Genomic DNA, 227873 nt, shown 5'->3' on the forward strand with positions numbered 1-227873 from the left:
GATTTCCAGATCTGGCGCATCGGCGTTCCGAGCGGCTCCTTGCAGTGAGGGTCAGGGCTACCGGCATGATAGTCCCGGGGGTCGGGTCCGGACAGGCACCAGGCGCTGTTTCCGGGGATTATTTTGTGTGAAAACGATGGACTACAGCTCAGACGCTACTGGGTGACACACAAGGTACAAGGTTGCGCGAAATACTCGCCGCACCACCTGTGAACCTCGATCACGCGCAAGGTTCGACCGAGTGTTGAAAAGACCGAGCACGCCCCAAAAGCCCCCCCCGCCGCGCCTGCACATGATTACCCGCACGCCGGCGTCGCCGATGCGTATCGCCGCTAATTGTTACTGTTTTATCAACATTGTTTTCCAGTCTTATGGATTTATCCAAAAAACCAGCGCTATAGACTGGTCTACGCGTTAATCCACCGCGATTAACCAGCGAATCAGTCGGAGTAAAGCATGTAACCCGAACAAGGCCGACAGAGCCTTCGGAACGATTCACTCGCGACTGAGCACGTGGACAGTCGTCAAGCGGGCGTAATACAGCCGCCAACGTTTTCGTTATCCCTCCTGCCGAAACTCAATCAGCCTCTATTAAGCATCCAGTTCGTTATCGAACGGCGCTTTCAACGTGGAGGGCTGGGGCGAAAGAGTGTCGGCATCCAGACCAGGAATACGGGGATGGCCAATTATTACGCTGATTTCCAAAGCTCGCTTGCCGTCGGCAAGCCAGCCTATCGGGATCATGGAAGAACCGCACCCGGCCAACTAAAGGCCGAACTCAATATTCGGCCAAGTTGTTGGTAAATAGCGCAAACCGTTACGTATTTCCCCAACTGAGCATATACAAATATGACAGACGATCATCGATCTCACTCTGGAAGATCCTCAATGAGCACTATTGCAAGGGGACTGTTTTCCCTGCTTGTTTTTGCCGTGGCACTGGCGTTGATTTATGGCGGATTCAAGCTGGTAGCACTCGACGGGTCGAGTTATTACTTGCTGGCTGGCCTCGCCTATCTGTTGTTGGCGGCACTGTTTGTCTTGCGTAAACCTATCAGCATCGCCCTCTCCGTCGTCATATTCCTCGCCACCTGTGTGTGGGCGTTCTACGAAGTGGGTCAGTTCAGCTACTGGCAACTGCTGCCGCGCCTGGTGGTGCCGGCGATCATCCTGACCCTCAGCTTGTGGGTCGGTGCCGCATTCCCGGAAACAGCCTTGAGCACCCGGCGCACGGCGAACCGATTCGGCTTCGCCGTATTCCTGGCCTTGATCGCCACCTTCATTGCGGCGTTCTACCCGCACGGCGGGATCTCGAACCCTGTGGCCGCGACTGACTCGAGCAAGGCCACGAGCCCCGCCAGCGCACCTGAAAACTGGGAGTTCTTCGGGCGCAATGCGTCAGGGACGCGGTTTGCGCCTTACACGCAGATCACGCCGGGAAACGTCAAGGACCTGCAAGTAGCCTGGACCTACCGAACCGGACGTAGGACCACCGGCGCCGGCGCTGGCGTTGATGAAAACACCCCGCTGCAGATCGGCAACGTGCTGTATTCGTGCACCCCGGAAAACCTGATCACCGCGCTGGATGGCGATACGGGCAAGGCGATCTGGACGTTCGACCCTCACGCCAAAAGCGAAGAGCATGTGACGTGCCGTGGCGTGGGCTATTACGACATCGATAAAGACGACAGCCTGAGTGCGGCGGTCAAGGCCTCGTATACCGATCAGCAGCAATGTCGCCAGCGTATTCTGGTGTCGTCGGTGGATGCCCGCCTGTTTGCACTTGACGCGCACACCGGCGACCTGTGCCAGAGTTTTGGTGACAACGGTTACGTCGATCTCAAGAAAGGCATGGGCCCGACCGAGAACAGCAAGCGCTATCACCCGACCTCCCTGCCTGTGGTCATGGGCCACCTCACGGTGGTGGGCGGTTGGGTACGCGACATTGTGGCAGGCGAGCCTTCCGGCGCCGTGCGTGCCTTCGACGTGCTGAGCGGTGCGCTGGTGTGGGCATGGGACGTCGGCGCGCCCGAAGGCAGCGACCCGACCGCGGCCGATCACCCGTTCACGCTGGAAACACCTAACGTATGGACGATCCCGACCTACGATAAAGAGCTGAACCTGGTCTACTTGCCGACCGGCAATGGCCCGCCCGACTATTGGGGCGGTGATCGCAACGCCGTCAAAGAAAAATTTGGTTCGGCCGTCGTGGCAGTCGATGCCTCGACCGGCAAAGCCAAATGGGTCTACCAGCTCATTCACCATGATGTATGGGATTACGATCTGCCATCGCAGCCGGTTCTCTATGACATCAAGAATGCCCAAGGCGTGAAAACCCCGGTCTTGATCCAGACCACCAAGACCGGCCAGATTTTTGTGCTGGATCGTCGTACTGGCCAGCCGGTCACCGAGGTGCAGGAGCGTGCCGTTCCGACTTCTCCTGCGGCAGAAGGCGAACACTTGTCGCCGACGCAACCGTACTCGGCCGGCATGCCGGTGATCGGGGCCGACCCACTGACTGAAAAGTCGATGTGGGGCGTGTCGACATTCGACCAACTGTATTGCCGGATCATGTTCAAAGATTCGGTTTACGCGGGGCCGTTTACGCCGCCAACCGAAAAGCCGTACATCGAATGGCCTGGCTTGCTGGGCGGGATGAACTGGGGTGGCATCTCCATCGATGAGAACACCGGCACGATGTTCGTCAACGACATGCGGATGCCGCTGCGGATGTCGTTGGTGACCAAGGAAGAAACCAAGAAGTTCAAGGTGTCGACCGATGAAGTGCCGGGTTTCATGGGCACCATTCGCCCGCAAGTCGCTGGTATCTATGGCGGCGTGAAAATCGACATTCTCCAGTCGCCACTGGGCGTGCCGTGCAACTCACCGCCCTTCGGCAGCATGAGTGCGATTGATCTCAATACGCAGAAACTGCTCTGGCAGGTTCCCATGGGCACCGTGCAGGACACCGGCCCGCTGGGGATCAAGACGCACCTGCAGATTCCGCTGGGCATGCCGACGCTCGGCGGTCCGACGTCGACAGCCTCTGGCCTGGTGTTCTTTGCGGGCACCCAGGACTACTACCTGCGCGCGCTCGATTCGGCCACCGGCAAAGAAGTCTGGAAAGCCCGCCTGCCGGTTGGCGCAGTTGCCGCCCCACTGATCTATCAGTCGCCCACCACCGGGAAGCAGTACGTGGTCATCTCCGCCGGTGGCATGAGCCATTCGCCTGACGTTGGTGATTACATCATTGCTTATGCATTGCCGGACAACATCAAGCCGTAATGCGTTAGTTGCCACTGCATGAAAATAACCCCCGTTTACGGGGGTTATTTTTCCAAGTCAGAAAAGAACGGTGCAACCGATAAACAACGCGGGCCGTTGAGCTATTCCCCTACTTTCTCTGTAACGGAGCACATCCAAATGCTTTTTTCTTTCCGCGCCATGCTGACCAGCAGCCTGTGCAGCGGTTTGTCCCTATGCCTTTTCGCCCCATCCCCGGCACTGGCCGACGATCTGATGAACCGCTCTACACTCACTGGCGACTGGGGCGGTGAACGCCAAAAGTTGACCGACAAGGGCATCAAACTGACCGGTGACTACAGTTCCGAAACGATTTCCAACTTGCATGGCGGGATCAAGCGCGGCACCCGCTATTCGCAACAAATACGCATAGGCGCCCAGTTTGATCTGAGTAAGTTGCTCGACAGCCCCGATGCGGGACGCGTGCAACTGCTGGTTAACGACCGTCGCGGCCACAGCGCCACGGAAGATTTGCTTGGAAACCGCCTGTCGTCCCAAGAAAACTATGGCGGCGAATACACCCGGCTGACCGAGTTCAGTTATCAACGCAACCTGTTTTCGCCGGACCTCTCCACCAAACTCGGCTTCATGGTGATGGGCACCGATTTCGGCGGTATGCCCATCTTGACCAACTTTGTGAGCGCCGGTTTTTGTGCACACCCACTGACCATGTCGAGCGGCAGTGGCTGGGGCAACTACCCGACAGCACATTGGGGCGGCGAGCTGCGTTACGATGTCAACCCGTCGCTGACACTGCAAACCGCCGTGTTCCAGGTCAACCCGGAATACAACACGCGCTCGTCCAAAGCGTTCTCCATGCCCAGCAACGGCACTACGGGAGCGATTTTGCCACTGGAGGCGATCTTCAATAACAACGCCTTCCTGAACGGCCAATACAAAGTCGGTTGGTACTACGACACCTCCAACGCCCCCAAGATCGGGAGTACGCAAAAGAGCAACAACCGTACCGGCGCCTATGTGTTGATTGACCAAGCCATCTGGCGGGATGAGCAAGACCCGCAAAGCGTACTGCGCCTCTTCGGCCAAGCGGCCAGCAGCAACGCGGCGACCTCGCCGATGCGCCGCTGGTATTCGGTGGGCCTGGTCAAACAAAAGCCTTTCGCGAGCCGCCCGAACGACTCCATCTCTTTTGGCTATGGGCGCGCCGTGCTCAACTCGCGCACACGAGATGTGCAAGAAGCCAAGGCGACCAACCTCGAAGACGCTGAGATGATCGCCAACCTCGACAACGGCGAGCAGATGCTTGAGCTCAACTACGGCGCACAGGTCACACCTTGGCTGCTGCTGCGCCCCGATCTGCAGTACTACATCGAGCCCGGCGCGTTTTCCGGCAAAAAACGCGACAATGCGTTGGCGGCGGGGTTACAGGTCAAGGCGACGTTTTAACAACGCCGTTTGCACAGGGGGCATCCACTCGGTGCCCTTTCGCAATCGCACACGCAGGCGGTATCACACCAAACTGTCGGGCGTCCCCACTGCCTGGAACAACGTGCGGTCGGATAGTTTGGTCTGCAGCCCAATCAATATTTGCTCAAGCTCTACCCGGGCCTCTGCCTGGAGCCCCAGGCACATACCGATTCCGTCCGCATCCGTACTGAGTCGGGATGACATCGAGATCTTATAGTCGCCGGCACCTGCATTATCCATTTTATAGGCATGAAGATGCATTGAGTCGCCAATCAATGCCGGTGTTTCAAGATGGTCGAATTTAAATTCCTTGGTCATGTAGCTCAGCAGCTTGTCCTGGACCACCAACACCAGCTTCTTGTTGAGGTGTTCAAATGTCTGCACTTTGTGGTGCATTTGAACCAAGATGGTTTTTGCGGTCATTTTCCAGTTCATGCCGAAGGTTTTATTGGACTCTTCAGCACTGTCCGACCTGGAAATCCCTAGCGTTTCCAGCATTCTCTGGCGTTCTGGCCAGACCGTTCCGGTCGTATCGAGGGTCTGCAGCTCGATGCCAACGAAGTCCTTCACCTTTCCATCTTTTACCGACACCAAGAAATAATCGACACTTCCCCCCGGAATCGACACTTCGGGGATGATGTGAAGCTCGTTCCCCGGCTCATGGGTCGTCAATAGATGAAAACAGTCGGTAAAAATCTGCCGGCGCTCGATTAGCCGGACAGGACAGATGATTACCGGTTCCGGCACTTTTCCGTACAGCACGCTGCACGTACCGATAGAAATGTCGGGGTTGGACTTCCTGACTTTGTAGCAACGCTTGTTGGTATAGGCGCAGCGTTGAGCGCCAATCACGCCTTGCCAGTCGACGGAGCGATTATGCGTACCCTTCCCGAACAACTCTATTATTTTGCTCATAACAGCGTATTGCACCTGTCTTTGGTCATCTCAAGATACTGCTCGGAGATATCTATCCCGATCGACTTCAAGCCTAAGCGTTGCGCCGCGACCATCGTTGTTCCCGTACCGCAGAAAGGGTCGATTGCAATACCGCCTGGTGGGCAGGTCGCCAATAAAGGTATACGGCACAGGTCGACCGGATAGGGGGCAAAGTGGGTTTCCCGGCCCTGCGAATCTTCCGGGAGAATGTCCCAGACGTCAGACGGTTTACTCCCCTTCGGGTGGTATTTAAGAAAGTAATAACCTTTATCCCTGAGTTCCTTCGCTCGTCCCGATACTTTTTCACTGTCGGAGTGCGTCGCTCTTTGCTGGCCACGAATGATCATCCGGAAGTCTGATACTTTACCGCAAGACAAATCTGCGAGGATGCCGGCCAGGGCGGCATGTGCGGATAATTTTTCTGCGTCGCTCAACGAGGTCGACAACTCGATCTGGCGCTTGTAACGCACGCCCGAAACGCCCGTGGCGGAAACTATCGAGCCATTTACCACTTTGGATTCTCTGGGCTTGGACCGGACGGCATCAGCATTGTAATAATAGTTTTTTGACTGCTTCACAAAGTGAAACAAGTTCTCATGAACATTGCCAAGCCGGTCTTTGGTGTTGTCCATGCCGCCTTTCAGTTTGTTCCATATGATGCTGTTTCGAAGTATCCAGCCTTGATTGTCGGTAAGCTCGAAAACCACTCGCCAAGGAATCCCGAGCAGCCCCTTACCGCTATAAGAATCACCGAGATTGAGCCAGAACGACCCCGTCGACTTCAGCACGCGCTTGAGTTCCAGAAACACAGCGCAAAGATCTGCTACGAAATCCCGATAGTCTTTTTCCAGGCCTATCCCGCCGTTTTGATATTCCCGCTTCCCCCAGTACGGCGGCGACGTCATTGCAAAATCAACCGACTCGTCCGGCAGCGACTTCAATACGTCGAGGCAATCCCCGTTCAGAAGGAGGGGGCGTGTAGAAGATGACTGGCCGTACTTCAGAAGTGCAGAAGAAAAATCATTCTGGACGATGGTCGAAGGTTCAAACGCGTCTTTCTCCTGCGCAGAAAATAGTGCGGGGTCGTTAAGTTCTGTGTAGGTCATGAGGTGTCCAAACGGGAACGGCGGTAATGGCTACAGGATGGCCTTCTAACGCTGTCCTGATCAGACCCGGATGGTACAGAGCCTGAGGAAAGCCGGGCAAGCCAAACCGTACTGAAGGGACAGACGTTGAGCCACAGGGTGTCGACTCCCAGGGCTCGGTCAATTCGGTCGCCTTGCGATGGCGCAGAGCGACCTCATCGGATCAGCAAAGCTGCACCACTCTCTTTCGCTTCGCCTTTAGCCCCCGACCTCTCCTGCTAGCGACGAACGCAGATTGATGCTGACATACACTTATTGTTTTTATATACTATAATTTAACAAACTGACCAGTTAGTGATCAATCGTATGCTCGAATCAGATCTCCAGCGGCTTCACGCCAACGCCGATGCTGCCAGCCAATTCCTCAAGGCTCTGGCCAATCCGGATCGCTTGATCCTGCTCTGCCAGCTATCCCAAGGCGAGCGCAATGTCGGCGATCTGGAGTCGCTGCTCGGGATACAACAACCGACGCTTTCTCAGCAGTTGGCGGTGCTGCGCCGCGAAGGCCTGGTGGATACGCGCCGAGAAGGAAAGCAGGTGTTCTATCGCATCAGCAGCCCGGCGGCATTGGCAGTCATCCAAACCTTGTATCAACAATTTTGCGCTGGAGAAGCCTCATGAATATCGACTGGCTCAACTTCACTCCCTGGTCATCCCTTGCAGGCGGCGCATTGATTGGCCTGGCGGCCAGCCTTTTCGTCGTCGCCAACGGGCGTATCGCCGGCATCAGCGGTTTGATCGGCAGTCTTTTACAACGGGGCAGCGAAGGTGCGGGTGAGAAAGCGCTGTTTCTCCTCGGCCTGCTCGTCGCGCCGCTTCTATGGGGCTTGTTCGCCGCGCTGCCGCCGATTGAATTCCAGAGCGGCGGGGTCGGGCTGATCGTCGCCGGGGTATTGGTGGGTATCGGTACACGCTACGGTTCAGGTTGCACCAGCGGCCACGGCGTGTGCGGCATATCGCGCCTTTCGCCGCGATCGATGGTCGCCACTGCCTGCTTTATGTTCAGCGGTTTCCTTAGCGTATTTGTCCTGCGTCATCTGCTGGGAGCCTGGATATGAACAAACTGACCGCATTCATTGCTGGCCTGCTGTTCGGCCTGGGACTGCTGCTGGCAGGCATGGCCAACCCGAGCAAAGTATTGGCTTTCCTGGATCTGGCCGGTGCTTGGGACCCTTCCCTCGCGCTGGTCATGATCGGGGCGATTGGCGTCGCCATTGGCCCGCTGACCTGGGCGCGCCACCAATCCCGCTCGCTGCTGGGAAGGCCGATGCAACTGCCGACCAAGCGTGAGTTGGACCCGCGCCTGATCGGCGGCAGCCTGTTGTTCGGCATCGGCTGGGGAATAGCAGGCATCTGTCCAGGCCCTGCGGTGGCAATTCTGCTGACAGGACGCTGGCAAGCAATCGTGTTCATGTTGGCCATGCTGGCCGGCATGTTGTTGTTTACTGCGCTGGAGACCCGGCGCAACCACTGATCGGGAGATCGTCATGAAAGCGAACCTTGGAACCATTGACCGTAGCCTGCGCATTGTCGTCGGCCTGGTTCTCATTGGCCTCAGTCTGTCGGGCGTGATCGGCTGGTGGGGCTGGATCGGCTTAGTGCCACTGGCTACCGGTATTTTCCGTTTCTGCCCTTTGTACAGGTTGCTGGGCATCCAAACCTGTAACCGTTGCTGAGCAAAAAAAACCATAGCGTTCACGTGTACGAGGGCATTGGCGCAGCCGATTTTGTGGCTATGCGCCAAGCACGGGACGCTACGCTTGGCATATGTGCGTTGATCCCAACAGCTGGATCTATCAACGGACACGTCGAGTGGTTTCGTTTAAAGCTATTCTGCGCGGCGTCGTTTCAAAAGCTGTGTGAACAAGGAAATCTCAATGTCCGACCTGAACGATCCACGCGTGTTCTTTGCCGCCGAGCGCACGTTGCTGGCATGGAACCGAACCAGCCTTTCGCTGATGGCATTTGGCTTTGTGATTGAACGATCCGGGCTACTGCTCCAGATGCTGAAACCGGACGCTTCGGGCTCTCCCGGAAAACATTTTTCATTCTGGATCGGGCTGACCTTTCTGATGCTGGGCTCCTGGGTTGCCTGCTGGTCATCCTGGCAATACAAAAAGGTGGTCAAGACCCTCAAACCCGTTGAGATCCCCCTTGGCTACAGCGTCAATACCGGCCCTGGCATTAATGTCATTACTGCAATTCTTGGCGTTTTGCTCATGGCCTATTTGTTCATGATGTGAGCAAGACTGGCCTGCCTGGCCTTTCTTGACTACTTCATCCTGAGGAAGATGGGGCATCATCCGCAGCACTTTTCGGAGTAACCACCACACCATTAAACTTCATAGGTTCGTCATATACCAGTGGAGTCATAGCCCAATAATCATATTTAGCGAAGGGTATAGACGTAGTAAACCCTAGCAACATAAAGATAAGAATTCGAGAGCTTCTCAGCCCAACCTTGTATAGCGGCGCGGCATAAATCTGAATAGCATCATCCACCCTTTTACTCTTGAAACATTGTGCGGCTAACTTTTTTGAGTAACCCGCCCGAACCAACCAATCTCTAAGCGAATCAGTAACTTCCTTACGATCTTTATCCGAATGTAACAAAGAATGGCCGTAATAAGCATTGCGCAACGCATGAACCAAAGAATTATCTCCATTAATAACCTTCTGCCACGCCTTAATTTGACCCGCATGCTTGGGTATTTTTTTGTACCGTTTGAATCTTGAATTAATTAAGCCGTTAAACTTATACGTGCCAAGCGTATAATACTTATCGCGCTTACCCCCCAACAGATTCCCTACGCACTCCATCGACATTCCAAAGAACCCCATTGTAAGTGGCATCATATTAACGCCAGATCGTAGCGCAACGGAGTAATAGGTCACCACGTTATCGAAAAGTCTTTTTTTCCAAAGCGGATATGACTTGCTCGGCATTTTTTCTGCAGCTTTCAGAAAAACCTTAAGATTCTTTACGTCGAGATTGAAGTCACCTCTATTATTAGAGTAACGCGTATCTACACTCTGATCAGGGTCAACAAAATCCTCTCCGAAATACACGGACAGCCAAAGAAGCACATCCGAGTCAACAAATCGACTGGATAAATTTGTTACAACAGCACCTTTTCCAGTATCAAAATTTTTCGAAGCCAACAATAGTGAGTATTTTTGCCCCTTGAAAGATATAAGAAGATCAGTCTCCGAGCAGACGACTCGGCAATGTTTAAAGTGCACAAAATTAGAGAAAATCGACAATTTAAACCTACTCCATGAATTGCGATATCCGGATCGCCCCAACACTGTGACACAGGGTCAGATCTCATTCTCTTAGGATTTAAATCCAAAAGAGCATGGCCCAAAATCGAAGGGGCGTCGATTGGTTGCGCTCACCTTTGAGAGCATTTCCAACATCAGGAAAGCGCCTTGGGCGCATCGATTAAACGCTACAGTATCGCCTTATGGCGTTTTGGTTTCACTGAGACGGTTTGGTCTCACTCAGCGTGGCGGAAACGCCACGAAGTGTGGAGAACAACAGAAGAGGGAGTGGCCAACATCACCATACCTTTGCTGCAAGACCCAGGATGGAGCGTGACGGCCCCTATTTCATCGAAGACGAGGCCACCCTCGCCGGTCTTTTGCACCTGCTTCTTTAGAAAAAACGAATAGCTCAAGACTCAATGATTTTTTCCCGCTCAAGTACCTGGCGGATCTCCTCAAACTTGGCTTTGATGTCCCCTTTAGGGAATCGGATCTGTCCAAGGCCCTGGATATTCGAAAATTCTTCACACCCCTCTTCCAGGAGCACTATCGCCCGAGTGAATCCAAGGCGACCTTGAAAAAGTCCGACTTCATGTATTACGTTCGTTCGAGCCTCCATCTTACCGTCTGCCTGTTCATCTTCAGCGGTCATGACGATGAAAGCGACTGCTGCCGAATCAAGCATTTCCGCAAGCCGTGCAATGTTTGTGATACCCGCTACTGGGACACGGTTAAATTCATCAAAGGGCAGCTTCAGTCGCTCCGTGACAAAGTCCTTTAAATCACGCCATACGTGAGAGCGGCCATGACCGATGAAAATATTTGTGCCCACTAGAGCCTCCTTAGCCTGGGTCTTTTCAAATCTTGATAGGTATGAGTACGCCTTTTTAATCACAGGAAGCAGACGACTTATAGCTTCGTGCGGAGCCCTGTACACAAAGCAGTCAGACATAACTTTTATATGTGGGGGCGTCAAAAATCCTTGACTAAGGGCTAGAGAATCACGGGTCATTACCTGCCCTTTGGGTCGTACAAGGCTTAGAAAAAGCCCAGGAGTCACGACCTTCTTACCTGAAACGTCTTCGAGTAACTGGGATGCGTAAGAATCTCCTGTATCTCTAACAACAATCCGCAACACTACTTCGAGTTCATCGATAACACTTGCAAATAGTGCCTCGCCCTGTTCGCGATATACATCAGCATCGGCGAGATCTGGGTTGCCGGCCATTTCATAGATTGCATTCACTACGTCGTCAAACGCGCACTCATGCCAATCGCCATAAGTACCCTGACCGAAATGCTCCTCCATCCCCCACTCTTTGCTGAAGTTGTGCCCGGCAAGTGGGGGACGAAAATCTCTCTAATAGACTCTTGAATGATAACCCAACCAAGAGCCGCTGAAGGACCGCGAGACATCTTCTGCGACTGCCCGAATAGACTCCGCAGCGCGTAGCTTTTCCTCTGCCCCCTGCTGGTATGCCTCCAGTTTTTTAATGGCAAGCCCTATCTCGTCGATTGCGATACTCATAACCCCCTCCCCTGAAAATGAGCCGCTTGTAGCAAGCAGCTTGTCCGTTCAATCGAGTATGCCTCAGCCAAATCGCCCCAAAAAGGTATGCCTATCCAGATACAGGCTTATTTCGCCTTTTTCGAGCTTTCCGCTTGATAAGGAACACCCAAAGTGCAACAGTATTAGTAGAACGCCCTAACTGATACAGGCACCTATCATGTTCATCCGCGCATACCTCCGAGCATCCACCGAAGAGCAAGACGCCGGCCGAGCCCGGGGGTCGCTCGAGCAGTTCGCCAGCGACCATAACAAGGTCATTGCAAGCGTGTACCTGGAGAACGCCAGCGGCGCCACAGCCGACCGGCCTGAGCTAATGCGCCTGCTCAAGGATGCCCGCAAGGGTGACGTGTTGCTGGTGGAGTCGATAGACCGCCTCTCCCGCTTACCGGTGGAGGATTGGCAAAAGCTGAAGGCTGCGATCGACTCCAAGGGCCTGCGCATCGTCGCGCTTGACCTGCCGACCAGCCACCAGGGAATGCAGGACACCAAGGGCGATGAGTTCACCGGGCGGATGCTGGGAGCAATCAACTCAATGCTGGTGGAGATGATGGCCGCGATCGCGCGCAAGGATTACGAGCAGCGGCGCGAGCGCCAGGCTCAAGGCATCGAGAAGGCCAAGGCCGCCGGCAAGTATCAAGGCCGCCCCGTCGACATTGACCTGCATAAGCGGGTGACCGAACTGCTCGGTGCCGGCCTTGGTGTACGTGCCACAGCACGTCATGCTAACTGCTCGACTACGACAGTATTACGAATCAGAGATAGGGCTTAACCCGGCACTTTCTCCACCTCTTCCAGCACTGATTTTATTTCAGTATTAGCAGCGGGCGTGTTCGCTCTCTTGCCTCACAGCCTCAAGGCGTCTCTTCCGTGTTCAACAACGGCCCAACCGACCCAAACGGATAACTACCCATCCCAATCCGCAACGGCGTGATTGGGCTCGCCGCTGCCCCAATCAGCAGCACGTTGTCGATGACAATGGTTTCCCCAGGCGCACGGTTATCCGCCGCGACTATCAGGTAGTAAGTGCCGCTGGTTGTCACCGTGCCCTTCAACACTTGGCTGATGACTCCCACTATGCCAGTCGCCTTGCCAAAACCTTCAGCCTGCACGTTGCCTTTGGCGTCCATCAAGATCAAATAAGGGTTCAGGGCGTACTTGCTGAACCCCAGGCACCCGTTGACGCACCAGGAGTTAACGTCTATATGAAAGGGTTTGTCCTTTGTCAACGCGACGCTGAATAATCGATAGTTCGACGGTACCCCGCTAATCAGGATGCGCGGTTCCGCAGCGGTGATCTTCCACTGGGGTGGCCGCCATCCTGGGTTGATCGGCATGGGCACAGCTTGCGCGTTGTGCATGGCCTCAGAGGGGGTCCGTGCTAACGGCGTGGTGCTGTTTTTGACTTGCTCTTCAAAGAGTGCTGTTGGGTTGCTTGAACAGGCGGTGATCAACAAACAGCACATCGCAAAAAATAGAATTCGCATCACTGCTTCCCTGTTGTCGACTTTTTCATGGTGGCAGAATTATCACCCCGCTCTTCATACCTCCACGTACACCTAGCCCTCAACTGATTTTGTTGCGGCTTTTTCAGTCTAAATTATTGCGTATGCACCCATCATGCACCCATGAGACTGTGCAAGAACTACATACATTGGCTGGAGGTATTGAATTATATGGTGTCCCAGGGCCGGTTCGAACGGCCAACCTTCCCCTTAGGAGGGGGATGCTCTATCCAATTGAGCTACTGGGACAAATGACAACCATCGGGCCAACGGCGCTGCGATGGACGGCGTGCATGTTAACGGCCGAGGTGGGTTTTGTCATGTCGTCCGTGGGCTTTTTGAGTGTAAGCCAATGCTTGCGCCACGGATCACGGTTTCGCCCAGCAAACCCGGGCATCCGAGGCCATCGTGCAAAATGCACTACACCAAAATGCCAGCATTGCAAATTGCAACCCGAGCGCTGTTTAGATTAAACTCAAACCATTGATTTTATTGAAATAAAACATTGGCACGGCATCTGCAATACTTCTCCTACAAAACCATTCGGCTGGACCCGTTGCGGAGAAGATGACGATGAACAGCACCCTTCTGTTGGCTCTCAATACCGTCGCCCTGGCCGCACTGGTGATGTTTCATTTTCAGTCGAACGGTAGCGATGACACCGCGCAGATCCGCCAGCCCGTGCCGCATCATCTGCAACAACGTCCGCAATTGGCGGTGATGACGGCCAACCCGCAATCGCCCGTGCGCCTGGCCCAAAGCACTCAGGCCGCGCCCGCAACTGAACACTGGGTTTTCTGAGGAAGCCTTCCATGTCCAAAGCCGCCTGGCTGTTTTTGTGCCTGACCGTCATGACTGCCGTGCTGGGCATGTCTACCTCGTCCCAGGACGCTCGCACCACCGCCCTCATCACCAGCGTCGTGTTCGGCAGCTTCCTGCTGTTGACGCTGATCGTCGGCCGCCGAATCAGATTCGACCCCGTGCTGCGCTGATTTTCGCTCGCCGGCACACCTACCTTATGTCGCCTCGCACTAGTAAATCGGCAAATTGCCACTAGTCTTAAAAACAAGGGCAAAAGGCCATATCACGATACGATATGCGCCCCAAACCCCTTGGCAGCAACGGCTTGCGGGACGATGAATTGTGACGATCACTCGCAAAAAAGTTTTCCAACCAGTCCGCAAAAAAGCAAATCAGTACTGGCATAAAGCCTTTAGGCAGTTCAATATTTGTCACAGAATTGACGCCAAGGAACCGGCAAAACTGAGGCATGATGCGGCCTCTTTGCAATTCAGGTTGAACTTTGGTCGTGAGCCTTGTCTTAACACTCATCTTGCGGCCAATTCCAATAACCGCTCCCCTGAACTAACCGGTTAAATATATGCGCCCATTGAAACAGGCAATTTATTCCAGCCGCACGGCTGACAAGTTCGTCGTACGTCTGCCAGACGGAATGCGGGAACGCATTGCCGAGGTGGCTCGCAATCATCACCGCAGCATGAACTCCGAAATCATCGCGCGCCTGGAGCAGAGCCTCATTCAGGAAGGTGCGTTGGGCGAAGAGCTAAGCATGCGCCTGGACAGCCCAGAGCTGTCACTGCACGAACGCGAACTGCTGCAGCGTTTTCGTCAGCTCTCCCACCGCCAGCAAAATGCCCTTGTCTCGCTTATTGCGCACGACGTTGAGGCGGCCGCAGAAGCCGAATGATCTGTTCCTGAAAGCCGAAGCCAGCCATGTGCTGGCTTTTTTTTTGGTTCTTCACGGAATCCCGGGAAACACAGAAACAAGAACGCCGATTTGATGGATGATGTTCGTGCGAGCAAACACATCTAAAAAACCGGCGTTCTTATGCGCAATATTAATACTTTCCTTCCTTTTTGGGAGGGCTTTTCTGTCGTTGCGATCAAACCTGACGGCGATGCCCTTCAAATCGATCTGATCCCCCAGGCCACGCGATTTCCCACCTGTGGTGGCTGCCAAAAGCTCTGTTCAACAACTCATGAGTACTGCGATCGAGTCGTGCGTGACTTGCCGATTCTCGGTCGCGCAGTCCGCCTCAACGTGCAGCTCAGGCGTGTTAGTTGCCGTGATTGTGGCAAGCGCATGGAGGTCGTCAGTTGGCTGGATCGCTATGCCCGCATGACGCGCCGGCTGGCAGAGGCCGTTATTCAAGCCTGCGAACGCCTTCCTACACTGCATGTTGCGCAAATGTTCGGGCTGCACTGGGACACCGTTCGGTTGCTGGAGCGGCGCGCTCTGCAAGCGGCGTTGAGTGCCTTACCCAAGGCCCAGCCACGGCGCCTGATAATGGACGAGTTCGCGTTATTCAAAGGTCATCGCTACGCCAGCGTGGTGTTGGACGCTGATACTCGGCGAGTGCTTTGGATCGGCGAAGGCCGTAGCCGAGCGGCAGTCAGACCGTTTTTCGAAGAGCTGGGGCCAGAAGGGTGCGCCCGAATTGAAGCGGTAGCGATGGACATGAACACGGCTTATGACCTGGAGGTTCGCCAACACTGCCCAAAAGCACGGGTGATTTATGACCTTTTCCATGTGGTCGCCAAATATGGCCGAGAAGTGATTGATCGTGTTCGCGTTGACGAGGCGAACCGATTGCGCCATGACAAGCCCGCTCGAAAGGTCATAAAGCAAGCGCGATGGTTGCTATTGCGTAACCCGGAGAACCTGAAAAAGCCGGAACAGCAGGTTCATTTACAGGATCTGCTGGCCGCTAACCAATCGTTAATGACGGTCTACTTGATGAAGGCCGAGCTCAAAATGCTCTGGGCGCCGAGCGATGCCTGGGACTGGAGATCAGCCTGGAAGCAGTGGCTGCGTCACGCTCAAGAAAGCGAAATACCCGCACTGATCCAGTTCGCAAAGCGACTAAAGGGCTACTGGCGGGGCATCGTGAGCCGGGTACGCTGGCCAATGCACACTGGTCAGTTGGAAGGAATAAACAATCGAATAAAGGTCATCAAACGAATGGCGTACGGTTACCGGGACAGCGAATTCTTTTTCATGAAGATCAAGAGCGTCTTTCCCGGCAATCCGTGAAGAACCTTTTTTTGCGCGCAATTCGGGAAGGCAGTACTGGGCGGGGGCTGGGTTGCCCCCGCCGCGAGGGGTCAGAGCAGGAAGATCGTCGCCAGGCCAAGGAAGATGAAGAAGCCGCCGCTGTCGGTCATGGCGGTAATCATCACACTGGCGCCCATGGCTGGGTCGCGCCCAAGGCGTGCCAGGGTCATGGGGATCAGCACCCCCATCAAGGCCGCCAACAGCAGGTTGAGGGTCATGGCGGCAGTCATGACCACCCCCAGCGACCAGCTGTCGTACAGCAAGTAGGCCACGATCCCGATCACCCCGCCCCACACCACGCCATTGATCAGCGCCACCGCCAATTCCTTGCGCATCAGGCGCGAGGTGTTGCCGGTATTGACCTGGTCAAGCGCCATGGCGCGCACGATCATGGTAATGGTCTGGTTGCCGGAGTTACCGCCGATCCCGGCAACGATTGGCATCAACGCCGCCAGTGCCACCAGCTTTTCGATCGAACCTTCGAACAGCCCGATCACCCGCGAAGCGATGAACGCGGTGATCAGGTTTACGGCCAGCCACGCCCAGCGGTTACGCAGGGAGCGCCAGACCGAGGCAAAAATATCTTCCTCTTCACGCAGACCCGCCATGTTGAGGACTTCGGTTTCACTTTCTTCACGGATCAGGTCGACCATTTCATCGATGGTCAGACGGCCGATCAGCTTGCCGTTCTTGTCGACCACCGGGGCCGAGATCAAGTCGTAACGTTCGAAGGCCTGGGCGGCGTCGTAGGCGTCTTCATCCGGATGGAAACCCACCGGATCGCTGGCCATCACGTCCGCAACCTTCTTCTCCGGGTCGTTGACCAGCAGGCGCTTGATCGGCAGCACGCCCTTGAGAATGCCTTCGTAGTCGACCACGAACAGCTTGTCGGTGTGCCCTGGCAGCTCTTTCAGGCGGCGCAGGTAACGCAGTACCACTTCCAGGCTGACGTCTTCGCGGATGGTGACCATCTCGAAGTCCATCAGGGCGCCGACCTGATCCTCGTCATAGGACAGCGCGGAGCGCACGCGCTCACGCTGCTGACTGTCAAGGGCTTCCATCAGCTCATGGACAACATCACGGGGCAGTTCGGGGGCCAGGTCGGCCAGTTCGTCGGCGTCCATCTCCCGGGCCGCGGCCAGGAGCTCGTGATCATCCATGTCGGCGATCAGGGTTTCACGGACGGAGTCGGATACTTCGAGCAGGATGTCGCCGTCGCGGTCGGCCTTGACCAACTGCCAGAGGGTCAGTCGATCATCCAGCGGCAAGGCTTCAAGGATATAAGCGACGTCGGCGGAGTGCAGATCATCGAGCTTGCGTTGCAACTCGACGAGGTTTTGCCGATGAACCAGGTTTTCGACGCGGTCGTGGTGCGGACCTTCCTGGCGGTGCGTGAGCTCTTCGACCACGCGCTGGCGCTGCAGCAGCTCAATGACTTGAGCCAGGCGATCCTGCAGGCTTTCTTGTGTTTTCTTTACTTCTACTTCGGTCATAGGCGAACTCCACTCCCAGCAGCGGGGCACGCCGGAAGGATCAATCAGTCAATTCATGATTGGTAAAACGGGGTACTGAGTAACTACTGGGTAAGTCCATGGAGGTGTTCCACAAGCCCCGGCGGGGCTGACGGGCGCAATGATACACCGCCCGCCGCTTTTAACGTCAAAAAACTGGTAAGAACAAGCGCTTGCGCGCCAAAGCTGAGAATTGGCCGCATCTATGAATTGCGACGCTGCCACGCGACTGGAAAACACATGGCGCGGGAAGAAAAGGTTAAATCCTACAAACCCCAGACGGCAAAAAGCCCGCACTAGGCGGGCTTTTTGTTTGTATGGTGCACTCGACAGGATTCGAACCTGTGACCGCTCGGTTCGTAGCCGAGTACTCTATCCAGCTGAGCTACGAGTGCAGATTGTGTTTTTAGACCAGATCACAACTGGTTGTAACCGAATCACCTGCATTGCTGCAACTGACTCTTAAATGGTGCACTCGACAGGATTCGAACCTGTGACCGCTCGGTTCGTAGCCGAGTACTCTATCCAGCTGAGCTACGAGTGCATTTGTTGCCGCGCATTATAGGCCGTTCAATCTCTATGTAAAGCGATTTTTTCGATTAATTTCAACAACTTATCGATAAATCCAGATTGCAACGTACTAAGCAAATAATGGCGGAGAACGGGGGATTCGAACCCCCGACACCCTTTTGAGGTGTACTCCCTTAGCAGGGGAGCGCCTTCGGCCACTCGGCCAGCTCTCCGCAACACGGGGCGTATATTAACCACGTTCATCCCCGTTTGCAAACATAAAAAACGATAAAAATTAAAGGCTTGGTTCTTCGTCCTTCTCTTTCTTGATCCGCAGATAGATTTCCTCGCGGTGAACCGCTACCTCTTTCGGAGCATTTACCCCAATACGCACTTGATTGCCTTTGACGCCGAGCACGGTCACGGTGATTTCTCCATCACCAATAATCAGGCTTTCTGCGCAACGACGAGTCAGAATCAACATACCTTTCACCTCACGCACTTCAGTTCAGGAACAACAGTCTGCAAAAAAAGGCCTTCGACCTACGGCTCATCGGCCATAGCCCTACCAGCTAAGTATTGTCGAGCCCACGCAAAACAACATGCGCCCTACAAAAAATGAAAGGCGCGGTAAACCGCGCCTTCCTGGCCTTGCATCACTCGCCCTGTCGGGCCGGAGCGTCCAGCTCAAAAGCGGTATGCAGTGCGCGTACAGCCAGTTCCAGGTACTTCTCTTCGATCACCACCGAGACTTTGATTTCCGAGGTGGAGATCATCTGGATGTTGATGCTTTCCTTGGCCAGGGCCTCGAACATGCGGCTGGCAACGCCGGCATGGGAACGCATGCCCACACCCACGATCGACACCTTGGCGATCTTGGTATCGCCGACCACTTCACGCGCGCCAATCCCGCTCGCAGTGTTCTGCAGGATACGCTCGGCCGCTTCGTACTCGTTGCGGTGAACGGTGAAGGTGAAATCAGTGGTGTTATCGTGCGAAACGTTCTGCACGATCATGTCGACTTCAATGTTCGCGCCACTGATCGGGCCGAGGATCTTGAATGCCACGCCCGGAGTGTCTGGCACGCCACGGATCGTCAGCTTGGCTTCATCGCGGTTGAAAGCGATGCCGGAAATGATCGGCTGTTCCATGGATTCCTCTTCATCAATAGTAATGAGGGTGCCCGGACCCTCTTTGAAGCTGTGCAATACGCGCAGCGGAACGTTGTACTTGCCGGCGAATTCCACCGCACGGATCTGCAACACCTTGGAACCGAGGCTGGCCATTTCCAGCATCTCTTCGAAGGTGATCTTGTCCAGGCGCTGGGCCACGGATACCACGCGCGGATCGGTGGTGTAGACGCCATCCACATCGGTGTAGATCTGGCATTCGTCAGCCTTGAGCGCGGCCGCCAGGGCCACACCGGTGGTGTCCGAACCGCCACGCCCGAGGGTGGTGATATTGCCGTGCTCGTCGACGCCCTGGAAACCGGCGACGACTACCACACGACCGGCCTTCAGATCAGCGCGAATCTTCTGATCATCGATCTGCAGGATGCGCGCCTTGGTGTGCGCGCTGTCGGTGAGGATACGCACCTGACTGCCAGTGTAGGACACTGCCGGCACACCGCGCTTGTTCAGCGCCATGGCGAGCAGGCCAATGGTCACCTGCTCGCCGGTGGACACGATCACATCCAGCTCACGCGGCAGCGGTTGTTGATCGCCGCTGATAGCCTTGGCCAGTTCGATCAGGCGATTGGTTTCGCCGCTCATGGCCGACAGCACCACGACGAGGTCGTCGCCGGCATCGCGGAATTTCTTAACCTTGTCGGCGACCTGCTCGATTCTTTCGACAGAGCCGACCGAGGTGCCTCCAAATTTCTGTACGATCAAAGCCATTTCTAAGCCGCCTCAGCCCGTAAAGGGGCGCCCAATAAACCAATCTTCCAGCAACCGAGCGAGCCCGCGACTAGACCACGGGCTCATTCACAGCGCCTTAAATGCCAGCCTCGACAAACGGCACGGTCAGGGCCAGGGCCGCGTCCAGGGCACCGGCGTCTACACCACCGCCTTGTGCCATGTCCGGACGACCACCGCCCTTCCCGCCCACTGCCGCAGCGGCTTGTTTCATCAAATCACCGGCTTTGAGTTGGCCAGTCAGGTCTTTGGTTACACCGGCAACCAGAACGACCTTATCCTCATGGACACTGCCGAGCAGGATCACTGCGCGGCCGAGCTTGTTCTTCAACTGATCGACCAAGGCCAACAACGCCTTGCCGTCCTGGCCGTCCAGGCGCGCCGCCAGGACGTTCACGCCCTTGACGTCCTGGGCGGAAGCCGACAGATCGTCGCCTGCCGCGCTGGCCGCCTTGGCCTGCAACTGTTCCAGCTGTTTCTCCAGCGCACGGTTGCGTTCCAGCACGGCGGACAGTTTGTCGATCAGATTGTCACGGCTGCCCTTGACCAGGCTGGCCGCTTCCTTGAGTTGTTCTTCACCCGCATTGAGGTAGGCCAGGGCCGCAGCACCGGTTACCGCTTCAATACGACGCACACCGGACGCCACACCGCCTTCGCTGATGATTTTCAGCAGGCCGATGTCGCCGGTACGGTTGGCGTGGATCCCACCGCACAGTTCCACCGAGAAGTTGCCGCCCATGCTCAGGACGCGCACGTTGTCGCCGTATTTCTCGCCGAACAGCGCCATCGCGCCCTTGGCCTTGGCGGTCTCGATGTCGGTTTCCTCGGTTTCCACCGCGGTGTTCTTGCGCACCTGGGCGTTGACGATGTCTTCCAGGGCCTTGATCTGCGCAGGCTTGATCGCTTCGAAGTGGCTGAAGTCGAAACGCAGGCGCTGGCTGTCGACCAACGAACCCTTCTGCTGGACGTGCTCGCCCAACACCTGGCGCAGTGCCGCGTGCAGCAAGTGGGTGGCCGAGTGGTTCAGCGCAGTGGCGTGGCGCACGTCGGCGTCCACCTGGGCGTCCACCGGCGAACCGACGATCAGGCTGCCCGACGCCAATACGCCGTGGTGCAGGAATGCGCCGCCGGTCTTGGTGGTATCACGCACATCGAAACGACCGGAAGACGCCTTGAGGAAACCGCAGTCGCCGATCTGGCCACCGGATTCGGCATAGAACGGCGTCCGGTCCAGGACCACCACGCCGTCATCGCCTTCATTCAGGACGTCGACCGACTGGCCGTCTTTATACAGCGCGATCACTTTGGCCGAACCGTGGGTGGCCGTATAGCCGGTGAACTCGGTGGCCACGTCAACCTTGACCAGGCTGTTGTAGTCCATGCCGAAGGAACTGGCGGAACGGGCACGCACGCGCTGGGCTTCCATCTCGCGTTCGAAACCTTCCTCGTCGAGGGTCAGGTTGCGCTCACGGGCGATGTCGCCGGTCAGGTCCATCGGGAAACCGTAGGTGTCGTAGAGTTTGAACACCACATCGCCCGGCACCACGCTGCCCTGCAGGCCGGCGAGGTCTTGCTCGAGGATTTTCAGGCCCTGTTCCAGGGTCTTGGCGAACTGCTCTTCTTCGGCCTTGAGCACGCGCTCGATGTGCGCCTGGTTCTGGGTGAGTTCCGGGAAGGCTGCGCCCATCTCGGCGACCAGCGCCGCGACGATCTGGTAGAAGAAGCTGCCGTTGGCGCCCAGCTTGTTACCGTGGCGGCAGGCGCGACGGATGATACGGCGCAGCACGTAGCCGCGGCCTTCATTGGACGGCAGCACGCCGTCGGCAATCAGGAAACCGCAGGAACGGATGTGGTCAGCCACCACTTTGAGCGATGCCTGGTCTTCATTGGCACAACCGATAGCCTTGGCCGCAGCGGCCAGCAGGCTCTGGAACAGGTCGATCTCGTAGTTGGAGTGAACGTGCTGCATCACCGCACTGATCCGCTCCAGGCCCATGCCGGTATCCACCGACGGTGCCGGCAGCGGGTGCAACACGCCATCGGCGGTGCGGTTGAACTGCATGAACACGTTGTTCCAGATCTCGATGTAACGGTCGCCGTCTTCTTCCGGCGAACCCGGTGGGCCGCCCCAGATATCGGCGCCGTGATCGTAGAAAATCTCGGTGCATGGGCCGCACGGGCCGGTGTCGCCCATGGTCCAGAAGTTGTCGGAGGCGTAAGGCGCGCCCTTGTTGTCGCCGATACGCACCATGCGCTCAGGCGGCACGCCGACTTGCTGGGTCCAGATGTCGTAGGCTTCGTCATCGCTGGCGTAGACGGTGACCCAGAGCTTTTCCTTCGGCAGTTTCAGCACGCCAGTGAGGAAGGTCCAGGCGAAGTTGATCGCGTCTTTCTTGAAATAGTCGCCAAAGCTGAAGTTGCCGAGCATTTCGAAAAACGTGTGGTGACGGGCGGTGTAGCCGACGTTTTCCAGGTCGTTGTGCTTGCCACCGGCGCGCACGCATTTCTGGCTGCTGACCGCGCGGGTATAGGCGCGCTTTTCCTGGCCCAGGAAGCAGTCCTTGAACTGGTTCATCCCCGCGTTGGTGAACAGCAGGGTGGGGTCATTGCCTGGGATCAAGGAGCTGGAGGCGACACGGGTGTGGCCTTGCTCTTCGAAGAAGCGAAGGAAGGCTTCACGGATTTCTGCGCTTTTCATTAGGTTCTTCCACGGAGTCTGAGGCCAAAGGCCAGTGCGCAACATCATCAGACGGAGCGACGGCAAAGGGCCGCATTATATCGGCCCTTTGCCGGTGGTACAGCGTGTTTATGTGATAGAAACAGTCAATTAGACAGTCTGCACGGTCATTTCCGAGAAAACTCGACGAATGCCTGCACCACTTGCTCGATCTGCGCACGACTCACGTCCAGGTGCGTGACCATGCGCAGGCGCGGTGCGGCGCTCAACTTGATGCCGCGCTCGGCGGCAAACGTCTTCAGGGCCTGCGCCCGGTCGCCGAGCTGCACGTAGACCATGTTGGTCTGCACCGGCTCCACCGCATACCCGGCCTTGCGCAGTTCATCCCCCAGCCATTGGGCGTTGGCGTGGTCGTCGGCCAGGCGCTGCACCTGATGGTCAAGGGCATACAGCCCCGCCGCCGCCAGGGAACCGGCCTGGCGCATGCCGCCGCCGACCATCTTGCGCAAACGCCGCGCCTTGGCGATCAGCGCCGTGGAGCCGCACAACACCGAGCCAATCGGCGCGCCCAGGCCCTTGGACAGGCACACCGACACCGAATCGAAATGCTGGGTGATCTCCCGCGCGTCCACGTCGAGCCTGACCGCCGCGTTGTAGAGCCGCGCGCCGTCCAGGTGCAGGGCCAGGCCATGTTCACGGGTAAACGCACGTGCCCTGGCCAGGTACTCCAGCGGCAGCACCTTGCCCTGCATGGTGTTCTCCAGCGCCAACAGGCGGGTGCGGGCGAAGTGGAAATCATCGGGCTTGATCGCTTCCAGCACCTGATCCAGGTCCAGGGAACCGTCCGCCTGCACTTCCAGTGGTTGCGGTTGGATCGAACCCAGCACCGCCGCGCCGCCGCCTTCGTACTTATAGGTGTGGGCCTGCTGACCGACGATGTATTCCTCGCCACGCTCACAGTGGGCCATCAACGCCAGCAGGTTGCTCATGGTGCCGGTGGGCACGAACAACGCCGCGGCGAACCCCAGGCGCTTGGCCAGTTCGGCCTCCAGGCGATTGACGCTAGGGTCTTCGCCATACACGTCATCGCCGCTGACGGCGCTGGCCATCGCATCGAGCATGCCGGGGGTGGGCTGGGTCACGGTGTCGCTGCGCAGGTCTATCACGGTCATCAAACTGGCCTCTGATGGGTTGGGCGTTTTTTCGTACTGATGATTACTGCGGGTAAAGCCACGGAATATCAAGCCCTATGCTGCGTCAATCGAATATCAATCAAACAAACCGATATAGGCTATCGATACGGCAATCGTGCAGTTTCTGAAAAACCATGTTAAAAACTCTCCGCCGCCAGGGTTCTGGCGGCAACGTTCTCAGGGCGGGGTGCAATTCCCCACCGGCGGTAATTGCGCGCAATGTGCATAGCCCGCGAGCGCTTGGCGCCTCGAACTGCTCCGGCAGGACGGCGACAAGGTCAGCAGACCCGGTGTGATCCCGGGGCCGACGGTCATAGTCCGGATGAAGAGAGAACGGGATTGGCGCAAAAGGGCCGCGCGCTGAGTTCATGCCTGCATGACCCAGCTGTTCGTACCCTTAAATCCCATTCGATTCATAACGCCCTGTTTTTTTCTTAAACAGGAGTCAGAACATGCAACCCACCGCAATCGACAGCAAAAGCAAAAACCATCACGGCGAGCGCGTCGCGTTTATCCAGGCCTGCTGGCACAAGGATATTGTCGACCAATCGCGCAAAGGCTTCCTCAGCGAAATGATCGCCCTGGGTTACCAGGAATCGGACATTGATTTCTTCGAAGTCGGCGGCGCCTTTGAAATGCCCCTGCACGCCAAGCTGCTGGCCAAGACCGGCCGTTACGCCGGCATCGTCGCCGCGGCCCTGGTGGTGGACGGCGGCATCTACCGCCATGAATTCGTCGCCCAATCGGTGGTCAGCGGCCTGATGCAGGTTCAGCTGGAAACCGAAGTGCCGGTGTTCTCGGTGTCTCTGACCCCGCACCACTTCCACGCCGGCAGCGAGCACCACGCCTTCTTCCATGATCACTTCGTACACAAAGGCCAGGAAGCGGCGCGTACCTGTGCCGACACCTTGCACAAGGTGCGTGCGATCCGCCGCAGCGAGCCGCGTGCGGTAGCAGTTTAAGCAACACCGCAACACCAATGTGGGAGGGGGCTTGCCCCCGATAGCGGTCTGTCAGTTAAAAATTTTCTGACAGTTACACCGCAATCGGGGGCAAGCCCCCTCCCACATTTGGATCCGGTTAAGGCTGAGATCTATGCCAGCCCGGCGTCCGTGGTCGGCACAATCAATATCCCTGCGCGCAAGCCATTCTTCACCTTCGGGTTCGGGAAGATGATGCGTGCGCCCTCCTCCTCGATCACCCAGCGGGTCTTGGCGACGTCTTCGGCGAGCAGATAGCCCTGGGCCAACGGCGAAAAGTTTTCCACGTCCGCCGGCAGGTGCAACAGGAATGCATCGCTGTGCTTGATGACTTCGCGGGACACGGCAAACAGCTGCAGGCCATCCAGGCTGCCAGTGTCCGGCTCGGTACCTTCGATGATCTGCGTCAGCCGGGTTTCCAGGCGCGACACGTCCACATCCTGGTTCTGCCCGAATGGCCGCGCCTTGCCCAATTCCAGGGTAAAGGCCTCGGCGCCCAGTTGCTCATAGGTAAAGGCGGAGAAGGTGATCGAAGCTTTGTTCTGCAGCAGCACCGCCTGCATACCGGCGGCGCGCAAGCGGGCCAGTTCGTGGCGCGAATGCTGGCGCCCGTCCTTCCACGGGTAGAGGGCGAACTGCTCGACCTTCGAACCGCGAATGGCGGTGTGCAGGTCGTAATGCAGGCGCGAGCGGCCAGGCAGGCTGAAGAAGCTGCGGGCCAATTGTTCCAGCTCGGCGGCGCGCATGGCTTCAGGGCCGATATTTTTTTCGTGACGGCCGTTGAACAGCCGGTTGACGTCCAGTTCGAGGTAACGCTCGCCGCGGCGCATGGCCTCGGGGTTGCCGAACAGGAACAGAATACGGGTGCGGGGTTTGATCTGCCCACGGGCGATGCCATGCAACAGGCGGTCGAGCAATTCGATCGGCGCGGTCTCGTTGCCGTGGATGCCGGACGACAGCAGCACATCGCTGCCGTTGTCCCGCGCTTGCGGCGGGCGCACTTCAAGCGCGCCTTCGCTGAGCCAGCGCATCTGCACGCCGTCGACAGTCAGTTGAATTTTTTGCGCCGGTTCACGACCGGCGAGGGTCAGTTCAAGGAGTTTGCCGAGGGCGAGCATAAGCAGCTTCCTTAGTGGTTGCAGCCTGGGCCGTGGACGTGATCGTCGTCATCACCCTCAACGTCGGCCGGTTCCATTTCCAGTTGCAGGCTCATCAGGTTGGTGGCCAGTGGGCGCATCAGCAGGTTGGCGTACTCGGCGTCGCCTTCTTCCACGTCCACACCGATCAGCAGTTGGCCACGGCCGTCGTGCTGAATCCAGACTTCCTTGCCCTGCCAGATCACGGCAACGCGGGTGCAGGAGGTTTGCAGCTGGGTGCCGTCGGTGTCTTCAAGGATCAGTTGCAGGGTATCGGTGCTCATAAATAGCTCTCGGCCGTGTGGCGTTAATTGATCTGGAAAGGATATACCGCGCCCAGTTTAAGGATTTGCGTCAGTTCATCCAATGCCGTCCGGCATTCAAGCAGCAATTGCGGGTCAGCCAGGTCGCTTTCGCGCAGGCTGTCGCGGTAGTGCTTGTCGACCCACTGGGTCAGCGTTTCATACAGCGGCGCGGTCATGATAACCCCTGGGTTCACCGCCGCCAGCTCGGTTTCGTTCAACGCCACGCGCAAACGCAGGCACGCCGGGCCGCCGCCGTTCTGCATGCTTTGCTTGAGGTCGAAGACCTTGACCTCGCGGATCAAACCACCGGCAGCGGTCAGACCTTGCAGATACTGCCAGACACGTGCGTTGGCCCGGCACTCTTCCGGCACGATCAACAGCATCGAGCCGTCGGCGCGGGTCAACAATTGGCTGTTGAACAGGTAGGAACGCACCGCGTCTTCGACGCTGACCTGGGCACGCGGCACGCACACCGACTGGAAGTTGCCGCCCAGTTTGCCCAACTTGGCCTGCAACTCGGCAAGCATCGTCTCGGTGTTGAGGAACGCGTCCTCGTGATAGAACAGCATTTCGCCATTGCCCACCGCGATCACGTCGTTATGGAACACGCCGGCATCGATCACCGCCGGGTTCTGCTGGGCGAAGACCACGCCGTCATCGTTCAGGCCGTGCAGGCGGGCGACGGCCTGGGAGGCTTCGAGGGTCTGGCGCGCCGGGTACTTCTGCGGCGCCGGGTAACGGGTGTCGAACGCGCTGCGGCCGAACACGAAAAACTGCACGCCGGCCTCGCCATAGTCACGGCAGAAACGTGTGTGGTTGGCCGCGCCTTCGTCGCCGAACTGCGCCACCGCCGGCAACGCGGCGTGGTGGGCGAAGTGTTTCGCATCGGCAAACATCGCCCCCAATACGCGGCTGGTGGTCGGGTGTTCGATGCTGCGGTGGTATTTGCAGTTGAGGTTGGCGGCGGTGAAATGCACGCGGCCATCCGCCGTGTCGGCGCTCGGGCTGACGGTGGCGGCGTTGGCCACCCACATGCTCGACGCCGAGCAACTGGCGACCAGCAATGGCATGGCGTGCTTGGCCGCGTGCTGGATGACCTGGGCATCGCTGCCGCTGAAGCCGAGGTTGCGCAAGGCAGCCACGTCCGGGCGTTCCTGCGGCGCCAGCACGCCTTGCACAAAGCCCATGTCCATCAGCGCTTTCATTTTCTGCAGGCCCTGCAACGCCGCTTCCTTGGGGTTGGAAGCTTGCTGGCTGTTGCTCTGGGACGCGACGTTGCCGTAGGACAAACCGCCGTAGTTATGGGTCGGCCCCACTAGACCGTCAAAATTGACTTCATAGGATTTCATCGGCGAGGCTCCACGAACATCTGTTTTTATAGGCATCTAATGACTTGAATACACCACCGACCTAATGTGGGAGGGGGCTTGCCCCCGATAGCAGTCTGCCAGTTGATGAATCAGGTGACTGATCCACCGCTATCGGGGGCAAGCCCCCTCCCACCTTTAGATCAGTGTAATGCCGGGGGTGAGTGTGGCTGGCAGCACCAGGCTCGGGGTCTCCAGGGACGCCACCGGGTACGCGCAATAATCCGCTGCGTAATAGGCGCTGGCGCGATGGTTGCCCGAAGCCCCGACACCACCGAACGGCGCGGTACTGGCGGCGCCGGTCAGTTGTTTGTTCCAGTTGACGATCCCGGCGCGGCTTTCCAGCCAGAATTGCTGGTAGCGCGCTTCGGAGTCCGACAACAAACCGGCGGCCAGGCCATATTGGGTGTTGTTGGCCTCGGCAATCGCCGCGGCGAAATCAGCGTAGCGGATCACCTGCAACAGCGGGCCGAACAGCTCCTCATCGGCGCGCTCGCTCACTTCGGTCACGTCAATGATGCCCGGGGTCAACAACGCGGCCTGAGCCTGCGGCTGGGTCATTTCCAGCAGCGCCACGGCGCCGTTGGCCAACAGCAGTTCCTGGGCGTCCATCAAGGCTTTCGCGGCCGCCAGGGAAATCACCGAGCCCATGAACGGCGCCGGTTGCTGGTCGAACGCACCGACCGCAATCGTCGCGCTGACCGCCACCAGCCGCGCCAGCAGTGCATCGCCCCAGGCGCCTTCGGGCACCAGCAAGCGACGGGCACAGGTGCAACGCTGGCCGGCCGAGATAAACGCCGATTGGATGATGGTGTAGACCGCCGCATCCACGTCGGCCACTTGATCCACCACCAGCGGGTTGTTACCGCCCATTTCCAGGGCCAGGATCTTGTCCGGGCGCCCGGAGAACTGCTGGTGCAGGTGGTTGCCAGTGCGGCTGGAGCCGGTGAAGAACAGCCCGTCGATACCCGGGTTGGCCGCCAGGGCGATCCCGGTTTCCCGCGCACCTTGCAGCAGGTTCAACACGCCCGCCGGCAGGCCGGCTTCGATCCAGCATTGCACGGTCAGCTCGGCGACTTTCGGGGTCAACTCGCTGGGTTTGAACAACACGGTATTGCCCGCCAGCAACGCCGGGACGATATGCCCATTGGGCAGGTGGCCGGGGAAGTTGTAAGGACCAAACACCGCCACCACGCCGTGGGGCTTGTGGCGCAGCACGGCGGTGGCGTCGCCCAGCGGGCCGCTCTTCTCGCCGGTACGCTCGCGGTAGCTTTGCACCGAGATCGCGATCTTGTTGGCCATGCTGGTGACTTCGGTGGCCGATTCCCACAGGGGCTTGCCGGTTTCTTCGCCGATGCAGCGGGCGATTTCATCGGCGCGGCTTTTCAAGGTATTGGCGAAGGCTTCGAGCACGCCGATGCGCTCTTCCAACGAGCGCCGGGCCCACGCCGGAAACGCCTGGCGCGCCGCCTGCACGGCGGATTCGACCTGTTCGGCGCTGGCGCCATTGCCGGCCCACAGCACGTGCTGGGTCACCGGGTTGCGCGATTCGAACAGCTCACCCTGGCCAGCCAGCCAGCTACCTGCGATATACAGCGAATTCATTATTTCGACTCCCGAGCAGCAGACAACGGTACGGCACGCACTTGATCGCCCACCACCAGCTGCAGGCGCTTGGCGGTCAACGGATCGACCACCAGCGTGCCTGCCGCCAGGCGGGCCGGTGCGGCGGTGATGCGGCACTCTTCGCGCTTGCGGTTATGGATCAGGAACGGCGTGGCGTCGTCGCCTGGCGTGCCGATGGCCAACACCAGCGACTGGCTGTCGCGCACCGCACGGATCTTGCTGGTCTCACATTCCACCGCCGGGCCGGCGTCAAAAATGTCGACATAGCCCTGGTAGCTGAACCCTTCGCTCTTGAGCATGCTCAGCGCCGGCTCGGTATCCGGGTGGACCTTGCCGATCACGTTGCGCGCATCCTCGGACAGGAAGCAGCTGTACAGCGGAAATTTCGGCATCAACTCGGCGATAAAGGCTTTGTTGCCCACGCCGGTGAGGTAATCGGCCTGGCTGAATTCCATCTTGAAGAAGTGTCGGCCCAGGCTTTCCCAGAACGGCGAACGCCCGGCTTCATTGGACACGCCGCGCATCTCGGCGATGATCTTGTTGCCGAACAACTGCGGGAACTCCGCGATAAACAGCAGGCGCGCCTTGGCCAGCATGCGGCCGTTGAGGCCGTTGCGGTAATCGGCGTGCAGGAACAACGAACACAGTTCGGAGTTGCCGGTGAGGTCGTTGGCCAGGAACAGCGTCGGGATCTCACGGTAGATATTCAGCTCCTGGGAGGCGCTGACGGTGAGACCGACCCGGAAGTTGTACCAGGGCTCGCGCAGGCCGACGGCGCCGGCGATGGCGGAAATCCCCACCACGCGGCCTTCGTCGTTTTCCAGCACGAACAGGTAGTCGGCATCCCCGCGCCCGGCTTCGCCGCGGAAGGTTTTTTCGGCCCAGCCGACCCGGTGGGTCAGGCGCTCTTCGTTGGCCGGCAAGGTGGTCAGGCCGGTGCCGGTGCTGCGCGCCAGATCAATCAGGGCCGGTAAATCGCTGCTGCGTACGGGACGAACGATCATGCTATCTCCTCAGGCGGGCCGCCCGTTCAGGCCACCCGCAAAACTCTGCGTTAAACCGCAACCAAACGCACGCTGGCACCTTCGCCGACGCCCAGGGCTTCGGCCGCTTCCAGGTCCAGGGTCACCGGTTTGCCGGGCGCGTAGTCCAGCTCCAGCAGCACCGCGCGGTAATCTTGCAACTGCGCGTTGCTCACCAGGTACTGGCGGCCGACACCCTTGACCCTCTCGCCGATCTTCACCGGCACCACGCGGCTCTGGGCGATCGAGCGAATGCCCGAGACCCGTGCGTGCAGCGTCGGGCCGCCGTCGAAGATGTCAATGTAGTGATCGGTCTCGAAGCCTTCGCGCATGAGGATGTCGAAGGTGATCTGCGCACGCGGATGCACCTGGCCCATGGCTTCCTGGGCTTCGTCCGGCAGCAGCGGCACGTAGATCGGGTAGTGCGGCATCAGCTCGGCGAGGAACGTGCGGCTTTTCAGCCCGCACAGGCGCTCGGCGGCGGCGTAGTTGAGGTCGAAGAAGTTGCGCCCGATGGCGTCCCAGAACGGCGAATCACCGTTCTCGTCGCTGTAGCCGACAATCTCGGTCACCACCGAGTCGGCGAAGCGCTCGGGATGGCTGGCGACGAACAACAGGCGGCCGCGGGAATTGAGTTCCGACCACGGCGAACCGACCAGCTCCGGCACCACGTAGAAGCTGGTGAGCAGGCTGTTGCCGGTGAGGTCGTGGCACTGGGAAAGCACGTGGATCTTGTTGTGGATCTTCAGCTCGCGAGAGGCGTGGACGAAGGTCTCGTTACGGAAGCTGTAGAACGGTTCCGAGTAGCCGGCCGAGGCGACGATGGCCGAGCAGCCGACCAGCTTGCCGGTCTCGGTGTCTTCGAGCACGAAGAAATAGCTTTCTTCACCGTTGAAACTGACCTCGGCCGCGAAGGACGCTTCGCTGGCGGCGATCTTGTCGCTCAGGCGCTCCACATCGTCCGGCAAGGAGGTGACACCAATCGGGCTGTCCGCAGCCAGACGCTGTACCTCGCCCAGATCAGCCATTTGCGCGGGGCGCATCACCAGCATGGTGTCACTCCTTAACTCGAAAAACTCATAGGAAAAAGTACCGGACGGGTCAGGAACAACACATATCCAATGTGGGAGGGGCGGTGCGACGATTCGACTTGCCCCCGATAGCAGTCTGTCAGTTGATACATCTGGTGACTGATACACCGCTATCGGGGGCAAGCCCCCTCCCACATTCGACACAGTCCGACAGATAAATGTGTATCAGGCTTGGGTCAGTGTTTTAACAGCACGCTCAAAACGGTCCAGGCCTTCATTGATGTCCGCATCCTCCACCACCAGGCTCGGCGCGAAACGCACCACGTCGGGGCCGGCTTGCAGGATCATCAGGTTTTCTTTCTCGGCCGCGTTGAACACGTCCTTGGCCTTGCCTTTCCAGGCGTCGCTCAACACGCAACCGAGCAGCAGGCCGAGGCCGCGCACTTCGCTGAAGATCCCGTATTGTTTGCCGATCTGTTCCAGGCGGGCCTTGAACAGGTCGTGCTTGGCGTTGACGCCGGCCAGCACTTCAGGCGTGTTGATCACATCGATCACCGCCCCCGCCACCGCACACGCCAGCGGGTTGCCGCCGTAGGTGGTGCCGTGGGTGCCGACCACCAAGTGCTTGGCCAAGGCTTCCGTGGTGAGCATCGCGGCAATCGGGAAACCGCCGCCCAGGCTCTTGGCACTGGTGAGAATGTCCGGCACCACACCGTAGTGCTGGTAGGCGAACAGGTGGCCGCTGCGGCCCATGCCGGTCTGCACTTCGTCGAACACCAGCAGCGCGTCGTGGGCGTCGCACAGTTCGCGGGCGCCTTGCAGGTAGGCCAGCTCGGCCGGCAGCACGCCGCCCTCGCCTTGCACCGGTTCCAGCACCACGGCGCAGGTCTTGTCCGACACGGCGGCTTTCAGCGCGGCCAGGTCATTGAACGGCACATGGGTGATGCCGGTGATCTTCGGCCCGAAGCCGTCGGAGTACTTCGACTGGCCACCGACGTTGACGGTGAACAGGGTACGGCCGTGGAAGCTGTTGAGGGCGGCGATGATCTCGTATTTCTCGCTGCCGAAGCGGTCGAACGCCACGCGACGGGCCAGCTTGAACGCAGCCTCGTTGGCTTCGGCGCCGGAGTTGCAGAAGAACACACGCTCGGCAAAAGTGGCGTCGATCAACTTGTGGGCCAGGCGCAGGGCCGGCTCATTGGTGAAGACGTTGGAGACGTGCCACAGCTTGTGGGCCTGTTCGGTCAACGCACCGACCAGCGCCGGGTGGGCATGGCCCAAAACATTGACCGCGATGCCGCCGGCAAAGTCGATCAGCTCGCGACCCGCCTGGTCCCACACGCGCGAACCTGCGCCGCGCACGGGGATGAATGCGGCAGGTGCGTAATTGGGCACCATGACCTGGTCGAAATCGGCACGTTGCACCGGGGCTTGCTCAACGGACATCGGAGTCTCCTGAAGAGGAACGCCTGCCTGGAACTGGCGGGCGATGCAGGGATTGTAAGGACAGTTTTCAGCGCGGCCTTGCCGCCAAGCGACAACTTCTTATAGCGCCAACCCGCGATTTTGGCGGGTTTACGCCAATGCGACAAATAGCATCGCAATGGCGCAGTTTAAACGCTACCGGGGCACAGCGGCAGGTGGTCGAGCAGGATAGGCGTAACTTGGCCGGCGGTCGGCTATCTATCTACCGCCGGGATCGCGCGGGTGAGATCAACCGCGTTCGGACGGCACCGACGACAACTCGAACGGGCTGCTGCTGCGTCGCTGGTTGCGGTCTTCGCGGGGGGTGGCGCCGAAGAAATTGCGGTAGGCGCTGGAGAAGTGCGGCCCCGAGGAGAAGCCGCAGGACAGGCCGATCTGGATGATCGACTTGCTGGTTTGCATCAGCATCTGGCGGGCCTTGTTCAGGCGCAGTTCCAGGTAATACTGGCTGGGGACGCGATTGAGGTATTGCTTGAAGATGCGTTCCAGTTGTCGTCGCGACACGCAGACATGCTGGGCGATTTCGTCGGTGGTCAGCGGTTCTTCGATGTTGGCCTCCATCAACAGCACCGCCTGGGTCAGCTTCGGATGGCTCGAGCCCAGGCGGTTTTGCAGAGGGATGCGCTGGCGCTCGCCGCCTTCGCGGATGCGTTCCACCACCAGTTCCTCGGACACCGCACCGGCCAGCTCGGCGCCGTGATCACGGGCCAGCACCGCCAGCAACAGATCGAGTACCGACATGCCGCCACAGGCGGTCAGGCGATCGCGGTCCCAGTCGAACAGATGGCTGGTGGCGATGACCTTGGGGAAGCGCTCGGCAAAATCGTCCTGCCAGCGCCAATGCACGGCGGCGCGGTAGCCGTCGAGCAGACCGAGATGAGCCAGCGGGTAGACACCGGCCGACAAGCCGCCGATCACACACCCGGCGCGCACCAGCTGCTTGAGCGCGGTGCTGAGCTGCGAAGCGATCGCGGTGGGTGGTTCGTCGGCCAGCAGGAACAGTTTCTGGAAGCCTTCGAGCTTGCCGGCCCACGGCCCGCCGGGCAGTTGCCAGGCGCCATCGGTCTGCGGTTCGGCCTGCAGAAACGACAGTTCATAGACCACCTCCGGATGCACCCGCTGAGCAACGCGCAAGGCCTCCTCAGCCAGCGCAAGCGTCAGTGCTTTTGTGCTGGGCCAAATCAGGAAACCAATTCGATGGGCAGTCATGGAGGGCTATCCGAAGCAAAAACAGTGAAAGAAGCCGTGGGCCAATGCTAGCCCGTAAACGAACACAAATCTCAAAAACGATGAACATCCAATGTGGGAGGGGCGGTGCGACGATTCGACTTGCCCCCGATAGCGGTGTATCAGTCACCAGATGTATCAACTGACAGACTGCTATCGGGGGCAAGCCCCCTCCCACATAAAAGGAGTGGCTACTTCAAGCTGCCGGAGAGGAACTGCTGAAGCCGCTCGGACTGGGGATTGACCAGCACTTCGCGCGGGTTGCCGCGTTCTTCGACGATGCCTTTGTGCAGGAATACCAGCTGGTTGGACACTTCACGGGCAAAGCCCATTTCGTGGGTCACCACCACCATGGTGCGGCCTTCCTGGGCCAGGTCCTGCATCACTTTCAACACTTCGCCGACCAACTCCGGGTCCAGCGCCGAGGTGGGTTCGTCGAACAGCATCACCTCCGGCTCCATCGCCAGCGCACGGGCAATCGCCACGCGCTGTTGCTCGCCACCGGACATATGGCCGGGGAACGCATCCTTACGATGGCCCACGCCGACTTTGGCCAGGTAGTGCTCGGCCTTTTCCCGCGCGTCCTTTTTCGACATGCCCAACACATGCACCGGGGCTTCCATCACGTTTTCCAGCGCGGTCATGTGCGACCACAGGTTGAAATGCTGGAACACCATGGACAGGCGCGAACGCATGCGTTGCAGCTGTTTCGGGTCGGCGGCGCGCAGGGCGCCGTCTTTGCCGGCCACCAGTTTCAGCTCTTCGTTATTGAGCAGGATCTTGCCGGCGTGGGGCTGCTCCAGCAGGTTGATGCAGCGCAAAAAGGTACTTTTGCCCGAACCGCTGGAACCGATGATGCTGATCACATCACCGGCCGCGGCGGCCAGGGACACGCCTTTGAGCACTTCATGACTGCCATAGCGTTTATGCAGGTCTTGGACTTCAAGCTTGTACATGCGGTCGGTTCTCACAAAAACAGGTGGTCAGTCGTTGAGCAAGCGCCCGTGACGCAGCGCTTCGCGCCCCGCCACCTTGGCCAGCCAGAAACCCGCTTGGGCATAACGTAGCCGTTCAACGGCAAACAGCACCCCCGAAGTGCCGGCGCAGATGATGCTCACGCGGTCTTCCAGAGGGTCGATCACTTCAAAAACCGGCTCGCCGGCGTCCACCCAGTCACCGGCTTTACGCAGGTAACTGATCACGCCGGCGTGGGGTGCAAACAGCAATTCAGTGCCTTCGAAGGGCACGCCTTCGCAGGGTTCGTGACGTGGCGCCGGCCACTCACCTTTAATCAGGCCCTGCTCGGCGAGGAACGCGAGGATGCCTTCGGCGTGGAAGATCGCTTCGTCGCGGCCGGTATCGGCCTGGCCGCCCAGTTCCAGGGTGGTCGCCAGGCACGCCAGCGGAATCTGCGCCTCGGGGAACGCCCGCGACACACGCAGCCAGGGCAGCGAGCAGGCTTCATCGAACGAGCTGCCGCCGGAGTCTTCCGCCAGCAGCCCGACTTTCACGTTCAAATGCGCCGACAGCGACCGCCACTGCGGCCAATGCTGGGGCAGCGCGTACATGTGCAGCGCAGCTTCGGCGTCGCAATGCAGGTCGAGGACGATGTCCGCGCTGCAGGCGTGGCTCAGCAGCACCCGCTGCATGCCTTGCAACTGGCTGGCCGGCGCGGGCAGCGCGTCGAGCGTATCGTGCATCGCCTGGCGGATCACGCGCACGTTGGCATGGGGATCATCGCCGAGCTTGCCGTGCAGTTGTGCGATCAGCGGCTCGCTCAACTCGACGAAATCGCGGTTGAAATTCTTGCCGCTGCCAATCTCGAAACGCCCTTGATGGCTGCCTTGCAACAGTTGGCCCAGGCCCATCGGGTTGGCCACCGGCACCAACTCGATCACGCCGTTGAGCGCGCCTTGCTGTTCCAGTTCGGTCAGGCGCTTTTTCAGCTCCCACGCGGCACGCATCCCCGGCAGCTCATCGGCGTGCAGGCTGGCCTGGATGTAGGCCTTGCGCTCGCCGCTGCCGAAACGAAACACGCTCAGTTGACGCTCGCAACCCAGGTGGCCCCAGGGCAACAGGTGATCGATACGTTCCATATCAGTGCTTCCGTGGAGCCAGGTAGCTCAGCCAGCGGCGCTCGGCCAACTTGAACAGGCGCACCAGGATGAAGGTCAGGCACAGGTAGAACGCGCCGGCGGTGATATAGGCTTCGAACGGCAGGTAGAACTGTGCGTTCACCGTGCGCGCGGCACCGGTGATGTCGATCAGGGTGACGATGGATGCCAGGCTGGTGGTCTGCAGCATCATGATCACTTCGTTGCTGTACTGCGGCAGCGCCCGGCGCAGGGCCGATGGCAGCAGGATGCGGCGGTACAGCTTGTAGCGCGACATGCCCATGGCCTTGGCCGCTTCGATCTCGCCGTTGGGGGTGGCCTTGAGGCTCCCGGCGATGATTTCGGCGGTGTAGGCGCTGGTGTTGATCGCAAAGGCCAGGCACGCGCAGAACGTGGCGCTGGACAACAGCGGCCACAGGAAGCTCTCGCGCACCGCCTGGAACTGGGCCAGGCCGTAGTAGATCAAGAACAGCTGCACCAGCATCGGTGTGCCGCGGATCACATAGGTGTAGAGCCAGGCCGCGCCGTTGACGATCGGCTGCTTGGACACCCGCATCAAGCCCAGGGGCAAGGCGGCGAGCAGGCCGAAGAACAGCGAGATGGCGAGCAGTTTCAGGGTGGTCAGCAAGCCGCCGAGGTACAGCGGCATGGCGTCCCAGATGACGTTGTAGTCGAAGATCATAGATCAGCCGCCCTTACGCCTACCGAGTAGCGCTTCTCAAGATGACGCAAGGCCAGCAACGATACGCTGGTGATCACCAGGTACATCGCCGCCACTGCGAGGAAGAAGGTAAAAGGCTCGCGGGTGGCATCCGCCGCCTGCTTGGCCTTGAACATCATGTCTTGCAGGCCCACCACCGAAATCAGCGCGGTGGCCTTGGTCAGGACCAGCCAGTTGTTGGTAAACCCGGGGATCGCCAGCCGGATCATCTGCGGCACCATCACCCGGAAAAACACCTGGAAAGGGCTCATGCCATACGCCAGGCCGGCTTCGGCCTGGCCCTTGGGGATGGCCATGAAGGCGCCGCGGAAGGTTTCCGACAGGTAGGCGCCAAAGATGAAACCCAGGGTGCCGATACCGGCGGCCAAGGGGTTCAAGTCGATATAGTCGTCATAGCCAAGCATCGGCGCGACGCGGTTGAGCAGGTCCTGACCGCCGTAGAAAATCAGCAGGATCAGCACCAGGTCGGGAATCCCACGGATCACCGTGGAGTACAAGTCACCCAGCCAGGCCAACCAGCGCACCGGCGACAGGCGTAACGCGACCCCGATCAGACCCAGAACGATGGCCAAGGCCATGGACGACAAGGCGAGCTGAAGCGTCAACCATGCGCCATCGAGGATGACGGCCCCGTAGCCTTTCAACATGATTCAGGTCCTCGAAAAGGGGGATGAAAAAATGGCGCAAACCTCAGGAATTCTGTTGCTTGCGCCATTCTGGACAGACCGCTGCGACGATTTACTTGGCGTCTGGGCCGTAAATATCGAAGTTGAAGTACTTGTCCTGGATAGCCTTGTACTTGCCGTTGGCACGAATCGCAGCGATCGCAGCGTTGATGCGGTCCAGGTTTTCCTTGTCGCCTTTACGTACCGCGATACCGATGCCATCGCCGAAGTATTTGCTATCGGTAAAGGCTGGGCCGGTGAACGCGTAGCCTTTACCCGCAGCCGTATCGAGGAAACCTTCCTGCAACAGGGTGGCGTCAGCCACGGTGCCGTCGAGGCGACCGGCTTCCACGTCCAGGTAGATTTCGTTCTGCGAGCTGTAAGGAACAACCGTGGCACCTTTAGGCGCCAGTACTTCCTTGGCGAAACGGTCGTGGATCGAACCGCGCTGCACGCCGATCTTCTTGCCTTTCAACTCATCCAGGCTGTCGCTGACGGTCGTGCCTTCCTTCAACACCAGGCGCGCCGGGGTCAGGTAGTAGCGGTTGGTGAAGTCCACGGACTTCTTGCGGTCGTCGGTGATGGACATGGACGACAGGATCGCGTCGATCTTGCGCACTTTCAGCGCGGGGATCAGGCCGTCGAACTCTTGCTCGACCCAAGTACACTTGACCTTCATCTCTTCGCACAGAGCGTTGCCGATGTCGTAGTCAAAACCGACGATGTTGCCATCCGGCGCCTTCGAGGCAAACGGAGGGTACGCCGCTTCGATACCAATTTTCAGAGGCTTGCCTTCAGCGAAAGCCTGCATGGACAGCACGGACAGCGCCAGGGCGCCCAACAGCACGAGTTTCTTCATCTTGGGACTCCATCGGTATAGGGCAAAACAGCAGTATGAGCCATGGCCCACGATGCGACTGAGTGAAACCGAATAGCGGTGCTGCGTCCTACGCCGATTCAACAGCGGCGACGACGAGCGAGTGATCGGCATTCTAACGACAGGCCGGAAGCCGATATTTCCTCAATGCGACAACAATTTACAGAAGCACCGAGAAAGCGGTTCCAGCACATTGACAGCCCCTGTTTTTTATGCAGAGACAAAAGATATTAAACCTGTTGATACTGCAAATAGCGGGCCTATTATTCGCAAACCCTTCTAGCACGGCAAGTCTGGCGTTTAATCTAATACTGGGAGCTGTCTAAAACGCGGCTTTTCGGTGCAAACCCGTAGCACTTTGCCTCATGTTCGGGCGAAGGGTTACACATTTGCGCCGCTCGGTAACATTCAGAAACGCCCTAACGAAGAAGTCGATATTTATTGGCCTGGGGTTATGCAGGTCCATGTGGGAGGGGGCTTGCCCCCGATGGCGGTGGATCAGTCACTGATCAGTTGGCTGAAGACCGCTATCGGGGGCAAGCCCCCTCCCACATGGGATCTTCAGTGGCTTTGAGAGACCACAAAAAAGCCCCACCCGGCTCACGCCGAATGGGGCTCTGTCCCACCTACCCGTCTTACGCGACGTTCATGGTCTTGTGGGTCTCAATCAAATGCGCCACCACACTTGGGTCGGCCAGGGTGGAGATATCGCCCAAGCCATCGTACTCAGCCGTGGCAATCTTGCGCAGGATACGTCGCATGATTTTGCCCGACCGCGTCTTCGGCAAGCCCGGTGCCCACTGGATCACGTCCGGCGAAGCGATCGGCCCGATTTCCTTGCGCACCCAGTTCTTCAGTTCCAGGCGCAGCGCTTCGGTCGGCTCTTCACCATTTTTCAGGGTGACATACACATAGATGCCCTGGCCTTTGATGTCGTGCGGCACACCCACCACCGCCGCTTCGGCGACTTTCGGGTGGGCGACCATGGCGCTTTCGATCTCGGCGGTCCCCATACGGTGGCCGGACACGTTCAACACGTCATCCACACGGCCGGTGATCCACCAGTAGCCATCTTCATCGCGACGGGCGCCGTCACCGGTGAAGTACATGCCCCGGAAGGTCTTGAAGTAGGTATCGACGAAACGGTCATGGTCGCCGTACAGGGTACGGGCCTGGCCTGGCCACGAATCGAGGATCACCAGGTTGCCTTCGGCAGGGCCTTCGATGATGTTGCCCAGGTTATCCACCAAGGCCGGCACCACGCCGAAGAACGGCCGTGCCGCCGAACCTGGCTTGAGCGCATGGGCGCCCGGCAGCGGGCTCATCAGGGTGGCGCCGGTCTCGGTCTGCCACCAGGTATCGACGATCGGGCAACGGGATTGGCCGACGTTCTTGTAGTACCAGTCCCACGCTTCCGGGTTGATCGGCTCACCCACCGAACCCAGTAGGCGCAAGCTGCTGCCATCAACGCCTTCGCAGGCGGCGGTGCCGGAAGCCATCATCGCGCGGATCGCCGTCGGCGCGGTGTAGAGAACATTGACCTTGTGCTTGTCGACGATCTTGCCCACCCGAGTGATGTCCGGGTAGTTAGGCACGCCTTCGAACATCAGCGTGGTCGCGCCATTGGCCAGTGGCCCGTAGACGATATAGGTGTGGCCGGTGATCCAGCCGACGTCGGCGGTACACCAGAAGATTTCGCCCGGGCGGTAGTCGAACACGCGCTCATGGGTCAGGGCCGCATACAACAAGTAGCCGCCAGTGGTGTGCTGCACGCCTTTAGGCTTGCCGGTGGAACCGGAGGTATAAAGGATGAACAGCGCTTCTTCGGCGCCCATCTCTTTCGGCGCGCACACGGTGCCCGCCACTTTCATCAGGTCTTCGTACCAGATGTCGCGATGCTGGTTCCACTTGATACTGCCACTGGTGCGCTTGCACACGATGACTTTCTGGACGCTGTTGGTTTCCGGGTTGGTCAGAGCGTCGTCGACGTTGGCCTTCAACGGAATCTTCTTACCGGCGCGCACACCTTCGTCGGCGGTGATCACCACTTTCGACTTACAGTCGATGATGCGACCGGCCAAGGCCTCCGGCGAGAAACCGCCAAACACCACCGAGTGGATCGCACCGATGCGGGCACAGGCCAGCATGGCGACCGCAGCTTCGGGGATCATCGGCATATAAATAGTCACCACGTCGCCGCGGTGTATGTCCTGGCCACGCAGGGCGTTGGCGAACTTGCAGACTTGTTCGTGCAACTCGCGGTAGGTGATGGTGCGGCTGTCGGCAGGGTCATCGCCCTCCCAGATGATCGCCGCCTGGTCGCCGCGCTCGGCGAGGTGACGGTCCAGGCAGTTGTAGGAAACGTTCAAGGTGCCATCGGCAAACCACTTGATGTCGACATGGTGATCGTCGAATGAGGTCTGCTTCACCGTGGTGAAAGGCTTGATCCAGTCAAGACGCTTGGCTTGCTCACGCCAGAAACCATCGGGGTTGACCACCGACTGCTGGTACATGGCCTTGTAGGTCGCCTCGTCAGTCAGCGTGTTGGCTACTGTTTCGGGGCGAACGGGGTACAGGGAAGCCGCACTCATCTTTCTTACCTCGGTGAAATAGTTGTTTTTGTATGACCCCAGTTGTAGCCGGGGTCAGCCTATAGAACCATTCGACGATGGTAGTAACAAGACCCTACAAATTGCTCTGTTATCTCCTTCCCCCCTCTGGCCCGTAGCCTGCGGCGCTTGGCGGACACGTAAAAAAACCTGCGAGGGGGGATTATTACAAAAACCACCAATAGTGTTTATCAAAAGCACGGGTATATGAATATAACCCGCAGGCCTAAAATCGACTCCGCCAACAAGGCAACCAGATTAACAACGTAACAGCCCCCACGAAGGCACGTTAATCCGAAGTAAACACCCCTAAGTTACACACGAGGCCTCCAAAGGGCCCCGTGACCCCTTTCGCACTGAAGAAGGTAAAAAGAGAAATGAAAGCTTTATTAGTTATGGCCCTCAGCAGCTTGTGCGCCACCGCCGCCCTGGCCGAGGAAGCCCCGACTGACGTAGCCGGCCAGAACGCTCCGATTGTTGAAGACTACACCTACAGCACTCACCTGGACGTCGCCAAAGTAGTCTCCATGAGCACCATTCCAGATGTATGCGAAGTCGTACCGGTAAAAATGGAATATGAAGACTCCAAAGGTCAGCGCCACATTCTTAACTACCATGTGATGGGTAACGGTTGCTCTAACGGATAACAACTTCGTTAGTTCACATTGACCGTGATCTTATTCGCCGCAAGAAATTGTTCTTGCGGCCAAAAACCCGCCTCCCACTCCCCCGCTCAAAAAACCTCGCCAGCCCCCGCAATAAATAGCCCACCGTCCGTCAAAAAAATCCTCCTGCACCAACCCCCTGTAAACCCTCGCTCTGGCTCGAATACCAGGCGTTTTGTCAGCAATCCGAGCGCATCTGCCACAACACAAAGCCGTTTTTTTCCCTATAATGCGCGGGTAAATCGGGCCTGCAATATCCCTTTACACTGGGATGAAGAGCCGACCTGAGGCCTCCGCAGGAGCATGCATCTATCGCTCCGCCCCTCAAGCCTCACGCAGAGCACCCGTTCACCCCATTGCGTTTAATGCCTGCGCTAGCTGTTGCAACAAACGATTCCTTAAGATCCACCGCGGCCCGAGGGCCGTGTGAACCCCCAACCATCCGGTTTCACACGGGCACCTTCGAGCCCTCACGCAGGAGACGACACGTCATGCTGAGCTGGGACGAATTCGACAAAGAAGAAGACGGCGAAGTCGCCGTCAAAGGCGCCAACGCCGGCCACGCCACCGAAGCCAACATGGACCGCCTCGACGGTGCCGGCGCCGCTGCCGCCATCGAAGCCCGCGCCGTCACCGCCAACGACTCCGCCGCGATCATCCGCGCCAAGGCTGCCCTCGACAAACTCGACATCGCCGAAGGCCTCGCCGAGCTCGAAGGCGCCTCCGCCCGCGTCGCTGTCGACGAAAAGCGCATGATCAACTGCCGCGCCGACCTCAACCAACTCGTGCCCTTCAAGTACGACTGGGCCTGGCAGAAATACCTCGACGGCTGCGCCAACCACTGGATGCCGCAAGAGGTCAACATGACCGCCGACATCGCGCTGTGGAAAAACCCCGAAGGCCTGACCGACGACGAGCGTCGCATCGTCATGCGCAACCTCGGTTTCTTCTCCACCGCCGACTCGCTGGTCGCCAACAACCTGGTCCTGGCCGTGTACCGCCTGATCACCAACCCGGAGTGCCGCCAGTACATCCTGCGCCAGGCCTTCGAAGAGGCGATCCACACCCACGCCTATCAGTACTGCATCGAATCGCTGGCCATGGATGAAGGCGAGATCTTCAACATGTACCACGAGATCCCATCGGTCGCGAAAAAGCCGCCTGGGGCCTGAAATACACGCGCTCCATCTCCGACCCGAAATTCGAAACCGGCACCGTCGACACCGACAAAGAACTGCTGCGCAACCTGGTGGCCTACTACTGCGTACTGGAAGGCATCTTCTTCTATTGCGGCTTCACCCAGATCCTCTCCATGGGCCGCCGCAACAAAATGACCGGCGTGGCCGAGCAGTTCCAGTACATCCTGCGCGACGAGTCGATGCACCTGAACTTCGGCATCGACGTGATCAACCAGATCAAAATCGAAAACCCACACCTGTGGGACGCCGAGATGAAGGAAGAAGCGACCCAGATGATCCTGCAAGGGACCCAACTGGAGATCGAATACGCGCGCGACACCATGCCACGCGGTGTACTCGGCATGAACGCGGCGATGATGGAAGACTACCTCAAGTTCATCGCTAACCGTCGTCTGTCGCAGATCGGTTTGAAGGAAGAGTATCCAGGGACGACTAACCCGTTCCCATGGATGAGCGAGATCATGGACTTGAAGAAAGAGAAAAATTTCTTTGAGACCCGTGTGATCGAGTACCAGACTGGCGGTGCGTTGAGCTGGGATTGATTTTAACGGTACAAAGGAGCTGCCCATTGGCAGCTCTTTTTTTTGCAAAAAACTCAGTGATTTGGAACAGCAGATGGATTACCTGTAATCCGGCCAAATCCCCATCAGAACGCCAGCATCAAGGGTGACGGTGCCCGCATATTTGTGCCAACGAAGCCTCTATGCCACCCTCTTTAGCCCTCGCACTTAAACCAAGTCCGCAGGCTGCATCGTCAGGATGATTTTTCCAACGTTTTCAGACGACTCCATTCGGCGATGGGCATCGGCCGCGCGTGACAGCGGGAAAGTACTGTCGACGACCGGCTCCAAACTTCCAGCGCCATCGAAGCGATCAAGCCAATACTCGCGAAAGCGCTTGATCATGTCGTGCTTCTCCGGCTGTGTACGCGACTTCATGACTGTACCGATGATTTGCAAGTGACGGTAAAGAATGTGTTCCAGTTCTACGCTCACCTTACCGCCTCCGCCCAGGATACCGACCTGAACAAGTCGGCCGCCATGAGCGAGAGAAGCGATGTTGCGTGCAAAGTAGGGCTCGCCAATGAAATCGATGACGACATCAACTCCTCGACCATTGGTTTTGGCTGCGATGACTTCAGCAAAATCCTGCGTCTTGTAATCAATGGCAATATCCGCGCCTAAATGCTCGACACGCGCCAGCTTGCTGCCCTCGGTTGTCGCATACACCGACGCCCCGGTGGCGTAGGCCAGTTGAACGGCGGCAGATCCCACACCGCCTGCGGCGGCGTGGATCAATACCGAGTCGCCGGACTTGAGCCGAGCCAGGTGCATCATCGCTTCATGGGCCGTGACGAAGACCTCGGGAATAGCCGCGGCATGCACATAGTCCAGCTGCGCAGGGATATGCATGGCCATGCGGTAATCGATACGCGCAAGCTCGGCATAGGCCCCACCTCCGACGACCCCCATCACTCGATCTCCAACCTCGAAACCCGCGACCAAATCACCTTTGCCAATCACCTCACCGGCGATCTCCAGCCCGATGATCAGCGAGTCACCGAAATTCGGATGGCCGTAGCCACCCGTTCGATGTGTCAGGTCCGCACGGTTCACGCCAGCGGCATAGACACGTACCAGCAAGTCGGTTGGGCGCAGTTGTGGATTGGGAGCATCTGCCAGTTCAAGTACGTCCGCCGCGCCGAATGCTCTGATGCTGATGGCTTTCATGATCAGTTCTTCTCCGGTTCGGTAAACGTGGCATTAGCGATAGCAGAGGCGGTAATGGCGCCTGGAAAGCCTACGTAGAACGCCAGGTGAGTGATCGCGGCGGCGATTTCGTCATGGGTCACCCCGTTGCTCAGCGCCCGTCGCAGATGCGCGGGCAACTCTTCAGAGTGACCACCGGCAATCAATGCGGCCACCGTGATCAGGCTGCGGTCGCGTGGGGACAATGCCGGATCGCTCCAGATCTGCGGATACAGCGTCGAGTCAACGAATTGCGACAGCTTTGGGGTAAACGCCCGGGCCGCTTCACGAGGACTGCTGAAGTTGAGATTGGACATGATGCTGTCTCCTTAAACCTGGCTGATGAATTTGTGGGTGAGGTAGTGCTCGATGCCTTCAATGCCACCTTCCGAACCGTGGCCGCTTTCTTTCATGCCGCCGAAGGGAAGTTCTGTGGCGACGATGCGGTATTGGTTGATCCCGATCATCCCGGCCTCTAACCCGTCAGCGACGTCAATGGCCGTTCGAGCACTCGACGTGAACGCGTAGGCTGAAAGCCCGTAAGGCAGACGATTGGCCTCCTTCAAACCATCAGCCAAGTGATCGAATGGCATCAGCACGGCGATAGGCCCGAAGGGTTCTTCATGCATGACTCGGGCATGCATAGGCACATCCGCCAACACGGTGGGCTCAAAAAAGTAGCCGCTGCATTCCAGGCGTTTACCACCGGCCAACACGCGCGCGCCTTTGGCAACGGCATCTGCCACCAGCTCTTCCATCTTGGCCAACTGCCGTGGATTGGCGAGCGGCCCAACCTGGGTGCCGGGCGTCAGGCCATCGCCAATGTTCAACGCGAGGGTGGCCGTCACAAAGTGCTCAACAAACGTTTTATAGACGCCACGCTGAATCAAAAACCGCGTTGACGAGATGCAGACTTGGCCAGTCCCGCGGAACCGATTGGCAACGCCTTCGACGGCTGCTTTTTCGATTTCTGCGTCATCGAATACCAGCACCGGCCCGTGTCCTCCCAGTTCAAGGGTGATGGGCTTGACGCCCTCGGCAGCACGAGCGGATAGCAGCCGACCGATGGGAACCGAACCGGTAAAGGTCACCTTGCGAATGATGGGAGAAGCGATCAGGTGGCTGGAAACTTGGTCCGGCACACCAAAGACCACTTGCAACACGCCTTTAGGCAATCCTGCATCGTCGAGAGCACGCGCCAGGGCCAGCGCGGTGGAGGGGCTTTCTTCCCCTGGCTTGAGGATGACACTGCAACCTGCGGCCAAGGCTGCCGAGAGCTTGCGGGCGGGTGTAATGGCCGGGAAATTCCAGGGCGTGAACGCAGCGACAGGGCCGATGGCTTGGCGTTTTACCATTTGCAGCACACCGGGACGATTGGCCGGAACTACACGCCCATCGATACGGCGCGCGCTTTCGGCAAACCACTCGAAGTACTCAGCCGCACGCGTGACCTCATCCAGGCTTTCCGCAAGCGGTTTGCCTTCTTCCAGCGTCATTTGCTCGGCGATGTGTGGGGCCCGTTCCAGGATGAGATCGGCAGCGCGTTTGAGAATTTTTGCGCGCTTGTCGGGTACGGTCTGGCGCCATTGTTCAAAGCTCTGTTGAGTCACTTCGAGCGCGTGATCGAGGTCGCCTGCGGTGGCGAGTGGAACACGCCCGATCTCACGTGCGGTTGCGGGGTTGACGACAGCGGCGGTCGCGCGTCCTTCGGCACTGATCCATTCACCACCGATAAAGAGATAAAGCGGGTCGTAAGACGTGTTCATGAGGTTGCCCTTCGGTTGGTTTATCAACAAGTTCGTACAAGACTCAGCGCCTGGGTTGCCGTGTTCAGGCGCCCTGTGCAACCAAGTCTATGGAGTACGAACCGTTTGATTTAGCCGACCAGAAGGGAATCATTGTTGTGCCTGGAGGTAATATCGAGCACCGCCAGGAGCGTGTAGCATCTGCAAATACCGCCCACATCATGCGGCAATCAAGCTTGGCTCGTCGTTCCAGGCTCGATTGTTTTTTGGGGTGCGGACTTCGGCAGTGAAGAACGTTTGCAATCAGATCGACAGGTAGAGTTGGATGGATAAGCTTACGAACATGTCCGTGTACGTCAAAGTTGTTGAGATGGGCAGTTTTACTGCGGTGGCTAACCATCTGGACTCTACGGTCGGCAATGTCTCGCGTGCGGTTTCCGCGCTTGAAAACGTGCTCGACGCCCGCCTGTTACAGCGCTCGACCCGCCGCCTTTCGGTGACAGACGCTGGCCGGCGCTTTTATGAGCGTTGTACCAAAATTCTGGCAGACCTTGAAAATGCAGAAGCCGAAGCGAGCAACGCCGCGTTGAAACCCAGGGGGACGTTGCGTGTGCATTGTGTGCCGGGGCTAGCACGGCAGTTGGTTACTTCAGCCGTGCTGGATTACCGCCGGGAATTCCCCGATGTCACCGTGGACTTAATGCTTTCTCAGCGAATGCCTAACCTCCTGGAAGACCAACTGGACGTCTCGATTCTGATTGCCCGAACGCTGCCAGATTCAGCGTATGTCAGCCAAAAGATCGGCATCAGCCATTGTGTGCTGGTTGCGTCTCCAGCATATCTGGAGCAACACGCTGCCCCTGTAACGCCAGAAGATCTCAGCGATCATCAGTGTTTGCTGTTGGGCACCGTCGATTATGTGCGGGATGAATGGCAATTAAAGAGCAAGACCGGGGATGCGCTATTTACCCCCAAAGGCCCGAGTTTCAGCGTCAATGATATGGACGCAATGGCAGTCGCCATTCGAGAGGGAACAGGCATAGGTTTGCTGGCCGGTTTTTCAGCCATTGAGGACTTGCGTTCAGGCAGGCTCGTGCGTGTTTTGCCCGAGTACCATACCTACGAGCGTAATGTTTACGCCGTCTACACATCACGTCAGTTCATCGATGCAAAAGTTACTCGATTCATCGATACGTTAAAAAATCGGGTCGGTACTGAGCTGATGATGACCGCTCAGGAGCTCATTGCTTGAAGGACGCCAACCAAGGCCCGACGGGGAGGCTGTATCAGGATGGGTGTCTTCCTCATTTCGAGGCATTTCGAAACAGAAGACGCTAAAGACAATCAGGCGGGCTAAGGTTCGGTCATACCACTTGAAGTGTTTTTTTTGCCATTTTTTGCAGTCCATCACGAAGGGTTCGGATCGCATCACCAATGCTGTAGCCTTGTCCGCCAATTGCTATCAGCGCTGTCACCGCTCGAATGACCGGGATGAATTCACCGCCGGGCTCTACTCGACAATCGGCCGATTGATACAGGAGTAAACTCTTGCGGTCACAGCTGATGCATTCTCAATCAATACTAGCCAGGACCGAGGCCACCCCGTGAACCCAGATATGCTCGAAGCCGGCCCCGTGGATGCCAAAGTACTTTCCGTCTTTGACTTCGACGGCACCCTGACCCATCACGACAGTTTCGTGCCCTTCCTCAAGTTTGCCTTTGGCGCCGGCGAGTTCTATGGCCGGATGATCAAGCTGGCGGTGCCTGGGCTGCGGTTTCTGGTGCGGCAGATCAGCCGGGACGAGTTGAAGGCGCAGTTGATCCGCACCTTTATGACCGGGGTGGAGAAGGCGTGGGTGCAGCAGAAGGCCGAGGAGTACTGCCAGCGCAGTTGGGCGCGGTTGATGCGGCCGGCGGGGGTGTTGTCGGTGGAGCAGGAACTGGGCTCGGGGGCGGTGGTGACGTTGTGTTCGGCGTCGCCGGCGTTGGTGCTGCAGCCGTTTGCCGATCGGCTTGGGATCAAGTTGATCGGGACCGAACTTGAGGTCGTCAACGGCGTGTTGACCGGCAAGCTCACCGGGAACAACTGCCGGTGCGAGAACAAGGTGCTGCGACTTGAAGCGGTGTATGGCGACCTGGGGGAGTATCGACTCAGGGCCTGGGGCGATACGCGTGGGGATCGGGAGTTGTTGGCGGCGGCGCAGGACGCGCATTTTCGGCATTTTCATGGGAAGAAGCAGCAGGCCAGGTTGCAGCGCTGATAGGGGCGGTGGGGGATGCCATCGCAGCCTCGCTGGGGTACGCGAGGTTGCGGTTTCCTAGCGACATCTGCGTAATATCCGGCTATCAATAGCCAAACCTCTCACGGACCCGAGCCCATGAAATTCGACACGGCCTACAGCCTGAGTCTCGACGACAAGCTGTCGATCTACGACGTGCGAGAGTTGAATTTCGACGAAACCGACGCCTACGACTCCGACACGGACCGTTTCCTCTGCCCCAACGACACATGCCGCGCGGCCTTTGACGCAGGCAATGTGCTGAGCACGTTCAACGCAAAAAACGTCAACTACCGACGCACCCCGCATTTCAAGAACACCCCAGGCACCCGGCACATCGAGGGTTGCCGTTACGCCAGCAGCCACAAGACTGCCACGGGCGAAAGTGAGGACGAGCGCGAGGAACACTTCCCATCGGAATTCGTCCTGACCCGGCGCACCTACCCGCGTAAAACCCCGCAGGCCGGCACTGAGGGGCAAGTCCCACAAGCCCCGGCGAAGCCCCCTTCAACCCGCACCAGCGCGTCTGTCGGCGCCAACGACACCACCCCGGATAAAACCAGCGTGTTCGCACACCCGGTGGAATGTTATGTGTCGAACCTCGACGACAAGGACAAGCTCAAGGCGATGCCCTTGAAGATCGGCGACCATACCGCGACGTACTGGACGTTTTTCAAGAAGATCGAGTACCTGCAGGACAATCAGGGCCTGATCTACTGGGGCCGGATCAAAGCGATCAAGGACTACACCAACAGCTTTCGCATCGACTTCGAAAAGAAGGTTTGGCTCGACAAGAAGCCCTATTCGGTCAACGTCTACCTGAGCAAGAAACTCATCGAGAATTACCGCAAGCGCACAGCGTTCCTCGAGCAGATCAAGGCCGCGGCCAGCAGCGCACGGCCGTTATATTGCTTCTTTTACGGGGTGACGCCGACACTTAGACAGGTGCCCAGCAAGAAAAACCCCGAGCAGACGTTTGGGGTGTTCAGCGCCGATATCGAGAATCTGGATCATTTGATTATTCGCGAAGTGCCGGCGGCTGAGGCGGGTTAGCCGAGACCGTGCCCGACCTCGCACACGAATACCCTCGTGCAAGCCTCAAAATAGAACGGTGTCGGCGCCGGAGAAAATTCCAGTTGATGAGCGGTCAAAACAACTGTACAAAAACACAGTATAGTTTGTCCTCCCCGTCGAACCCTGGAGACACCCCATGTCCTCTCTGGCAATGAGCTCTTTCGTAGAACAGCAGATCGTCCTGCATCAATTCACCGCCAAGCACAGCGTGCAGGCCCGCGTCATGCTCGGCTGGAGCCGCGAAGAGCTGTCGCGCCAGGCCGGTGTGACGGTGGATGCGATTCAACGGTTTGAAACCCAGGGCGCCGTGGAGGATGACGTGCGCCTGACCCTGGCGTTTCGCCTGGAAGCCGAGGGGTTGGTGTTTTTCCCAGGGTTTGCGCCTGGCTGGGGGATGCGTGCGCGCAAGTTGGGAGCCGCCGCAACGGAACCCGCTGCACAAAACATCCTGTCTCGATTGATGGGTTCAACAGCGGCGTCAATTGATTCACCAACGTCGCAGGCGCAGTAAGGCGCTGAGTGCGAACCCCAACGTTGGCCACGCCAGGGTGTGAACATTGCCTGACGGCTTAGAGGCTGGGCTTGGCGACCTTCTGTGCCGCCTGCTCATAGCCATGGCCCACAGCAAGCAGTGTGGGTTCAGACCCACGGGCACCAAAGAAGTACGCACTGGTCGGCACGCCGTCTTCATTCTTCCCGGATGGCACGCTGATCCCTGGGTAACCGGCCACCGCAACCGCGAAGTAGCTGTTCGTATCAAAGTCCGACACCATGGCGTCGAGGTTTTCCTGCGCGATCAGTTCATCCACCGTGCCACGAAAATCCTCGATCATTGCGTCCCATAACGGCTGGCGCTCATCGGCGGTGAGGGTGGACGCGTTGATCTCCTTGAGTGTCGGTTGGTGATCGGTGTCGGTGCCATCGCGCTTTTCATTGAACGCGATCAACTCGGACACCGACTTGACCGGCAACCCCTCGCGCTTGGCCAGGTAGTCGTTCAACTCATCCTTCACATCGGCGTACAAGAGTTCGCCATAGCGTGATGCGTCGGCCAAGCGCATATCGACCGGCACCAGAACCGCGCCTTGCGCGCGAAGCACTTCAAGCGTCTTGCGAAATTGCGGACTGTTGTCCACCGGTAAGCTTTCGCCATTCGCGGAAAAGGTCACGGGATAGCCGATACGTTTGTCCTGCAACGCACCGGGCTTGAGCAACGCGGTGTAATCAATTCCTTGGGGCGCATCCACACTGGCGGCATCATGAGGGTCCCTGCCCGACATCGCATTAAGCATCAACGCAGCATCAAACACCGAACGCGTCATCGGGCCCGGCGTGTCCTGCCGATGACTGGCTGGAATGATGCCGCTGCGGCTCAACAAACCCACGCCGGGCTTGAAACCGACCACCCCGTTGAACGCCGCCGGCACGATGATCGAGCCATTGGTCTCGGTGCCCACCGCCAAGGGAGCGAAGCCTGCGGCGACCGCGGCGGCCGACCCCGAACTCGAACCACCCACCTCTGCGCCCGCTTGATGCGGGTTACGCGTCTGCCCGCCCCGCCCACTCGAACCATCGGGGCCACCGCGAAAGCCCGCCAGTTCAGTCAAGTTGGTTTTACCCAGGATCACGGCCCCCTGCTCGCGCAAGCGCTCGACGATGAAGGCATCCTTGGGCGCCGCACTGCCCACCAAGCCAAAGGCGCCAGCGCTGGTTTGCTGGGTATCTCCCGTCTCGATAGTGTCCTTGAGTAACACGGGAATGCCATGCAGCGGGCCACGCACCTTGCCATTGGCGCGCTCCAGATCGAGCTCGCGGGCGATCTGCAAGGCCTCGGGGTTCAGTTCAATGATCGAGCTCAATTTGGGGTCCAGCTTGTGAATGCGCTCCTGCAGGTAACTGACCAGATTCGCCGAAGTGAGCCCACCCGGCCGGGCCATTTGCTCGCCGAGCTCACGCACGCTGGCGTATTCCGTTCCCGGGGGAACCGGCGCTGAAGCCCCCGATGAAGACTGCGCAGGCAGCACTCGCTGCACCTGGTGAACAAACACACCCATGCCATAACCAATACCCAACATGAAGCACCTCCCGGAAGGCGTAAGAAGTGATGAAGGACCCACATTGATCCGTACACCAGTCTAAAAACCCCCCTCGTTCCAGGCTGCGCGACGCAGGTTGTTCAAACCGTGGGATTGTTCAGCGCAGTTGGTAGCTTTGCCTACCCATTAGTCAGGCCACGGGCGTTGCGATAGCCCTGCACCAGCACCTTCAGCGAGTCTTTCGACCACTGTGCGCCATAGAACCACAGCGTCACCCCGTCCCCCAGCGGCTCACCAAGGCTCGGGTAGCCACTCCAGCACGCGGCATGGAATGCAGCGCTATGGCTCTCGGACACCAGCGCATCCAGCCGATACTCACTCACACGCTCATCGATTTCATTGCGCGAATGCAGGGTGAAGCGCAGGCCGTCATCAGCCCGCTCTGCCGGCACCGCCACCAGTTGGGCACCGGCCTGACGCAGGAAGCCCAACGCTTCCAGGAAGGATGCGCTGTGTTCAATCGGCTCCTGATCATTGCCACGCACAAGGCGGTCGGCGAACCCCACGCGAGTGCCCGCCAACGTGTAGGGGACGGCGCAATTGCTGGAGTGTTGCACCAAGGCAGCTTCCACCTTGCCCGATTCAGTGGGCTCGACACCACTCAAGGCGATCAATGACAGCGCGGGGTCGCGCACAGGTTTCAGAGGCAGGGCCGGCACGTTATAGCCAGGGATTACAACGCCGGCACCAAGATGTGCATCGGGGACGTAGCCGATGCCCAATGCCGTCGTGGTCCCCGTTTCGACGTGAGCGTTGGAGGGCGCCTGCGCCAAACAAACCGGTTCCGCAGAGGGGGGTAAAAACGCTTCCCGCCGACAAGACATAGGCGATAGCAAAGACTTCCCACATTTATTGTCCATCAGAGCCGACTCCCGGAAATTGACCTTCCCGAGATCATCGCACTCTCATCTGGCGTTTGTCGTAGGCCTGCAACACCTTGAAAATTCCTTTTTTTCCGATTTCCCCAACCGTCAGTTCACAAGCGCTTCCTTACCGCTCTGAACCTCCACCTCCAACCACCACGCGACACCTCGCGCGGGCTGGCTCAAACTGAACGCCTGCCCCATGGCCGGTGTGGTAATCGACACGTTGCGCTCCCACGCCAACGCCATGATACGGTCGAAAGGCTCGTGCCAGGCATGGAAGGCCAGGTCGAAGGTGCCATTGTGAATCGGCAGCAGCCAGCGGCCTTTGAGGTCGATGTGCGCCTGCAGGGTTTGCTCCGGTTGCATGTGTACATGGGGCCAGTCGACGTTGTAAGCACCGGTTTCCATCAGCGTCAGATCAAACGGCCCGTACTGTTCGCCGATGCGTTTGAAGCCGTCGAAATAACCGGTGTCGCCGCTGAAAAACACGCGACGCGCGCCATCGATCATCACCCAGGAACACCACAGCGTCTGGTTGCTATCAAACAAACCACGCCCGGAAAAATGCTGCGCGGGAGTGGCGACAAAATGAATGCCATCGACTTCGCTGCCCTGCCACCAATCCAACTGCCGCACTTGGCTGGCGTCCACCCCCCACTTCACCAGGATGTCGCCGACGCCCAGCGGCGCAAGGAAGTAGCGGGTCTTGTCGGCCAGTTGGATGACGGCCTTGCGGTCGAGATGGTCGTAATGGTTGTGGGAAAGAATCACCGCTTCCAACGGCGGCAGGTCTTCGAGACTGATCGGCGGCGCATGGAATCGCTTGGGGCCGGCCCAACTGAACGGCGAAGCGCGCTCGGCGAATACCGGGTCGGTCAGCCAGAATTTGCCGCGCATTTTCAGCAGCACGGTGGAATGCCCCAGGCGGAACACACTGTGGTCGGGGGCGGCCGACAGCTGTTCGCGGGTCAGCGAATGTACCGGAATCTCCCCCACCGGCCGCGTGCTGCGCGGCTTGTGAAACAGCATCTTCCAGAAAATGCGCAAGGTTCTGCCGAAGCCGGCGCGCTGTACGGGAGCATGGTTACTGAAGGTGCCTTGCTCCTGTTCGGCAGCTTTGCGTACCACAGGCGAGGGATCGAGACGGGTTGAAATCGTGGCCATTACAAGGTGACTCCTACGGACCGCTCATGGAATTACACTGCACAGTGTAGTTTCAAGATTGCAACAAAACCCGGAGCAAGTAAACTACCGAGTGTAATTTTCCTTTTAGAGTCGATCACTGTTCATGACTGCGCCTCAACGCCTCACCCAACGCAAACGCGAAGCCATCCTGGCCGCCGCCATCGCAGAGTTTCGGGTCAATGGGTTCGAGGTCACCAGCATGGACAGGATCGCCGCCACCGCCGGCGTTTCCAAGCGCACGGTGTACAACCACTTCCCCAGCAAAGAAGAGTTGTTCGCCGAAATTCTCAACCAACTCTGGGCCAGTAGCGTCGCGCAACTCGACGTGAGCTACGCCGGCGACCGCCCGCTGCGTGAACAACTGCGCGGGTTGCTGGAAGCGAAGATGAAGATGATGTCGGACGTTAACTTCCTCGACCTGGCCCGGGTCGCCATCGCCGCCACCATTCACTCGCCGGAACGCGCCCAGGACATGGTCAACCGCTTGAGCATGCGCGAAGAAGGTTTCACTCAATGGGTGCGCGCCGCCCAGGAAGACGGCCGGCTCACGTGTACCGACCCGGCCTTCGCCGCGCACCAGATTCAAAGCCTGCTCAAGGCGTTCGCCTTCTGGCCGCAGATCACCCTCGGCCAACCCACCCTCGACGCCGCCGACCAAGCCCGCGTGATCGAGTCGGCAATCGATATGTTTCTGGCCCGCTACGACGCCGATACTCGCCGCCCGCAGTAAACGACCGTTGCAGACGCGACATACCTGGTCGTTTTTGGCCTATTTGCCCTCTGTTTTGCGCGAATGGCCTGGAAGGACACTGATTATTCCTACATGAATAATCGACAATATTCACACACATTATCCGATCAACGGTTATCCCTGCACACGCGCGCGGCTGAATCTGTGAAAAAGAGCTGACCTGGGAATCTATGGAAAACAGACGAGGCAAAGGGCTTTCATTTGCCAGGCGTATTTACAAGCCAAGGATCATCGGCCTGGGTATCGGCTGCATCAGTGTCATCGGCGGCTTGTACCCGCTCGCGATGCCGGGCTGGGTGTGGGCGTTCCTGCTGTTCAATGGGTTGGCGTGGGCACATGTGGCGTACCAACTGTCAATCCGCTCACCCTTCCCCTACCACGCCGAACAGCGCAACATTTTGTATGACTCGTTGTGCGGTGGTTTCTGGGCCGCCGCTGCCCAGTTCACGCCGCTGACGGCCGTGACCATCCTCTCGATGATGACCATGAACAACTTCGCCGCCGGCGGCAAGCGCCTGTTCCTGCGCGGTTTGCTCGCGCAAGGGGTGGGGATCGGGGTGGCATGGGCGCTGTTCGGCGTGCGGTTCAACGCCGACGTCAGCCTGCTGCAGGTCTACACCTGTCTGCCGATGTTGACGTTGTACCCCATGGCCATCGGCATGGTCTGCTACGAGTTGGCGATCAAACTGTCGGAACACAAACGTGCCCTCAGCGCCCTGAGCCGCACCGACAGCCTCACCGGCCTGCTCAACCACGGTTCCTGGAAAGATCTGCTGCACCTCAAGTTCCACAAGTGCCGGCAGCAGCAAAGCCACGCCACCATCGCGCTGATCGATATCGATCACTTCAAACAAATCAATGACACTCACGGCCATATCGTCGGCGATGCCGTACTGCGCCAACTGAGCCTGGAGATACGGCGCAACCTGCGCGAAAACGATCTGGCTGGACGCTACGGGGGCGATGAGTTCTGTGTGATTCTTCCGCAAATGCCCTTGGAAGAAGCCGCACGGGTGATGGAGCGTATCCGCGAAAACTTCAGTAATTATCGCAACCCGCAGATCCCCGAGTTGCGCGTGAGCCTGAGCATCGGCCTCGCCGATTTCCAACGGATCTTCACCGATGCCGCCACCTGGCTGAACGCGGCGGATCGCGCGCTGTACGCCGCCAAGGACACCGGGCGCAACCGGGTCAATGCGAGTAACTACGCGGTCGCCCATTCCGCCTGAGGCGGTCATACGGCATCTCGTAGGCAACCCAGGTCGTCCTCGGGTTATTCATGCGTAAGACAGGTCGCCAAGGCTATAGTGGCCACCTGTCTTAAACATTGATGACCCGAGTTTGCCATGAGCCCAACCCCCGACAACCCCAAAGCCGTCCCCGTCGATCATCTACGTTTCCATCGACGCCACGCGCACCTGGCGCCGACCTTTGGCAACGACACCTTCGCCCTCAAGGCCGAGGCTTTCGCACGCTTCTTCGGCACGCCGATGTTCCTCGGTGCGCAAACCTTGATCGTGGCCGTGTGGATTGCGCTCAACGTCAGCGGCATCACGCACTTCGACGTCTACCCGTTCATCCTGCTCAACCTGGCCTTCAGCCTGCAAGCGGCCTACGCGGCGCCGCTGATTCTGCTGGCCCAGACACGCCAGGCCGCGCGCGACAAAGCCCAGTCCGACGCCGACGCGCAGCACCGTGAAGCGCTGGCCGTCGCCAATGCCGAGCGCCAGGCCGAGGCGCAGAACACCAGCAAACAGCTGCTGGAACTGCTGGAGCAGAACACTCGGCTGACGGAAATGACCAAGCAACTGACCGAGCGCATCGATACCCTGACGTGTGAAATGCATGCGCAGTTTGTGCGAAAACCTTAAGCACCCCATGCCTGCCGGTCTCAGGGGCTCAGTCGTACATGCCGCCCCAGTTGATCAAACAGCGTCACCACCGAGCGCAATGCCCGGCAATCGGGGCGCGTCAGCAGCCATAGCGCCGTGTCATGCCCCGCCAACGCGGGGCCCAGCGGTTGCAGGTGTTCATCCAACAGGAAATCCGGCAGCGCCGCCACGCCCAGCCCTGCCCGCACCAGTTCGGTGACCGACAACATGCTGTTGCAGCGATAGCCGGGACGCACACCCGGCAGCTGCGCGCGGCGCCAGACGACGGTGGGATGATCGGGCAGGAAATCATCCGGTGCGATCCAGGCCAGCTCTGCCAGCTCGCGTCCTGCGTGCCGCCGCGCAAAACCTGTGCTCGCGCACACCTGATACCTCACGGTGCCGAGGCAACGTCCGACCAGATGCTGCGGCGGTGTCCGGGTCAGGCGCAAGGCGATGTCGGCATCGCGGCGGCTGAGGTTGGCGAAGTCATTGGAGGTGCTCAGCTCCAGGGTCAGCGCCGGGTAATCCGGCATGAACTGCGCCAGCGCCGGCAACAACAAGCCTTGCAGTACCGAGTCGGTGCAGGTCAGGCGCACGGTGCCGCTGATCACTTCACCGCCTTGCTCGACGCCGACCCGCGCCGCTTCCAGGGCTTGTTCGGCGCGTTCGGCCTGTTGCGCCAGATGACTGGCCAGGCTGGTGGGCAGGTAACCGGCGCGGCTTTTTTCAAACAACGTCTGGCCCAGCGCGGCCTCCAGGCGCCGCACGGCGCGGAACACCGTCGACACATCCACCCGCAACAACGCGGCGGCCCGCGCCAGGGTGCCACCGCGCACCAGGGCGAGGATCAGCGACAGGTCGGGGTAATCGATTCGATAGTGCGTGAGTGCATTGAACATGTGGGCAAACGCCAATATTGATTGCGTGAACGCCAATCTATAGTGCGCGCCAGGACACAACAAGCCAGGGGATGCCTAAGATGAACGCCAGCACACTGCACCTCGCCCTGATCGGCGATTACAACCCCGATGTCATTGCGCACCAGGCCATTCCCGTGGCGCTGCAACAGGCCGCCGACGCCTTGGGCCTGACGGTTCGCACGCAATGGCTGGAGACCGACACCCTCAACACCACCTCCGCGCTGCAGGGTTTCGATGGCTTTTGGTGCGTGCCCGCCAGCCCGTACCGCGACATCGACGGCGCACTGCGTGCGATCCGTTTTGCCCGCGAGCAGCGGCGCCCTTTCCTCGGCACCTGCGGCGGTTTTCAACACGCGGTGTTGGAATATGCCCGCAATGTGTTGGGCTGGGCCGATGCCGAACATGGCGAACTGGCCCCCAACGCCCCACGTGCGGTGATCGCGCCACTGAGCTGTTCTCTGGTGGAAGCCACCGACACCGTGCGCCTGGCCGCCTACACGCGCATCGCCGACGCCTACGGCACACGCGATATCCACGAAGGTTATCGCTGCCGCTACGGCATCAACCCCGACTTCGCCAGCGCGCTGCTGGACGGTGCTCTGATCCCCTGCGGCCACGACTCGGCCGGCGACCTGCGCGCGGTGGAGTTGCTGGACCATCCGTTCTTTGTCGCCACGCTGTTCCAGCCCGAACGCGCCGCCCTCAAGGGCGTCACGCCGCCGCTGGCGATCGCTCTGCTCAAAGCCTGCCAGGAGACCTCGGTATGATTGCCCACACCCCCGCCCCGCCTTACTACGCAGTGATTTTCAGCTCACTGCGCACCGCCGGTGACCACGGTTACGCTGAGGCTGCCACGCGCATGCTGGAACTGGCGCGCGAGCAGCCGGGCTTTCTCGGGGTTGAGTCGGCGCGGGAGGATGGCCTGGGGATCACCGTATCGTACTGGCGCAGCGAAGCCGACATCCTCGCCTGGAAACAACAGGCCGAGCATCGGGCGGTGCGCGAGCAGGGGCGTTCCACTTGGTACTCGGCGTTTCACACACGCGTATGCAAGGTGGAGCGGGCCTACACACTCCAGAACTGAACGGCAGCCGGAAGCCCTCCCGCCGTTGATCTTCATCGATGCCAAAACGCCGCTCAGGCTAGCTGACGAGACTGCGCAACGCACTGATCTGCGGGATCTCCACCCGCCGCATGTACACGCGCAGCGGCTCGGTGATGTTGATGCGATCGTCGATGTTCTGATCGAGCAGCAGCTGCAGACGCTCACGGGACAACGTCATGACGTGCTCGGGGGCCGGCAGCCAGACAAATTCGGCAGTGGGGATGATGCCGTCATCGGCGACATCCATACCGAAGGAGTCTTCGCTGAACCGCACAATGTACTGGCCGGTCTTGCGGTTGAGGCCGACAAAACCGTGAAGCTGGTCGGCGGCCTGGCAGATAAGCTCGGAGGTGATTCGCATGGTAAACCTCACTGAAAAGTCCCACAGGGACTGGAAAGATGGTTTACACGCGTGGCGGAAAGTACTGCCCTCTTACGGGGCGGTTCGCGGCAAGAGTACTGCAAAGCCACGCAAAAAAAACCCAGAAAATTAGCGCGCACACACGTTAATGTCGGTTTGGTGATAGCGCCTTTCGTTATCAATTGTTAAAAAGGAAGCCTTCTCAAAGCTCCCTCCACGAAAGGACTCCATATATGCCTGTCACGTTCACCAAGAGTGCCTTGCTGCTCGCCCTGATGCTTGGCCTTGGCCAGGCGCAGGCTGCCGACCCGATCAGCCCGGCTGAATTGGCAACTAACGAAGGCATTCCCTACCCTGCGGTGATCGCCCACCGCGGTGCGTCCTACGACGCCCCCGAGTCCACTGCCGCAGCCTACAAGGTCGCGCGCGACCTGGGCGCCGACTACCTGGAGTTGGACCTGCAGCGCAGCAAGGACGGCGTGCTGTTCGCCCTGCACGACAACAACCTGCAACGCACCACCGACGTGGCCACCAAGTTCCCCGAGCGCAAAGACGCCCCGGCCAACGAGTTCACCTGGAAAGAACTGCAAACCCTCGACGCCGGCAGTTGGTTCAACGCCGCCTACCCGGACCGCGCCCGCCCGGGCTTCGTCGGCCTGAAAATCCTCAGCCTGGACGACATCATCAAGATCGCCGAAGGCAACCCGCAGCACAAACCGGGCCTGTACATCGAAACCAAAGAGCCCAAGCAATTCCCTGGCATCGAAGCCGACCTGAAAAACAAGCTGCTGGACAAAGGCTGGTTGAGCTCCGCCGGCTCCAAGCTGGGCAAGAGCAACACCGGTGTCGGCCAGGGCAAAGGGCGCGTGGTGCTGCAGACCTTCGAGACGGCCAGCCTGAAAGAGCTGCAGAAAGAAATGCCCAACACCCCGAAAATCCTGCTGCTGTGGGTGGGTGAAGGCAGCATCGAGCCGAAATCCAAGCAAACCTTCGCCGAATCCGGCGAAGCGACCAAGGCCGCTTACTACGCCAAGCAAGAGCCCAAGGACGCCGCCGAGTTCGAAAAGTGGGTCGACGAAGCCAAGAGCCTCGGCGCCATCGGCACGGGCCCGTCGGCGGAGCTGACCGCCCTTGGCGACCAGAGCTACACCGACCTGGTGAAGCCTGGAATGAACAAGCTGACCCACGACAAGGGCCTGCTGGTACACGTCTACACCGTGGATGAACCTGTGGACTTCGAGAAAGTGATGAACGCCGGCGTCGACGGTATCTTCACCAACCGCGCCGCCGAACTGCTGAAGTTCTACAAGCGCTGGCCGTCGTCCAGCGTGCAGGACCTGCTGAACGACCACAGATACTGAGCGAGTCAGTGTGCCATTAAGGATGAATTAAGTTGCGCCGGTTAATCTGGCGCCACTTAAACAGCTCACCGAAAAAGGATACACACCATGAAAACCTTGACTGCCCTGTTTGCCGCGACCGCCCTGACCCTGGCCGCCGGCCTGGCCCAGGCCGATGTCCGCCCGGATCATATCGAAGGTCTGCTCAAATCCGGTGCCGTGATGCCTTTCGACAAGCTCAACGCCGCCGCCGTGGCCAAACACGCCGGCGCCCAGATTACCGACACCGAGCTGGACCACAACAACAGCGGCGTCCTGGTCTACGAAGTTGAACTGACCGACACCGCCGGCAAGCGCTTTGAAGTGAAACTCGACGCCAAGACCGGCACCGTGCTCGAAGACAAGCAAGACACCTGAGTCAAACCCTGAAAAAACCGCGCCACCTTCGGGTGGCGCGGTTTTTTATGGGCGCTTGATCAAGCGCTCAGTCGCGCCGTCACCTCGTTCAATTCGCCGGACAAACCACGCAGATTCTGGCTCGCCGCTTCGGTGCGCTTCACGTTGTCGAGGTTGGCGGTGGCCACGGTGGTGATCTGGGTGATATTGCGCGAAATATCCTCGGCCACCGACGTCTGCTCCTCGGCCGCCGTGGCGATCTGGCGGTTCATGTCGCGAATCGCTTCGACGGCCTGGGTGATGTGAGCCAGCATCGCGCCGGCCTGGGTGACTTTTTCCACGCTGTCATCGCTGCACGACTGGCCAGTGACAATCGCCTCGGCCGCGTCGACCGCACCGGTTTGCACCGCCTGGATAATCTGATTGATCTCGATGATCGACGCCGCCGTGCGTTGCGCCAGGCTGCGCACTTCATCGGCCACCACCGCAAACCCGCGCCCCGCCTCACCCGCCCGTGCCGCCTCGATCGCGGCGTTGAGCGCCAGCAGGTTGGTCTGCTCGGCGATCCCGCGAATCACTTCGAGCACCTTGCCGATCCGCACGCTGTCGGTTTCCAGGCGGCGGATGATGGTGCCGGTGTTGAGGATTTCAGTACGCATCTGGCCGATGGTGGCAATGGTGACTTTCATCACTTCGCCGCCCTCGCGGGCCGATTGGTCTGCGTCATCGGCCGCGCGGGACGCACTGGCGGCGTGGTGCGCCACTTCCTGGGCGGTGGCCGACATTTCGGTCATGGCCGTGGCCACCTGGTCGGTACGGTTGAATTGTTCGTGGGTGCCGGTCGCCATTTGCCCGGCGATCGAATTCAACTCACCGCTGGCGTGGACCAGATCGGTGGCACTGCGCTGCAGGCGGCTGAAGGTTTCGGCCAAGAAGTCGCGCAAGGTGTTCGCGGCCTCCGCCAGATGCCCCAATTCGTCCTGGCGACGACTGGCGACACGCTCGGCAAAACGGCCGTGGCTCAGTTGGCTCACATACTCGATCAAGCCACGGATCGGCAGGATCAGGTTGCGGTTGATCAACCACAGGCTGAACAGGCCGATCAATACGCCGGACAGCAACATGATCGCCAGCCCCACCATCACCGTGCGCTCGGCATGGGCGCTGATGACCTGGGATTGCTGGGTGCTTTGGGCACGCAGGTCGCTGACCAGCGCGCTCATCTGTTCGCTGGCGGCGCGGTCCACGCCCTTGACCGCAGCGTCTCCGGCGCTCGGGTCGGCGCCGGCGGCCAAGTAGGCATCGCGGCCCTTCTGGTAGGCAACGCCGAGCTGCTGGTGCTCCTTACGCAGGTTCTGGATACGCTGGCTCAGCGCCGGGTCATCGACGGTCTGGGTGACCAGCCGCGAGAGAATGCCTTGTACATCGCGCTGCCGATCCTGGAACTGGCCCCAGTATTTCTCCAGGTCCTGCGGCTGCTTGCCGCGCAACAACACGTTTTTCCATTCTTGCACCTGCACTTTGAATTGCAGGTTGGCCTCATCGATCAACTGTGAAGTGAGCAACGGCCCATCGAGCAAACTGCGGTAACTCTGCACCCCGTTGGAAAGGAAGTTGAAACAGGCCAGGGCGATCAACAGCATCGCCAGCAGGCTGCCGCCGAGCAGCGACAAAATCTGTGCCCGCAGGGATGTTCGTAAAAAAGTCATCGGGAAAAGCCTCGAAACAAGGAAAAGGTGCAAATACGTCATGACATCCCTGTCGTCGAAGGCGCCGTCATCCGCAGCGGTTGTTGTGCCCTGAATCGGCCGATCTAGACACTTCTTGAGCTCATTTCGATAGCCGGTCAATAAAATGTCATCAAGTCGAAAACTGTCACAAAACTGTCAAGCATCCTTGCAATGATTCGCTCACGCGAACCTGTGAAACGTCCGACAGGTCCTTTCTCTGCGAGACTCCATGAACCACAGCATCGACCATAGCCACCAGGACTCCGATCTGTTTGGCTTGCTTTACGGTTTCCGTTTCCGCCCAGGCGAAAAGGGTGAGCAGATTGATTCAGCCACCGCTCTCCAGGCCTTGCAGCAACCGCAAGACCCGCAGGAGTTTCTATGGCTGCACCTGAACCTGGCTCATGCCGGATGCGAGCGCTGGATGCTGGCGCACCTGCAATTGCCGGAAGAATTCTTCGAAGCCTTGCACGAAGGCTCACGCTCCACCCGTATCGAACACGTCGACTCTGCCTTGCTCGCGGTGGTCAACGACGTGGTGTTCAACTTCAGCAGCATGGTCTCGTCGGATATTTCCACATTGTGGGTCTGCGCCCGCAGTCACTTGCTGATCAGCGCGCGCCTGCAACCGCTGCACTCGGTGGACAAGTTGCGTTCGTCGGTCAAGGCCGGTGAGCACTTCCGCTCGCCGCTGGAGTTGCTGGTCCACCTGCTGCGCGACCAGGGCGAGGTGCTGACGCAGATCGTGCGCAAGACCAGCATCAGCGTCGACCACATCGAAGACCAATTGCTCTCCTCGCACCTGTCCACCAACCGCGCCGAGCTGGGCGCCATGCGCCGGGTGCTGGTGCGCCTGCAACGCCTGCTGGCGCTGGAGCCCGGCTCGCTGCTGCGGCTGCTCAACCGCCCGCCGCAGTGGCTGCAAAAGGAAGACGTCAAGGAGCTGCGCAAATCCACCGAGGAGTTTGCGCTGATCATCAACGACCTGACCGCCCTGGGCGAACGCATCAAGTTGTTGCAGGAAGAAATCGCCGCCAACCTCAACGAACAAAGCAACCGCACGCTGTTTACGCTGACGGTGGTCACGGTGCTGGCGTTGCCGATCAATATCATTGCCGGCTTTTTCGGCATGAACGTAGGCGGCGTGCCGCTTTCCCAAGACCCGGAAGGCTTCTGGATTCTGGTGGCGTTGGTCGCGACCTTTACCTTGATTGCCGGGCGCTGGGCCTTCAGGAAACGCAACGACTACTGACCCTCACATGCGCTCAAAAAATCTGTGCGTTTGTAGACCAGCGGCCAATCCAATCCGCTAAACACTGATCTATCGCAGCATCTCTGTAATATTCTGCAATGATCATGAGCGACATCCTCTCCGACACTGGATGTTACTGCATGGCCACCCCTTCCCTGACAGCTTCAACGCATACGTCATCCGTTGATACCCGACCCAGGCTGGACAAAAAACCCGGCCTGCTGACGGTGATCATTTTCTTTGCCGTGCTCGCGATGGGCCTGTTGTTCACCGCCTACAGCCTGATGCGCGACATGCACGAACTGGGCACGCTGGTCACCACCTGGACGCCGTTCCTGCTGCTGGGCGTGGCGCTGCTGATCGCCCTGGGTTTCGAATTCGTCAACGGTTTCCACGACACCGCCAACGCCGTGGCGACGGTGATCTACACCAACTCACTGCCGCCGCAGTTCGCGGTGGTGTGGTCGGGTTTTTTCAACTTCCTCGGGGTGCTGCTCTCCAGCGGCGCAGTGGCGTTCGGCATCATTGCCCTGCTGCCGGTCGAGCTGATTTTGCAGGTGGGTTCCTCGGCCGGTTTCGCGATGATCTTCGCCCTGCTGATCGCGGCGATCCTGTGGAACCTCGGCACCTGGTGGTTGGGCCTGCCGGCCTCGTCCTCCCATACTCTGATCGGTTCGATCATCGGCGTCGGCGTGGCCAATGCCCTGATGCACGGGCGTGATGGCACCAGCGGCGTGGACTGGAGCCAGGCGATCAAGATCGGTTACGCCCTGCTGCTCTCGCCGCTGATCGGTTTCGCTTTCGCCGCCCTGCTGTTGCTGGCCCTGCGCGCCTTCGTGAAAAACCGCGCGCTGTACAAGGCGCCCAAAGGCGACACCCCGCCGCCATGGTGGATTCGCGGCATGCTGATCCTCACCTGCACCGGTGTATCGTTCGCCCACGGCTCCAACGACGGGCAAAAAGGCATGGGCCTGATCATGCTGATCCTGGTCGGCACCCTGCCGATGGCGTATGCGCTGAACCGCGCCATGCCCGCCGAACAATCGCTGCAGTTTGCCGCAGTGGCTGAAGTGACCCAGGTCGCGCTGATGAAAAGCGCGCCGCAAGCGCTGCCGGGCGACCCGCGCCCCATCCTCTCGACCTACGTGCGGACCAAGGACGCCACACCCGAACTGATCCCGGCCCTCGCCGCCCTCGCCGGCCAGATCGGCGATGAAGTCAAAGGCTACGGCTCTTTGGCTAAAGTCCCCGCCGAAGCCGTAGGCAACGTGCGTAACGACATGTACCTGACCAGCGAAACCATTCGTTTGATGGACAAGGCCAAGATCGGCAACTTCGACGCCGACACCCAAGGCAAGCTGCAACTGTTCAAGCAACAGATCGACAACTCCACGCGCTTCATTCCGCTGTGGGTGAAGATCGCCGTGGCCATCGCCCTGGGGCTCGGGACCATGGTCGGCTGGAAGCGCATCGTGGTGACCGTGGGCGAAAAAATCGGCAAGACGCACATGACTTACGCCCAAGGCGCCTCGGCCGAGACCGTGGCGATGCTGACCATCGGCGCTGCGGATATGTTCGGCTTGCCGGTGTCGACCACCCATGTGTTGTCATCCGGCGTGGCGGGGACCATGGTGGCGAACGGCGGCGGCTTGCAGATGAAGACCATCCGCAATTTGCTGATGGCCTGGGTGCTGACCTTGCCGGCAGCGATTCTACTGTCGGGTAGCCTGTACTGGTTATTCACCCAACTCTTCTGACCCAGCGCCGGTCAACAATGTGGGAGGGGGCTTGCTCGCTCCCACATTGTTGGCCGGCGTGGCAGTGACCAGGGTGGCGATGCTGCGCTACTGGCTGTTCAGCAAACTCTGCTGACCCACTACATTTTGCTGGGTGGTGTTTCAGGTATTGAAGAGCCCGGTCATTGCCTTCAGGCGCTTCTTGTACACCCGCCGCGCCTCCAACGCCTGCTCCAGGCTGACCGCCACAAACCCCGCCCGCTGGTTCGGCTGCATCTGCCCGATCAAGTCCAGGTCGGCACTGATCACCGTGCCGATCATCGCGTAGCCGCCGCCCGACACCGCGTCCCGATGCAGCACGATCGGCTCCAGCCCGGCCGGCACCTGGATCGAGCCGATCGGGTAGCAACTGTCGACGATGTTCGACGGATCGGACCCCGCGCCAAACGGCTGCTCCCGTGGCTGAAAGCTCAACGCACTGCCGCCCTTGAAGCGATAGCCGATACGATCCGCCTCGGACCCCACCGTCCACGGCTCGGCAAAAAAGCTGCTTTTCGCCGCCGCCGTCAGGCGTTCGTAATACAGGCCGGGCACCACGCGCAAGGTCACATCGCCACCGACTGCCCGGCGCAAGGCCATCGGCAAGCTGTTGCCCGCCCGCCCCTGCCCACAGGGCTCGCCGATGGGCAGCTCATCCCCCGCCTGCAACCGCCGCCCGTGAAAGCCGCCGAGTGCGCCGAGGGTGTAGGTCGAGCGACTGCCGAGCACCAACGGCACGTCGATGCCGCCGGCGACCGCCAGATAGGTGCGCGCACCGGCCTGGGGAAATTCGAAGCGCAACACCTGCCCGGCGCGGACCTGGAACGCGGTGTCCTGGTGGACCACTTCACCGTCCAGGCGCGGCGCCATCAAGGCGCCGCTGAGGGCGACCAAGGCGTCCCGGCGAAACTCCAGCTCGGGACCGATCAGCGTGCATTCCAGGCCGGCCGCGCCCGGCGGGTTGCCCACCAAATGGTTGGCCGCGCTCAGCGCGTACTGGTCCAGCGCGCCCGACGGCGGAATACCCAGGTGGTAATAACCTTCGCGGCCCAGGTCCTGTACCGAGGTCGCCAGGCCGGGTTTGAGCACCTTGATCATGCCAGCGCCTCCTGCAGGGTTTTCGGATAACCGATGGGGTCGGCGAGAAACGCATCCAGGGAAAATTCCAGGGGGCGGATGCGCAGGTCGAAACGTCCTGCGTCCACCTCGGCGACGGCCAGGTCGTAGGCCTCGCGGTCGATCGGTTTGAACTGCACGATGTCGCCCGGCCGGAAGAACACCATATGGTCCTTGAGGTAGGCCAACTGCTGCGCCGGGTCGTAGATCGGTGCCGGGGTGACGCCGAACATCTGGTAGCCGCCGGCGCCGCGCACCGAATAGATGCAACCAAAGCAGCCGCCATGGCCGAGGGTCAGTTTCGGCGTGTCGGTGCGCGGGCGCAGGTACTTGGGCACCTGCAACTGCCGCTCGCGCTCGACCATCTGGAACATGAACGGCAAGCCCGCGACAAAGCCGACCATCGACACAAACCACGGCGCGCCACTGTGGGCCGCGATGAAAGCGTCGACATCGGCCAGGCCGTTGATCCGCGCCGCGTATTCCAGGTCGGTGCCGTTGGGGTCTTGATGGCGATCGCGAAAGCGCATCAGGGTTTCGTGGGTCCAGGGGTCGTTGTAGAGCACCGGGATTTCGATGATGCGCGTGTGCAAGGTGCGTTCGGCCACGGCCTGGGCTTCGGCGCTTTGCACCGCGTCGAGCAGCACATGGGGCGCAATGCGGTCCGGGTCGAAGCGGATCTGGAAGGAGGCGTTGGCCAGGCACACATCCAGCACACCGTCCAACGCCAGGCGTTCCACGGCGCGGGTCACGGCCATGCCTTTGAAGAAAGCCTCCAGGGACATGCTGTCACTGACCTCGGCGAACAGGTGTTCATCGGCGCCGAAGCTGTAGCGGATGGGGGACGTTTCAGCCATGTCTGTTCCTCTTGGAATCGTTATAGAAAGGCAGGCAAAAAAGTATGGGGTCGATCTTATTCGGGTGTTCTGACCGCAATGCCTGCTTGGTCCAGGGCTTCACGGGTGGCTTCGACCAATTCCAGGGCACCGGGGGTGTCGCTGTGCAGGCAGATGGAATCGAATTCGATAAACAGGTCTTCGCCTTCTACGGTGCGTACAAGACCCGTCTGACAAGCCCGTAGGACCCGCGCCGCGACGGTGGCAGGGTCGAGGGCGCGCACCGTGCGGGTGAACACGATGGAGCCGCTCAGGTCGTACTCGCGGTCGGCGTAGAACTCACGCACCACCGGCTGCCCCAGTTCCTTGGCTATGCGCCAGATCACCGAATTCGGCATGCAGTACAGCAACAGTGTCGGCTCAATCAGTTGCAGGTTTTGCACCAACAACCGCGCGGCGTCTTCATCGCGGGCCAGGTGCATGTAGAGCGCGCCGTGGGGCTTGATGTGTTGCAGGGGCACCCCCTGGGCCCGGGCGATTTCACGCAGGGCGCCGAGCTGGTAGAGCATGTCGTCCACCAGTTCCTGGGCCGGCGCGTTGATATGGCGGCGACCGAAGCCCACCAGGTCGCGAAAGCCCGGATGGGCGCCGATGGCGACCCCCAGTTGCTTGGCGCGTGCGACGGTGCGGCGCATGGTGCCGGGGTCGCCGGCGTGGAAGCCGGTGGCGATATTGGCCGAGCTGATGTAGGCCATCAGCTCGGCATCGACGCCATCGCCGATCGTCCAGGGGCCGAAGCCTTCGCCCATGTCTGAATTGAAATCCACTGCCTGCATGAAAAGTCGCTCCGCCAAAGGTGATGCTGAAAAGTAGGCTGCGGCTTGACCCCTTGGGAAGATCTATTATCAGATGGCCTATCTTCTGAAAAACAGATATCGCCATGTCGCTGACCTTGCGCCAAATCCGCTACTTCGTCGCCACCGCCGAGATCGGCCAGATTTCCCAGGCGGCGATTCACCTGAACATCTCCCAATCGGCCGTGACCACGGCGATCAAGGAACTGGAGGCGATGCTCGGCGTGCAATTATTTGTGCGTTCGGCCCAGGGCATGAACCTGACCGACGCCGGGCGGCACTTTCTCAACCGCGCCTATGTGATCGTGCGCAGTGTCGACGACGCGCTGAACAGCCCGCTCCCCGACTACCGCGCCAGCGGCGTGCTAAGGGTCGCCGCCAGTTACACGGTGCTCGGTTACTTCCTGCCGCACCATCTGCAGCGCATGGAACACTGGCACCCGGACGTGACCATCGAGGTGTTCGAGCAGGAGCGCCAGGCCATCGAACACGGCCTGCTCGACGGCCAGTTCGACATGGCCGTGGTGCTCACCGCCAACCTCACCCACGCGGATATCGTGTCGGAAATCCTCTTCAACTCCGAACGCCGCCTGTGGCTGCCCAGCCATCACCCATTGTGCGAACGCGGCGCCGTCAGCCTGGCGGACGTGGCCCGCGAGCCCTACATCCTGCTGACTGTCGACGAAGCCGAACACAGTGCCATGCGCTATTGGGAACAGGCCGGGCAAACGCCCAAGGTGCGGCTGCGCACCAGTTCGGTGGAAGCGGTGCGCAGCATGGTCGCCAATGGCAGCGGCGTGGCGATCCTGTCGGACCTGGTGCATCGGCCCTGGTCCCTGGAAGGCAAGCGCATCGAAACCCTGACCGTGACCGACCCGGTGACGCCCATGAGCGTCGGCCTGGCCTGGCACCGCGAGCGCGCATTTACCCCGGCGATGCAGGCGTTCCGGGACTACTTCCACGACGCCTTCCTGGCCCCGCAGCAGTTGTCGGCGCGGCGTTAGAGTTGGGCTTGCAGCGTCGCGGCCAACCAGTCCATGAACACCCGCACCCGCAGCGGTAAATGCCGCTGCCCGGCATAGAGCAGGGACACGTCCAACGGCGGCGCCGGGTATTCCGGCAAAACCGCCACCAGTTCGCCACTGGCCAACTGATCGCCGATGCCCAGGGCCGGCACCTGGATAATCCCGAAGCCGCCCAGGCAAGCCGACTTATAGGCATCGGTGCTGTTGACCGTGACCCGCCCGGCCATGGGCAGGCGCTGCACCTTGTTGCCCTGCAGGTATTCGAACCCCGCCGAGCGCGAACCCAGCGGGCGCACGTAATGCACCAAGTGGTGGTCGGCCAGGTCGGCCAGCGTCCGCGGCACGCCATAGCGTTGCAGGTAGCCTGCGCTCACGCAGTTGATCATCGGCATGCTGCACAACAACCGGGCGACCACCGACTGGTCCGGCTGCGCACCGACGCGCAGCACGCAATCGAACCCCTCGGCCAGCAGGTCGACCTGACGGTCGGTGGCGCTGATTTCCAGCTCGATCAACGGGTGCGCGTCCATGAAATGCGGCAGGCGCGGCAGGATCAAATCCCGCGCCATCATGGTCGGCAGGTCCACCCGAATGCGTCCGGTCAGTTGTGTTTCGTCCTGGCGAAACAAGCCCTCCAGTTCCTCCATGTGCGCAAGCAAGTCCTTGCTGCGTTCATACAGCACACGGCCGTCCTGGGTCGCCTGCACCTTGCGCGTGGTGCGCTGCAGCAGGCGCGCGCCGAGCAGTTCTTCCAGTGCCTGCACATGCTCGGACACCGTCGAACGCGGCAGGCCCAGGCTCTCGCCGGCGCCGGTGAAACTCGACAGTTCGGTGACGCGCACGAAGGTGCGCAGCAACTCCAGTTTGTTCATGGGATTGTTCGCTTTTTCCGGCCAGTGATTTCGCTTTACCGCTGTTTATCACGTTACAGGCGGACAAATACACTCATTCCCACAATCACCTCAGAGGACTGCACCATGACCCGCAAAATCGCACTGATCACCGGCGCCAGCCGCGGCCTGGGTAGAAGCGCCGCGTTGCGCCTGGCCGCACAAGGCGTGGATATCATCGGCACTTACCACAGCCAGGCGGATGAAGCCCAGGCAGTGGTCGAGCAGATCGAACAATGGGGCGGCCGCGCCGCCATGCTGAAACTGGATGTGAGCCAGAGCGCCACCTTCGACGCGTTCGTCGAAGCAGTCAGCGGCGTGCTCAAGCGTGTTTTCGCACGGGATGATTTCGACTTTCTGATCAACAACGCCGGTATCGGCATCCACGCCAGCTTTGCCGAGACCAGCGAAGCGCAGTTCGACCAACTGGTCGCGATTCAATTCAAAGGCCCGTTTTTCCTGACCCAGAAACTGCTGCCGCTGATCCGTGACGGTGGCCGCATCCTCAATATCTCCAGCGGCCTCGCCCGTTTCAGCCTGCCCGGCTATGCCGCGTATGCGGCGATGAAAGGCGCCATGGAAGTGCTGACCCGCTACCAGGCCAAAGAGCTCGGCGCGCGCGGTATCAGCGTCAATATCCTCGCGCCGGGCGCCATCGAAACCGACTTCGGCGGCGGTGCCGTGCGCGACAACGCCAACCTCAACGCGATGGTCGCCAATAACACCGCCCTGGGCCGCGCCGGGTTACCGGATGATATCGGCGGGGCCATTGCCAGCCTGCTGGCGGACGGTAGCCACTGGATCACCGGCCAGCGGATCGAGGCTTCGGGCGGCATGTTTCTGTAAGAGCTTTTCGCGCATCACGTCGTAGCCCCAGTGGTACACGTAGGTGTACGGCAGAAAAAACAGCAACACGCCGATATCGAGGATAAACGCCTGCAGCAGGCTGATGTTCAGCCACGCGGCAATCAACGGCACGCACATCAGGACCAGCCCGCCTTCAAACAGCAAGGCGTGCAGCACCCGGGTCCAGCCGTTGTTGGCCAGTTGCAGGCGTGCCTTGAGGCGGTCGAACAGGCCGTTGAAAATCACGTTCCAGGTCAGCGCCATCAGGCTGATTGCCAGGGTGACCATGCCCATTTCCACCGCGGGCTTGTCCATGATCCACGCCAGCAACGGCGTGCAGATCAACAACGCCAGGGCCTCGAAACCGATGGCCTGGCACACACGTTCAGTAATCGACTTGGTAGGGTTCATGCCCCGGCTCCGTGAGTGACTGTGTTGCCATCATTGCGTTTTGTATCGATACTTCATAACCAATAACCATCGATAAAGGCGATAGTCATGGCTTCCCATGAAGTGCTCCAGGCCTTTGTTCAGGCCGCGACCCAAGGCTCGTTTTCTGCGGCGGCACGCAAGCTGGGCAAGAGCCAGTCCACCGTCAGCGCGGCGGTGGCGAGCCTGGAGATTGACCTCGATGTGCTGCTGTTCGACCGCAGCAGCCGCAAGCCGACGCTGACCGCCGCTGGCCATGTGCTGCTGCAACGCGCCGAGCAGGTGCTGGAGGCGAGCAGTCGGCTGGCGTTGGCGGCAAGTCAGCTATCCCAGGGGTTGGAGGCGAAAGTGACGATTGCGATGTCTGACACCTACCAGTCGGAGCGCTTCGAACTTGCGCTCAAGGCCTTTGAGCAACGCTACCCCGACCTGGAACTGGAATGGCTGATCGCCGAGTGCGAAGACCTGATAGCCCTGGTGCAAAGTGGCCGGGCCCAGATTGCCCTGGTCGAGGCCCAGGAGGTTTACCCACCCGACCTGAGCCGTTCGCCGGTGGAAGAGCGCACCGAAATTGCCCTGTTCGTCGCGCCCACGCACCCTTTGGCCAGCCTGGAAAGCGTCAACCAACAGGTGTTGCAGCAACACCGTGAGCTGCGCCTGGCGAGCATCATCAACCCGAATGAAACCCGCCCCATGGGCCGCGTCTGGTCGGCGCCGAGTTTTCTGATGCTGATGGAAATGGCCCAGCTCGGTTTTGGCTGGGCCGCACTGCCGCGCTGGTTGGTGGAACGCTTTGGCAATGCCGGGCTGATTGAACTGAGCGTGCGCAGTTGGCCGCGCTCGGTGGCGGTGGATGCGCTGTGGTCACGGCAATATCCGCCGGGGCCTGCGGGGAGTTGGTTGTTGGGGCAGATGCTCGATTGAGTTTGTCCTGAGCAGGCAGGGCTTGGTGGTCCCACAGTGGAAATGCGTTGGGCGCTAGATCGGGGTCAGGCTGGCCAGGCGGCGTTCGAGGAAATGCTTTTCCGGGGTTTGCCGGGTCAGAGACAGGGCTTTTTCATACGCCAGCCGCGCCTCGTCCAGCCGCCCCAATTGTCGGCAGAATTCGCCACGCGCCGAATACGCCAGGTGATAGTCCAGCAATTCGCCCCGCGCCAGAATCGCCTCCACCTGTTGCAACCCGGCCAACGGCCCATCGCGCATGGCCAGCGCCACTGCGCGGTTCAGTTCGATCACGGGCGACGGCACGGCGCGGAGCAACACATCGTATAGCCCGACAATCTGCGGCCAGTCGGTGTGCTCGGCACTCGGCGCTTCGGCATGTACCGCCGCAATCGCCGCCTGTAAGCCATAGGGCCCAAAGCGCCGGGTCGTCAGCGCTTGCTCCACCAGTGCGCAGCCTTCGGCAATCAGGGATGCATCCCACAATGCTCGGTCCTGTTCGTCCAGGAGCACCAACTCGCCGCTGGCCGAGGTCCGCGCCGGGCGGCGCGACTCGTGCAGCAGCATCAACGCCAGCAAGCCCATGACTTCCGGCTCCGGCAGCAACTCCAGCAACAAACGGCCGAGGCGGATGGCTTCAAGGGTCAGGTCGTCGCGCGTGAGATCCGCGCCCATCGACGCCGAGTAGCCTTCGTTGAACACCAGGTAAATCACACGCAGCACGCTGTCGAGGCGCTCGGGCAATTCGGCCAGCGACGGCACCTGATAGGGAATCTTCGCCTCGCGGATCTTGCCCTTGGCCCGCACGATCCGCTGGGCGATGGTGGCCGGCGGAACCAGAAAGGCGCGGGCGATTTCTTCGGTGGTCAGGTCGCAGATTTCACGCAGGGTCAGCGGCACTTGGGCGTCAGCCGCCAGCGCCGGGTGGCAGCAGGTGAAGATCAGGCGCAGGCGGTCGTCTTCCACGTCTTCGTCGTCCCAATCGGCCGCTGCCAGCGCATCGGCCTGCGCCTGCAATAACGGGGTGAAACGGGCCTGGCGGCGCAGGCGATCGATGGCCTTGAAGCGCCCGGTCGAGACCAGCCATGCCCGTGGATTGCTCGGCACGCCGTCGTGCTCCCAGCGCTGCATAGCGACCAGGAACGCCTCGTGCAGCGCTTCCTCGGCCAGGTCGAAATCGCCGAGCAGGCGAATCAGCGTCGCCAGCACGCGCCGTGATTCATGGCGGTAAATCGTCTCGATCGGAGGGGTCAATCGGGCAGATCCTGGGTCACCGGGCGATTGGGTGCGTCGCCCCCAGGTTTGATGGGCCATTCACATTCGGCAGGTTGAGTGTTCATGGGTAAACCTCCTGTTTATGGGTGTTTTGTGTTCAGAGATTCAATTGGCGCACGGGGCGTACTTCCACACTGCCGACCCGGGCCGCCGGAATGCCGCCGGCGACCTGGAGCGCTTCGTTCAAGTCCCGGGCTTCGATCAGGTAAAACCCCGCGAGCTGCTCCTTGGTTTCGGCAAACGGCCCGTCGGTGATCGACAGCTTGCCATTGCGCATACGCACAGTGGTGGCGGTGCTCACCGACTCCAGCGGCTCGGCGGCGAGCATGCGCCCGCTCTTTTGGACGGACTGCGCGTAGGCGAAACACTCCGGGTCGGCCGGGCTGTCCGGCGCGGTGTGCAACACCTGTTCGTTGCTGTAGATCAGGCACAGGTATTTCATGGCGTTCTCCGTTTTCGGACTACTGACTATAGTTCGCGGGGCTCAAGGTTTCAGGTCGAACAGCGCGACGCCGGTGGCCATGTCGAAGGGGGCCGACCAATGCTCATGCACCACCTTCCATTGGCCGTCGACACGCTGGTAACCGACGGTGACGCGCATCCAGCAGGTCTTGAGCACGCCGTCCGGGCCGGTGCCACCGCAGTGAGCCAGCCAATGGGCAAAGGCGCTGTTGTCGGCGGCGACGATATGCAACTCATGGAAGTCGAACACACCGGGGCCGGGGCAGACTTCCATGCACGCCTGCCAGTGCGCGCGGTAGGCCACCTTGCCCTTGAACTGCAGGGCGCTAACCGCGTCGAACGCGATGATATCGTCGGCGTAAAAGCTGACAATCTTATCGATGTCCTTGGCGACGACGGCTTGTTTCCATTGTTCGATCAGGGTGTGGATTGCAGTGTTCATGGCGATACTCCTGGGGGGTGAAAATCTTCAGAGACACCCTTAGTCGAATGGCCCGCCGCCCGATCGACAGCGCGCTGAAAAAAAATCTCGCAGCGCGCAAACCCGATAGACTGCGCCCTTCCTTGCAGCCGTTCGGACGCCCCGATGCAAACCCGCCTTGTCGCCTACGAGGCGCTGAACGCTGTGCAAACACAGCAAGTCGGCGCGATCGAAGTTCACCCTGAGCAGTTGCCGTTTTGCGGCGACATGTATTGCGCACTCAACACCCTGCTGATCAACCCCAGCCCCGGCATCAAAGGCTTTGCGCTGCTGGCCGACGATGTGCCCGTGGCCTTCCTCCTGCTCAAATGCCCGCCATGCCTGCCCCATTGGGCCGATGCCCACAGCGCCACGCTGCACGCGTTACAGGTGGATCGCAGCCAACAGGGCCGGGGATTTGGCAAAGCCTGCCTGCAGGCGTTACCCGCGGCGGCGCTTCAGGCCTGGCCGCAGATCAAGGCGCTGGAGTTGTCGGTGGACGCGCACAATGTCGCGGCGATGGGCTTGTACCTGGGGCTGGGCTGGGTGGATCGCGGGGAGGCATACAAGGGCCGGGGCGGGTATGAACGCCGTTTGAGTCGGGGCTTGGAGCCGCAGTAGATGTCACGTAGAGATGACAGCGACCAACGCTTGGGGGCACGCAGGATCATGAGCATACCCGCGCAGGAAAAACGGCCGAAGAGTCGCCATCATCTTCGGCCGGCGCTTCAGGCCTTTGCTTCCACAGGCAGCCAGACCTCCACGGTGCCGAGGCCCTTTCTCACATCAAAATCCGCGCTGTACCGCTCAAAATCCACACCGGCAACCTTGTACCCGGAATGCGGCAACCATTCGAACATGATCCGCTCGTAGGTCTGCGGCAACGCGTGTACCTCGCCATAGTGCGCGAACACGGCATAGTGATGCGGCGGGATTTCGATGAACTCGAAATTGCTCGGCACATCGCCCTTGGCGGGGACTTCAACCCCTGCGATGTAGTCGAACTCATCGTGTCTGGGGTTATGACAAACCCCGTAGGTAAATCCGCCCAAACGCTTTTTGATGTATTTGACGCTCTCGTCAAACACGCCCCACAACTTGGGAATATCTCCGGTGGTGGCCTTCGAATAATGCCCTTGCACCCCGGCGATCACTAGGGCCTTGCCCTCTTCCATGCGCGGCTCTAACGGTTGTTGCGTCTGCTGATCCATCTGAACAGTCTCCTTCTTATGAGAGAACAAACCCGCATTGAGTATAGGGGTATATCCGGATTGCACTGCATGTAGAAATTGTTCCTACGCATCTGGACAACTGGCCATCATCAACCGTATTGTCTGCCCCGCAGGCCACCGCAGTGGCCGACGTCGCTCGGACGGTTCCGGGCGCTTACGTACTTTCGAGGCAACAATGGCCGACCAAGGTTTGCCGCGCCGCTTTGCGCGCATAGATCGACTCCCCCCTTACGTTTTCAATATCACTGCCGAGCTGAAGATGGCTGCGCGTCGGCGCGGCGAAGACATCATCGACTTGAGCATGGGCAACCCTGACGGCCCGACCCCACCACATATCGTGGAAAAAATGGTCACCGTCGCCCAGCGTGAAGACACCCACGGTTACTCCACCTCCAAAGGCATTCCGCGCCTGCGCCGGGCGATTTCGCGCTGGTACAAGGACCGTTATGAAGTGGATATCGACCCCGAGTCGGAAGCCATCGTGACCATCGGTTCCAAGGAAGGCCTGGCGCACTTGATGCTGGCCACCCTGGACCAGGGCGACACCGTACTGGTGCCCAACCCGAGCTACCCGATTCATATCTACGGTGCCGTGATTGCCGGCGCCCAAGTGCGTTCGGTGCCGTTGATTCCGGGCGTGGACTTTTTTGCCGAGCTGGAACGGGCGATTCGCGGTTCGATTCCCAAGCCGAAGATGATGATCCTGGGGTTCCCGTCCAACCCGACCGCGCAGTGCGTGGAGCTGGATTTCTTCGAGCGGGTGATCGCCCTGGCCAAGCAGTACGACGTGCTGGTGGTGCATGACCTGGCCTACGCCGACATCGTCTACGACGGCTGGAAAGCCCCGTCGATCATGCAGGTGCCGGGTGCCAAGGACATTGCGGTAGAGTTTTTCACCCTGTCCAAGAGCTACAACATGGCCGGCTGGCGCATTGGTTTCATGGTGGGCAACGCAGAGCTGGTCAACGCCCTGGCGCGGATCAAGAGCTACCACGACTACGGCACCTTCACCCCGTTGCAAGTGGCGGCGATTGCCGCGCTGGAAGGCGACCAACAGTGCGTGAAAGACATCGCCGAGCAGTACCGCCAGCGCCGCAATGTACTGGTCAAAGGCCTGCATGAGTTGGGCTGGATGGTGGAGAATCCCAAGGCGTCGATGTACGTCTGGGCGAAGATCCCCGAAGCGTATGCCGCCATGGGCTCGCTGGAATTTGCCAAGAAGCTGCTGCTCGAAGCCAAGGTGTGCGTGTCGCCGGGGATTGGCTTTGGTGAATATGGCGACGACCATGTGCGCTTTGCACTGATCGAGAACCAGGACCGGATTCGCCAGGCGGTACGCGGGATTCGCGGGATGTTCCGCGCCGATGGCCTCTTACCAAAAACCGGCGTCTAACTCAGTCAAACATGTGGGAGGGGGCTTGCTCCCGATGGCAGGGTGTCAGTCACTGTATCGGGTGACTGAAACACCGCTATCGGGGGCAAGCCCCCTCCTACATTTGGATTGGGTTTGCACCCTTGCCTTACGGTGTGTCTGTCACACCACCAACGACAGCAACATGATGAAGATCAGCGCCACCACCGACAGGATGGTCTCCATCGCTGTCCAGGTCTTGAACGTCTCGGCCACGGTCATGTTGAAGTACTGCTTCACCAGCCAGAACCCCGCATCGTTGACGTGAGACAGGATCAACGAACCCGCCCCCGTCGCCAACACCAGTAGCTCGCGGTTAACCCCCGGAATCATGCCCACCACCGGCACCACGATGCCTGCGCCAGTGATGGTCGCGACTGTCGCCGAACCGGTCGCCACCCGAATCACCGCCGCCACCAGCCACGCCAGCAGGATCGGGTTGATCTGCGCGTTCACCGCCATATGGCCGATCACGTCGCCCACGCCGCTGGTCACCAGCATCTGTTTGAAACCACCACCGGCACCGATGATCAGGATGATCGCGGCGGTCGGCGCCAGGCTGGCGTCGAGCAACTTGAGGATCTGCTTGGAGTGGATGCCCTGGCGATGACCGAAGGTGTACAGCGACAGCAGCAACGCCAGCAGCAAGGCACTGATCGGGTGACCGATCATGTCCATCCAGTTGCGCACCACATGACCGTCGGCCAAGGCGATGTCGGCGAAGGTTTTCAGCAGCATCAGGAACACCGGCAACAGCACGGTGATCAGGGTGATGCTGAAGCTCGGCAGCGTCTTGTGCTCCGACTCACGGGCCAGTTGGTCGATCAGTTCCTGGGACGGATTGCCCGGGATGTACTTGGCGATAAACGTACCGAAGATCGGGCCGGCGATGATGGCAGTCGGCAGCGCGACGATCAGGCCGTACAGAATGGTCTTGCCGATGTCCGCGCCAAACACGCCGATGGCCAGCAGCGGGCCCGGGTGCGGTGGCACCAGGCCATGGACCGCCGACAGGCCGGCGAGCAACGGGATGCCGATCTTGATCAGCGACACGCCGGTACGGCGCGCGACGATAAACACCAGCGGGATCAGCAACACAAAACCGATCTCGAAGAACAGCGGGATACCCACCAGGAACGCGGCGAACATCATCGCCCACTGGACCTTTTCCTTGCCGAAGGCGCGGATCAGGGTCTGGGCGATCTGATCGGCACCGCCGGATTCGGCCATCATCTTGCCGAGCATCGTACCCAGCGCGAGGATAATGCCGACAAAGCCGAGCACCCCGCCGAAGCCGTCCTGGAAGGCCTTGATGATCTTGTCCACGGGCATGCCCGAGGTCAGGCCAAGGAAGCCGGCGGCGATGATCAACGCGATAAACGGGTGAACCTTGAACTTGGTGATCAAGAAGATCAGACCAATGATAGTGACCACTGCATCAAGCAGCAGGTAGGACTCGTGGGACATGCCAAACATGGGGGTCTCTCCTGTTTGTTGTTGTTATTAAAGCGGGTGTTGAGTTTGCTGTCGGAGATAGCGCTATCTTTTCCGACACAAAAATTAATGAGCGGGTTCAAAACCGTGTTTGCACCACCACGCATGGGTTTGCTCGGCCAACGCCTCGACGCTGTCTTCGCTGGCGTTGAGGGCCAGGGTCAGCGGCTCGCCGATGGGCGATTCAAGGGTGGCGAACTGGCTGTCGATCAGACTTGCCGGCATGAAATGCCCGGGGCGATGGGACACGCGGTCGGCGGCGACTTCGCGGCTCAGTTCCAGAAACACAAAGCCCAGGCCCGGCGCGGCTTCGCGCAGGTGGTCGCGGTATTTCTTTTTCAGCGCGGAACAGGTGAGGACCGGGTGTTCGCCGGCCTTGAGCGAACGGCGTAACTCATCGCACAGGATGTCGAGCCAGCCGGCGCGGTCGTTGTCGTCGAGGGGGTGGCCGGCGCTCATTTTTTCGATGTTCGCGGCGGGGTGAAAGCTGTCGCCTTCAATGGCGGTGGCACCGTTCAGGCGGCACACGGCCTCGCTGACGCTGGTCTTGCCGCAGCCGGCGACACCCATGATGACCAGGGCGGTAACAGGTTGACTCATGAAACACCTCAGGACGCAGATAGCGCTACCTTTGCACGCTGTAAGGCTAGTGCAAAAACAGGCTTTTCCCGCGCCGTCTTGTCTTTTTTTATGGAGTGACGCGTGCATCCGCTCCAAGCATTTGAACTGGATCAGGCAACCCAGCATTCAAGCATTTGCAGCCGTTTGGAGACAGCGCTACCTTAGTGCCTCGATTTTTGTTTGGCAAGCCGCCTGATGACCTCCAAGAACGATAAAAATACACGCACCACGGGTCGCCCGACCCTCAATGAAGTCGCCCGCCTGGCCGGCGTCAGCCCGATTACCGCTTCCCGCGCCTTGCGTGGCATCAGCACCGTGGCCACCGAACTGGTGGAAAAAGTGCAACGGGCCGCCGCCGAGTTGAACTACGTGGTCAACCCCGCCGCCCGCGCCCTGGCCTCGGCCCAGAGCCATTCGGTGGTGGTGCTGGTGCCCTCGCTGTCCAACCTGTTGTTTATCGAAACCCTCGAAGCGATCCACCAGGTGCTGCGGCCCAAGGGCTTTGAAGTGCTGATCGGCAACTCCCACTATTCCCGCGACGAAGAAGAGACCTTGCTGCGCAACTACATGGCCTACCAGCCGCGGGGTTTGCTGCTGACCGGGTTCGATCGGACCGAAAGCGCGCGACGGATGGTCGAGGCCAGCAATGTGCCGTGCGTGTACATGATGGATCTGGACCCCAACGCTGGCGTGAATTGCGTGGGCTTTTCGCAGTTGGCGGCGGGTGAGACGGCAGCGGCGCATTTGCTGTCCCGTGGGCGCAAGCGCCTGGCGTATATCGGCGCGCAACTGGACCAACGCACCTTGCTGCGCGGCGAAGGCTTCCGCCGTGCGCTGCAACAGGCCGGGCTGTACGACCCGGCGCTGGAACTGTTGACGCCACGCCCCTCCTCCGTGGGCCTGGGCGGCGAGTTGTTCTTGCAGTTGCTGGCGGCCCATCCGGATGTGGATGCGATCTTCTTCGGCAACGACGACCTGGCCCAGGGCGCGCTGCTCGAAGCCCTGCGTCACGGCATCAACGTCCCGGGGCGCGTAGCCGTGCTGGGTTTCAACGACCTGCCCGCCTCCTCCTTCATGGTGCCGCGCCTGAGCAGCATCAGCACGCCGCGCGAGGCCATCGGTCGGCGCGCGGCGGAGCATCTGCTGACGGTCATGGCGGGGAACAAGATCGCCAAGCCGGTGGTGGACATGGGGTTTGAGTTGCAGGTGCGGGAGAGCACGTAGGACGCGGCTGACATTGCGATGTTGCCCTGGAGGGAGCTGAGCGTATTGCCAGTGGGCAAAGCCATGGCCCCACACACATTTTTAACCGTGCCCGCTTGAAGGCATCGCCGTAGTGCCCGACCCCTGCTAGATTGAGTGTTCTCCACTGCCAGAGAAGCACCATGGGACACTCACTGAAAATCTTGGGTCGCGCTTCGTCCATCAACGTGCGCAAAGTGCTCTGGACCTGCCAGGAACTGGGCATCGACTATGTGCGCGAAGACTGGGGCATCGGCTTCAAGCCGACCCAATCCGCCGAATTCCTTGCCCTGAACCCCAACGCCCAAGTGCCGGTGCTGATCGACGACCACGGTGTGCTGTGGGAATCCAACACCATCTGTCGCTATCTGGTGAACCTCTACCAACGCCACGACCTGCTACCTCTCGAGCCCGCCCCTCGCGCCCGGGTCGAGCAGTGGATGGACTGGCAAGCCACCGAACTCAACCCGTCCTGGGGCTATGCCTTCCAGGCCTTGGTGCGCAACAGCCCCGATCATCAGGACCCGCAGCGCATCAAGGCGGGCGTGCAAGCCTGGCACGACAAGATGGGCCTGCTGGAACAACAGTTGGCAAAGACCGGTGCCTACGTGGCCGGCGACGAATTCACCCTGGCTGACATCCTCATCGGCCTCTCGGTTCACCGCTGGCAGATGACGCCGATGGAGCGCCCGTCCTACCCGGCAGTTGCCGCGTATTACCAGCGCCTTGGCCAGCATGCCGGCTTTAAGACCTTCGCCCTCGACGGCCATGACTGATCACAAAGACGGCAACGTGAAAGGACTCAACGCACAGCTCTCAGGTGCCTGCGACAGAATCGGCAAAACGCTTTTTTCGAAACATCGAAAGACCGTCTGTCAGGAAAGCGCAGGGACCTGTCAGGTCTGACAGTAGCCCCGTTTCTCCTCTTCGCCTATTCATAAGCACACGCAATGTGCAACACATTGCCCCTTGAATATGGAGAAGCAATCATGGGTTCGGTACTGGGTAAAAACGATGCAATCTCTGGGGTAATAGCCGGATGGACGGTTCCCTTTAGCACAAACTTTGTAGCTCATTTGAATGGCGGGTCAGGCTTTAATTCAACAGTCGGGATCATGACCGATTTCGCCCTGCTTAAAATCAGCATTGACCAAAATATCAAGGAAGGCGAGACCTACGAGATTGGTGCAACGGCCAGTGAAGACCACAAGGTAAGGCTTGAATTTGACGACACGAGGTCAGGCGAACAGGGCACCTATTTGGCAACCAGCGGAAAATTCACCGTGTTGTACCTGCAAGGCCGCCTCCTGAAGGCGTCCTTTCACTTCAAGGCCAAAACGGCGGCACTTCACCATGCCCTGGAAATGGACTTCACGAGCGGGTCGTTCATCGTCGAGGACTTCAAACACGACTGAACGGCCCTGCCACCGGGAAGGTACTGCACAAGATGGCCTGTCGACGGCAACGTTTGGCCGGCGCCAGAACAATGTTTGCCGCTAGCGCCATGCCAGCCCCCCGTAAAACCGGGGCTGTGCACCCGGCACGCTATTTGCTCCAGCTGACGCATCGAACATTTGCATAGGTGCCCGATCATGCTGATTAACAACAACACTCAAGCCTTGTCGACCGTCGAAAAGCTCAAGCGCCCCGACATGGACCCCGCCAACGCCGCCGCCAGCACGCTGTACAGCGGTGCCCTGCAAACGGCGCAGCAAAGTGTGAGCGTACCCGCCGCGCAGACCCAACTGGACAAGGCCGCCGACCGCATCGACGAAGCCTTCGCCAAGACCCGCGTGCAGTTGCAGGCCTCAACGGCCGCCACCCCGGCGACCACGGATGTGCCCGCAGCCGGTTCTACCACGAGTGCCGCGCGCGCAGACTTCACCGATTACATGAGCAAAACCCCGGCCGAACGCATTCGCGAACAGTTGCTCAAGGAGCAGGGGTTGACCGAGGCGGAGGTGCAGACAATGCCGCAGGAAAAACAGGATGCAATCGCCAAGCAAGTGGCTGATCGTCTGAAGCAACAGCAAGAGCAGCAGGTAGCCGTGAAGACGGCAGAGCCACAAGCGCAATCGGTGAAAGAGACCTTGGCCGCGATCTAAGCGACCCGGCCAATGGGGCCATTCGATCGCGCAGTAACGCCGTGTGCCAGGACGTTGATTTCCCGGCACTGGGTGCCATCACGCTAGTTGGGCATCGACAGCTCAGAGCAGGTGTGTCCTGCTCTGTGCGGTAAGGCGGGAACATCTTGCAGATCGTAGGCTTCTATACGTTCAACTCAGTGACCGAACAGCCCTGTCTCGGATTTCTTGGCTTTCTTGTCAGCGCGTTTTTCATCGGCGGTCTTTGCCGGTTTCTTCTTCGCGGCTTTCTTTGAATCCATACCTTTGGCCATGATGCATGCTCCACTTACAGGGGATGTAACAATGGGTATACCACCTATTGCCGCACATTAGGCGCTTATAATCCCCGGCCCTGGATAACGCCTGCCTGAACACCATGCCCGAATTGCACATCGAACCGCTGGCAGAGCCCCTGTGGCCGCTGCTGAACAAGTTTTATCGCCACCACGATTCGCCGATGAAGGCACTCAAGGGCGGACGTCTGTGGGTGGCGCGGGACCGCGAGATCGTCGCCGGCTTATGCCTGACGCCGGTGGTGGGCGGGCAATGGCTGACCGGGGTGTTTGTTGACCCGGCCTATCGCGGTCAGGGGCTGGCGGCGCGCTTGATTCGTCAAGCGGTGGCCGATGGGGAGGGTACGGTCTGGCTGATGTGTCATCCGGACCTGGAAGGCTGGTATCAACGCATGGGTTTCACCCAGGATACCGTGCTGCCGCAGTCCCTCAGCGAACGGTTGGTGCGCTACAAGCGCAACAAGCCGATGATCGCGATGGGCATGGAACGCGCCTTGTAACCTCCCGTGGGAGCTGAGGTTGACGTTGCGTTGTGTCAGGAGGCTACTCGTCGGCCGTCGGGTCCATGTCGGGGAACATCACCTCGATGAACCCGAACTTGCTGAAATCGCTAATCCGCGACGGGTACAAGCGGCCGATCAGGTGATCGCACTCGTGCTGCACCACCCGCGCATGGAAGCCATCGGCAATGCGGATGATCGGTTCGCCCTTGGGGTCGAAACCTTCGTAGCGGATCTGCTGATAACGGTCCACCGCGCCACGCAGGCCGGGCACGGACAGGCAGCCTTCGAAGCCCTCTTCCATGATCGGACTGAGCGGCGTGATCAGTGGGTTGATCAAAATCGTCTGCGGTACGGCCGGCGCCTCCGGGTAGCGTTCGCTGCTCTCGAAACCAAAGATCACCAGTTGCAGGTCAACACCGATCTGCGGCGCGGCCAGGCCGACACCGCCGACGTGCTCCATGGTCTGGAACATGTCATCGATCAGTTGCCACAGTTCGGGGCTGTCGAACATTTCCGGCGGGACCGGCGGAGCGATACGCAGCAGGCGCTCATCGCCCATTTTCAGGATTTCACGGATCATCAATCAGACTTCATCGGGAGTGGGCTTGGAATGGTCTCGGCCAAGACCGGAGACGTGCTTTTTTTCACCGGCATGGGTGTTTTCATCGAATGTCTTTTCTCCCGGGTCCTTGCCTTCGGCCGACATGTGCTCGATCACGGCATTCATCTCCGCCCCCAGCAACAACACGGCGGCGGAAATATAGAAGTACAGGAGCAGAACAATGATCGCGCCGATGCTGCCATACATGGCGTTGTAGTCGGCGAAGGTTTTGACGTAGTAGCCAAAGCCCAGGGACGCGACGATCCACACCACCACCGCCAGCACCGAGCCTGGGGTGATGAAGCGGAATTTCTGCTGCACGTCAGGCATCACGTAATACATGAGGGCCACGGCGAACATCAGCAGGATCACAATCAGCGGCCAGCGCAGGATGGTCCACAGCGTGACCACGAATTCCTGCATGCCGATCTGCCCTGCCAGCCATTCCATGACCTGCGGGCCGAGCACCATCAGCGCGGCGGCGGCGAGCAACATGCCAGCGATGCCGACGGTGTAGAAAATCGACAGCGGGAAACGCTTCCAGATCGGCCGGCCTTCGATCACGTCGTAGGCGGCGTTCATCGCGCTCATCATCAGGCGCACGCCGGCCGACGCGGTCCACAGGGCAATCACGATACCCACCGAAAGCAGGCCGCCCTTGGACTGCTGCAACTGGTCGATCACCGGGTTGACCTGCTCGAGGGCCTGGGGCGGCAACACCAGTTCCGACTGCAGGCGCAGCCAGGTGAAGAAGTCCGGCAAATGCAGGAAACCGATCAACGCAATGAGAAACAGCAGGAACGGAAACAACGAGAACAGCATCTGGTAGGCCAGTGCCGAGGCGTAGGTGGACATCTCGTCGTTGACGAATTCCTTGACCGTGCGTACCAGCACCTGGTGCAGCTTGAGACCATCGAGTACCGGGAAAATCATAGCGTCTCCTTTCGCCGCAAAAAGTCAGGTTCGTGGGCGACTCAGGGGCCGTTTTCTACATCAAGGTAGCCTATTTGGCGACATTGAAACAATTTCGAAAGATTAACCGCTTCAGGTGACACAAAAACGGCCATCCGTGGATGGCCGTCGGGCTGGGTGAATCCAACCGGCGAATCAGGGTCACTTGATCGCTTTCTTCACCGCATCCTTGATATCACCCACGGCTTGCTGCACTTCGCCTTTCTTTTCCTGGACCACCCCTTCAGCGCGCAGCTTGTCGTTGCCGGTCACTTTGCCGACACCTTGCTTGATGTTGCCGACTGCTTCGTTGGCGACGCCTTTTACCTTATCCGATGTGCTGCTCATGGTATTTCTCCTGGAACAATCGAGGGCTTTTGGTCATTACCTAGAGATTGACCCAGGGCTGTTCGGCAGAGTTTCAATTATTTTTACGCGGGCATTTCATCGCCGGCAGCAGGTTTGGCTTTATGTTTTGCGGCCAACCCACGAGAATGCCCGGCACATTCAGGCTACAACGCTGAATAACAGATCCCGTAGGAAGGTTATGAAACTCAATAAAGCACAGGCCATCGCCCGCAGAAACCAGGAACTGGGCGGTGCCGTACTCGGCGTCAACAACTGCCACTTCACCGACCTGGACCGCAAACGCAACATCTGGTGGTTCGACCTGCCGGTGGCGCGGATCGCGGTGGGCCAGTACGAGTGGATTCACTTGTTGCTGCACAACGCCGAGACTGACCAGTTGCTGCACCTGAAGGTGCCGACGGTGTTCCTGCGTGAAAAGCTCGAAGGCTTGGTGGTGCGCAATGCGGGCAAGCGCAAGCCAGAGATTACCCTGGAGCTGAGCGCGGACAAGGACTCGTTCCTCAAGGATGTGCGCCCAGCCGGTGCTGGCGTCAGCTTCGCGCCATTCACCCTGTAGGAACGCCGTCAGAATGTGCGAGGGGGCTTGCTCCCGATAGCGGTGGTTCAGTCACTCGATGCAGTGGCTGACACTCTGCCATCGGGAGCAAGCCCCCTCTCACATTTGAGCCTGGGTTACTTTTTCAGGCCCAGTTTCTTCAGTTCTTCATCACGCAATTCGCGACGCAGGATCTTGCCCACGTTGGTGGTCGGCAAGGCATCGCGGAATTCCACGGCCTTGGGCACCTTGTAGCCGGTGACGTTGGCACGCATATGCTCCATCACCTGGTCCTTGGTCAGGGTGGCGCCCGGCTTGACCACGATGAAGATCTTGATGTGCTCCCCGGACTTCTCGTCCGGCACACCAATGGCCGCGCACTGCAGCACGCCCGGCAGGGTCGCCAGCACGTCTTCGAGTTCGTTGGGGTAGACGTTGAAACCGGAGACCAGAATCATGTCTTTTTTACGGTCGACAATCCGCATGTAGCCGTCCGGCTGGATGATCGCGATGTCACCGGTCTTCAACCAACCTTCGCTGTCGAGGATCTCGGCGGTGGCGTCTTCGCGCTGCCAGTAGCCCTTCATGACTTGCGGGCCTTTGACGCACAACTCGCCGACCTCGCCCAGGCCCAGCTCGACGCCGTCATCGGTGATGACTTTGCACAAGGTCGACGGCACCGGAATGCCGATGGTGCCGATCTGGATCTTCTGGATCGGGTTGACCGTCGCCACCGGGCTGGTCTCGGTCATGCCGTAGCCTTCGCAGATGTCGCAGCCGGTCACGGCCTTCCAGCGCTCAGCTGCGGCCAGTTGCAGGGCCATGCCGCCGGACAGGGTGACTTTCAGCGCAGAGAAGTCCAGCTTGCGGAAGCCTTCGTTGTTGCACAGCGCCACGAACAGCGTGTTCAGGCCGACAAAGCCGCTGAACTTCCACTTCGACAGCTCCTTGACCATCGCCGGCAGATCGCGCGGGTTGCTGATCAGGATGTTGTGGTTGCCGATCAACATCATCGCCATGCAATGAAAGGTGAACGCATAGATGTGGTACAGCGGCAGCGGAGTGATCAGGATCTCGCAGCCTTCATTGAGGTTGGAGCCCATCAGCGCCTTGCACTGCAGCATGTTCGCCACCAGGTTGCGGTGGGTCAGCATCGCGCCCTTGGCCACGCCGGTGGTGCCGCCGGTGTATTGCAGCACCGCCACGTCGCTGCTGGCCGGGCTGACATCATTGACCGGTTGGCCGTGCCCCTTGGCCAGCACATCGTTGAACTTGATCGCCTTGGGCAAGTGATAGGCCGGGACCATTTTCTTCACGTACTTGATGACGCTGTTGATCAGCAGGCGCTTGAGCGGCGGCAGCAGGTCGGCGACTTCGGTGACGATCACGTGTTTGACGGCAGTCTTGGGCACGACTTTTTCAGCCAAGTGCGCCATGTTGGCCAGACAGACCAGGGCCTTGGCCCCGGAGTCGTTGAATTGGTGTTCCATTTCCCGCGCGGTGTACAGCGGGTTGGTGTTGACCACGATCAGGCCGGCACGGATGGCACCGAACACGGCGACTGGGTATTGCAGGACGTTGGGCAGTTGCACGGCGATTCGATCGCCAGGCTTCAAATCGGTATGCTGTTGCAGGTACGCGGCGAAAGCGCCGGACAATTCGTACAACTCACCGTAGGTGATTGTCTTGCCCAGGTTGCTGAAAGCCGGTTTGTTGGCGAAGCGCTGGCAGGACTGTTTCAGTACCGCCTGAATATTTGGATACTCGTCTGGATTGATGTCTGCAGCAATCCCGGCGGGGTACTTATCCTTCCAAAAGTCTACGTTCATGGAAGCCCACTCCTCAGCGACGCGAATTCATCATCGCATTTGATGCGATTATTATTGGTGTATGTTTTTTAGGTGAGTCTGGCGCGTTTAAGCAGGCCGAGAGGTCACAAAGCGCGCCGAGAGTAGCAGCTTTGCCAAGGGCCGACTAGAGCCAAAAGAGGCCCCTACAGTCATAAACATGACTCATGAATAACTAATAGTCATTTTTAGAGCAAAAATTCTATACGCTTGAAAATGGCTCTAGAACAGGGCTTAACGGGATAAACACAGACAAATGTGGGAGGGGGCTTGCCCCCGATAGCAGTGAATCAGCCAACATATTTGGTGACTGATCCACTGCCATCGGGGCAAGCCCCCTCCCCCATCATCGACTGCATTTCACATCAGGCGATGTCGCGCAACTCGCGCCGCAGGATCTTGCCCACCGGCGTCATCGGCAACGACTCACGCAACACGATGTGCTTGGGCACCTTGTACCCCGTGAAGTTGGTCTTGCAGTAGTTCTTCAACTCCTCAAGGCTCACGCCTTCGGCACGCGCCACCACAAACAGCTTCACCGCCTCCCCCGTGCGCTCGTCCGGTACGCCGATCACCGCGCAGTTGGCCACCGCCGGGTGAGCCATCACCACGTCTTCGATCTCGTTGGGGTAAACGTTGAAACCCGAGACGATGATCAAATCCTTCTTGCGATCCACGATGCGTACAAACCCATCCTCGTCGATCACGGCAATATCGCCGGTCTTGAGCCACCCCTCGGCGTCCAGCGCCTCGGCGGTGGCGGCCGGCTGCTGCCAGTAGCCCTTCATCACCTGCGGGCCCTTGATGCACAGCTCGCCGCGTTCGCCCAGGGGCTGCTCGGCGCCTTCATCATCGATCACCTTCATCGCCGTCCCCGGCACCGGGATGCCTACGGTGCCCAGGCGTGACTGACTGCCATACGGATTGGTGCTGGCCACCGGCGACGTTTCCGTCAGGCCATACCCTTCGCCGATCGCACAACCGGTGAGTTGCTCCCAACGTTCGGCGGTGGCCTTGATCAGCGCCGTGCCACCGGAGTTGGTGAGTTTAAGGCTGGAGAAGTCCAGGCTCTTGAAGTCGGGATGGTCCATCAACGCCACAAACAACGTGTTGAGCCCGAGCAAGCCGGTGAAGCGCCAGTTTTTCAGCTCCTTGATAAAGCCCGCGATGTCACGCGGGTTGGTGATCAACACGTTGTGGTTGCCGGAAACCATCATGCACATGCAGTTCGCGGTGAACGCATAGATGTGGTACAGCGGCAGCGGCGCGATCATCACCTCCTGGCCTTCCTTGATCAGCGGGTGGCCATCCTCGCCGGTCTGCGACATGCAGGCGCGCACCTGCTGCATGTTCGCCACCAGGTTGCCATGGGTGAGCATTGCGCCCTTGGCCAGGCCGGTGGTGCCGCCGGTGTATTGCAGCACCGCGACGTCATCGAGGCTCACCGGGTGGCGCGTCACGCCCAGCCCTGCGCCCATGCGCAAGGCGCGCTTGAACGACACCGCGCGCGGCAAGTGATAGGCCGGGACCATTTTCTTCACTTTGTCGACGAGGGTGTTGACCAGCCAGCCCTTGGCCGCTGGCATGAAGTCGCCCATCCTGGCTTCGATCAGGTAGTCGATCTCGGTGTCGGTGCAGACGTCCTGCACCCGCGAACCAAACAGGTTGAGGTAGATCAGGCCGCGCACGCCGGCGTCCTTGAACTGATGACGCATCTCGCGCGGGGTGTACAGCGGGTTGGTGTTGACCACGATCAGCCCGGCGCGCAGCGCACCGAACACCGCCACCGGGTAATGCAGCACGTTGGGCATCTGCACCGCGATGCGATCGCCCGGCTTGAGGTCGGTGTGCTGCTGCAGGTAGCCGGCGAACGCCGCACTCTGGCGCTCAAGCTCGGCGTAGGTCAGGGTGACGCCCATGTTGCTGAACGCCGGGCGGTCGGCAAAGGCCTTGCAGGAACGCTCGAAGACTTCAATCACCGACTTGTAGGCGGTCAGATCGATCTCGTTGGGAACGCCCGCCGCGCGTTTGTCATTCCAGAAATCAGGTTGCATTATTCTTGTCCTCTTACCTGAATGTGCCTGGCCGCTTTTCTGCTGCTATAAAAAGCGGAGCTTCGGGGACGTTAGCAGCTATGGCCAAACAGGCAAATACGGGCAATAGCGTCATTGATAGCGTGAATCTTCCTACAAGGGTCTGTACTGATCAGCCGCTTGGCCGAGGATGGGCTATACACTGCAATGACCCCGAGCAAAGGAAGCGCCATGAACCACACCACCTTCTGGCTGACCGCGAATGACCACAGCCGCCTGTACGTCAATCAATGGCTGCCGGACACGCCGCCGAAGGCGTTGATCATGGTGTCCCACGGCATGGCCGAGCATGGCGGTCGCTATGCGCGCCTGGCCGAAGCGTTATGTGGGGCGGGCTACGGGGTGGTTGCCCTGGACCAGCGCGGCCATGGTCGCACCGCCGACGAGGGCACGCTGGGCCTGTTCGCCGAGCGGGACGGCTGGAACAAGGTGGTGGGCGACCTGGCCAGCCTCAACCAGCACATCGGCCAGCAGTTGCCGGGAGTGCCGATCATTTTGCTGGGCCACAGCATGGGCAGCTATATCGCCCAGGCTTACCTGCTGCACCACAGCGCCAGCCTGCATGGGGCGATTCTCAGCGGTTCGAATTTCCAGCCGGTGGCGCTGTACCGCGCCGCGCGGCTGATCGCCCGTGCCGAACGCCTGCGCCAGGGCTTGCGCGGCCGCAGTGCGCTGATCGAGTTCCTGTCGTTCGGCTCGTTCAACAAAGCGTTCAAGCCCAACCGCACGGCTTTCGACTGGCTCAGCCGTGACCCGGACGAAGTCGACCGCTACCGCCACGACCCGCTTTGCGGGTTCCGCTGCACCAACCAACTGTGGATCGACCTGCTGGGCGGCTTGCAGCAAATCAGCAAAGCGTCCAATCTCGCGCAGATCGATCCGGGCTTGCCGATCCTGGTGATCGGCGGCGAATGTGATCCGGTGAGTGAAGGCAAGCGTCTGAAAAGACTGGCCCATGCCCTGCGTGAGGCCGGCTGCCAGAACCTGCAACTGAATATCTACCCGCAGGCGCGTCACGAACTGTTCAACGAAACCAACCGCGACGAAGTCACCGCGGATGTGCTGACGTGGCTCGACCAGGCCCTGACCTCGCGCAGGCCGACTCGCTGCGAATAATTTTTCGTTTAAAATCAGCCAATTAAATTATCGATTAGCCACAGGATGCACCTTTAGATGACCCAGGTAACCAACACCCCATACGAAGCCCTCGAAGTCGGCCAGACCGCCAGCTACAGCAAGACCGTCGAAGAGCGTGACATCCAACTGTTCGCCGCGATGTCCGGCGACCACAACCCGGTACACCTGGATGCGGAATTTGCCAAGGCGACCATGTTCAAGGAGCGAATCGCCCACGGCATGTTCAGCGGCGCCCTGATCAGCGCGGCGGTTGCCTGTGAGCTGCCTGGGCCGGGCACGATCTATATCGGCCAACAGATGAGCTTCCAGAAACCGGTGAAAATCGGCGATACCCTGACCGTGCGTCTGGAAATCCTCGAAAAGCTGCCGAAGTTCCGCGTGCGTATCGCCACCCGCGTATTCAACCAGCGCGATGAGCTGGTGGTGGATGGCGAAGCGGAAATCCTCGCGCCACGCAAGCAACAGGTCGTGACATTGACCGAACTGCCAGCCATCACCATCGGCTGATCAATTCCCATAAAAAATCCCCGCATCGGCGGGGATTTTTTATTCAGCGACGGCTCACGACTGAGCGCGAGCCTGGTTACGCAAGGCTTTCACCTGATCGTGGTTGCGTTGTACGCCGTGGTACTGGCGCTCAACCAAGTCACGAATGCCCACCAGGTTGTGCTGGGTGATCTTCTCGATCGCTGCTTTGTAAGCCTTGAGGGCGTGGTCTTCACCGCGCTCGGCTTCGTTCAACACAGCCTCTTCGTCTTTACCGGTGACCATCGACTTCACATCGACCCAGCCACGGTGCAGGGCGCCGGCAACGCTGCCGGACTGTTCCGGGTCGCCACCCAGGGCACGCACGGCGGTTTTCAGCTCGGCGGCGGCAGTGGCGCAGTCTGCGGAGCGCTTGGCAAACAGCGCTTTGAGTTCGGGATGCTTGATGTCATCAGCGCACTCTTTAAAACCTTTTTGACCGTCGATGCTGGTTTCGATCAGGTCGTTCAATACGGAGATGGACTCTTTATTGATATCAGTCATTTTTCAATTCCTTATGTGGCTTGAGAAAGGTTGCATTAATGATTGCAGCGCTCGTGCCAGGTTTTAAAAAATAACTTTTTCTTTATATTTCAATAAGTTAACAATAATTGAACGATCTGTATGTGCGTTATTTGCATGATCTGTCATTTGGCCTTCATGCAGAATGCCTGTATTTTCCAAGACCTCGATGCAAACGCCTGAGCCGTCATGAACCCCGAAAAACTCGAACTGCTGATCACCCGCGAAATGCCCTTCGGCAAGTACAAGGGACGGATCATCGCCGACCTGCCCGGCCCCTACCTGAACTGGTTTGCCCGCGAAGGTTTCCCCCACGGCGAGCTGGGCGGGTTGCTGGCGTTGATGCAGGAAATCGACCACAACGGCCTGTCTGAACTGCTGGAACCACTGCGCGCCAAACACGGCAAACCCGCGCCTCGTCACTAGGAACCCGCACCATGCCATGCAATGCAGCCAACGAAGCGCACTGGCAGGCCATCGCCGACCGCTATGCACTGGAGCCAGGTCCGATCAACCTGGAAAACGGCTACTTCGGGCGCATGAGCCGCGCGGTGCAAGCGCAGTACCTCGAGCACGTCGCGTTTATCAACCGCAGTAACGCGGTGCATGTGCGCCAGCGTTTCGAGCAGGGCGAAAACGTCGAGATCCGCCGCCAACTGGCCGAACTGATCGACGCCGACCCCGAATCGGTCGCCTTCACCCGCAACGCCACCGAAGCCTTGCAGTCGCTGATCCGTAACTACAACCTGTTTACCACTACCCGCAGTGGAGCGGCGTTCGGCACCTGTATCCGGGTGACACCGGGGTTGGCGACATCAACCGCAGACATCCATGCACTGATCAACGCCATCACCGCACTCAGCGCGGCTGAAAAATGTGGGAGGGGGCTTGCTCCCGATTGCAGAGTGTCAGTCAGCGAAAATATCGGCTGATACACCGTTATCGGGAGCAAGCTCCCTCCCACATTTGAAGATGTGTGGGTCTCAAGGTTTTGCGCAGGCAAAAAAAAGCGGTCCGCCGACCAAGCGCACCGCAAAAATGCCGTTAAGCACAGCAACAACGATTCGATGAATCAGCTCAGTCCAGCAGCGCCAGTGCCTCGGCGGTGACTTCCTGGATACGCGCCCAGTCGCCGTTCTTGACCCATTCCGGGTCGAGCATCCAGCTACCGCCCACGCACATCACGTTTTTCAACGCCATGTAGCTCTTGATATTGGCCGGGCCAACGCCGCCGGTCGGGCAGAATTTCACTTCGCCAAACGGGCCGCCCAGGGCTTTGATGGCTGCGACGCCGCCGCTGACTTCGGCCGGGAACAGTTTGAAGCGGCGATAACCCAGGCTATAGCCTTCCATGATTCCGGAGGCATTGCTGATGCCCGGCAGCAGTGGGATCGGGCTGTGGACCGAAGCTTCAAGCAGGTCGCGGGTAATGCCGGGGGTGACGATAAATTGCGAGCCGGCAACCTCCGCGGCTTCGAGCATATGCCGATCGAGCACGGTACCGGCGCCGGTACACAACTCCGGGCGTTGCTCGCGCAGAACCTGAATGGCCTTGAGGCCGAACTCGGAACGCAGGGTCACTTCCAATGCGGTCAAACCACCGGCTGCCAGGGCGTCGGCCAGTGGCAGGATGTCTTGTTCACGGGCGATGGTGATCACCGGCAGGATCCGCGCCTTGGCGCAGAGGCTGTCGATCAGGGCAACTTTATCCGCCATGGACACGGTCGATTGAGGGCTTTTCATAGCGGCTGATCCTTGGCTCATGGGCACCAGTAAATCTCTAATGTAGGTTGCAAAAACGCGCGAATCGGCATGGCAGCAACGTCGTTGCTGGCGAGCGCGGCGCTCAACGTGGTCAATTTCGAACTGCCGGAAATCGACAGTACGGTGTAGTTCGCCGTAGCCAGCAGCGCGCGACTCATGGTCAGGCGCTGGCGTGGCACGGTCGGCGCGAGCATCGGCCAGCAACGGCGGGTACCGTCGGCCTGCAGGGCTTCGCTCAGGTTCGGACTGTTGGGGAACAACGACGCGGTGTGGCCGTCGTCGCCCATGCCCAGTACCAGCACATCAATGGCTGGCAGTTCGGCCAGCAGGCGATCGGCCTGCTCGGCGGCATCTTCAAGATTGGCGGCGGCGCTGTACAGGCTGAGGAACTTGGCCTTGGCTGCCGGGCCTTGCAACAGGTACTTCTTCAACAGGCCGGCATTGCTGTCGGCGTGCTCCACCGGCACCCAGCGCTCATCGGCCAGGCTGACGGTGACCTTGGACCAGTCCAGACCCTGCTTGGCCAGGTTCTGGAAAAACGCCACGGGGCTGCGGCCGCCGGACACCACCAGGGTCGCTTCGCCACGGGCACTGATGGCCGCGCGCAGTTGTTCGGCCACGTCGTTGGCCAGGCCATCGGCCAGCAACGCCGGCGAACGGTACTCATGGGCAGTGACGCCCTGAGGCAGTTTCAATTCAGATATCGCCATACCATGACCTCCCATCCCGCGTGATCAGTGCAATCGAGCTCATCGGCCCCCAGGAACCCGCCGCATACGGCTTGGGCGCATCACCGGATTTTTTCCACCCGGCGATCAACTGGTCACACCACTTCCACGCGGCTTCGATTTCATCTTTGCGAACAAACAGATTCTGATTGCCGCGCATTACTTCCAGCAACAACCGCTCGTAGGCATCAGGAATCCGCGCGCTGCGATAGGTGTCGGAAAAATTCAGTTGCAGCGGACCGCTGCGCAGTTGCATGCCCTTGTCCAGGCCCTGCTCCTTGGTCATCACGCGCAAGGAAATACCCTCGTCCGGTTGCAGGCGGATGATCAGTTTGTTGCTGATCTGCAAGCGCTGCTCGGGGGCGAAGATGTAGTGGGACGGTTCCTTGAAGTGGATGACGATCTGCGACAGCTTTTGCGGCATGCGCTTGCCGGTGCGCAGGTAGAACGGCACCCCGGCCCAGCGCCAGTTGCGGATATCGGCGCGCAGGGCGACGAAGGTTTCGGTATCGCTCTGGGTGTTGGAATTCTCTTCTTCCAGGTAACCCGGCACCGGCTTGCCGGCGCTGTAGCCGGCAATGTACTGGCCACGTACCACCTGGGTGGTCAGGCCGTCCGGACTGATCGGCGCCAGGGCCTTGAGCACCTTGACCTTCTCGTCACGGATGCTGTCGGCGGACAGGTCGGCCGGCGGGTCCATGGCGATCAGGCACAGCAGCTGCAGCAGGTGATTCTGGATCATGTCCCGCAGCTGCCCGGCCTTGTCGAAGTAACCCCAGCGGCCTTCGATGCCAACCTGCTCGGCCACGGTGATTTCCACGTGGGAAATGTAGTTCTGGTTCCACTGGGTCTCGAACAGACTGTTGGCGAAACGCAGGGCGATCAGGTTCTGAACGGTTTCTTTGCCCAGGTAATGGTCGATGCGGTACGTGCGGTTTTCCGGGAAAAACTGTGCGACAGCGTCGTTGACCTTGCGCGAAGATTCCAGGTCCGAGCCGATGGGTTTTTCCAGCACCACGCGGGTATTGTCCGCCAGGCCGACCTTGGACAGGTTTTCGCAGATCGCCCCGTACACCGCCGCAGGCGTGGCGAAGTAGGCGATCAGGCGCTGCCCGGTGCCGGCTTTTTCAGCCAGGACCACGTAGTCATCGGCGTTCATGAAATCGACGTGAACATACGTCAGGCGCGCCAGGAAACGCTGAGCGATGGCTTCGTCCAGTTCCTTGCCGACGTATTTGCGCAGTTCTGTTTCAATATGCGCCAGGTGCTGTTGCTCGGAACCGGCTTCGCGGGCCAGGGCCAGGATGCGCGTGTCGTCGTGCAAGAGCCCGGCACCATCGAGTTGATAGAGGGCAGGAAATAACTTGCGCAGCGCCAGATCACCCAACGCGCCAAACAGGGCAAAGGTGCAGGGTTCTACCGTTATCGAAGGCATGATGTTTGTTCTTTTATCAAGTTAAGCTACAAATACCTTTTTTCAAGGCATCACTCAAGGAAAAATGTAGTAATAACCACAACATTTTCCCGAAATACGCATTCCGAGTGGTGGTGTTCAGCTACCCTAAGTAGGATAGGCCACCGCAAAGGGCCACTCGTCGATTGGTGACCACCCTTTATTTGCATCGTCGCCCCAAGGAAACACTGTATGGACCGCGTGCGAAATCTTCTGGAACAGATCCGGAACCGCCTCGAAGAATTGAACAAGGCCGAGAAAAAAGTCGCCGAGGTCATCCTGCTCAACCCACAGCAGGCGACCCGCTTCTCGATCGCAGCCCTCGCCCAAGCCGCCTCGGTCAGTGAACCGACGGTCAACCGTTTCTGCCGTTCGTTCGGCGTCAGCGGTTACCCTGAACTCAAATTGCAACTGGCGCAAAGCCTGGCCAGCGGCGCGGCGTATGTCAGCCGTGCGGTGGAGGCCGATGATGACCCCGAGGCCTACACCCAGAAGATCTTCGGCAGCGCCATTGCCTCTCTGGACAGCGCCTGCCAGGCCCTCGACCCGAACCTGATCAGCAAGGCCGTGGACCTGTTGATCCAGGCGCGCCAGATCCACTTCTTCGGCCTCGGCGCGTCGGCCCCGGTGGCCATGGATGCGTTGCACAAGTTTTTTCGCTTCAACCTGTCGGTGACCGCCCATGCCGACGTGCTGATGCAACGCATGATTGCTTCGGTGGCGCACACCGGCGAGCTGTTCGTGATCATCTCCTACACCGGGCGTACCCGCGAGCTGGTGGAAGTGGCGCGGATTGCCCGGGAAAACGGCGCATCGGTGCTGGGTGTGACCGCCGAGAACTCGCCGCTGGCCAAGGTCAGCACCGTGAGCCTGAACATTCCGCTGCCGGAAGACACTGACATCTATATGCCAATGACCTCGCGGATCATCCAACTGACGGTGCTGGATGTACTGGCAACCGGCATGACCTTGCGCCGTGGCGTGGACTTCCAGCCGCACCTGCGCAAGATCAAAGAGAGCTTGAATGACAGCCGGTATCCGGTTGGCGATGAGTTCAACTGAGGCAGACAATGCCTCCAGCAGTCCCGACCTCTTCGCGAGCAAGCCCGCTCCCACATTTTGACGAGTCCTACCTTGGAATACGCTTCAAATGTGGGAGCGGGCTGGCTCGCGAAGACGGTATCAGCAACAGCGCTAAACCCCAGCCCTGGCCTGCAAACTCAGATGCGCCCGCTCCCCCGGCGCCAGGCTGGCCCCGGCCATCGCCGACTCCACGCATACAAACCCCGACGCCTCATTAAAACTGACGCCCAACAGCGGCCGGCTGCCCGGGTGCCACACCACGGTGTCGGCGCTGTCGCCGGTGTCGATGCACAATTCGCGCTGCCAGGCGTGGTCCTTGAGGTGTAGCTCGCCCTCATGCTGGAACACGCGCTGACACCCGCCTTCCACGCGCAACTCGCCTTCCTGCTGGCAAGCCTGGCGATTGAGCTGGTCATAACCTTGCGCCCCGTCGAGCCCAGACAGCGCTATCTCACCGACATTGCCAATTCGCCAGTAAGCGTGCAACGCATGGCTCAGTTGGCACGGCAGCTCATCCTGATGCTCGGTACACAAGCGCAACTCCAGGGTTTCGCCCAGGTGCGCGTGCAAGTCCACCTGCCAGTCGCACAACTGCAACTGCCAGTGCAGGCGCACGCCGTCGTCGTCGGTGTTGCTGTCGAGCAGTTTCCAATCGATCAGCCGCGCCCAGCCATGGGACGGCCACGCATTTTCGCTGGGATGCCGGCCATACCACGGCCAGCACACCGGCACGCCGCCGCGAATGGCACCGACTTGTGGCCATTTGGCTGCGCACCACAACCAGGGTTTCTGCCCACGGGGCTGAAAATGCAGCAATTGCGCGCCCTGGCGGCTGAATACCGCCTGGCACAACGGATGGTCGATCACCAACACATCGCGCGTCTGGAAGCGCTCCCAGGCGAACACCGGACGCTCGCGCAGGGATTTGAAAAAGCGTTGCAGCGGATGCTCATGCATGTGCCACGGTCCTGAATATCTTCACAGTGCAATCCAAAAAAAGCGGATAGCCATGGCTACCCGCAAATGCGCACAGAGAGAAGGAGCTTATCGCAACAGCGTTAGAACACCGACTGAATTTTCAGACCGGCCACCAGCGCGTTGTCGACTTTATCCACGCCGCCCGGGTGGACGACGTATTGCAGGTTGGGACGCACGGTCAGCCAGTTGGTGACGTGGAAACCGTAGTTGATTTCGTAGTTGTACTCGGTGCTGCGCAGCGGCGCGTACAGTGGGTTGTCGTAGTCGCTCACGCCATTGGCGACGTTGAGCAGTTCGGCGTTTTTCTTCACGTCGTCGTTAACGTGCAGACGAGCAGCGCCAATCCCCACATCGTCTTTTGGACGCGCGTCGAAAGGCCCTTTGTACACCAACATGATCGACTGGTAGTTATCGACGGTGTTGGTGTCCTTGTCGTGGAACGTGGCGTTGGCCGCGATGTTCAGACCACGAGACGCGTCGCCGTTATGGGTAGTGAGTTGCTGTTGCGCAACGAACCAATAGCCTTTTTTGCTGCTGTGGGTACGGTAGGCCGCGCCGGTGGTGGCAGCATCGTTGCCGTTGACGTCTTCACGGACGTCGCTGGCATCGGCGGCGCTCTTGTAGTAACCCACACGGTATTCGCCCGGCAGGTTATTGACCTTCGGCGACCAGACCAATTCCACCGGGATCACGGTGCCCTTGGTGCCACTGCCGCTGAGTTTGAAGCCGTTGCCGTGCTCCAACTGCGACGGGTTCTGGTTGTACGCACCGATCTGCGCATACAGCTCAGGCGTGATGTGGTACTTCACGCGGATCGCGGCCTGGGCGACCGGCCAGTTGTACCAGGTGCTGACGTAGTTACCGACCTGGGAGCCGCAGAACGACAAGTTCTGGAAGTCGCACGGGAAGGTGTTGAAGTCTTCGCCTTCACCGAAGTAACCGAGCTTCACGTCCAGCTTGTTGTCGAACATCTGGTGCTGAATCCAGAACTGGGTCAGACGCACCATGTGGCCACGGCCGTACACTTCTTGAGACGAGCTCAAGGTGCCGGCACGCGGATCACCGATACGGTCGTTGGAGATGTTCTGGCCGTTACGGTTGGTCAGCTGGATCTTGGCCTGGGTGTTATCCCAGCCCCACAACTTTTGCAGATCCAGTGCCACGCCCAGACCGAACTGGTCAGCGTAACGCGCCGTTTTGTCGTTGTTGTAGCCACCGCTCAGGTTGCCACCGACTTCGCCGACGTAGTCAGCCTTGATATCGATACCTTGCTCGATCAGCTTGGTCCGCTCGCCGCCCCAATCGCCGGTCATCCATTTGGAATCGGCGCTGAACGCGTCGTCCGCCATCGCATTGGCGGACAGGACCAGGGCTGCCACTGCTGACAATTGGCAGATCAGCCGGGTGTTGTTGTGTTGCTTTTTCATCCCTACATCCTCGTCTTTATTGTTATTAAACTGTTTTTATCTAACGCGGGTTACATTTTTTTTAATAAAAACAACAACTTACCTAGTTCAGCGACCCTTGAACTGGGCCACGTTGTCGGCACGATCCTGTGCCGGCAGCGACGCAGCGGTGCCCAGGCGCTCGCCGGTCTTGGCATCGAACAGCAACACTTTGGCCGGATCGAATTGCAGGGTCAGGGTCTCGCCCACCTGCGGCGCCACATCGGGCGCCAGGCGGCAGCAGACCTTGGTGTCATTGAGCTGCACGAACACCAGGGTGTCCGGGCCGGTCGGCTCGGTGACCTGGACTTCGGCACGAATACTCGACGAACCGTTGCCCTCCCCCGTCGCCAGCACGATTTGCTCCGGGCGCAGGCCGAGGATCACGTCACGGTCTTCCAGGCCGGCGTTGCTCATGCTCAGCGGCAGCTCGCAACGCGCCTGGCCGCTGTCGAGCAGCGCTACCAGGCCGCCGTCCTTGCGCTGCAGGCGTAGAGGAATGAAGTTCATCGGCGGCGAACCGATAAAGCTCGCCACGAACAGGTTGGCCGGATCGTTGTAGATCTCTTTCGGCGTGCCGAACTGCTGGATGATGCCGTCCTTCATCACCGCCACTTTGTCGCCCAGGGTCATCGCCTCGATCTGGTCGTGGGTGACGTAGACGGTGGTGGTTTTCAGACGCTGGTGCATCAGCTTCATTTCGGTACGCATCTCGACGCGCAGCTTGGCGTCGAGGTTGGACAGCGGTTCGTCGAACAGGTAGATCTTCGGCCGACGCGCCAGGGCCCGGCCCATGGCCACGCGCTGTTGCTGGCCGCCGGAGAGTTGGCCCGGCTTGCGGTTGAGCAGGTGTTCGATCTGCAGCAGCTTGGCCACCCGCGCCACTTCGGCGTCGATATCGGCCTGGGGCATCTTGCGAATCTTCAGGCCGAACTCGATGTTTTCACGCACGCTCATGGTCGGGTACAGCGCGTAGGACTGGAACACCATGGCGATGTCGCGATCCTTGGGGCTCATGCCGCTGACGTCCTGGTCGCCGATCATGATCGCGCCGCCGGTGATGGTCTCAAGGCCCGCGATGCAGTTCATCAGCGTGGACTTGCCGCACCCCGACGGGCCGACCAGGATCAGGAACTCGCCTTCCTTGATCGACAGTTCGATGTTCTTCAAGGTGTCGGGCAGGCCGGCGCCATAGGTCTTGTTTACATTGCGAAGTTCAAGCGTAGCCATGATTACCCCTTGACCGCGCCGGCCGTGAGGCCGCGCACGAAATACTTGCCTGCGATCACATAGACCAGCAGGGTCGGCAGCCCGGCGATCATCGCCGCCGCCATATCCACGTTATATTCCTTGGCCCCGGTGCTGGTGTTGACCAGGTTGTTCAGCGCCACCGTGATGGGCTGCGAGTCGCCGCTGGAGAACACCACGCCGAACAGGAAGTCGTTCCAGATCTGAGTGAACTGCCAGATCAGGCAGACCATGATGATCGGGGTCGACATCGGCAGGATGATCAGACGGAAGATGGTGAAGAAACCTGCACCGTCCAGGCGCGCCGCCTTGATCAACGCATCCGGAATGCTCACGTAGTAGTTACGGAAAAACAGCGTAGTGAACGCCAGGCCGTAGACCACATGGATAAACACCAGGCCGGTGGTGGTGCTGGCCAGGCCCATCTTGCCGAGGGTGAACGACGCGGGCAGCAGCACGGTCTGGAACGGCAGGAAGCAGCCGAACAGCAACAGGCCGAAGAACAACTGCGAACCACGGAAGCGCCAGAACGACAGCACATAGCCGTTCAACGCACCGATGGCGGTGGAAATCAGCACAGCCGGCACGGTGATCTTGATCGAGTTCCAGAAGTAGCCATCCACCGTGGCCCAGGCCTTGACCCAGCCGATGCCGGTGACCACGGTCGGCCAGCTCAACAGGTTGCCGGTGCTGATGTCTTCCGGGGTCTTGAAGCTGGTGAGCAACATCACCACCAGCGGCACCAGGTACAGCAGCACCGCGAAGATCAGCACCGCGTAGATCGCGATGCGGCTCAGGCTGATGGCAGGTTTTGCGGCAAGACTAGTCATTACGCTTGGTCCTCAGCTCGGAGTACAGGTACGGCACGATGATCGCGAGGATCGCACCGAGCATCAGGATTGCACTGGCCGAACCCATGCCCATCTGGCCGCGACTGAAGGTGAACGAGTACATGAACATCGCCGGCAGGTCGGACGAGTAGCCCGGTCCGCCAGCGGTCATCGCCGCCACCAGGTCGAAGCTCTTGATCGCGATGTGCGCCAGGATCATCACCGCACTGAAGAACACCGGACGCAGGCTCGGCAGCACCACGCTCCAGTAGATGCGCGGCAGGCTTGCGCCGTCGATCTGCGCGGCACGGATGATCGATTGATCGACGCCACGCAGGCCGGCCAGGAACATCGCCATGATGAAACCGGAGGCTTGCCACACGGCAGCGATCACCAGGCAGTAGACCACGCGGTCCGGGTCGATCAGCCAGTCGAGACGGAAGCCTTGCCAGCCCCAGTCCCGCAGAAGTTTGTCCAGGCCCATGCCCGGGTTGAGCAGCCATTTCCAGGCCGTACCGGTGACGATCATCGAGAGCGCCATCGGGTACAGGTAAATGGTGCGGATAAAGCCTTCACGACGGATTTTCTGGTCGAGGAAAATCGCCAGCGTCACACCGATCACCAGGGTGATGCCGATGAACATCCCGCCGAACAGCGCCAGGTTCTTGCTCGCGACCCACCAGCGATCGTTGTCGAACAACCGCTCGTACTGCGCAAGGCCCGCCCATTTGTAGCTCGGCAGGAACGTCGACGTGGTGAACGACAGCACAAACGTCCACAGGATGTAACCGTAGAAGCCCACCAACACGATGAACATGCTTGGCGCCAGCACCAGTTTGGGTAGCCAGCGCTGCAGGGCATCGAACGGCGAGGCTTTGCTGAACACAGCAACAGAGCTCATGGGAAAATCCAATACAGAGGAAAAGGACTACAGGAACGTGCCGGATGGGGGCCAGGGCTCCTCCATCCGGTCAACCGTTACTTGGCCGACTTGATCGCAGCGCCGAGTTTCTTGGCGGTGTCGGCCGGATCGGCTTTCGGGTCGTTGATGTAGTTGGTCACGACGTCAAAGAACGCACCTTGCACGGCCAGCGTGGTGGCCATGTTGTGCGCCATGCTTGGCTGCAGGCCGCCGCTCTTGGCGTCAGCCAGGAAGTCTTTGGCTGCGGTCTGGGCGCAGGAGTCGAAACCGTAGGATTCCATTTTGTTCAGCATGTCGTTGCGCACAGGGATCGAACCCTTGTTGATGCTGAACACTTTCTGGAAGTTTTCACCCAGCACGACTCTGGCGATGTCCTGCTGACCGGCTGCAGTGCCTTTGTCTTTCTGCTTGAACACCGCCAGGGAGTCGATGTTGTAGGTGAAGGCTTTGTCGGTGCCCGGGAAGGCTACGCACTCGTAGTCTTTGCCGGCGACTTTCTTCGCGGCGGTCCACTCGGACTTGGCCCAGTCACCCATGATCTGCATACCGGCCTTGCCGTTGATGACTTTGCCGGCTTCGAGGTTCCAGTCCTGGCCTTTGCCGTCGACGTCCATGTAGGTCGCGACTTTCTTCAGCTCGGTCAGCGCCTTGACCATTTGCGGGCCAGTCAGCGCGCCGTTGTCCAGGTCAACCAGGGCTTTCTTGTAGCCATCGGCGCCCATCACCGACAGAACGACCGCTTCGAACACGGTGCTGTCCTGCCAAGGCTGGCCACCATGGGCGAGCGCGATGAAGCCAGCGGCCTTGAGCTTGTCGCCGGCGGCGTAGAATTCTTCGAGGGTGGTCGGGTTCTTGGTGATACCGGCTTTCTTGAAGACTTCCGGGTTGATCCACAGCCAGTTCACGCGGTGGATATTCACCGGAACGGCAACGTAGTCACCGTCGTACTTCACGGTATCGGAGACTTTCTTGTCGAGCAGGGAGTCCCATTTTTCTTCTTTGGCCACGTCTTTGAGGACGTCGGTGTCGAGCAGACCGGTGGATGCCCATTCCTGGATGTCCGGGCCTTTGATCTGGGCTACGCCGGGTGGGTTGCCGGCGACCGCGCGGCTTTTCAGCACGGTCATGGCCGTGGCGCCGCCGCCACCTGCGACAGCACCGTCTTTCCAGGTGAAGCCGTCTTTTTCAACTTGGGCCTTCAGGACATCTACAGCCGCTTTTTCACCGCCCGAGGTCCACCAATGCACAACTTCAACCGTCCCTTTCGAGTCGGCGGCAAATGCACTGAGGGGAAACAACGAGGCAATGGAAATAGCGACGGCGAGGCGATTAATCGCGTTCATCTGAGTACCTTTTCTTGTTGTTATGCATGCAAGTCTGGAGCTTGCGCTGCACGGAGTTTAAACAGGGAATTTTTAAGCGCAGGTAACAAAGGGATGCACAAATGTCACCACTTGGTGACATAGCACCCGGAGCCCAACGCACTGGCCATGCTCGGCGCCAACGGCAGCGCCGGCAGCAGGACCGCTTGCCAGGCATGGTACAGGTCCGGTTTGCCGCCCCAGATCTTGCTGCTGGGCTGGTTGTGCGGGCTGAGTTCGTGGTGCCAGCTGCCGTGGGTACGGTCGATGAAATGGCTGTCGCAAAACTCCCAGAAGCGCCGGTACCAGGTTTCGTAATGCGGCTCGAAGGTGCGTTTGAGCAAGGCCTGCGCGGCGGCGCTGGCTTCGGCGTGGGTCCAGTGCAGGCGTTCGCGCACTACCGGGCGCTGGTTCCAGTCCAGGGTGTAGACGATGCCGGGGGCGCCATCCACGGCCCAGGCGCTGTCGCAGGCGCTGGCGAACAGGCCTTTGGCGTCGGTCACCAGCCAGTCCGGTGTGGCCAGCCCGGCCCGCAGGCGCGCAGCCTCCAGGTGCAATAGCAGCCGCGCCCACTCGAAGCCGTGGCCGGGGGTCACGCCATAGGGGCGGAAGCCGTCGGCGGGGTTGTCTTCGTTGTAACCGCGCAAGGGTGTCCACTGGGCGTCGAAGTGCTCGATCACCATGAACCGGTTGCCGGCGGCATGGGTGTGGATCACGCGCTCGACGATGCGCAGCGCGCGGTCCAGCCAGCGTGTGTCGGCGGTGACGTCGGCCAGGGCGAGGAACGCTTCCGTCGCGTGCATGTTGCTGTTGGCGCCGCGATAGGCTTCGACGCCGCTCCAGTCCTGGGCAAAGGATTCGAGCATGACGCCCTCCTCCTCGCTCCAGAAAAACTGCTCGATGATCTGGATCGCGTCGTTCAACAGGGCTTGTGCGCCGGGTGCGCCCGCGACCACCGCAGAACTGGCGGCCAGGGCGACAAAAGCGTGCAGGTAGGCAGCCTTGCCCGTATTGCCATCCACAGCGTGGGGCGCGGCGAACCAGCCACCGTGCGCGTTATCGCGCAGCGCGCCGCTGAGGGCGGCCACCCCATGCTCGACCAGCCCGGCATAACCGGGCAACCCCATCGCGTGAGCCATGGCGAAGCTATGGGTCATGCGCGCGGTGTTCATGGTCTCGGCAACGGCATCGGCCGGCAACTGGCCTTTATCGTCCAGGTTGCCGAACCCATCGGGCAGGCGCGAAGCCTTGGCGAATGACAGCAGGCGCTGGCCTTCGCTGGCGAGCCAGGCGTGGTGGGCAGGTGCGTTCAGCCAACTGCTGGCAGGCAGTGGTTGGGTGGTCATGGGGAGCCCTTATTATTGTTTGTGGGATGACCGGAGTCTAAACAAGGGCGAGGTGAGCACATGTAACGAAGGACCAGGGAAATGTCACCAGATGGTGACATTTGCCCAAACCCTTTACTGACCGATCGGCGTGACCGCGGCCGGCGCATTGAGGCGCTGGTTCAGGTTCTGCATCTGGCTCTGCAAGGTGGTGATATTGCGGGTGGTCTGGATGCGGAACACATCGAACTCTTTATTGGTCGGCGCGTCGCTATTGCCCGGCTGGTTGTCCTGCGCGCTCTTTAGCACCACCAGGTCTTGTTCAAGACGGGCGATGGCTGCACTCGGGTTGCCCTGTTTCTTCAGGGCCGCCACGTCGGCGACCAGTTCCCTGATCTCGGCATCGCGCTTGGCGGCCTCACCTTGTGCCGCCTTGAGGCTGGCCACGGCGTCGGTCAACGCCTGCACCTGGCCTTGCAGCTTGGCGTTGGCATTGGACAGGTCGGTGGTGCTGGCGGTCATCTGGGCCAGGCGCTTATCCAGTTCGGTGGCCTGGCCGGCCACGCCGACTTGCTGCTTGCCCTGCTCCAGCAACTGGGTTTCCAGTTGCTTGATCTGCAGTTTCAGCGCTTCGCTGCCGTTGTTCACGCTGGCCTCACTGGCCACGAACTTGCCGGAAATATCCTGCAGGCGCCCCGCCGCTTCTTCGCTGATGCGTGCAAAACTTTCCTGGGTGGCAACCAGTTGCTGGCCCATCAGGGAGATCTGCTGGAAGCTCCACCAGGCCAGGCCGGCAAAGGCGATCAGCAGCGCGCCGACCAAGGCCCACAGCGGCCCGGTACTGGCGCTCTTGACCTTGACCACAGGGGTATTGCGCGAACGCACGGAGGTGGCGGCGGTCGGCACGAAATCATCATCGTCCAAGGAGTCGGCCCGCAGGCTGGGAACATTGTCGAAATCGTCGTTGGCATCGTTACGCATGAATCAACCCTGAATCGGTGAGATAGCTATCTGAAAAGCCGAGCGGCGGCAGTATAAACCGCTGTCCTACCGCACTGATCGACCTGGAACCCTGAATTCGGTTCCCGATGTGTTGCTGCTTGTGAGCTTACTTCAGCCCCGGTTCCTGGGCCTTCCACCAACTGCAGAACTCGTCGAGCGCGGTCCACAGGCTGACCTTGGGGTCATAGTCGAGATAATGCCTTGCGCGGCTGATGTCGAGGGTGAAATCTTTGTTCATCACCTGCATGCCCAGGCGCGACAACGCCGGCTCCGGGCGCCCGGGCCACAGCGCGCAGAATGCCTCGTTCAACGCGGCGATACTGTAGGACAAACCGTAGGACCGATACCGCGTCACCTGGGGCAAGTCCATCTGGCGCATCACGTAGTTCACCACATCCCACACCGGCACCGGGGCGCCGTTGCTGATGTTGTAGGCTTTGCCCAGCGCCGAGCCGGTGGCGAGCAGACTGCTGAGCAGCGCTTCGTTGAGGTTGTGGACGCTGGTGAAGTCGACCTTGTTCAGACCGTCGCCGACGATGGCCAGGCGGTTCTTGCGCTGCATTTTCAGCAGACGCGGGAAGATGCTCATGTCGCCGGCGCCGGTGACAAAACGCGGGCGCAGGGCCAGGACTTCGAGGCCGAATTCCTGGGCACCGAACACCTTTTGCTCGGCCAGGTACTTGGTGGCGGCATAAGGATGCTTGAAGCGCTTGGGCACTTGGTCTTCGGTCAGCCCCAGGTGGTCGCGGCCGTCGAAATAGATCGACGGCGACGACAAGTGAACCAGGCGCCCGACCCGTTGCTTGAGGCAGGCTTCGACAACGTTCTCGGTCACCAGCACATTGCCTCGATGGAAATCCTGAGCGCGCGCCCACAGCCCAACAGCGCCGGCGCAATGCACCACGGCTTCGACATCGCGGCACAGTTCGCGCACCAGGTCGGCATCATTCAAATCACCCTGGATAAACTCGGCACCGCGCCGTACCAGGTGTTCCACACCTTCGGCGCGCCGCCCGTTGACCCGCACGTCCAGGCCCTGCTCCAGGGCGAAACGCGCAAAGCGCCCGCCGATGAAGCCGCTTGCGCCGGTGACCAGAATCTTCATGTATTACTCCGTGTTCTTTCGTTTTTCATCGCTGTTGCCTTGACGCCCGCCATCAGTCCAACGGCACCAACCATTGACCACAGGCCTGGGCCAGATGGTCGGTCAACAAACCCAACAGTTGCCCGCCACTGCGCCAATGATGCCAGTACAGCGGCACATCGATGGGCTTATCTGGCAATAACTCGACCAATACGCCTCTTTGCAGCTGGTCGCCGACCTGCAGTTCGGGCACCAGGCCCCAACCGAGCCCGGCTTCCGCCAAGCGGATAAACCCTTCGGACGACGGGCACAAATGGTGCTCGAAACCGCCGTCCACCCCGAGCGCGGCCAGGTAGCGATGTTGCAGGAAATCGTCCGGGCCGAATACCAAGGCCGGCGTGCGCGCCAGTTGATCGGCGCGCACACCGTTGGGGAAGTGCCGTGCGATAAACGCCGGACTCGCCAGCGCCCGATAGCGCATGGCGCCCAGCAACAGGCTGCGCGCCCCGGCCACCGGGCGTTCACTGGCGCAGATACAGGCCGCCACTTCACCGGCGCGCATGCGCTTGAGGCCGACGGTCTGGTCTTCCACCACCAGGTCCAGCAGCAAATGCTGCTCGGCGCAAAAGTCGCTGACGGCCTCGGCCCACCAGGTGGCGAGGCTGTCGGCATTCAACGCGATGCGCAGGCGTTCGGGCATGCCTTCTTCATCCAGCGCCGGCACCTGGCTTTGCAAGTCGCGCTCCAGCAGCCGTACCTGTTGCACATGGTTGAGCAGGCGCCGGCCGATATCGGTCGGCGTCGGCGGTGTGGCCCGCACCAGCACCGGCTGGCCGATCCGTGCTTCCAGCAGCTTGATACGCTGGGAGATCGCCGATTGCGACAACCCCAGCACCTGGGCACCGCGCTCGAAGCCGGCTTGTTCCACCACCGCCGCCAGGGCGGAGAGCAATTTATAGTCGAACATCAGTTTCTCTAATGAGCGATCAGCAATATTGGTTTTTCTTATACAGCTATGCCAGGGAAGATAGCCAGCATCGTTTCGGCTTGAGCAAGGATCTTCAACTATGTGGCAAAGCTATATGAACGGCCTGCTGGTCGCGTTGGGGCTGATCATGGCCATCGGCAGCCAGAACGCCTTTGTGCTCGCGCAAAGCCTGCGTCGTGAACACCACCTGCCGGTGGCGGCCCTGTGTGTGGTCTGCGATGCGCTGCTGGTGGCCGCCGGGGTATTCGGCCTGGCGACGATACTGGCGCAAAGCCCGATCCTGCTGGGGATTGCCCGCTGGGGCGGTGCCGCGTTCCTGCTGTGGTACGGCGCCTGCGCGCTGCGGCGGGCCTGTTCGAAACAGAGCCTCGACCAAGGCGACGCCCTCAAAGTGCGCTCATTGCGCGCCGTGTTGCTCAGCGCGTTGGCGGTGACGTTGCTCAACCCCCACGTTTACTTGGACACCGTGCTGCTGATTGGCTCGCTGGGCGCCCAACAGACCGAACCCGGCGCCTATGTGGCCGGCGCGGCCAGCGCTTCGTTCCTGTGGTTCGCCACGCTGGCGCTCGGCGCCGCCTGGTTGGCCCCGTGGCTAGCACGTCCGGCGACGTGGCGTCTGCTCGACCTTCTGGTGGCGGGGATGATGTTCAGCGTGGCCTATCAATTGATCAGTGCATGATGAATATTCCAAAACGCTCTGGAACCTCTATCCCACACAGTTGTTGCGTGGTTTTGCCACACCCCGAGTGCTATGATCCGGACCCGGCGCCGCAAAGAGTACAAACTCCCCGGCGCTTGTTTGGCCGCCCGTGATCGGCCTTGCGCTCACCGCAACTGACCTGATTAGGAGAATCATCATGGCTTTCGAATTGCCGCCGCTGCCCTACGCACACGATGCCCTGCAGCCGCACATTTCCAAGGAAACCTTGGAATACCACCACGACAAGCACCACAACACCTATGTCGTGAACCTGAACAACCTGGTGCCTGGCACCGAGTTCGAAGGCAAGACCCTGGAAGAAATCGTCAAGTCTTCTTCGGGCGGCATCTTCAACAACGCCGCTCAGGTCTGGAACCACACCTTCTACTGGAACTGCCTGGCGCCAAACGCCGGCGGTCAACCGACCGGCGCACTGGCTGAGGCCATCAACGCTGCGTTCGGTTCGTTCGACAAGTTCAAAGAAGAATTCACCAAGACCTCCGTCGGCACCTTCGGTTCCGGTTGGGGCTGGCTGGTGAAAAAGGCTGACGGTTCCCTGGCCCTGGCCAGCACCATCGGCGCCGGCAACCCGCTGACCAGCGGCGACACCCCGCTGCTGACCTGCGACGTCTGGGAACACGCTTACTACATCGACTACCGCAACGCCCGTCCAAAATATGTGGAAGCGTTCTGGAACCTGGTCAACTGGAAGTTCGTGGCTGAGCAGTTCGAAGGCAAGGCCTTCACTGCCTAAGCACCCCTTGCAGTAAAAAGAGCCCGGCGATTGCCGGGCTTTTTTTGTGCGTTCGACGGCGGCGCCAGCCGGGCATGACGGAACCAACTGCGTGGAAATTGCCACCCAGGCAGTGAGAGGAATGTCCCTTTCATTCAATGTCGGAGAATTAACTTATGATCGCAGGCGCAGCAGGATTAGGAGCAGCAGCCTCCGCAGCCGCAGCACTCGCCCCCGTGCTAATGCCGTTGGCTGAACAGGCCGCCGGTATGGCCATGAATGTCGCAAAAGACCTTCTGAAAAACGCAACGAGTGCTGCCGGCAGCGCAACGAATCAACAGCAGCAAATCAAATTCTGATTGGGAAAGCGTGAACGGTGGCGGAGCAAAATCAGTCCGCCATCACTTGAATTCCCCCCTCGCCTGACGACCCCGCCTGCAACAGACCGGCCCACCATGGCGTCATGGAGCATCGCGCCGCAATGTTCCTTTGACTGCCATCACCAGATTGCCAATACTCATGGCATATTGAAGGCCACCCGCATGAGACAAGGAATGCCCCTTTGAAGCTGGAACTCAAAAACAGCTTGTCGGTGAAGTTGCTACGGGTTGTGCTGCTGTCGGCATTGATCGTGGGCGTGGCGCTGAGCGTGGCGCAGATCGTTTTCGATGCCTACAAGACGCGCCAGGCCGTGGCCGATGATGCCCAGCGCATCCTCGACATGTTTCGCGACCCCTCGACCCAGGCCGTCTACAGCCTGGACCGCGAGATGGGCATGCAGGTGATCGAAGGTCTGTTTCAGGACGACGCGGTCCGCATGGCCTCCATCGGCCATCCCAACGAAACCATGCTCGCGGAAAAAAACCGCGCCTTGCAGCAATCCTCCAGCCGCTGGTTGACCGACCTGATTCTCGGCCAGGAGCGCACGTTCACCACCGCCCTGGTCGGCAAAGGCCCCTATAGCGAGTATTACGGCGACCTGAGCATCACGCTCGACACGGCCACCTACGGCAAGGGTTTCATTGTCAGCTCGGTGATCATTTTTATTTCCGGGGTGCTGCGCGCACTGGCCATGGGCCTGGTGCTGTACCTGGTGTATCACTGGCTGCTGACCAAGCCGCTGTCGCGGATTATCGAGCACCTGACCTCGATCAACCCCGACCGCCCCAGCGAACACAAGATCCCCCAGCTCAAGGGCCACGAACGCAATGAACTGGGGCTGTGGATCAATACGGCCAACCAGTTGCTCGAATCCATCGAACGCAACACCCACCTGCGCCATGAAGCGGAATCCAGCCTGCTGCGCATGGCCCAGTACGACTTTCTCACCGGCCTGCCGAACCGCCAGAAACTGCAGGAGCAACTGGACAAGATCCTGATCGACGCCGGCCGTCGGCAGCGCCGCGTCGCCGTGTTGTGCGTGGGCCTGGATGACTTCAAAAGCGTCAACGAGCAGTTCACCTACCAGGCCGGCGACAAACTGCTGCTGGCCCTGGCCGATCGCCTGCGCGCCCACAGCGGCCGCCTCGGCGCCCTCGCCCGCCTCGGCGGCGACCAGTTCGCCCTGGTGCAGGCCGATATCGATCAGCCCTACGAAGCCGCCGAACTGGCGCAAAGCATCCTCGATGACCTGGAAGCGGAGTTTGCCCTCGACAGCGAGCAGATTCGCCTGCGCGCCACCATCGGCATCACCTTGTTCCCGGAAGACGGCGACAGCACCGAGAAACTGCTGCAAAAAGCCGAACAGACCATGACCCTGGCCAAGAGCCGCTCGCGCAACCGCTATCAGTTCTATATCGCCAGTGTCGACAGTGAAATGCGCCGACGCCGCGAACTGGAGAAAGACCTGCGCGACGCCTTGAGCCGCAACCAGTTTTACCTGGTGTACCAACCGCAGATCAGCTACCGCGACCACCGTGTGGTCGGCGTCGAAGCGTTGATCCGTTGGCAGCACCCGGAACACGGCCTGGTGCCGCCGGACTTGTTCATCCCCCTGGCGGAACAGAACGGCACGATTATCGCGATCGGTGAATGGGTGCTCGACCAGGCCTGTCGACAATTGCGCGAATGGCACGACCAAGGCTTCACCGAGCTGCGCATGGCGGTCAACCTGTCCACCGTGCAACTGCACCACACCGAATTGCCACGGGTGGTGAATAACCTGATGCAGATCTATCGCTTGCCGCCGCGCAGCCTGGAACTGGAAGTGACCGAGACCGGCCTGATGGAAGACATCAGCACCGCCGCCCAGCACCTGCTGAGCCTGCGCCGCTCCGGTGCGCTGATCGCCATCGATGACTTCGGCACCGGCTATTCATCCTTGAGCTATCTGAAAAGCCTGCCGCTGGACAAGATCAAGATCGACAAGAGCTTCGTGCAGGACCTGCTCGACGATGACGACGACGCCACCATCGTGCGCGCGATTATCCAATTGGGTAAAAGCCTGGGCATGCAGGTGATCGCCGAAGGCGTGGAAACCGCGGAACAGGAGGCTTACATCATCTCCGAGGGCTGCCATGAAGGTCAGGGCTACCACTACAGCAAACCGTTGCCGGCACGGGAATTGGCGGCGTATTTGAAGCAGGCCGAACGCAATAACGCGGCCATTCTCTGACACGACCAAACGATAGTTGAGATTTCCCTCGTATAACCCTTTACAGAAAATGCAAATCTTTCGCATTATGTTGCAGTTTTGCGCGGCCCCCGCGCGCCCTATCAACGACCGATGCAGGATGTTCGCCATGATTCGTATGCCCCTGGCCACCGCCAGTCTGTTGGCCATTGCCATTTCGCTCGCCGGTTGCGGCGAAGGTAAAGACAAGGCCGCCGCGCCCCAGGCGCCGACCCCGGCCGCCAGCACTGCCGCTCCGGCGGCTGCCACCCCTGCCGGGCAGGTCGACGAAACCGCCGCCAAGGCCGTGGTCGCGCATTACGCTGACATGGTGTTCGCGGTGTACAGCGATGCCGAGTCCACCGCGAAAACCCTGCAAACCGCGATCGACACCTTCCTCGCCAACCCGAACGACGAGACCCTCAAAGCCGCCCGTGCCGCCTGGGTCGCCGCGCGCGTGCCGTACCTGCAGAGCGAAGTGTTCCGCTTCGGCAACACCATCATCGACGACTGGGAAGGCCAAGTGAACGCCTGGCCCCTGGACGAAGGCCTGATCGACTACACCGACAAATCCTACGAGCACGCGCTGGGCAACCCAGGCGCCACGGCCAACATCATCGCCAACACCGAGATCCAGGTCGGCGAAGACAAGGTTGACGTCAAGGACATCACCCCGGAAAAACTCGCCAGCCTCAATGAGCTGGGCGGTTCCGAAGCCAACGTCGCCACCGGCTACCACGCCATCGAATTCCTGCTGTGGGGCCAGGACCTGAACGGCACCGGCCCGGGCGCCGGCAACCGTCCTGCGTCGGACTACATGACCGGCGACGGTGCCACCGGTGGCCACAACGAGCGCCGCCGCACGTACCTGCGCGCCGTGACGCAGTTGCTGGTCAGCGACCTGGAAGAAATGGTCGGCAACTGGAAACCCAACGTCGAAGACAACTACCGCGCCACCCTGGAGGCCGAACCGGCCACCGACGGCCTGCGCAAAATGCTGTTCGGCATGGGCAGCCTGTCGCTCGGCGAACTCGCCGGTGAGCGCATGAAGGTGTCCCTGGAAGCCAACTCGCCGGAAGACGAGCAGGACTGTTTCAGCGACAACACCCACAACTCGCACTTCTACGACGCCAAGGGCATCCGCAACGTCTACCTGGGCGAGTACACCCGCACTGACGGCAGCAAAATGACCGGCGCCAGCCTGTCATCCCTGGTGGCCAAGGCCGACCCGGCCGCCGACGCCGCGTTGAAAGCGGACCTGGCGGCGACCGAAGCGAAGATCCAGGTCATGGTTGACCACGCCAACAAGGGTGAGCACTACGACCAGTTGATCGCTGCGGGTAACGACGCGGGCAACCAGATCGTGCGGGACGCCATCGCCGCACTGGTCAAGCAGACCGGCTCGATCGAAGCGGCTGCCGGCAAGCTGGGGATCAGCGACCTGAACCCGGATAGCGCTGATCACGAGTTCTGATCACTGCCGACGCCTAAGCGCCATAAAGAATGCCCCGACTCGTTCGGGGCATTCTTTTTACGCCCGCAGTCGAAGGCATTACACCCGAATGATAAAAATCTGCGGCGACGCGATGGGCGTCGTCAGTTGGATGCCGCCGATCAGCGGTACCAGGTTATGACTGGCCTCAGCCTGGGCGACCAGGGTTCGCGTCGGCTCATCCATCAAGCTGCGGTAGGGCGCAACCTGCGCGTCGGCGGCAATCCGCTCACCGACCACACGCCGCGTTCTCAACCAATACAGCCTGACATCCCCCGCACGCCGGAACAGCAGCTCGCCGGCAACGTCATAGCCGCCAAGCACGCCGTAGCGACAGCGGCTCACCACCTCGCTCATCAAGCTCCGCAACCAGCCGGCCGAGCCGGGCGGGAGCGCGTTGAACAGCGGCACCGCGACGGGCTCCGGACGAAAGTCCAGGCGGCGGTAATGCCCGGGCGCGGTCGGTAACAGCCAACTGCCGTCGCTGAGCGTGTGGGTGGGCGGCAGCAACGAAAACGGATCGGCCAACCGCCCCTGCGCCGTGGGCAGCCAGAACTGCCAGTCCCGCAGGGTGCGTATCAGCGAGCGTAGGCCCAGTTGGGTCAAGCCCCCCGGGTTGGCCCGATTGAACAGGATCTGGGCGAGTTCGACTTGGCTGCGGGTGGTCAACAGCGCAAACGCCTCGCGCACATAGGCGGTGACCAGTTTTTTCAAGGGCACGCCACTGGCGACGACCCACAGCCCGTCACCGGTGGCAAACTTCACCTGTCGGGGCTGATTGTAAATGCCGGAGCGCAGCAGGTTTTCCAGATCCAGGAAATGCATGGCCGGCCGCCTCGGGTCACGAATCAATACGTCGTTGGGCGCGCTGGGGTCGCGGGGCAAAATCGCGAAATAGCGCTGGTCCATCTTGATGTATTCCTGCCCCAGCCACTGCGGATCACCGGCAACCCGCCGATAGATGCCCCGCGTCGCATCCACCACCTCGAGTTCGGCCACGTCGAGGGTTCTGCCCCACTCGATGAATTGTTCGTTTGCAGGACGCACCACCGTGGCCTCGGGCGCCGCGACACGGGTACTGGCGCGTGGTGGCGTCGGTAGGCTCGGTGGCAGCTCGGCGGGCGGCGGATGGCGGGTCGCCACCACCGGCAGGTCTGGCAGATCAATCCCGTCCAGACGCCACTGAAACCGCAGAAGCGGTACGTTCAGATAGGTCTCGAAGGCCGCCGTGGAGAGCCTCAGCCGCAGGTTTTCGACCAGGGCCAGCCGATATTCGATTTCGCGCCCCGCCGGGAAGTTGAACGACTCAAACACGCGTCTGGCCTGCACCTCATCCAGCCGAGGGTAAAGGTTCCTGAGGGCACGCTCCGGCGCGTTGCCGCCCTTGAGTCCGGCTAGCGGATGGGAACCTATTTCCCACTGCCCCGACGCATTCCGCCGAATCGGCGCGTAGTGATATTGCGTCAGCTTGCGTGCGTCCCTGAGCCGCCAGGCGGCTTTGTCGCCGTCATCGAGGATCGAGTACCAACGCCCACCGTCATTGAGGAAGTAGTGCTGGGCACCCGCGGCGTTCGAGGGCGCGTGATACACGCCCTGGCCTTCCCATCCGGCCAACGGCGCCACGCCGTCGGGCTTTTTCCCCAGCGCCATCTCCGCCGGCAACACCCTTGGCCGGGAGCCCGCCACCGGTGCGCGGGCGCCGACCGCGCCGTCCACCAGCGCACCGACCAGCTCGCCCAGCGAGCGCACGAAAGACTGTGCGGCACCGGCGCGGTCGCCCAGGTCCAGCGCCTCGACAGCGTTGAACACCGAAAACAGGCTGCGCGCCAAGCCGATCGGCAACATGATCCTGACCGGCAGCACCATGGACAGCACGTCGAAGGCCACGGTGGCGACGTTCAGGCCGGTTTCGATGTCGACTTGCCGGGTGCTCTTCGCTTGCGCGGCGGCGTCGTTGATCACGCAGTTCGCTTCAGCCTCATAAGCCTCCTCGAAGAAGTCATCGGCAATCCGGCTCAGGCTCACCATCGACACGTCGCCGCGGCCCCTGAGCACGGCGCGGACGTGAGGCTCGAAGGCCCTTTCCACACGCCCCAGCAGGTAGGCGCGCCAGCTGCTGTTGATGATGAAGTCGCTCATCAGGCGGTCTTTGGCGTACTCGTGGAACACGCGACCGTCGGGCGCCTGCGGGGTGTACACAACGATCGAGCCGACCCCGGCGGCGGCCGTGCCGAACAGCAGTACCCCGCGCACGCGCTGACCGCGCAGTTTCAAGTGCTGCACGAGAATCCGATGCCCGTCGACGCGCTCGCGCCGATCACTGTCGACGGGGGCATCGAGCACCGCCCGCACCCAATTGAAGCCACGGGCCAGACGGTCCGGGAGGAAGTCGCCGTGGATCTTGGCTTCGATGGCGTCGAGACGCAGTTGCCGCCGCATGACTTGGCCATAGGTGTGTTTTTGCGCGAGCGCAGCCGGCGAGGTGATAAGGCGGTCCTTCAGAAAGGCGTCGTAGCCTTGTCCGACATTGACCGCGCGTACCAGATCCTTGACCTGTTGCAGGGTCAGCCCGTCATAGGCCGGGGCCGCTTCCAGATCTTCGGGGAGCAGTGCTTCATCAGGCTTTTTGCGCGTGTTTTCACTGAGCCTGGAAAAGTGCGTGAAGTTGAAATCCAGCCCGCCGAGATTCTCCAGGGCCAGTTCGGTCAGCGTGCGGCTTCGCTGCCGGAACAACGCTGTACCGGGCTCGCGCGGCGCCGGAGCAGGCGCGCCCGGAACCACGACAGTCGCCGGCACGAACGGTTCTTTGGTGTGTACGCGGACAGTGTCGGGGTCGATGTCCAGTGCATAGTCAGCCTTGAGGCGAATGCGCAGCTGTTGGTTGGCGTATGCCAGCAGCGTCGGTTTATCACTGAACTGCGCCAGCGACGGCAAGCCCTCGGCGTCCGGCAGACGCGACAGCAGCTCGTAATAATCGGCCATCGCGGCGCGCCACGCCTGTTTATCGGCGGGGGATGCGTCATGCAGAAAGGTTCGGAGCTGCGCCTGCCCGCGCTTGATTTCGCGGCCCCACAACACCCCGCCAGCACTGAAAAGGCGACCGGGGTCCGTGACCCGGTCCAGCACCTGCGGCAGCTCAGCCACTTCGATGGGGTCGACCGGTGACGGGTAGCGCGACAGGGTTGAGGTGAAGTTGTCGAGCATCAACCGGCATTGCGCCTCGACACTCTCAACGAACGGCGACTCGAGCTGTTCATGGTAGACCACCTGCCCCGTGGCCTTGAGCTGACGATGCAGGGCCAAGCCTTGCGCCTGGTCCGCCACCGCCAGGCCAGCGAGCACAGCGGCGAATTCGACGGGGTGGTTCAAACGCCGATGCAGCTCCCGATCCAGGCTGGCCAGGGAGTCAAACGCTTCAAGCCCGGAGTCCGGCAGAAACAGCAGCAGCGTGCCGACGTTCATGCTTGGGTCCACGGGGCGCACCCGGGCCGGCTCGACCGCCTCCTGCGCCCTCACCACGGCTTGTTCCGGGTCTCTGGAGGTCAGCACAAAGGCGCCGCGCAAGGTCAGGTCCGCAGCGCCGGATGCCCCCTTGAGGGCAACCGCGTAGACACACGGCCGGTCAGCGCGCAGCGCCTGTCGTGCCTGAGCGTGCGGGTGACGCAGCACCAGGGCGAACAGGTCTTGGTCGGCGGGGCTGAGCAGGCGGTCGGCAGCCAGTAGCGCCACTTCGGTTTTCAGCAGTTCGATACGGGTTTGCACCAACCATTGTTTCTGCGTGCGCGCATCGGTCAGGCTGCGCGCGCGCGTCCAGAAGGCTTGCACGAAAGCGCTGTAAGAAGCGCTCAGCCCGGCGGCCAGGCGGTCGAGGAATTTATCCAGCCCGGCCGGAGTGATACCGCTCAAGGGCAGCAGCGCTTCGCCCGTCGCCGGCAGCCGATGCAGGGTCGCCATGCGCCCCGCATAACTCGCTGGCTGGTCAGCGGTGATACGTTGCACCACCGCATCGAACAGCGTGGGCAGCAACTCGGCCTCGGTGGGCGGTTGCGCCTCTGACGTCGCTGGCGGGATGGACGTCTCCGGCAGTCGGATGAAGGCGTGGCGCACATCGAGGCTGGGCGTCAAGGTCGGGAATGCTTGCTCGAACGCATGCTGCACAAATGAATGGAACGTCGGTGGCGACTGAAACTGCTCGGCGATCTGGCGGTCGAGCGCCATTAACTGTTCGCGCAACGCAACCTGTTGCGGGGCGTCCTTGACAGTTGGCGGTGCAGATAACAATAAATCAGACGGCATGGTGGCCTCTCGAATAGGAAACATACCGACCCATCGTGCCTAAGCCCCCCCTGAACCATGCGCTACATAGCTACGCGCCGCCGATCGGCGGCCAAGGTTTACATGCCCTGCACCCCAGGTAGAATGGCGCCCTTCCCCTGTCACCCGAGCAGACTTCATGGCGTTGCCGACCCTTCGCATCATTGGCTTCATCATCGGCATCTTCCTGATCACCCTCGCGATCGCCATGGTCGTTCCGATGGTCATCCTGGTGATCTTCGAACGCACCAGCGACCTGCCGTCGTTCCTGTGGGCCAGCCTGATTACCTTTATCGCCGGCCTGGCCCTGGTGATTCCCGGTCGCCCGGAACATATCCACCTGCGTCCCCGGGACATGTACCTGCTGACGGTGAGCAGTTGGGTGGTGGTGTGCATCTTCGCCGCGCTGCCGTTTTTCCTGACGCAGAACATCAGCTACACCGACTCGTTTTTTGAAAGCATGTCCGGCATCACCGCCACCGGTTCCACGGTGTTGAGCGGGCTGGACACCATGTCGCCCGGCATTTTGATGTGGCGTTCGCTGCTGCACTGGCTCGGCGGGATCGGCTTTATCGGCATGGCGGTGGCGATCCTGCCGCTGCTGCGCATTGGTGGCATGCGCCTGTTCCAGACCGAGTCCTCGGACCGCTCGGAAAAGGTCATGCCGCGTTCGCACATGGTGGCGCGGCTGATCGTGGCGGCGTATGTGGGCATCACCATCCTCGGCAGCCTGGCGTTCTGGTGGGCCGGGATGGGCTTGTTCGATGCGATCAACCATGCGATGTCGGCGATTTCCACCGGCGGTTTTTCCACCTCCGATGAGTCCCTGGCGCACTGGAAACAACCGGCGGTGCATTGGGTAGCGGTGGTGGTGATGATCCTCGGCAGCCTGCCGTTCACCCTGTACGTCGCCACGTTGCGCGGCAACCGCCGGGCGTTGATCAAGGATCAGCAGGTGCAGGGTTTGCTCGCCTTGCTGTTGATGACCTGGCTGGTGCTCGGCACCTGGTACTGGTGGACCACCAACCTGCACTGGCTGGATGCGCTGCGCCATGTGGCCCTGAACGTGACGTCGGTGGTGACGACGACCGGTTTTGCACTGGGGGACTACAGCCTGTGGGGCAATTTCTCACTGATGCTGTTTTTCTACCTGGGTTTTATCGGCGGTTGCTCGGGGTCAACGGCGGGCGGGATCAAGATCTTCCGCTTCCAGGTCGCCTATATCCTGCTCAAGGCCAACTTGAACCAGTTGATTCACCCGCGCGCGGTGATCAAGCAGAAGTACAACGGCCACCGCCTCGACGAAGAGATCGTGCGTTCGATCCTGACCTTCTCGTTTTTCTTCGCCATCACCATTTGCATGATCGCCCTGGCCTTGTCGCTGCTCGGCCTGGACTGGATGACCGCGCTGACCGGCGCCGCCAGCACGGTGTCCGGGGTCGGCCCGGGCCTGGGCGAAACCATCGGCCCGGCCGGCAACTTCGCCAGCCTGCCGGACGCGGCCAAGTGGATCCTGGCGCTGGGCATGCTGCTCGGCCGGCTGGAAATCATTACAGTCTTTGTTCTGTGCATCCCGGCGTTCTGGCGTCACTGACCGTCGACGCATCCAGCAAGCGTGCGCGGTACTCGCCGGGCGTGGCGTCGAACCAACGGCGGAAGGCGCGGAAGAAGTTGCTCGGGTCGGCAAAGCCCAGCAGGTAGGCGATCTCCAGCAGGGTCATGCTCGGCTGCGCCAGGTATTGCTCGGCCAGTTCGCGGCGGGTGTCGTCCAGCAGGGTCTGGAAACTGGTGCCCTCTTCCTGCAGACGTCGCTGCAACGTGCGTTGGGACAGGTGCAGGGTCTGGGCCACCACTTCGCGCTTGGGTTCGCCCTGGGGCAACAGGCGGCACAGCACCTGCCGCGCCTTGTGGGTCACGTGGCTTTCGGAGAAGCGCGCCAGGTATTCACCGGCAAACCGGTCGTGCAGCAGCGCCATTGCCTCATTGGCGGTGGGCAGCGGCGCCTCCATGTCGGCGCGCTCGAAAATCAGCGCGTCATAGGCCGCGTTGAATTCCAGGGGCGCATGGAACGCCTGTTTGTAGGGCGCGAGGTCGGCGGGTTGCTCACCTTGCAGCAGCACCTTGCGCGGTTGCAGGGTACGCCCGGTCAACCAACCGCACAGCGCCAGCGCACAGGCCAGCGAGGCTTCGGCGCTTTGCCGGGTGGGCGGCAGGTGATCGCCATGTACTGTCAGAATCAGCGCATAGCCTTCGGGTAATAATCGGAAACTCAGGTCAGCGCTTTCGGCGATGATCCGCTGGTAGCGCACCAGGCGCATAAAGCCTTCCGCCAATGTATTGCTGGACATCAGCGCGTAACCGGTCACGTGAAACGACGCCGGGCGCACCACTTTGCCCATGTTCAGGCCAATTGCAGGGTTGCCCGACAATTCCACGGCACGCTGCCACAGCCGCGTCATGGAGTCTTGCGGAAAGCGCGCATCGGGGTCGTTGAGGGCGGCATAGTCCAGGCCCAATTGCTTGAACAACACCTGGCAATCCAGGCCGTCCATTTCCAGTGCCTTGACTATCCCCATCGCCCAGCTTGCAGAAGTTGTTCGTTCGCTCATGGCGTCTTCTTAATAAAGCAGGCTGAAACCGCAGCCAGGAAGGCAAGGATACTAAAGTGGCATCTAATGTCACTGGCTGTTACCACTGATCACTCTAGACTCAAATAAGCTCCCCGCCGAACAACTGTTCGACGGCATAACAATCAGAGGGCCGACCACCGTGGGAAATACCAAGCAATTCAATAGCTTCGCCGAGTTTTACCCGTATTACCTGAAAGAACACGGCAACAGCACCTGCCGGCGCCTGCACTTTATCGGCACCACGCTGGTGATTGGGCTTCTGGCGTATGTGCTGGGCAAAGGCGCCCTCGGCCTGCTGATTGCGGTGCCCATCGCCGGCTACGGCTTCGCCTGGGTGGGCCACTTCTTCTTCGAAAAGAACCGCCCGGCGACCTTCCAGCATCCGTTCTACAGCCTGCTCGGGGATTTCGTGATGTACCGCGACATGATCCTGGGCAAAGTGCCGTTCTAGCCGTGCGACGTCTGGTCACTTGTGCTTTAACGATGACGCTTTGTCCGTCCGTCGATATAAAAGTCTTTTTGTCATTTACAGTGCTGTATCCTGCCAAAGCTTTTTGAGAGCGCGGAATCACCTGCGATTGAAAAAACAGACTTTGCGAGGAGCGACGACGATGCACGAGATACCTAATCTCCCCTTCCCAAGCCTGCACCCAACAGAGCAGCCAACACCGCAGCAGGCCGGCGACAAGCAGCCTGAGGCCAAAGAAGCAAAACCAGTCGACCGCGAAAGCCAGGACTGACGCCGTACCAGACCGTGTGGAAAGCGCACCTTTGAGCGCTTTCCACACTGCCTGAAATTCCCGAGATACCCGCCATGACCGACAACCACTCCGATAGCCCCAACGCCGCCATACTCGACACTGCCCTGCAGATGGTCGACGTATGGAACCGCCTCAACGCGGACAAACAGGCCCTGCTGCTCAAGCGCTTCGGCACCCAGGAAAACGCCTTGGCCGCCCTGGTCACCACGCAATTGCTCGCCCCTGTCCGGTCCTGACGCGGTTTAGACCGACGTTTTGGCTTTTTACTGCCCTGCGCGGGCCAAAGCATCGGTATCATTAGCAGCCTATCTTTACCTGCTGCGACAGTGGACCCTTCCCATGCCAGATACCCAGCGCCCCATGGCGGTCACGCTGCAAGTTGTTTCCATCGTGTTGTTCACCTTTATCGGCTACCTGAATATCGGCATTCCCCTGGCCGTGTTGCCGGGCTATGTCCACAGTGAGCTGGGCTTTGGCGCGGTGATCGCCGGGCTGGTGATCAGTGTGCAATACCTCGCCACCCTGCTGAGCCGGCCGTATGCCGGGCGCATCATCGATAACCTGGGCAGCAAGCGCGCCGTGCTGATCGGCCTGGCGGGCTGCGGCCTGAGCGGCGTGTTCATGTTGCTCGCGGCGTGGTTTTCCAGCCTGCCGGCACTGAGCCTGGGTAGCCTGCTCATCGGCCGCCTGGTGCTGGGCAGTGCCGAAAGCCTGGTAGGTTCGGGCGCCATCGGCTGGGGCATTGGCCGGGTGGGGGCGGCGAACACGGCGAAGGTCATCTCGTGGAACGGCATCGCCAGCTATGGCGCCCTGGCGGTCGGCGCGCCGTTGGGGGTGCTGCTGGTGCGTCACCTCGGCTTGTGGAGCATGGGCGTGAGTATCCTGCTGCTGGCGGCGGTGGGCCTGCTGCTGGCGTGGCGCAAAGAGCCGGCACCAATTGTCGCCGGGGTGCGCCTGCCTTTCATGAATGTGCTGGGCCGGGTATTGCCCCACGGTTGCGCACTGGCGCTGGGCTCCATCGGCTTTGGCACCATCGCCACCTTCATCACCTTGTATTACACCACCCAGCATTGGGATAACGCGGTGTGGGCACTGAGCCTGTTCGGCGCCAGTTTTATCGGCGCGCGCCTGTTGTTCGGCAATTTGATCAACCGCATCGGCGGCTTTCGCGTGGCGATCGCCTGCCTGTCGGTGGAGGTGCTGGGCCTGCTGTTGCTGTGGCTGGCGCCGGATGCGCCGTGGGCACTGGCGGGCGCGGCGTTGAGCGGCTTCGGTTTTTCTTTGGTGTTTCCGGCGCTGGGAGTGGAGGCGGTCAATCTGGTGCCTGCGTCCAGCCGGGGTTCGGCGGTGGGCGCGTACTCGCTGTTCATCGACCTGTCGCTGGGGATCACCGGCCCGCTGGCCGGGGCCGTGGCGGCCGGCTTTGGCTTTGCGTCGATCTTCCTGTTCGCCGCCCTCGCCGCCCTGGTCGGGTTGCTGCTGAGTGTCTACCTGTACCGGCAAGCACCCAAGGCCCGTGAGGCGCGCGACGCCTAGAAGTCGACCTTGCCGCGCCCGGCCTTGATGCTGCCGCGCTTGGTCTTGGATTCGAGGCGGCGTTTCTTCGAGCCCAGGGTCGGTTTGGTCGGGCGGCGTTTCTTCTCCACCTTGGTGGCGCTGAGGATCAACTCCACCAGGCGCTCCAGCGCATCGGCGCGGTTCTGTTCCTGGGTGCGGTATTGCTGGGCCTTGAGCACCAGCACGCCGTCGCTGGTAATCCGACTGTCGCGCAGTGCCAGCAAGCGCTCCTTATAGAATTCCGGCAACGACGAGGCCGGAATATCAAAGCGCAGATGCACCGCGCTCGACACCTTGTTGACGTTCTGCCCGCCGGCGCCCTGGGCGCGAATGGCGGTCAGCTCGATCTCGGCGTCGGGCAAGTGGACGTTGTTGGAAATCACCAGCATGAGCAACGGGTTCCTCTAAGGGGAGCCCAAGGATACGCGAATGCGCCCCGCCCATCCCTTCAAACGACAAACCCGGCACGCGGCCGGGTTTGCTCAACAGCATCGAAGGGTTACTCCAGCGCGGCCATCGCCAGACGCTGATCCGCGCGGCGCTTGTTCTTGATCCAGTAACACAGCCCCATGAACGCCACCCACACCGGGATCGCATACACCGAGACCTGAATCCCCGGAATCATCAGCATGATCACCAGGATAAACACCACGAACGCCAGGCACAGGTAATTGCCATACGGATACCACAGCGCCTTGAACAACGGCACCTGGCCGGTGCGGTTCATGTGCTGGCGGAACTTGAAGTGGGAGAAGCTGATCATCGCCCAGTTGATCACCAGCGTGGCCACCACCAGCGACATCAGCAGTTCCAGCGCGTGTTGCGGGATCAGGTAATTCATCAGCACCGCCACCAGGGTGATCGCCGCCGAGGCGAGGATCGAGCGCACCGGCACGCCGCGCTTGTCGATCTTCGCCAACACCCGCGGCGCGTCGCCCTGCTCGGCCATGCCCAGCAGCATGCGGCTGTTGCAGTAGGTGCCGCTGTTGTACACCGACAGCGCGGCGGTCAGCACCACAAAGTTGAGGATATGCGCGGCAGTGTTGCTGCCGAGCATCGAGAACACCTGCACGAACGGGCTGCCGCTATAGGCATCGCCGGACGCATTGAGGGTCGCCAGCAGGCTGTCCCACGGCGTCAGCGACAACAGCACCACCAGGGCGCCGATGTAGAAGATCAGGATGCGGTAGATCACCTGATTGATCGCCTTGGGAATCACAGTGCGTGGCTGGTCGGCTTCGGCCGCGGTAAAGCCGAGCATTTCCAGGCCACCGAAGGAGAACATGATGAGCGCCATGGCCATCACCAACCCACCGACACCGTGGGGGAAGAAGCCGCCGTGTTCCCACAGGTTACTCACCGAGGCTTGCGGGCCGCCGCTGCCGCTGACCAGCAGGTAGCTGCCCAGGGCGATCATGCCGACGATGGCCACCACCTTGATGATGGCGAACCAGAACTCGGCCTCGCCGAAGACTTTGACGTTGGCCAGGTTGATCAGGTTGATCAACACGAAAAACGCCGCCGCCGACACCCAGGTCGGAATCTCCGGCCACCAGTAATGCACGTATTTGCCGACAGCCGTCAGCTCCGACATGCCCACCAGGATGTACAGAATCCAGCAGTTCCAGCCCGACAGGAAGCCAGCGAAACCGCCCCAGTATTTGTGGGCAAAGTGGCTGAAGGAACCGGCTACCGGCTCTTCGACGATCATTTCGCCGAGTTGGCGCATGATCATGAAGGCAATGAAGCCGCAGATGGCATAGCCCAGGATCATCGACGGGCCGGCGGATTTGAGCACCCCGGCCGAGCCCAGGAACAGGCCGGTGCCGATGGCGCCACCGAGGGCGATCAACTGGATATGACGGTTTTTCAGGCCACGTTTCAGTTCGCCTGAAGAGGAATCGGGTCCACTCATGAAAAGGCTCTCACGCAAGGTTTGATGATGTTGAATGCAGGTTGCTGCCTTGTTGTTCGACTCAAGCAGCGCCGCTCAAACCCCAGCGCAGGCACCAGGAATACAGCGTCGTTCTATCGGTCATGCGTCACCTGTTTGTTTTTATCTGTGACGAAATCGAACCCGTCTGGCTCGTGGCCAGGCGGAGTGATCAGGGTGGATTAACCCTGAGGTCTTGGCCTTTTGCGCGGTTACGCAAGGGGGTCACAGTAAAACGCGGCGCATTGTACACCGCTCGACCGCTTGCGGACGGCCCTCGCGAGCCTCCGCGACAATCTGTCAGGTATTCCTTACAGCACGGCACCGGCCCAATACCGCAGGCCTTTTGCGTAAATCAATCGTTACAGCGCGGAAAATCGGCGTTACACCCAGCCAGTATCTGTCAGTTCACAAAAAATTGGCGGTAGGACATATCCGAACACTCGCCTGCCCCAGTGCGCTGTTTTGCATGGGGAAAAAATGGCGCGTCAAAAACAGAACAAAAAATCCAAATGAGACCGTGTCAATAAAATTTTTGCATTCCGAAACACTCTCACCTAGGTTCTTTCACTTGCCCTGCGAAGCCCGCGGGTAAGCCGTTCTCAAACAACGTCCTCTAGGAGATACACCATGCAAGCACTGGAAAACGACCTGGAAACCGAACTGCAACTCGACGATTGGTTTGAAGCGCCGACCCATGAGGCCGCCGTTGAAATGATGCAAGCCGATGCCGTGGTGCCTTTTGGCACCGCGATGTGGCCGTTCTAACCCTCGGCAGGCATCCGGCAGGTGCAGTGCGCTGCACCTGCCCCCTTACCCAAGGCACACAAGGACACCCGTCATGGACAAGGCCCGCGCCGTCGAACACTTTCTCTACTACCTCGCCCACCATCCGGCCCTCAGCGGCTTGAGCCGGCCGACCGTGCTGCTGGGCCATACCGAACGCTACGAGGCGATTGCCCAGGCGATCAGCCTCGGCAGCGCCGCCCGCTTCAACTTCCAGGTGCAGCGCCTGGACCTGGCCGCCAGCGACACCCTGGCCGAAGCCATCGAAACCTGCGACCTGTACCTGTTTTTCTACGACGCCTCGACCCTGCCCAACCCCCGCGCCGAAGGCCCGGACTTTATCCGCGCCTTGCATGGCGTAATGGCCGAGCACTGGAAAAAATCCCTGCTGTTCAAGGACTACGGCGACTACTTCTACGACACCTTCAGCGTCGAGCCGCAACGCATCGCCGACCTCAACGCCACGCTGATCCGACGCATGTCCCAGGCCTCGGTGCTGAGCTTCAGCGATCGGCACGGCTCACGCCTGCGAGCACCGCTGAGCAGCATCAAGAAGTGGACCAATATCAACGGCATCGGCAACCACGACCTGGCCCCCGGCGAGATCGCCACCCACAGCGAAGCCATCAACGGCCAGGTGCGGTTTGTCGGCACCTTCCTCAGCACCATCCCCTTCGCACGCAAATATGGCGTGCTGCAATCACCGCTGGAGCTGTGGATCGAAAACTCGACCATCTGCAGTGTGGCCAGCGACGTCCCGGGGCTGGCGGACGATTTCAACAAGTACCTGAACGCCAACCCATCGAACCGCCGCGTGGAGGAACTGGGGATCGGTACCAATGAAGGGGTCAAGGATCTGTATGCGCGCAACGCCGGGTTCGAAGAGCGTCACTGCGGCCTGCACCTTGGGTTGGGTGGCGGGCAGAAAGGCAGTCATCACCTGGATTTGATCTTCGCCAGCGGGGTGTTGGCGCTGGATGACAAGCCGGTGTTCGATGGCACCTTTGCGTTCTGATCAGATCCAACTGTGGGAGGGGCGGTGCGACGATTCGACTTGCTCCCGATAGCGGTGGTTCAGTCAATGCATGTGCAAGCAGATAGACTGCTATCGGGAGCAAGCTCCCTCCCACAGTTGATGGCATTGCAAATGCAGATCCAAAAAAAACGCCAACCCGAGGGTTGGCGTTTTTATGCAGCGCTTACATCACTGCGGTTTCTTGCGACCAAAACCCGGGCGTTGACCGGAACCGGCCGGCGCGCCACGGCGCTTGCCCGAGGGCTCGTCCGCCACCAGTTTCAGGCCTGGGCGCTTGTTCGGCGCGGGCTTGGCTGGGCGCTTGGTGCTGGCGTTGTCGGCCGGGCGACCTGCGGGCGCACCGCGACCGGCTTCACCGCGATTACCGCGACCACCGCTTGGCGCTTCGCCACGGCCGGCAGGACGCGGCGTGCGTGGCGCACGTTCGCCTTCCTGACGCGATGGCGCGGTTGGACGACGTTCGCCTTCAATGTGCGGCTCACGGGAAATCCGCCCGCCGGTAGCCGGTGCATCCAGCGCCGGGCGCAGGGTGCGGGCAACGCGTTCGGTGCGAGCCACCGGGCGCGACGATTTACGCTGCATGCGTTCGAGCTTGTCTTTGCTCTTGGCGTTCATCTGCGGCATCGCGACCGGCGTCAGGCCGACTTCGGCGCTGAGGATGTCGACTTCGTACTGGCTCATTTCGCGCCAGCGGCCCATCGGCAGGTCGGAGTTGAGAAACACCGGACCGAAGCGCACGCGCTTCAGGCGGCTGACCACCAGGCCCTGGGATTCCCACAGGCGACGCACTTCACGGTTGCGACCTTCCATCACCACGCAGTGGTACCAGTGGTTGAAACCTTCGCCGCCGGGTGCTTGCTTGATGTCGGTGAACTTGGCCGGGCCGTCTTCGAGGACGACGCCAGCTTTCAAGCGTTCGATCATCTCGTCGTCGACTTCACCACGCACACGCACGGCGTATTCGCGGTCCATCTCGTAGGACGGGTGCATCAGGCGGTTGGCCAGCTCACCGTCGGTGGTGAACATCAGCAAGCCGGTGGTGTTGATGTCGAGACGGCCGATGTTGATCCAACGGCCTTCTTTGGGCTTTGGCATCTTGTCGAACACGGTCGGACGGCCTTCCGGATCGTCACGGGTGCAGATCTCGCCATCGGGCTTGTTGTACATGATCACGCGGCGCACCGATTCGGCGGCCTCTTCACGCTTGATGACCTTGCCATCAATAGTGATTGCATCGTGCAGGTCGACGCGCTGGCCAAGGGTGGCTTCAACGCCGTTGACCTTGATGCGCTTCTGGGTGATCCAGGCCTCGACGTCGCGGCGCGAGCCCACGCCGATACGCGCCAGCACCTTTTGCAGTTTTTCGCCTGCTGGGCCGATTTCCTGGCTGTCGTTCTGGTCTTTGTCGTTCATCTTAAGCACCTCCCGGTGGGTCGATTCAGGCGTGGCCTGAAGAGTGTTGAAAGCGGGGCTTTGGCCGAATACATCGGCAAAGGGTCGCGAATCATACGCGCATGGCGCGCGTTGCGCATCAGAGGCTAGTCGATAAGTGCCGAGTCGGTGGTTTTTCCGCCGACCGGTGGTGCCCACCGGCTGTAGGAGCGAGCTTGCTCGCGAAAATCGTCAACGATAACGCGGGGAATCTGGTTGTCTGCGGTGTTCTTGGTTTTTTCGCGAGCAAGCTCGCTCCTACAGCCGGTGGGCGTCAGTCGTCGAGCTGACGGCGCTCGGCCTCGATGGCTTCGGCCAGGGCACGGGCTTCGTCCTCTTCGTCGCTCAGCGGCGGCTGTTCGAGGGCGGCGACGGCGGCCAGGAGTTTTTCGCGGGCTTGGGCGACGCCGAGGATGTCTTCCTCAGGTTCCGCTTCGGGCTCTGGCTCGACTTCAACATTCACCTGGCTTTCGGGCTCGGCCGCGCCATCACGCAGCAAGTCATCGAAGTCGGTCTTGATCCCCTGCTCCATGTCATCCAGTTCCAGCAACAAGGTATGGAAACTGGTTTCGTCCTTCGGTTCTTCCGGCTCGGCCGTGGCATCGGCCAGTTCCTGCAGGCTCGCCGGGACCGGGGCGTCGTCGAAGTCGAGTTCCGGCTCGGTTTCCATCTCGCGCAATTCGGCCAAGGGCGGCAGGTCGTCGAGGTTTTTCAGGTTGAAGTGGTCGAGGAACACCTTGGTGGTGGCGAACATCGCCGGTTTGCCGGGCACGTCGCGGTAACCGACGATGCGAATCCACTCGCGCTCCAGCAACGTCTTGACGATATGGCTGTTGACCGCCACACCGCGCACGTCCTCGATTTCACCACGGGTGATCGGCTGGCGATAGGCGATCAGCGCCATGGTTTCCAGCATCGCCCGGGAATAACGCTGCGGGCGTTCTTCCCACAAGCGGCCGACCCATGGGGAAAACTTCTCACGTATCTGCAGGCGATAACCCGACGCCACTTCGCGCAGTTCAAAGGCACGGCCGTCGCAGGACTTGCGCAGGATCTCCAGGGCTTTCTTGAAGACCGGCGGTTCAGGACGTTCGGCCTCTTCAAAGAGTTCGAACAGGCGCTCCAGGGATTGCGGCTTACCCGAGGCCAGAAGAAAGGCCTCCAGCAGCGGGGCCAGTTCGCGGGGTTCAGTCAGATTCATCGATTCAGCTCGTTATTCGGCTCGCGCCCGCACGTGGATAGCCGCAAAAGGCTCATTCTGGACCAGCTCGACCAAGGATTCCTTGACCAGCTCAAGGATCGCCATAAAGGTCACCACCACTCCCAGGCGCCCTTCTTCGGCGGTGAACAGCTCGACAAACGGCACAAAACCGCCGCCCTTGAGGCGTTCGAGCACATCGCTCATGCGCTCGCGGGTCGACAACGCCTCGCGGCTGACCTGGTGGTGTTCAAACATGTCGCCACGGCGCAGTACCTCGGCCATCGACATCAGCAACTCTTCCAGGCTCACGTCCGGCAACAGCTTGCGCGCCCGGGCTTCCGGCGCATCGAGCTTGGGCACCACCACATCGCGGCCCACGCGGCTGAGGCCGTCGATGCCTTCGGCGGCGGCCTTGAAGCGTTCGTACTCCTGCAGGCGTCGGATCAGTTCGGCGCGCGGGTCGTCCTCTTCGGCCTCGATCGTCTCCGAACGCGGCAACAGCATGCGCGACTTGATCTCCGCGAGCATCGCGGCCATCAGCAGGTACTCGGCGGCCAGTTCCAGGCGCACCGACTGCATCAGCTCGACATAGCCCATGTACTGGCGGGTGATTTCCGCCACCGGGATGTCGAGGATGTTGATGTTCTGCTTGCGAATCAGGTACAGCAGCAAGTCCAGCGGGCCTTCGAAGGCCTCGAGGAACACTTCAAGGGCATCCGGCGGGATGTACAGGTCCAGCGGCATTTCCATGACCGCCTGGCCATATACCATGGCAAACGGCAGTTCCTGCTGGGCGCCGGCCTGGCTGTCGACGGTTTCCACGGCCGACATTCAGGCCTCGGCCATAAACGGCGCCGGGTCGCCGCAGCCGACGCGGATCACTTCGGGGTCGCCGTCGGCCAGGTTGATCACGGTGGACGCCTTGCCGCCGCCGAAACCACCGTCGATGATCAGGTCGACGTGTTTTTCCAGCAGTTGGCGCATTTCGTAGGGGTCTTCCAGCGGTTCGGTGGCGCCGGGCATGATCAGCGACACGCTCATCAGCGGCTCGCCCAACTCGGCCAGCAGCGCCAGGGCAATCGGGTGTTCCGGCACGCGCAGGCCGATGGTGCGCTTCTTCGGATGCAGCAGCAGGCGCGGCACTTCGCGGGTGGCGTTGAGAATAAAGGTGTACGGCCCCGGCGTGTGGGCCTTGAGCAGGCGGAAGGTGCCGGTGTCGACCTTGGCGAACAGGCCCAGTTGGGACAGGTCGCTGCAGATCAGCGCGAAGTTGTGCTTGTCGTCCAACTGACGCAGGCGTCTGACACGCTCGACCGCGTTTTTGTCGCCGATCTGACAACCGATGGCGTAGGACGAATCCGTTGGATAGATCACCACGCCACCGGCGCGAATGATCTCCACGGCCTGTTTGATCAGGCGTGGCTGAGGGTTTTCCGGATGAATCTGGAAGAATTGACTCACGTGCTCTACCTGTTCAGACGGTGGCAATAATGGGGTCATGCTTGAATCGCCCCCACAAGAGCGGCAAGTCTTCCGGGACCGGGCGATATTCGCCGATCTCGGACCAGCCGCCTGGGCCATGAAAGTCACTGCCGGCGCTGACCAGCAGACCAAATTCGCGGGCAAGAATCGCCAGGCTGCCGACCTGTTCGGCGGGTTGATGCCCGTTGACCACTTCAATTGCGTGGCCGCCCGCACCAATATAGTCGCCAATCAGCTTGCGACGCTTGCTGCGGGTGAAATCGTAATGCCAGGGATGTGCCAGGCTGACCCAGGCCCCGGAGGCCCGCAGGGTCTCGACGGTGTCGTCCAAGGTCGGCCAGTGCTGCTTGACGTCGCCCAGCTTGCCGGCGCCCAGCCATTTGCGAAAGGCTTCGGCGCGGTCCCGGACAAACCCTTCGCGCACCATCCAATCGGCGAAATGCGGCCGGGCCGGTGCGTTGCCGCTGTCGCCCAGCTCCTGCTGGATGGCCCGGGCGCCGTCGAGGGCGTTGGACATGCCTTTGAGGCCGAGCTTGCGGCTTATTTCTTCGGAGCGCAGCCAGCGGCCATCGCGCAATTGGGCGACGGCCTCCACCAGCGGCGGGGCTTTTTGGTCGAAACCGTAGCCAAGCACATGAATGGTGGCGCCACCCCAGGTGCAGGACAATTCCACGCCGTTGACCAGTTGCATACCCAGGGCCTGGGCGGCTTCGCGCGCTTCGTCGAGGCCTTCGAGGGTATCGTGGTCGGTCAACGACAGGACTCGCACGCCTTTTTCAAACGCACGCGCAACCAGCACCGCGGGCGCCAGGGCGCCATCGGAGGCCGTGCTGTGGCAGTGCAAATCAACATTCACGGAAGTGTGTAACCTCAAGTCAGGTGGCGCTTTCGCTACCAAGGATGTTTGTTATTATGCCGCCACATCCAGCTTCTGGCTCTTACTGTGAAACAATTCATCGACTTCATCCCGCTGTTGCTGTTTTTCATCGTTTACAAACTCGACCCCAGGGTCATCGATCTCGCCGGCCATGAACTGACCTTCGGAGGCATCTACAGCGCCACCGCCGTGCTGATCATCAGCTCCATCGTGGTCTACGGCGCCATCTTCATCTCCCAGCGCAAACTCGAAAAAAGCCAATGGCTGACCCTGGTCGCCTGCCTGGTCTTCGGCAGCCTGACCCTGGCTTTCCACAGCGAAACCTTCCTTAAATGGAAAGCCCCGGTGGTGAACTGGCTGTTCGCCCTGGCGTTTATCGGCAGCCACTTCGTTGGCGACCGCCTGTTGATCAAGCGGATCATGGGCCACGCCCTGACCCTGCCGGAGCCGGTATGGACGCGCCTGAACATGGCCTGGATCGTGTTTTTCCTGTTCTGCGGCGCCGCCAACCTGTTCGTGGCCTTCACCTTCCAGGACTACTGGGTCGACTTCAAGGTATTCGGCAGCCTGGGCATGACCTTATTGTTCCTGGTCGGCCAAGGCATCTACCTGTCGCGCCACCTGCATGACACCGACCCCACTTCGCCGAAAACCGAGGACTGACATGCTCTACGCCATCATTGCCACCGACGTTGCCAACTCGCTGGAAAAACGCCTCTCCGCGCGCCCGGCCCACGTCGAGCGCCTGAAAGTACTGCAGGCCGAAGGCCGCATCGTGTTGGCCGGCCCGCTCCCGGCGATCGACAGCAACGACCCGGGCGACGCCGGTTTCACCGGTAGCCTGATCGTTGCCGAGTTCGCGTCCCTGGTCGATGCCCAGGCCTGGGCCAAGGCCGATCCGTATGTAGCGGCCGGCGTCTACGCGGACGTGGTGATCAAACCGTTCAAGCAAGTCCTGCCTTGACCGCGGTCGCGCCGAACCAATTCGGTTCGGCGCACTCCTAATTGCTCATTATTCTGGGTAACCTGCCGACAACGTTCTGAATATTCGTGTGGAATCAGGAGTTCCGATGCGCTTACGTCAGTTGTGTCTGTTGGCAGTGTTAATGATCGGGGCTACGGCCCACGCTGAAGAAACCTCGAGCACCGGCAGTTCTACGCCCCTGTCCTTGAGCGCCGGCAGCCAGATCACCGAATTGCAGCAACGCTTGAAAGAAAGCGAACGGCTGCGTGAAGAACTGAGCAAGCAACTGCAAACCACGGAGGCTGCGCGTGAAAGTGCCCAGTTGAGTCGCTTGCGCCAAGAGAACCAACGCCTGGCCCAGCAACTCAAAGAGGTACAGGGCGGCGGCTTGACCCGATGGCTGACCGAACAGCAGCAGTGGTTTGTCACCGGCGCGGCCGTCGCGCTGATCGCCTTGCTGTGCGGGATCTTCGCCAGCGGTGGGCACCGTCGCCGTCGACAATGGCTAAATTGAGTGAGTCATGAGCGAGCTGTTACTGATAGATGATGACCAGGAGCTCTGCGAGCTGCTGACCAGTTGGTTGGGCCAGGAAGGCTTCCAGGTGCGCGCCTGCCACGACGGCTTGAGCGCCCGCAAAGCCTTGGCCGACAGCGCCCCGGCGGCCGTGGTGCTCGACGTGATGTTGCCCGACGGCAGCGGCCTGGAGCTGCTCAAGCAATTGCGCAACGACCATCCGGAGTTGCCGGTGCTGATGCTGTCGGCCCGGGGCGAGCCGCTGGACCGCATCCTCGGCCTGGAACTGGGCGCCGACGATTACCTGGCCAAGCCCTGCGACCCGCGGGAACTGACTGCCCGCCTGCGCGCGGTGCTGCGTCGCAGCCACCCGGCTGCCGTGTCGACCCAGCTCGAACTGGGCGACCTGTGCTTCAGCCCGGTGCGCGGCGTGGTCAGCATCGACAATCAGGAATTCACCCTCACCGTCTCCGAAAGCCGCCTGCTCGAAGCCTTGCTGCGCCAGCCCGGCGAACCGCTGGATAAACAGGAACTGGCGCAGATCGCCCTCGGCCGCAAGTTGACCCTCTACGATCGCAGCCTCGACATGCACGTCAGCAACCTGCGCAAGAAGATCGGCCCGCACCCGGATGGCCGGCCACGGATCGTGGCGCTGCGCAGCCGCGGCTACTACTACAGCCTCTGAACCCCGCGCCACACTGATCCCACCGTTGATCTGCTCGTTCCCAAGGGTTTTGTCAGGCGCCGCCAAAACCCTCTTTACCCAAGCTTTACCCACACCTGACCGCCGCTGACCTTGTTCTCCGTAATCTACTCACATCCGGACTCACCGGAATAGAGACAGGAGAATCACCATGCGCAAGACCCTAATCGCTCTGATGTTCGCTGCTGCCCTGCCCACCGTTGCCATGGCGGCAATGCCCGACGGCCCAGGCCCGATGGGCGGCCCAGAAGGCCACATGATGATGGGTGGCCCAGGCCACGGCGGTGAACACGGTCCGCGTGGCAAAGGTGGCCCGCTCAGCCAGCTGGACTTGAGCAAGGAACAGCGCGAGCAAATTGGCAAGCTGATGGGTGGCCAATGGCAGGCTCGCAAAGACCTGGTCAAAAAGTATCTGGACAAACTCCCGGCTGCTGACCAGAAAGCCATGCAAGATGAAATCGCCGCCGGCAAGCAGAAAACCCAAGCCGATATCCGTGCCGTACTCAAGCCTGACCAGCAGAAGAAATTCGACGAGATCGTCAAGAAACAGGAACAACGCCGCGCCGAATGGAAGGAATTCCAGGCCTGGAAAGCGCAGCAGCCGCAAAAAGCGCAATAATGCGATAGCTTCACTGCCCCAGCCCAGCGGTTCACGCCGCTGGGCTTTTCCTGTTTGAGGGTTTCCTGTGCGTTCATTGTTCTGGCGCATCCTGGCCAGTTTCTGGCTGGCTATCGCCTTGGTTGCCGGGCTGTCGATCCTGCTTGGGCATATGCTCAACCAGGACGCCTGGATTCTCAGCCGCCACCCCGGCCTCAATAACCTGGCCGAAGAGTGGACCCAACTCTACGAAGCCCAGGGCGAGGACGCCGCCCAAGACTTGCTGCAACAGCGCAAGCGTCAGTATCACATTGACGTGCAAGTACTCAACGAAAGCGGCGAGCCCGTGGTACGCGGCACCTTTCCGCGCCGCGCCGCCGCCTTCGAAGCCCGGCAGAACGACAGCAAGGACGGCCACCTGCCCTGGCGGCGCCTGACCGCCGAGTACACCAGCGAAAAGACCGGCGACACCTACCTGCTGATCTATCGCATCCCCCACCCGGAGCTGGACGCCTGGCACCGCAGCAGCCTGATGTGGCCGTTGAGCGCATTGGCGATTGCCCTGGTGGTGCTGACCCTGTTCAGCCTGCTGGTGACACTGTCCATCACCCGCCCCTTAAGCCGCCTGCGTGGCGCGGTACACGACCTCGGCCAGGCCACCTACCAGCAGAACAGCCTGGCGCAACTGGCCAACCGCCGCGATGAGTTCGGCGTACTCGCCACCGACTTCAACCGCATGGGCGCACGCTTGCAGAGTCTGATCGGCAGCCAGCGCCAGCTGCTGCGAGACGTGTCCCACGAACTGCGCTCGCCCCTGGCCCGCCTGCGTATCGCCCTGGCCCTGGCCGAGCGGGCCGGCCCCGAGGAACGGGAAAGACTCTGGCCGCGCCTGACCCGCGAGTGCGACCGCCTGGAAGCGCTGATCAGCGAAATCCTGGTGCTGGCCCGGGTCGATGCCGACAACGCCAGTGCCGAAGACGTCGACCTCATCCCGCTGCTCAAGACCCTGCAAAAGGACGCCCAACTCAGCGCGCCAGACCAAGTGGTGCAACTGAGCGCCGATCCCGACCTGCGCCTCAAAGGCTGGCCGACCATGATCGAACGCGCCGTGGATAACCTGTTGCGCAATGCCCAGCGCTTCAACCCGCCCGGCCAACCGATCGAGTTGCAGGCGCGCCGCCTGGGCGAACGCATTCTGATCAGCGTGCGCGACCACGGCCCCGGCGTCGAAGCCGAGCACCTGAGCCAACTGGGCGAGCCGTTCTACCGCGCCCCCGGCCAAACGGCGCAGGGCCACGGCCTGGGCCTGGCGATTGCACGGCGCGCAGCGGAACGGCATGGCGGCAACCTGATCCTGGCCAATCATCCCAACGGTGGTTTCAGCGCCAGCATCGAGCTGCCATTGACGCCGGGAGTTGTCACACCGGTGTGATGATCTTCTATAGTGGCCCTTCTCTTATGGAGGGCCTTCGATGACTGACCTGCTGACTCCCATCCAAGCCGCACTCGATCTACCGCGCACCCCGCTGACCTCGACCGGGGCCGGCGCCTTGCCGTCGATCTTCGCCGTCAGCGACCTGGCCTGCGCCAGCATCGGCGCCGCCGGCCAGGCAGTTGCCCAACTCATCCTGCAACAGACCGGGCGCTTGCCCAGCGTGAGCGTGGACCGACGCCTCGCGTCTTTCTGGTTCTCTTCTTCGATCCGCCCCACAGGCTGGCAAGTACCGCCACTGTGGGACCCGGTGGCCGGCGACTATGCCAGCGCCGACGGCTGGATTCGCTTGCACACCAACGCGCCCCATCACCGTGCGGCTGCCGAGCGGGTGCTGGGCCACGTCGCTGACCGTGCCGAGATGGCGAGCAAGGTCGTCGCATGGAACGCTGCCGAGCTGGAGCAGGCGATTGTCGATGCCGGCGGTTGTGCCGCGCAGATGCGGTCGTGGCAGGCCTGGCAGCAACATCCCCAAGGCTTGGCGGTGAATGCCGAGCACCTGGTTCAGCGCCAAACCTTTGAACCCACCGCCAACAGGCTCTGGCGCGGCTCGGCGGCCCGCCCGCTGGCCGGCCTCAAAGTGCTGGACCTGACCCGCGTGCTGGCCGGCCCCGTGGCCAGTCGTTTTCTCGCCGGGCTGGGCGCGGACGTGTTGCGCATCGACTCGCCGACCTGGAACGAGCCGGGCGTGGTGCCGGAAATGACCCTGGGCAAACGCTGTGCGCGCCTGGACCTGAAAACCGCCGCAGACCGCCAGGTTTTCGAAGGGTTGCTCAAAGACACCGATATCCTGTTCCACGGTTACCGCGCCGATGCCCTCGAGCAATTGGGCTACACCGCCCACGCATTGCAGCAGCTCGCCCCCGGCCTGATCGACGTGAGCCTCAACGCCTATGGCTGGAGCGGCCCGTGGCGTAACCGCCGGGGCTTCGACAGCCTGGTGCAGATGAGCTGCGGCATCGCCGACGCGGGCATGGCCTGGAAACACGCGGATAAACCTGTGCCGCTGCCGTTGCAGGCGCTGGATCACGCCACCGGCTACTTGATGGCGGCCAGCGCGATCCTGGCCCTTCGCGAGCGCTTGGCGTCCGGCCGTGGCGGCTCGGCGCAGTTGTCGTTGGCGCGCACGGCAAAATGCTTGATGGAGGCCGGGCCGGTTCCGGAGCAACCGGCATTGCGGGCCGAAGCCCTCGAAGACCAGGGGCTGGTGGTGGAGCAAACCGCCTGGGGACCGGCGCACCGATTGCTCGCGCCGCTGACCATCAGCGGCACACCGTTGCAGTGGGATTTGCCGGCAGGGGAATTGGGGTCGCACCGGCCTCGCTGGTGACCTGAGACCGCCATCGCGGGCGTGCCCGCGATGAGGCCCACACGATCAAGCCACCCAGTTCATAACGACAACACCCCGCTATACAGCCCATACGCCGCCAACCCCGCGCCCGCAATCACACAGGCGAAAATGCCTTTTTCCACATGGGTAAACAACGGCAGGCCCTGCTCGCGCTTGGCCAGGGCAAACAGCACCACGCCCGGCGCATATAGCAACGCCGACAGCAGCAAATACTTCAGCCCCCCGGCGTACAGCAGCCACACTGCGTAGCCCAATGCAATCAGGCCCACCAGCAGATCTTTCAGACGCTGGCGCTGGGCGCCTTCGTAGGTTTCCCCGCGCCCGCTCAACAACACCGCGTAGGCTGCCGACCACAGGTAAGGCACCAGGATCATGGATGAAGCCAGGTAAATCAGGGTGGTGTAGGTGCTTTCGGAAAACAGCGTGATCACCAGGAATATCTGGATCATCACATTGGTCAGCCACAGCGCATTGACCGGCACCTGATTGGCGTTTTCCTTTTTCAGGAAGGCCGGCATGGTCTTGTCATGGGCCGTGGCGTAGAGGATTTCCGCGCAGAGCAGCGCCCATGACAACAACGCGCCCAGCAGCGATACCGCCAAACCGATGCTGATCAGCAGCGCGCCCCAGGGACCGACGATGTGCTCCAGCACGCCGGCCAGGGACGGGTTCTGCAATTGCGCCAGTTCCGCCTGGCTCATGATCCCCAGGGACAGCAGATTCACCAGCACCAGCAGCGCCAGCACACCGAGAAACCCGATCACCGTGGCCCGGCCCACGTCCGAGCGCTTCTGCGCCCGCGCCGAGTACACGCTGGCGCCCTCGATGCCGATGAACACGAACACCGTGACCAGCATCATGTTGCGCACTTGATTCATCACACTGCCGAAATGCGGCTTGCCCAGGCCCCAGATGTCGGCGGTGAAGACATCGGCCTTGAACGCCACGCCGGCGATGACCACGAACATCAACAGCGGCACGAGCTTGGCCACGGTGGTGATCTGGTTGATGAACGCCGCCTCCTTGATCCCGCGCATCACCAGAAAATGCACGGCCCACAGCAACATCGAGGCGCAGCCGATGGCCACAGGCGTATTGCCCTCACCGAATACCGGAAAAAATAGCCAAGGGTGCTGAACAGCAACACGAAGTAACCGACGTTGCCCATCCACGCACTGATCCAGTAACCCCAGGCGGACGAGAAGCCCATGTAGTCGCCGAAACCGGCCTTGGCGTAGGCATACACCCCGGAATCCAGCTCGGGTTTGCGGTTGGCCAGGGTCTGGAACACAAATGCCAGGGTCAGCATGCCCACGGCGGTGATCGCCCAGCCGATCAATACCGCGCCGACTTCCGCGCGCGCGGCCATATTTTGTGGCAGGGAAAAAATCCCGCCGCCGATCATGGAGCCCACCACCAGGGCGATCAAGGCGCTGAGTCGAAGCTTTTCAGACGATTGCGACATGAATTCTCCAGAATTAAAAGAACCACCGTGTACTCAACTAATTTACGCAGGCGCGTTAGCGTTTATTAGGGAAACTCTGAAAAAGACTTTCTGATTTGGCAAAATACCGCGACCCCACCCACCGAGTTTCCCGATGAAGCAGATGACCTTCGCCGACGCCGAGTACGCTGGCAAGCGCAAGCAAACCCGCAAGGAGTTGTTCCTGATCGAGATGGATCGGGTGGTGCCGTGGAAGGGCTTGATTGCTTTGATCGAGCCACATTATCCGAAAGGTGAAGGTGGCCGTCCGGCCTACCCGTTGATGGCGATGCTGCGTGTGCATCTGCTGCAGAACTGGTTCGGCTACAGCGATCCAGCGATGGAGGAAGCGCTGTACGAAACCACGATCCTGCGCCAGTTTGCCGGGCTGAACCTGGAGCGCATCCCCGACGAAACCACCATTCTCAACTTCCGCCGCTTGCTGGAGAAACACGAGCTGGCGGCCGGCATCCTCGCTGTCATCAATGGCTATCTGGGCGACCGCGGCCTGTCGCTGCGCCAGGGCACCATCGTCGATGCAACGCTGATCAATGCGCCCAGTTCGACCAAGAACAAGGACGGCAAGCGCGACCCGGAAATGCACCAGACCAAGAAGGGAAACCAGTATTATTTTGGCATGAAGGCCCACATCGGCGCCGATGACGAATCGGGTCTGGTGCACAGCGTAGTGGGCACGGCGGCCAATGTGGCGGATGTCACCCAGGTGGACAAATTGCTGCATGGCGACGAAAACGTGGTCTGCGCCGATGCAGGCTACACCGGTGTCGAAAAGCGGCCCGAGCATGAAGGACGTGAAGTTATCTGGCAGGTGGCGGCACGCCGCAGCACCTACAAAAAACTCGATAAGCGCAGCGTGCTGTACAAAGCCAAGCGCAAGATTGAAAAGGCCAAGGCTCAGGTGCGCGCCAAGGTCGAGCATCCGTTCCGGGTAATCAAGCGCCAGTTCGGTTACACCAAGGTGCGCTTTCGCGGCTTGGCCAAAAACACGGCGCAACTGGTGACACTGTTCGCTCTGTCGAACCTGTGGATGGCGCGCCGACATTTACTGACGAATGCAGGAGAGGTGCGCCTGTAATGCGGGAAATGGCCACCGGAGTGGGGTCCGGGTGGCGAAAACGTAAGAAATACTCGTCGAATTGATTGTTTTTTGATCATTTGGCGAGTTTAAAAGTTGCGCTAGGTGGTATGCCGGGGAAATACATGGCTACTTCAGACCATCCTTAGATATCGCGAATAAAACGCAGGCTCTAATAACCCAAAGGCATGTCAAAAAACAGAGTTTAGTCAAATTTATAAATTAAATAAGTATTGAACTTTAAGGTTTTGAGCGTCTTGCCAAGCCGGCCCGGAAAAAGTTTGCACATTCACCAAAAGGGACTAGCTTGAAACGTCCCGGCAATTGGGAAACCTTAATAATAAAAAAGCGCATAGAGGCTCTACGACGAGCGCCTTGGCGGCACTATCGCGCGCACGGCATTTTCACTCTAAGTCATTAATTCACAATGGAATGTGCCAATGATGTGATCTAAGTCAGCTGTTTGATTAGCGCACGGAATTATTCTGTGGTCTCTCTTCTCCTGCATTGGAGTCATGCAATGTCTGAATCTGCCGGAAAACTTCGACTTGGCGCACTGGTTGCACTTGTCGTGGGTTCAATGATTGGCGGCGGGATCTTCTCTCTGCCGCAAAACATGGCGGCCAGCGCCGATGTCGGCGCCGTCCTGATTGGCTGGGTGATTACGGCTGTAGGCATGTTGACCCTGGCGTTTGTGTTCCAGACCCTGGCTAACCGCAAACCCGATCTCGACGGCGGCGTATATGCCTACGCCAAGGCCGGCTTCGGCGACTACATGGGCTTCTCGTCCGCCTGGGGTTACTGGATCAGCGCCTGGCTGGGCAACGTCGGCTACTTCGTGCTCTTGTTCAGCACCCTCGGCTACTTCTTCCCGATCTTTGGCGAGGGCAACACCCCGGCCGCGGTGATTGGCGCTTCGGTGCTGCTGTGGGCCGTGCATTTCCTGGTATTGCGCGGGATCAAGGAAGCGGCGTTCATCAACCTGGTGACCACCGTCGCCAAGGTCGTGCCGCTGGTGCTGTTCGTGCTGATCGCCGTATTCGCGTTCAAGCTGGACATCTTCACCGCTGACATCTGGGGCCTGAAAAACCCGGACCTGGGCAGCGTGATGAACCAAGTGCGCAACATGATGCTGGTCACCGTGTGGGTGTTCATCGGCATCGAAGGCGCAAGCATCTTCTCGGCGCGGGCCGAAAAACGCAGCGACGTGGGCAAGGCCACTGTGATCGGCTTTATCACCGTGTTGCTGTTCCTGATGCTGGTCAACGTGCTGTCCCTGGGCATCATGACCCAACCGGAACTGGCCAAGCTGCAGAACCCGTCGATGGCTGCCGTGCTGGAGCACGTCGTGGGCCACTGGGGCGCCGTGTTGATCAGCGTCGGCCTGGTCATCTCGCTGCTCGGCGCGCTGCTGTCGTGGGTGCTGCTGTGTGCGGAGATCATGTTCGCCGCCGCCAAGGACCACACCATGCCGGAGTTCCTGCGCCGCGAGAACGCCAACCACGTGCCGGCCAATGCCCTGTGGCTGACCAACGCACTGGTCCAGGTGTTCCTGGTGATTACCCTGTTTTCCGCCAGCACGTACCTGTCGCTGATCTACCTCGCCACCTCGATGATCCTGGTGCCTTACCTGTGGTCGGCAGCTTATGCGCTGCTGCTGGCGGTACGTGGCGAGACCTACGAAAACGCCCCGGCCGAGCGCAGAAAGGACCTGATCATCGGCGCGATCGCGCTGATCTATGCGGTCTGGCTGCTCTACGCCGGCGGTACCAAATACCTGCTGCTCTCCGCCCTGCTCTATGCCCCTGGCGCGATTCTGTTCGCCAAGGCCAAGCATGAACTGGGCAAACCGATTTTCACCAACGTCGAGAAGCTGATTTTCGCTGCGGTGGTCGTTGGCGCCCTGGTGGCTGCCTATGGCCTCTACGCCGGCTTCCTGACTATGTAATTGTTGCTCACTGGAGGATCTGTAATGACCACGGAAAAAGTGAAGTACGGCGTACATTCCGAAGCCGGCAAACTGCGTAAAGTCATGGTGTGCTCCCCAGGTTTGGCCCACCAGCGGCTGACCCCCAACAACTGCGATGAACTGCTGTTCGATGATGTGCTGTGGGTGGCCCAGGCCAAGCGCGACCATTTCGACTTTGTCACCAAGATGCGCGAACGGGACATTGATGTGCTGGAAATGCACAACCTGTTGACCGATATCGTCGCCATCCCCGAAGCCCTGGACTGGATTCTGGAACGCAAGATCACCGCCAACCAGGTCGGCCTCGGCCTGATCAACGAAGTCGGCTCGTGGCTGCGCAGCCTGGAGCCGCGCAAAATCGCCGAGTTCCTGATCGGTGGCGTGTCGGCCGATGACCTGCCGGACAGCTTCGGTGGCAAGACCATCGAGATGTTCCGCGATTTCCTCGGCCACTCCAGCTTCATCCTGCCGCCGCTGCCGAACACCCAGTTCACCCGCGACACCACCTGCTGGATCTTTGGCGGCGTGACGCTGAACCCGATGTACTGGCCGGCGCGACGCCAGGAAACCCTGCTGGCCAGCGCCATCTACAAATTCCACCCCGAGTTCACCAACGCCGACTTCCAGATCTGGTACGGCGACCCGGACCAGGATCATGGCAACGCCACCCTCGAAGGCGGTGACGTCATGCCGCTCGGCAACGGCGTGGTGTTGATCGGCATGGGCGAGCGTTCGTCGCGCCAGGCCATCGGCCAACTGGCGCTGAACCTGTTCAAGCACAAAGCCGTCGAGCGCGTCATCGTCGCCGGCCTGCCGAAATCCCGCGCAGCGATGCACTTGGATACCGTGTTCAGCTTCTGCGACCGCGACCTGGTCACCATCTTCCCCGAAGTGGTCAGCCAGATCGTCGCCTTCAGCCTGCGCCCGGACGACAGCAAGCCCGGTGGCATCGATGTGCGCCGTGAAGACGCAAGCTTCCTCGACGTGGTCGCCACCGCCCTCAAGCTCAAAACCCTGCGTGTGGTCGAAACCGGCGGCAACAGCTTCGCCGCCGAGCGCGAGCAGTGGGACGACGGCAACAACGTCGTGGCCCTGGAGCCTGGCGTGGTGATCGGCTACGACCGCAACACCTACACCAACACCCTGCTGCGCAAGTCCGGCGTGGAAGTCATCACCATCAGTGCCGGTGAACTCGGCCGTGGCCGTGGCGGCGGCCACTGCATGACCTGTCCGATCATCCGCGACCCTATCGACTATTAATTTCCAGGCCTTGGCCGCCGCCCACAAGGCGTCGGCTAAGGGGATAACCTGAACACAAGGAGATCCACCATGGCTTTCAACATGCGCAACCGCAGCCTGCTGTCGCTGATGCACCACACCAACCGCGAGCTGCACTACCTGCTGGACCTGTCCCGCGACCTCAAACGCGCCAAATACACCGGCACCGAGCGCGCGCACCTCAAGGGCAAGAACATCGCGCTGATCTTCGAAAAAACCTCGACCCGCACCCGCTGCGCCTTCGAAGTGGCGGCCCACGACCAGGGTGCCCACGTCACCTACATCGACCCGGTGTCGTCGCAGATCGGCCACAAAGAAAGCATGAAAGACACCGCCCGCGTCCTCGGTCGGATGTTCGATGCCATTGAATACCGTGGCTTCGAGCAGGAAATCGTCGAAGAACTGGCCAAGTTCGCCGGTGTGCCGGTGTTCAACGGCCTGACCGCCGAATTCCACCCGACCCAAATGATCGCCGACACCCTGACCATGCGCGAACACAGCGACAAGCCGCTGCATGACATCAGCTACGCCTACCTGGGCGACGCGCGCTACAACATGGGCAACTCGCTGCTGATGATCGGCGCCAAGCTGGGCATGGACGTGCGTATCGGCGCGCCGAAAGCCCTGTGGCCCCACGAAGACTTCATCAAACAGTGCCAGGCCTTTGCCGAAGAAAGCGGCGCGCGCATCACCATCACCGAAGACCCTCTTGAAGCGGTGAAGGGCGTGGACTTCATCCACACCGATATCTGGGTGTCCATGGGTGAGCCAGTGGAAGCGTGGGACGAGCGTATCGAGCAACTGCTGCCGTACCAGGTCAACGCCAAGATGATGAAAGCCTCGGGCAACCCCCGGGTGAAGTTCATGCACTGCCTGCCGGCGTTCCATAACAGCGAAACCAAGGTCGGCAAGGACATCGCCACGCGTTATCCGAACCTGGCCAATGGCGTGGAAGTGACCGAAGAGGTGTTTGAATCCCCGGCCAACATTGCCTTTGAACAGGCGGAAAACCGCATGCATACCATCAAGGCGATCCTGGTGTCGGCGTTGGCGGATATCTGATTTCGACACAACGCCTACTGTAGGAACACGGTCAAAATGTGGGAGGGGACTTGCCCCCGATAGCGGTGTATCAGTCGACACAAGTATTGAATGTTAGCCCGCCATCGGGAGCAAGCGCCCTCCCACACTTAGTCCTGTGTTCACACGCTGAACTCTAGAAGGATTGCATTATGCGTATCGTCGTTGCACTGGGCGGTAACGCCCTGCTCCGCCGTGGTGAACCCATGACAGCGGACAACCAACGCGCCAATATCCGAATCGCCACCGAACAGATTGCCAAGATCCATTCCGGCAACGAGCTGGTGATCGCCCACGGCAATGGTCCGCAAGTCGGCCTGCTGTCGTTGCAGGCAGCGGCCTACACCAGCGTCTCGCCGTACCCGCTGGACGTGCTCGGTGCCGAAACCGAAGGCATGATCGGTTACATCATCGAACAGGAACTGGGCAACCTGCTGGACTTCGAAGTCCCGTTTGCCACCCTGCTCACCCAGGTCGAAGTGGACGCCAACGACCCGGCCTTCAAAAAACCCAGCAAACCGATCGGCCCGGTGTACTCCCAGGCCGAAGCCGAGAAACTCGCCGCGGAGAAAGGCTGGACCATTGCCCCGGATGGCGATAAATACCGTCGCGTGGTGGCCAGCCCGCGGCCGAAACGCATCTTTGAAATTCGCCCGATCCAATGGCTGCTGGAGAAAGGCAGCATCGTGATCTGCGCCGGCGGTGGCGGTATCCCGACGATGTATGGCGAAGACGGCAAACTGCGCGGCATTGAAGCGGTCATCGACAAAGACCTGTGCTCATCGCTGCTGGCTTCGCAACTGGAAGCCGATTTGCTGGTGATCGCCACCGACGTCAACGCGGCGTTCATCGACTACGGCAAACCCACCCAGAAGGCTATCAGTCAGGCCCACCCGGACGACATGGAAAAACTCGGTTTCGCCGCCGGTTCCATGGGGCCCAAGGTCCAAGCGGCCTGCGAGTTCGCCCGCCAGACTGGCAAAACCGCGGTGATCGGTTCACTCTCGGACATCGAAGCCATCGTCCAGGGCACCGCCGGCACCCGTGTCAGCACAGCGACCCCTGGCATCCGTTATCTGTGAAGTTGAGGAGAAATGCCTATGGCTACCTTTGAACCCGGGCACTTGCACATCGAACGTCACGCGCTGAACAAAGACGACTACAGCTACAACCTGTGCATCGACTATGAAATCAGCCAGCACCCCAAGGAAGGCCAGGGGATGCTGTTCACCCTGCATGGTTCTGTGGAGGGCAAGGACCTCAAGGAAGAATTCTTCCTGCCCAAGGACCAGGCCTTCGACTTTGCCCGGCACGCGATGAATATCGCGCAGAAGTACGGGATGCCGAAGATCGCGACACTCAATGGCGAGATGCACAAGCAGTACGACTTGATGTTCGAAGATGTGCGGCATCAGTTGAATGTGAAGCCCGGCGACCCCGTCAACCCCGAACACCTCGCATAACTCGGTCCAAATGTGGGAGGGGCAAGTCGAATCGTCGCACCGCCCCTCCCCCATTTTTGATCTCCCCCCTGTCTGGCATACTTGCCGCCTCTCGCTCCCCAGAATTGTCAGCCGCCCCATGCGTATCCACGTCAGCTTCATCGACCGCGTCGGCATTACCCAGGAAGTCCTGGCCTTGCTCGGTGGGCGCAATCTCAACCTGGACGCGGTCGAGATGGTGCCGCCCAACGTCTACATCGACGCGCCGACCCTGAGCGCCGAAGTCCTCGAAGAGCTGCGGGACGCGCTGTTCAGCGTCAACGGCGTGCAGGCAGTGACCGTGGTGGACATCCTCCCCGGCCAACGCCGCCACCTGCAACTCGACGCCCTGCTGGCGGCCATGACCGACCCGGTGCTGGCCCTGGACAGCGCAGGCAAGATCCTGCTGGCCAACCCGGCGTTGATCGCCTTGTACGGTCGCGAACCGGCCGGCGAAAGCATCAGCGAACTGTTCAACGATCCGGCCTTGCTCGACACCTTGCTGGAGCAAGGCTTTCGCTTGCCTCTGCGCGAGATCAGCGTCAACGGCCAGACCTTGCTGCTGGAGGCGACGCCGATCACCGATGCCGGTGCCCTGCTCAGCCTCTACCAGCCCAACCGCATCGGCGAACAATTGTCGGCGCTGCACCACGACCATGCCGAAGGTTTCGATGCGCTGCTCGGCGAGTCGCCGGCGATCCGCACCCTCAAGGCGCGCGCGCAGCGTGTCGCGGTACTCGATGCGCCGCTGTTGATCCAGGGCGAGACCGGCACCGGCAAAGAGCTGGTGGCGCGGGCCTGCCACGCCATCAGCGCACGCTGCAGTGCGCCGTTCCTGGCGTTGAACTGCGCGGCGCTGCCGGAAAACCTCGCCGAAAGCGAACTGTTCGGCTACGCCCCCGGCGCCTTTACCGGGGCCCAGCGCGGCGGTAAGCCGGGGCTGATGGAACTGGCCAACCAGGGCACGGTGTTCCTCGATGAGATCGGCGAAATGTCGCCGTACCTGCAGGCCAAGCTGCTGCGCTTTCTCAACGACGGCAGCTTTCGCCGGGTAGGCGGCGACCGCGAAGTGAAGGTGAACGTGCGTATCCTCAGCGCCACCCACCGCGACCTGGAGAAGATGGTCGCCGAGGGCACCTTTCGCGAAGACCTGTTCTATCGCCTCAACGTCCTCAATGTCGAAGTGCCGCCCCTGCGCGAGCGCGGCCAGGACATCCTGCTGCTGGCGCGCTACTTCATGCAGCAGGCCTGCGCGCAGATCCAGCGCCCGGTCTGCCGCCTGGCCCCCGGCACTTACCCGGCCTTGCTCGGCAACCGCTGGCCGGGCAACGTGCGGCAGTTGCAGAACGTGATCTTCCGCGCCGCCGCCATCTGTGAAAGCAGCCTGGTGGACATCGGCGACCTGGACATCGCCGGCACCTCGGTCGCACGTCAGAGCGACAGCGAAATCACCAGCCTGGAACAGGCCGTGGAAGACTTCGAACGCAGCCTGCTGGAGAAGCTCTACGCCAGCTACCCCTCGACCCGCCAGTTGGCAAGCCGCCTGCAAACCTCCCACACCGCTATCGCCCATCGCCTGCGCAAATACGGCATCCCCAACAAACCCTGATCTGGGCGCTGTCCACTGTAGGAGCGAGCTTGCTCGCGAAAAACCCAAGGGCACCGCGCTCATCCAGGCTTCCCACATCATCGTTGACGATCTTCGCGAGCAAGCTCGCGCCTACAGGGCTCGCATTCCCAATTGGGTCTGAGAACGACATCAACTGTACTGAAAGCGCTACAGCGTAACGATATCGCTACAGCCCTGCTTTTTGCGCGCCATGCAAGGCTTTGATCCACATAGGCTTTTTTCCAGCACCGAACTGTAGCGAAATCGCTACAGCCTCAGCCGGCAACGCATTTGTCATATTTATCAAGTTATTGATTTATAAGCACTTAATGACATTGGCCGCGATATTGCTAAGCAACTCCCCATTATTCCAATCCCGTCCACCAGACGAATCTGGCCCCCGAGGAGTTTCCATGAGCGAGTTGCGTTTCACTGAAGATCACGAATGGCTGCGCGCCGAAGCTGACGGCAGCGTCACCGTGGGTATCACCGCATTCGCGCAAAATGCGCTGGGTGATGTGGTTTTCGTGCAACTGCCAGAGTTGCAGGCTTACGAAAAAGGCGCCGAGGCGTCCACCGTCGAGTCAGTCAAAGCCGCCAGCGGCGTGTACATGCCCCTGGACGGCGAAGTGCTCGAAGTGAACGCCGAGCTGGAGGGCCGCCCGGAACTGGTCAACGAAGACCCGATGGGCGAAGGCTGGTTCTTCCGCTTTAAACCTGCCGATGTCGACGCAGTGACTACGCTGTTGGATCAGGATGCGTATGACCGCCTGATCAAAGCCAACGCCGAAGCCTGAGGAGCGCGCCATGACGATCAACTTGAGCACCGCCAACGAATTCATCGCCCGCCACATCGGCCCGCGCCAGGAAGATGAGCAGCAGATGCTCGCCAGCCTGGGCTTCGACTCCCTGGAAGCCCTGAGCGCCAGTGTGATCCCGGAAAGCATCAAGGGCACCAGCGTGCTCGGCCTGGAAGATGGCTTGAGCGAAGCCGAGGCCCTGGCCAGGATCAAAGCCATCGCCAGCCAGAACCAACTGTTCAAGACCTACATCGGCCAGGGCTACTACAACTGCCACACGCCGTCGCCGATCCTGCGCAACCTCCTCGAAAACCCGGCCTGGTACACCGCCTACACCCCGTACCAACCGGAAATTTCCCAGGGCCGCCTGGAAGCGCTGCTGAATTTCCAGACCCTGATCAGCGACCTCACCGGCCTGCCGATCGCCAACGCCTCGCTGCTCGACGAAGCCACCGCCGCCGCCGAAGCCATGACCTTCTGCAAGCGCCTGAGCAAGAACAAGGCCAGTAATGCCTTCTTCGCCTCGATCCACAGCCACCCGCAAACCCTCGACGTGCTGCGCACCCGTGCCGAGCCGCTGGGCATCGACGTGGTGGTGGGCGATGAACGCGAACTGAGCGATGTCAGCCCGTTCTTCGGCGCCCTGCTGCAATACCCGGCCAGCAACGGCGACGTGTTCGACTATCGCGAGCTGACCGAACGCTTCCACGCCGCCAACGCCCTGGTGGCCGTGGCCGCCGACCTGCTGGCGCTGACCGTGCTGACCCCACCGGGTGAATTCGGCGCCGACGTGGCCATCGGCAGCGCGCAACGCTTCGGCGTCCCGCTGGGCTTCGGCGGCCCGCACGCGGCGTACTTCTCCACCAGGGATGCGTTCAAGCGCGACATGCCGGGCCGCCTGGTCGGTGTTTCGGTCGACCGCTTCGGCAAGCCGGCCTTGCGCCTGGCCATGCAGACCCGCGAGCAACATATCCGCCGCGAGAAAGCCACCAGCAACATCTGCACCGCCCAGGTCCTGCTCGCCAACATCGCCAGCATGTACGCCGTGTACCACGGCCCCAAAGGCCTGACCCAGATCGCCCAGCGCATTCACCAGTTGACCGCGATCCTGGCCAACGGCCTGCGCGGCCTGGGCCTGAAAGTCGAGCAAGAACACTTCTTCGACACGCTGACCCTCAACACCGGCGCCCGCACCGCCGCCCTGCACGACCAGGCCCGCGCCCAGCGCATCAACCTGCGTGTGGTCGACGCCGAACGTCTCGGCCTGTCGGTCGACGAAACCACCACCCAGGCCGATATCGAAACCTTGTGGGCACTGTTTGCCGACGGTAAAGCCCTGCCGGACTTCGCCGCCAAGGTCGAAGGCAGCCTGCCGGCCGCGCTGCTGCGTCAGTCGCCGATCCTGACCCACCCGGTGTTCAACCGTTATCACTCGGAAACCGAGCTGATGCGCTACCTGCGCAAGCTGGCCGACAAGGACCTGGCGCTGGACCGCACCATGATCCCGCTGGGCTCCTGCACCATGAAGCTCAACGCCGCCAGCGAAATGATCCCGGTGACCTGGGCCGAATTCGGTGCCCTGCACCCATTCGCCCCGGCCGAACAAAGCGCCGGCTACCTGCAATTGACCTCCGACCTGGAAGCCATGCTCTGCGCGGCCACCGGCTACGACGCCATCTCGCTGCAACCGAACGCCGGTTCCCAGGGCGAATACGCGGGCTTGTTGGCGATTCGCGCCTATCACCAGAGCCGTGGCGATCAGCACCGCGACATCTGCCTGATCCCGTCGTCGGCACACGGCACCAACCCGGCCACCGCCCACATGGCCGGCATGCGCGTGGTGGTGACCGCTTGCGACGCGCGCGGCAACGTCGACATCGAAGACCTGCGCGCCAAAGCCATCGAGCACCGCGACTACCTCGCCGCGCTGATGATCACCTACCCGTCGACCCACGGCGTGTTCGAAGAAGGTATCCGCGAGATCTGCGGGATCATTCACGACAACGGCGGCCAGGTGTACATCGACGGCGCCAACATGAACGCCATGGTCGGCCTGTGCGCGCCGGGCAAGTTCGGCGGCGACGTCTCGCACCTGAACCTGCACAAGACCTTCTGCATCCCCCACGGCGGCGGCGGCCCGGGCGTTGGCCCGATCGGCGTCAAATCCCACCTGGCCCCATTCCTGCCCGGCCACGCGGCCATGGCACGCAAGGAAGGCGCGGTGTGCGCGGCGCCGTTCGGCAGCGCGAGCATCCTGCCGATCACCTGGATGTACATCAGCATGATGGGCGGCGCGGGCCTCAAGCGCGCTTCGCAGTTGGCGATCCTGAATGCCAACTACATTTCCCGTCGCCTGGAAGAGCACTACCCAGTGCTCTACACCGGCAGCAACGGCCTGGTGGCGCATGAATGCATCCTGGACTTGCGCCCGTTGAAAGACAGCAGCGGCATCAGCGTGGATGACGTGGCCAAGCGCCTGATCGACTTCGGCTTCCACGCGCCGACCATGTCGTTCCCGGTGGCCGGCACCTTGATGATCGAGCCGACCGAAAGCGAATCCAGGGAAGAACTGGACCGCTTCTGCGACGCGATGATCGCCATCCGCGAAGAAATCCGCGCGGTGGAAAACGGCACCTTGGACAAGGACGACAACCCGCTGAAAAACGCCCCGCACACTGCGGCGGAACTGGTGGGCGAATGGAGCCACCCTTACAGCCGTGAACAAGCGGTGTACCCGCTGGCGTCGTTGATCGACGGCAAGTACTGGCCGCCGGTCGGCCGGGTCGACAACGTGTTCGGCGATCGCAACCTCGTGTGCGCCTGCCCTTCGATCGAGAGCTACGCATAACCTGGTCAAGAATGTGGGAGGGGGCTTGCTCCCGATGGCAGAGTGTCAGTTGATAAATCTGGTGACTGACACCCCCTCATCGGGGGCAAGTCGAATCGTCGCACCGCCCCTCCCACACTTGACCGCGTATGACCTCAAGAATAATAAGAACCTGGAGAACAACTCATGTCGTTAAGCGTGTTCGACCTGTTCAAGATTGGCATCGGCCCCTCCAGCTCCCACACCGTCGGCCCGATGCGCGCCGCCGCGCGCTTTGTCGAGGGCTTGCGCCGTGACGACCTGCTGAGCGCCACCACCTGCGTCAAGGTGGAACTCTACGGCTCACTCGGCGCCACCGGCAAAGGCCACGGCAGCGACAAGGCCGTGCTGCTCGGCCTGGAAGGCGAACACCCGGACACCGTGAACACAGAAACCGTCGCCACGCGCCTGGCACAGATGCGCAGCGCCGGCCGTTTGAACCTGCTCGGCGAACACAGCATTGTGTTCAACGAGAAAGAACACCTGGCGATGATTCGCAAACCCCTCGCCTATCACCCCAACGGCATGATCTTCCGTGCCTTCGACGCCGCCGGCATCCAGATCCGCAGCCGCGAGTACTACTCGGTGGGCGGTGGCTTTGTGGTAGATGAAGACGCTGCCGGCGCCGACCGGATCGTCGAAGACGCGACGCCGCTGACCTTCCCGTTCAAGAGCGCCAAGGACTTGCTCGGTCATTGCGCCACCTACGGGCTGTCCATCAGCCAGGTGATGCTGACCAATGAAAGTGCCTGGCGCCCCGAAGCCGAAACCCGCAACGGCCTGCTGAAGATCTGGCAGGTGATGCAGGACTGTGTGGACGCTGGCTGTCGCAATGAAGGGATCTTGCCGGGGGGCTTGAAGGTCAAGCGTCGTGCCGCCGCCCTGCATCGCCAGCTGTGCAAGAACCCGGAGTCGGCCCTGCGCGACCCGTTGTCGGTACTCGATTGGGTCAACCTGTACGCGCTGGCGGTCAACGAAGAAAACGCCAACGGCGGGCGCGTGGTCACCGCGCCGACCAACGGTGCGGCCGGGATTGTGCCGGCGGTGCTGCATTACTACATGCGTTTTATCCCCGGCGCGAGTGAAGACGGCGTAGTGCGCTTTCTGCTCACCGCCGCCGCGATCGGGATTCTGTACAAGGAAAACGCGTCGATCTCCGGTGCCGAGGTTGGCTGCCAGGGTGAAGTCGGCGTGGCCTGCTCGATGGCCGCCGGTGCGCTGTGCGAAGTGTTGGGCGGCAGCGTGTCCCAGGTCGAAAACGCCGCCGAGATCGGCATGGAACACAACCTCGGCCTGACGTGCGACCCGATCGGCGGCCTGGTGCAAGTGCCCTGCATCGAGCGCAATGCCATGGGCTCGGTCAAAGCCATCAACGCAGTGCGTATGGCCTTGCGCGGCGATGGGCAGCATTTTGTGTCCCTCGACAAGGTCATCCGCACCATGCGCCAGACCGGCGCTGACATGAAAAGCAAATACAAGGAAACCGCCCGTGGCGGTTTGGCGGTCAACATTATCGAGTGCTGACGCTTAGAAGCGCGTCCGCACGTTTTTCAGGAGCTGAATATGTCCACCGAAACCCTGTTGAAAACCCCGTTGCACGCGCTGCACATCGAACTCGGCGCGCGCATGGTGCCCTTCGCCGGCTACGACATGCCGGTGCAATACCCATTGGGCGTGATGAAAGAACACCTGCACACCCGTGATCAGGCCGGGCTGTTCGACGTGTCTCACATGGGCCAGATCCGCCTGACCGGCGCCAATGCCGCCAAAGCCCTGGAAACCCTGGTGCCGGTGGATATCATCGACCTGCCCGTAGGCATGCAGCGCTATGCCATGTTCACCAACGAGCAGGGCGGTATTCTCGACGACCTGATGGTGGCCAACCTGGGGAACGACGAGCTGTTCCTGGTGGTCAACGCGGCCTGCAAGGACCAGGACCTGGCGCACCTGCGCGCCAGGATTGGCGACCAGTGCAGCATCGAGCCGCTGTTCGAAGAACGCGCCCTGCTCGCCCTGCAAGGCCCGGCAGCGGTAAAAGTGCTGGCACGCCTGGCCCCTGAAGTGACCAAGATGACCTTCATGCAATTCACGTCCCTGCGCCTGCTGGGCGTGGACTGCTACGTCAGCCGCTCCGGCTACACCGGTGAAGACGGCTTTGAAATCTCGGTGCCCGCCGCCCACGCCGAAAGCCTGGCCCGCAGCCTGCTGGCCGAGACCGAAGTCCAGGCCATCGGCCTGGGCGCCCGCGACTCGCTGCGCCTGGAAGCCGGCCTGTGCCTGTATGGCCACGACATGAACACCGACACCACCCCGATCGAAGCCAGCCTGCTCTGGGCGATCTCCAAGGCCCGTCGCGCCGACGGCGCTCGTGCCGGTGGCTTTCCCGGCGCCGACCGGATCTTTACCCAGCAGCAAGCCGGTGTGAGCCGCAAACGTGTCGGCCTGCTGCCTCAGGAGCGCACACCCGTGCGTGAAGGTGCGGAAATCGTCGACGAACACGGCACCGTGGTCGGCAGCGTCTGCAGCGGCGGCTTTGGCCCGAGCCTCGGCGGCCCGTTGGCGATGGCCTACCTGGACAGCGCGTTCACTGCGTTGGATACCGAAGTTTCTGCACTGGTGCGTGGGAAAAAGGTGCCACTTCGTGTAAGTAAAATGCCATTTGTGCCGCAACGGTACTACCGCGGCTGATTGATTGTTTCTATAAGTAACGCGGTTGCGTTAACGCGCACTAATCTGTAACGCAACCGCCATAAAACAGTGCATTGACGATAGTCATTGTTATAGGGGTCAACCTATAACAAGTGACCATTTCTATCGAATAAGTCGTCCGCCCATTGTTCCCCCAAGTGCCACAAAGCCGAGCAAAACCTGGGCTTTGCGCAGGGCTTGTTTTTTCTCCATTAGTTGACGTAGAGTTTGCTCACTGTGTTTGCATGGGTCGCTTGGAACCTGGACCTGGGCAGTAGCCAAAGTTTGCTACAACCCGTTCGACGTCTCTTACTTTCCTGCAACCCAGCCCAGTACTCTTTCATGCGAAAGGGGCTGTCATTCATTTTTAGCGTCAAGGAAATAAGAAAATGTCGGATAAACGTCAGAGCGGTACCGTCAAGTGGTTTAACGACGAGAAAGGGTTTGGTTTTATCACTCCAGAAAGCGGTCCGGATCTGTTCGTGCATTTCCGCGCTATTCAGGGCAACGGCTTCAAGAGCCTGAAAGAAGGCCAGAAAGTGTCTTTCGTCGCCGTGCAAGGCCAGAAAGGCATGCAGGCTGACGAAGTGATCGCCGAAGGCTGATCCCTCCTGCGACAAAAAGCCCCTGATGGTGACATCAGGGGCTTTTTTATGGGCGCGGTAAGGGCATTGCGCCGTAAAATGCTTTTTTTCTTCAGAGAGCCGGCCATGTCCAAACCCCTGCTGAGCCCCCAAGGCGACTTCCCCGCCGTTGGCCTGGGCCGTCGTCTGGCAGCGATGTTCTATGACTTCCTCCTCTGCACGGCGCTACTGATTGTCACGGCCTTTCTCTACAAGCTGGTGTGGATAGCGTTCGTGGGCGAAGCCAAAATGCGTACCCTCACCGAATCCGGCGCGCTGGACGGCGACCCGCTGCTGTCGACGATTCTGTTCTTCGTGCTGTTTGGCTTCTTCGCCAAGTTCTGGACCCATTCCGGGCAGACCCTGGGCATGCAGGTGTGGGGCGTGCGCGTACAGAACGCCGACGGCTCGCGGATCAGCCTGTGGCAGGCGCTGTTGCGCTTTGTGGTGTCGATTGCATCGTGGTTGTGCGTGGGGCTGGGCTTTATCTGGTCACTGTTCGACAAGCAGAAACGCAGTTGGCACGACATCTACTCCGACACGCAGTTGGTGCAGGTTCCGAAGCGGAAAAAATAACGCCCTGCTGGTGCGGATCAAAATGTGGGTGGGGGCAAGCCCCCTCCCACATGTTCGACCGGGTCAGGCGTTGCCGGCCAGCTTCAGGCGCGCAGCCTGGGTGAAGTCCAACATGCGCTTGAGCGGGCGCACCGCCTGCGGGATCACCGAAGGCTCGACGAAGATCTCGTTGCTGCCCTCACGCAGGCACTGCAGCGTGCGCTCCAGCGTATTCATCGCCATCCACGGGCAGTGCGCGCAACTGCGGCACGCCGCGCCGTTGCCGGCGGTAGGCGCTTCGACGAAGACCTTGTCCGGGCACAGCTGCTGCATCTTGTAGAAAATGCCGCGGTCGGTGGCGACAATGAACGTTTTGTTCGGTAAACGCTGAGCGGCGGCAATCAGTTGGCTGGTGGAACCCACTGCATCCGCCAGTTCGATCACCGAGGTCGGGGATTCCGGGTGGACCAGGATCGCCGCGTCCGGGTACAGCGCCTTCATGTCTTCCAGCTGCTTGGACTTGAACTCTTCGTGGACGATGCACGCACCGTCCCACAGCAGCATGTCGGCACCGGTCTGGCGCTGAATGTAAGTACCCAGGTGCTTGTCCGGCCCCCAGATAATGGTCTCGCCGTTGTCCATCAGGCTTTCGACGATTTCCAGCGCGCAACTGGAAGTCACCACCCAGTCCGCCCGCGCCTTGACCGCCGCCGAGGTGTTGGCATACACCACCACCGTGCGCTCGGGGTATTGATCGCAGAACGCGGAAAACTCCTCCACCGGACAGCCCAGGTCGAGGGAGCACGTGGCTTCCAGGGTCGGCATCAGGATGCGTTTTTCGGGGGTGAGGATTTTGGCAGTCTCGCCCATGAAACGCACACCGGCGACCAGTACGGTCTTGGCCGGGTGAGCAGCGCCGAAGCGTGCCATTTCAAGGGAGTCGGAGACACAGCCGCCGGTTTCTTCGGCCAGGGCCTGAATCACCGGATCGCAATAGAAGTGGGCGACCAGCACCGCGTCCTGAGCTTTGAGCTCGGCGGCGATGGCGGTACGCAGGCTAGCCTCTTCCTCGGCACTGAGGGCCTTGGGCTGCTTGGCGTCGAGGTGGGCTTGAACCAGAAGGCGTTCGGAAATTTGCGTCATGTTCGCAAGACCTGCAGGCGCCGTTGCGCGAAAGTCGAGTGTACCACCGGCTCTGGAGCCCTTCAGGCGCCGCCGGACGAAGTGATGATGTCATCAAGCACGGGTTAAGGTGAAGCTGCGCAAGGCTACAGAATATCGAATGGATTCAAAAGCCTAATCTGGCATGGCGCGACGCATCTGTCGGGCAAAAAAACGCGAAGGCGCATCACTGGGGCTTCGCGCGTTGACCACGATGAACCTCAGCGCATCAGCACATCCGGATCATCCTGCAACAGGACTGAGTCATGCATCTTCGCCAATGCATCCTTCAACGTCGACTGCTCCAGCGCATCCTTGGATTTTTTGCTTTCCCTGCCCGCGTGTTCGAGCAGCGCCAGGTAGTCACGCTTGGATGAGCCTTCCTTCGGCACCACGGTGTCTTCTACCAGGTTGGCCATCACATACTTCTGCGTGTGGGTATTCTGGGAAGCCGACTGTGTGACGGAAGCACGGGTCAATTGGCTGTCTTTATAGGCAAAGCTCGCGGTGCTGCTGGCCCTGTCCTGTACTTGCACATACAGGTAATTCTGTGATTCGCGACTGCCATCAAACACCGGCGGTTTCCCACCATCAAGGCCTTTGTGGAAGCTCGCCGAAAGCACCGATTGCTGGTTCTGGGTGACGCTGCGATCCGCGCTGCTGCGACCATTAACCTGGGTTTTTTGCGACACGTTGTAAGAAAAGCTGTCGACCTCTGAAGGGCGCATCGGGTTGGAGCTGTCTACGGCCTGCTTGATGGAAGCCTTGAAGTCCGCCAGACCGGTCAGCAAGCCTTTGTCGCTCGGATTGTTGCTCAAGGCTTCCACGGCGCCAGCGCCTTGTGGATAGTTACTGTTCATGACGCTGAACGCGTCTTTGAACATCGCCATCAAGTCAGCGTTGGCACTCCCTCGCTTTTCCACCCGGTCGAACTGGGCGAGGTAGGTTTTCAGCGCGTTGGCCTGCTGTTTGGCATCGCCGAGGATCGCCGCGTTTTTCAGGTCCACCGCCAGGTCAATGCTACCCGCCGGGCCACTCATGCGTGTGGTGCGGCTCTGGCTATCGGCGTGAAAGGCCAGAGTCAGGTCATCGCGACCCTGGGACGTCACCTTGGCATTAAGGTCTACGGACGCGAGCACCTTTGAATCAAACTGAGTCAATTGGCTTAGGTCGAGTTTTGGCGGCACAGCGGTCAGTCCATCAACCGAGGCTTGGAAGGCACTGCCCAGTTGACCGACGGCCTTGAGCTCGTCAGCACTCAAATCGCCCCCCTCCACCGTGGCCTGCACGCCCAGGCCATCTTTCTGGCTGGACAGGCTGAAGGTGACGGTCTTGCCGCTGGCGGTCTTGATGCTGAGGCTGACCTGATTCTCGGCCTTATTGTGCAGCACGGTCTGGTCGGCCTTGATCGCACCGGCGTCCCCGGCCCGGTCGGCCGTGATGTTGAGCACCGACTGTGAAATATCCGCGCCGCCGCCTTTGGCGAACTGCGCCACCAATGCTGCCCCCAAGCCGCTGTAGCGACTGGCCGTGGAGGTCGAGTTAAAGCGGGTGTTGATGATCTTGCTGACTGCGTCCTGGCTGCTATTTTCCCAGGCCCGCACACTTTCCCGACCCGGCATTTGCCCGTCTCGGGAGTAGATATCAACAACATCGGCAGCCGGATTACCGAGGCTGACCACCGACGCTGGTCGCACCGGCAAGACATCGACAGTGTTCGCCGAAATGGCGAGCGGTGTGGCTACAGCGCGAACAATGAGGGGATTGCTAGCGATGATCGGAGTTAGCGTAGTCATGACAGTCCATGTCTTGAAAGCTTAGCCTCCAATCTAGCCAAGATACGCCGCGCATTGACAGCATTAAAGCCGAAATAAGTGGCAAAGAGCCACATCAAAAAAACCGCCTCTTTGCCGCATCACGCAGACTCAGGAGCTGTAAGTCAACGCCACACATACCGCGCGATCGCTCGTAGGAATATGTACAGAACGTGCCGGCATTATCCAATGCCTTCCCACAGCAAAAGCAGTGCAGTGCGTAAGGAAGTCGCTGGTGGGGGGAGGTATCTTAATGACATGATGAAGGCCATTTAACCCGCTCGGCCAAACTCAAATGAATAGCACCGTCGGGATGGGCTCTGAGGTCAGCGAACTGGCCACCTCCGGCCTGAGCCAAAACGAAGCGTTCACCGAGCGCGTACTGGCCAGCATCAACGATTGCATCCAAGTACTCGATCTCGATGCCCGCCTCACGTTCATGAGCGAAGGCGGCCAAAAAATCATGGAGGTCAGTGACCTCAACACCATCCGTGGCTGCTCCTGGCCCGATTTCTGGCAGGATCAAGGCAACCTAGACGCCAAGGCCGCCGTACAGGCCGCCAGAAACGGCGAAAGCGCCAGCTTTATCGGCCCGGCCCAGACCCTGGCCGGTAACCTGAAGTGGTGGCATGTACAGGTGAGCCCGATCCTGGGCAGTAACGGCCGACCGGAACAGATCCTCTGTGTATCCCGCGACATCACGGCCCTGCGTGAAGCCGAAGAAGCACTGCGCAAGCTCAACGAGTCCCTGGAACAACGGGTGGTGGAACGCACCCGCGACCGCGACCGCATCTGGCGCCTGTCCCCGGACCTGATGCTGGTGGCCCAACTCGACGGCGTGATCTCCGCCGTCAACCCAGCCTGGACTCGCATGCTCGGCCACGCCGAACACGACTTGGTGGGCAGCCAGTTGCTGGCCCTGGTTCACCCGGACGACTTGGCCGACTCCGCATCGGCAGTCAGCCGCCTGGGAGACGGCAAGAACTTCCCCAACTTCAAGAACCGTTACCGCCACCAGGATGGCAGCTATCGCATGATCGCCTGGACCGCCGTACCCGACAGCGACTACATCCATGCGGTGGGCCGGGATATCCAGGCCGAAGAAGAAGCCAAGGACGCCCTGCGCCTGTCGGAAGATGCCTTGCGCCAATCCCAGAAACTGGAAACCATTGGCCAACTTACCGGCGGCGTCGCACACGACTTCAATAACCTGCTGACGGTAATCAAATCCTGCGCCGACCTGCTCAAGACCCCATCCCTGAGCGAAGTGCGGCGCATCAAATACATCGATGCCATCGCCAGCACCGTCGACCGCGCCGCCCGCCTGACCGCGCAACTGCTGACCTTCGCCCGCCGCCAGGCCCTGCGCCCGGAAGTATTCAATGTCGGCGACAGCGTGTTGCGGGTGGGCGAGATGATGGACAGCCTGACTGGCTCGCGGATCAAGGTCACCATCGAAGTGCCGGATGAGCCCTGCTTTATAAACGCCGATGAAAGCCAGTTCGATACCGCACTGGTGAACATGGTGGTCAATGCGCGGGATGCCATGGCCGGCAATGGCCACTTGACCATCCAGGTCGCGACAGCCGCCTGGCTGCCGTCGGTGCGCGCCCACCCGGGGCGGGTCGCCGACTACGTGACCATCGCATTGAGCGACACCGGATCAGGCATTGCGCCGGAAAAACTCGACGCCATCTTCGAACCCTTCTACACCACCAAAGGCATCGGCCAAGGCACCGGGCTGGGCTTGTCGCAAGTGTTCGGCTTTGCCAAACAGTCGGGCGGGGAGATTCTGGTGCAGAGCGAACGCGGCAAGGGCAGCCAGTTTACGTTGTACCTGCCCAAGGTCGAGGCCAGCACGATCCCGACCGCCCAGGACAACCATCGCGTACCGATCGTCTCGAACTTGTGCGTGCTGATGGTCGAGGACAATGCTGACGTTGGCCTCTACACCTCGCAGACCCTGGAACAGATGGGCTTTCACGTGTTGTGGGTGCCGGACGCCAAGAGCGCACTGGAAGCCCTGGCCCCCAACCCGGAAAGTTTCCAGGTGGTGTTCTCCGACATCTCCATGCCCGGCATGAGCGGCCTGGAACTGCTCGACGCGATCGAGGCGCTCTATCCATGGCTGCCGGTGGTGCTCACCACCGGCTACAACGACGAATACGCGCGCATTGCCCAAGAAGAAGCCAAGCGTTTTGTACTGCTGCAGAAACCCTATGCCACCGAGACGCTGGCCTTGCTCCTGCAAAAGGTCGTCAAGGGCCGTCTGGGCGGCTTGATGGGGGTGGAGTAGGTCGACGCGACCCCAGCTCAGTCGTGAATAGTCGGCATACGCATGACGCCACACCAAGATCAGTGCATCACCGCCCTGGTGCCGCGGGTAGCCGCCGGAGCATACAAGCTGCTCACCCACGTCAAGCGCCCGGAGTCTGAAGATACCCAATGGCTCCGGCCTTGCACCCGACCGGGCATCGGGCTCGGTCATGGACTGATATGGTCTGGAACCTGGTGGAAACAGGAAGCCTTCCGGCGTCTGCAACAGGCAACCTCACTAAAGGACCTTTAAAGGTAAGGGGCAGCTGACCCAGTTTGCCAAACTGAGCCCGGCGCAAAAATCGATGATGCTTTCAGCACGAAAAGAGAGCGGTAAACTCACCGAGGGCGGGGTCCTCTCCAAAGCATGGAAATGCTGTTTCGAGCAGTGCCACCAAGTCAATACCTCGCGCAGACCATGACAGCGCCAGAAGAGAAAAAACAACACTTCGACATCATGCAGGCAACAGGCTGCAGCGAACTCGACGCAGCCATTGAGGTCGCCACGACACTGGATCGATATTGCAGCATCGAACTGCACATCATCACATTCCCCGAACAAACTACGACCTAGGAGCGCCAGGTATCAAAACACTGAATACCTTGATCCAGAGCCTGATTGAAAGCCTGACCCAATGGCTTCAACAACCTGGGAAAGATGCCATTCAGACTCTTGAAGTTTATGCCCCCGTACTGATCTAGCCGTTGCAACGGGTCTTGGTACACGCGGTGGATCGCTGTGGCATCCAGTATCAACTTGGTGTAGTGCTCAGCGATTGCCTTAGACAATATCCACAGTCTGCGGGTGCAGAAAATACAATATTGGAAGTCTTGCGCAAATACTCACTACGATCTCTGATAGTCCGCCGAGGCGGCGGCATGACCCGATCTCATAAACGCTGAGTAATTTCGGAAGATCTTTTGGCAGGCACATTCATGGCCGGCTTTCCGTTAACCCAGGACTAGGTGCAAGCTTCACCACACACAGTATCCGAACGGCGCTCAGTTGCTTCAGACCATCTCCATGCCACCTTATATCAAAAACAGCTAACCACAATATAACCCATGACAATACACATTAAAAAACTGTCAGACCTGACAGTTACCAGCAGAAAAAATACAGCTATAAATTTTCATGCAGATACATTCACACAATTACTTCTATCTAACGGTATTAAGGAGAGAAACATGGAAACCTGGCAAGACTATGTAGAGCGTCTGACGAGTTCTGGCAAAGTAACCCAAGCGGCAATAGTCGGGCTTGACGGAACAATATGGGCCCAGTCACCCGAATTAAATATTTCCAGCGACGAAATCTCGCAAATCCTGGCAGGATTTAAAGATGACAGTATTTTATTAGCGACTGGAATACATATTAACGGAGTAGAATATATGCACCGACGATCATACGAAAACCAAATACAATTTAAGTACCAGGAGACGGGCGTTCATATCGCAAAAACTACGACATGTATAATTATTGGCACCTATATCGCCGGCATGGAGCCTATAGATACACAAGCGGCAATTTCAAGAGCTCAAGAGCTTCTGCTAAAAGCCGGATATTGATTTAATACACATTAAATCGCAAGAAAACAGTATGCCTATTATTTCATTAACCCCAAGGCCAGATATGATGTGAACCACTTTTAAAATTTACATCATCTTTGGCCTTTTTAAGCAGCCCCTTCAAGCAGTCCATCCGCCCTCCTATACCTAAACTCATTTCAAGTACGATGCCACGACCGACAGCCGCCCCTCCCAACCTTAGTAAAATCCAGCGCTGTTCCCCCCACTGGCAAGCGCCTTCCAAGCGATCTTGCTCAGCCCCCGCAAGGTGTCGCAAACGCCTGGAGCTTGCTATCGAGAAGAGGCCCTCTGTCGTTGACGGCGAGCCGGACGTGGCTAAAACGGTTGGGGAGCCTGTCACCAACCTGTCTGGAGTACAAGGTCGTAGGCGTCTGCTACTGGCTGCTCTGCACGCCTTTCGGTTGCAAGGTCAAAACCTGCATACAAACTGCTCACCCACGTCGAGCGCCTAGGGTCCGAAAGATACTCAATGGCTCCGGCCTTGCACCCGATCGGCCATTGGGCTCGGTCATGGACTGATATGGTCTGGAACCTGGTGGGAAGACCTAAGGTCACCGCTGCCATCCATTGATGAAAGCGCCGAGTCATCGATGATGCTCACGCTGATGATTGGTCTGGTCGGCATGAAGTGCAACAACTGGGCTGAAGAGCGTTACCTGCCAAAGTACTTGACCATTCGATCACGGCCGATGATTCGTGTGTAGGAAGATCAGCACCTAAGGAGACTTACGAGCATTGAGGAGGATTCCCTATTCAATGCAAGCCAGCATCAAATCGCGGGCAAAAAAAAACCCGGAAATCCTCACTTGCGTGGGCCTTCCGGATTTTCTAAACCGCCAAAAATGGTGGGTCGTGTGGGATTCGAACCTACGACCAATTGGTTAAAAGCCAACTGCTCTACCAACTGAGCTAACGACCCGCTGTGTTGTGGCGCGTATAATACTGATTTCTAAGGATTATTCAACACCTTATTTTAAATAAATCAAAAATAACGCGTTGGGTCCGTAATTCCGGCCATTTTGAAGCCTTCTGCACGCAGTCGGCAGCTGTCGCATTTCCCACAAGCACGGCCGTCATCGTCTGCCTGATAGCAGGAAACAGTCAGCGAATAATCGACGCCAAGCCCTACGCCAGCCTTCACGATATCGGCCTTGCTGAGGTTTTGCAGCGGCGCCAGGATACGGAAGCCCTGCCCCTCTACCCCGGCCTTGGTCGCCAGGTTGGCCATGCGTTCGAACGACTCGATGAACTCTGGGCGGCAGTCCGGGTAGCCGGAATAATCCACTGCGTTGACGCCGATGAAAATATCGCGGGCATTCAGCACTTCCGCCCAGCCGAGGGCCAGGGACAGGAACACGGTGTTGCGCGCCGGGACGTAGGTGATCGGGATGCCTTCGCTGGGGGCTTCCGGCACGTCGATGCTGCTGTCGGTGAGCGCCGAGCCGCCGATGCCGTTGAGATTCAGGCCAATGACCTTGTGCTCGGCCACACCCATGTCGCGGGCGACGCGGGCAGCGGCGTTCAGCTCGGCGCGATGGCGCTGGCCGTAGTCGAAGCTCATGGTGTAGCAGGTGTAGCCTTCAGCCTGCGCCATGGCCACCACCGTGGCGGAGTCGAGGCCGCCGGACAGCAGGATTACCGCACGTTTTTGATCAATCGGTTGTTCAGTCATTTCAGCGTCCTGGCTCGTCGTTCCAAAGGTATTTATGCAGTTGCAGTTGCAGACGGACCGGTAGGTTATCAGCCACCACCCAGTCGGCCAGGTCGCGTGCGTTCAGGTCGTGATGGCTTGGAGAGAACAGCACCTCGCCCGCGCGGCGGTCCAGGCCATACTGGATCAGCTTGGAGCTCGCCCAGTCGTAATCGTCGCGGGAACAGATCACGAACTTGACCTGGTCGTTGACCGTCAGCAAGTCCAGGTTCTCGTAGAGGTTGCGATGTGCCTCTTTGGAACCGGGGGTCTTGAGATCGACCACTCGGCTTACACGCGGGTCCACAGCGGAAATATCCAGGGCGCCGCTGGTTTCCAGGGACACCTCGTAACCGGCGTCACACAGCTGCTTGAGCAAAGGGATGGCGTTGGGTTGCGCCAACGGCTCACCGCCGGTCACGCAGACGTAGCGCGGCCGGTAACCGGCAACCTGTTCAAGGATGTCTTCAAGGGTTCGCACGGTGCCGCCACTGAAGGCGTAGGCGCTGTCACAGTACTGGCAACGCAGGGGGCAACCGGTCAGGCGCACAAATACTGTGGGCAGGCCGGCCGTTCGCGTTTCACCCTGTAACGAGTAAAAAACTTCGGTGATGCGTAATGTGTCTTGCATAGTCGCCACGGGCGTAACAGCTAAACAGGCTGTCCGCCTCCGTCAGGCACTTCAAGGAATTCCGCCAACGCGTAAACCCCAGGAAGCGTGTTTCATAAAAGGGCGTGGATTCTAACGAAAAAACCCGCGCCAGGCGCGGGTTTCTTCTAAACGGACAGCATCGTTTACAAGCGCTGCAGGTCCCGTTGAGCCAACTGGGCAGCGGAAGTCCCCGGATACTGGGCAACGACCTGCTGCAGAATGCCTTTGACCTTGTCGGTGTGACCCAGGCGGCGTTCTACGTCAGCGAGTTTGTACAGCGAATCCGGCACTTTGGCGTGCTTGGGGTACAGCTGGCTGACCTTGGCAAATGCCTGGCCGGCTCCCTGCAGATCACCCTTTGCCAGGTTTACCTCACCCAGCCAGTACTGGGCGTTGCCCGCGTACTGACTGTTTGGGTAACGACCGAGGAATGCGGTGAAGGCCTTGCTGGCCTTGTCGAAATCCTTGGCCTTGATCAGGTCGAAGGCTGCATCGTAATACAGTTTTTCCTTCGCCGGATCACCCGGTTCGCTGCTGGCGGCAGGGGCGGCGGCGGCGGCCCCTGCTGCTGCACCACCGGCAGCGGCACTTGGCGCGCCACCGGCAGAAGAATTATCAGGAGTAGCGGCAGGTGTAACGCCGGCTCCTATGCGTCGATCAAGATCCTGGTATCGCTCCAGGCCTTCTTGCTTCAGCTGGTTCACTTGATTCTGCAGAACTTCAATGGCGCCTTGTTGTTGCGACAATTGATCCTGCATGCGTTGCAACTGGTTGAACAGTTCGCCCTGTGCCGAGGGTGCGGACGTAGCCGCCCCCCCAGCATAGGCGCCGTTCGTGCCATAACCTGCTGGTGGATAACTGCTCCCGCTATTGTTATAGCCTGAGTTGCTATCTTCCACAGGAACCGCAGCCCACACCGCAAGCGGCGCGAGGCTGAGAGCCAATACAGTTAGAGCACGACGGCACGTTCGCATGACGAATTACTTACGCAGTTCGACGCGACGGTTTTGAGCCCAGGACTGCTCGTCGTGGCCAGTAGCAACTGGACGCTCTTTACCGTAGGAAACCAGTTCCAGTTGGCCTGGAGCAACACCTTGCAGTACCAGATAGCGCTGAACGGCTTTCGCACGACGCTCGCCCAGTGCCATGTTGTACTCGCGAGTACCACGTTCGTCGGTGTTACCTTCCAGAACAACGCGAGCGCCGTTAGCTTTCAGGTCCTTCGCGTGAACGTCCAGAGCGCGCATGGCTTCTGGTTTCAGGTCCGAACTGTCGTATTCGAAGTAGAAAGTGGTGATTGCGCGCAGAGCAGCTTCTTCGCTCAGGGAGCCGTCAACTGCACCAGTGTTGGCGCCATAACCAGCGTTTGGATCAACAGCTGCGCCTTCACCGGCATTGTCGCCGCCTTTAGACGAGCAACCAACGGCTACGGACAGAGCCAGAGCCAGAGCAGCAAACTTACCAAACTTCAGCATTTCCATCGTGAAACTCCTAATGAACCCCAGTGTGTTAAGCAAATCATGTAGCGCCGCGTCAGTTCAGGTAAGGGGACCAGGATGGTTCTCTGACTTCGCCTTGTGCGGTAGGAAGCGGGAGCCTTACGCGTCCATTAATGGACACGAGCATCAAGACTCCCCGGCCCTGCTGGCGGGTGGCGTAGATTACCATGGTGCCGTTGGGCGCAACAGTGGCTGACTCATCTAGGTTGGTATCTGTAAGGATTTTTACGGTGCCGCGCTGCAAATCCTGGGCCGCAACCCGGAAATTAGTGAAACCATCCTGACGGTGAATCATCACCAACGTCTTTTCGTCAGCCGAAAGCTTAGGGTTGGCGTTGTAGTTACCAATAAAGGTCACGCGTTCCGCGCCACCGCCACCCACGCTCGTTTTATAAATTTGAGGCTTGCCGCCACGGTCGGAGGTGAAATAGATGGTCGAACCATCTTTACCCCAGAACGGTTCGGTGTTGATACCAGGACCGCTGGTCACGCGGCTGATCTGGCGCGAAGCCATGTTCATCACGTAGATATCCGGGTTGCCGTCCTTGGACAGCACGAAAGCCAGGCGCGAACCATCCGGCGACCAGGCTGGCGCACCGTTGAGGCCTTCGAAGTTGGTGATCTGCTCACGACGGCCAGTGTCGATGTGCTGGACGAAGATGCGCGGACGCTTCTGCTCGAAGGACACGTAGGCAATGCGCTTGCCGTCCGGCGCGAAGCGCGGCGACAGGATTGGTTCACGCGATTGCAGCAAGGTCACAGCGCGCGCGCCGTCATAGTCGGAACGCTGCAGCGTGTAGCGCGTGTTGTCTACGGAGAAACGCTCGGCCGTTACATACAGCAGACGTGTCGAGAAAGCCCCCTTGATACCGGTGAGCTTTTCAAACGACTGGTCCGAGATGTAGTGGGCCATGTCCCGCAGTTGCTCGGCGGTGCCCGATACGCTGCCGGTCAAGACCTGCTGCTCGGTCGCCACGTTGAACAAAGCGTACTGGATCTGCAGGCGACCGCCGGCCGGCACGATGCTGCCGACCATCAGGTACTGGGCGCCCACGGCTTTCCAGTCGCGGAAGATGACTTCGCTGGCCTGGGTCGGCTGGCTGATCATGTTGCCTTTGGGAATCGGCGCGTAGTAACCGGAGTTGCGCAGGTCGTCGCTGACGATCTGGGCCATGTCGTCCGGCAACACGCTGCCGCCCTGCCAGCCGAACGGTACAACGGCGATCGGGGTGGCCCGATCGCTACCGCTGGTGACCAGGATGTTCTTTTCATCCGCCGCCGCTATGCCTGCCATACAGCAAATAACGACAAGCAATCCTCGAAGAAGGTTTCTCACAAGGCTAAATCCTCAGGTGTGAATGTCATCTTGAATGAACGATAGGGAGCGAAGTCACTTGGTTTCATTCCCTGCATCTCGGTCAACCGGCCAATATTCTTGACCGCCGCGACCGCCGAACTGTCGAACGAACCGTCACCACTGGACTTGGCCACGCTGACCGAAGTCACCGTACCGTCCGGCAACATGCCGATCTGCAGCACTACTGTCATGCCTTTACGTGCCGAAGGTGGACGTGTCCAGCCTTCGGCTGCCCGCGCCCGAATCAGGTCGTCGAAACTGCCCGCGACTTCATCGCCACGTTCATCGGCCAAGGCTTGCTGACGCTGCGGCGTGTCGGAGAGCAAATCTGCCAAGGCCTGGGCCTTTTTCTCTTCGGCGGATTTACGCGCTGCTTCCTGGGCCTTTTTCTTGGTGGCATCGGCGGCAGCTTTCTTCTTCGCGTCGTCGGCGATTTTCTTTTTCGCCTCGTCTGCTTCAGCTTTTTTCTTGGCGTCTTCGGCGGCTTTCTTCTTCGCGTCTTCGACTATCTTTTTCTTGGCGTCTTCAGCGGCCTTTTTCTTGGCCTCTTCTTCGGCAGCTTTCTTGGCTTCTTCTTCAGATTTCTTCTTGGCTATATCAGCCAATTGTTTCTCTTCGGCTTTTTTAGCTTCGGCAGCTTTCTCGGCTTTCTTGGCTTCATCAGCCTTTTTCGCCTCGTCGGCCTTCTTCGCTTCGTCAGCCTTTTTCGATTCCTCGGCCTTTTGAGCCGCCTCTTCTTTCTTTTGTTCCGCAGCAGCCTTCACTGCTTCCTGCTCGACCTTCTTCTGTTCCATCTGCTCGACTTCAGTCTGGCGCGCAGCCGACTTCTGGGCCTCACCCGCAATCTTCTGATTGGTCTGGGTCGTGGCCTGACTTTTCGATTTCAGCTGATACAGGGTCGCCTGCACGATCGGCTTGGCTGGCGGCAGGTCCGGGGTCATGGCAAAGCTGACGAACAGCATGCCAAACACCAGGACGTGCAGGGCAATTGCCCAGACGCTAGGCCAGAAGTAGCTTTCCGAGGCGGACGGCTCTCGCTGTTGGTGCATCAGGGCGCCTCGGTAATCAAGCCAACGTTACCGACGCCGGCCTTCTGCAGCCCGCCCATGGCGCCCATGACGGAACCGTAGTCGACCGACTTGTCGCCGCGGATGAACACCTGGGTGTGCTTGCCGCCTTCGTTGCCGGAGCGAATGATCTTGGTCACCGCATCGGTCATCGCCGGCAAGGTCAGGGCCTTGTCCTGTTGTTTCTGCGTATCGACTTCGCTGCCAAGGTTCCAGTAGTAGGTCTTGTCAGCCTTGATCGAAATCGTCAGCACCTGGGTGTTGTTGTCCTGGGGCAAGGCTTCGCTGGAAACCTTGGGCAGATCAACCTTCACACCCTGGTTGAGCATCGGCGCGGTCACCATGAAGATCACCAGCAGCACCAGCATCACGTCGATGTAAGGCACTACGTTCATCTCGGCGACCGGCTTGCGCTTGGTTCGTGCTCGAGTGATTAAAGCCATCGGGGAGTACCTGCTTATTCTTCGCTGGTGTGCACTTTACGGTGCAGGATCGCCTGGAATTCGTCGGCGAAGGTGTAGTAACGGCTGATCAGGGTCTCACCGCGCGCGGCGAAGCGGTTGTAGGCGATAACCGCCGGGATCGCAGCGAACAGGCCGATCGCGGTGGCGACCAGGGCTTCGGCGATACCCGGGGCCACGGTGGCCAGGGTCGCTTGCTGGGCCTGGGCCAGGCCGCGGAAGGAGTTCATGATCCCCCACACGGTACCGAACAGGCCGATGTACGGGCTGACGGAACCCACGGTGGCGAGGAACGGCAGGCTCTGCTCCAGCTTCTCTTCTTCGCGGGAGATGGCCACGCGCATGGCACGGGCCACGCCTTCCATGACCGCTTCCGGATCGACGCCCGGCTGCTGGCGCAGGCGCGAGAACTCCTTGAAGCCAGCACGGAAGATCTGCTCGACGCCCGAATCCGGGTCAGGGTTGCTACCGGCCTGGCGATACAGTTTGGACAGGTCGATACCCGACCAGAAGCGCTCTTCGAAGCTCTCCAGGGCACGTCGACCGGCACGCAGCAGGTTGCTGCGCTGAAAAATCATGACCCAGGATGTAACCGATGCGGCTAACAGGATCAGCATCACCAGTTGAACCACAACACTGGCATTACTGACCAGGCTCCACATGGAGGAATGGTCGACGACGGTAGGTTCCACGCTAAATCTCCTGCTTTGATTGTTTACCCGCGCCGCTCACGGCGGCAAAGGCCGCACGTAGAGTTTCGGGAATGGCCCGAGGTTTCAAACTATTGGTGCGCACACACGCCACCAGGAACTGCCCCTCACAGAGCAGCGTTGCATCCGCAGCCCGCCTGACCTGCTGTTTAAAGCGCAGGCTGGCACGGTTCAATTCGATTACTTCAGCGCTGACCAGCAGCTCATCGTCCAATCGCGCCGGCGCGTAATAACGCGCCTCGCTGGAATGCACGACAAACAACAGGTCCTCCCCTGCCAGCTGGGATTGGGCAAAGCCCAGCTCCCGTAGCCGCTCGGTTCGAGCCCGCTCCATGAACTTGAGGTAATTGACGTAATACACGATGCCGCCAGCATCGGTGTCCTCGTAATAAACGCGACAGCGATGTGCGAACGACTGATCCCCGTTTTGCGCGCGCATACTCTAGTGCTTACTCCTCAGGTTGCCAATCCGGCTGGGCAACTGTTTTTTCATTCTATGAAACATTTCTAACGACTGAATGACGACGCCAGCCACTAGGACAGCACAAACCTTGAATAAATCGACCCGAGTGACCTTTTTAATCGTCCACTGCATCGAGGAATTCGTCTAGCACGGGCATCTCGCCCAATCGTGACGGAATGTTTAGCCCAAAGTGCAAATAGGCATGGCGGGTAACCACCCGGCCCCTTGGTGTACGCATGATGTAGCCCTGCTGGATCAGGTACGGCTCCAGCACGTCCTCAATGGTGTGGCGCTCTTCACTGATGGCCGCTGCCAGGCTGTCCACGCCCACCGGGCCACCGTCGAATTTCTCGATCATGGTCAACAGTAGCCGCCGGTCCTGGTGATCGAAGCCGTGTTCATCCACGTCCAGCAGGTTCAACGCCAGGTCGGCCACGGCCTTGGTGATATGCCCCTTGGCCCGCACTTCGGCAAAATCGCGCACGCGCCGCAGCAAGCGGTTGGCGATCCGTGGCGTGCCCCGCGCCCGCCGGGCGATTTCAAACGCGCCTTCGGGGTCCAGGGGCAAGCCGAGAATGCCGGCCGAACGGCTGACGATGGTCGCCAGGTCTGCGGTGCTATAGAACTCTAGACGTTGGACGATGCCAAAACGGTCTCGCAACGGGTTGGTCAGCATGCCCGCGCGCGTGGTCGCGCCCACCAGGGTGAACGGCGGCAGGTCGAGCTTGATCGAGCGGGCTGCGGGGCCTTCACCGATCATAATGTCGAGCTGGAAGTCTTCCATCGCCGGGTACAGCACTTCCTCGACGATGGGCGACAGCCGGTGGATTTCGTCGATGAACAGCACGTCGTGCGGTTCGAGGTTGGTCAGCAGCGCCGCGAGGTCGCCCGGACGCTCCAGCACCGGGCCGGAGGTGGACTTGATCGACACCCCCATTTCCTGGGCGATGATGTTGGCCAGGGTGGTTTTACCCAGCCCCGGCGGGCCGAAGATCAAGGTGTGGTCCAGGGATTCACTGCGCCCACGCGCAGCCTGGATGAACAACTCCATCTGCTCGCGCACGGTGGGCTGGCCGATGTAGTCGGCCAGGCTCAGGGGGCGGATGGCGCGGTCCTGGACTTCTTCACGGTCACGGGGGCCGGTGGCCGCGATCAGACGATCAGCTTCAATCACTTAAATCATTCCCTTCAGGGCTCGGCGGATCATGTCTTCGCTGCTCAGGTTCTTGTCCTTGATGGCCGACACCGCTTTGCTGGCTTCCTGCGGCTTGTAGCCCAGGGAAATCAGCGCGCTGACCGCATCGCTTTCGGCACTGGCCACCTGGGCCGCCGGCTGGTTCGGCTGGTTCGGCACCAGGGCGAACATGCTCGGCACGACTTCCCAGGCTTTGAAACGGTCCTTGAGCTCCACCAGCAGGCGTTCGGCGGTTTTCTTGCCGACCCCCGGCACCTTGGTCAGCGCCGAGGTGTCCTGGGCCGACACCGCGCGTACCAGTTCATCCACTTCCAGGCTCGACATCAGCGCCAGGGCCAGCTTCGGCCCCACACCGTTGAGGCGAATCAATTCGCGGAAGAAGTCGCGGTCACGCTTGCCAATGAAGCCATAGAGCAGTTGCGCATCTTCGCGCACCACAAGGTGAGTATGCAGGGTCAATGGCTCGCCAACCGACGGAAGGCGATACAGGGTGGTCATGGGCACTTCCAGCTCATACCCCAGCCCGTTGACATCCAGAATCAGGTGCGGCGGCTGTTTCTCAGCCAGGGTGCCGCGCAAGCGTCCAATCACGGTTCAGATCCTTAAAGCTTGGGGGTCAGATCGAGGCCTGACCGCAAATAACGATTGCGCCGATGCTATCAGAGACGCAGCCGCCCGCCACGACTACGTGCCGCCCCCAGGCCGTGAGGCAGCAGGCTGGAACGGGTATGCGCGTGGCAAATGGCGATGGCCAGGGCATCGGAGGCGTCGATCTGCGGCTTGGAGGTGAGTTTGAGCATGTGCATGACCATCATCTGCACCTGCTCTTTATTGGCCGCGCCGGTGCCAACCACGGCCTGCTTGACCTGGGTGGCGGTGTACTCGGCGATTTCCATGGCCTCCTCGGCACCGGCGACGATGGCGGCGCCACGGGCCTGGCCGAGTTTGAGGGCCGAGTCGGCGTTTTTGGCCATGAACACCTTTTCGATCCCCATGGTCACCGGCTTGTAGGTCTGGATCACTTCACGCACGCCGCGATAGACGATCTGCAGGCGCTCGGCCAACTCGCCCGCACCGGTGCGGATGCAGCCCGAGGCGACATACACGCAGCCGCGCGGGGTGTGTTGCACCACACCAAAACCGGTGATGCGCGAACCGGGGTCGATACCTAGAATTAAAGTCATAACGCCTGCAGGTCGGGTAAACACAATTTTTGATACAGGTAAAATCCAATGTGGGAGGGGCTTGCTCCCGATTACGGTGGTTCAGTCGATTCATAAATGACTGACACACCGCCATCGGGAGCAAGCCCCCTCTCACATTTAGATCCACATCGCCCGTCAGCCTAGCTGCTCGGCGACCGACTCTGGAATGTCAGCATTCGAGTAGACGTTCTGCACGTCATCCAGGTCCTCGAGCATATCCAGCATCTTCAGCACTTTCTGCGCGCCGTCCAGGTCCAGTTCGGCGCTGGTGGTCGGCAGCATCACGATTTCTGCGTCGGTGCCTTTGAAACCAGCGGTTTCCAGCGCGTTACGCACCGCATAGAACCCGGCGAACGAGGTGAACACATCAATGGAGCCGTCTTCATTGGTCACCACGTCGTCGGCATCCGCTTCCATCGCGGCTTCCATCAACGCGTCTTCATCCACGCCCGGCGCGAAGGAAATCTGGCCCTTGCGCTCGAACAGGTAGGCCACCGAGCCGTCCGTGCCGAGGTTGCCACCGCACTTGCTGAACGCATGACGCACCGCCGCGGCAGTACGGTTGCGGTTATCGGTCATGCACTCGACCATCACCGCCACGCCGCCCGGGCCGTAGCCTTCGTAGGTCAGCTCGACCATGTCGTCGGTATCGGCCGCACCGGCGCCACGGGCCACGGCGCGGTCGATGATGTCGCGACTCATGTTGGCGCCGAGGGCCTTGTCCAGCGCCAGGCGCAGACGCGGGTTGGAGCCTGGGTCACCGCCGCCCTGGCGGGCGGCAACGGTCAGTTCGCGAATCCACTTGGTGAAGATCTTGCCTTTCTTGGCATCCTGACGCTCTTTGCGGTGCTTGATGTTCGCCCACTTGGAATGGCCAGCCATAACACAACTCCGAAATTCTCTAGAAACCTTATCAACCCCGCCCCAGGCGGGATACAACCCTTGTAACGCAAAGGCGCATCCGAAGATGCGCCTTTTTGACTGCGTAAAACCTTATCGCGCTTTCACGCAGCGGCCTTACTCAGCCTTTGGCGCCTCGCGCAGGCGGATATGCAGCTCGCGCAGTGCCTTGGCATCCACGACACCCGGCGCCTGGGTCATGACGTCCGCAGCGCTCTGGGTTTTCGGGAAGGCGATCACTTCACGGATCGACTGGGCGCCGGTCATCAGCATCACCAGACGGTCCAGGCCAAAGGCCAGGCCACCGTGGGGCGGTGCGCCGTACTTCAGGGCGTCGAGCAGGAAGCCGAATTTCTCTTCCTGTTCGGCTTCGTTGATGCCCAGCAGACGGAATACCGCTTGCTGCATTTCCTTGCGGTGGATACGGATCGAACCGCCACCCAGCTCAGTGCCGTTCAAGACCATGTCGTAGGCCCGGGACAGAGCGCCCGCCGGGTTGGCTTCGAGCTCTTCCGGCGAGCACTTCGGCGCGGTGAACGGGTGGTGCAAGGCGCTGAAGCTGCCGTCGTCGTTCTCTTCGAACATCGGGAAGTCGACGACCCACATCGGTGCCCACTTGCAGGTCAGCAGGTTCAGGTCGTGGCCCAGCTTGATCCGCAGCGCGCCCAGGGCTTCGCTGACGATCTTGGCCTTGTCGGCGCCGAAGAACACGATGTCACCGTCGACTGCGCCCACGCGATCGAGGATCACATTGAGGTTGGCTTCCGGGATGTTTTTCACGATCGGCGACTGCAGACCGTCAACGCCCTTGGCACGCTCGTTGACCTTGATGTACGCCAGGCCCTTGGCACCGTAGATGCCGACGAACTTGGTGTAGTCGTCGATCTGCTTGCGCGGCATGCTCGCGCCGCCAGGCACGCGCAGGGCGGCGATGCGGCATTTCGGGTCGTTGGCCGGGCCGCTGAACACCTTGAAGTCGACGTCCTTGAGTTGGTCGGCCACGTCCACCAGTTCCAGCGGGATACGCAGGTCCGGCTTGTCGGAACCGTAGCGGCGCATGGCTTCTTCGAAGGTCATGTGCGGGAATTCGCCGAATTCCAGGTCCAGCACTTCCTTGAACAGGTTGCGGATCATTTGTTCGGTGATGCCCATGATCTCTTTTTCATCGAGGAAGCTGGTCTCGATGTCGATCTGGGTGAATTCAGGCTGGCGATCGGCGCGCAGGTCTTCGTCACGGAAGCACTTGGCGATCTGGTAGTAACGGTCGAAGCCGGCCACCATCAGCAGTTGCTTGAACAACTGCGGCGATTGCGGCAGGGCGAAGAAACTGCCGGCGTGGGTACGGCTCGGCACCAGATAGTCACGCGCGCCTTCCGGGGTGGCACGGGTGAGGATCGGCGTTTCAACGTCGAGGAAGCCGTTTTCATCGAGGAAGCGACGGATGCTGGTGGTCATGCGCGAGCGCAGACGCAGCTTCTCGGCCATTTCCGGGCGACGCAGGTCCAGGAAGCGATAACGCAGGCGGGTTTCTTCGCCAACATCGGAATATTCGTTCAGTGGGAACGGCGGGGTTTCCGACTCGTTCAGCACTTCCAGCTCGTAGCCCAGCACTTCGATCGCGCCGGACGCCATGTTCGGGTTCACCGCACCGGCCGGACGCAGGCGCACCTTGCCGGTGATCTTCACTACGTATTCGCTGCGCACGCGGTCGGCGGCGGCGAAGCTCTCGGCGCGGTCCGGGTCGAACACCACCTGGGCCAGACCATCACGATCACGGATATCGAGGAAGATCACCCCGCCGTGGTCGCGGCGACGGTGAACCCATCCGCAAAGGGTGATTTCCTGACCTTCCAGGGTCTCGTTCAGTTGGCCGCAATAATGGCTGCGCATCATGGTAGTGGTTTCACTTCTCGTAATTCGAAATTCGGTGGCAGGCTTGGCCTCAGTCACCGTACATAAGTCAGGGGACGGATAATGCAGGAGCCTGCGCGTAGAGTTCAACTCAGTCTGCTTTGTCGCCGCCCGCCAGATTCTTCTTCGAGCCGGTCTTGAAGTCGGTCTCGTACCAGCCGCTGCCGCTCAGGCGGAAGCCCGGCATGGACAACATCTTTTTAAGCTCAGGCGCCTTGCAAGCTGGGCAATCGACCAGCGGCGCGTCGCTGATCTTCTGGATGGCTTCCAACTGATGACCACAGGAAGCGCATTGATAGTCGTACATGGGCATGGAGATGTCTCGGCGATCAGATCGTTACTGTGCCGCGCCGGCCTCCGGATAGAGGCCACTGCGCAGAAAGCGCCTGCAGCGGCAAAGCGCGGGATTATATCTGGTAAATCGAGGCAGCGCAGCCGGCTTTCTGCCCGAGGCCCGGCCCGCCTGAACGCCGGGCCAGCCCCGGAACCCCCGGATTACTCGGGATTGGACAGGCAAGCGCGGCCTTTCAATACGTGAACCACGCAGACCACCCTGACCAGCCCGCTGAAGTTCTTCACGCCGCCATAGCGCAAATGCACTTCCCGATCGACATAAGACAACAGCGCACTGACTGAACAGGCATTGAGCCTGGCTATTTCCGTGAGGATATTCCAGTAGATCTGTTCCAGCCGCAGGCAAGTGGAAAACCCATTGAGCCTTACCGATCGGGACAACGGCCGCGCCAGCCCCATATCGAACCCTTTGACAAAGGGGTCGACGTTTATCTTATGAAAACCACAGGTCTCCATCACTCTACTACCCACTCCACGTGACATACACCTGACACTCCATTGCCAAACAGCAGTCCATGGGTTTCTCCCATTGGACAGTGGGCCTATCAAACAGCAGGACGACGGGGGGCAGCCAGAAGACGGGGAGTTGATAGTCGTAGGACAACGCCAGGAAGCACGGAGAAACAAGCGGGCGGCGCCAGGACAGCGCCGCCCGAGGTCGGTGTTTACTTGCTTTCGAGTAGGGAACGCAGCATCCACGCAGTTTTTTCGTGAACTTGCATACGCTGGGTCAACAGGTCGGCCGTCGGTTCGTCGCTGACCTTATCGAGCAGCGGAAAAATACCGCGCGCGGTACGCGTAACCGCCTCCTGGCCCGCCACCAACTGCTTGATCATCTCTTCAGCGCTGGGCACGCCCTCTTCTTCCTTGATCGAAGAAAGACGCGCATAGATCGAATAGGCGCCCGGCGCCGGGAAGCCCAGGGCACGAATACGCTCGGCAATCAGGTCCACCGCCAGCGCCAGCTCGTTGTACTGCTCTTCGAACATCAAGTGCAGCGTGCGGAACATGGGGCCCGTGACGTTCCAGTGGAAATTGTGGGTCTTCAGGTACAGTACATAGGTATCGGAAAGCAGACGCGAAAGCCCGTCGACGATGGATTTGCGATCTTCTTCACTGATACCGATATCGATTGCCATGTTTATCCCCTTCAATTGAACAGCATTCATTGATCAGGTGCCGGATCACTCTAGCAAGAGTACCCAATGTGTGCAGCCCGACGCACCGAGGCGACGTGCGGCAAATCGCCCTGCGCGGCCTCGCTGGCCCGCGACGGTGAAGGCTTTAGGTGCGACAGAAAGTTTCCCCGACAGCAGGCAAAACGCCTGCAACTGTCTAGGACAAGCGTTTGACGCAGAAATGCCCGCGTCCCTTGCAACGCCCGGAAATGCTTGATTTGAGTAGGCACAGCCTTTGCTGTTAAATAGGCAGCGTGTCGCTGCCGTTATTTTCTTCGGCCAGCGCATAGGCTGATACCCGCGCACGTGCCCAACGCCTCCCATTGTTCAGAAGCGAACCGTGCCAGTCAGCTCTTCCTTGTGATCCGTCTTAACGTGAGTTAATCAAAATGTTGAAAATCGTCCACCTGCTAACGGGCGTTGCAGCTTTGCTGCTGTCCTTTATCCCGAGCCTGCAGCCTGAAAGCCTGCCCTACCTGCAACAACATGACGCTCTGTACCTGGCCTTGTTCGGCCTTCTTAACCTGACGCTGGCGCCAGTGATCCCTTACTGGAACAAAGGCACGCGTCATCAACTGCAAAACCTGGTCAGCGCGCTGCTGGTGCTGACTGTTGTCGTACAAACCCTCACCCTCCTGGCACCCATGCCTGAAGTCGGCGGCCACCCGGCCATCCTGCTCAGCCTGGTGATTGCGCTGGTCGCCATTGTTCTTCACCTGGCCATCAGCTTCTACCGTTCGTCCCCTGCGGCCGCGTCGCAAAACTACGACATGACCAATCGGGATACCGGGACCGTAAAGTGGTTCAACACGTCCAAGGGCTTCGGCTTTATTTCCCGCGATTCGGGCGACGATATCTTCGTCCACTTCCGGGCCATCCGTGGCGAAGGCCATCGCGTCCTGGTCGAAGGCCAGCGTGTGGAATTCTCCGTCATGAACCGCGACAAAGGCCTGCAAGCCGAAGATGTGATCGCCGCGTTGCCGCGTCGCTGATTCCAAGCCAGGCAAAAAAACCGCGATCCGGCACAAGCTGGATCGCGGTTTTTTATTGCGCGGCTATTAATAGTGAGGCGGCGGCGCTTCTTCTTCGGACGACTCGAACTGGCCGCCCATTTCTTCCTGGCGCTTGAGCAGCGCGGTCATCTGCAGCTGCAGGCGTTCGACCGCCCGCTGCTGGGTGACCAGGATGTCGTTGAGGGTTTCGATGGTGTCGTCCTGAAAGGCCAGGCGGCTTTCCAGGTCGGTCACGCGGTCTTGCAGATCCATGGTTCAGTCCTGGCTAAAGATGAAGTCGGCAGGTAACAGCTCGCGCAACCGCGCACGGATCGCTGCCACCTGTTCTTCAGTATACGGCCGGGGCGGATGCTTGCCCCAGACCGGCGCAGGCCAGGCCATGTCATCGCGCTTGCGCACGATCACATGCACATGCAACTGGCTGACAACGTTCCCCAGCGCGCCGATATTCATCTTGTCGGCGCCGAAACCTTCACTCAGCAATTGCGCAAGGGTTGTCGTTTCATTCCACAGTTTTTGTTGATCTATGACAGACAATTGAAAAACTTCGCTGATACCGTTTATGCGCGGTACCAGAATGAACCAAGGGTAATTCGAGTCATTGGACAGCAGCAGGCGGCACAACGGGAAGTCCCCGATGGTCAGTGTGTCTTGTTGCAGGCGTTGATCTAAGGCGAACACCGCGGGCACTCCGTTCGGCAGGTCAGATTCTGGCGCCCAGCATACCTTCGAACGCCGGCGGCTTCACTTCGAATACAGACGCCAACGCGCATCCCGATAAAAAACCTGCCCCTTTTCGAGGCAGGCGAATAATTGAGCTACGCTGAATCGGGACTCATCGGAGTGCACCAAAATGACCCACTTGTGCTTCAAAGAGATCCGCCAAGTACCCACCCATGAGGGTGAACCGGTAACGTTTCGCGCTGATACAGGATTCATGCACCACCGAATCAACGGAATGCATGGCCGTCAAGGACAAACTGAACGGCTTGAGAGGCCCGTGTTTATGCGGTTTTTACACTGCAGTGAGGCTTTTCACGAAAAAATGACATTCAGTTACCGGTTTGGGCGCGCTTGTTGCATTCACACCCACATCGTCGGCAACGGCACCCATCGGGAAGCGGGTGTTTCGCGATAAGAACACTAGCGAGTCAATGTGTATCAAGGATGCATTCAAACTTAGAAAAGGGTTTGAAAACAGCATTGAAGTTGTCAGTTCGGTAACATTCGGACTGTGAATTTGCGACATGGACCTAGCAATTCACGACAGCCTCGTAAAGAAGCTGAAAGGAAAGATGGGTAAGTATCGTCATTAGAGTCAGCGTGATATAACTTTACGCGGACACAAAAAAAGAAAGAGCCGCCCAGATAAAAATACAGGTGGGACGGCAGTACTCTTCCTAAAACCAAAGGAGCAAATCACGATGCGCGTGATGAAGTGGAGCATGATCGCCCTGGCTGTTTCAGCAGGCACCTCGCAGTTCGCAATGGCGTCTGCCCAAGACGATGCCAAGGGCTTCGTTGAAGACAGCACTTTCAGTATCAATACCCGTGCGCTGTATTTCAGCCGCGACTTCCGCAACGAGCCACTCGGTGGCTACGATAAGGTCAACGGCAAGAACAAGAGCCGCGCCGAAGAAACCGGTCTGGGCTTCAATGCCCTGTACGAATCAGGCTTCACCCAAGGCACCATCGGTGTCGGTGTTGACGTGATCGGCCTGATGGGCGTTAAGCTCGACAGCGGCAAGGGTCGCGCCGGTACCGGTTTGTTCCCAAGTGGTTCTGATGGTCGCTCGCAAGACGATTACTCTAAAGGCGGCGCGGCGGTTAAGTTCCGCCTCTCCAATACCGTTCTGAAAATCGGCGACCAGTACACTACCGCTCCTGTGTTCGCCTCTGACGACAGCCGTTTGCTGCCAGAGCTGCCACAAGGTATCTCGCTCACCAGTAACGAGATCAAGGGCCTGAAACTGGAAGGCGGTCACTTCACCTCCAGCGTCGCGCAGAACCAGACCTACCATGACAGCCTGGGCCTGACGAAGACCGACTTTGTCGGCGGCGTCTACTCCTTCACCCCAGAGTTCACCGGCAGCCTGTACTACGCGAAAACCGAAGATTACTTCCGCAAGTACTACAGCAACCTGAACTGGACCCATGCGCTGAGCGAGGATCAATCCTTCGCACTGGACTTCAATATCTACGACACGAAAAGTGACGGTGAAGGCAAGCAACGCGCTTACTACGACAAAACCATCAAGCTTGATAACCGTGCATTCAGCTTGCAGGGTGCGTACACCATCGGCGCTCACACCTTCACCCTGGCAGCCCAGAAGGTTACCGGCGACGGCGACTACGGCTACGGCGTAGACGGAGGCGGCACGGTTTTCCTGGCTAACTCCATTGCCCGTTCCGACTTCAACGCCGAAGGTGAGAAGTCCTACCAGGCACGTTACGACATCAACATGGCACCCTTCGGCATTCCTGGCCTGAGCTTCATGACTCGTTACGTAACCGGTAGCGGCGCGAAAACCGCCACCACGTCGAACGGTAAAGAGTGGGAACGCGACATCGAAGCCAAGTACGTGATCCAGAGCGGCCCAGCGAAAGACCTGAGCTTGCGTGTACGCCAAGCGACTTATCGCTCGGCTGACGGCGTGTACTACGGTTCGCCGTCGATCGACGAACTGCGTCTGATCGCGAATTATCCGTTGAACATCTTGTAATTAGCTGTTTGATTACAACGATGACTTAAGGCTCCGGCCTTAAATTAAAAGCCGCTCCCCTGCATGCAAGGGAGCGGCTTTTTTATTGCAGTATTATTTCATCAGCAAAATAACTAGCAAGCTAACTAACGAGATTGACGCGCCCGCACTAAACCTGACCTTTCAGCCAAGTTGAGTGCCAGTGTTTCCCATTACTTCGCCGCTGTTTCCTGCATCACCCGAATAACCCGCTGCGGAAATGGAATATCGATCCCCGCCGCGTTCAAGCGATCACGCGCCAGTTCATTGAACATGAACATCACGTCCCAATAATCCGCCGTCTTGGTCCAGCACCGCAAAGACACTGTGATCGAACTGTCGCCCAAGGTCGAAACCACGGCCACTGCCGCCGGGTCAGCCAATACACGCGGGTCTTTTGCCAGTTCCAGCAACACTTCGCGGGCTTTCTGCAGGTCGGCCTCGTAGTCCACCCCCACATCAAACACCACCTTGCGGGTAGGCTGACGGTTGGTGTTGGTGATGATGCCGTTGGAGAGGATGCCGTTCGGCACGATCACGGTCTTGTTGTCGCCGGTGCGCAGCACGGTGTGGAAGATCTGGATGCTGTCGACGGTACCGGACGTACCTTGGGCTTCGATCCAGTCGCCGATGCGGAACGGGCGGAACAACAGAATCAGCACGCCGCCGGCGAAGTTGGCCAGGCTACCCTGCAAGGCCAGGCCGATGGCCAGGGTCGCGGCACCGATGGCGGCGACGAACGAGGTGGTTTCCACGCCGATCATCGAGGCCACGCTGACGATCAGCATGACCTTCAGCACGATGTTCGCCAGGCTGGTGATGAAGTGCTGCAGCGCCAGGTCCGCGTTACGGATGGCCAGCAAACGCCCCACTCTGTGGGTCAGGCGGTTGATCAGCCACCAGCCGATGGCCAGGGTAATCACGGCCAGCAATACCCGGCTGCCGTATTCCATGATCATCGGGATCCACGACTGGGAGGTCTTGATCAGGTGATCCACTTCAGCGTTCAAATCCATCTACATTCTCCTGTTTGCCGGATGTACGGCGTTTTTTGTGCCCACTAACGCAATTGAGCCCCGAAGGGCTCAATGGCAGGCGCAGGTTCTGGGGCGTGGGACGTCAAAAACGGCCGCAGGTTCCCCAAAGTGCCATCAGTCGCGGAAGTTATTGAACTGCAGCGGCATCTCGAAGGTCTTGGCGCGCAGGGCAGCGATCGCCTCTTGCAGGTCGTCACGTTTCTTGCCGGTGACGCGTACCTGCTCACCCTGGATGGCGGCCTGGACTTTCAGCTTGGCGTCCTTGATATGCGCCACGATCTTCTTCGCCAGTTCCTTGTCGATGCCTTCCTTGAGGACGGCTTCCTGCTTCATCAGCTTGCCGGACGCGTAGGCGTCCTTGACTTCAAGGCACTGCACGTCGATCTTGCGCTTGACCAGGGCGAGCTTGAGGATCTCGATCATCGCTTCCAGCTGGAAATCGGCTTCAGCGGTCAGGTTGACGGTCAGTTCCTTTTCCTTGAATTCGAAACTGCCCTTGCCTTTCAAGTCATAGCGACGGTCCAGTTCCTTGACGGCGTTCTCGACGGCGTTGGTGACTTCGTGTTTGTCCAGTTCGGATACCACGTCGAACGAAGGCATGTCATTTCTCCAATATAAGGGGCGGGCTCAGTAGAGATGGAGCGCGCCCAAGCTAAAATGCCGGGGCATTATAGCGGTTCTTTCGCCCCATTCGCTGTGAGCGACCCTACGGAGCACAAACTGATGTCGACCACCTGGCATATTCTCGGCGCCGGCAGCCTCGGCACGCTGTGGGCCACCCGCCTGGCCCGCGCCGGCCTGCCGGTGAAGCTGATCCTGCGCGATGCGGCACGCCTGGCCAGCTATCAGGCGGCCGACGGGCTGACCCTGGTGGAGCACGGCGTAGCGCACACTTACCCGGTACTCGGCGAAACGCCTGACAGCCCCGAGCCGATCCATCGCTTGCTGGTGGCGTGCAAAGCCTACGACGCCCAAAGCGCCGTCGCACAACTGCAATCGCGTCTCGCGCCCGGCGTCGAATTGATCCTGCTGCAAAACGGCCTGGGCAGCCAGGACGCCGTCGCCGCGCAGTATCCCCAGGCCCGCTGCATTTTTGCCTCCAGCACCGAAGGCGCGTTTCGCGACGGCGATTGGCGCGTGGTGTTTGCCGGCCACGGCTACACCTGGCTGGGGGACGCCAGTCACCCCACGGCCCCGGTGTGGCTGGACGACTTGCGCGCCGCCGGCATCCCTCACGAGTGGAGCAGCGACATTCTTACGCGCCTGTGGCGCAAGCTCGCACTCAATTGCGCCATCAACCCGCTGACCGTGCTGTACCAATGCCGCAATGGCGGCCTGCAAGCCCATCAGTGCGAAGTCGCAACCTTGTGCGCCGAACTCACCGAGCTGCTGCAATGCTGCGGCCAGCCGGCAGCGGCGCAGGACCTGCAGACGGAAGTGGAACGGGTGATCCAGGCCACGGCGGCCAATTACTCTTCGATGTACCAGGACGTGGCCAGCGCGCGGCGCACCGAAATCAGCTACCTGCTGGGCTACGCCTGCCAGGCCGCCGCTCGGCATCGGCTGACGCTGCCGCATCTGCAACAGGTGTACACGCGCCTCGTCGACCAGCTGGTTGCACGCGGATTGCCCCGCGACTGAGGCACGCGCTACCCTGCCCACTCGTCTATTACCTGTGAAACCCCTGATGCCACTGCGCCAGCGTCTTGAAAACCTACCGGTAGGGCAGAAACTGCTGGCCGCCCTGCTGGTGCTGCTGACCACTGTGTTACTGGTGGCCAACCTGACTTTTATCAGCGCCGCTTACTGGATCTCCCAGGAGAGCATGGCACCCCAGGCGCTGCAGGCGATTGGCCGGCTGGTGTCCAACCCGGCGCTTGCCGCCGAAGCCCTTGAGTCTCCGGCCAAGGCCGACGCCCTGCTCAATGAGCTGACCAGCTATTCGCCGCTGCGCGCAGCCGCGTTGTACGACGCCGAGGGCAACCGCCTGGCGCAGATGCAACACGGCGACCGCCTGCACCTGCCGGGCAACTACCGGGATATCGAAGCCTGGCGCCTCACCGAGTTTCGCAGTAACCAAGTCATCACCCTGCCCCGCCCCGGCCAGCCTTCCGGGCATTTGTTGCTGGTGGCCAGCAGTGAGCTACCGGTGGCGTTCTATACCGGCACACTGACGGCGAGCCTGGGCATCCTGATTTTCAGCGTGCTGCTGTGGCTGGTCATCGCCCGGCAGATCAAACGCCTGATCACCCGGCCGATCCATGAGCTGGAAGAGCTGTCGCGCCAGGTCACCCGCGAAGAGAACTACGCCCTGCGCGCCGGCCGTGGCAACCATGACGAGATCGGCAGCCTGGCCGAAGCCTTCAACACCATGCTGTCGCGCATCGAGGCCCGCGAGCAGCAGCTCAAGCGCGCGCGCGATGAGTCCCAGGCGGCTTACGACCAGGCACAGGGCCTGGCCGAAGAAACCCGCCATACCAACCGCAAACTGGAGCTGGAAGTCCAGGTGCGCAGCAAGATCGAGAAAAAACTCACCGGTTTCCAGAACTATCTCAACAGCATCATCGACTCGATGCCCTCGGCGCTGATCGCCCTGGATGAACAGCTCTATGTCACCCAGTGGAACCAGGAAGCCACCGCACTTTCCGGCACGCGCCTGGATGAAGCGCTGAACCAGCCGATCTACCTCGCTTTCCAGCCGCTCAAACCCTACCTGCCGCAGATCAAGGCCACGGTCGAGCAACACACGGTGGAGCGCATCGAGCGTGTCACCTGGGTCAAGGACGATGAATCCAAGCATTACGCCCTGACGTTCTATCCACTGATGGGCGGCGCCGGGCGCGGGGTGGTGATCCGGATCGATGACATTACCCAGCGCCTGTCCCTGGAAGAAATGATGGTGCAGTCGGAGAAGATGCTCTCCGTCGGCGGCCTTGCTGCGGGTATGGCCCATGAAATCAACAACCCGTTGGGGGCGATCCTGCATAACGTGCAGAACATCCGCCGCCGGCTGTCCCCCGACCTGCCCAAGAACCTGGAACACGCCGAACAAGTGGGCATCGAACTGCAGACGGTCAACCGCTACCTGCAAAGCCGCGAAGTCCCACAATTGCTCGACGGTATCCAGCAGGCCGGCGCGCGGGCGGCGAAAATCGTCACCCACATGCTCAGTTTCAGCCGGCGCAGCAATCGGCAGATGGCACCGTGTGATTTGCCGGCGCTGATCGACCAGGCGGTGGAAATCGCCGGCAACGACTTTGACCTGGCGATCGGCTTCGACTTCAAGGGCCAGGCGATCATCCGCCAGTTCGACCCGCAGCTCGGCCCGGTGCCCGGCACCGCCAACGAGTTGGAACAGGTGCTGCTCAACCTGCTGAAAAACGCGGCGCAGGCCATTCACCAGCGCGAAGACGACCGCGAGCCGGGGCGCATCATCCTGCGCACCCGCCTCAACCCGCCCTGGGCGGAGATCCAGGTCGAAGACAACGGCATCGGCATGAGCGAGAACGTGCGCAAACGCACCTTCGAGCCATTCTTCACCACCAAGGAAATCGGCCAGGGCACCGGGCTGGGGTTGTCGGTGTCGTACTTCATCATCACCAATAACCACAAAGGGCAGATGGAAGTGCATTCCACCCTGGGCCAAGGCACCTGCTTCACGTTGCGCCTGCCCCTGGCCGGCAGCCAATTGTCCCCCGCTGAACTTACCCAACTGGAGCACTGATCATGGGCTTTCGCCTGTCGAAGATTTACACCCGTACCGGCGACCAGGGTGAAACCGGGCTCGGCGACGGTCGCCGCGTGCCCAAGGACCACCCGCGGGTGGAAGCCATCGGCGAAGTCGACACGTTGAACAGTCAGCTGGGCTTGTTGCTGGCCGGCCTTGAAGAGCAAAGCGGCAAGCATCCGCATCTGAAGGATGTGATCGAAGTGCTGACGCCTTGCCAGCATCGTCTGTTCGACCTCGGCGGCGAGCTGGCGATGCCGGTGTACAAAGCGCTGAACGCGGCGGAGGTGAATCGGCTGGAGGCAGCGATTGATCGCTGGAACGAAGAGGTCGGGGCGCTGGAGAACTTCATCTTGCCCGGTGGCTCAGCGCTGATCGCCCAGGCCCACGTGTGCCGCAGCGCAGCACGCAGTGCCGAGCGCCGCTGTCAGCACCTGAATGCGGTTGAACCGTTGGAGGGGGTGGCTTTGGCGTATATCAACCGGCTGTCGGATTTGCTGTTTGTGGCGGCGCGGGTAATTGCCAAGCGCCAGGGTGTGGCGGAGATTTTGTGGCAGGCGGCGGCCAAACCCCACTGATTATCAGGTGTCTGGTCTGGCGCCATCGCGGGCAAGCCCACTCCCACATTTGGATTTGTGAACACCTTCCAATGTGGGAGTGGGCTTGCCCGCGATGAGGCCAGCAAACGCTAGATCAATCTTGCGGCCAGAACGCCCGAATCCCTGCCACACCTTGGGCGCCGACATCCCATGCCTGCTCGCGCTCAGCAGGCCCAACGCCACCCAACAGATACACCGGCTTGCTGAACCCGCGGATCAGCTCTGCCGCCTGTTCCCAACCCAACGGTTGGGCATCGGGATGGGTCTGGGTCGGCTGCACCGGCGACAGCGTGACAAAATCCACGTCCATCAATTCCGCCAGCGCCAGTTCCTCGGCGTTATGGCAAGACGCCGCCAACCAGCGATCCTTCGGCAGCGGTCGGCCCTTGCTTGCGTATTTGCGCAGTTGTGCCGAGGTCATGTGCCAACCGGCCGCGGGAAAATCCCCCAGCCATTCGAACGGGCCCTTGAGCATCAGTTGCGCCTTGCCGGCACACAGGCCCACGGCGTCTACCGCTAGGTCACGGTATTTGGGGTCGTAACCGTTAGGGGCGCGCAGTTGCACCAGCTTGATGCCGCCCGCAATGGCTTTCTGGATACCGCGCAACAGCGGCGCGGTTTCCAGCTCGCCCGGTGTGATCAGGTAGTCGCCGGGCAACCGTGCGGCGGCAACGATCGGCGCATTGGCCGCCGGGAACTCATAGTTGAGCAGGTCACGCGCCGCGACCCATTCCAGGGGTTGACCTTCGGCGCCGTGTGGCTCGCCGGTAAAGGCCGAGACTTCCCAGACATCCAGCAACACCTGCTTATCCGGGTAATCATGCTGCACCTTGATCAACGGTCGCGCCGTGGTGACCTGGATGCCCAGTTCTTCCTGCAACTCGCGGGACAGCGCCGTGGCGACCGACTCGTCGGTCTCCACCTTGCCGCCGGGAAACTCCCAGAGGCCGCCCTGATGCTGGGTATCGGCGCGGCGCGCCAGCAGGATTCTGCCGTCGACGCCGCGGATCACCGCTGCTGCTACATGCACTCGTTTCACCGCGTTTATCCTCCGGGCTTCAGGTACGGTATTCCGCGTTGATCTTCACGTACTCGTGGGACAGGTCCGTGGTCCAGATGGTTTCGCTGCACTCGCCGCGACCCAGCTCGATGCGGATGGTGATTTCTTCCTGCTGCATCACCGCCGAACCCTGGGCTTCGGTGTAGCTCTCGGCGCGGGCGCCACGGCTGGCGATGCACACGTCACCGAGGAACACGTCGATCTTGCTCACGTCCAGGTCCGGCACGCCGGCACGGCCGACGGCGGCGAGGATACGGCCCCAGTTCGGGTCGGAGGCGAACAACGCGGTCTTGATCAGCGGCGAGTGCGCCACGGTGTAACCGACATCCAGGCATTCCTGGTGGTTGCCGCCGCCGTTGACTTCAACCGTGACGAACTTGGTGGCGCCCTCGCCGTCACGCACGATGGCCTGGGCCACATCCATGCACACTTCGAACACCGCTTGCTTCAACGCGGCGAACAGCGGGCCGCTGGTGGAGGTGATTTCGGGCAGGTTGGCCTGGCCGGTAGCGATCAGCATGCAGCAATCGTTGGTGGAGGTGTCGCCGTCGATGGTGATGCGGTTGAACGACTTGTTGGCGCCGTCCAGCATCAAGCGCTGCAGCACGTCGCGGGAGACTTTGGCGTCGGTGGCGATGTAGCCAAGCATGGTGGCCATGTTCGGGCGGATCATGCCCGCGCCCTTGCTGATGCCGGTGACGGTGATGGTCACGCCGTCATGTACAAACTGACGGCTCGCGCCCTTGGGCAAGGTGTCGGTGGTCATGATGCCGGTGGCGGCGGCCGCCCAGTTATCCACAGACAGGTCATCCAGCGCGGCTTGCAGGGCGCCTTCGATTTTTTCCACCGGCAGCGGCTCACCGATCACACCGGTGGAGTACGGCAGCACCTGGCTGGCGTCGACGCCGGCCAGTTGTGCCAGTTTGGCGCAGGTCCGCGCGGCGGCGACCAGGCCAGGCTCGCCGGTGCCGGCGTTGGCATTGCCGGTGTTGGTCAGCAGGTAACGAATCGGACCGGCCACGCGCTGCTTGGCCAGGATCACCGGCGCGGCGCAGAAGGCGTTGAGGGTGAACACACCGGCGACGGTCGAGCCTTCAGCACAGCGCATCACCACGACATCCTTGCGCCCCGGGCGTTTGATGCCGGCCGAAGCGATACCGAGTTCAAAACCGGCAACCGGGTGCAATGTGGGCAAAGGACCAAGACCAACAGCCATGAATGCGCTCCTTAAAAATAGATGATGTCTGTGCCGTCGCGTTCGACGGTGGGAATTAATGGCAAAACGCCGCGACGGCTGATGCCGGTCGCGGCGCGGGGTGTTGCAGCGTCAGGCGAAAATCTTAGTTGATTTCGCCGTGGCAGTGTTTGAACTTCTTGCCCGAACCGCACCAGCACAGCTCGTTACGGCCCAGCTTCTGCTCGTTGCGCACTGGAGTTTGAGCCAGGGCCACATCGACCTCTTCGCCCAAGACCTCAGGTGCCTCAAGACCTGGCGCTTCCTCATGCTGGAACTGCATGCGCGCCGCCAGTGCCTCGGCTTCCTCACGCAGGCGCGCTTCTTCCTCGACCGGGTCTTCGCGACGCACCTGAACGTGGGACAGCACGCGAATCGAATCGCGCTTGATCGAATCCAGCAGTTCGGAGAACAGCGTGAACGACTCGCGCTTGTACTCCTGCTTCGGGTTCTTCTGGGCGTAGCCACGCAAGTGGATACCGTGACGCAGGTGATCCATGGTCGACAGGTGGTCTTTCCACAGGTCGTCCAGCACGCGCAGTACGATTTGTTTCTCGAAGGTGCGCAGCGCTTCGGCACTCGCCTGCTCTTCTTTCTCGTTGTACGCGGCCAGCAGCTCGGTCATCAGCTTCTCGCGCAGGGTTTCTTCGTACAGGTGATCGTCTTCGTCCAGCCACTGCTGAACCGGCAAGTCGACACCGAAGTCGCTCTTCAACGCGGCTTCCAGGCCGGCAACATCCCACTGCTCTGGCAGGGACTGTGGCGGAATATGCGCGCTGACGGTGGCGTTGAGCACGTCCTGACGGAAATCGGCGATGGTCTCGCCAATGTTGTCGGCGGCCAGCAACGTGTTACGCATGTGATAGATCACTTTACGCTGTTCGTTGTTGACGTCATCGAACTCGAGCAGTTGCTTACGAATGTCGAAGTTGCGGCCTTCGACCTTGCGCTGGGCCTTCTCGATGGCGTTGGTCACCATGCGGTGCTCGATCGCCTCACCGGACTGCATGCCCAGGGCTTTCATGAAGTTCTTCACCCGATCCGAGGCGAAGATACGCATCAGGCTGTCTTCCAGGGACAGGTAGAAACGGCTGGAACCGGCGTCACCCTGACGACCGGCACGACCACGCAGCTGGTTGTCGATACGGCGCGATTCGTGACGTTCGGACGCGATCACCTGCAGGCCGCCGGACTCCAGCACCGCCTGGTGGCGTTTCTGCCAGTCGGCTTTGATCTGGGCGATCTGCTCGGGAGTCGGGTTGTCCAGGGAAGCCACTTCCACTTCCCAGTTGCCGCCCAACAGGATGTCGGTACCACGACCGGCCATGTTGGTAGCGATGGTCAGTGCGCCGGGGCGACCGGCCTGGGCGATGATCTCGGCTTCTTTTTCGTGGAACTTGGCGTTGAGGACCTTGTGCTCGATGCCTTCCTTGTTGAGCAGGTTGGACACGTGCTCGGACGTTTCGATCGTCGCGGTACCCACCAGGATCGGACGCCCCTGGGCCATGCCGTCCTTGATGTCGTTGATGATCGCCGCGTATTTCTCTTCGGCGGTCAGGAACACCAGGTCGTTGAAGTCTTTACGCGCCAGCGGTTTGTTCGGCGGGATGACCACAACCGACAGACCGTAGATCTGGTGGAATTCGAACGCTTCGGTGTCGGCCGTACCGGTCATGCCGGACAGTTTGTTGTACAGACGGAAGTAGTTCTGGAAGGTGGTGGAAGCCAACGTCTGGCTTTCGGCCTGGATGTTGAGCACTTCCTTGGCCTCGATGGCCTGGTGCAGGCCCTCTGACAGACGACGACCCGGCATGGTACGCCCGGTGTGTTCGTCAACCAGGACGACCTGGCCGTCCTGGACGATGTATTCGACGTTGCGATGGAACAGCTTGTGCGCGCGCAGGCCGGCATACACATGGGTCAGCAGGCCCAGGTTGTGGGCCGAATACAGGCTTTCGCCTTCGGCCAGCAGGCCGATCTGGGTCAGCATGTCTTCGACGAACTGGTGACCGGCTTCGTTGAGTTCGACCTGACGGGTCTTCTCGTCGATGGTGAAGTGACCTTCTTTGGTCACCACGCCTTCCACTTCCTCGATGTGCTGCTCCAGGCGCGGGATCAACTTGTTGATCTCGGTGTACAGGCGCGAGCTGTCTTCGGCCTGGCCGGAGATGATCAGCGGGGTACGGGCTTCGTCGATGAGGATGGAGTCGACTTCGTCGATCACGGCAAAGTTGAGTTCGCGCTGGAATTTTTCTTCCATGCTGAACGCCATGTTGTCGCGCAGGTAGTCGAAACCGAATTCGTTGTTGGTGCCGTAGGTGATGTCGGCAGCGTAGGCCGCACGCTTCTCTTCCGGCGGCTGGAACGGCGTCACGACGCCGACGGTCAGGCCGAGGAATTCATACAGCGGGCGCATCCAGTTGGCGTCACGGCGGGCCAGGTAGTCGTTCACCGTCACAACGTGCACGCCCTTGCCGGACAGCGCGTTGAGGTAAACACCCAGGGTCGCCACCAGGGTCTTGCCTTCACCGGTACGCATTTCGGCAATCATGCCTTCATGCAAGGTCATGCCGCCGATCAGCTGGACGTCGAAGTGGCGCATGCCCATGACACGCTTACCGGCTTCACGGGCGACCGCGAAGGCTTCGGGAAGCAACTTGTCGAGGGTTTCACCTTTGGCTATGCGGGCCTTGAACTCTTCGGTCTTGGCGCGCAATTGCTCGTCCGAAAGGGCAACCATCTGCTCTTCGAAGGCATTGACCAGCTGCACCGTCTTGAGCATGCGTTTGACTTCGCGCTCATTCTTGCTTCCAAAAAGTTTCTTTAACAAAGGCGCAAACATATCGGCAGGTTCTTCCACACATAGGGATGGAGGGCGCACCGTGAGTGGCCCGAGCGGCCCTCACGGGCGCATGCGAACGCGCATTCTACCCGGAATCGTGGGTGAGGAAAGTGGCGTTGTTCCCCAATGCAGGCATGAGCCCGTGAGAGGGCCCATTTAAAATAAGGGCTTTTACCGGAACTTCAACCCATGGAGTGCATTGATTTCGCAGATAAAGCCCCGCCAATGCATTGCCTGGGGGTCCACAGGCGCTTTCTGCTAAGATGGCGGCTCTGTTACTTAAGGTGTCTGATCATGGCGTTTCGCCCTCTTACAGCCCGCGCGCCCAGCGTGTTGCTTCGCGAAGCCAAGCCGTTGAAAGCCATCTTCAGCCATGCGCAACGCCTGGGCCACCTGCAACGCCTGGTTGAAAGCCAATTGCAACCGGCAGCGCGGGAACATTGCCATGTCGCCTCGTGGCGCGAGGGCAACCTGCTGCTTATTGTCACAGACGGCCATTGGGCGACACGCTTGCGCTATCAGCAAAAACGCTTGCAGCGACAATTGATGGCGTTTGATGAGTTTGCCAGCCTGACGCGTATCCAATTCAAGGTGCAACCGCCGACCGTACCGCAAGGCGCGGCGGGGCACACCATGGATTTATCGGCGAATGCGGCCGAAACCATTCAGGCAACGGCCGACGGCATCAGCGATCCGGGTTTACGCGCGGCGCTGGAACGCCTCGCCGCGCACGCCAAGCCCAAAGCCTGATCGGCTATCTACGCTTGCTGCCGCCCAGCAATGACCCCAGCAAGCCCCGCACCAATTGGCGCCCCACCTGATTGGCGGCCTGTTGCATGGCTGACTTGAGCGCCTTGCCGGCCGCAGTCCCGAGGAATGCCCCGGCTCTGTCGGTAAAGCTCGGTTCTTCGCTCACCGGCTTGGCTTCTTCGGCTTCGGCCGGGCCCAACGCCTTGCGCGCCATCAGCACTTCATAGGCCGATTCGCGGTCAATCGGCTTGTCATAGCGGCCCTGCAACGGCGAACTGGCAATCAGGGCGGCGCGTTCGGCGTCGCTGAGCGGGCCGATCCGCGATTGCGGTGGCGCGACCAACACGCGCTGGACGACTTCCGGCGTGCCCTTTTCCTGCAAAGTGCCCACCAGTGCTTCACCGGTGCCCAGCTCTGTCAGGACCGACAACGCATCAAATGTCGGATTGGGCCGAAAACCGTCCGCCACCGCGCGCAGTGATTTCTGCTCTTTGGTGGTGAATGCGCGCAGGCCATGCTGGATACGCAAGCCAAGTTGCGCCAACACGCTGTCAGGCAAGTCCCCGGGCGATTGCGTGACGAAATACACACCCACACCTTTCGAGCGAATCAACCGCACCACCTGTTCGAGGCGGTCCTGCAAGGCCTTGGGCGTATCGGCAAACAATAAGTGCGCTTCGTCGAAAAACAGCGCCAGCAGCGGTTTATCGGCATCGCCGCGTTCGGGCAACTGCTCGAACAGTTCAGCCAGCAGCCATAAAAGGAAGGTTGCGTACACCTTGGGGGCTTCGTGGACCAGGCGGCTGGCGTCGAGCAGGTGGATACGCCCGCGACCATCGCTGGTGGGGTGCAAAATATCCTCGAGCTGCAGCGCCGGCTCGCCGAACAACGCTTCCGCGCCCTGCTGCTCCAGCACCGCCAGGCGCCGCAACAGCGCCTGGCTGGAGCCGGTGGTCATCAGCGCCGCATCTTCACCCAGCAGTTCCGGGTGGTAGCGCAAGTGATTGAGCAGCGCCTTGAGGTCCTTCAAATCCAGCAGTAACAGGCCTTCGCGGTCCGCCACCTTGAAGGCGGCATACAACGCTGACTGCTGGCTGTCGGTGAGTTCCAGCAGGCTGCCGAGCAGCAACGGCCCCATTTCACTGATGGTGGTACGCAATGGATGACCGGACTGACCGTGAATATCCCACAGCGTGACCGGATACGCCTTGGCCGTGTAATTCAGGAAAGGCATGCCGGCGATGCGCTCGGCCACCTTGCCCTGGGGGTTGGCCGCAGCGCCGAGACCACAAAGGTCGCCCTTGATATCCGCGGCGAATACCGCCACGCCCGCATCGCTGAACGCTTCTGCCAGGCGTTGCAGGGTGACGGTCTTGCCAGTGCCCGTGGCACCGGCAACCAACCCGTGACGATTGGCCAGGCGCATGGCCTGGGCGATGGGCTGGCCATCGAGGCCGGCGCCGATAAGGAGTTGCGTGGAGTCAGGCATTTCGTCACCTATGGTTAATCTTTCGTGCCGCAAGGTCGATACACATCAATGTAAGACCCACAAAGTCTAAAAACAGATCAGACAGCTCCTACAGGGACCTCACAGGGCTATCGCCAGAAATATCACACCTTTTTTGACGCTACCATTCTGCGCATCCTATAAGGACGCGTTTTGGATATTAAGACCTTAGCGGACCCTTCAGGCCATGAATAAAAACCTGCGTTTCAGCCACAAAATCCTGCTTGCTGCCTCCCTTATCGTCATCGCCGCCTTCGCGTTGTTTACGCTTTATAACGACTACCTGCAACGCAACGCAATTCGCGAAGATCTCAACAATTACCTGCATGAAATGGGTGATGTCACTGCCAGCAACATTCAAACCTGGCTAACCGGACGCATTGTCCTGGTGGAAAACGCGGCACAAAATATTGCGATCAATCCCGACCCCAAGGTGGTCGCCAGCCTGCTGGAACAGAAAGCCCTGACCTCCTCGTTCATGGCAACCTACGTGGGCGACAGCCAGGGCGCGTTCACTATCCGCCCCGACACCAAGATGCCGGACGGTTTCGACCCACGCGTTCGTCCTTGGTACAAAGGCGCCCAGAGCAGCAATGGTTCGACCCTGACCGAACCCTATATCGATGCCGCGACGGGGCAATTGATCATTTCCATCGCGACCCCCAGCGCCCAGGGCAGCCAGAGCATCGGCGTGGTCGGCGGCGACCTGAGCCTGCAAACCCTGGTGGACAACATCGGCGCGCTGAACTTCGGCGGCATGGGTTATGCGTTCCTGGTCAGCGCCGACGGCAAGGTGCTGGTCCACCCGGACAAAAACCTGGTGATGAAAACCCTGGCCGACGTCTACCCGAAACACACGCCGAAGATCAGCGGCGACTTCAGTGAAGTCGAGGCCAACGGCAAGGACAACATCGTGACCTTTACACCGATCAAGGGCCTGCCGTCGGTGAACTGGTACCTTGGTATTTCCGTGGATAAAGCCACCTCCTTCGCCATGCTCAGCGAATTCCGCACCTCGGCGATCATCGCCACGATCATTGCCGTGGTAATCATCATCGCCTTGCTCGGCATGCTGATCCGAGTGCTGATGCAACCGCTGCACGTGATGACTCGCGCCATGCAGGACATCGCCGATGGCGAGGGCGACCTGACCCGTCGCCTGAGCATCCAGAATCACGACGAATTCGGCATCCTGGGTAATGCGTTCAACCGCTTCGTGGAGCGGATTCATACGTCGATCCGCGAAGTGTCCTCGGCCACCGGGCAGGTCAATGAAGTCGCCCTGCGGGTGGTCAGCGCGTCCAACTCGTCGATGATCAATTCCGACGAGCAGGCCAACCGCACCAACAGCGTCGCCGCGGCCATCAACCAATTGGGGGCCGCCGCCCAGGAAATCGCGCGTAACGCCGCACAAGCCTCGAACCAGGCCAGCGATGCGCGGCACTTGGCCGAAGACGGTCAGCAGGTGGTTGAACGCAATATCAAGGCAATGACTCAGTTGTCCGCGATGATCAGCGCTTCTAGCAGCAACATCGAAGCACTTAACAGCAAAACGGTGAATATCGGGCAAATCCTCGAAGTGATCACCAGCATCTCTCAGCAAACCAACCTGCTGGCGCTCAACGCCGCCATCGAGGCGGCGCGCGCCGGGGAAGCCGGACGTGGGTTTGCGGTGGTGGCCGACGAAGTGCGCAACCTGGCGCACCGCACCCAGGAATCGGCACAACAGGTGCAAACGATGATCGAGGAGCTGCAAGTCGGCGCCCGGGATTCGGTCAGTACCATGAGCGAAAGCCAGCGCCACAGCCTCGACAGCGTGGAAATCGCCAACCTGGCCGGCGAACGCTTGAACAGCGTGACCCAGCGCATCGGCGAGATCGATGGGATGAACCAGTCGGTCGCCACCGCCACCGAGGAGCAGACCTCGGTGGTCGAGTCGATCAACATGGACATCACCGAGATCAACACACTCAATCAGGAAGGCGTGGAAAACCTGCAATCGACCCTGCGCGCCTGCGCCGACCTGGAACAGCAGGCGGCACGGCTGAAGCATCTGGTGGGCAGTTTCCGTATCTGACCGACACCACAGAACCTTGTGGGAGCACAGGTCCGCCTTGCGCCCACATTGACCTTTATCAACTTGAGCGCGCGCGCCCCCAATTCCGATCGAACATCTATCATTACCTCAGGTCCACGTAAGGAGAGCTACGGATCGGAGGAATGTTCATCGTGCATATCGCGGACATCACCATGTTCTACGCCCCCGCCAGCGGTGGCGTACGCACTTATCTCGACGCCAAGCACCGGCGTCTGACGCTCAAACCCGGCATTCGCCACAGCCTGTTGGTCCCCGGCGCACACTTGAGCGAACGGGATGGGATATTCAAGGTGCCGGCCCCCGCCCTCCCCTTCGGCAAGGGCTACCGCTTCCCCCTTCGGCTCGCGCCTTGGCGAAATGTCCTGCACGATTTACAGCCCGATCTGATCGAAGTCGGCGACCCGTACCTGACCGCCTGGGCGGCGCTGGATGCACGACGCCAACTGGATGTGCCCGTCATTGGTTTTTATCACTCGGATCTGCCGCTGCTGGTGAGTAACCGCATGGGGTCGTGGTTTACCCCGAACGCTGAAGCCTACGTCAGCAAACTCTATGGGAATTTCGACCGGGTACTGGCGCCCAGCCAAGTGATGGCTGACAAGCTCATCGGGCTTGGGGTGAATAATGTCTTCGTGCAGCCGCTGGGGGTCGACCTGCAGACGTTCTGCCCGGACGTCCGCGACCCGGGCTTGCGCGCCGAACTGGGGATCGGCGCGGATACCCGGCTGCTGATCTTCGCCGGGCGCGGTTCCAAGGAAAAAAACCTGCCGCTGCTGCTCAACTGCATGAAACGCCTGGGGGACAACTACCACTTGCTGTTGGTGGGCTCCGGCATGCCGGCCAGCGTGCCGGACAACGTCACCGTGATCGATGGGTTCCGCCCCGCCCAGCATGTCGCCCGGCTGATGGCCAGCGCCGACGCGCTGCTGCATGGCGGCGATCAGGAAACCTTCGGCCTGGTAATACTGGAGGCCATGGCCTGCGGCATACCGGTGGTCGCCGTGGCGGCCGGCGCATTTACCGAGATCATTGACGAGCGCTGCGGCCTGCTGTGTACGCCCAATAATCCAAGGGCCATGGCCGATGCGGTGCGCGAGCTGTTCGGTGCCGACAGCCGTCGCCTGGGCGCGCAGGCTCGGCGTCATGTCGAACAGCATTACGCCTGGGAGACGGTCGTCGACAGCCTGTTGACGCACTATTATGCGGTGCTGGGCAGCCACAAGCCGATGCTCGCCCATGGATGAGCGCTCGGTACTGCTGGTGCTGCACGATGTAGCGCCGCAGACCTGGGCCGACTACCGCCCATTCGTCGCAGCCGTCGACGCGTTGGGCGGCGTGCCCATCACCTGGCTGGTGGTGCCGGAGTTTCATCATCATGACGCCCTGACCGCCCATGGCGACTTTCGCCGCCTGCTGGACAGCCGCGTGGCCAAGGGCGATGAGCTGACCTTGCACGGCTACTACCATTGCGACGACCAACCGGCTCCGCGCACCCCTAAAGCCTGGTTCATGCGGCGCCTGTATACCCATGAGGGTGAGTTCTACCAACTGCGCCAGGATCAGGCGCTGCAGCGTATCAGCGATGGCATCGAGGTATTCCGTCGCTACGACTGGCCGCTGCAAGGCTTTGTCGCTCCCGCCTGGCTGATGAGCCGCGGCACCCGCGAGGCACTGCGCCAATTGCCGCTGACCTACACCAGCGACCCGCAACATCTGTACCGGCTACCCGACTTCACGCCGGTCAACGCCCCGGGGCTGGTGTGGAGTGCGCGCAGTGCCTGGCGCCGAGGTCTGTCCAAGTGTCTCAGCGACCGACGGGAACAGCGCTGGCAGGCGGCCCCGGTGATTCGCCTGGGACTGCACCCGGTGGACATGCGCCACGAATTTTCCCGCCGCTACTGGCTTGAAACCCTACAACGCCTGCTCAACGCCGGACGCACACCACTGACCAAGGCCGCTTGGCTGGCCACCCAGCCATGAGCCGGGTGATCTGGCTGCTGCTGGGCCTGCTGCTGGCGCTGGCGATCCCCGTGTGGCTGGGAGGTGGCGAAACCATTACGCGCCTGAAGCAATTCCCGCTGCCTCAACTGTCGCTGATGTTCGGCATGATTATCCTGTGCTGGCTGATCAACAGCGTGCGTATCCGCTTATTACTGGGCGAGCAACGCGGCCAACTGGGGCGACTCAACAGCCTGGGCGTGGTGATATCGACCGAATTCGCCATGTGCGCCACGCCCGGAGGCAGCGGCGGGCCACTGACACTGATGGTCCTGCTGGCGCGCAACGGCATACGTCCGGCTCATGGCAGCGCGGTGTTCGCCATGGATCAGTTGAGCGACTTGCTGTTTTTTTTCTGCGCACTGCTGGGGATCGCATTGTACGCAGTGTTCCACAGCCTCAGCCCACGCCTGGAGTGGCTGTTGGGGCTCAGTGCGGCATCGATGGTGGGCGCAGTGTTCAGCGCTGTGCTGCTGGTGCGCTTTCATCGCCGCCTGATACGCCTGAGCGGCACCTTGCTCCAGCGATGCAAGGTAAGCGCCGCGACTCGCCGGCGCTGGGCGCGCAAAGTGTTGCGCTTCCTGGCGGCATTTACCCAAACGCTGAAATTGCCGTGGCGCACCCTGTCCGCCGTGTTTGCCTTGACCAGCCTGCATTGGATACTGCGCTACAGCGTGCTTTACCTTGCGGTACAAGGGTTGGGAGGCGATGTGCAGTGGGCCTGGAGTTTCCTGATCCAGATGCTGTCGCTGACGGCGGGCCAGTTCAGCCTTATGCCCGGCGGGGCCGGTGCGGCGGAGTTGACGTCAGCGGCCTTGCTGGCGCCCTGGCTGGGCAAATCCAGCGCAGCGGCGGCGATTCTGATCTGGCGGGCGGTGACCTACTATTTCTATCTGCTGGCCGGTGGGCCGGTGTTTCTGCTGATGCTCGGCAGGCCGCTGCTCAAGCGTCTGTTTCAGGGGACGCCGGCCGTTTCTGCAACTCGTCCCACAATTGGGCTGCCCCAGGAAAGTCAGTACCATCCTCGGCCTCCAGCTCATCCGGGTCATAGCGACTCAGACACCCCTCGCCCAACGTAGCGGGCGCCCTGGACGTAGCTTTATCGAGTGGATCGGTCATGGGCTTGTCCTGCTGGGCAGATCAATGAAAAAAGGCCTGGGACGATTTAACGCCCAGGCCCTTCATTCTTCAATCAAAACGCGTTGATCAGAACACGACTGTTTTGTTGCCGTGTACCAGCACGCGGTCTTCCAAGTGATAGCGCAGGCCACGGGCCAGGACCATTTTCTCGACGTCACGGCCGAAGCGCACCATGTCATCAATGCTGTCGCTGTGGCTGACACGCACCACATCCTGCTCGATGATCGGGCCGGCGTCCAGTTCTTCGGTGACGTAATGGCACGTTGCGCCAATCAACTTCACGCCACGCAGGGAAGCCTGGTGGTACGGTTTGGCACCGACAAACGACGGCAGGAAACTGTGGTGAATGTTGATCACCTTGCCGGCGTATTCGCGGCAGAGTTCCGGCGGCAGGATCTGCATGTAGCGCGCCAGCACCACGACATCGGTTTCATGCTGCTTGACCAGGCGGGACACCTCGGCGAACGCCGGTTCCTTGTCCTGCGGGTTGACCGGCACATGGTAGTACGGGATGCCATGCCACTCGACCATGCTACGCAGGTCGTCATGGTTGGAGATCACGCAGGCGATCTCACAGTCCAGCTCGTCGCTGTGCCAGCGGTGCAGCAAGTCCGCCAGGCAGTGCGATTCACGGCTGGCCATCAACACCACACGTTTTTTCTGCTCGGTATCGCTGATGTGCCAGATCATCGAAAACTCTTCGGCGATCGGCGCAAACGCCTCGCGAAACGCCTCAAGGCCAAAGGGCAGCGTATCGGCACGGATTTCGTGGCGCATGAAGAACCAACCGCTGAGATTGTCCGAGTGATGGCTCGCCTCGGTGATCCAGCCGTTGTGGGAGGCCAGAAAGTTACTGACTTTGGCAACGATGCCAACCCGGTCCGGGCAAGCGATCACCAGCCGAAAAGTGTGCATTAGGGGAAAACTCCAGAACTTCGCAAAGGCGGTCATTCTAGCGATTACGCAGAAAAACTGCAGTATCCGTTGACGCTTATTCTGCCCTCGCCTTGACCACACCCCTTAATAACGTAGGGTTTTACCACCGCTATATGCATGTGCATCGGCACGCTCAGGCAGTTAGCGAAAATTAAGCAGGTAGTCTTTGCCCATACCCGCTACTAATTAACTCGTTTGCATAGATTTGCCACAAACATTCAAAGTAATTCACATAAATGTTCCCTTAAATGTTTACTTGGGGAAATAGCCTGACTATTATTGGGCCACTATCCCTGTCAATCAGCGCTCTACATAAGGTAGTCCACATGTCCCTGATCAACGAATACCGTGCCACCGAAGAAGCTATCAAAGAGCTGCAAGCCCGTTTGAAGAATCTGTCCCAAGACGACAAACTGCAAACCGAGCTGGAATTCGAAGGCAAACTGCGTACCCTGATGGGTGAATACTCCAAATCCCTGCGTGACATCATCGCGCTGCTGGACCCAGAGTCTAAAGTTAAAGCACCGCGCGGCGCAGTGAAAACTACCGGCACCAAGCGTGCCCGCAAGGTCAAGCAATACAAAAACCCGCACAACGGCGAAGTGATTGAAACCAAAGGCGGCAACCACAAGACGCTGAAAGAGTGGAAAGCCAAGTGGGGCGGTGACGTGGTTGAAGGCTGGGCTACCCTGCTGGGCTAAGCCTCGCCAGGCTCTTGCCTGATACGCGACAGACGAAAAACGCCAGCTTGCTGGCGTTTTTTATTGTCTGAATAATCTGCAATTGCCTGATTACAGATTGAACCGAACGGCTAAAGAGTCAGCATACTCCTGCCATTGATCCAGCACCTGACGCTGAAACGGCGTGGCACTAACAGCCAATTCAATACGAGCACGTTTAAATGCCTCCAAGGTATTGGGTGCCCCCCATTCGCCATCTGACAAGCGTTGCTGACAGAAAAGTTTCCAGCGTTGTTGCTCCTCGCTGTTCAAGGTTGCAGGAAAGTTGCGCGCACGGTAGCGAAATAATAATTCCGGCAAACGCTGATCATCAAAGGGCCACTGCTGCCGCGCCAATTGCGCCGGCTCTGCCGCGCGGACTTGTTCGCACAAACGACGGTCGCGGTCACCGATAAAACCATCATAGAGCTGCTGCTCCGGGTCCGAACTCGGTGCAAAATCTTCCTCGGCATAAATCTCCGCCAACTTGTCGCGCCAAACTTCCTGTGCGTCAGTTAGCCGCAGCGCCCGCGCCTGATAAGCGTCCATATCCAATTGCAGTCGTTCACGGTCTTGCGCCCGCAGCACATTCAATGGCGCCACCACCGGGCAGCGGTTGATATGCAACAACTTGAGCGGTACCGGTAACTCGCCTGCGGCCAGGTCATCACGACGGGTGTAGAGGCGCTGACGCAAGGTATTGGCGTCGAGGTCCAGCAGCCCTTGCGGATCAAGGCCCAGGTCACAGACGATCAATGCGTTGCGATTGCGCGGGTGCCAGGCCAGGGGCAGTACGACGCCGAGGAAATGGCGCTCGGCTGAAAAACGCCCGGAGATATGCACCATCGGTTGCAGCAGCCGCACCTGGTCCATCACCCGTTGCTTGCTGCGCAATTGGAATAGCCAGTCGTACAACCTGGGCTGTTTTTCACGGACCAATCGGGCCAGGGCAATGGTCGCGCGCACGTCGGACAACGCATCGTGGGCCTGGCCATGGGCGATCCCGTTGGCCTCGGTCAAACGCTCCAACTTGAGGGTGACACGCCCATCCTGCTCGGGCCAGACGATTCCCTCCGGGCGCAGCGCGTAGGCGGTACGCATCACATCGATCAAGTCCCAGCGGCTGTTCCCGCCCTGCCATTCACGCGCGTAGGGGTCGAAGAAATTGCGATAGAGACTGTAACGGGTCATTTCATCGTCAAACCGCAGGGTGTTGTAACCCACCCCACAGGTACCGGGGGCCGCCAGTTCGGCATGCACCCGCGTCATGAAATCGGCTTCGGCCAAGCCTTTTTCCGCCAGCATGCGCGGGGTGATGCCGGTAATCGCACAGGCGGCCGGATGGGGCAGGATATCGTCGCTGGGTTGGCAATACAGGTTGACCGGCGGGCCAACCTCGTTGAGGTCGACATCGGTGCGAATACCGGCGACCTGGAGGGGACGATCGCTGCGCGGGTTGATGCCGGTGGTTTCATAGTCGTACCAGAAAAGAGTGGTCACGGGCTATTCCTGTGCTGAAGATCGACAAAGTCTAGGCGCTGGAAGGTGCCTGAGGCCAGCGCCAGATCAACTGTATAAACATCCAGCAAAACCTTGAATGGTTGCTTCCATCGCCGACACTGCTAGCATCCGTGTCTTCCAACCGCTCTGCGCTGCCAAGGATCGCGATGCCATCAGCTCCATTGGATACCCGTTACCAGATCGAGACCCCAGAGGGCATCGACCTGCCCTTGCGCCCGGCCGGCCTGCTGCCACGTGCGCTGGCCTTCGCCTTCGACCTGGGCGTGCGCGGGTTGCTCATGGGCATCCTGCTGGTTCCGTTGGCCCTGCTCGGCAACATCGGCATAGGGCTGGGCTCGTTGCTGCTGTTCCTGGTCAGTTGGTGGTACATGGTGCTGTTTGAAGTACTCAACCAGGGCTGCTCGCCGGGCAAGCAGGTCATGGGGATGCGCGTGGTACAGGATGACGGCACGCCCATCGGCTGGTCGGCCTCACTCATCCGCAACCTGCTGCGCTTTGTCGATATGCTGCCGTTCGGCTACTTTCTCGGCGCCATCAGTTGCCTGCAGCACCCTAACTTCAAACGGCTCGGTGATCTGGCGGCCGGCACGCTGGTGGTCTACCGCGAACTGCCATTGGCACGCCCCAAGGTGCCGCAGGCCCCTGCCCTGCGCCTGCCATTTGCCCTGGACCTGAGCGAACAGCGCGCCATCCTCAATTTCGCCGAGCGCCAGGGCGAACTGTCCGCCGAGCGAGTACAGGAACTGGCCTCGATCCTCGCCACGCCCCTGCAGGTGTCCCCGGCTCGCGCTGTCGAGCAGCTCAACGGCGTGGCCCGTGGCTTGCTGGGGCCGACATGAAACAGAGCCTGTTCGAAAGCCGTCATCAGCCCCAATGGCAAGCGTTCGCCGAACAACTGACGCAGTTGGAACAAGGCAAGGCCAAGGCCGCTGAGCTGGCTGATTTCCCTCATCAGTATCGACGCCTGTGCCAGCACCTGGCCATGGCCCAGGAGCGCGGCTACAGCAGTTACCTGGTGGACCCGCTGCAACAACTGGCCCTGCGCGGCCACCAACAGCTGTATCGCCACCGCAGTCAATTGGGTGCGAACGTATTGGCTTTCCTGCTGGCCGGTTTCCCCCGGCTGGTGCGTGAACAGTGGCGCTTCGTGCTGATCGCCAGCCTGCTGTTCTTCGGCAGCCTGATGGGTATTGCACTGCTGGTGTACCTGTTTCCCGAACTGATCTACAGCGTCGTCAGCCCCCAGCAGGTGGCCGAGATGCATAGCATGTACGACCCGGACGCCAGTCGCCTGGGCCGCGTCGCCGAACGTGCATCCAGTGAAGACTGGATGATGTTCGGCTACTACGTGATGCACAACATCGGCATCGCCTTCCAGACTTTTGCCGCGGGCTTGCTGTTCGGCCTGGGCAGCGTGTTCTTTCTGATATTCAACGGCCTGATCATCGGTGCGATCTCCGGGCACCTCACTGAAATCGGCTACGGCCAGACCTTCTGGTCGTTTGTCATCGGCCACGGTGCCTTCGAACTCAGCGCAATTGCCCTGGCTGGCGCGGCAGGCTTGCAGTTGGGCTGGGCGTTGATTGCTCCGGGGCACCTGACACGCGGTGAATCCCTGCGGCTGGCGGCACGTAAAAGCGTGCAGATGCTCTGCGGCGTCATGCTGTTCCTGCTGATCGCAGCATTTATCGAAGCCTACTGGTCTTCCACCACCGCGATCGCGCCTTGGATCAAATACCTGGTGGGCGCGGGGCTCTGGCTACTGGTGGCCGCCTACCTGACCCTTGCCGGACGGACTCGCCATGCGCCTGAGTGATGCCAGCGTAGTGATTCGCCCGCGAACATCATGGGAAGCCATGGACCTGGGCGTGTTAATGGCCCAGGAACATCGACTACTGCTGATGGCCAGTTGGGCGCTGGTGAGCCTGCCGATATTCATCGCGCTTAGCGTTCTGTTGTGGCAATACCCGTCCACGGCCTTGTTTGTGTTCTGGTGGTTGAAGCCGGCCTTCGACCGGCTGCCCCTGTATATCCTGTCCAAGGCCCTGTTTGGCGAGACGCCCAGCCTGAAACAGGCCGTGCGTCACTGGCCGCGCCTGCTCAAGGGCCAACTCCTGGCCAGCCTGACCTGGCGGCGACTGAGCCTGAGCCGCAGCTTTTTGATGCCGGTCAGCCAACTCGAGGGCCTGGATGGTCAGGCGCGCCAAAAACGCCTGGGCGTACTGCAGCAACACAACGCCGGCGCGGCGCGCTGGTTGACCACGCTCGGTGTACACCTGGAAATCGGCCTGTGGTTCGGCTGCATGGCGCTGTTCTATCTGTTCATCCCCCAGCAGGTTGAACTGGATTGGGACTGGCAACGGCTGGCCCTGGCAACCGGCCCGGAGGGGTTGTGGCTGGAACACCTGAGCAACGCTTTCTACGCGCTGGTCCTGGTGTTCTGGGAACCGATCTACGTCGCCTGTGGCTTCAGCCTCTACCTCAACCGTCGCACCGTGCTGGAAGCGTGGGACCTTGAGCTGGTTTTTCGCCGCCTGCGCCAGCGCCTGAGCAGCGCGGCCCCGTTGCTACTGCTGGTGATCGGGCTGATGCTGCTGCCGCTGGGCCGACCCGCGATGGCCGATGACTCGCCCCCCACCCGGCAAGTCACCCCCCAATCCGCCAGCCAATCGATCAAGGCGCTGCTGGACAAGCCTCCGTTCAAAAATCCGGAAACCGTCACGCGCTATCGCTTTGCTGACGAAAAACCCAACACCAAGCCCCAGGCACGCGGTGAGGGCAAACTACCGGCCTGGCTGCAAGCACTGCTGGACAACTTCAACAGCGACGCCTTCAAGCACCTCGCCCAAGGCCTGGAGGTGCTGCTGTGGAGTCTGTTGGCGGGCGGCGTGGCGTTGCTCGCCTGGCGTTATCGCGAGTGGCTGCGCACCTTTGTCAGCCGGCGCGGGCCACGCCAACCCAAGCTCGCCAAACCGACACCCACCCAACTGTTCGGCCTGGAGCTGGGCGCCGAAACCCTGCCCGATGACATTGCCAGCGCCGCCGAGCGACTATGGCCCAACCACCCCAGGGAAGCCCTGGGCCTGTTGTATCGCGGGCTACTCAGTCGGTTACTGCACGACTTCAACCTGCCACTGAAAACCGCCGACACCGAAGGCCAGGTCCTGGAACGCGTTCAACGCTTGCAACAACCACAATTGCTGGCATTCAGCGACGAATTGACCCGGCACTGGCAAAACCTCGCCTACGGGCACCGCCTTCCGCCCGCGGTGGTACAGCAGCAGTTGTGCAACGATTGGCGCACCCTGTTCAGCTCGGGAGTCGCCCGATGAAGCGGCCATTGCTGTGGGTGGGGTTGCTGCTTGCTTGCCTGCTGGGGGCGAGCGGCCTGTATGTGTGGCACAAGGCAATTCCTTATGACGAAGTGGTGGATCGCGGCCCTTCACCCGAAGCATTGGGCAATCCCTACCTGGCGGCCGAACACTTTCTGCGCCAGCAAGGCCTGGCGGTGGAACGTGCCAGCGGCCTTGAACGGCTCTCCGATCTGCCCCCCAATGGCCGCAGCCTGTTGCTGCTGGGCGAACGCGACAACATGACCCCGCGCCAGGTGGATCAACTGCTGGACTGGGCAAAGTCCGGTGGCCACCTGCTGGTGGTGGCCGAAGCGCTGTGGGATGAAGAAACCGCTAAAAGCGGCGACCTGCTGCTCGACAGCCTGCATATCCAGCAGACCTTGAGCGACGAATCCGAGCAACCCGCTCCGGCACGCAAACAGAAAAAACCGGACCTGACCAAGCTCTATGTCGACAATGAAACCGCCCCGGCGTATTTCAGCTTCGATACCGACTTCAATCTCACCGACCCCAAGCACCTGGCCCAGTTTTCCGCCAACAGCGCCAGGTCCAGCCACCTGATGCAACTCAATCTCGGCCAAGGCCGTGTGACAGTCGTCACCGACAGCGACTTATGGAAAACCCCGGGAATCGGCCAACACGATAACGCCTGGCTGCTGTGGTACCTCAACCAGGGCACCGACGTGAGCCTGCTGTTCAACAGCGACGTGGACGACCTGTTCACCTTGTTGATGCGCTATTTCCCCCAGGCGCTGGTGGCGCTCGCCGCGCTGATCGCCCTGGCGCTCTGGCAGGCCGGCATGCGCCAAGGCCCGATCCAGGCGCCAGCGCCCAAAGCACGCCGACAACTGCAGGAACACTTGCAGGCCAGCGCCGACTTCCTGCTGCGCCGCAGCGGCCAGGGCACCCTGTTGCACGCCTTGCAGCGCGATATCCTGCGCGCCGCAAGGCGGCGCCACCCTGGCTTTGAACACCTAAACACCGCAGACCAGTGGCAGGTGCTTGAACACCTGACGCGCCAACCCTCTCACGTGATCAGCCAGGCCCTTGGCCCCCTTGCGGCAAAACGGCTTTCCAGCGCCGATTTCAGCCGCCAGGTGGCGTGCCTGCAAACGCTCAGGAATGCACTATGACCCCGCGTTCTGTGACGAAGGTGCGTGGTACAACGCCAGCAAGAGGGCGCTGCGCCTCGACTCTGAGGTTCAGCGCCTCGTGAGATCCACACCCAGAGTGAGAACCAACGTGGAGTGCCTGATCCGTCGCCTGATTGCCCCGGCCGAGTCTCTGGACGCACAAACCCCGGCAGACCTCAAAGGCCGTGTTTGGTTATATCGCATTTGTGCGGCAAGACTGTCGGTCGAGTTTCGTCGTTGAATCCAAACACGTTAACTAAAGCGACAAGTAAGCCCGCCTGTTTAGAAGATATTCAACGGGTACTCAGTAATCAGACGCGTCTGCACCAAATGCCCCCCGGTAGAAGCATCGCCATCGTGCCAGGCCTCCCGCAGGTGAACAGTCAGTTTCTTGGCCGGGCCACTCTGTACGACGTATTTCACTTCGGCGTCGGTTTCGTGTTCCTGATCGTTGGCGCCATAGGCCCCGGCGTAGGCCGAGTTACTGGCAGTATGCGTACCGTCGATGCCAGAACCGCGAATATGACGAGCCATGAAGCTCAGGCCCGGGACGCCAAAGGAACTCATGTCCAAGTCATAGCGCATCTGCCAGGACTTCTCGCCCGGGCCGTTGAAGTCGGAGTACTGCACCGAATCAGCGAGGTTGATCGAGTTACCGTAGCGGCCGGCACCGACACCGGCGTTGGTCTCCCCAAAGCCGACATAGTCGAACGGCTCGTCACCATGGATCTTCTGTCCGGCCAGGGTGAAGGTGTGCGCGCCCAGGGTGTAGGCAGCCGCCAGCGAGGCTGCAGTGGTGTCGATGGTACCGGCCTTGGCGCTGCCGTCGTCCAGTGTGCGATAGAGGTTGAAATCCAGTGCGACGGATTGGTCAACGGCCAATGGATGAACAAGGTTCAAGTTGACGTAGTACTGGTTCCAAACGTCTTCCAGGCGCGCTCCGTACAGCGACGCGGTGAATTCCTTACTGAACTGGTACTTGCCACCCGCGAAGCTGGCCGACGCCGCTTCCACACCCGCATAGCTGGCGAGAATGTCGCCGCTGCGCGACGTGGTGGTGTTACCGGTACCGGCGGTGTAATGACCGGCCTCCAGGTTCAGGCCCGTGATTTCATGACTGTCGATCTGGAAGCCCGATGCCGTCTGTGGCATCAGGTAGTTATCAGCGGTGGCAAACACCGGCGACGTGGGCTGCAAGTCGCCGACCTTGAGCGTGGTATTGGAAACACGGAACTTGACGTCACCGCCGGCCTTCGCGAGGCCGTGATCCGGATGGCCATTGGCATCGGATGGAATGTTCGGGCCTCCGGCACGGTCGGTGCTCCCGTCGATGCGCAACGCCAGGTCGGCAAACGCATCAATGCCGACGCCGATGGTGCCTTGGGTGAAGCCCGAGCTGAAGGTCGCCATCAGCGCTTGACTCCAGTCACGGGTGTGGGTGCCGCTGCCGTTCTGGTTCCAGAACATGTTGCGATTCAGAATATTTAAACTGCTGTCCGCGACAAACCCCTTGGAATCGGACTGATCGCTGGCATAGCTCATGGCCGGCAAGGCAAATGCCAGCGCCACGGCCAAGGTATTGAGTTGAAGTGCCGATTGGTGTTTTTTCATTATTTTTGCTCCAGTGCACGATGTCGTGTTGGAGCATTAAGGCGATAGCCCAGACGATCAACAAATGAAACCAGATGAATATTCTGATATTAAACTTGGCGGCTAAACAAGCCAGCTTGTTACTCGAGAGCGGCTGCTTTTGCCCAACGCTGTTGAAAAAGCGGCTCTCCTGCCGCCCTATAACGAGCTGCCCGTTGCAGCCGGAGAGGCGAGAGAGCGTCTTATTGAGGTTTACAAAGCATAGCCAGTCTGTAGTGTCTTCTCTTGAGCGGCCACACTTCCATTGCCCTTGGCATCAGGGGATGATCCGGAAGGCAGTGCCACTGGCGCCTGGAGGCATCCCTCCAAACCGAAGCGGGTCATTATGGCCGACGCGTCGTCTGTCGAGCACCCAAAGTCGGGGACTATCATGGAATGAAAGTTGTGCATATCGACCTGATTCCATTCATCCGGCCCATAAAAACCCAACAATAGTTAGATTAGGTAAGTATCTGATTTATGGATAATACAACCAATGTAACAATGAATAAGGCTCCGGAAATCATCAGCGAATTTCCAACACCCACTGCCCTGACCACCGAAACCCTGCAACACGCCAGCCGCCAAGCCCAAGCGTTGCGTGTTGAGCTGCGCAAGGCGGTGATTGGCCAGGACCAGGTGATCGACGACGTCCTCACCGCCTTGATCGCCGGCGGCCACGTGCTGCTTGAAGGCGTACCCGGCCTGGGCAAGACCTTGTTGGTTCGGGCCCTGGCCCGTTGCTTCGGCGGCGACTTCGCGCGCATCCAGTTCACGCCGGACCTGATGCCCAGCGATGTCACCGGGCACGCCGTGTACGACCTGCACACCGAGCAGTTCAAGCTGCGCAAGGGGCCGTTGTTTACCCACCTGTTGCTGGCCGACGAGATCAACCGCGCGCCGGCCAAGACCCAGGCCGCCTTGCTCGAGGCCATGCAGGAGCGCCAAGTGACCCTTGAGGGCGAAGCGCTGCCCATCGGCCAACCGTTCATGGTGCTGGCCACCCAGAACCCCATCGAGCAGGAAGGCACCTACCCGCTGCCCGAGGCCGAACTGGACCGTTTCATGCTCAAGGTGCGGATGGACTACCCCGACTCCCAACAAGAGCTGGAGATGGTGCGCGAAGTCACGCGCTCATCCCGGGCCGACATGCTCGACGTACAACCCCTGCGCACCGTGCTGCAAGCCGAGGACGTGTTGCAACTGCAACAGATCGCCAGCGAACTGGCGCTGGATGAGCAAGTGCTCGACTACGCCGTGCGCCTGGCACGGGCCACCCGCAGTTGGCCGGGGCTGACCATCGGTGCCGGCCCACGCGCATCCATTGCCCTGGTGCGCGGCGCCCGTGCCCGCGCCTTGCTGCGCGGGGGCGAGTTCGTCACCCCGGACGACATCAAGGGCTGCGCCCTGGCGGTGCTGCGTCATCGCGTTCGCATCGCCCCCGAGCTGGATATCGACGGACTGGAAGTGGACCAGGTCCTCCAGCAACTGCTGGACCAGATTTCGGCACCTCGGCAATGACCCATCCATGAAGCCGACCCGTCTGCTGTTGATCTGGCTCGGCGTGCTGCTGGGCCTGAATATATTGCTGGGCGCCGCACAGGCGTTGCAGCTCCCGGTGCCCGACAGCCTGCATTCGGTGGCCTGGGGTCTGCTGCTCGCGCTGTTGTTGCTGGCGCTATTGGACGCGATGCGCCTGCGCCGTCGTCCGTCCGCGCGAATACAACGGCAGATGCCCGGCAGCCTGGCATTGGGGCGCTGGGGCGAAGTACGCCTGACACTTGAACACGATTACCCACAACCGCTGACGGTGCAGGTGTTCGATCACGTCCCCGACGGCCTGAGCCTGGAACACATGCCGCAGTCGATCGAACTGCGCCCCGGCGAACGCAGCGAACTGGGCTATCGGCTGCGCCCCCTGCGGCGTGGGCACTTCAGTTTCAGTCGCTGCGAGCTGCACCTGCCCAGCCCCTTGGGGTTGTGGTCCGCTCGGCGCAGCATTGAGGTCAGCGATGCCACCCGGGTCTATCCGGATTTCGCCCGCCTGTATGGCGCGCAGCTCTTGGGTGTGGATAACTGGCTGAGCCAGTTGGGCGTGCGTCAACGCCAGCGCCGGGGGTTGGGGCTGGAGTTTCATCAACTGCGCGAGTTTCGCGAGGGCGACAGCCTGCGGCAGATCGACTGGAAAGCCACCGCACGCCAACGCACGCCGATCGCCCGGGAATACCAGGACGAACGCGACCAGCAGATCGTGTTCATGCTCGATTGTGGTCGGCGCATGCGCAGCCAGGACGCAGAGCTGTCCCACTTCGATCACGCGCTCAATGCCTGCCTGCTGCTCAGTTATGTTGCCTTGCGCCAGGGCGATGCCGTCGGCCTATGCACCTTTGCCTGCGACCAGCCGCGCTACCTGGCGCCCGTCAAGGGCACCGGACAGTTGAATCTGTTGCTCAACACCGTCTACGACCTCGACACCACGCGACGCGCGGCCGACTACGAAGCCGCGGCCAACCAGTTGCTGGCTCGGCAGAAACGCCGGGCGCTGGTGATCGTGGTGAGTAACCTGCGGGATGAGGACGATGAGGCGCTGCTGACTGCGGTCAAACGCATCAGCCGGCAACACCGGGTACTGGTCGCCAGCCTGCGCGAAGAAGTACTCGACCAACTGCGCCTTTCGCCGGTGCAAACCCTGCCCGAAGCGCTGGCCTACAGCGGCACCGTCGACTACCTCAATCAACGCGACGAACTGCATGACCGCCTGAACGCCCATGGGTTGTCGGTACTGGATACGCGCCCCTCGGAGTTGGGCGCCGCTCTGGTGACACGTTACCTGGGCTGGAAAAAAGCCGGCGTTCTGTGAAAACAGCGCACACCCCGGCTTGGGTCGCCACACCCAAGCCGGGGCGACTGCGCGCTATGTCTAAGCGGACGCCTGTAAGGGGTCAAAGCTGAAATACTGCAGCAAGGCATTGATCAGTTGGCCGTATTCGACAGGCGCCTCAGCCACGCTGAAACCCGAGTCGTAATGCTGGGGATTGATGTCCTCGTGACTCCATAAACAGGTCGCGGTGAAATCAACTGCCTGGAAATCACCGTCGACCGTGGGAATCTTCAAGCGCAGCTCGAACGCCACGTCGACCATCATCGGCAATTGACTGATCAACATCAGTCCTTCTGCAGATACGTTACCCAAGTAACCAATGGGCTTATCCGTAAGCCGGTTGAACACTTGCAGGAAACAAGACAATTGATGCCGCTCAATTCGTCGGTCGGTAAACATGATGATATCGCCATCCATTGGCCATAACTCTGGCCGCGCCAGTGATTCGGAACGGGCTAAACACCCCCGCTCTCCCTGGAGATCGGTGTGACAACAGCTAGCGCTTTGCCACTCTACAGCCTGCCAATCCCAAGTGTTCCATCCGCTTGGACACAAACTTGTACAAACGGACATTCAAAGAATAGCTTAAGACTGGCAACGGGCCAGCTATGCAACGACAAATAGCATCACAACGACGCCGGACGTGGCTGCGCAACGCTCGCCCCGGAGTAGTGCCCCAGTTGTTGCAGGGTGTCGAGACGCGCACGGGCCCGATAGGCGTACTCGCTGGACGGGTACTGGTTGATGATGAACTGATAGGTTTGCACCGCGTCGACGAATAGCTTCTGTCGCTCCAAACACTGCCCGCGCAACATCGAGACCTCCGGCTGCACATAGCGCCGGGTGCGACTTTCCCGGTCGACCTGGGACAATTCCAGGGTCACGCGCTCGCAGTCACCAACCCCGTACGCACGGTAGGCGTTGTTCAAATGGTGGTCCATCGACCAGCGGGTACAGCCGACAACACTGACGGCCAGGGCAGCAATGAGCAAAATTCGCATGAGGGTTCTCCTGTCTTGTGCAGTGTATCGACCCCTCGTCAAAAATCTTCAAGGTTGTTCAGCTATTCAACCGGAGCGAAAAGCGAATCGCCGATAAGTAGTGCAAACGAACAATGACTACAACCAAAGAGCATAGTAGCCTTCCTCAGCGCTTGAACTCAGGAGTCTGTGCATGTCCGTCCGTCGTACCAAAATCGTCGCCACCCTTGGCCCGGCCAGTAACTCGCCGGAAGTCCTCGAACAGCTGATTCTGGCTGGTTTGGACGTTGCCCGTCTGAACTTCTCCCACGGCACCCCGGACGAGCACAAGGCTCGCGCCAAGCTGGTGCGTGACCTGGCCGCCAAACACGGTCGCTTCGTCGCATTGCTGGGTGACCTGCAAGGCCCGAAAATCCGCATCGCCAGATTCACCGACAAACGGATCGAGCTGAAGATCGGTGACACGTTCACCTTCTCCACCAGCCACCCGCTGACCGACGGCAACCAGCACGTCGTGGGTATCGACTACCCGGACCTGGTCAAGGATTGCGGCGTCGGCGACGAACTGCTGCTGGACGACGGCCGCGTGGTCATGCGAGTCGACACCGCCAGCGTCACCGAGCTGAACTGCACCGTGATCATCGGCGGCCCGCTGTCGGATCACAAAGGTATCAACCGTCGCGGTGGTGGCCTGACGGCGCCGGCCCTGACCGAAAAAGACAAGGCCGACATCAAGCTCGCCGCCGAAATGGAAGTGGACTACCTTGCGGTGTCCTTCCCACGCGACGCTGCCGACATGGAATACGCGCGCAAACTGCGCGACGAAGCCGGTGGTACTGCCTGGCTGGTGGCGAAGATCGAACGCGCCGAAGCCGTGGCCGATGACGAAACCCTCGACGGCCTGATCAAAGCGTCCGACGCGGTGATGGTTGCCCGTGGCGACCTGGGCGTGGAAATCGGTGATGCCGAGCTGATCGGTATCCAGAAAAAAATCATCCTGCACGCACGCCGCCACAATAAAGCAGTGATCGTGGCGACCCAGATGATGGAGTCGATGATCCAGAACCCGATGCCGACCCGCGCCGAAGTGTCCGACGTGGCCAACGCCGTGCTCGACTACACCGACGCCGTGATGCTCTCGGCTGAAAGTGCCGCTGGCCCGTACCCGCTGGAAGCCGTCCAGGCCATGGCGCGTATCTGCATCGGTGCCGAAAAGCACCCGACCAGCAAGACCTCCAGCCACCGCATCGGCAAAGTGTTCGAAAGCTGCGACCAGAGCATCGCCCTGGCCGCCATGTACACCGCCAACCACTTCCCTGGCGTCAAAGCGATCATCGCCCTGACCGAAAGTGGCTACACGCCGTTGATCATGTCGCGTATCCGCTCCTCGATACCGATCTACGCGTTTTCCCCGCACCGCGAAACCCAGGCCCGCGCGGCGTTGTTCCGTGGTGTCTACACCGTACCGTTCGACCCGGCGTCGTTGCCGCCTGAGCAAGTCAGCCAGGCTGCCATCGACGAACTGCTCAAGCGTGGCGTGGTGGAGAAAGGCGACTGGGTCATCCTGACCAAGGGCGACAGCTACCACACCATCGGCGGCACCAACGGCATGAAGATCCTGCACGTTGGCGACCCAATGGTCTGAGTGATCTGCTGAAAAAACAAAGCCCCGCCCTGTGAATGGCGGGGCTTTTTGCTTTGCGGCTCACGGTAATGGGCTTGCCTGTGGAAACGTCGTCAGCACCCGCTGATCGACCTGGACAGGAACACATCAGCCAACAGTTGATTGCGCGGCAGCCCCGCCAGGAACAGGCGCTTGGAGAACGCCTCGACGCTGGCCGGATGCCCGCAGAGCAAGGCCAGTGTTTGCCGGGAAACCAGCCGCAGTTGCGCCAAGGCCGGGGTCAACTGCGCCGCCGTCCACAGCTCCACCGTCAGGTTCGGATGGCGCTCGGCCAGCGCTGCCAGGGGCTCGGCCAAGTAGTGACCGCTGGCATCGTGGGCCAGGTGAATCAAGCGGATCGCGCCTTGGTGGTCCTGGCGCAACGCCTCACGCAACACGCCCCACAACGGGCCCAGGCCGGTGCCGGACGCCAACAGCCACAGCGGCCGGGTTTGCCAGTCGGGGTCGTACTGCAAAGCGCCACCGCGCAGTTCGCCCAGGCGCAGACGGTCACCGACGCGTAACTGTCGAGCGGCATCGCTGAATGCGCCGGGCTGACGGCAGTCGAGATGAAACTCCAGGAACGGATCTTCCTCGGGCAGGCTGGCCAAGGAATACGGGCGCGCCACCGGCCCCGCCCACAACACCAGATGCTGCCCGGCCCGGTAGCGCAGGCCGCGCTCCGGTTGCAGGCGCAGGCGCAGCACATGCGTGCTCAACCACTCCACGCCGACCACCGCGGCCGGCACGCCGTCACGGCTCGGGTCAAACGCTTCGACGTGCAGGTCCGCCACCACCCGGCACTGGCAGGCCAGGCGCCAGCCGTTCTCGCGTTGCGCCGGGCTGAGGGCGTCGGGCTGCTGATCTTCGACCTCGCCCCGGCAACGCACCAGGCACGCATGGCAACTACCGGCGCGGCAACTGTAGGGCACGGCAACGCCGGCCTGGTTCAGGGCATCCAACAGGTTGCTGCCGGTGGAGACCGACCAGTGGCGTTCGCCGACGTACAGTTCAGGCATACAAGGTCTCGGATCAAAAAAGCCTACACAGGGAATCACGCCCGGCAGAGTTTGACCATAGTCGGGTGTATCGGCCACCGTGCCGGGTTATACTGCCGCGCCTTTTTAGCGTCGCGCCAGCATCACTCGGCGTGCCTTGGAAAGGTGGTTTCAGCCGACCGATACACCCCACTGAAGCCACCTTTATTGAATGTTCCCTTATAGAGGAGCGCGACTCATGACCGTGATCAAGCAAGACGACCTGATTCAGAGCGTTGCCGACGCCCTGCAATTCATTTCCTACTACCACCCCGTTGACTTCATCCAGGCAATGCACGAAGCCTACCTGCGCGAAGAATCGCCGGCAGCCCGTGACTCCATCGCCCAGATCCTGATCAACTCGCGCATGTGTGCCACCGGCCACCGCCCGATCTGCCAGGACACCGGTATCGTCACCGTGTTCGTGCGCGTAGGCATGGACGTGCGCTGGGACGGCGCCACCATGGGCCTGGACGACATGATCAACGAAGGCGTGCGTCGCGCCTACAACCTGCCGGAAAACGTCCTGCGTGCTTCGATCCTCGCCGACCCGGCGGGCGCGCGTAAAAACACCAAGGACAACACCCCGGCGGTGATCCACTACTCCATCGTCCCGGGTAACACCGTGGAAGTGGACGTGGCCGCCAAGGGCGGTGGTTCCGAGAACAAGTCGAAAATGGCCATGCTCAACCCGTCCGATTCGATCGTCGACTGGGTGCTCAAGACCGTTCCGACCATGGGCGCCGGCTGGTGCCCACCGGGCATGCTCGGCATCGGCATCGGCGGCACCGCCGAGAAAGCCGCCGTGATGGCCAAGGAAGTGTTGATGGAATCCATCGACATCCACGAGCTGAAAAAGCGTGGCCCTTCCAACCGTATCGAAGAGATGCGCCTGGAGCTGTTCGAGAAGGTCAACCAACTGGGCATCGGCGCCCAGGGCCTGGGTGGCCTGACCACCGTGCTCGACGTGAAGATCATGGATTACCCGACCCACGCCGCCTCCCTGCCGGTGTGCATGATCCCCAACTGCGCCGCCACCCGTCACGCGCACTTCGTGCTCGACGGTTCGGGCCCGGCATCGCTGGAAGCGCCACCGCTGGACGCCTACCCGGAAATCGTCTGGGAAGCCGGCCCGTCGGCCCGTCGCGTCAACCTCGACACCCTGACCCCGGAAGACGTGCAGAGCTGGAAGCCGGGCGAAACCGTGTTGCTCAACGGCAAGATGCTGACTGGTCGCGACGCGGCGCACAAGCGCATGGTCGAGATGCTGAACAGGGGCGAAACCCTGCCGGTGGACCTCAAGGGTCGCTTCATCTACTACGTCGGCCCGGTTGATCCGGTGCGCGACGAAGTGGTTGGCCCTGCCGGCCCGACCACCGCGACGCGGATGGACAAGTTCACCCGTCAGATCCTCGAACAAACCGGCCTGCTGGGCATGATCGGCAAATCCGAACGCGGCCCGACCGCCATCGAAGCGATCAAGGACTACAAGGCCGTGTACCTGATGGCCGTAGGCGGTGCTGCTTACCTGGTGGCGCAAGCCATCAAGAAGTCGCGCGTGGTGGCTTTCGCCGAACTGGGCATGGAAGCGATCTACGAGTTCGAAGTGAAAGACATGCCGGTCACCGTTGCGGTGGACAGCAAAGGCGAATCCGTCCACATCACCGGTCCTGCCATCTGGCAGAAAAAGATCAGTGAAAGCCTGGCGGTAGAAGTGCAGTAAGCGCTTCTTCGCACCGATAAAGGCGACTGCGGCTACACAGCCCAGTCGCCTTTTTTATCGCGCATGCTATGGTGCTCCCCCCTAATTGCAGCTGTTCATCTCCGTATGATCGCGATCCCTCGCCCCCTGCGCCTGACGTTCTACTCCCTGTTGATCATCGCCGGTGCGGTGCTGGCCGCTGCCCTGGCCACCCGCCATGCCGAACGCCAGGCCCTGGTGGACGATGCCGCCCGTGCCAATCAGCAATTAGCGCTGTACGCCAACTCGCTGCACACCCTGATCGAACGCTACCGCGCCCTGCCCGCCGTGCTGGCACTGGACTCGGAAATGATCAGCGCGTTGAAAGGCCCGCTGGATGCCGCGACCCAGGACCTGCTCAACCGTAAACTGGAACGTATCAACAGCGCCGCGCAGTCCTCCACATTGGAACTGATGGACCGCACCGGCCTGGCCGTGGCCGCGAGCAACTGGAAGCTGCCGAGCAGTTACGTCGGGCACAATTATGCGTTCCGGCCTTATTTCAGGCAGACCCTGAGCCAGGGCACCGGGCGCTTTTATGCGGTCGGGGTGACCACCGGCGTGCCGGGGTATTTCCTATCCAGCGCGGTGCTCGATGAACACGAGCAGTTCCTCGGCGCGATGGTGGTCAAACTGGAGTTCCCCGAACTCGAGCGCGAATGGGCCCAGGGCAACGACCTGCTGCTGGTCAGCGATGCACGCGGCATTGTGTTTATCGCCAACCAGCCGGGCTGGCGTTATCGCAACCTGCGCCCGCTGTCGGCCAGCGACCTCGCCGAACTCACGGCCACCCGCCAGTACGACAAGAAACAGCTGCAATCGCTGGAGACCCAGACCCTGCAGCGTTTCGACGAAAACAGCCACCTGATGCGCGTCAACGGCCCCGACGGCAACGCCCGGTACATCTGGGAATCCCTGCCGCTGAAAGGCGAAGGCTGGACCTTGCACCTGCTGCGCAAACCCCAGTTCGCCTTCGAAGACCAACGCAACGCCGGCCTCGCCGCCGCCGGTTCGTGGCTGGCGCTGGTGTTCCTGGTGCTGTTCCTGACCCAGCGCTGGCGCCTGGCCCGTATGCGCCAGCGCAGCCGCGAAGAGCTCGAACAGCTTGTCGAGGAGCGCACCCAGGCCCTGCGCACGGCCCAGGACGGTTTGGTGCAATCGGCCAAGCTGGCGGCGCTGGGGCAGATGTCTGCCGCCCTAGCCCATGAAATCAACCAGCCGCTGACCGCACAGCGCATGCAATTGGCGACCCTGCGCCTGCTGCTCGACCATGGCCGCGTGGAAGATGCCTACAAGGCGCTCACACCACTGGACGACATGCTCACCCGCATGGCCGCGCTGACCGGCCACCTCAAGACCTTCGCCCGCAAAAGCCCCAGCGGCCTGCGCGAGCGCCTCGACCTGGCCAGTGTGGTCGACCAGGCCCTGCAACTGCTCGACGCGCGCCTGCGCGATGAAGGCATCGGCACCGTGCTGGACCTGACCCGCCCCGCCTGGGTCCGTGGCGACGCGATCCGCCTGGAACAGGTACTGATCAACCTGTTGCGCAATGCCCTCGACGCCATGGCCAACAAGCCGCGCAAACGCCTGGAAATCCGCCTGCACGCCGATGAGCAACTGTGGCAACTGACCGTCAGCGACAGCGGCGGCGGCATCGCCGAAGAACACCTGAACAGCGTGTTCGACCCGTTCTTCACCACCAAGCCCGTGGGTGATGGACTCGGCTTGGGGCTGGCGGTGTCCTACGCTATCGTGCATGAACTGGGTGGACGCCTGTGCGTCGCTAACCGTGGCGACGGCGCGGTATTTACCCTGACCCTGCCTATCGCGCTGGAGACGCCGGAGCTATGTTGAATGCGGTGATTGTGGTCGATGACGAAGCCAGCATTCGCACAGCCGTTGAGCAATGGTTGAGCCTGTCGGGATTTGACGTGCAATTGTTCAGTCGCGCCGAGGCCTGCCTGGCGCAACTGCCCAAGGACTTTCCCGGGGTGGTGTTGAGCGACGTGCGTATGCCCGGCCTCAGCGGCCTGGAACTGCTGGCCGAAGTGCGGCGGCGCGACGCCGACTTACCGGTGATCCTGCTGACCGGCCATGGCGATGTGCCGATGGCCGTCGAGGCCATGCGCGACGGGGCCTACGACTTCCTGGAAAAACCCTTCAGCCCCGAAGCCCTGCTCAACAGCCTGCGTCGCGCCCTCGATAAACGTGGGCTGATCCTGGAAAACCGCCGCCTGCATCAACAAGCCGATCATCGGACACAACTGGAAAACAGCCTGTTGGGCGTGTCCCGCAGCATGCAGAACCTGCGCCGCCAGGTGCTCGACCTGGCGACGTTGCCGGTCAATGTGCTGATCCGCGGCGAGACCGGCAGCGGCAAGGAACTGGTCGCCCGCTGCCTGCACGACTTCGGCCCGCGGGCGAAGAAAGCCTTTGTCGCGCTCAATTGCGCGGCAATCCCCGAGCAGCTGTTTGAAGCCGAGCTGTTCGGCCACGAGAGCGGCGCATTTACGGGGGCTCAGGGCAAGCGTATCGGCAAGCTGGAATACGCCCACGGCGGCACGCTGTTTCTGGATGAAATCGAAAGCATGCCCCTGGCCCAGCAAGTCAAATTGCTGCGGGTGTTGCAGGAGCAGAAGTTGGAGCGCCTGGGCTCCAATCAGAGCATCCACGTCGATCTGCGCATCATCGCTGCGACCAAACCGGACCTGTTGGAAGAAGCCCGCGCCGGACGCTTTCGCGAAGACCTGGCCTATCGGCTGAACGTCGCACAACTGCGCCTGCCGCCCCTGCGCGAGCGCCGTGAAGATATACCACTGCTGTTCGATCACTTTGCGCAAAGCGCCGCCGAACGCCTGGGCCGCAGCGTTGAACCGCTGAGTGGCGCGCAACTGGGGCGCCTGCTCAGCCATGACTGGCCGGGCAACGTGCGCGAACTGGCCAACGTCGCCGAACGCCAGGTGCTGGGGCTGGGCGAACCGGAGCCCGAAGGCATTGATGCCGGGCAATCATTGGCGGCGCAACAGGAAGCCTTCGAGGCCCACTGCCTGAAAGCCGCACTGACCCGACACAAAGGCGATATCAAGGCGGTACTGGCCGAACTGCAACTGCCCCGGCGCACCTTCAACGAGAAAATGCAGCGGCATGGGTTGGTGCGCGAGATGTTTCTCTAGGGCGTTCTTTGTGGTGTTTTCAAAGACACCATCGCGGGCACGCCATAAGCGGATTTCCGCTCACCCACCCCAGAACCATCGGCGGCTTTCCGCTCAAAAAAAGCTGCAAACCCTTCTAGATCGGGCCTTCCCCCACCTGGCACAGCTCCTGCTATAGCCCCAGTCAGGCTGTGCTCAGGCACGCTCCATAAAAACAACTATCTGAAGGTTCCTTCAATGGATAACTCCAATACTTTGCCTCTGGGGTCGGCGGCTGCGCCGGCGAAAGAACGCACCACCACCAGCCGCATCAAATCGATCTTCAGCGGATCGGTCGGCAACATGGTCGAGTGGTACGACTGGTACGTCTATGCGGCGTTCTCGCTGTACTTCGCCAAAGCCTTCTTCCCGAAAGGCGACACCACCGCCCAACTGCTCAACACCGCTGCGATCTTCGCCGTGGGCTTCCTGATGCGCCCGATCGGCGGCTGGCTGATGGGCCTGTATGCCGACCGCGCCGGTCGCAAGGCCGCGTTGATGGCCTCGGTGCTGCTGATGTGCTTCGGCTCGCTGATCATCGCCCTGAGCCCGGGTTATGAAACCATCGGCGTCGGCGCACCGATCCTGCTGGTGTTCGCCCGTCTGCTGCAAGGCTTGTCGGTGGGTGGCGAATACGGCACCTCGGCCACTTACCTGAGTGAAATGGCGACCAAGGAGCGTCGCGGTTTCTTCTCCAGCTTCCAGTACGTGACCCTGATCTCCGGCCAGCTCATAGCCCTGGCGGTGCTGATCGTGCTGCAACAAGTGCTCACCACCGAGCAACTCTACGATTGGGGCTGGCGTATCCCGTTCGCCATCGGCGCCCTGTGTGCAGTGGTCGCGCTGTACCTGCGTCGCGGCATGGAAGAAACCGAGTCGTTCACCAAGAAGGAAAAAGCCAAGGAAAGCGCAATGCGTACCTTGATGCGCCACCCCAAGGAACTGATGACCGTGGTCGGCCTGACCATGGGCGGCACCCTGGCCTTCTACACCTACACCACCTACATGCAGAAGTACCTGGTGAACACCGTCGGCATGAGCATTTCCGACTCCACCACCATCTCGGCGGCGACGCTGTTTCTGTTCATGTGCCTGCAACCCCTGGTCGGTACGCTGTCGGACAAAGTCGGCCGCCGTCCGATCCTGATCGCCTTCGGCATTCTCGGCACGCTGTTCACCGTGCCGATCCTGACCACCCTGCACACCATCCAGACCTGGTGGGGCGCGTTCTTCCTGATCATGGCGGCGCTGATCATCGTCAGCGGCTACACCTCGATCAACGCGGTGGTGAAGGCTGAGCTGTTCCCCACCGAAATCCGCGCGCTGGGCGTGGGCCTGCCGTATGCGCTGACCGTATCGATCTTCGGCGGCACCGCTGAATACATCGCGCTGTGGTTCAAGAGCATCGGCATGGAAACCGGCTACTACTGGTACGTGACCGCATGTATCGCGGTGTCGTTGGTGGTCTACGTGACCATGAAAGACACCCGCAAGCATTCGCGGATCACCACGAACTAACCGCCGAACGCAGTCACGAATGTGGGAGGGGGCTTGCTCCCGATCGCGGTGTATCAGTCAACTTGTCTCAAGCTGACCCACCGCCATCGGGGGCAAGCCCCCTCTCACAGGTGGAACCAGGACAACTCTGGGCCGACTTATAGGGGGTGTCGACCGCGCGCGCAGACTGAACGGGACGCTGTGAAAAATAGGTGGGCGCTGAATGAAAATCCCATAAGGCCGATGGAAATTCGCCGCCATGGCTTGCACTATGACGGCCTCTCAGAAAAGCGCAGCAGGAACCCCAGCCATGTCTGACGACAGCTACTACTACGAACCCGCCAAGGGCCACGGCCTGCCCCATGACCCGTTCAACGCCATCGTCGGCCCGCGACCGATCGGTTGGATTTCGTCCCACGACAGTGAGGGCCACCTGAACCTGGCGCCCTACAGTTTCTTCAATGCGTTCAACTACATTCCGCCGATCATTGGGTTTTCCAGTGTCGGACGCAAAGACAGCCTGAACAACATCGAACAGACAGGCGAGTTTGTCTGGAACCTGGCCACCCGTCCGTTGGCCGAGCAGATGAACCAGAGCTGTGCCGCCGTGCCGCCGCAGGTGAATGAGTTCGAGTTGTCCGGCCTGACGCCGGTGGCCTCGAAGATCGTCGGCGTGCCGCGGGTGGGCGAGAGCCCGGTGGCGTTCGAGTGCAAGGTCACGCAGATCATTCAGCTGCAGCGCGCCGACCATGTGCTGGTACCCAGCTGGCTGGTGCTGGGCGAGGTGGTCGCGGTGCATATTGCCAAGTGGTTGCTCAAGGATGGGATCTACGACACCGCCGCCGCCGAGCCGATCCTGCGTGGCGGCGGCCCGGCGGATTACTTCCAACTGGGCCCCGAGGCGCTGTTCAAAATGTATCGCCCAGGCGCCACCCAAGCCTGACTGCAATGCAATGCAATGCAATAAAAAATGTGGGAGGGGGCTTGCCCCCGATAGCGGTGTTTCAGCTACAGATAGGCTGACTGACACACCTCCATCGGGGGCAAGCCCCCTCCCACATTAGATCAGCGGCGTGCGTTAGTTTGTGGCAGTCGCCCAGGTCAACTGACCTTCTGCGTCGACGTCGGTCAACAACTCAAGGTGCAGCGTCGCCGCATCATCGGCATCGGATGCCGTCTTGAACTTCTGTCCATCCAGGATCTTGTGAAACTGCGGTGCGCCCATGCCATCGAGTGCCTTGACGGCGACGGCGGCGCTGTAGCCCCCTTCGCCCGGTACTACGGCGGAAACGGCTTCGTGGTGGGCAAATTGTTTACGTGCCATGTTGCAGGTCCTGGCCAATGGAAAGTCGGCCATTCTAAACCCTAACCGGCGAGTTGCAGGTACTCGCCGTAAGCATTGGCGGCGGATGCATCGGTGAAGGTCTGGAAGTCCATGCTGCGCACGACTGCGTCGTTCAACAGCTCGGTGAAGATCATCAGGGCTGGCGAGTTGAAGTAGGCACTCATCGCCTGCTCGCTGCTCCAGAGGCCCGAGACCAGCCAGACATCGGGGTCGACCTGGGAATGCTGCAACGAAAATTGCAGGCAACCCTGAGCCTGACGGCCCGGTTCGATCAAACTGCTCAAACGAGCACCGAGTTCGGTGCTGCAGCCGCTACGGGCGCGGATAAAGGCCATATGGCTCGCGGGAATGGGGGTGGACATGTTCGACTCTCCCGTTGAGAAGTGATGCTCGGCAAGCACTGTGAGGGTGTGTTGCCACAGGATCAAAGATAACGGCGCGGGTCGAGGCGCGGTTAGTCGATTCCTGCCGGCTTATTGCACAATCCTGCGAAAAGCGTAGACAGGACGATTGCCCGCCGGTTTTATTCCACCGGCAAACGCCTTGTTTCAGGGACGTGACAGCCGCCGCGCTTGCCTGATTCACGCAGCTTCGCAGGATCAGGCAAGGATTGTGCAGAATCGACATAACACGGTTTGCACCGCCACCGCTAAGCTGAGCCCATCAAAGAAGCCTGCAGAGGACGCCCTATGTCGTCGCCCGAACCTAAGCCCGTGCCCCTCGATGCCGAGATGGAAAAACAGCGCGCCGAACTGGCCAGCATCGTGCGTCGGCATACCTGGGAAGACGGCTCCTACGGTACGGCGATCACGTCACTGTTCCTGAACCGCCACAACACCCCGCGCGACTTCAGCCCGGTGCTGGTGGAGCCCGCCTTGTGCATCCTGGCCAATGGCCGCAAGGAGGTGCGCCTGGCCGATGAAATCTTCGCCTATGACCCGCTCAATTACCTGGTGTTTTCGGTGTCGATGCCCGTGGCCGGGCGGATCATCGATGCCACCGAGCAAGACCCCAACCTGTCGATCCGCATCAACATCGACCCGGCGCAGCTCACCGCCCTGATCGCAGAAGCCGGGCCGATGGGCGTGCCATCGCGCCCGACTGCGCGTGGGATGTACGTCGACCGCCTCGACAACCAACTGCTCGACGCCGTACTGCGCTTGACGCGCTTGCTCGATTCGCCCAAAGACATAGCGATGCTGGCGCCGTTGATCAGCCGTGAAATTCTCTACCGCTTGTTACGTGGGCCGCAGGGCTATCGGCTGTATGAAATTGCCGTAGCCAACAGTCAGAGTCATCGGGTCAGCCAGGCGATCAAATGGCTCAATGGCAACTACGAACAACCGCTGCGCATCGATGACCTGGCCAGGGAAGTGAACCTGAGCGTCTCGACCTTGCACCACCGCTTCAAGGCCATCACCGCGATGAGCCCGCTGCAATACCAGAAGCAATTGCGCTTGCAGGAGGCGCGGCGGCTGATGCTTGCCGAAGGTCTGGAAGCCTCGGCGGCCGGGTATCGGGTGGGGTATGAAAGCCCGTCGCAGTTCAGCCGCGAATACAGCCGGCTGTTTGGTGCGCCGCCGCTGCGGGATTTGGCCAGGTTGCGTCAGAGCGTGTGATTCACTGCCGATCAGATGTGGGAGGGGTGGTTCGACTTGCTCCCGATGGCAGTGAGTCAGCTAAAGATAAGCTGACTGTTGCACCGCTATCGGGAGCAAGCTCCCTCCCACATTTGATCGGCGGCGCTGCTTAGTCGAGGGTTCGGGGCAGTTGCAGGGTGACCCGCAAACCACCCTCGCGCAAATTCTGCAAACTCACTTCGCCGCCATGGCTGTGCGCTATGTTGCGCGCGATGCCCAGGCCCAGGCCGTAGCCCTGCTGCTGGCCGGCGAGGCGGAAGTGCGGTTCGAAGACTTGCTCCAGGCGCTGTTCCGGCACGCCGGGGCCTTCGTCGTCGACGTGCAGGATGAACTCCGCGCCATCGTCCTCGATATGCAAATGGGCGTTCTGCCCGTATTTCAATGCGTTATCGATCAGGTTGCCGATGCAGCGCTTGAGCGCCAGCGGCTTGCCCGGGTACGGCGCCAACGCGCGCCCATGCTGGGTCACGCGGCCGTTGCCGTTGGGCGCCAGGTACGGTTCCACCAGGCAGTCGAGCACATGGTTGAGGTCCACCGGCTCGATGTTTTCGTGGATGTCGGTGTCTTTCACGCATTGCAGCGCGCCTTTGACCAGCAACTCCAACTCGTCCAGGTCGCGGCCGAATTTGGTTTGCAGGTTTTCATCTTCAAGCAATTCAACCCGCAGGCGCAGGCGTGTGATCGGTGTGCGCAAGTCGTGGGAAATTGCACTGAACAACTGGCTGCGTTCGGTGAGGTAACGGCTGATGCGCTCGCGCATGGCATTGAAGGCGCGCCCCACTTCGACCACTTCACTGCCGCCGCCTTCGGCCACCGGCTCCACGTCGGCGCCCAGCGACATGTCCCGCGCCGCCCGCGCCAGGCGCTTGAGCGGCCGGCTCTGCCAGTGGACCAACAGGCCGATGAACAGCAGCAAAAAGCCGCTGGTCAGCACGATAAACCACACTTGCTGCGACGGCAGGCCTTGTTCTTCAAGGCTGGTGTACGGCTCGGGCAACAGCGAGGCGATGTACAGCCATTCGCCGGGGGCGAGTTGGATCTGGGTGACCAGCACTGGCGGGTTCACCGGTTCCAGGGTCAGCGCGTAATGCGCCCAGGAGCGTGGCAGCTCATCGAGTTTCAACCCGGCATTGAAGATGCGCAGGTCTTCGGCGCTGACGAATTCCACCGAGATATGCACATCGGCGCCCAAGGTCTGGCGCAACACTTCATCGACCGCCTTGAGCACCGCTTGCTTGCGCGGGGTCTGCGGCAAGATCGCCATGTCCAGCGGGCGGTCGTTGAGCGTCACCACAAACCGTGTGCCGCCCATGCTGCGCAATTGGTCGAGGACCAACGGGCGGTAAGCCACCGGCAACGAACGGAAATAGCTCACGCTGGCGGTCATCGAATGCGCCAGGCTGCGGGCGCTGGTGACCAGGCCTTCGAGCTGGGTGGCGCGCAATTGCGAGACCCAGATCACGCTGGACAGCGCCTGGGCGAACAGCACCGCGAGCAGCGTCAGCAGGAGCATGCGCCCGAGCAGCGAGCGCGGCACCGGGAAGCGGCGGCGACGTTCGCTCAGGTGTTCAGTGGACACTGCCGGCAACCACGCTGGCTGCCAGTTGATAACCGCTGCCGCGCACGGTGCGGATCAGCCTCGGCGGTTTTTCCGTGTCGCGCAGGCGTTGGCGCAGACGGCTGACGGCCATGTCGACGATCCGGTCGAGCGGCATCAGGTCGCGGCCACGGGTGGCGTTGCCGATGGTGTCGCGGTCGAGGATCTGTTGCGGGTGGTCGAGAAACAGCTTGAGCAGGGCAAAGTCGGCCCCGGAGAGGATCACCTCTTCACCGTCGACGTGAAACAGTCGGTGGCTGATCGTGTCCAGGCGCCATTCATCGAACACCAACACCTCGCCATTGCCGCCGCGCTCCTGGCCGAACTGGCAGCGGCGCAACAGTGCCTTGATCCGCGCCTGCAACTCGCGGGGGCTGAAAGGCTTGCCGATGTAGTCGTCGGCGCCCAGCTCCAGGCCGATCACACGGTCGGCTTCGTCGGAACTGGCGGTGAGCATGATGATCGGCACCTGCGCCTGGCGCGGGTGCTGGCGAATCCAGCGACACAGGCTGAAGCCGTCTTCGTCCGGCAACATCACATCGAGGATGACCAGGTCGCACGGCGCCTCGTCCATCGCCTGACGGAACCCCGCACCGTCCGGCACGCCACGCACCTGGAAACCGGCGCGACTGAGGTAGGTTTGCAGCAATTCGCGGATTTCCTGGTCGTCGTCGACGAGGAGAATCGATTTACTGATTACGCTCACGGGGTCCTCCTTGTTGTTATGGCCAAACTTGAGTCATCTGTTGTTCATCAGGGCCTCATCGGGGGCAAGCCCCCTCCCACATTTGGAATGCATTCCAAGTGTGGGAGGGGGCTTGCCCCCGATGGCGCGATCACTGCCTACGCGAATGCCTGTTCAAGCGCCACACCCGCCCCGGTCAACCCGGAATACGGCGCCGTCACCAGCCATACCGGAATGCCCTTGAAGTAGTCGCTCATGCAGCCTTTGTCACTGAAGCTCTTGGCAAAATCGCTGTGGATAAAGAAGTCGGCAAACCGCGGAATCACCCCGCCGACGATATACACACCGCCCCGTGCGCCGGTGGTCAGGACGTTGTTACCGGCTACGCGGCCCAGCCAGATACTGAACTGGTTCAACACTTCCATCGCCACCGGGTCGCCGGCCAGGCCTGCCGCCGTGATCGCTTCCGGCGTATCCAGCACCGGCGAGTGACCATCCACCGCACAGATCGCCCGATACACCCGTGGCAAACCTGCACCACTCAAGGCGCTTTCGGCGCTGACATGGCCGATCTCATTGTAAATGTGCTGCCACAGCTGGGCTTCCCGCGGGCTGCTCAGGGGCAGGTCGACATGGCCGCCCTCCCCCGGCAACGCGGCCCAACGGCCGCCGCCCAGGTCGAGCAAGGTGCCGACGCCCAGGCCGGTGCCCGGACCGATCACCACCGCCGGGCGCAACGGTTCCGGCGTGCCAGGGCAGACCACGCGGAATTCGTCGGGCTTCAAGCGGGTCATGCCCAGGGCCATGGCCGAGAAGTCATTGACCAGCAGCAGTTCATCCACCTGCAAGGTGTTGCAAAACGCAGTCTTACTCAGGCGCCAGTGGTTGTTGGTGAATTTAAATTCATCACCGCTCACCGGCCCGGCCACCGACAGGCACACCGCGCCGATGTCGCCGATCGCCAGGCCTTCTTCCTTGAGGTAGACCTTGATCGCGTCCTCAGGGCTTTTATGATCCGCGGTGGCCTGCACCCGGATCGAATGCAGTGCCTGATCCCGCCACAACGCAAACCGGGCGTTGGTACCGCCAATATCACCGACCAGCGCAAGCTTCACTTAAGCGTCTCCAAGGCACAGGTAAAGGCGCTGGCGCCTTGCTCTGCAGAGCTTGCGGCCAAGCGCATAAATGCAAACAGCTCGCGACCGGCCCCCACGTTATTGCCTAACAGGCCCGTGGCAGGTGTGCGCGCTGCAAATTCTTCGGCGTCCACCTTAAGCTCCAAGGTGCCTTTGACACCATCCACACGAATGATATCGCCATCGCGCACCCGTGCCAGCGGCCCGCCGCTCTGGGCTTCGGGGTTGACATGGATCGCGGCGGGGATCTTACCCGACGCGCCGGACATGCGCCCGTCCGTTACCAGCGCCACTTTGAAGCCACGGTCCTGCAACACGCCAAGGAACGGCGTCATCTTGTGCAATTCGGGCATGCCGTTGGAGCGCGGCCCCTGGAAGCGCATCACCGCGACAAAGTCTTTTTCCAACTGGCCGGCCTTGAACGCATCGGCCAGATCTTGCTGGTCCTGGAACACCACGGCCGGGGCTTCGACGACCTGGTGCTCGGGGGCCACGGCGGAGACTTTCATCACGCCACGGCCGAGGTTGCCTTGCATCACGCGCAAGCCACCTTCGGGCGAGAACGCACGGGCCACCGGGCGCAGGATGGCTTCGTCGAGGCTTTCGATCGGGCCGTCGCGCCAGATCAGTTCGCCGTCGACCAGGAACGGTTCCTGGATGTAGCGGCTCAGGCCTTTGCCGGCCACGGTGTTGACGTCTTCGTGAAGCAGGCCGGCTTCGAGCAGTTCACGAATCAGGAACGACATGCCGCCCGCCGCCTGGAAGTGGTTGATGTCGGCCTTGCCGTTTGGATACACGTGGGACAGGGTCGGCACCAC

213 protein-coding genes, 5 tRNA genes, 7 pseudogenes and 1 riboswitch (2 of these 226 cut by a window edge) are annotated in these 227873 nt (G+C 60.5%); of the genes and pseudogenes, 105 read left to right on the forward strand and 120 right to left on the reverse strand.

From position 1 onward, the window contains the following. Nucleotides 1–20, reverse strand: partial view of an MFS transporter gene (locus RGV59_RS29170; RefSeq protein WP_126587257.1) — the 5' end (the start) only. Its footprint begins 1366 nt before the window's first position; 20 of the gene's 1386 nt are visible here — the first part of the coding sequence; the start codon lies at nucleotides 18–20; its stop codon lies off the left edge, out of view. 868 nt (nucleotides 21–888) lie between these two features. Between RGV59_RS29170 and RGV59_RS29175 the strand changes: the two genes are divergently transcribed. Together RGV59_RS29175 and RGV59_RS29180 are read left to right on the forward strand one after the other, a co-directional pair. Then, the gene (locus RGV59_RS29175; RefSeq protein WP_232590494.1) at nucleotides 889–3285 is read left to right on the forward strand and encodes a membrane-bound PQQ-dependent dehydrogenase, glucose/quinate/shikimate family; all 2397 of its coding nucleotides are present in this window, start codon (nucleotides 889–891) and stop codon (nucleotides 3283–3285) included. Nucleotides 3286–3423: 138 nt separating this feature from the next. Continuing rightward, complete coding sequence (locus RGV59_RS29180) at nucleotides 3424–4710, forward strand: carbohydrate porin (protein ID WP_126587259.1); 1287 nt, start codon at nucleotides 3424–3426, stop codon at nucleotides 4708–4710. A 63-nt stretch (nucleotides 4711–4773) separates the two neighbouring features. Here RGV59_RS29180 and RGV59_RS29185 read toward each other — a convergent pair whose 3' ends face one another. After that, a complete protein-coding gene (locus RGV59_RS29185) occupies nucleotides 4774–5646 on the reverse strand; it encodes a NotI family restriction endonuclease (RefSeq protein WP_017849182.1) in 873 nt (290 codons plus the stop codon). After that, nucleotides 5643–6773 (reverse strand): DNA-methyltransferase, encoded by a 1131-nt coding sequence (locus RGV59_RS29190; RefSeq protein WP_126587260.1) that lies wholly within the window; start codon nucleotides 6771–6773, stop codon nucleotides 5643–5645. The genes RGV59_RS29185 and RGV59_RS29190 overlap by 4 nt, the downstream gene beginning before the upstream one ends. A gap of 345 nt (nucleotides 6774–7118) precedes the next feature. Here RGV59_RS29190 and RGV59_RS29195 point away from each other — a divergent pair, with 345 nt between their 5' ends. The 5 genes from RGV59_RS29195 (at nucleotide 7119) to RGV59_RS29215 (ending at nucleotide 9055) form a co-directional block, all read left to right on the forward strand. Then, nucleotides 7119–7433 (forward strand): ArsR/SmtB family transcription factor, encoded by a 315-nt coding sequence (locus tag RGV59_RS29195; RefSeq protein WP_017849184.1) that lies wholly within the window; start codon nucleotides 7119–7121, stop codon nucleotides 7431–7433. Continuing rightward, on the forward strand, nucleotides 7430–7870 hold the full coding sequence (locus RGV59_RS29200; RefSeq protein WP_017849185.1) for a YeeE/YedE family protein: 441 nt from the start codon (nucleotides 7430–7432) through the stop codon (nucleotides 7868–7870). Before RGV59_RS29195 ends, RGV59_RS29200 begins: the two co-directional genes overlap by 4 nt. Next, nucleotides 7867–8286, forward strand: a complete 420-nt coding sequence (locus RGV59_RS29205; protein WP_126587261.1) for a YeeE/YedE family protein — start codon at nucleotides 7867–7869, stop codon at nucleotides 8284–8286. Before RGV59_RS29200 ends, RGV59_RS29205 begins: the two co-directional genes overlap by 4 nt. Before the next feature lie 13 nt (nucleotides 8287–8299). Continuing rightward, entirely contained in the window at nucleotides 8300–8488 is a 189-nt protein-coding gene (locus RGV59_RS29210) for a DUF2892 domain-containing protein (protein WP_017849187.1), read from the forward strand. A gap of 201 nt (nucleotides 8489–8689) precedes the next feature. Continuing rightward, nucleotides 8690–9055 carry a YidH family protein gene (locus tag RGV59_RS29215; RefSeq protein ID WP_017849188.1) on the forward strand — a complete coding sequence of 122 codons (366 nt, stop codon included), beginning with the start codon at nucleotides 8690–8692 and terminating at the stop codon, nucleotides 9053–9055. Nucleotides 9056–9089: 34 nt separating this feature from the next. Here RGV59_RS29215 and RGV59_RS29220 read toward each other — a convergent pair whose 3' ends face one another. From RGV59_RS29220 to RGV59_RS29230, 3 genes are all read right to left on the reverse strand, one after another. Then, nucleotides 9090–10076 carry a hypothetical protein gene (locus RGV59_RS29220; RefSeq protein WP_126587262.1) on the reverse strand — a complete coding sequence of 329 codons (987 nt, stop codon included), beginning with the start codon at nucleotides 10074–10076 and terminating at the stop codon, nucleotides 9090–9092. A gap of 412 nt (nucleotides 10077–10488) precedes the next feature. After that, a complete protein-coding gene (locus tag RGV59_RS29225; protein ID WP_260473913.1) occupies nucleotides 10489–11388 on the reverse strand; it encodes a nucleotide-binding protein in 900 nt (299 codons plus the stop codon). 51 nt (nucleotides 11389–11439) lie between these two features. Next, nucleotides 11440–11607, reverse strand: coding sequence for a hypothetical protein (locus RGV59_RS29230; RefSeq protein WP_260473914.1), 168 nt, complete (start codon nucleotides 11605–11607; stop codon nucleotides 11440–11442). Between the two features lie 199 nt (nucleotides 11608–11806). On the opposite strand from RGV59_RS29230, the gene RGV59_RS29235 reads away from it, so the two are divergent. Then, nucleotides 11807–12418 (forward strand): recombinase family protein, encoded by a 612-nt coding sequence (locus RGV59_RS29235; protein ID WP_017849196.1) that lies wholly within the window; start codon nucleotides 11807–11809, stop codon nucleotides 12416–12418. Nucleotides 12419–12500: 82 nt separating this feature from the next. Here RGV59_RS29235 and RGV59_RS29240 read toward each other — a convergent pair whose 3' ends face one another. Together RGV59_RS29240 and RGV59_RS29245 are read right to left on the reverse strand one after the other, a co-directional pair. After that, nucleotides 12501–13133, reverse strand: coding sequence for a hypothetical protein (locus RGV59_RS29240; protein ID WP_017849197.1), 633 nt, complete (start codon nucleotides 13131–13133; stop codon nucleotides 12501–12503). A gap of 190 nt (nucleotides 13134–13323) precedes the next feature. Beyond that, nucleotides 13324–13400: transfer RNA gene (locus RGV59_RS29245), tRNA-Arg, on the reverse strand. A gap of 324 nt (nucleotides 13401–13724) precedes the next feature. Between RGV59_RS29245 and RGV59_RS29250 the strand changes: the two genes are divergently transcribed. The 4 genes from RGV59_RS29250 to RGV59_RS29265 all read left to right on the forward strand — a co-directional run bounded on the left by RGV59_RS29250 (nucleotide 13725) and on the right by RGV59_RS29265 (nucleotide 16206). Continuing rightward, nucleotides 13725–13952: a hypothetical protein gene (locus RGV59_RS29250; protein WP_017849198.1), complete on the forward strand. Its 228-nt coding sequence runs from the start codon at nucleotides 13725–13727 to the stop codon at nucleotides 13950–13952. Nucleotides 13953–13963: 11 nt separating this feature from the next. Then, entirely contained in the window at nucleotides 13964–14143 is a 180-nt protein-coding gene (locus tag RGV59_RS29255) for a PA3371 family protein (RefSeq protein WP_126587263.1), read from the forward strand. Between the two features lie 389 nt (nucleotides 14144–14532). Then, nucleotides 14533–14859 (forward strand): Arc family DNA-binding protein, encoded by a 327-nt coding sequence (locus RGV59_RS29260; RefSeq protein WP_017849200.1) that lies wholly within the window; start codon nucleotides 14533–14535, stop codon nucleotides 14857–14859. Between the two features lie 141 nt (nucleotides 14860–15000). Continuing rightward, a complete protein-coding gene (locus RGV59_RS29265) occupies nucleotides 15001–16206 on the forward strand; it encodes an ISL3 family transposase (RefSeq protein WP_104904490.1) in 1206 nt (401 codons plus the stop codon). Between the two features lie 71 nt (nucleotides 16207–16277). On the opposite strand, the gene mgtE is transcribed toward RGV59_RS29265, so the two are convergent. From mgtE to ltaE, 8 genes are all read right to left on the reverse strand, one after another. After that, entirely contained in the window at nucleotides 16278–17720 is a 1443-nt protein-coding gene (gene mgtE, locus RGV59_RS29270; protein ID WP_017849201.1) for a magnesium transporter, read from the reverse strand. A 336-nt stretch (nucleotides 17721–18056) separates the two neighbouring features. Beyond that, nucleotides 18057–18133, reverse strand: a tRNA-Arg gene (locus RGV59_RS29275). 72 nt (nucleotides 18134–18205) lie between these two features. Beyond that, nucleotides 18206–18282, reverse strand: a tRNA-Arg gene (locus RGV59_RS29280). Between the two features lie 108 nt (nucleotides 18283–18390). Then, a tRNA-Ser gene (locus tag RGV59_RS29285) sits at nucleotides 18391–18481 on the reverse strand. 62 nt (nucleotides 18482–18543) lie between these two features. Beyond that, a complete protein-coding gene (gene csrA / locus RGV59_RS29290) occupies nucleotides 18544–18732 on the reverse strand; it encodes a carbon storage regulator CsrA (RefSeq protein WP_003175645.1) in 189 nt (62 codons plus the stop codon). Between the two features lie 172 nt (nucleotides 18733–18904). After that, nucleotides 18905–20146: an aspartate kinase gene (locus RGV59_RS29295; protein ID WP_017849202.1), complete on the reverse strand. Its 1242-nt coding sequence runs from the start codon at nucleotides 20144–20146 to the stop codon at nucleotides 18905–18907. A gap of 97 nt (nucleotides 20147–20243) precedes the next feature. Continuing rightward, a complete protein-coding gene (gene alaS / locus RGV59_RS29300) occupies nucleotides 20244–22862 on the reverse strand; it encodes an alanine--tRNA ligase (protein WP_046382329.1) in 2619 nt (872 codons plus the stop codon). Nucleotides 22863–23008: 146 nt separating this feature from the next. Beyond that, entirely contained in the window at nucleotides 23009–24013 is a 1005-nt protein-coding gene (ltaE, locus tag RGV59_RS29305; protein WP_079444548.1) for a low-specificity L-threonine aldolase, read from the reverse strand. 190 nt (nucleotides 24014–24203) lie between these two features. Then, nucleotides 24204–24373, forward strand: a riboswitch (FMN riboswitch). Nucleotides 24374–24486: 113 nt separating this feature from the next. On the opposite strand from ltaE, the gene RGV59_RS29310 reads away from it, so the two are divergent. Next, nucleotides 24487–24996, forward strand: coding sequence for a 6,7-dimethyl-8-ribityllumazine synthase (locus RGV59_RS29310; protein WP_017849205.1), 510 nt, complete (start codon nucleotides 24487–24489; stop codon nucleotides 24994–24996). Nucleotides 24997–25127: 131 nt separating this feature from the next. Here RGV59_RS29310 and astE read toward each other — a convergent pair whose 3' ends face one another. The 14 genes from astE to acs form a co-directional block, all read right to left on the reverse strand. Then, nucleotides 25128–26132: a succinylglutamate desuccinylase gene (astE, locus tag RGV59_RS29315; RefSeq protein ID WP_017849206.1), complete on the reverse strand. Its 1005-nt coding sequence runs from the start codon at nucleotides 26130–26132 to the stop codon at nucleotides 25128–25130. A gap of 11 nt (nucleotides 26133–26143) precedes the next feature. Further along, the gene (locus RGV59_RS29320; protein WP_017849207.1) at nucleotides 26144–26434 is read right to left on the reverse strand and encodes a hypothetical protein; all 291 of its coding nucleotides are present in this window, start codon (nucleotides 26432–26434) and stop codon (nucleotides 26144–26146) included. A gap of 23 nt (nucleotides 26435–26457) precedes the next feature. Next, a complete protein-coding gene (gene astB, locus RGV59_RS29325) occupies nucleotides 26458–27804 on the reverse strand; it encodes an N-succinylarginine dihydrolase (RefSeq protein WP_126587255.1) in 1347 nt (448 codons plus the stop codon). 156 nt (nucleotides 27805–27960) lie between these two features. Next, on the reverse strand, nucleotides 27961–29430 hold the full coding sequence (astD, locus tag RGV59_RS29330; protein WP_162231510.1) for a succinylglutamate-semialdehyde dehydrogenase: 1470 nt from the start codon (nucleotides 29428–29430) through the stop codon (nucleotides 27961–27963). Next, nucleotides 29427–30452 (reverse strand): arginine N-succinyltransferase, encoded by a 1026-nt coding sequence (astA, locus tag RGV59_RS29335; RefSeq protein ID WP_017849210.1) that lies wholly within the window; start codon nucleotides 30450–30452, stop codon nucleotides 29427–29429. Before astA ends, astD begins: the two co-directional genes overlap by 4 nt. 50 nt (nucleotides 30453–30502) lie before the next feature. Further along, nucleotides 30503–31522 carry an arginine/ornithine succinyltransferase subunit alpha gene (gene aruF / locus RGV59_RS29340; protein ID WP_017849211.1) on the reverse strand — a complete coding sequence of 340 codons (1020 nt, stop codon included), beginning with the start codon at nucleotides 31520–31522 and terminating at the stop codon, nucleotides 30503–30505. A 204-nt stretch (nucleotides 31523–31726) separates the two neighbouring features. Then, nucleotides 31727–32947, reverse strand: a complete 1221-nt coding sequence (locus tag RGV59_RS29345) for an aspartate aminotransferase family protein (protein WP_046382325.1) — start codon at nucleotides 32945–32947, stop codon at nucleotides 31727–31729. 267 nt (nucleotides 32948–33214) lie between these two features. After that, nucleotides 33215–34195 carry a GlxA family transcriptional regulator gene (locus RGV59_RS29350; RefSeq protein WP_017849213.1) on the reverse strand — a complete coding sequence of 327 codons (981 nt, stop codon included), beginning with the start codon at nucleotides 34193–34195 and terminating at the stop codon, nucleotides 33215–33217. Between the two features lie 209 nt (nucleotides 34196–34404). Continuing rightward, on the reverse strand, nucleotides 34405–35169 hold the full coding sequence (locus RGV59_RS29355) for an ABC transporter ATP-binding protein (RefSeq protein WP_017849214.1): 765 nt from the start codon (nucleotides 35167–35169) through the stop codon (nucleotides 34405–34407). 27 nt (nucleotides 35170–35196) lie between these two features. Then, nucleotides 35197–36309 (reverse strand): succinylglutamate desuccinylase/aspartoacylase family protein, encoded by a 1113-nt coding sequence (locus RGV59_RS29360; protein ID WP_126587254.1) that lies wholly within the window; start codon nucleotides 36307–36309, stop codon nucleotides 35197–35199. A 1-nt stretch (nucleotide 36310) separates the two neighbouring features. After that, complete coding sequence (locus RGV59_RS29365; protein WP_017849216.1) at nucleotides 36311–37009, reverse strand: ABC transporter permease; 699 nt, start codon at nucleotides 37007–37009, stop codon at nucleotides 36311–36313. Continuing rightward, nucleotides 37006–37695 (reverse strand): ABC transporter permease, encoded by a 690-nt coding sequence (locus RGV59_RS29370; protein WP_010566615.1) that lies wholly within the window; start codon nucleotides 37693–37695, stop codon nucleotides 37006–37008. The genes RGV59_RS29365 and RGV59_RS29370 overlap by 4 nt, the downstream gene beginning before the upstream one ends. Before the next feature lie 91 nt (nucleotides 37696–37786). Then, the gene (locus tag RGV59_RS29375) at nucleotides 37787–38572 is read right to left on the reverse strand and encodes an ABC transporter substrate-binding protein (RefSeq protein WP_126587253.1); all 786 of its coding nucleotides are present in this window, start codon (nucleotides 38570–38572) and stop codon (nucleotides 37787–37789) included. Between the two features lie 653 nt (nucleotides 38573–39225). After that, a complete protein-coding gene (acs, locus tag RGV59_RS29380) occupies nucleotides 39226–41181 on the reverse strand; it encodes an acetate--CoA ligase (RefSeq protein ID WP_017849218.1) in 1956 nt (651 codons plus the stop codon). A 395-nt stretch (nucleotides 41182–41576) separates the two neighbouring features. Between acs and RGV59_RS29385 the strand changes: the two genes are divergently transcribed. Together RGV59_RS29385 and RGV59_RS29390 are read left to right on the forward strand one after the other, a co-directional pair. Further along, complete coding sequence (locus RGV59_RS29385; protein ID WP_017849219.1) at nucleotides 41577–41846, forward strand: DUF2790 domain-containing protein; 270 nt, start codon at nucleotides 41577–41579, stop codon at nucleotides 41844–41846. A gap of 509 nt (nucleotides 41847–42355) precedes the next feature. Then, nucleotides 42356–43605, forward strand: a pseudogene (locus tag RGV59_RS29390) (ribonucleotide-diphosphate reductase subunit beta). A 186-nt stretch (nucleotides 43606–43791) separates the two neighbouring features. Here RGV59_RS29390 and RGV59_RS29395 read toward each other — a convergent pair. The 3 genes from RGV59_RS29395 to RGV59_RS29405 are packed head-to-tail and all read right to left on the reverse strand — an operon-like array spanning nucleotide 43792 to nucleotide 46577. Then, a complete protein-coding gene (locus tag RGV59_RS29395; RefSeq protein WP_126585405.1) occupies nucleotides 43792–44793 on the reverse strand; it encodes an NAD(P)H-quinone oxidoreductase in 1002 nt (333 codons plus the stop codon). A gap of 2 nt (nucleotides 44794–44795) precedes the next feature. Continuing rightward, the gene (locus RGV59_RS29400) at nucleotides 44796–45128 is read right to left on the reverse strand and encodes a carboxymuconolactone decarboxylase family protein (protein ID WP_017847243.1); all 333 of its coding nucleotides are present in this window, start codon (nucleotides 45126–45128) and stop codon (nucleotides 44796–44798) included. Between the two features lie 12 nt (nucleotides 45129–45140). Beyond that, complete coding sequence (locus tag RGV59_RS29405; protein ID WP_017847242.1) at nucleotides 45141–46577, reverse strand: NAD-dependent succinate-semialdehyde dehydrogenase; 1437 nt, start codon at nucleotides 46575–46577, stop codon at nucleotides 45141–45143. Between the two features lie 304 nt (nucleotides 46578–46881). Between RGV59_RS29405 and RGV59_RS29410 the strand changes: the two genes are divergently transcribed. The 4 genes from RGV59_RS29410 to RGV59_RS29430 all read left to right on the forward strand — a co-directional run bounded on the left by RGV59_RS29410 (nucleotide 46882) and on the right by RGV59_RS29430 (nucleotide 50420). Further along, nucleotides 46882–47808, forward strand: coding sequence for a LysR family transcriptional regulator (locus tag RGV59_RS29410; protein ID WP_126585406.1), 927 nt, complete (start codon nucleotides 46882–46884; stop codon nucleotides 47806–47808). 364 nt (nucleotides 47809–48172) lie between these two features. Beyond that, nucleotides 48173–48817, forward strand: coding sequence for an HAD-IB family hydrolase (locus RGV59_RS29420; RefSeq protein ID WP_126585461.1), 645 nt, complete (start codon nucleotides 48173–48175; stop codon nucleotides 48815–48817). Between the two features lie 117 nt (nucleotides 48818–48934). After that, nucleotides 48935–49888, forward strand: a complete 954-nt coding sequence (locus tag RGV59_RS29425; RefSeq protein WP_126585407.1) for a hypothetical protein — start codon at nucleotides 48935–48937, stop codon at nucleotides 49886–49888. A 157-nt stretch (nucleotides 49889–50045) separates the two neighbouring features. Next, on the forward strand, nucleotides 50046–50420 hold the full coding sequence (locus tag RGV59_RS29430; protein WP_126585408.1) for a helix-turn-helix transcriptional regulator: 375 nt from the start codon (nucleotides 50046–50048) through the stop codon (nucleotides 50418–50420). Nucleotides 50421–50478: 58 nt separating this feature from the next. On the opposite strand, the gene RGV59_RS29435 is transcribed toward RGV59_RS29430, so the two are convergent. The 3 genes from RGV59_RS29435 to RGV59_RS29445 form a co-directional block, all read right to left on the reverse strand. Further along, on the reverse strand, nucleotides 50479–51984 hold the full coding sequence (locus RGV59_RS29435; protein WP_052743403.1) for an amidase family protein: 1506 nt from the start codon (nucleotides 51982–51984) through the stop codon (nucleotides 50479–50481). A 140-nt stretch (nucleotides 51985–52124) separates the two neighbouring features. Continuing rightward, nucleotides 52125–52778: a hypothetical protein gene (locus RGV59_RS29440; protein WP_017847236.1), complete on the reverse strand. Its 654-nt coding sequence runs from the start codon at nucleotides 52776–52778 to the stop codon at nucleotides 52125–52127. 198 nt (nucleotides 52779–52976) lie between these two features. Next, nucleotides 52977–54035, reverse strand: a complete 1059-nt coding sequence (locus RGV59_RS29445) for an MBL fold metallo-hydrolase (protein ID WP_126585409.1) — start codon at nucleotides 54033–54035, stop codon at nucleotides 52977–52979. 124 nt (nucleotides 54036–54159) lie between these two features. Here RGV59_RS29445 and RGV59_RS29450 point away from each other — a divergent pair, with 124 nt between their 5' ends. From RGV59_RS29450 to RGV59_RS29460, 3 genes are all read left to right on the forward strand, one after another. After that, a complete protein-coding gene (locus RGV59_RS29450; RefSeq protein WP_126585410.1) occupies nucleotides 54160–54786 on the forward strand; it encodes a TetR/AcrR family transcriptional regulator in 627 nt (208 codons plus the stop codon). A gap of 191 nt (nucleotides 54787–54977) precedes the next feature. Further along, nucleotides 54978–56036 carry a diguanylate cyclase gene (locus RGV59_RS29455; protein ID WP_017847233.1) on the forward strand — a complete coding sequence of 353 codons (1059 nt, stop codon included), beginning with the start codon at nucleotides 54978–54980 and terminating at the stop codon, nucleotides 56034–56036. A 117-nt stretch (nucleotides 56037–56153) separates the two neighbouring features. Beyond that, entirely contained in the window at nucleotides 56154–56678 is a 525-nt protein-coding gene (locus tag RGV59_RS29460) for a DUF1003 domain-containing protein (RefSeq protein ID WP_126585411.1), read from the forward strand. Between the two features lie 20 nt (nucleotides 56679–56698). Here the strand turns inward: RGV59_RS29460 and RGV59_RS29465 are convergent, their stop codons facing one another. Beyond that, nucleotides 56699–57580, reverse strand: a complete 882-nt coding sequence (locus RGV59_RS29465; RefSeq protein ID WP_126585412.1) for a LysR family transcriptional regulator — start codon at nucleotides 57578–57580, stop codon at nucleotides 56699–56701. 80 nt (nucleotides 57581–57660) lie between these two features. Here RGV59_RS29465 and RGV59_RS29470 point away from each other — a divergent pair, with 80 nt between their 5' ends. Further along, nucleotides 57661–58368 carry a CTP synthase gene (locus RGV59_RS29470; RefSeq protein ID WP_017847230.1) on the forward strand — a complete coding sequence of 236 codons (708 nt, stop codon included), beginning with the start codon at nucleotides 57661–57663 and terminating at the stop codon, nucleotides 58366–58368. Next, entirely contained in the window at nucleotides 58365–58685 is a 321-nt protein-coding gene (locus RGV59_RS29475) for an antibiotic biosynthesis monooxygenase family protein (protein ID WP_126585413.1), read from the forward strand. The genes RGV59_RS29470 and RGV59_RS29475 overlap by 4 nt, the downstream gene beginning before the upstream one ends. Nucleotides 58686–58743: 58 nt before the next feature. Here the strand turns inward: RGV59_RS29475 and RGV59_RS29480 are convergent, their stop codons facing one another. Next, nucleotides 58744–59067: a DUF2025 family protein gene (locus RGV59_RS29480; RefSeq protein ID WP_017847228.1), complete on the reverse strand. Its 324-nt coding sequence runs from the start codon at nucleotides 59065–59067 to the stop codon at nucleotides 58744–58746. 233 nt (nucleotides 59068–59300) lie between these two features. Here RGV59_RS29480 and RGV59_RS29485 point away from each other — a divergent pair, with 233 nt between their 5' ends. Both RGV59_RS29485 and RGV59_RS29490 read left to right on the forward strand, forming a co-directional pair. Then, entirely contained in the window at nucleotides 59301–60428 is a 1128-nt protein-coding gene (locus tag RGV59_RS29485) for a glycerophosphodiester phosphodiesterase family protein (protein WP_126585414.1), read from the forward strand. Between the two features lie 87 nt (nucleotides 60429–60515). Beyond that, nucleotides 60516–60824 carry a PepSY domain-containing protein gene (locus tag RGV59_RS29490; protein WP_017847226.1) on the forward strand — a complete coding sequence of 103 codons (309 nt, stop codon included), beginning with the start codon at nucleotides 60516–60518 and terminating at the stop codon, nucleotides 60822–60824. 59 nt (nucleotides 60825–60883) lie between these two features. On the opposite strand, the gene RGV59_RS31890 is transcribed toward RGV59_RS29490, so the two are convergent. Further along, nucleotides 60884–61651 (reverse strand): methyl-accepting chemotaxis protein, encoded by a 768-nt coding sequence (locus RGV59_RS31890; RefSeq protein WP_370737557.1) that lies wholly within the window; start codon nucleotides 61649–61651, stop codon nucleotides 60884–60886. A gap of 165 nt (nucleotides 61652–61816) precedes the next feature. Continuing rightward, nucleotides 61817–62554 (reverse strand): annotated as a pseudogene (locus RGV59_RS31895) (methyl-accepting chemotaxis protein); the annotation flags it as partial. A gap of 208 nt (nucleotides 62555–62762) precedes the next feature. Here RGV59_RS31895 and RGV59_RS29500 point away from each other — a divergent pair. Together RGV59_RS29500 and RGV59_RS29505 are read left to right on the forward strand one after the other, a co-directional pair. After that, on the forward strand, nucleotides 62763–63785 hold the full coding sequence (locus RGV59_RS29500) for a transporter (RefSeq protein WP_017847224.1): 1023 nt from the start codon (nucleotides 62763–62765) through the stop codon (nucleotides 63783–63785). A gap of 140 nt (nucleotides 63786–63925) precedes the next feature. Beyond that, nucleotides 63926–65542: an inorganic phosphate transporter gene (locus tag RGV59_RS29505; protein ID WP_017847223.1), complete on the forward strand. Its 1617-nt coding sequence runs from the start codon at nucleotides 63926–63928 to the stop codon at nucleotides 65540–65542. Nucleotides 65543–65683: 141 nt separating this feature from the next. Here the strand turns inward: RGV59_RS29505 and RGV59_RS29510 are convergent, their stop codons facing one another. From RGV59_RS29510 to RGV59_RS29520, 3 genes are read right to left on the reverse strand one after another with little or no spacing between them, the layout of a single operon-like run. Beyond that, a complete protein-coding gene (locus tag RGV59_RS29510; RefSeq protein ID WP_126585416.1) occupies nucleotides 65684–66658 on the reverse strand; it encodes a biotin-dependent carboxyltransferase family protein in 975 nt (324 codons plus the stop codon). Continuing rightward, nucleotides 66655–67533 (reverse strand): 5-oxoprolinase subunit B family protein, encoded by an 879-nt coding sequence (locus RGV59_RS29515; RefSeq protein WP_126585417.1) that lies wholly within the window; start codon nucleotides 67531–67533, stop codon nucleotides 66655–66657. The genes RGV59_RS29510 and RGV59_RS29515 overlap by 4 nt, the downstream gene beginning before the upstream one ends. Nucleotides 67534–67589: 56 nt before the next feature. Continuing rightward, a complete protein-coding gene (locus tag RGV59_RS29520) occupies nucleotides 67590–68348 on the reverse strand; it encodes a 5-oxoprolinase subunit PxpA (RefSeq protein ID WP_057004500.1) in 759 nt (252 codons plus the stop codon). A gap of 104 nt (nucleotides 68349–68452) precedes the next feature. On the opposite strand from RGV59_RS29520, the gene RGV59_RS29525 reads away from it, so the two are divergent. Continuing rightward, nucleotides 68453–69370 (forward strand): LysR family transcriptional regulator, encoded by a 918-nt coding sequence (locus tag RGV59_RS29525; RefSeq protein WP_017847219.1) that lies wholly within the window; start codon nucleotides 68453–68455, stop codon nucleotides 69368–69370. Here RGV59_RS29525 and RGV59_RS29530 read toward each other — a convergent pair. Next, nucleotides 69367–70263 (reverse strand): LysR family transcriptional regulator, encoded by an 897-nt coding sequence (locus tag RGV59_RS29530; RefSeq protein ID WP_017847218.1) that lies wholly within the window; start codon nucleotides 70261–70263, stop codon nucleotides 69367–69369. The two genes, RGV59_RS29525 and RGV59_RS29530, sit on opposite strands and share 4 nt — an antisense overlap. Nucleotides 70264–70368: 105 nt before the next feature. Between RGV59_RS29530 and RGV59_RS29535 the strand changes: the two genes are divergently transcribed. Continuing rightward, entirely contained in the window at nucleotides 70369–71127 is a 759-nt protein-coding gene (locus RGV59_RS29535; RefSeq protein ID WP_126585418.1) for an SDR family NAD(P)-dependent oxidoreductase, read from the forward strand. On the opposite strand, the gene RGV59_RS29540 is transcribed toward RGV59_RS29535, so the two are convergent. After that, entirely contained in the window at nucleotides 71026–71538 is a 513-nt protein-coding gene (locus RGV59_RS29540; protein WP_046382304.1) for a multidrug/biocide efflux PACE transporter, read from the reverse strand. The two genes, RGV59_RS29535 and RGV59_RS29540, sit on opposite strands and share 102 nt — an antisense overlap. An 87-nt stretch (nucleotides 71539–71625) precedes the next feature. Between RGV59_RS29540 and RGV59_RS29545 the strand changes: the two genes are divergently transcribed. Then, nucleotides 71626–72480 carry a LysR family transcriptional regulator gene (locus RGV59_RS29545; RefSeq protein WP_017847215.1) on the forward strand — a complete coding sequence of 285 codons (855 nt, stop codon included), beginning with the start codon at nucleotides 71626–71628 and terminating at the stop codon, nucleotides 72478–72480. Between the two features lie 54 nt (nucleotides 72481–72534). On the opposite strand, the gene RGV59_RS29550 is transcribed toward RGV59_RS29545, so the two are convergent. The 3 genes from RGV59_RS29550 to RGV59_RS29560 form a co-directional block, all read right to left on the reverse strand. Further along, the gene (locus RGV59_RS29550; protein WP_126585419.1) at nucleotides 72535–73752 is read right to left on the reverse strand and encodes an RNA polymerase sigma factor; all 1218 of its coding nucleotides are present in this window, start codon (nucleotides 73750–73752) and stop codon (nucleotides 72535–72537) included. A gap of 118 nt (nucleotides 73753–73870) precedes the next feature. After that, complete coding sequence (locus RGV59_RS29555) at nucleotides 73871–74215, reverse strand: YciI family protein (protein WP_017847213.1); 345 nt, start codon at nucleotides 74213–74215, stop codon at nucleotides 73871–73873. Between the two features lie 42 nt (nucleotides 74216–74257). Beyond that, the gene (locus tag RGV59_RS29560) at nucleotides 74258–74677 is read right to left on the reverse strand and encodes a YybH family protein (RefSeq protein WP_126585420.1); all 420 of its coding nucleotides are present in this window, start codon (nucleotides 74675–74677) and stop codon (nucleotides 74258–74260) included. A gap of 144 nt (nucleotides 74678–74821) precedes the next feature. Here RGV59_RS29560 and RGV59_RS29565 point away from each other — a divergent pair, with 144 nt between their 5' ends. Then, on the forward strand, nucleotides 74822–75316 hold the full coding sequence (locus RGV59_RS29565) for a GNAT family N-acetyltransferase (RefSeq protein WP_126585421.1): 495 nt from the start codon (nucleotides 74822–74824) through the stop codon (nucleotides 75314–75316). Nucleotides 75317–75423: 107 nt separating this feature from the next. On the opposite strand, the gene RGV59_RS29570 is transcribed toward RGV59_RS29565, so the two are convergent. Further along, nucleotides 75424–75906, reverse strand: a complete 483-nt coding sequence (locus RGV59_RS29570; protein ID WP_017847210.1) for a GyrI-like domain-containing protein — start codon at nucleotides 75904–75906, stop codon at nucleotides 75424–75426. Nucleotides 75907–76102: 196 nt separating this feature from the next. Between RGV59_RS29570 and alaC the strand changes: the two genes are divergently transcribed. After that, complete coding sequence (gene alaC, locus RGV59_RS29575; protein WP_017847209.1) at nucleotides 76103–77320, forward strand: alanine transaminase; 1218 nt, start codon at nucleotides 76103–76105, stop codon at nucleotides 77318–77320. A gap of 141 nt (nucleotides 77321–77461) precedes the next feature. On the opposite strand, the gene RGV59_RS29580 is transcribed toward alaC, so the two are convergent. Both RGV59_RS29580 and RGV59_RS29585 read right to left on the reverse strand, forming a co-directional pair. Beyond that, nucleotides 77462–78814: a GntP family permease gene (locus RGV59_RS29580; protein WP_057004503.1), complete on the reverse strand. Its 1353-nt coding sequence runs from the start codon at nucleotides 78812–78814 to the stop codon at nucleotides 77462–77464. An 84-nt stretch (nucleotides 78815–78898) separates the two neighbouring features. Continuing rightward, on the reverse strand, nucleotides 78899–79432 hold the full coding sequence (locus RGV59_RS29585) for a gluconokinase (RefSeq protein WP_017847207.1): 534 nt from the start codon (nucleotides 79430–79432) through the stop codon (nucleotides 78899–78901). Between the two features lie 213 nt (nucleotides 79433–79645). Here RGV59_RS29585 and RGV59_RS29590 point away from each other — a divergent pair, with 213 nt between their 5' ends. The 5 genes from RGV59_RS29590 to RGV59_RS29610 all read left to right on the forward strand — a co-directional run bounded on the left by RGV59_RS29590 (nucleotide 79646) and on the right by RGV59_RS29610 (nucleotide 83614). After that, the gene (locus tag RGV59_RS29590; protein WP_162231529.1) at nucleotides 79646–80677 is read left to right on the forward strand and encodes a LacI family DNA-binding transcriptional regulator; all 1032 of its coding nucleotides are present in this window, start codon (nucleotides 79646–79648) and stop codon (nucleotides 80675–80677) included. A 161-nt stretch (nucleotides 80678–80838) separates the two neighbouring features. Then, nucleotides 80839–81471, forward strand: coding sequence for a glutathione S-transferase family protein (locus tag RGV59_RS29595; protein ID WP_017847205.1), 633 nt, complete (start codon nucleotides 80839–80841; stop codon nucleotides 81469–81471). A gap of 213 nt (nucleotides 81472–81684) precedes the next feature. Further along, nucleotides 81685–82110 (forward strand): hypothetical protein, encoded by a 426-nt coding sequence (locus tag RGV59_RS29600; RefSeq protein WP_104902587.1) that lies wholly within the window; start codon nucleotides 81685–81687, stop codon nucleotides 82108–82110. 177 nt (nucleotides 82111–82287) lie between these two features. Then, the gene (locus RGV59_RS29605; RefSeq protein WP_057004505.1) at nucleotides 82288–82800 is read left to right on the forward strand and encodes a hypothetical protein; all 513 of its coding nucleotides are present in this window, start codon (nucleotides 82288–82290) and stop codon (nucleotides 82798–82800) included. A 397-nt stretch (nucleotides 82801–83197) separates the two neighbouring features. Beyond that, nucleotides 83198–83614: a GNAT family N-acetyltransferase gene (locus tag RGV59_RS29610; RefSeq protein ID WP_046382292.1), complete on the forward strand. Its 417-nt coding sequence runs from the start codon at nucleotides 83198–83200 to the stop codon at nucleotides 83612–83614. 43 nt (nucleotides 83615–83657) lie between these two features. Here RGV59_RS29610 and def read toward each other — a convergent pair whose 3' ends face one another. From def to RGV59_RS29625, 3 genes are all read right to left on the reverse strand, one after another. Then, nucleotides 83658–84197, reverse strand: coding sequence for a peptide deformylase (gene def / locus RGV59_RS29615; RefSeq protein ID WP_108524469.1), 540 nt, complete (start codon nucleotides 84195–84197; stop codon nucleotides 83658–83660). 3 nt (nucleotides 84198–84200) lie between these two features. Continuing rightward, a complete protein-coding gene (locus tag RGV59_RS29620; RefSeq protein ID WP_017847200.1) occupies nucleotides 84201–85151 on the reverse strand; it encodes a YihY/virulence factor BrkB family protein in 951 nt (316 codons plus the stop codon). Nucleotides 85152–85331: 180 nt separating this feature from the next. After that, a complete protein-coding gene (locus RGV59_RS29625) occupies nucleotides 85332–85517 on the reverse strand; it encodes a CsbD family protein (RefSeq protein WP_046489892.1) in 186 nt (61 codons plus the stop codon). A 199-nt stretch (nucleotides 85518–85716) separates the two neighbouring features. On the opposite strand from RGV59_RS29625, the gene RGV59_RS29630 reads away from it, so the two are divergent. After that, nucleotides 85717–86094, forward strand: coding sequence for a hypothetical protein (locus RGV59_RS29630; RefSeq protein WP_017847198.1), 378 nt, complete (start codon nucleotides 85717–85719; stop codon nucleotides 86092–86094). Nucleotides 86095–86210: 116 nt separating this feature from the next. On the opposite strand, the gene fadD1 is transcribed toward RGV59_RS29630, so the two are convergent. Together fadD1 and fadD2 are read right to left on the reverse strand one after the other, a co-directional pair. Further along, a complete protein-coding gene (gene fadD1 / locus RGV59_RS29635; protein WP_017847197.1) occupies nucleotides 86211–87902 on the reverse strand; it encodes a long-chain-fatty-acid--CoA ligase FadD1 in 1692 nt (563 codons plus the stop codon). Between the two features lie 383 nt (nucleotides 87903–88285). Further along, a complete protein-coding gene (gene fadD2, locus RGV59_RS29640) occupies nucleotides 88286–89974 on the reverse strand; it encodes a long-chain-fatty-acid--CoA ligase FadD2 (RefSeq protein ID WP_104902586.1) in 1689 nt (562 codons plus the stop codon). Between the two features lie 210 nt (nucleotides 89975–90184). Here fadD2 and RGV59_RS29645 point away from each other — a divergent pair, with 210 nt between their 5' ends. Both RGV59_RS29645 and RGV59_RS29650 read left to right on the forward strand, forming a co-directional pair. After that, complete coding sequence (locus RGV59_RS29645) at nucleotides 90185–91129, forward strand: alpha/beta hydrolase (protein ID WP_017847195.1); 945 nt, start codon at nucleotides 90185–90187, stop codon at nucleotides 91127–91129. Nucleotides 91130–91186: 57 nt separating this feature from the next. After that, nucleotides 91187–91657, forward strand: a complete 471-nt coding sequence (locus RGV59_RS29650; protein ID WP_017847194.1) for a MaoC family dehydratase — start codon at nucleotides 91187–91189, stop codon at nucleotides 91655–91657. 54 nt (nucleotides 91658–91711) lie between these two features. On the opposite strand, the gene RGV59_RS29655 is transcribed toward RGV59_RS29650, so the two are convergent. Further along, nucleotides 91712–92179: a ferritin-like domain-containing protein gene (locus RGV59_RS29655; protein ID WP_017847193.1), complete on the reverse strand. Its 468-nt coding sequence runs from the start codon at nucleotides 92177–92179 to the stop codon at nucleotides 91712–91714. Nucleotides 92180–92386: 207 nt separating this feature from the next. On the opposite strand from RGV59_RS29655, the gene RGV59_RS29660 reads away from it, so the two are divergent. Next, a complete protein-coding gene (locus RGV59_RS29660; RefSeq protein WP_003213031.1) occupies nucleotides 92387–92623 on the forward strand; it encodes a DUF3820 family protein in 237 nt (78 codons plus the stop codon). A gap of 11 nt (nucleotides 92624–92634) precedes the next feature. Further along, nucleotides 92635–92943 (forward strand): annotated as a pseudogene (locus tag RGV59_RS29665) (aminotransferase class V-fold PLP-dependent enzyme); the annotation flags it as partial. Nucleotides 92944–93274: 331 nt separating this feature from the next. Here RGV59_RS29665 and RGV59_RS29670 read toward each other — a convergent pair. Genes RGV59_RS29670 through zwf form a run of 3 tightly spaced genes read right to left on the reverse strand, consistent with a single transcriptional unit; the run spans nucleotide 93275 to nucleotide 96124 of the window. Then, nucleotides 93275–93940: a bifunctional 4-hydroxy-2-oxoglutarate aldolase/2-dehydro-3-deoxy-phosphogluconate aldolase gene (locus RGV59_RS29670; RefSeq protein ID WP_017847191.1), complete on the reverse strand. Its 666-nt coding sequence runs from the start codon at nucleotides 93938–93940 to the stop codon at nucleotides 93275–93277. A 17-nt stretch (nucleotides 93941–93957) separates the two neighbouring features. Beyond that, a complete protein-coding gene (gene pgl, locus RGV59_RS29675) occupies nucleotides 93958–94671 on the reverse strand; it encodes a 6-phosphogluconolactonase (protein ID WP_126585422.1) in 714 nt (237 codons plus the stop codon). Beyond that, nucleotides 94658–96124, reverse strand: a complete 1467-nt coding sequence (gene zwf / locus RGV59_RS29680; protein WP_017847189.1) for a glucose-6-phosphate dehydrogenase — start codon at nucleotides 96122–96124, stop codon at nucleotides 94658–94660. The genes pgl and zwf overlap by 14 nt, the downstream gene beginning before the upstream one ends. A gap of 219 nt (nucleotides 96125–96343) precedes the next feature. Between zwf and RGV59_RS29685 the strand changes: the two genes are divergently transcribed. After that, on the forward strand, nucleotides 96344–97204 hold the full coding sequence (locus RGV59_RS29685; protein WP_169850571.1) for a MurR/RpiR family transcriptional regulator: 861 nt from the start codon (nucleotides 96344–96346) through the stop codon (nucleotides 97202–97204). A 132-nt stretch (nucleotides 97205–97336) separates the two neighbouring features. On the opposite strand, the gene RGV59_RS29690 is transcribed toward RGV59_RS29685, so the two are convergent. The 10 genes from RGV59_RS29690 to RGV59_RS29735 form a co-directional block, all read right to left on the reverse strand. After that, nucleotides 97337–98182, reverse strand: coding sequence for a D-hexose-6-phosphate mutarotase (locus RGV59_RS29690; RefSeq protein ID WP_017847187.1), 846 nt, complete (start codon nucleotides 98180–98182; stop codon nucleotides 97337–97339). A gap of 101 nt (nucleotides 98183–98283) precedes the next feature. Further along, nucleotides 98284–99630, reverse strand: a complete 1347-nt coding sequence (locus RGV59_RS29695; protein WP_017847186.1) for a carbohydrate porin — start codon at nucleotides 99628–99630, stop codon at nucleotides 98284–98286. Between the two features lie 87 nt (nucleotides 99631–99717). Then, nucleotides 99718–100878 (reverse strand): ABC transporter ATP-binding protein, encoded by a 1161-nt coding sequence (locus RGV59_RS29700; RefSeq protein WP_017847185.1) that lies wholly within the window; start codon nucleotides 100876–100878, stop codon nucleotides 99718–99720. A 2-nt stretch (nucleotides 100879–100880) separates the two neighbouring features. Beyond that, nucleotides 100881–101726, reverse strand: coding sequence for a carbohydrate ABC transporter permease (locus tag RGV59_RS29705; RefSeq protein WP_017847184.1), 846 nt, complete (start codon nucleotides 101724–101726; stop codon nucleotides 100881–100883). Then, nucleotides 101719–102627, reverse strand: coding sequence for a carbohydrate ABC transporter permease (locus RGV59_RS29710; RefSeq protein WP_026140056.1), 909 nt, complete (start codon nucleotides 102625–102627; stop codon nucleotides 101719–101721). Before RGV59_RS29710 ends, RGV59_RS29705 begins: the two co-directional genes overlap by 8 nt. A gap of 77 nt (nucleotides 102628–102704) precedes the next feature. Beyond that, entirely contained in the window at nucleotides 102705–103991 is a 1287-nt protein-coding gene (locus RGV59_RS29715) for an ABC transporter substrate-binding protein (protein WP_017847182.1), read from the reverse strand. 104 nt (nucleotides 103992–104095) lie between these two features. After that, nucleotides 104096–105355, reverse strand: coding sequence for an AGE family epimerase/isomerase (locus RGV59_RS29720; RefSeq protein WP_102617881.1), 1260 nt, complete (start codon nucleotides 105353–105355; stop codon nucleotides 104096–104098). 114 nt (nucleotides 105356–105469) lie between these two features. Further along, complete coding sequence (locus RGV59_RS29725) at nucleotides 105470–106315, reverse strand: hypothetical protein (protein ID WP_017847180.1); 846 nt, start codon at nucleotides 106313–106315, stop codon at nucleotides 105470–105472. Between the two features lie 127 nt (nucleotides 106316–106442). Then, nucleotides 106443–107441, reverse strand: a complete 999-nt coding sequence (locus RGV59_RS29730; protein ID WP_126585423.1) for an NAD-dependent epimerase/dehydratase family protein — start codon at nucleotides 107439–107441, stop codon at nucleotides 106443–106445. 52 nt (nucleotides 107442–107493) lie between these two features. Continuing rightward, the gene (locus RGV59_RS29735) at nucleotides 107494–108387 is read right to left on the reverse strand and encodes a LysR family transcriptional regulator ArgP (RefSeq protein ID WP_017847178.1); all 894 of its coding nucleotides are present in this window, start codon (nucleotides 108385–108387) and stop codon (nucleotides 107494–107496) included. Nucleotides 108388–108487: 100 nt separating this feature from the next. Between RGV59_RS29735 and RGV59_RS29740 the strand changes: the two genes are divergently transcribed. The 5 genes from RGV59_RS29740 (at nucleotide 108488) to RGV59_RS29760 (ending at nucleotide 113926) form a co-directional block, all read left to right on the forward strand. Further along, nucleotides 108488–109087 carry a LysE/ArgO family amino acid transporter gene (locus RGV59_RS29740; RefSeq protein ID WP_017847177.1) on the forward strand — a complete coding sequence of 200 codons (600 nt, stop codon included), beginning with the start codon at nucleotides 108488–108490 and terminating at the stop codon, nucleotides 109085–109087. 178 nt (nucleotides 109088–109265) lie between these two features. Next, on the forward strand, nucleotides 109266–109862 hold the full coding sequence (locus RGV59_RS29745) for a superoxide dismutase (protein WP_017847176.1): 597 nt from the start codon (nucleotides 109266–109268) through the stop codon (nucleotides 109860–109862). Between the two features lie 155 nt (nucleotides 109863–110017). Further along, nucleotides 110018–110200, forward strand: coding sequence for a hypothetical protein (locus RGV59_RS29750; protein ID WP_017847175.1), 183 nt, complete (start codon nucleotides 110018–110020; stop codon nucleotides 110198–110200). A 203-nt stretch (nucleotides 110201–110403) separates the two neighbouring features. Further along, complete coding sequence (locus tag RGV59_RS29755; protein ID WP_017847174.1) at nucleotides 110404–112455, forward strand: putative bifunctional diguanylate cyclase/phosphodiesterase; 2052 nt, start codon at nucleotides 110404–110406, stop codon at nucleotides 112453–112455. A 127-nt stretch (nucleotides 112456–112582) separates the two neighbouring features. Further along, nucleotides 112583–113926: an imelysin family protein gene (locus RGV59_RS29760; protein ID WP_046489914.1), complete on the forward strand. Its 1344-nt coding sequence runs from the start codon at nucleotides 112583–112585 to the stop codon at nucleotides 113924–113926. 78 nt (nucleotides 113927–114004) lie between these two features. On the opposite strand, the gene RGV59_RS29765 is transcribed toward RGV59_RS29760, so the two are convergent. Next, nucleotides 114005–118240, reverse strand: coding sequence for a dermonecrotic toxin domain-containing protein (locus RGV59_RS29765; RefSeq protein WP_185833571.1), 4236 nt, complete (start codon nucleotides 118238–118240; stop codon nucleotides 114005–114007). Between the two features lie 157 nt (nucleotides 118241–118397). On the opposite strand from RGV59_RS29765, the gene RGV59_RS29770 reads away from it, so the two are divergent. Further along, nucleotides 118398–119852: a TrkH family potassium uptake protein gene (locus RGV59_RS29770; protein WP_017847171.1), complete on the forward strand. Its 1455-nt coding sequence runs from the start codon at nucleotides 118398–118400 to the stop codon at nucleotides 119850–119852. Here RGV59_RS29770 and RGV59_RS29775 read toward each other — a convergent pair. Then, nucleotides 119809–120867 (reverse strand): AraC family transcriptional regulator, encoded by a 1059-nt coding sequence (locus RGV59_RS29775; RefSeq protein ID WP_126585424.1) that lies wholly within the window; start codon nucleotides 120865–120867, stop codon nucleotides 119809–119811. The two genes, RGV59_RS29770 and RGV59_RS29775, sit on opposite strands and share 44 nt — an antisense overlap. A 160-nt stretch (nucleotides 120868–121027) precedes the next feature. Here RGV59_RS29775 and RGV59_RS29780 point away from each other — a divergent pair, with 160 nt between their 5' ends. The 4 genes from RGV59_RS29780 to RGV59_RS29795 all read left to right on the forward strand — a co-directional run bounded on the left by RGV59_RS29780 (nucleotide 121028) and on the right by RGV59_RS29795 (nucleotide 123185). After that, nucleotides 121028–121339, forward strand: coding sequence for a DUF962 domain-containing protein (locus tag RGV59_RS29780; RefSeq protein ID WP_017847169.1), 312 nt, complete (start codon nucleotides 121028–121030; stop codon nucleotides 121337–121339). 160 nt (nucleotides 121340–121499) lie between these two features. Next, nucleotides 121500–121628: a hypothetical protein gene (locus tag RGV59_RS29785; protein WP_017847168.1), complete on the forward strand. Its 129-nt coding sequence runs from the start codon at nucleotides 121500–121502 to the stop codon at nucleotides 121626–121628. 74 nt (nucleotides 121629–121702) lie between these two features. After that, the gene (locus RGV59_RS29790) at nucleotides 121703–121885 is read left to right on the forward strand and encodes a hypothetical protein (protein ID WP_017847167.1); all 183 of its coding nucleotides are present in this window, start codon (nucleotides 121703–121705) and stop codon (nucleotides 121883–121885) included. Between the two features lie 103 nt (nucleotides 121886–121988). After that, nucleotides 121989–123185, forward strand: coding sequence for an MFS transporter (locus RGV59_RS29795; RefSeq protein ID WP_017847166.1), 1197 nt, complete (start codon nucleotides 121989–121991; stop codon nucleotides 123183–123185). On the opposite strand, the gene arfB is transcribed toward RGV59_RS29795, so the two are convergent. Together arfB and RGV59_RS29805 are read right to left on the reverse strand one after the other, a co-directional pair. Beyond that, nucleotides 123182–123595 (reverse strand): alternative ribosome rescue aminoacyl-tRNA hydrolase ArfB, encoded by a 414-nt coding sequence (gene arfB, locus RGV59_RS29800; RefSeq protein ID WP_017847165.1) that lies wholly within the window; start codon nucleotides 123593–123595, stop codon nucleotides 123182–123184. The genes RGV59_RS29795 and arfB overlap by 4 nt on opposite strands. Nucleotides 123596–123705: 110 nt before the next feature. Next, nucleotides 123706–125121 carry an amino acid permease gene (locus RGV59_RS29805; RefSeq protein WP_102617889.1) on the reverse strand — a complete coding sequence of 472 codons (1416 nt, stop codon included), beginning with the start codon at nucleotides 125119–125121 and terminating at the stop codon, nucleotides 123706–123708. A 648-nt stretch (nucleotides 125122–125769) separates the two neighbouring features. Between RGV59_RS29805 and RGV59_RS29810 the strand changes: the two genes are divergently transcribed. Both RGV59_RS29810 and RGV59_RS29815 read left to right on the forward strand, forming a co-directional pair. Further along, nucleotides 125770–125907, forward strand: coding sequence for a hypothetical protein (locus tag RGV59_RS29810; RefSeq protein ID WP_003175756.1), 138 nt, complete (start codon nucleotides 125770–125772; stop codon nucleotides 125905–125907). 73 nt (nucleotides 125908–125980) lie between these two features. After that, nucleotides 125981–126940 (forward strand): hypothetical protein, encoded by a 960-nt coding sequence (locus RGV59_RS29815; RefSeq protein ID WP_017847163.1) that lies wholly within the window; start codon nucleotides 125981–125983, stop codon nucleotides 126938–126940. Between the two features lie 189 nt (nucleotides 126941–127129). On the opposite strand, the gene rluB is transcribed toward RGV59_RS29815, so the two are convergent. The 5 genes from rluB to RGV59_RS29840 all read right to left on the reverse strand — a co-directional run bounded on the left by rluB (nucleotide 127130) and on the right by RGV59_RS29840 (nucleotide 131931). Beyond that, nucleotides 127130–128374, reverse strand: a complete 1245-nt coding sequence (gene rluB, locus RGV59_RS29820; protein ID WP_017847162.1) for a 23S rRNA pseudouridine(2605) synthase RluB — start codon at nucleotides 128372–128374, stop codon at nucleotides 127130–127132. 292 nt (nucleotides 128375–128666) lie between these two features. Further along, nucleotides 128667–129593: an SMC-Scp complex subunit ScpB gene (gene scpB / locus RGV59_RS29825; protein WP_046382275.1), complete on the reverse strand. Its 927-nt coding sequence runs from the start codon at nucleotides 129591–129593 to the stop codon at nucleotides 128667–128669. A gap of 12 nt (nucleotides 129594–129605) precedes the next feature. Continuing rightward, nucleotides 129606–130364 (reverse strand): segregation and condensation protein A, encoded by a 759-nt coding sequence (locus RGV59_RS29830; protein WP_185833572.1) that lies wholly within the window; start codon nucleotides 130362–130364, stop codon nucleotides 129606–129608. Between the two features lie 60 nt (nucleotides 130365–130424). Next, nucleotides 130425–131054 carry an L-threonylcarbamoyladenylate synthase gene (locus RGV59_RS29835; RefSeq protein WP_017847159.1) on the reverse strand — a complete coding sequence of 210 codons (630 nt, stop codon included), beginning with the start codon at nucleotides 131052–131054 and terminating at the stop codon, nucleotides 130425–130427. 13 nt (nucleotides 131055–131067) lie between these two features. Further along, a complete protein-coding gene (locus tag RGV59_RS29840) occupies nucleotides 131068–131931 on the reverse strand; it encodes a PHP domain-containing protein (protein WP_026140053.1) in 864 nt (287 codons plus the stop codon). An 87-nt stretch (nucleotides 131932–132018) separates the two neighbouring features. Here RGV59_RS29840 and RGV59_RS29845 point away from each other — a divergent pair, with 87 nt between their 5' ends. The 7 genes from RGV59_RS29845 (at nucleotide 132019) to RGV59_RS29875 (ending at nucleotide 137553) form a co-directional block, all read left to right on the forward strand. After that, nucleotides 132019–132615: a septation protein A gene (locus RGV59_RS29845; protein WP_126585426.1), complete on the forward strand. Its 597-nt coding sequence runs from the start codon at nucleotides 132019–132021 to the stop codon at nucleotides 132613–132615. Nucleotide 132616: 1 nt separating this feature from the next. Beyond that, the gene (locus RGV59_RS29850; protein WP_017847156.1) at nucleotides 132617–132916 is read left to right on the forward strand and encodes a YciI family protein; all 300 of its coding nucleotides are present in this window, start codon (nucleotides 132617–132619) and stop codon (nucleotides 132914–132916) included. A gap of 106 nt (nucleotides 132917–133022) precedes the next feature. Further along, nucleotides 133023–133430 carry a translation initiation factor 2 gene (locus tag RGV59_RS29855; protein WP_126585427.1) on the forward strand — a complete coding sequence of 136 codons (408 nt, stop codon included), beginning with the start codon at nucleotides 133023–133025 and terminating at the stop codon, nucleotides 133428–133430. Nucleotides 133431–133437: 7 nt separating this feature from the next. Continuing rightward, nucleotides 133438–134115, forward strand: coding sequence for a response regulator transcription factor (locus tag RGV59_RS29860; protein WP_046382270.1), 678 nt, complete (start codon nucleotides 133438–133440; stop codon nucleotides 134113–134115). 169 nt (nucleotides 134116–134284) lie between these two features. Then, nucleotides 134285–134752, forward strand: coding sequence for an LTXXQ domain protein (locus RGV59_RS29865; protein WP_126585428.1), 468 nt, complete (start codon nucleotides 134285–134287; stop codon nucleotides 134750–134752). Nucleotides 134753–134819: 67 nt separating this feature from the next. After that, nucleotides 134820–136163 carry a sensor histidine kinase gene (locus RGV59_RS29870; RefSeq protein ID WP_046490093.1) on the forward strand — a complete coding sequence of 448 codons (1344 nt, stop codon included), beginning with the start codon at nucleotides 134820–134822 and terminating at the stop codon, nucleotides 136161–136163. A gap of 40 nt (nucleotides 136164–136203) precedes the next feature. After that, nucleotides 136204–137553 carry a CoA transferase gene (locus tag RGV59_RS29875; protein ID WP_126585429.1) on the forward strand — a complete coding sequence of 450 codons (1350 nt, stop codon included), beginning with the start codon at nucleotides 136204–136206 and terminating at the stop codon, nucleotides 137551–137553. 59 nt (nucleotides 137554–137612) lie between these two features. Here the strand turns inward: RGV59_RS29875 and arcD (RGV59_RS29880) are convergent. After that, nucleotides 137613–139039: pseudogene (gene arcD, locus RGV59_RS29880) on the reverse strand (arginine-ornithine antiporter). A gap of 133 nt (nucleotides 139040–139172) precedes the next feature. On the opposite strand from arcD (RGV59_RS29880), the gene RGV59_RS29885 reads away from it, so the two are divergent. The 13 genes from RGV59_RS29885 to RGV59_RS29945 all read left to right on the forward strand — a co-directional run bounded on the left by RGV59_RS29885 (nucleotide 139173) and on the right by RGV59_RS29945 (nucleotide 155123). Further along, entirely contained in the window at nucleotides 139173–140153 is a 981-nt protein-coding gene (locus RGV59_RS29885; protein ID WP_010466230.1) for an IS5-like element IS1384 family transposase, read from the forward strand. 520 nt (nucleotides 140154–140673) lie between these two features. After that, a complete protein-coding gene (gene arcD / locus RGV59_RS29890) occupies nucleotides 140674–142101 on the forward strand; it encodes an arginine-ornithine antiporter (RefSeq protein ID WP_026140052.1) in 1428 nt (475 codons plus the stop codon). 24 nt (nucleotides 142102–142125) lie between these two features. Beyond that, a complete protein-coding gene (arcA, locus tag RGV59_RS29895; RefSeq protein ID WP_017847148.1) occupies nucleotides 142126–143382 on the forward strand; it encodes an arginine deiminase in 1257 nt (418 codons plus the stop codon). Between the two features lie 69 nt (nucleotides 143383–143451). Then, the gene (locus tag RGV59_RS29900; RefSeq protein WP_017847147.1) at nucleotides 143452–144462 is read left to right on the forward strand and encodes an ornithine carbamoyltransferase; all 1011 of its coding nucleotides are present in this window, start codon (nucleotides 143452–143454) and stop codon (nucleotides 144460–144462) included. 170 nt (nucleotides 144463–144632) lie between these two features. Then, nucleotides 144633–145562 (forward strand): carbamate kinase, encoded by a 930-nt coding sequence (gene arcC / locus RGV59_RS29905; protein WP_017847146.1) that lies wholly within the window; start codon nucleotides 144633–144635, stop codon nucleotides 145560–145562. An 18-nt stretch (nucleotides 145563–145580) separates the two neighbouring features. After that, a complete protein-coding gene (locus RGV59_RS29910; protein WP_017847145.1) occupies nucleotides 145581–145943 on the forward strand; it encodes a DUF5064 family protein in 363 nt (120 codons plus the stop codon). A gap of 118 nt (nucleotides 145944–146061) precedes the next feature. Then, nucleotides 146062–147570, forward strand: coding sequence for a sigma-54-dependent transcriptional regulator (locus RGV59_RS29915; RefSeq protein ID WP_017847144.1), 1509 nt, complete (start codon nucleotides 146062–146064; stop codon nucleotides 147568–147570). A gap of 413 nt (nucleotides 147571–147983) precedes the next feature. Beyond that, nucleotides 147984–148367 carry a glycine cleavage system protein GcvH gene (gene gcvH / locus RGV59_RS29920; RefSeq protein ID WP_126585430.1) on the forward strand — a complete coding sequence of 128 codons (384 nt, stop codon included), beginning with the start codon at nucleotides 147984–147986 and terminating at the stop codon, nucleotides 148365–148367. A gap of 10 nt (nucleotides 148368–148377) precedes the next feature. Continuing rightward, on the forward strand, nucleotides 148378–151218 hold the full coding sequence (gene gcvP / locus RGV59_RS29925) for an aminomethyl-transferring glycine dehydrogenase (RefSeq protein ID WP_046490085.1): 2841 nt from the start codon (nucleotides 148378–148380) through the stop codon (nucleotides 151216–151218). 165 nt (nucleotides 151219–151383) lie between these two features. Then, entirely contained in the window at nucleotides 151384–152760 is a 1377-nt protein-coding gene (locus RGV59_RS29930) for an L-serine ammonia-lyase (RefSeq protein ID WP_017847141.1), read from the forward strand. A gap of 39 nt (nucleotides 152761–152799) precedes the next feature. After that, a complete protein-coding gene (gcvT, locus tag RGV59_RS29935; RefSeq protein ID WP_046490083.1) occupies nucleotides 152800–153924 on the forward strand; it encodes a glycine cleavage system aminomethyltransferase GcvT in 1125 nt (374 codons plus the stop codon). Nucleotides 153925–154313: 389 nt separating this feature from the next. Next, a complete protein-coding gene (locus RGV59_RS29940) occupies nucleotides 154314–154529 on the forward strand; it encodes a cold-shock protein (protein WP_017847139.1) in 216 nt (71 codons plus the stop codon). Between the two features lie 105 nt (nucleotides 154530–154634). Further along, complete coding sequence (locus RGV59_RS29945; protein WP_017847138.1) at nucleotides 154635–155123, forward strand: RDD family protein; 489 nt, start codon at nucleotides 154635–154637, stop codon at nucleotides 155121–155123. A gap of 63 nt (nucleotides 155124–155186) precedes the next feature. Here RGV59_RS29945 and nadA read toward each other — a convergent pair whose 3' ends face one another. Together nadA and RGV59_RS29955 are read right to left on the reverse strand one after the other, a co-directional pair. After that, entirely contained in the window at nucleotides 155187–156245 is a 1059-nt protein-coding gene (nadA, locus tag RGV59_RS29950) for a quinolinate synthase NadA (RefSeq protein ID WP_046490080.1), read from the reverse strand. Nucleotides 156246–156484: 239 nt separating this feature from the next. Continuing rightward, nucleotides 156485–157885, reverse strand: coding sequence for a lactate dehydrogenase (locus RGV59_RS29955; RefSeq protein ID WP_126585464.1), 1401 nt, complete (start codon nucleotides 157883–157885; stop codon nucleotides 156485–156487). A 487-nt stretch (nucleotides 157886–158372) separates the two neighbouring features. Between RGV59_RS29955 and RGV59_RS29960 the strand changes: the two genes are divergently transcribed. The 4 genes and pseudogenes from RGV59_RS29960 to RGV59_RS31900 all read left to right on the forward strand — a co-directional run. After that, on the forward strand, nucleotides 158373–160373 hold the full coding sequence (locus tag RGV59_RS29960) for a hybrid sensor histidine kinase/response regulator (RefSeq protein WP_238587275.1): 2001 nt from the start codon (nucleotides 158373–158375) through the stop codon (nucleotides 160371–160373). 301 nt (nucleotides 160374–160674) lie between these two features. Beyond that, nucleotides 160675–160967: pseudogene (locus tag RGV59_RS29965) on the forward strand (conjugative transfer ATPase); the annotation flags it as partial. A 614-nt stretch (nucleotides 160968–161581) separates the two neighbouring features. Continuing rightward, nucleotides 161582–161962 carry a profilin gene (locus tag RGV59_RS29970; RefSeq protein ID WP_046490078.1) on the forward strand — a complete coding sequence of 127 codons (381 nt, stop codon included), beginning with the start codon at nucleotides 161582–161584 and terminating at the stop codon, nucleotides 161960–161962. A gap of 351 nt (nucleotides 161963–162313) precedes the next feature. Beyond that, nucleotides 162314–162418 (forward strand): annotated as a pseudogene (locus tag RGV59_RS31900) (TIGR03756 family integrating conjugative element protein); the annotation flags it as partial. Between the two features lie 408 nt (nucleotides 162419–162826). On the opposite strand, the gene RGV59_RS29975 reads toward RGV59_RS31900, so the two are convergent. From RGV59_RS29975 to RGV59_RS30060, 18 genes are all read right to left on the reverse strand, one after another. After that, nucleotides 162827–162902 (reverse strand) — tRNA-Lys (locus RGV59_RS29975). Nucleotides 162903–162965: 63 nt separating this feature from the next. Continuing rightward, the gene (gene queC / locus RGV59_RS29980) at nucleotides 162966–163640 is read right to left on the reverse strand and encodes a 7-cyano-7-deazaguanine synthase QueC (protein ID WP_162231531.1); all 675 of its coding nucleotides are present in this window, start codon (nucleotides 163638–163640) and stop codon (nucleotides 162966–162968) included. Between the two features lie 16 nt (nucleotides 163641–163656). After that, nucleotides 163657–164304, reverse strand: a complete 648-nt coding sequence (queE, locus tag RGV59_RS29985) for a 7-carboxy-7-deazaguanine synthase QueE (RefSeq protein WP_126585431.1) — start codon at nucleotides 164302–164304, stop codon at nucleotides 163657–163659. A 164-nt stretch (nucleotides 164305–164468) separates the two neighbouring features. After that, on the reverse strand, nucleotides 164469–165299 hold the full coding sequence (gene ybgF / locus RGV59_RS29990; protein WP_046382258.1) for a tol-pal system protein YbgF: 831 nt from the start codon (nucleotides 165297–165299) through the stop codon (nucleotides 164469–164471). Nucleotides 165300–165305: 6 nt separating this feature from the next. Beyond that, nucleotides 165306–165806, reverse strand: coding sequence for a peptidoglycan-associated lipoprotein Pal (gene pal / locus RGV59_RS29995; protein ID WP_003209827.1), 501 nt, complete (start codon nucleotides 165804–165806; stop codon nucleotides 165306–165308). Between the two features lie 52 nt (nucleotides 165807–165858). Then, nucleotides 165859–167118: a Tol-Pal system beta propeller repeat protein TolB gene (gene tolB / locus RGV59_RS30000; RefSeq protein WP_017847131.1), complete on the reverse strand. Its 1260-nt coding sequence runs from the start codon at nucleotides 167116–167118 to the stop codon at nucleotides 165859–165861. 38 nt (nucleotides 167119–167156) lie between these two features. Continuing rightward, entirely contained in the window at nucleotides 167157–168230 is a 1074-nt protein-coding gene (tolA, locus tag RGV59_RS30005; RefSeq protein ID WP_017847130.1) for a cell envelope integrity protein TolA, read from the reverse strand. Then, a complete protein-coding gene (gene tolR, locus RGV59_RS30010; protein ID WP_160384999.1) occupies nucleotides 168230–168682 on the reverse strand; it encodes a protein TolR in 453 nt (150 codons plus the stop codon). The genes tolA and tolR overlap by 1 nt, the downstream gene beginning before the upstream one ends. A 23-nt stretch (nucleotides 168683–168705) precedes the next feature. After that, nucleotides 168706–169401, reverse strand: coding sequence for a protein TolQ (tolQ, locus tag RGV59_RS30015; protein WP_017847129.1), 696 nt, complete (start codon nucleotides 169399–169401; stop codon nucleotides 168706–168708). A gap of 1 nt (nucleotide 169402) precedes the next feature. Then, complete coding sequence (gene ybgC / locus RGV59_RS30020; RefSeq protein ID WP_017847128.1) at nucleotides 169403–169858, reverse strand: tol-pal system-associated acyl-CoA thioesterase; 456 nt, start codon at nucleotides 169856–169858, stop codon at nucleotides 169403–169405. Nucleotides 169859–169997: 139 nt separating this feature from the next. Next, a complete protein-coding gene (gene ruvB, locus RGV59_RS30025; protein ID WP_017847127.1) occupies nucleotides 169998–171056 on the reverse strand; it encodes a Holliday junction branch migration DNA helicase RuvB in 1059 nt (352 codons plus the stop codon). Next, complete coding sequence (gene ruvA, locus RGV59_RS30030) at nucleotides 171057–171668, reverse strand: Holliday junction branch migration protein RuvA (protein ID WP_017847126.1); 612 nt, start codon at nucleotides 171666–171668, stop codon at nucleotides 171057–171059. Nucleotides 171669–171736: 68 nt separating this feature from the next. Beyond that, on the reverse strand, nucleotides 171737–172261 hold the full coding sequence (gene ruvC / locus RGV59_RS30035; RefSeq protein ID WP_017847125.1) for a crossover junction endodeoxyribonuclease RuvC: 525 nt from the start codon (nucleotides 172259–172261) through the stop codon (nucleotides 171737–171739). 156 nt (nucleotides 172262–172417) lie between these two features. Next, the gene (locus tag RGV59_RS30040; protein ID WP_017847124.1) at nucleotides 172418–173164 is read right to left on the reverse strand and encodes a YebC/PmpR family DNA-binding transcriptional regulator; all 747 of its coding nucleotides are present in this window, start codon (nucleotides 173162–173164) and stop codon (nucleotides 172418–172420) included. Between the two features lie 135 nt (nucleotides 173165–173299). Continuing rightward, nucleotides 173300–175075 (reverse strand): aspartate--tRNA ligase, encoded by a 1776-nt coding sequence (gene aspS / locus RGV59_RS30045; protein ID WP_017847123.1) that lies wholly within the window; start codon nucleotides 175073–175075, stop codon nucleotides 173300–173302. A gap of 109 nt (nucleotides 175076–175184) precedes the next feature. Continuing rightward, nucleotides 175185–175406 carry an FmdB family zinc ribbon protein gene (locus RGV59_RS30050; RefSeq protein ID WP_026140049.1) on the reverse strand — a complete coding sequence of 74 codons (222 nt, stop codon included), beginning with the start codon at nucleotides 175404–175406 and terminating at the stop codon, nucleotides 175185–175187. 182 nt (nucleotides 175407–175588) lie between these two features. Continuing rightward, nucleotides 175589–175930: a ribbon-helix-helix domain-containing protein gene (locus RGV59_RS30055; RefSeq protein WP_017847121.1), complete on the reverse strand. Its 342-nt coding sequence runs from the start codon at nucleotides 175928–175930 to the stop codon at nucleotides 175589–175591. A 182-nt stretch (nucleotides 175931–176112) separates the two neighbouring features. Beyond that, nucleotides 176113–176586, reverse strand: a complete 474-nt coding sequence (locus RGV59_RS30060) for a Dps family protein (protein WP_104902566.1) — start codon at nucleotides 176584–176586, stop codon at nucleotides 176113–176115. 428 nt (nucleotides 176587–177014) lie between these two features. On the opposite strand from RGV59_RS30060, the gene RGV59_RS30065 reads away from it, so the two are divergent. After that, a complete protein-coding gene (locus tag RGV59_RS30065; protein ID WP_010566142.1) occupies nucleotides 177015–177617 on the forward strand; it encodes a cold-shock protein in 603 nt (200 codons plus the stop codon). A gap of 66 nt (nucleotides 177618–177683) precedes the next feature. Here the strand turns inward: RGV59_RS30065 and RGV59_RS30070 are convergent, their stop codons facing one another. Further along, entirely contained in the window at nucleotides 177684–177890 is a 207-nt protein-coding gene (locus tag RGV59_RS30070) for a SlyX family protein (protein WP_017847119.1), read from the reverse strand. A gap of 3 nt (nucleotides 177891–177893) precedes the next feature. Beyond that, on the reverse strand, nucleotides 177894–178319 hold the full coding sequence (locus RGV59_RS30075; protein WP_126585432.1) for an HIT domain-containing protein: 426 nt from the start codon (nucleotides 178317–178319) through the stop codon (nucleotides 177894–177896). A 743-nt stretch (nucleotides 178320–179062) separates the two neighbouring features. Between RGV59_RS30075 and RGV59_RS30080 the strand changes: the two genes are divergently transcribed. Beyond that, nucleotides 179063–180361 (forward strand): OprD family porin, encoded by a 1299-nt coding sequence (locus RGV59_RS30080; RefSeq protein ID WP_017847117.1) that lies wholly within the window; start codon nucleotides 179063–179065, stop codon nucleotides 180359–180361. Nucleotides 180362–180552: 191 nt separating this feature from the next. Here the strand turns inward: RGV59_RS30080 and RGV59_RS30085 are convergent, their stop codons facing one another. Beyond that, the gene (locus RGV59_RS30085) at nucleotides 180553–181395 is read right to left on the reverse strand and encodes a mechanosensitive ion channel family protein (protein ID WP_126585433.1); all 843 of its coding nucleotides are present in this window, start codon (nucleotides 181393–181395) and stop codon (nucleotides 180553–180555) included. A 135-nt stretch (nucleotides 181396–181530) separates the two neighbouring features. Then, on the reverse strand, nucleotides 181531–182016 hold the full coding sequence (locus RGV59_RS30090) for a YajQ family cyclic di-GMP-binding protein (RefSeq protein ID WP_017847115.1): 486 nt from the start codon (nucleotides 182014–182016) through the stop codon (nucleotides 181531–181533). A 123-nt stretch (nucleotides 182017–182139) separates the two neighbouring features. Here RGV59_RS30090 and RGV59_RS30095 point away from each other — a divergent pair, with 123 nt between their 5' ends. The 3 genes from RGV59_RS30095 to RGV59_RS30105 are packed head-to-tail and all read left to right on the forward strand — an operon-like array spanning nucleotide 182140 to nucleotide 185721. Then, the gene (locus RGV59_RS30095; RefSeq protein WP_126585434.1) at nucleotides 182140–183057 is read left to right on the forward strand and encodes a putative 2-dehydropantoate 2-reductase; all 918 of its coding nucleotides are present in this window, start codon (nucleotides 182140–182142) and stop codon (nucleotides 183055–183057) included. Nucleotides 183058–183103: 46 nt separating this feature from the next. Continuing rightward, a complete protein-coding gene (locus tag RGV59_RS30100; RefSeq protein WP_026140048.1) occupies nucleotides 183104–185140 on the forward strand; it encodes a sensor histidine kinase in 2037 nt (678 codons plus the stop codon). A gap of 2 nt (nucleotides 185141–185142) precedes the next feature. Next, a complete protein-coding gene (locus RGV59_RS30105; protein ID WP_017847112.1) occupies nucleotides 185143–185721 on the forward strand; it encodes a cob(I)yrinic acid a,c-diamide adenosyltransferase in 579 nt (192 codons plus the stop codon). A gap of 115 nt (nucleotides 185722–185836) precedes the next feature. Here RGV59_RS30105 and RGV59_RS30110 read toward each other — a convergent pair whose 3' ends face one another. The 3 genes from RGV59_RS30110 to secA all read right to left on the reverse strand — a co-directional run bounded on the left by RGV59_RS30110 (nucleotide 185837) and on the right by secA (nucleotide 190878). Beyond that, the gene (locus tag RGV59_RS30110) at nucleotides 185837–186781 is read right to left on the reverse strand and encodes a Nudix family hydrolase (protein WP_126585435.1); all 945 of its coding nucleotides are present in this window, start codon (nucleotides 186779–186781) and stop codon (nucleotides 185837–185839) included. 19 nt (nucleotides 186782–186800) lie between these two features. After that, nucleotides 186801–188018: a bifunctional glutamate N-acetyltransferase/amino-acid acetyltransferase ArgJ gene (gene argJ / locus RGV59_RS30115; protein ID WP_026140046.1), complete on the reverse strand. Its 1218-nt coding sequence runs from the start codon at nucleotides 188016–188018 to the stop codon at nucleotides 186801–186803. A gap of 124 nt (nucleotides 188019–188142) precedes the next feature. Beyond that, nucleotides 188143–190878 carry a preprotein translocase subunit SecA gene (gene secA / locus RGV59_RS30120; RefSeq protein WP_017847109.1) on the reverse strand — a complete coding sequence of 912 codons (2736 nt, stop codon included), beginning with the start codon at nucleotides 190876–190878 and terminating at the stop codon, nucleotides 188143–188145. Between the two features lie 294 nt (nucleotides 190879–191172). On the opposite strand from secA, the gene RGV59_RS30125 reads away from it, so the two are divergent. Further along, on the forward strand, nucleotides 191173–191628 hold the full coding sequence (locus RGV59_RS30125; protein WP_017847108.1) for a DUF721 domain-containing protein: 456 nt from the start codon (nucleotides 191173–191175) through the stop codon (nucleotides 191626–191628). 4 nt (nucleotides 191629–191632) lie between these two features. Here RGV59_RS30125 and RGV59_RS30130 read toward each other — a convergent pair whose 3' ends face one another. Then, nucleotides 191633–193117 (reverse strand): helicase HerA-like domain-containing protein, encoded by a 1485-nt coding sequence (locus RGV59_RS30130; RefSeq protein WP_102617332.1) that lies wholly within the window; start codon nucleotides 193115–193117, stop codon nucleotides 191633–191635. 205 nt (nucleotides 193118–193322) lie between these two features. On the opposite strand from RGV59_RS30130, the pseudogene RGV59_RS31905 reads away from it, so the two are divergent. The 5 genes and pseudogenes from RGV59_RS31905 to RGV59_RS30150 form a co-directional block, all read left to right on the forward strand. Then, nucleotides 193323–194354: pseudogene (locus tag RGV59_RS31905) on the forward strand (cache domain-containing protein); the annotation flags it as partial. 93 nt (nucleotides 194355–194447) lie between these two features. Next, the gene (locus tag RGV59_RS31910; RefSeq protein WP_370737559.1) at nucleotides 194448–195212 is read left to right on the forward strand and encodes a methyl-accepting chemotaxis protein; all 765 of its coding nucleotides are present in this window, start codon (nucleotides 194448–194450) and stop codon (nucleotides 195210–195212) included. A gap of 143 nt (nucleotides 195213–195355) precedes the next feature. After that, nucleotides 195356–196477 (forward strand): glycosyltransferase family 4 protein, encoded by a 1122-nt coding sequence (locus tag RGV59_RS30140; protein WP_017847105.1) that lies wholly within the window; start codon nucleotides 195356–195358, stop codon nucleotides 196475–196477. Beyond that, nucleotides 196470–197213, forward strand: coding sequence for a DUF2334 domain-containing protein (locus RGV59_RS30145; RefSeq protein WP_126585436.1), 744 nt, complete (start codon nucleotides 196470–196472; stop codon nucleotides 197211–197213). Before RGV59_RS30140 ends, RGV59_RS30145 begins: the two co-directional genes overlap by 8 nt. Continuing rightward, nucleotides 197210–198310: a lysylphosphatidylglycerol synthase transmembrane domain-containing protein gene (locus tag RGV59_RS30150; protein ID WP_126585437.1), complete on the forward strand. Its 1101-nt coding sequence runs from the start codon at nucleotides 197210–197212 to the stop codon at nucleotides 198308–198310. Before RGV59_RS30145 ends, RGV59_RS30150 begins: the two co-directional genes overlap by 4 nt. A gap of 127 nt (nucleotides 198311–198437) precedes the next feature. Here the strand turns inward: RGV59_RS30150 and purU are convergent, their stop codons facing one another. Further along, on the reverse strand, nucleotides 198438–199286 hold the full coding sequence (purU, locus tag RGV59_RS30155) for a formyltetrahydrofolate deformylase (RefSeq protein WP_017847102.1): 849 nt from the start codon (nucleotides 199284–199286) through the stop codon (nucleotides 198438–198440). A gap of 347 nt (nucleotides 199287–199633) precedes the next feature. On the opposite strand from purU, the gene mvaT reads away from it, so the two are divergent. Next, nucleotides 199634–200008, forward strand: coding sequence for a histone-like nucleoid-structuring protein MvaT (mvaT, locus tag RGV59_RS30160; protein ID WP_005790963.1), 375 nt, complete (start codon nucleotides 199634–199636; stop codon nucleotides 200006–200008). Between the two features lie 90 nt (nucleotides 200009–200098). On the opposite strand, the gene sbcB is transcribed toward mvaT, so the two are convergent. Further along, nucleotides 200099–201526 carry an exodeoxyribonuclease I gene (sbcB, locus tag RGV59_RS30165; RefSeq protein ID WP_017846069.1) on the reverse strand — a complete coding sequence of 476 codons (1428 nt, stop codon included), beginning with the start codon at nucleotides 201524–201526 and terminating at the stop codon, nucleotides 200099–200101. 167 nt (nucleotides 201527–201693) lie between these two features. Here sbcB and RGV59_RS30170 point away from each other — a divergent pair, with 167 nt between their 5' ends. From RGV59_RS30170 to RGV59_RS30185, 4 genes are read left to right on the forward strand one after another with little or no spacing between them, the layout of a single operon-like run. Next, nucleotides 201694–202386, forward strand: a complete 693-nt coding sequence (locus tag RGV59_RS30170; RefSeq protein WP_026139913.1) for an RDD family protein — start codon at nucleotides 201694–201696, stop codon at nucleotides 202384–202386. Then, complete coding sequence (locus RGV59_RS30175; protein WP_126585438.1) at nucleotides 202383–203363, forward strand: stage II sporulation protein M; 981 nt, start codon at nucleotides 202383–202385, stop codon at nucleotides 203361–203363. Before RGV59_RS30170 ends, RGV59_RS30175 begins: the two co-directional genes overlap by 4 nt. Beyond that, nucleotides 203350–204879 carry a DUF4129 domain-containing protein gene (locus tag RGV59_RS30180; RefSeq protein ID WP_046490046.1) on the forward strand — a complete coding sequence of 510 codons (1530 nt, stop codon included), beginning with the start codon at nucleotides 203350–203352 and terminating at the stop codon, nucleotides 204877–204879. The genes RGV59_RS30175 and RGV59_RS30180 overlap by 14 nt, the downstream gene beginning before the upstream one ends. Beyond that, the gene (locus RGV59_RS30185; RefSeq protein ID WP_126585439.1) at nucleotides 204876–206033 is read left to right on the forward strand and encodes a DUF4350 domain-containing protein; all 1158 of its coding nucleotides are present in this window, start codon (nucleotides 204876–204878) and stop codon (nucleotides 206031–206033) included. Before RGV59_RS30180 ends, RGV59_RS30185 begins: the two co-directional genes overlap by 4 nt. A 282-nt stretch (nucleotides 206034–206315) precedes the next feature. Here RGV59_RS30185 and RGV59_RS30190 read toward each other — a convergent pair whose 3' ends face one another. Continuing rightward, nucleotides 206316–207644 (reverse strand): OprD family porin, encoded by a 1329-nt coding sequence (locus RGV59_RS30190; protein WP_017846074.1) that lies wholly within the window; start codon nucleotides 207642–207644, stop codon nucleotides 206316–206318. A gap of 498 nt (nucleotides 207645–208142) precedes the next feature. Here RGV59_RS30190 and RGV59_RS30195 point away from each other — a divergent pair, with 498 nt between their 5' ends. Together RGV59_RS30195 and RGV59_RS30200 are read left to right on the forward strand one after the other, a co-directional pair. Further along, on the forward strand, nucleotides 208143–209183 hold the full coding sequence (locus RGV59_RS30195; RefSeq protein ID WP_186354534.1) for an AAA family ATPase: 1041 nt from the start codon (nucleotides 208143–208145) through the stop codon (nucleotides 209181–209183). A 7-nt stretch (nucleotides 209184–209190) separates the two neighbouring features. Then, the gene (locus RGV59_RS30200) at nucleotides 209191–210522 is read left to right on the forward strand and encodes a DUF58 domain-containing protein (RefSeq protein WP_126585440.1); all 1332 of its coding nucleotides are present in this window, start codon (nucleotides 209191–209193) and stop codon (nucleotides 210520–210522) included. Nucleotides 210523–210582: 60 nt separating this feature from the next. Here RGV59_RS30200 and RGV59_RS30205 read toward each other — a convergent pair whose 3' ends face one another. Both RGV59_RS30205 and RGV59_RS30210 read right to left on the reverse strand, forming a co-directional pair. After that, nucleotides 210583–210942, reverse strand: coding sequence for a PilZ domain-containing protein (locus tag RGV59_RS30205; protein WP_026139915.1), 360 nt, complete (start codon nucleotides 210940–210942; stop codon nucleotides 210583–210585). A 227-nt stretch (nucleotides 210943–211169) separates the two neighbouring features. Further along, entirely contained in the window at nucleotides 211170–211544 is a 375-nt protein-coding gene (locus tag RGV59_RS30210) for a tetratricopeptide repeat protein (protein WP_017139782.1), read from the reverse strand. A gap of 172 nt (nucleotides 211545–211716) precedes the next feature. Here RGV59_RS30210 and pyk point away from each other — a divergent pair, with 172 nt between their 5' ends. Beyond that, nucleotides 211717–213168: a pyruvate kinase gene (pyk, locus tag RGV59_RS30215; RefSeq protein WP_017846080.1), complete on the forward strand. Its 1452-nt coding sequence runs from the start codon at nucleotides 211717–211719 to the stop codon at nucleotides 213166–213168. Between the two features lie 92 nt (nucleotides 213169–213260). On the opposite strand, the gene RGV59_RS30220 is transcribed toward pyk, so the two are convergent. Further along, the gene (locus RGV59_RS30220) at nucleotides 213261–214205 is read right to left on the reverse strand and encodes an iron-sulfur-binding ferredoxin reductase (protein WP_079444601.1); all 945 of its coding nucleotides are present in this window, start codon (nucleotides 214203–214205) and stop codon (nucleotides 213261–213263) included. 217 nt (nucleotides 214206–214422) lie between these two features. On the opposite strand from RGV59_RS30220, the gene RGV59_RS30225 reads away from it, so the two are divergent. From RGV59_RS30225 to RGV59_RS30245, 5 genes are all read left to right on the forward strand, one after another. After that, on the forward strand, nucleotides 214423–215946 hold the full coding sequence (locus RGV59_RS30225) for a fumarate hydratase (RefSeq protein WP_017846082.1): 1524 nt from the start codon (nucleotides 214423–214425) through the stop codon (nucleotides 215944–215946). Nucleotides 215947–216051: 105 nt separating this feature from the next. Next, the gene (locus tag RGV59_RS30230) at nucleotides 216052–217818 is read left to right on the forward strand and encodes an ATP-binding protein (RefSeq protein ID WP_046490035.1); all 1767 of its coding nucleotides are present in this window, start codon (nucleotides 216052–216054) and stop codon (nucleotides 217816–217818) included. After that, nucleotides 217812–219137, forward strand: coding sequence for a sigma-54 dependent transcriptional regulator (locus tag RGV59_RS30235; protein WP_322247137.1), 1326 nt, complete (start codon nucleotides 217812–217814; stop codon nucleotides 219135–219137). Before RGV59_RS30230 ends, RGV59_RS30235 begins: the two co-directional genes overlap by 7 nt. Nucleotides 219138–219353: 216 nt before the next feature. Further along, nucleotides 219354–220673 (forward strand): MFS transporter, encoded by a 1320-nt coding sequence (locus RGV59_RS30240; RefSeq protein ID WP_017846085.1) that lies wholly within the window; start codon nucleotides 219354–219356, stop codon nucleotides 220671–220673. A 289-nt stretch (nucleotides 220674–220962) separates the two neighbouring features. After that, entirely contained in the window at nucleotides 220963–221595 is a 633-nt protein-coding gene (locus RGV59_RS30245) for a flavin reductase family protein (protein WP_046490032.1), read from the forward strand. 135 nt (nucleotides 221596–221730) lie between these two features. On the opposite strand, the gene RGV59_RS30250 is transcribed toward RGV59_RS30245, so the two are convergent. After that, the gene (locus RGV59_RS30250; RefSeq protein WP_017846087.1) at nucleotides 221731–221976 is read right to left on the reverse strand and encodes a hypothetical protein; all 246 of its coding nucleotides are present in this window, start codon (nucleotides 221974–221976) and stop codon (nucleotides 221731–221733) included. A gap of 41 nt (nucleotides 221977–222017) precedes the next feature. Continuing rightward, entirely contained in the window at nucleotides 222018–222359 is a 342-nt protein-coding gene (locus tag RGV59_RS30255) for an antibiotic biosynthesis monooxygenase family protein (protein WP_017846088.1), read from the reverse strand. Between the two features lie 327 nt (nucleotides 222360–222686). On the opposite strand from RGV59_RS30255, the gene RGV59_RS30260 reads away from it, so the two are divergent. Continuing rightward, nucleotides 222687–223616, forward strand: a complete 930-nt coding sequence (locus RGV59_RS30260) for an AraC family transcriptional regulator (RefSeq protein ID WP_017846089.1) — start codon at nucleotides 222687–222689, stop codon at nucleotides 223614–223616. Nucleotides 223617–223746: 130 nt separating this feature from the next. Here RGV59_RS30260 and RGV59_RS30265 read toward each other — a convergent pair whose 3' ends face one another. The 4 genes from RGV59_RS30265 to edd form a co-directional block, all read right to left on the reverse strand. Continuing rightward, the gene (locus RGV59_RS30265) at nucleotides 223747–225174 is read right to left on the reverse strand and encodes an ATP-binding protein (RefSeq protein ID WP_162231530.1); all 1428 of its coding nucleotides are present in this window, start codon (nucleotides 225172–225174) and stop codon (nucleotides 223747–223749) included. A 31-nt stretch (nucleotides 225175–225205) separates the two neighbouring features. Then, on the reverse strand, nucleotides 225206–225940 hold the full coding sequence (locus tag RGV59_RS30270) for a response regulator (RefSeq protein ID WP_017846091.1): 735 nt from the start codon (nucleotides 225938–225940) through the stop codon (nucleotides 225206–225208). A 137-nt stretch (nucleotides 225941–226077) separates the two neighbouring features. Further along, nucleotides 226078–227034: a glucokinase gene (locus RGV59_RS30275; protein WP_017846092.1), complete on the reverse strand. Its 957-nt coding sequence runs from the start codon at nucleotides 227032–227034 to the stop codon at nucleotides 226078–226080. After that, a protein-coding gene (gene edd, locus RGV59_RS30280; RefSeq protein ID WP_017846093.1) for a phosphogluconate dehydratase crosses the window boundary here: on the reverse strand, nucleotides 227031–227873 show its 3' portion. 984 nt of this gene lie beyond the right edge of the window; only the last 843 of its 1827 coding nucleotides appear in the window; its start codon lies off the right edge, out of view; the stop codon is at nucleotides 227031–227033. The genes RGV59_RS30275 and edd overlap by 4 nt, the downstream gene beginning before the upstream one ends.

The sequence above is a fragment of the Pseudomonas sp. FG1 genome (assembly GCF_034313875.1).
Classification (GTDB): Bacteria; Pseudomonadota; Gammaproteobacteria; order Pseudomonadales; family Pseudomonadaceae; genus Aquipseudomonas; species Aquipseudomonas veronii.

Coding starts and splice junctions, on each gene's coding strand:
- RGV59_RS30245 (WP_046490032.1), top strand. CDS start 220,963: ATGTCTGACGACAGCTACTACTACGAACCCGCCAAGGGCCACGGCCTG.
- RGV59_RS29970 (WP_046490078.1), top strand. CDS start 161,582: ATGGAAACCTGGCAAGACTATGTAGAGCGTCTGACGAGTTCTGGCAAA.
- RGV59_RS29175 (WP_232590494.1), top strand. CDS start 889: ATGAGCACTATTGCAAGGGGACTGTTTTCCCTGCTTGTTTTTGCCGTG.
- RGV59_RS29410 (WP_126585406.1), top strand. CDS start 46,882: ATGGATAAGCTTACGAACATGTCCGTGTACGTCAAAGTTGTTGAGATG.
- RGV59_RS29705 (WP_017847184.1), bottom strand. CDS start 101,726: ATGACTAGTCTTGCCGCAAAACCTGCCATCAGCCTGAGCCGCATCGCG.
- RGV59_RS29510 (WP_126585416.1), bottom strand. CDS start 66,658: ATGATCAAGGTGCTCAAACCCGGCCTGGCGACCTCGGTACAGGACCTG.
- pyk (WP_017846080.1), top strand. CDS start 211,717: ATGTCCGTCCGTCGTACCAAAATCGTCGCCACCCTTGGCCCGGCCAGT.
- RGV59_RS29425 (WP_126585407.1), top strand. CDS start 48,935: ATGAAATTCGACACGGCCTACAGCCTGAGTCTCGACGACAAGCTGTCG.
- RGV59_RS29465 (WP_126585412.1), bottom strand. CDS start 57,580: ATGTTCAATGCACTCACGCACTATCGAATCGATTACCCCGACCTGTCG.
- RGV59_RS29240 (WP_017849197.1), bottom strand. CDS start 13,133: ATGCGAATTCTATTTTTTGCGATGTGCTGTTTGTTGATCACCGCCTGT.
- RGV59_RS30260 (WP_017846089.1), top strand. CDS start 222,687: ATGTCGTCGCCCGAACCTAAGCCCGTGCCCCTCGATGCCGAGATGGAA.
- RGV59_RS30190 (WP_017846074.1), bottom strand. CDS start 207,644: ATGAAAAAACACCAATCGGCACTTCAACTCAATACCTTGGCCGTGGCG.
- secA (WP_017847109.1), bottom strand. CDS start 190,878: ATGTTTGCGCCTTTGTTAAAGAAACTTTTTGGAAGCAAGAATGAGCGC.
- RGV59_RS29475 (WP_126585413.1), top strand. CDS start 58,365: ATGATTGCCCACACCCCCGCCCCGCCTTACTACGCAGTGATTTTCAGC.
- RGV59_RS30225 (WP_017846082.1), top strand. CDS start 214,423: ATGACCGTGATCAAGCAAGACGACCTGATTCAGAGCGTTGCCGACGCC.
- RGV59_RS29395 (WP_126585405.1), bottom strand. CDS start 44,793: ATGAAAGCCATCAGCATCAGAGCATTCGGCGCGGCGGACGTACTTGAA.
- RGV59_RS29815 (WP_017847163.1), top strand. CDS start 125,981: ATGGACAAGGCCCGCGCCGTCGAACACTTTCTCTACTACCTCGCCCAC.
- gcvT (WP_046490083.1), top strand. CDS start 152,800: ATGTCCACCGAAACCCTGTTGAAAACCCCGTTGCACGCGCTGCACATC.
- arcA (WP_017847148.1), top strand. CDS start 142,126: ATGACCACGGAAAAAGTGAAGTACGGCGTACATTCCGAAGCCGGCAAA.
- alaS (WP_046382329.1), bottom strand. CDS start 22,862: ATGAAAAGCGCAGAAATCCGTGAAGCCTTCCTTCGCTTCTTCGAAGAG.
- RGV59_RS29485 (WP_126585414.1), top strand. CDS start 59,301: ATGCCTGTCACGTTCACCAAGAGTGCCTTGCTGCTCGCCCTGATGCTT.
- RGV59_RS29210 (WP_017849187.1), top strand. CDS start 8,300: ATGAAAGCGAACCTTGGAACCATTGACCGTAGCCTGCGCATTGTCGTC.
- ruvC (WP_017847125.1), bottom strand. CDS start 172,261: ATGACTTTAATTCTAGGTATCGACCCCGGTTCGCGCATCACCGGTTTT.
- RGV59_RS30070 (WP_017847119.1), bottom strand. CDS start 177,890: ATGGATCTGCAAGACCGCGTGACCGACCTGGAAAGCCGCCTGGCCTTT.
- RGV59_RS29805 (WP_102617889.1), bottom strand. CDS start 125,121: ATGAGTGGACCCGATTCCTCTTCAGGCGAACTGAAACGTGGCCTGAAA.
- RGV59_RS29720 (WP_102617881.1), bottom strand. CDS start 105,355: ATGACCACCCAACCACTGCCTGCCAGCAGTTGGCTGAACGCACCTGCC.
- acs (WP_017849218.1), bottom strand. CDS start 41,181: ATGAGTGCGGCTTCCCTGTACCCCGTTCGCCCCGAAACAGTAGCCAAC.
- RGV59_RS29955 (WP_126585464.1), bottom strand. CDS start 157,885: ATGCCGGGTCGGGAAAGTGTGCGGGCCTGGGAAAATAGCAGCCAGGAC.
- RGV59_RS29435 (WP_052743403.1), bottom strand. CDS start 51,984: ATGTTGGGTATTGGTTATGGCATGGGTGTGTTTGTTCACCAGGTGCAG.
- aruF (WP_017849211.1), bottom strand. CDS start 31,522: ATGCTGGTGATGCGCCCCGCGCAAATGGCTGATCTGGGCGAGGTACAG.
- RGV59_RS29960 (WP_238587275.1), top strand. CDS start 158,373: ATGAATAGCACCGTCGGGATGGGCTCTGAGGTCAGCGAACTGGCCACC.
- rluB (WP_017847162.1), bottom strand. CDS start 128,374: ATGAACGACAAAGACCAGAACGACAGCCAGGAAATCGGCCCAGCAGGC.
- RGV59_RS29370 (WP_010566615.1), bottom strand. CDS start 37,695: ATGTTGAAAGGCTACGGGGCCGTCATCCTCGATGGCGCATGGTTGACG.
- RGV59_RS29785 (WP_017847168.1), top strand. CDS start 121,500: ATGCACGAGATACCTAATCTCCCCTTCCCAAGCCTGCACCCAACAGAG.
- RGV59_RS29525 (WP_017847219.1), top strand. CDS start 68,453: ATGTCGCTGACCTTGCGCCAAATCCGCTACTTCGTCGCCACCGCCGAG.
- scpB (WP_046382275.1), bottom strand. CDS start 129,593: ATGAATCTGACTGAACCCCGCGAACTGGCCCCGCTGCTGGAGGCCTTT.
- RGV59_RS29710 (WP_026140056.1), bottom strand. CDS start 102,627: ATGAGCTCTGTTGCTGTGTTCAGCAAAGCCTCGCCGTTCGATGCCCTG.
- RGV59_RS29630 (WP_017847198.1), top strand. CDS start 85,717: ATGAAACTCAATAAAGCACAGGCCATCGCCCGCAGAAACCAGGAACTG.
- RGV59_RS29790 (WP_017847167.1), top strand. CDS start 121,703: ATGACCGACAACCACTCCGATAGCCCCAACGCCGCCATACTCGACACT.
- RGV59_RS30180 (WP_046490046.1), top strand. CDS start 203,350: ATGCGCCTGAGTGATGCCAGCGTAGTGATTCGCCCGCGAACATCATGG.
- RGV59_RS29215 (WP_017849188.1), top strand. CDS start 8,690: ATGTCCGACCTGAACGATCCACGCGTGTTCTTTGCCGCCGAGCGCACG.
- astB (WP_126587255.1), bottom strand. CDS start 27,804: ATGAAATCCTATGAAGTCAATTTTGACGGTCTAGTGGGGCCGACCCAT.
- RGV59_RS29565 (WP_126585421.1), top strand. CDS start 74,822: ATGCAAACCCGCCTTGTCGCCTACGAGGCGCTGAACGCTGTGCAAACA.
- RGV59_RS29450 (WP_126585410.1), top strand. CDS start 54,160: ATGACTGCGCCTCAACGCCTCACCCAACGCAAACGCGAAGCCATCCTG.
- alaC (WP_017847209.1), top strand. CDS start 76,103: ATGGCCGACCAAGGTTTGCCGCGCCGCTTTGCGCGCATAGATCGACTC.
- aspS (WP_017847123.1), bottom strand. CDS start 175,075: ATGATGCGCAGCCATTATTGCGGCCAACTGAACGAGACCCTGGAAGGT.
- ybgC (WP_017847128.1), bottom strand. CDS start 169,858: ATGCGCGCGCAAAACGGGGATCAGTCGTTCGCACATCGCTGTCGCGTT.
- RGV59_RS29320 (WP_017849207.1), bottom strand. CDS start 26,434: ATGAGCACCGATACCCTGCAACTGATCCTTGAAGACACCGACGGCACC.
- RGV59_RS29260 (WP_017849200.1), top strand. CDS start 14,533: ATGCGCCCATTGAAACAGGCAATTTATTCCAGCCGCACGGCTGACAAG.
- pal (WP_003209827.1), bottom strand. CDS start 165,806: ATGGAAATGCTGAAGTTTGGTAAGTTTGCTGCTCTGGCTCTGGCTCTG.
- RGV59_RS29810 (WP_003175756.1), top strand. CDS start 125,770: ATGCAAGCACTGGAAAACGACCTGGAAACCGAACTGCAACTCGACGAT.
- RGV59_RS29295 (WP_017849202.1), bottom strand. CDS start 20,146: ATGGCTTTGATCGTACAGAAATTTGGAGGCACCTCGGTCGGCTCTGTC.
- RGV59_RS29310 (WP_017849205.1), top strand. CDS start 24,487: ATGCAACCCACCGCAATCGACAGCAAAAGCAAAAACCATCACGGCGAG.
- RGV59_RS30195 (WP_186354534.1), top strand. CDS start 208,143: ATGGATAATACAACCAATGTAACAATGAATAAGGCTCCGGAAATCATC.
- RGV59_RS29930 (WP_017847141.1), top strand. CDS start 151,384: ATGTCGTTAAGCGTGTTCGACCTGTTCAAGATTGGCATCGGCCCCTCC.
- RGV59_RS29385 (WP_017849219.1), top strand. CDS start 41,577: ATGAAAGCTTTATTAGTTATGGCCCTCAGCAGCTTGTGCGCCACCGCC.
- RGV59_RS29850 (WP_017847156.1), top strand. CDS start 132,617: ATGCTCTACGCCATCATTGCCACCGACGTTGCCAACTCGCTGGAAAAA.
- argJ (WP_026140046.1), bottom strand. CDS start 188,018: ATGGCTGTTGGTCTTGGTCCTTTGCCCACATTGCACCCGGTTGCCGGT.
- RGV59_RS29225 (WP_260473913.1), bottom strand. CDS start 11,388: ATGGAGGAGCATTTCGGTCAGGGTACTTATGGCGATTGGCATGAGTGC.
- RGV59_RS30105 (WP_017847112.1), top strand. CDS start 185,143: ATGGGCTTTCGCCTGTCGAAGATTTACACCCGTACCGGCGACCAGGGT.
- RGV59_RS29265 (WP_104904490.1), top strand. CDS start 15,001: ATGCGCAATATTAATACTTTCCTTCCTTTTTGGGAGGGCTTTTCTGTC.
- RGV59_RS29605 (WP_057004505.1), top strand. CDS start 82,288: ATGCTGATTAACAACAACACTCAAGCCTTGTCGACCGTCGAAAAGCTC.
- RGV59_RS30210 (WP_017139782.1), bottom strand. CDS start 211,544: ATGCGAATTTTGCTCATTGCTGCCCTGGCCGTCAGTGTTGTCGGCTGT.
- RGV59_RS29745 (WP_017847176.1), top strand. CDS start 109,266: ATGGCTTTCGAATTGCCGCCGCTGCCCTACGCACACGATGCCCTGCAG.
- RGV59_RS29375 (WP_126587253.1), bottom strand. CDS start 38,572: ATGAAGAAACTCGTGCTGTTGGGCGCCCTGGCGCTGTCCGTGCTGTCC.
- RGV59_RS30100 (WP_026140048.1), top strand. CDS start 183,104: ATGCCACTGCGCCAGCGTCTTGAAAACCTACCGGTAGGGCAGAAACTG.
- RGV59_RS29535 (WP_126585418.1), top strand. CDS start 70,369: ATGACCCGCAAAATCGCACTGATCACCGGCGCCAGCCGCGGCCTGGGT.
- def (WP_108524469.1), bottom strand. CDS start 84,197: ATGATCCGTGAAATCCTGAAAATGGGCGATGAGCGCCTGCTGCGTATC.
- RGV59_RS29750 (WP_017847175.1), top strand. CDS start 110,018: ATGATCGCAGGCGCAGCAGGATTAGGAGCAGCAGCCTCCGCAGCCGCA.
- arfB (WP_017847165.1), bottom strand. CDS start 123,595: ATGCTGGTGATTTCCAACAACGTCCACTTGCCCGACGCCGAGATCGAG.
- RGV59_RS29470 (WP_017847230.1), top strand. CDS start 57,661: ATGAACGCCAGCACACTGCACCTCGCCCTGATCGGCGATTACAACCCC.
- astA (WP_017849210.1), bottom strand. CDS start 30,452: ATGATCGTTCGTCCCGTACGCAGCAGCGATTTACCGGCCCTGATTGAT.
- nadA (WP_046490080.1), bottom strand. CDS start 156,245: ATGACGCAAATTTCCGAACGCCTTCTGGTTCAAGCCCACCTCGACGCC.
- RGV59_RS29530 (WP_017847218.1), bottom strand. CDS start 70,263: ATGAACAAACTGGAGTTGCTGCGCACCTTCGTGCGCGTCACCGAACTG.
- RGV59_RS29230 (WP_260473914.1), bottom strand. CDS start 11,607: ATGAGTATCGCAATCGACGAGATAGGGCTTGCCATTAAAAAACTGGAG.
- RGV59_RS29940 (WP_017847139.1), top strand. CDS start 154,314: ATGTCGGATAAACGTCAGAGCGGTACCGTCAAGTGGTTTAACGACGAG.
- RGV59_RS29560 (WP_126585420.1), bottom strand. CDS start 74,677: ATGAACACTGCAATCCACACCCTGATCGAACAATGGAAACAAGCCGTC.
- RGV59_RS30095 (WP_126585434.1), top strand. CDS start 182,140: ATGTCGACCACCTGGCATATTCTCGGCGCCGGCAGCCTCGGCACGCTG.
- fadD2 (WP_104902586.1), bottom strand. CDS start 89,974: ATGCAACCTGATTTCTGGAATGACAAACGCGCGGCGGGCGTTCCCAAC.
- RGV59_RS30150 (WP_126585437.1), top strand. CDS start 197,210: ATGAGCCGGGTGATCTGGCTGCTGCTGGGCCTGCTGCTGGCGCTGGCG.
- RGV59_RS29645 (WP_017847195.1), top strand. CDS start 90,185: ATGAACCACACCACCTTCTGGCTGACCGCGAATGACCACAGCCGCCTG.
- RGV59_RS30085 (WP_126585433.1), bottom strand. CDS start 181,395: ATGGATTTGAACGCTGAAGTGGATCACCTGATCAAGACCTCCCAGTCG.
- RGV59_RS29400 (WP_017847243.1), bottom strand. CDS start 45,128: ATGTCCAATCTCAACTTCAGCAGTCCTCGTGAAGCGGCCCGGGCGTTT.
- RGV59_RS29235 (WP_017849196.1), top strand. CDS start 11,807: ATGTTCATCCGCGCATACCTCCGAGCATCCACCGAAGAGCAAGACGCC.
- RGV59_RS29585 (WP_017847207.1), bottom strand. CDS start 79,432: ATGAGTCAACCTGTTACCGCCCTGGTCATCATGGGTGTCGCCGGCTGC.
- RGV59_RS29555 (WP_017847213.1), bottom strand. CDS start 74,215: ATGAAATACCTGTGCCTGATCTACAGCAACGAACAGGTGTTGCACACC.
- RGV59_RS29650 (WP_017847194.1), top strand. CDS start 91,187: ATGACCCAGGTAACCAACACCCCATACGAAGCCCTCGAAGTCGGCCAG.
- RGV59_RS29420 (WP_126585461.1), top strand. CDS start 48,173: ATGCTCGAAGCCGGCCCCGTGGATGCCAAAGTACTTTCCGTCTTTGAC.
- RGV59_RS31890 (WP_370737557.1), bottom strand. CDS start 61,651: ATGGCGACCGGCACCCACGAACAATTCAACCGTACCGACCAGGTGGCC.
- RGV59_RS29885 (WP_010466230.1), top strand. CDS start 139,173: ATGAAGCAGATGACCTTCGCCGACGCCGAGTACGCTGGCAAGCGCAAG.
- RGV59_RS29595 (WP_017847205.1), top strand. CDS start 80,839: ATGGGACACTCACTGAAAATCTTGGGTCGCGCTTCGTCCATCAACGTG.
- RGV59_RS29830 (WP_185833572.1), bottom strand. CDS start 130,364: ATGGTATATGGCCAGGCGGTCATGGAAATGCCGCTGGACCTGTACATC.
- RGV59_RS29195 (WP_017849184.1), top strand. CDS start 7,119: ATGCTCGAATCAGATCTCCAGCGGCTTCACGCCAACGCCGATGCTGCC.
- ltaE (WP_079444548.1), bottom strand. CDS start 24,013: ATGACCGTGATAGACCTGCGCAGCGACACCGTGACCCAGCCCACCCCC.
- RGV59_RS30080 (WP_017847117.1), top strand. CDS start 179,063: ATGCGCGTGATGAAGTGGAGCATGATCGCCCTGGCTGTTTCAGCAGGC.
- RGV59_RS29545 (WP_017847215.1), top strand. CDS start 71,626: ATGGCTTCCCATGAAGTGCTCCAGGCCTTTGTTCAGGCCGCGACCCAA.
- RGV59_RS29670 (WP_017847191.1), bottom strand. CDS start 93,940: ATGAAAAGCCCTCAATCGACCGTGTCCATGGCGGATAAAGTTGCCCTG.
- RGV59_RS29725 (WP_017847180.1), bottom strand. CDS start 106,315: ATGCGTAACGATGCCAACGACGATTTCGACAATGTTCCCAGCCTGCGG.
- RGV59_RS29500 (WP_017847224.1), top strand. CDS start 62,763: ATGAACCACAGCATCGACCATAGCCACCAGGACTCCGATCTGTTTGGC.
- RGV59_RS30200 (WP_126585440.1), top strand. CDS start 209,191: ATGAAGCCGACCCGTCTGCTGTTGATCTGGCTCGGCGTGCTGCTGGGC.
- RGV59_RS29795 (WP_017847166.1), top strand. CDS start 121,989: ATGCCAGATACCCAGCGCCCCATGGCGGTCACGCTGCAAGTTGTTTCC.
- RGV59_RS29480 (WP_017847228.1), bottom strand. CDS start 59,067: ATGCGAATCACCTCCGAGCTTATCTGCCAGGCCGCCGACCAGCTTCAC.
- RGV59_RS29540 (WP_046382304.1), bottom strand. CDS start 71,538: ATGAACCCTACCAAGTCGATTACTGAACGTGTGTGCCAGGCCATCGGT.
- RGV59_RS30230 (WP_046490035.1), top strand. CDS start 216,052: ATGATCGCGATCCCTCGCCCCCTGCGCCTGACGTTCTACTCCCTGTTG.
- RGV59_RS29445 (WP_126585409.1), bottom strand. CDS start 54,035: ATGGCCACGATTTCAACCCGTCTCGATCCCTCGCCTGTGGTACGCAAA.
- gcvH (WP_126585430.1), top strand. CDS start 147,984: ATGAGCGAGTTGCGTTTCACTGAAGATCACGAATGGCTGCGCGCCGAA.
- RGV59_RS29570 (WP_017847210.1), bottom strand. CDS start 75,906: ATGGATCAGCAGACGCAACAACCGTTAGAGCCGCGCATGGAAGAGGGC.
- RGV59_RS30055 (WP_017847121.1), bottom strand. CDS start 175,930: ATGTCACGTGGAGTGGGTAGTAGAGTGATGGAGACCTGTGGTTTTCAT.
- RGV59_RS30185 (WP_126585439.1), top strand. CDS start 204,876: ATGAAGCGGCCATTGCTGTGGGTGGGGTTGCTGCTTGCTTGCCTGCTG.
- RGV59_RS29775 (WP_126585424.1), bottom strand. CDS start 120,867: ATGAGCGAACGAACAACTTCTGCAAGCTGGGCGATGGGGATAGTCAAG.
- RGV59_RS30060 (WP_104902566.1), bottom strand. CDS start 176,586: ATGGCAATCGATATCGGTATCAGTGAAGAAGATCGCAAATCCATCGTC.
- RGV59_RS30235 (WP_322247137.1), top strand. CDS start 217,812: ATGTTGAATGCGGTGATTGTGGTCGATGACGAAGCCAGCATTCGCACA.
- RGV59_RS29255 (WP_126587263.1), top strand. CDS start 13,964: ATGTCCAAAGCCGCCTGGCTGTTTTTGTGCCTGACCGTCATGACTGCC.
- RGV59_RS29520 (WP_057004500.1), bottom strand. CDS start 68,348: ATGCAGGCAGTGGATTTCAATTCAGACATGGGCGAAGGCTTCGGCCCC.
- RGV59_RS29865 (WP_126585428.1), top strand. CDS start 134,285: ATGCGCAAGACCCTAATCGCTCTGATGTTCGCTGCTGCCCTGCCCACC.
- RGV59_RS29765 (WP_185833571.1), bottom strand. CDS start 118,240: ATGCCGTCTGATTTATTGTTATCTGCACCGCCAACTGTCAAGGACGCC.
- purU (WP_017847102.1), bottom strand. CDS start 199,286: ATGCACACTTTTCGGCTGGTGATCGCTTGCCCGGACCGGGTTGGCATC.
- RGV59_RS29760 (WP_046489914.1), top strand. CDS start 112,583: ATGATTCGTATGCCCCTGGCCACCGCCAGTCTGTTGGCCATTGCCATT.
- RGV59_RS29735 (WP_017847178.1), bottom strand. CDS start 108,387: ATGTTCGACTATAAATTGCTCTCCGCCCTGGCGGCGGTGGTGGAACAA.
- RGV59_RS30040 (WP_017847124.1), bottom strand. CDS start 173,164: ATGGCTGGCCATTCCAAGTGGGCGAACATCAAGCACCGCAAAGAGCGT.
- queE (WP_126585431.1), bottom strand. CDS start 164,304: ATGCAAGACACATTACGCATCACCGAAGTTTTTTACTCGTTACAGGGT.
- RGV59_RS29250 (WP_017849198.1), top strand. CDS start 13,725: ATGAACAGCACCCTTCTGTTGGCTCTCAATACCGTCGCCCTGGCCGCA.
- csrA (WP_003175645.1), bottom strand. CDS start 18,732: ATGTTGATTCTGACTCGTCGTTGCGCAGAAAGCCTGATTATTGGTGAT.
- RGV59_RS29185 (WP_017849182.1), bottom strand. CDS start 5,646: ATGAGCAAAATAATAGAGTTGTTCGGGAAGGGTACGCATAATCGCTCC.
- RGV59_RS30175 (WP_126585438.1), top strand. CDS start 202,383: ATGAAACAGAGCCTGTTCGAAAGCCGTCATCAGCCCCAATGGCAAGCG.
- RGV59_RS29860 (WP_046382270.1), top strand. CDS start 133,438: ATGAGCGAGCTGTTACTGATAGATGATGACCAGGAGCTCTGCGAGCTG.
- arcD (WP_026140052.1), top strand. CDS start 140,674: ATGTCTGAATCTGCCGGAAAACTTCGACTTGGCGCACTGGTTGCACTT.
- RGV59_RS29200 (WP_017849185.1), top strand. CDS start 7,430: ATGAATATCGACTGGCTCAACTTCACTCCCTGGTCATCCCTTGCAGGC.
- RGV59_RS30255 (WP_017846088.1), bottom strand. CDS start 222,359: ATGTCCACCCCCATTCCCGCGAGCCATATGGCCTTTATCCGCGCCCGT.
- RGV59_RS29455 (WP_017847233.1), top strand. CDS start 54,978: ATGGAAAACAGACGAGGCAAAGGGCTTTCATTTGCCAGGCGTATTTAC.
- RGV59_RS29515 (WP_126585417.1), bottom strand. CDS start 67,533: ATGGCTGAAACGTCCCCCATCCGCTACAGCTTCGGCGCCGATGAACAC.
- pgl (WP_126585422.1), bottom strand. CDS start 94,671: ATGGCGATATCTGAATTGAAACTGCCTCAGGGCGTCACTGCCCATGAG.
- ybgF (WP_046382258.1), bottom strand. CDS start 165,299: ATGCGAACGTGCCGTCGTGCTCTAACTGTATTGGCTCTCAGCCTCGCG.
- RGV59_RS29910 (WP_017847145.1), top strand. CDS start 145,581: ATGGCTACCTTTGAACCCGGGCACTTGCACATCGAACGTCACGCGCTG.
- RGV59_RS29180 (WP_126587259.1), top strand. CDS start 3,424: ATGCTTTTTTCTTTCCGCGCCATGCTGACCAGCAGCCTGTGCAGCGGT.
- RGV59_RS30050 (WP_026140049.1), bottom strand. CDS start 175,406: ATGCCCATGTACGACTATCAATGCGCTTCCTGTGGTCATCAGTTGGAA.
- RGV59_RS29610 (WP_046382292.1), top strand. CDS start 83,198: ATGCCCGAATTGCACATCGAACCGCTGGCAGAGCCCCTGTGGCCGCTG.
- RGV59_RS29715 (WP_017847182.1), bottom strand. CDS start 103,991: ATGAACGCGATTAATCGCCTCGCCGTCGCTATTTCCATTGCCTCGTTG.
- RGV59_RS29915 (WP_017847144.1), top strand. CDS start 146,062: ATGCGTATCCACGTCAGCTTCATCGACCGCGTCGGCATTACCCAGGAA.
- RGV59_RS29600 (WP_104902587.1), top strand. CDS start 81,685: ATGGGTTCGGTACTGGGTAAAAACGATGCAATCTCTGGGGTAATAGCC.
- RGV59_RS29875 (WP_126585429.1), top strand. CDS start 136,204: ATGACTGACCTGCTGACTCCCATCCAAGCCGCACTCGATCTACCGCGC.
- RGV59_RS30140 (WP_017847105.1), top strand. CDS start 195,356: ATGTTCATCGTGCATATCGCGGACATCACCATGTTCTACGCCCCCGCC.
- RGV59_RS29740 (WP_017847177.1), top strand. CDS start 108,488: ATGTGGCAAAGCTATATGAACGGCCTGCTGGTCGCGTTGGGGCTGATC.
- RGV59_RS30205 (WP_026139915.1), bottom strand. CDS start 210,942: ATGTTTACCGACCGACGAATTGAGCGGCATCAATTGTCTTGTTTCCTG.
- RGV59_RS30240 (WP_017846085.1), top strand. CDS start 219,354: ATGGATAACTCCAATACTTTGCCTCTGGGGTCGGCGGCTGCGCCGGCG.
- zwf (WP_017847189.1), bottom strand. CDS start 96,124: ATGCCTTCGATAACGGTAGAACCCTGCACCTTTGCCCTGTTTGGCGCG.
- tolA (WP_017847130.1), bottom strand. CDS start 168,230: ATGCACCAACAGCGAGAGCCGTCCGCCTCGGAAAGCTACTTCTGGCCT.
- gcvP (WP_046490085.1), top strand. CDS start 148,378: ATGACGATCAACTTGAGCACCGCCAACGAATTCATCGCCCGCCACATC.
- RGV59_RS29855 (WP_126585427.1), top strand. CDS start 133,023: ATGCGCTTACGTCAGTTGTGTCTGTTGGCAGTGTTAATGATCGGGGCT.
- RGV59_RS31910 (WP_370737559.1), top strand. CDS start 194,448: ATGATCAATTCCGACGAGCAGGCCAACCGCACCAACAGCGTCGCCGCG.
- fadD1 (WP_017847197.1), bottom strand. CDS start 87,902: ATGAACGTAGACTTTTGGAAGGATAAGTACCCCGCCGGGATTGCTGCA.
- RGV59_RS29405 (WP_017847242.1), bottom strand. CDS start 46,577: ATGAACACGTCTTACGACCCGCTTTATCTCTTTATCGGTGGTGAATGG.
- RGV59_RS29505 (WP_017847223.1), top strand. CDS start 63,926: ATGGCCACCCCTTCCCTGACAGCTTCAACGCATACGTCATCCGTTGAT.
- RGV59_RS29355 (WP_017849214.1), bottom strand. CDS start 35,169: ATGTACAAGCTTGAAGTCCAAGACCTGCATAAACGCTATGGCAGTCAT.
- RGV59_RS30130 (WP_102617332.1), bottom strand. CDS start 193,117: ATGCCTGACTCCACGCAACTCCTTATCGGCGCCGGCCTCGATGGCCAG.
- RGV59_RS29490 (WP_017847226.1), top strand. CDS start 60,516: ATGAAAACCTTGACTGCCCTGTTTGCCGCGACCGCCCTGACCCTGGCC.
- RGV59_RS29900 (WP_017847147.1), top strand. CDS start 143,452: ATGGCTTTCAACATGCGCAACCGCAGCCTGCTGTCGCTGATGCACCAC.
- RGV59_RS29655 (WP_017847193.1), bottom strand. CDS start 92,179: ATGACTGATATCAATAAAGAGTCCATCTCCGTATTGAACGACCTGATC.
- tolB (WP_017847131.1), bottom strand. CDS start 167,118: ATGGCAGGCATAGCGGCGGCGGATGAAAAGAACATCCTGGTCACCAGC.
- RGV59_RS29205 (WP_126587261.1), top strand. CDS start 7,867: ATGAACAAACTGACCGCATTCATTGCTGGCCTGCTGTTCGGCCTGGGA.
- RGV59_RS29350 (WP_017849213.1), bottom strand. CDS start 34,195: ATGACTGCCCATCGAATTGGTTTCCTGATTTGGCCCAGCACAAAAGCA.
- RGV59_RS30065 (WP_010566142.1), top strand. CDS start 177,015: ATGTTGAAAATCGTCCACCTGCTAACGGGCGTTGCAGCTTTGCTGCTG.
- RGV59_RS29695 (WP_017847186.1), bottom strand. CDS start 99,630: ATGAAAAAGCAACACAACAACACCCGGCTGATCTGCCAATTGTCAGCA.
- RGV59_RS29700 (WP_017847185.1), bottom strand. CDS start 100,878: ATGGCTACGCTTGAACTTCGCAATGTAAACAAGACCTATGGCGCCGGC.
- RGV59_RS29365 (WP_017849216.1), bottom strand. CDS start 37,009: ATGATCTTCGACTACAACGTCATCTGGGACGCCATGCCGCTGTACCTC.
- mvaT (WP_005790963.1), top strand. CDS start 199,634: ATGTCCCTGATCAACGAATACCGTGCCACCGAAGAAGCTATCAAAGAG.
- RGV59_RS29945 (WP_017847138.1), top strand. CDS start 154,635: ATGTCCAAACCCCTGCTGAGCCCCCAAGGCGACTTCCCCGCCGTTGGC.
- RGV59_RS29730 (WP_126585423.1), bottom strand. CDS start 107,441: ATGAAGATTCTGGTCACCGGCGCAAGCGGCTTCATCGGCGGGCGCTTT.
- RGV59_RS29360 (WP_126587254.1), bottom strand. CDS start 36,309: ATGGAACGTATCGATCACCTGTTGCCCTGGGGCCACCTGGGTTGCGAG.
- RGV59_RS30220 (WP_079444601.1), bottom strand. CDS start 214,205: ATGCCTGAACTGTACGTCGGCGAACGCCACTGGTCGGTCTCCACCGGC.
- RGV59_RS29660 (WP_003213031.1), top strand. CDS start 92,387: ATGAACCCCGAAAAACTCGAACTGCTGATCACCCGCGAAATGCCCTTC.
- RGV59_RS29620 (WP_017847200.1), bottom strand. CDS start 85,151: ATGATTTTCCCGGTACTCGATGGTCTCAAGCTGCACCAGGTGCTGGTA.
- mgtE (WP_017849201.1), bottom strand. CDS start 17,720: ATGACCGAAGTAGAAGTAAAGAAAACACAAGAAAGCCTGCAGGATCGC.
- RGV59_RS29690 (WP_017847187.1), bottom strand. CDS start 98,182: ATGCATGAGCATCCGCTGCAACGCTTTTTCAAATCCCTGCGCGAGCGT.
- arcC (WP_017847146.1), top strand. CDS start 144,633: ATGCGTATCGTCGTTGCACTGGGCGGTAACGCCCTGCTCCGCCGTGGT.
- RGV59_RS30145 (WP_126585436.1), top strand. CDS start 196,470: ATGGATGAGCGCTCGGTACTGCTGGTGCTGCACGATGTAGCGCCGCAG.
- RGV59_RS29580 (WP_057004503.1), bottom strand. CDS start 78,814: ATGTTTGGCATGTCCCACGAGTCCTACCTGCTGCTTGATGCAGTGGTC.
- RGV59_RS29190 (WP_126587260.1), bottom strand. CDS start 6,773: ATGACCTACACAGAACTTAACGACCCCGCACTATTTTCTGCGCAGGAG.
- RGV59_RS29345 (WP_046382325.1), bottom strand. CDS start 32,947: ATGTCCGTTGAGCAAGCCCCGGTGCAACGTGCCGATTTCGACCAGGTC.
- RGV59_RS29625 (WP_046489892.1), bottom strand. CDS start 85,517: ATGAGCAGCACATCGGATAAGGTAAAAGGCGTCGCCAACGAAGCAGTC.
- RGV59_RS30250 (WP_017846087.1), bottom strand. CDS start 221,976: ATGGCACGTAAACAATTTGCCCACCACGAAGCCGTTTCCGCCGTAGTA.
- RGV59_RS30090 (WP_017847115.1), bottom strand. CDS start 182,016: ATGCCTTCGTTCGACGTGGTATCCGAACTGGACAAACACGAAGTCACC.
- RGV59_RS29430 (WP_126585408.1), top strand. CDS start 50,046: ATGTCCTCTCTGGCAATGAGCTCTTTCGTAGAACAGCAGATCGTCCTG.
- astE (WP_017849206.1), bottom strand. CDS start 26,132: ATGCTCGCCCTCGGCAAACTCCTTGAACTGACCCTCGCCGGTCGTGAA.
- RGV59_RS30170 (WP_026139913.1), top strand. CDS start 201,694: ATGCCATCAGCTCCATTGGATACCCGTTACCAGATCGAGACCCCAGAG.
- RGV59_RS30125 (WP_017847108.1), top strand. CDS start 191,173: ATGGCGTTTCGCCCTCTTACAGCCCGCGCGCCCAGCGTGTTGCTTCGC.
- RGV59_RS29460 (WP_126585411.1), top strand. CDS start 56,154: ATGAGCCCAACCCCCGACAACCCCAAAGCCGTCCCCGTCGATCATCTA.
- RGV59_RS29770 (WP_017847171.1), top strand. CDS start 118,398: ATGGCGTTGCCGACCCTTCGCATCATTGGCTTCATCATCGGCATCTTC.